Below are 226,702 nucleotides of genomic sequence, written 5' to 3' on the forward strand. Positions count from 1 at the left end.
AACGCCGCCGTCCCGCACCCGGACGTGCAGGTCTCCGGCTCGCAGGGCGCCGCGCGGCCGAACGCCGCCGCCCCGGGCTCGAACGAGCAGCCCTCCGGCCCGCAGTCCTCCGGCCCGTGGGCCGCCGCGCCGCCGAACACCGCCGCCCCACGCCCGGACGCGCGGGCTTCTGGTCCGTGGGGCGCCGCGCGGCCGAACGCCGCCGTCCCGCACCCGGACGTGCAGGTCTCCGGCTCGCAGGGCGCCGCGCGGCCGAACGCCGCCGCCCCGGGCTCGAACGAGCAGCCCTCCGGCTCGCAGTCCTCCGGCCCGTGGGCCGCCGCGCCGCCGAACACCGCCGCCCCACGCCCGGACGCGCGGGCTTCTGGTCCGTGGGGCGCCGCGCGGCCGAACGCCGCCGTCCCGCACCCGGACGTGCAGGTCTCCGGCTCGCAGGGCGCCGCGCGGCCGAACGCCGCCGCCCCGGGCTCGAACGAGCAGCCCTCCGGCTCGCAGTCCTCCGGCCCGTGGGCCGCCGTGCGGCCGAACGCCGCCGTCCCGCACCCGGACGCGCGGGCCTCCGGTCCGCAGGGCGCCGTGCGGCCGAACGCCGCCGTCCCGCACCCGGCCCTGCAGTCCTCCGGCCCGCCGCGCGCCGCGCCACCGAACGCCGCCCCGCGCCCGGACGCGCAGTCCTCCGGCCCGCAGTCCTCCGGCCCGTGGGACGACGTGCCGCCGAACACCGACGACGACCCACGCTCGGACCAGCAAGCCTCCGGCTCGCAGTTCTCCGGCCTGCCGGGTGTTGCGTCGCCGGGCAGCGGTGCGCCGCACCCGGGCGCGCCCGGAGCAGGTTTCGCCGGGGGCGATCCGGGCTCGACGCTTCCCGATCGCGCCGACGGTGAGGCGGCGCTCCCGGGGGCAACGGCCGAGCCGGGCGACCGGTCGGTCGCGGGAGGCGCCGGTGCGGCGACGTCGCCCCTCGGCGCGTACGGCCCAGCGGGCGGGGGCGAACAGCAGTGGTCGTTGTCGGGCTTTGACCGAGAGGAGGCGCGGATGAGCGTTGCAGGACACGATGGACGGAACCTCGACCCAGGCGTCCCGGACACCCCGGGCACCGCAGGCACCCCGGGCGTCGCGGGCGCAGCAAGTACTGCGGGTGCGCCCGGCACTGCGGGCGCCCCAAGCGCGCCGGACGCCGCGGGCTTGCCGGGCGCGTCCGGATCGTCCGGGCCGGGGGCGCACGCCCGGCCGTGGGCTAGCGCGGGACCGGGCGAGGACCTCGGACCGCACCAGGACCCGCTGCCGGGGCAGGACGGCGGGGCAGGCCTGCCCCCGGGACCGGGCCAGGAGTCAGGACGGCCCATGGGCGACGCCGAACTCCTGTCGAGTTCCCCGTTCGACGGCGACCTCGACGCCGAGCTCACGGCGCGGCCGAAGAAGCGGTCGCTGCCGGGGCCGACCCTCTACCTGGGCGCCGGGATCGTACTCGTCGCGGGATTTCTCGGCGGCGTGCAGGCGGAGAAATGGAAGTCCGACGACTCCGGTTCGCCGGGGGGCGGCCCCGCCGCGGCAGGTGGCTACGGCCGGACGGGCGGGCGCGTCTCCGGCGGCTACGGCGGCGGCTTCCCCGGACAGGCGGGAGCCGGCGGGTCGGGCACCGAGCAGGGCGGGCGCGGCGGGACGGGCGGCGGCGAGGGGCCCGGCGCAGGGCCCGGCGGGGGTTTCGGCGGCGGGTTCGGCGGAGGCGGCATGACCGCCGGCACCGTCACCAAGATCGTCGGCAACACCCTCTACCTCCGTACCTCGGACGGCAAGACCGTGAAGGTCAAGACGAGCGGCAGCACCAAGATCAGCATCACCAAGGACGGCAAGCTCGGCGACCTCGGTTCCGGCGTCACGGTCGTCGTGCGCGGCACCACCGGAAAGGACGGCTCGGTCACCGCGACCACCGTCAACCAGGGCTCCGGCCGCTGACCACGATGAGGAGACGATGACGATGAACAAGTCGAGCGCGGGCCGGTTGCTCGGCGGTCTCGCCGTCACCGGGACGCTGCTGCTCAGCGCGGCCTGCGGGGGCGGCGGCAGCGGCGACGGCAAGGCGAACGCGAGTTCCACCAAGAGCGCCGGCACGGACCAGATGTCGGCCTACCGTGCCTGCCTGGAGAAACAGGGCGTCACGTTGCCGAACCGCGGCAACCGCCCGAGCGGCGCGCCCACGGGCCGTCCCAGCGGTGCCCCTTCCGGCCGTCCCAGCGGTGCGCCCACCGGTCGCCCGTCGGGCGCTCCGTCCAACCGTCCCACGCGCTCGGCCGCGCAGCAGAAGGCCATGCAGGCCTGCGCCTCGCTGGCTCCGCAGGGCGGCCGGGGCGGCAACGGCGGCCCGCCCGGCGGCAACGGGAACGGCGGTCAGAACGGCGGCGCCCCCGCCTCCTGACCATCCGCCGGGCCACGGGCCCGGCCGGAGGTCGGAACGCTGGTCCGGACCTGGAGGTAGCGCGAACCGGCCATATGAAACGCGCGCTCGCAAACCCCTGCGGCGATGCGCGCCGGTGGGGCCCGTCCACCTCCGCGGGCCCCACCGCCCTTCTTCGCGCTTCGCCTCCCGGTGCACGGGACGTGCGTGCGCACCCCGGTCGGCGCCGCGGCCATCTCGTCGGCGCCCGTCACGATCAGGCAAGTCCACGGCGCGGTGCACGGCGTCCTGGACTGTCCGCGCGGCTGGATGGAGAACCTCATGACTCGGCCGCCTGCGTCTTGCGCGGGACGGCCAGGATGGGCAGCAGAGCGGCCAGCAGGATCGCGGCCGTCCACCAGAAGGTCTCAGTGAAGGCGCTGGTCAGCAGCGCGGGCGTTTGGGCGGTGTGCTGGGCCGCGGCCTCACCGAGGTTGCCGCTCGCGCCGGGGATTTCGTCCCTGATGGCGATCTGCAGCACGACGGCCATCAACGCGGTGCCGAACGAACTGCCCACGCGGATCAGGATGTTCGCGCCCGTGGTCGCCGCCCCCACCGCCTGGCGGGGGAGCCCCTGGTAGCTCGCCGCCATCAGGGACGGCGCGATCATGCCGTGCCCGAGGCCGACGACGAGCATCGCGCCCATGATGACGGCCCGTCCGGTGGCGGGGTCGAGCGTGGTCAGGACGAGGGCGCCGAGCAGGACGAGCAGCACGCCGGCCGCGGCGATCCAGCGCCCGCCGAACCGGTCGACCAGCCGCCCGGCCACCGACATGGTGATCATCGCGCCGACGCCCATCGGGGCCAGCAGCCAGCCCGAGTCCAGCGCGGACTCGCCGCGGACGATCCGGGCGAACAGCGGGATGAGGATCATCAGTCCGAAGACGGACGCGCTGTACAGGAAGAATCCGCCCGTGGCGGTGGTGAACGCGCGGGTGCGCAGGTGACGCAGCTCGATGAGGGCTCCATCGCCCTTGCGGAGCGCGTGCACCCCGAACGCGACCACGAGTGCGGCTCCGCCGGCGACGCCGGCGAGGAACCGGCCCCCGGTGAGGCTCGCGCCGTTCCCGGCCTCCGACAGCCCGTACACCAGGGCGGCCAGTCCGGGCGACAGCAGGAGGATGCCGGTGACGTCGAGTCGCGCGTCCGGGTCGCGCTCGGTGTCGCGCGGGAGCGTCCGGACGGCCGCCAGCAGCGCCGCGGCGCACAGCGGGATGTTGACGTAGAACATCCAGCGCCAGCTCAGGTGGTCGACGATCGCGCCGCCCAGCAGCGGGCCGAGCACCGGGGCGAGCATCGCGGGAACCGAGACGATGCTCATCACCCGGCCCATGCGGCCGGGGCCGGCCTCCTTGGCGAGCATCGTCTGGCCGACGGGCATCAGCATCCCGCCGCCCAGCCCCTGCAGGATCCGGAACACGATGAGGGACGGCACCGACCAGGCGAGCCCGCACAGCAGCGAACCGCCGATGAACAGGCCGAGCGACACCAGCCACATCGTCCGGGCGCCGAACCGCCGCACCGACCAGCCGGTCATCGGGATCGCCATGGACAGCGCCAGCGTGTAGCCCGTCACCACCCACTGGATCGTCGACAGCGAGGTGTCGAAGTCCTGGCCGAGGGCGGTGACCGCGACGTTGACGATGGTGCTGTCGAGGACCGTCATGATCACGCCGAGCACGACGACGATCGCGAGTTTTCGCAGGTGGGGGTCGATCCCCGCCGGCGCGTCCGGTGGCGCCTTCCGAGTCGTGAGCATGTCTTCCTCCAGTTTCCGTACGCCGTATCGGCAACACCGTACACCGTCTCGCTCAATCTGTACACCGTATCGATACGCCGTCTCGGTTAGGATCGTCGACGTGGCAGAAAGCAGTGATCAGCCGGGTCACGAGGCGGCCGGGCGCCGCGAGCCGGACGAGCGCGAACGGTCCGAGCGCCGCGAGCGGGCCAGGCCCAACGACGTCTGGGCACGTCCGCGCGGCGGCCGCCGTCCGAAGCTGACGCGCGAGGCGATCGTCGACAAGGCGATCGAGATCGCCGACGCCGAGGGGCTGGACGCGGTCTCCATCCGGCGCGTCGCGTCCGAGCTGGGCGTGCGGGCGATGAGCCTCTACACGCACATCGACGCCAAGGAGGACCTCTTCGACCTGATGTACGACGTGGTCGCGGAGGAGGTCCTGGTCGAGGGCGGGCTGCCGGACGACTGGCGCGAGGCGATGGTCGAGATCACCCGGAAGGAGCGCGCCACCGGCCTCCGGCATCCGTGGATGTTCGAGCTGGCCGGCCGGTCGCCGCGCATCGGGCCGAACGGGCTGCGGCATTCCGAGCAGTCGATGGCCGCCGCGGCCAGGCTCACCGACGATCCCCGGGAGATGCTGGCCATCGTCACGACCGTCGACCACTACATGCTCGGTTTCGTCCTCCGCGAACAGCGGATCCGCGAGATGGGGACGACGGCGCCGGGCGAGCCGCAGCAGAGCGTGCTCGAGCAGGCCTACATCCGCAAGCTCCTGGAAAGCGGCGAATTCCCCTATCTCAGCGCCGTCTTCGACTCCGGGCTCTACAACCAGGAGGATTTCGACCTAGGCCTCAAATGGCTGCTCGACGGCATCGAACACGGTCATCGGGGGAAGTGGCCTTCGGCCACCGCTCCGACGTAGCGTAGGCGCCGGGGTACGTGCCGCTACGACGAGACGGGGTCCAGGTGCGGGCAGCGAGATACATCGGCGTGGCCATGGCGGCGACGCTGGCGGCGGCGACCGGATGCAGCGGCGGGGGCGGCGGCGGGGGCAAGGAGGCGACGGCCGCCACATCGCCGGGCACCGCCCCGTCCGGGCTCGGCGCCTTCTACGGGCAGAAACCGGCCTGGAAGAGCTGCGGCGGCGGCTTCCAGTGCGCGACCGCCCAGGTCCCGCTCGACTACGCCAAGCCGTCCGGTGAGAAGGTCGGGATCTCCATGATCCGGCTCCCCGCCCAGGACAAGTCCGCCCGGATCGGCTCACTGTTCACCAACCCCGGCGGCCCGGGCGGTTCCGGTGTCGACTTCGTCCGCCAGGCGGCCTCCAGCTTCGGTGCCGACCTGCGCAAGCGCTTCGACATCGTGGGCTTCGACCCGCGCGGCGTCGGCGCCAGCGACCCCGTCCGCTGCAACACCGGACCCCAGCTCGACAAGTTCTTCGCCGCCGACTCCTCGCCGGACGACAAGCAGGAGGTCGACGCCTTCGCCGGGCTGAGCGAGCAGTTCGCGGGCAACTGCAAGGCCAAGGCGTCCGCGGAACTGCCCTACGTGGGCACCAAGGACGCGGCCCACGACATGGACATCCTCCGCGCCGCCGTAGGCGACACCAAGTTCACCTACTACGGCGCGTCCTACGGCACCTACCTCGGCGCCATCTACGCGGAGGAGTTCCCGAAGAACGTCCGCGCCCTCGTGCTGGACGGCGCCGTGGACCCGAAGGAATCCTCCACCGGCACCCTGGTCGAGCAGTCCAAGGGCTTCGAGACGGCCTTCCGCGCGTTCGCGGACGACTGCGTGAAGTCCGCCGGGTGCCCGCTGGGCACGTCGGCGAGTGAGGCCGAGAAGAACCTCACCGCGTTCATGGCCAAAACGGACAAGACCCCGCTGACGAACACCCGGGACTCCCGGAAGGTCACCGAAGCCCTCGCCGTCATGGGCATCGCCACGGCCCTGTACCTCAAGGACTACTGGCCGGTGCTGCGCCAGGCCCTCACCCAGGCCATCCAGAAGGGCGACGGGACCCTCCTCCTGACGCTCGCCGACCAGATGGTCGAGCGCAAACCGGACGGCTCCTACAGCAACCAGACGGACGCCAACATGGCCGTCAACTGCGTCGACAAGCCCAACCCGCCGTCCCTCGCCGCCTACAGCAAGGCCGTCGACCAGGCGAAGAAGTCCGCGCCCCACTTCGGCTCCTTCGTCGTCTGGGGCGGCCTGCCCTGCGTCTACTGGCCCGTCCAGCCCAAGCAGCAGCCGCAGCCCGTGCACGCCAAGGGGTCCGGCCCCATCGTCGTGATCGGCACCCTCCGCGACCCCGCCACCCCCTACAAGTGGGCGCAGAGCCTCGCCAAGCAGCTCGACTCCGGCGTCCTCCTCTCCCTGGACGGCGACGGCCACACCGCCTACCTGCAGGGCAACGCCTGCATCACCGAGGCCACCGACAGCTACCTGCTCACGACGAAGCCGCCGAAGGACGGGACGCTCTGCCACTGATAACCAGTGCGCATCCACCCCTGCGGACCCGGTAGACTTCTCGCAGCCGTGTCCGCACGGCGCGCCGCCTTAGCTCAGTCGGCAGAGCGATTCACTCGTAATGAATAGGTCATCGGTTCGATTCCGATAGGCGGCTCGCGCATCAAGGCCCCTTCCGTTCTCGGAAGGGGCCTTTTGCTAACAGGCTCGCTAACAGCAGCGTCTACGCCGCTCTGTTCATGGCCCGCGCGAACACGTCCGCAGCACCCACCCCCCGACCGGACCACGTGCGCGCAGACCCGAAGCGTGGTCGCCGCGTCAGCGTGTCCAAGTCGAGCGGCCGCCACGTGGCCGCCCTACTACCTGCGTCCGAACCAGGTCCTCACACCGCGATGGGACGTACCGCATGAGTCTGCGTGACGAGATCGAGAACGTACTCCGCGCGTGGAACGCCTACGAGATCGCCCGCGGCGCATCGCCCGTCATCGATTTCGACTGCCACCCCGGCGGCCCGGAACCTGAGCCCGCGCCCGACCGGCTCACCGTCTACCGCAGGCTCGCAGAACTCCGCACCGCCGCCACCGGCCCCCTGGCGATCCGCCTTGACGCCGATCTGGCCTACCTGGGTGCCCTGCTCGGTGAGCACCCGCCGTTCGCCGACTACGTCCGCAAGACCCAAGGATGCGGCACGGCCGGATGGCCCGAGGGGTACATAGCCAGCCGCGCCGACCAGGCCCGCACCGCACTGGCCGATCTCGGCATCTCCTGGGGCGCCCGCACCAACACCGAACTCAGCCACGTCGAAGGGCTCTTGGACGTCAGCGAAGCCCCCGACGCCATCCGCCAGGCCGCCGAGGAGCTGGAGCCCGCCGTCCGCGAAGCCACCGGCAGCACCGCCCCCTACACGCTCACCATCGAGACCACCGAAGTGGACGCCTACTGGGCGTACTGGCTGGACGGCGCCGGCGACCAGGTTCACCTCCGTCTCAACCTGCACGACGTGCACTTCACCCAGACCGGCGCCCGCCAGTTCGCCCTGCACGAGGTACTCGGCCACGGCCTCCAGAGCGCCAGCCTCACCGCCCAGGCCGCCGCTGAAGACGTGCCCTGGGTCCGTCTGCTCAGCATCCACGCCCCGCAACAGGTGATGCTCGAAGGACTCGCCCAGGCATGGCCCCTGTTCCTCCTCCCCGAGGACAAGGTCCTGATCACCCGCGTCCGCCTGGCTCACTACACCCAACTCGTCCTCGCCCAGATCCACCGCGCCATCAACCACGGCACAGCCGCCGTCGACTGCGCCGACCACCTCCGCGCCGCCGTTCCGTGGATGACCGAGGAGACCATCGCGGGCTACCTCACCGACCGGGGCACCAGCCCCGAACACCGCTCCTACATGTGGGCCTACCCGGCCGGATTCGACTGGTTCACCGCCCTCGCCGACGCCGACGCCAAGGTGATCCGGGAGGTACTCCACGCCGCATACCAAGCCCCGCTCACCCCGACCGACCTCACCGACCTCTGGCCGACCGGACCGGCCGTCGGCGGACCCGGAAGCCCAGCCCGTCTACCGAAGCCTCCATCCTGAAATTCTGTCCGCCCTCATCGACCGCATCCCTAACCACGAACCGGCAGCGGCCGAGGGATGGCGCGTGGCCACCCTCCCCGAACGCGTCTACCCCGGACTCGCCCCCAACGACACGAGGCCGTGTTCAGTTGGCTGAACGGGCGCGAAGCGGTTTGTCGCACCGTCTCGCCGCTCGCGGGGGCGCACCCTCCGGGACGGATGTGGACGAGCGGGAGTTGCCGCGCTGGTCAGGGGACCTGTGGGGACATCTCTGGATGGTCCTGATCTTGCAACGGATCAGATGATGGACGTTGCCGAATCTGGCCGTTCGGATCACAAGGCCGGCGCCGCTGCGCGGGCCCAGCGTGCGGACCTGGGAGTGGCGCCGGTTGAACAGCTTCTTGCGTTTGCCGAGCCGGCGGCCCCTCATGGGTCGAGCCGCCAGCATCACCAGCACGGCATGAACATCGAGTTCTTCACCGGCCCGCACGGGCTGCCGTACAGCCGGTCGATCGGTGCCAGGGCGCCGTCCGGGATGACGTAGGCCATGCACGGGGCGATCGGCATCGCCTCGCGCAGAACGGGTTGAAATCACCTCAGTGAGAGAGGGATCAACGAGCGTTTGACCGGGGCACCGACCAGCCCGTTGTGCCAGATCACGGCGTTGAGGCCGGCAGCCGCCGCACGATGCGGGCATACGGACCGTGGGGGCTCTCGGTCGCCGTGGTGTTCCAGGCCGAGCCGGCGCTTGAACGTCCCGATGATCGCCTCGACGCGCTGCCGCGGCCGGCTGGGGAGACCCTCCCCGGACGTCTTTCGTCGCGGCGGGCGGGCCAAACCATTGGAATGAACCTTCAACGGGTATTGACAATCGATCATGGCGGGCACATGATCAGCTCAACCAAGATCCCCCGAAGGGAGCTCGAAATGCGAATGACGGGCAATCGAGTCCTGTCCATTGCGGCGGCAGCGTTTACCGTGGTCGTGGCTCCTGCCGTGCTTGTCATTCCGAGCGCAGCGGCGAGCGAGGGGGGTGCCGGAATCATGGCCGGATGCACGAACTGGACGCCGCATATGAGGGGAGTCATCTCCGGCACGGCTCCGGTGCACAGCAGCTATTCGGGGTCGTCCAGGGTCATAGCCACGTGGAAGTACGGTCAGCTCTTCCGCGTCGACAAGCGATGTGTGAACAGTGCTGGAAACCTGTGGTGGCACTCGGACTGCTGCACTGGCATTCAAGGATACATCTGGAACGACTACACAAAGGTCACCGGAACCTGATGAGCTAACAGAGCTCGCCTAGCGATCTGCGGCTGTAGGTCGTAGCTGCGTTTCGCCTGATGAGCCGTGTACAGTGCTGGCTCACCGAGGCCCGCGCCAACGGCGGTAGACGCGTTCGGCCGCCGCTTGGACTGGGACCTCGTCCATCGGCGGTCCAGCGGCGAGCTTGCAATGAAATCGTGCGCCCGCGCAGGAGGCCAACGTCGCGCTCCTCTCGATCGTTCGACAGGAGACTGAGCACCACGCTCGTATGTTGAGAAGTATGTTTTCTCTATCCGGATAATTCGAGCCGAGTGAGCGAGCTGATCACGGTCTACGGGACACGGGCTCGGCATGGTTCGAGATGTTGCTGCTCGAGGTGAAAAGGAGCAGAACTTTGCCCGGGTCCGCCTGGCGCGGATGGCGGCGGACAGAACCCACCAAAGGCGCTATGCGATTATTCGGAATCGGGTAAACCAGCCCCCTGGTGCACCTGTCCGTCGCACAGTCCCGGCTTTGTTCGGGCCGGGAGAGAAAAGTGCTTCGCATGAAGCGCTGGGCGTTGTCGTTCCGGCCTTGAAATCATGCCGATCGTCATGTCACCACCGCTGGCACCGGATAGGCGCCGCCTCGCGGAACCCGCCCCGGGCGCGGGCCGACGGTGACCTCGCCGCGCAGCAGGGCGACCCGCTCCCACATCCCGACGATGCCGTACCCGGTCCCGACGTGGTCGTAATGGACATCCGGGTGTCCGACATGGACAGCATCGAGGTGACCCACTCGATCACGACCGCGCACGTGCTGATGCTGGCCACGTTCGACGGCGACGAGTACGTCTATGGTTCGCTCAGGGCGGCCGCCAGAGTTCGCAGCCCGTCCAGAAGCGGCTAGCAGGCCGCGTCCCGTCATCAACCCGGCCACGGTCAAGGCGCTCGTCGCACGGCTGCTCGCCGAGCTCGACGCGCGCGACCGCGTCCAGTTGGTCGTCATCGCCTACGAGTCGCGCCAGGTCCGGCCTTCGGCGGGAGGCGGCGCGGCCTGCGGTTGATCAGGTCCGCGTCAGGAGACGGGGGCGGGGAGGTGCTTGGCGAGGACCTCGATGTGGGTCTTGTGCGCCTCGGCGTGCCGTTCGCGGCCGGCCTCGGTGACCTCGACGAAGACGCCGCGCCGGTCGGACTCGCACAGCCCGCGCTCGACCAGGCCGTTCTTCTCCAGCCGGGCGACCGTCCGGGACAGCGCGCTCTGGCTGAGGTACATCGCCGCGGCGATCTCCTGCATGCGGCGCTTTTCACAGTCGGCCTCGACGAGCCTGTCGAGCGTCTCGAACTCGCTCATGCTCAGGCCGTGGGCCTCCTGCAGCGTGCGGTCGAGATCGCAGGCGACCGTGTTGTAGCAGGTCGCGAGCGTCCGCCACCGGCCCACCAGGGCCGCTTCCGACTCCATGCCGCGCATCTTAGCATGCAGGCGCATCAGATGCACTCACATTAAGTTCCGACGAAATTTATGCTTGGACATTGGATGCATGTGCATGTACTGTCCTGCGACGTGACTATCACCGACACCTCACCTGCCTCCGCCGTCCGCGGGCCGGCCGCCGCGAGCGCGCCGGCCGAACAGGCCTGGACTCCCCGGCTGTGGGGAGTCCTCGCGGTCCTGTGCGCCGTGCTGTTCCTCGACGGACTAGACGTCTCCATGGTCGGCGTCGCGCTTCCGTCGATCGGGACCGAGCTCGGCCTGTCCACCACTTCGCTGCAGTGGATCGTCAACGGGTACGTGCTCGGCTACGGCAGCCTGCTGCTCTTGGGCGGACGCACCGCCGACCTCCTCGGCCGCCGCCGGGTCTTCCTCACCGCGCTGGCCGTGTTCGCCATCGCGTCGCTGGTGGGCGGCCTGGTCAGCGACGGGACGCTGCTCATCGTCACCCGTTTCGTCAAGGGCCTGGCCGCCGCGTTCACCGCGCCGACCGCCCTGTCCATCCTGACCACCACCTTCCACGAGGGGCGCGCGCGCAACCGGGCGCTGTCGGTCTTCTCGGTCTTCGGCGCGAGCGGCTACTCCTCCGGGCTGATCCTGGGCGGGCTGCTCACCAGCTTCGGATGGCGCTGGACGTTCCTGACCCCCGTTCCGCTCGCCCTTGTCGCGCTGGCCGCGGGCATCGCCCTGATCCCGCGCGACAAGCCCGCGGCCGACGGCGGCCACGACCTCGTCGGCGCCGTCACGCTGACCGGCGGCATGCTGCTCGCGGTCTACACCGTCGTCTCGGCACCGGACCGCGGGTGGCTCGACCCGGTCACGCTCGGCTCCATCGCGCTCGCCGCCGCCCTGCTGATCGGCTTCGTCGTCACCGAGAACAAGGTGCGGCACCCGCTGATCCGGCTCGGCATCCTGAAGATCGGCTCGATCGTCCGCGCCAACCTCAGCATCGTCGCGCTCTTCGGCTCCTACCTGAGCTTCCAGTTCATGATGACCCTCTACCTGCAGGACGTCCTGCACTGGTCACCGCTCAAGATGGCCATGGCGCTGCTGCCCGCCGGGCTGATCGTCGCCTTCGGCTCCCCGTTCGTCGGCCGGCTCATCGACCGCTACGGGACGCCGCGGCTGATCATCAGCTCCATGACCTCGCTGAGCCTCGGCTACGTGTGGTTCCTGGCCACCGCCGGGAACACCCCGCACTACGCCTTCACCGTCCTGCCGACGATGCTCCTGCTGGGCGGCGGCTTCGCCTTCGGCTTCAGCTCGATCATGGCCCAGGCCACCGACGGCATCGAGGACTCCGAGCAGGGCCTGGCCTCCGGGCTGGTGCAGACGTCCGGCCAGGTCGGTGCCGCCCTGGTGCTCGCGGTGGTGACCGCCCTGGTCGCCGGCGGCACGGGCGGCAGTGACTTCGCCGAGTTCCACCCGGGCGTCAACCTGGTGAGCGGCGTCGCCGTGGTCGGCCTGGCGCTGAACCTGATCCCGCTGCTCCGCGTGACCCGCGGGAAGCACGCCTGACCTCGCCCCGCCGGCCGCGGCCGGACCATAAGGGCGGCCTCCCGACCGGGAGGCCGCCCTTCCGCTGCCCCGTCCCTCCTGCCCGTACGCGCCGACGAGAGGGACGGCTGTGGTTAGCTCTCCGAACGTGAGTGACTCGCAGGTGCCTGCTCAACCATCGGATCTCAGTACCTACGCGCGCATCCGGAACGCCGCGTTGCAGGGGTTCGCCGACAGGGGCGTCGCCGCGACGTCGATCCGTGACGTCGCCGCCGCGGCCGGGTTGTCCCCGGGCCTGGTGCAGCACCATTTCGGCACCAAGGCGCGGCTGCGCGAAGCCGTCAACGAGTACGTGATCGCGGTTGCCGTGGAGACCTTCCGCGACCTCGTCCGGGACGGTGACGGCGAGGCGGCGTGGGGTGCGATGGGCGACACCGTGACGGCGTGGGTCCGCGACAACGCGGTAGCGCTGCGGTACCTGGCGCGGGCGCTCGCCGAGGGGGACGAGGAGGCGGCGAAGATCTTCGACGCGCTGATCGAGATCGCGCGCACCGGCTGGCTCGCGCCGCTCGACCGCGACGGACGGCTGCGGACCGACACGGACCGGGACTGGGCCGCTCTCCACGTGGTGGTGTTCAACCTGGCCTGCGTGTTCTTCGAGCCGGCGATCAGCCGGCATCTTCCCGGGCCCTTCTTCGACCCTGACCAGCTGCACCGGTGGAACACCGCGACCACCGAGCTGTACCGCCGGGCCCTGTCCACCTGACCGATACAGTTGTATCGGACAAAATACGGTCGTATCGTGGCGCCATGACACGGTTCGTGCGGGTCTGGAAGAACGGGGACGCTGCGGAGGTCGACGGCCGGGTGCATGTCAGCATGAACGACTACCTGGTGCACCGGTTCCGCGACGTTCCCCGCGTGGCGAGGGCCGGGATGCGGTTCCGCCGCGCCTGGCCGGAGACGGAGGGCGCGCTCGGACTGTGGTTCGCCGCGACCGGCGACGGACGGCGACAGATCTCCGTCTCGGTCTGGCGGGAGCCGGACGACCTGCTGAGTTTCGTCCACTCGCCGGGGCATCGGCGGATCATGCGCGACTTCCGCGACGCCGGAATGCTCATCAACACCACCTGGGCGGCCGAGCGTCTCGACCGCCGGCTGATCTGGCGCCAGGCCGAGAAACGGCTTACAGGCCTGCTGTTCGACGTCCCCCACCACTAGACGGCTTCCGTGCGGCCGGGCGGCGGCACCATGCGCGCCCGTCGTTCAAGGGATTGGCGGACACCACGAGCACCCACGGCCCACTCGACGCAAGGCCGGACGCGACGGCGGGACGCACGGCACGTCCGTCGTGGTCGAGCGGACCATCGCCGCTTCCCCCGAGGCGTTGTACGCGTTGGTCAACGAGGTGGCCCAAACGGGGCGATGGAGTCCGAAGACGACCCGCTGCCGATGGATCGCTCCGGCGCCCGGCCCGGCCGTCGGCGTCCGCTTCAGAGGGACGAACCGGCGCGGTCCGCGCCGCTGGCCAACGACCTGCACGGGTCACCCAGCAACCCTCACCCACGACCTGGGCGTCCGGGTGCTCACCTACTTCGGCCTCGACTCCTGCCCGGCGACCGCGGCCCTGGCCGCCCTGACCTGGCTGCCCGGCGGTTCGCACGTGCCGCGCGGCCTGCACGTTCCGGGCGGCGACCAGTGGCTCGTCCCGGCCCGCGGCCACGACGGCACTACGCGATGGACCTGCGGACGCGACCAATCCCACGGCACGGCGGCCACTGCGGCCGCCGCCGTCGGCCTGGTGACCGGGCGGCCACTCCACTCTGTTGGGAGCCACGGTGCGAACCACCCCGTCCTCCACAGGCGCGCGAAGTTCTCGAGAGGTCAGCGGCGTTCTCGGGGGTCAGCGGCGCAGGCCGTCCAGGAGGGCGAGGACGGCGGGCTCGGCCTCGGCGCGGGCGGCTTCGGGGTCGTCGGCGGCGGCGATGAGCAGCCCGGCCTCGCCCAGACCGGCGAGGACCACGTGGGCGAGCGTCCGGAGCGGGACGTCGTCGCGCAGCAGCCCGGCCGCCCGTCCCAGTTCCAGTCCTGCGGTCACCACGCCGAGGGCGTACCGCTGGTCGATCTCCCGCCACTCGGCCCAGCCGAGCACCGACGGCGCCTCGACCAGGCCGATGCGGGCCGTGTCCGATTCGACGCAGGAGCGCAGGTAGGTCCGCACCCCGCCTTCGAGGGCGGCCATCGGGTCGGTGCCGCCCAGGCCGTCGATCTCCGCGGAGATCTCCTCGATCAGCTCCTGCTGGAGTTGCTCGTACACGGCCCGGAACAGGTCCTTCTTGTCCTTGAAGTGGTGATACATGGCGCCCCGCGAGCTGCCGGCCCGGCCGACGATCTCCGGGGTGCCGACCGCCGCGTAGCCGCGCTCGGCGAACAGCGCGCGCGCCGCCGCGATCAGGTGGGCGCGGGTCGCTTCGGACTTCTCGGCCTGCCGGCTCATCGCTCGCCTCTCCAGGGGTGCACCGGCCGCCCTTTAAAACAGGCAGCCTGTTTGTTATCTTCGCTTCCATACGCATTCTCTCGACAAGGGACGTGGACATGAACGACGTACAGGCCGCCACCCGAGCGTGGTGGCGCGACGCGGACCTGGGCACGCGGCGCGAGATCGAGGTGCCGGGCGGGCGGATCGCGGTGTTCGAGGCGGGCGAGGGTGAGCCCGTGGTGTTCGTCCACGGCGTGCTGGCCAACGCCAACCTCTGGCGCCGGGTCGTGGCGCGGCTTTCGGACCGCTACCACTGCGTGACGCTGGACCTGCCGTTCGGCGCCCACACCGTGCCGACGCCCGGCGCCGACCTCACCCCGCCGGGCCTGGCCGCCATGGTCGCCGGCGCGATCGAGTCCCTGGACCTCGGGCCGGTCACGCTGGTCGGCAACGACAGCGGCGGCGCCGTCTGCCAGATCGTCGCGACGACCCGGCCCGAACTGACCGGCCGGCTCGTGCTCACCTCCTGCGACGCCTACGACAACTTCCCACCCGGATTCTTCGGCTATCTCAAGCTCGCGGCGCGCACCCCCGGAGCAACCGGGGCGCTGCTCACCAGCCTGCGGTTCCTTCCGGCGCTACGCCGGCTGCCGATCGCCTACGGATGGCTGGCCCGCCGCCCGCTGCCGCGCATGGTGACCGACTCCTACGTCCTGCCCGCCTGCCTGCACCGCGGCGTCCGCGACGACCTGCTCCGGGTGCTGCGCGGCCTGGACCCGCGGCACACCCTCGCCGCCGCGAAGCGGTTCGGGGCCTTCACCTCGCCGGTACTCGTCGCCTGGTCCGAACGGGACCGCTTCTTCCCCGCCGCCCACGCCGAGCGGCTCGCCGCCGACTTCCCCGACGCCCGGCTCGAATGGATCCCCGGGGCGCGCACCTTCTCGCCCGAGGACCAGCCCGACCGCCTGGCGTCCGCGATCGCCGGGTTCGTCCCGCAACGGGCCGCCCGGTGAACGACCGGCCCCTTCCCGAGCTGGACGGCGTCGAGCACCGGTTCGTCGACGTGGACGGCCTGCGCATGCACGTGGCCCTGGCCGGACGGGGCGAACCGATCGTTCTGCTGCACGGCTGGCCCCAGCACTGGTGGCAGTGGCGGCACCTCATCGGCCCGCTCGCCGAGCACCACCGGGTCATCTGCCCGGACCTGCGCGGCCTGGGCTGGACCGCCGCACCACCCAAGGGCTACAGCCCTGCCGCGATGGCCGACGACGTGATCGGCCTGCTCGACCGGCTCGGCGTGCGGGCCTTCGACCTGGTCGGACATGACTGGGGCGGAGCCGCCGGATACGTCCTCGCGCTCCGGTTCCCCGACCGCGTCAGGCACTTCGTCGCGATCAACACCGCGAACCCCTTCCTGCGGCCGACGCCGCGGGTCCTGCTGAACGGGCGCCGGTTGTGGCACATCGCCGCCAACGCCGCGGGCCACCGTCTGGCGGGCTCGGTGATACCGCGCTGGGCGCTGCGCCACTGGCCACACCGCCCCGCCGCGCTGACGCCCGAGGACCAGGGGGTCTTCCTGGCCCAGTTCCAGGAGCCCGCGCGGGTGCGCGCCACCGTCCGCTACTACCGGAACCTGCTGCTGCGGGAGATCCCGTCGCTGCTGGCGGGCCGGTACCGCTGGGCGCGGCTGACCCTCCCCACGCTCGTCCTGTCGGGCGATAAGGACCCGATCCTGCCCACCGGGCAGATGGCCGGCTTCGGCAGTCGCGCCGCCGACCTGCGCGTTGAACTCCTCGAAGACGTCGGACACTTCCCGGCCGCAGAGAACCCCAGCGAGGTCGCACAACGAGTCCTGAGATTCCTGGCGATCAATTCCCTACGACCATCCCCAGCCGAACCCCGCCCAGCGGCGCACCAGCACCACCCGACAGCCAACGCGGCGTCGAGCTAACGGGAGGCCGGGGACTGTCCGAAAGATCGGTCTGTCTCGTAGCCGGTGGTGACAGACAGTCCCGCAGGCCGGTGACCTGCTCTCCGCTGGCTGCGGGGTCAGGGCCGGGCAGGCACGGCCTCGGGCCCATGGAACAGGCCGGTCGCATGCTTGTTGGGTTCGTGGGGCAGGCCGGGGACCTGCCCCACGAGATCACCTGCTGCGTTTCCAGAAGGGGCGGCGGGTCGGGGGCTCGGTGGGCTCGGTGGGCTCGCCGATGAACTCGCCGAGGGATTGCACTGTGCGGGTCCAAAGGGCGTCGACCTCCTGCTTCGGGCTCTGGGGCGTGATGCGGAGCAGGGCGTGGCGAAGCGAGTCCAGCGTGCGGAGGTCCTCGGTGTCGGGGGCGAGATGCGTTCTCATGCGTTCGACGACGGACGTCAGCGCCGGGAGCACCTCTTGCCGCAGTCGGCCGATGCGGTGGTCGGTGTCATCCGGACTCGTGCGCAGCGACTCCAGCAGGCGTGCCAGTTCCTGCTTGTAGGGGTCGAGGTCGGGCGTTGGGGGGTGGCCTGGCGAGCCGTATGCGGGAGTGGCGCCGGCCGTGGGCGGTGCAGAGTCGCGGAGGAAGTCGGGCACGTCGCAGTCGTCGTGATCGTCGAAGGCGGCAGGGCGTCCGCTTGCCGGCGGAGAGACATGCGGGGCGGGTGGGCTGCCGGGAGTCGGGGCGCCGGCGACGGAACGCCTGCTTCGAGGAACGCTGCCCGGGGCGGCCGGCATGGGCGCGGCGCTCGAAGCAGGGGGCGCGAAGGTGGACGGGGGAGGGCCAGCGGGCGGGGGAGGCGGCGCGGCCATGAGCGGGCTCGCGGCCCCGTACGCCGCCGCGGGTGTGGACGCGGCCCAACCGTCCGGTGTCTCCACGGGCTGGACGACCTGGTGCGGTGCGCCGGACTCGGAAACGACCCGGCTGTCCACGGCGACGAAGGCGGTGAAGCGGCACAGGACACCGAACCGCAGCGAGGTGCTGACGATGCGGTGTTCGAGGTCCGGGGGTCCGCCGATGGTGTAGCGGTCTTCGAGGTCGCGCAGGTGTGCGCGCGCCCAGATCGATGTGGCGGCGGGGTTCCGGGTGATCGTCCCGGCCGCCTGCTGCCGCCAGGCGGTCCCGTCGGAGGCCGCGCCCTGGACGGTGACCGACCCCTGGGGCGCGCCCCGGAAGCGGCCCGTGATCACGAGCGGGACCCCCGGGAAGAGGGCGCCGAGGCGGGTGGGCGCCACCGAACCGGGGACGATCTCCAGGCCGTCGGCGTGCAGGGTGAGGCCCGTGGCGACGGGCGCGCCGATGCGGTGGTGGATGTGCTCCATGGCCTCGTCGAGGCGGTCCTCGGACTCGACCAGTTCGCAGCGGCCCTCACCGATCGCGGCCAGCCGGTTGAGGAAGCCCGCGTTCACCGCGCGGTCGATGCCGACGGTGTGGACGCGCACGCCGCGCAGCCGCGGGGCCAGATGGGCGAGGATCTGGTCCTCGTTGCCGACCTGCCCGTCGGTGATGAGGACGAGCACCCGGTCGCGGCCCGGGTCCGCGAGCAGGGTGCAGGCCTCGTCGAGCGGGGTGAGCATCTCGGTGCCGCCGCGGGCCTCCAGCGCGGCGAGGTGCTCGACCGCGCGGAACCGGTTGCGGTCCGTGCCCGGCACGAGGCCGGTGCCGAGATCGCGGGGGCGCTCGATGACGCTGTCGAAGGACAGGACGGTGAAGCGGTCCTCGCCGCGGAGCGTGTCGGCGATCCGCGCGGCGGCGCGCCGGGCGGCGACCATCTTCCAGCCTTGCATGCTGCCCGAGCGGTCGAGGACGAGGACCACGTCGCGGGGGCGCGGCCGGACGTCCCCGGAGGGAAGGACGGTCAGGCTGAAGGTCCCTTCGTCACCGGTCTCGTCGGGAGCCAGTGACAGGGCCGCGCTCTCCTGCGGGGCGAACCCCAACCGGAGGACGAAGTCTCGGTCGAGGCGCTCGCCGGGCCGGAGCCGGACCGTGGTGCGCTCGCCTTCGCCGTCCTCCGCCACCACGTGCAGGGCCGAGCGGATCTCGGTGAGCGGCAGCCCGGACGGGTCGATGTCGACGGTGACCGACAGCCGCACCGGGTTGGGGAACCCGGGCAGCAGCACGGGCGGGCTGATCCGGGACGCGTCCGGTACCGCGTCGGTGTCCTCGGCCACGCCGGCCCCCGCGGCCTCCTCGCCCAGCGGGATCCCCGGGATGTAGCGGGGCGCGACCACGAGCGGGAAGCGGAACGTGGCCGTCGAGGAGGATTCGTGCGGCAGCGGCTGGGTGAGCGCGAGCCGGATCGTGACGCGTTCGCCCGGCAGGATGTTGCCCACCTGCATGGTGAACACGTCCGGGCGGTCCTCTTCGGCGATGGCGGCGCGCTTGCCGGCCGCGATGGCGGCGCTGTAGTCCTGACGGGCCTGGCCGCGTTCCTTGAGCGTTCCCTCGATGACCCGGTCGTCCGCCTCCATGCGCAGTGCGGTCACCGCGGCGCGGTCGGGGAGCGGGAAGACGTAGGTCGCCTCCAGGGGGACGTCGAACGGGTTGCGGAAGCCCTGGACGACCTCGACGGCGGCGGCGAGCCCCGCGATCGAGGCGTGCACGCCGACGGAGTCGAGCGGCAGGTTGCCGCGGTCGGTGGTCAGTGCGCCGAGCCCGCCGCCGGGGGCCGGCGGCGTCTCTGGCTCGGGCAGCGGCAGGATGCGGACGGTCATTGCGGCCTCCGGGGAGGGTCGGCGGGCGGGCGGACGGAGTCTGCGGGGGAGGCGATGAGCCCTCGTGCGGCCAGGACGTCGAGCAGCGGCCGTGCGGCGGACTCGATGGCGCGGAGGTCCTCCGCGCTGAGCGCGCCGGCCTCCAGCAGCAGGGTGAGGTCGGGGGCGAGGCGGACGCCTTGCACCACCGGCGGGAGGGGCAGGGAGTAGTCGCCGGCCACGGCGGCGCGGCCGAACGACACATCGGGACGCGCGCTCCAGAAGCGTTCCTTGGGCGGTGTGTCCCCGTCGGCCCCGTCGGAGGCCCTGGTGGACGATCCGGCGTGCGCGGTCTCTGTAGCGGTATCGGACTCGGCGCCGGCCGCTGCCGGAGCGGGTGCGGGCACGGCGGTTTCCGGATCGGTCGCCTCGGGCGGGAGGGCGGCGATCCGTTCCAGTGTGGCGTCGGTCGCGGCGGCGAGTTCAAGCTGGATCTCGGCTATCGAGCGGCCCGCCGCCTGCCGCCGCTTGACCGCGACGAGCTGGAGGAGGTGGCGCGGGCCGTACAGCGCGGTGCGGCCCCGCCGGCCCGCGGGCGGGTCGACCAGTCCGATGGTGGTGTACCAGCGGATCAGCCGCTCGTTGGGCAGATCGCGGACCCGGCCGTTGACCTGCGCGGATGCGCCGGCGGCGAGAGCCGCGGCGGCGCGCTCCGCGAGTTCGCCGATCGTCCAGGTACCGTCCATGGATCCGATGATGACACTGTCACGATGACACTGTCAAATCGGCGAGGCCCGCGCTTGCCGTGCCGCCGACCGTGACCGGACGCGCCACCAGAAGATCGGACGAACCCCCTCCAAAACCGCTAATGACAACACTCGGGAAAAGCGTTCAAATAAGCGGAAGAATTGAGTTCGGTCGCCGGGTTCGATCTCTTGAAATTGCCAGTAAACACCTTCGGGAGGCTTTACCTTTTCCGGTATGAACGACCATCTCCTGGTCGAGGCGCTGCGCGAGCGCGATGCCGGTGCCCCGGCCGACATGTACGCCGCCTATGCCGATCGGCTCTACGCCTACTGCTGGTTCCAGTTGCGGGACCGTGACGCCGCACAGGTCGCACTGCGGGACACCTTCGTCGTCGCGGAGGCGCACATCGACAAGCTGCGGGACCCGGACCGGTTCGGCCCGTGGCTGTACGCCATCGCCCGGCAGGAGTGCATCCGGCGGTCGCCGGCCGAGGAACGTCCGCCCGATCTGCCGGTCGCCAGCCACGACCAGGAGGACGTCGACCAGAGGATCACGGCATGGGAGGCGGTGGCGGCGCTGCCGGCCGCCTCCAGGGAGATCCTCGAGTTGCGGGTGCGGCACCAGATGTCGATTCCCGACCTCGCCGCGATCCTGGACGTCCCGGCCAAGGAGGCCGAGGCGACCCTTGAACGCGCGCACACCGGGCTGGAAGCGGCGCTGACGGCCGACATCCTGGCCAAACAGGGGCCGTACGGCTGTGCCGAACGCGCCCGGCTGCTGCGTGAGCGGCATGGCGATCTCACCCCGGAACTGAGCGAACGGCTCATGGAGCATGCTCACGAGTGCTCCACATGCGGCGCGTTCCGGCCGCGTAGCGTGTCGGCGGCCAAGGTGTACGGGCTCCTCCCCGACGCGGACCCGCCCGACGAGCTGCAACTGCGGGTGATGAACTGCTTCATGGACCCCGAGCTCGTCGGCTACCGGCTGTTCGTCGCCACTCGCGTCACCGAGTTCACGCCGGCGGGCTTCCCTGTACAGCCGGGGCAGCCCACAGGGACCCTGCGTGCGCCTCGTCCTAAGAGGCGGCTCTCACCGCGACGGCGGCCGCGGGGCGAACGCGGCGTATTACCGCCGGACGGACTGGCCGCGCAAGCCGCGCGTGCCTTTGCCGTACTCGTCATCGTGGCGATTCTCTTCGGAGGTGGGATCGCCATTGTGCGGGGGCTCTTCAGCACGTCCGAGGACGCGGGTCCGGCCGGAACTCTCGCGCAGCCCCGTCCGAGCGCCATCCCCGGTCTCTCGCAGAAGCCGGTGCCGGACGGCCATTCGGGGGCAGCGGGCCGAAATGGCGTCGTGGACGTCGCACCCGTGTCCGCCACATTTCCGCTAGGGGCGCTGGGTTCTTCCGCGCCGCCCACGGCCCTGTACGCATCGCCTCCCGCGCCGGTGCCGAGCGGCCCTCTCCCGTCGTCGGAGAACCCGTCGGGGGCGCTCGCGGTCTCGCCGATGTACCTGGACATGGCCGGAGGGGCGGACGGCTCCGTGGAACTGCAGGCGGTGGGCGGCCCCGTGTCGTGGAAGGCCGAGACCTGGGGCGCGCTGCGGCTGGATCGGACCTCGGGACGACTCGAGACCGGGCAGGCCGTGACCGTCGCCGTGCACGTCTCCCGCCAATCGCGCTCGCGCGGAGAGGGCGGCATCAGGTTCCGGCCCGGTGGCATCGAGGTGTGCGTCACCTGGCGCGCCGCCGCGCCGGGCACTCCGGGCGAGGGCACTCCGGGTGAGGGCACTGACCCCACTCCGCCGCCGACAGGGCCCGGCACGGGCGCACCGTCGACTCCGCCGGAAACGGACGGACCCAGTGGCCCGTCCACGTCGCCAAGCTCGGATCCGCCTTCGTCGTCCGAACCGACGCAGCCGGCCCCGCCCACGACGTCCGATCCACCGCCGACCGGTGGCGAACCCGATCCACCGCCGTCTTCGGCCCCGCCCGCCTCTTCGGCGGCCCCCGGCTCGCCGACCTCTTCCGGTGGGAACGCGACGCCCGCGTGACGGACGTTCCGATTGTTGCCCGTCTCAACTACGCTTCGTAGGTGATCATTTGCGCTAAGTAAAACACGCCACGGGGAGGACGTGTTCATGGGACCGAGCGCAACACGGCCGCACCGTCGCGGAACCACTTCCTCCGCCAGGAACGCGACCCTCCGGTTGATGGCGTTCTCCGCCGGAATGGCGGTCGCCGTCAACTGGCTGGTGCCGCCGGCGTCCGCCCGCCCCGCGCAGCGCGCGGCGGGCAAGCCGGTCCCGAGCGCGCACGACGTCGAGAAGAGCAGGCAGCAGGCGAAGGACCGCGCCGCCGACATCGGACGGACGAAGGCCGAACTCGCCCAGGCCGACGGCGAACTGGACCGGCTGAACGCGACGGCCGAGTCGGCGGTGGAACGCTACAACGGGGAGCGGCTCAAGCTGGAACGGTCCCAGCAGACCTACCAGGGCACCCTGCGACGGCTGGCCGACGCGACCCGCAAAGTCGGAGAGGCGCAGGACCAGCTGGCGGCGTTCGCCGCGCGCGTCTACCAGGACGACACCGGCTATGACCAGGTGTCCTCCGCGATCTCCGGCCGGGGCGGGCCGCAGGGCTTCATGGACCGGGCCGGGATGGTCGAGGTGCTGGCCGGTCAGCGGACCGCGATGGTCCGCCATGTCGAGGCGTCCAAGACGGTCGCGGACGTCTTCCGGCGGCAGGCCGGGAGCGCGCTCCAGCAGCAGACGGCGGCGACCAGGGACGCCGAGCAGGCCAAGCGCCTCGCTCAGACGGCGGTCGCCGGGCAGCGGGCGTCCATCCAGCGGATCACCGACCGGAAGCGCGCGCTGGAGAAGCGGCTGGGCGAGGCCCGAGCGCGCGCGGCCCGGCTCGCGCGTGCGCGGGAACGCGCTCTAGAGGCGAAAGCGGCCGGCAAGGCCCGCGCGGGCCTGAAGACCGCGAACATCACCAGGCGCGGCGTGGCGGTCGCGGAGGCGGCGCTGCAATGGCTCGGCACCCCGTACTCGTGGGGCGGGGGCACTGCCGCAGGCCCAAGCCTGGGCGTCGACCAAGGAGCGGGCATCTTCGGCTTCGACTGTTCGGGCCTGTCCATGTACGCGTGGGGCAAGGCGGGCGTCCGGCTCGACCACTGGACGGGCACCCAGTGGACGTCGGGACCGCACGTCCCCACCGACAGGCTCCGCCCCGGCGATCTGGTGTTCTTCGCCACCGACACCTCGAACCCGAGCACCATCCACCACGTGGGCGTCTACATCGGCAACGGCCGGATGGTGGAAGCGCCCTACACGGGCGCGCGCGTGCGCATCTCCAGCATTCACCGGAGCGACCTGATCGGGGCGACCCGCCCTGCGGGCTGACCGCGAAGTCATGGGAGGCGACCGGACGGTCTTCTCGAGCAAGCGAGAACCCTCCCGCACGGTCTCCCGTACGGAAGGGTTCTGCGCGAGCGCTGGCGCGGGTACGGCGGGGAGCGGATCGGCGCCGTTCCGCGGCATCCGGGGCCGGCTCACCGGCCGGGCGCACCGGACGTGTGTCAGTGACCGCCCCGGTCGGCCTCGCGCTTGCGGGACCGCTCGATCTCGGCCTCGGCCTCGACCCGGCCCACCCAGCTGGCGCCCTCGACCGACTTGCCGGGCTCCAGGTCCTTGTAGACCTCGAAGAAGTGCTGGATCTCCAGCCGGTCGAACTCGGGGACGTGGTGGATGTCGCGCAGGTGCTCCATGCGCGGGTCGGTCGCCGGGACGCACAGGACCTTGTCGTCACCACCGGCCTCGTCGGTCATCCGGAACATCCCCACCGCGCGGCAGCGGATGAGGCACCCGGGGAACGTCGGCTCCTGGAGCAGCACCAGCGCGTCCAGAGGGTCGCCGTCCTCGCCCAGCGTGTCCTCGATGAACCCGTAGTCGGCCGGGTACTGCGTCGAGGTGAACAGCATGCGGTCGAGCCGGATGCGGCCGGTCTCGTGGTCCACCTCGTACTTGTTCCGCTGGCCCTTCGGGATCTCAATGGTGACGTCGAAATCCAAGATGTCCTCCGCTCCCTGCGCGGTCGCAGTGCATAGTCTTTCGGGGGTCTGTGCGGGCGAGGCGGGCCCCCACAGGGGTGAGTTCCCTTATATAAGGATGTCGCACGTTGGTGAGTGCTGAGTGGGAGAGGGGCGATGCCGTGCCCGTGCGCGGCCGTTCCCTCGCCGTACTGTCGCTGTCCCTCCTTAACGTTTTCGCCCTCGCCGCCGGGCTGGCAGTGGCGAAACTCACACCTGAGCGGCACCTGTCGCCGCAGCCGCCCAGCGTCGCGGAACGCGACCTGGTGCGGGCCTCGGCCGAGATCCCGGCCGCCGATCCCGCCGGCGGGCGGACGCCGGCCGCCCAGGCGCTGGCGGGCCGGCTGTCCGCGGTCATCGGCGGGCCCCAGGCGAAGATCAACGCCGTGGTCGTCGACGTGAAGACCGGCCGTCCGCTGTTCGAGCAACGCGCCGACCGGCCCGCCACACCGGCCTCCACGACGAAGCTGGCCACCACCGTCGCGGCGCTCGCCACAGTGGGCCCCTCGCACCGGATCACCACCCAGGTGGTGCGCGGCACCGGCGGCGGGATCGTACTGGTCGGAGGCGGGGATCCTACCCTGACGGCCCTTCCCGCGCGCGCGGACGCGGGCCACCCGCCCTATGCGTCGCTCCTTGACCTCGCCAAGCAGACCGCCACGGCCCTTAAGGCGTCCGGTGTGACGCGTGTACGCGTGGACTACGACGCGTCCGCGTACCAGGGCCCGCGTACAGCAGTCGGGTGGAAGCCCAACTATCTGCCGGAGGGGGAGTTGGCGCCGGTCACGGCCTTGACGGTCGACGAGGGGCGCATGTCTCCGGCCGATTCGTCCAAGCGCTCCCGTGTCGCGGACCCGCCATCCGCAGCCGCGGCCATCTTCGCGCGCCTCCTGACCAGGAACGGTGTGGCGGCCAAGGCCGGACGCAAGGCCACCGCACAGCAGAGTGCCGCGCGCTTGGGCGCGGTGCAGTCTCCGCCGCTGTCCGCCCTGGTCGAGCATCTGCTGACCGAGAGCGACAACGACGTGGCGGAGGCGGTGGCCAGGCAGGTGGCGCTCAAGCTGGGGCGTCCGGCGACGTTCGCGGATGCGGCGCAGGCGGTGCGGCAGACCCTGGCCAAGCTGGGCGTCACGCAAGGGGTGTCCGTCAATGACGGCAGCGGCCTGTCGCCGCGGAACCGCATCACGCCGCTCGCGCTCGCCCGCATCATCGCGCTCGCGGCCGATCCGGCGCACCCGCAGCTGCGTTCGGTCATCACCGGCCTGCCCATCGCCGGGTTCTCCGGAACCCTGAGGCCGCCGCGCTACACCGTCGCGGCCAGCCAGGGCGGCGCCGGCGTCGTGCGCGCGAAGACGGGCACGCTGGCCGGGGTCAGCACGCTGGCCGGGCTGACCTACGACGCCGACGGCCGGCTGCTGACGTTCGCCTTCATGGCGGGGGACGGGAAGGGCCCGGTGGATCCGGGCAAGCTCGACCAGCTCGCGGCGGCCGTCGCCACGTGCGGCTGCTGATCGGAGTGTGGGCGGGGCCGTACGGGAGATAACCAGAACGGTTGTTCGTTGAACGATCGTGCAGGGGCGCTCCGGCGCCGTGTCCGAAAAGTACGGTGGAGCACATGAGCGCCTCAATGATCGACTGGAATGTGGCGGTCCAGGCGGGAACGCGTCTGGTGCGGCCCGGACCGCAGGTCAGCCACGAAGAGGCCCGCGAGGTGGTGGCGCAGCTGCGGGAGCTGTCCAAGGACGCGCACGGGCACGTGCGGGACTTCACCGGCATGGCCTCCGAGCTCGATCCGGACCCGGCGACGGTCGTGGACAGGCCCGGATGGATCCGCGCCAACGTGGACGGCTTCCGGGTGGTGCTGGAACCGCTCATGGAGCAGATGTCCGAGCGCAAGGGCCCCGGCCCATGGGGCGGCGCGGGCAACGTGGTGGTGCAGGCGGTCGGCTCGCGTGTCACCGGTATGCAGGTGGGCGCGATCCTGGCCTACATGGCCAGCCGTGTCCTCGGGCAGTACGAGCTGTTCCTGCCGCCGGACCCGTCCGGGCGCGCCCCCACGGGACGGCTCACGCTGGTGGCGCCCAACATCGTCCATGTGGAGCAGGAGCTCGGCGTCCACACCCGCGACTTCCGGCTGTGGGTGTGCCTGCACGAGGAGACGCATCGCGCGCAGTTCACCGGGGTTCCGTGGCTGCGCGAGTACGTGCAGGACCAGATGACCCAGTTCCTGTTGGCGTCCGACCTGGACCCCGGCGTGATGCTGGACCGCATCCGGGACGCGGCGGAGGCCGTGGCCGACGCCGTGCGCGGCGGGGACGCCAACCTCATCGACGCGATCCAGACCCCCGAGCAGCGCAAGATCCTGGACCGGCTGACCGCCGTGATGACCCTGGTCGAGGGGCACGGCGACTACGTGATGGACGCGGTCGGGCCGGAGGTCGTGCCCTCGGTGGAGCAGATCCGCGCCCGCTTCCAGGGGCGCCGTGACGGCGGCTCCAAGCTGGACAAGACGATCCGGCGCCTGCTCGGCATCGACCTGAAGATGAAGCAGTACGCGGAGGGCTCCCGGTTCGTCCGGCGGGTCGTCGCGGAGGCCGGCATGAGCGGGTTCAACCAGGTGTGGCAGTCCCCGGAGACCCTGCCCACGCACGACGAAATCAAGGAGCCCGCCCGCTGGATGGACCGGGTCATCGGCCCGCGCGCCATCGACGTGGTCCCGCCGGAGGCCAGCGAGGCGTGAGGTCCCCGATGGCGCCCTCGCAGAGGCGTGCCACCGGGGCATGAATGCGGATGCCGCTTCCGCCGCATGGGGACCTCCGGTGGTAGACGTTTCCCATGGGGCCTGATCCGGCGGTGGCGGCGGTACGGCTGGAGGTGCGGCGCGTTCTGGCCGACCTGCCTGCCGGAAGCATGGTGCTCGCCGCCTGTAGCGGCGGCGCGGATTCGCTGGCGCTGGCTGGAGCCCTCGCCTTCGAGGCGCCCAGGGCGGGCCTTCACGCGGGTGGAATCACCATCGACCACGGCCTGCAGGACGGTTCGGGCGCGCGCGCGGACGCGGTCGTGCGCACGCTCGCCGACCTCGGTCTGGACCCGGCCGGCTCTATCGCCGTCACCGTGGACGGCGAGGGAGGGATGGAGGCCGCGGCCCGCAACGCCCGCTACGCGGCTCTGGACGGGGCCGCTGATCGCCTCGGAGCGGCAGCGGTGCTCCTCGGTCACACCCGGGACGATCAGGCCGAGACGGTCCTGCTGGGGCTGGCGCGCGGTTCGGGGACCCGTTCCCTCTCGGGAATGCCCACGTCCTTGAGGCGCCCCTCGGCTCGTGGTGAGGTTCTGTATCTCCGTCCCTTGCTGGAGTTGGACCGGGCCACCATGCGCAGGGCCTGCCTGGCGATGGGCCTGGAACCCTGGGACGACCCCCACAACGACGATCCCGCCTACACGCGCGTGCGCGTGCGCCACGAGGCTTTGCCCGTCCTGGAGGCGACGATCGGGCCGGGTGTGGCCAAAGCCCTAGCGCGAACCGCCCGGATGCTGCGCGAGGACGCCGACGCCTTGGACGATCTGGCCGCGCGCGCGTACGAGGAACTCCGATCCGTCGAGGACGGCCACGGCCTCGCCCTCCGCGTCGACGGTCTCGAAAGACTGCACAGAGCCGTCCGTACGCGGGTGTTGCGGATGGCCGCGGTCAAAGCCGGCAGCCCACCGGGTACGCTCGCGGCCGTCCATGTCGATGCAATGGATCGGCTGGTCACGGCCTGGCACGGCCAGCGGCACGTCGATCTGCCCGGGGGTCTTCGAGCGTTCCGGCGGTATGGGAGGCTGCTGTTCGGCCCGGTTTGACGCCGTGCCGTGTGCGACCCGTCACATGGCGTGTCCGCCGCGGCAAGGCGTCCGTCCCGCGCGGGCGGGCGAAGTCACAGCGATGAGGGTGGGGTTGTGGACGAGAAGGACCTGGGCAACGACCTGGCGAAGGTGCTGATCCCCGAGGCCGACCTGCAGGCGAAGGTGCGCGAGCTCGCCGCCCAGGTCGACGCGGACTACGCCGGCAAGGACCTGCTCCTCGTCGGCGTCCTGAAGGGCGCCGTCATGATCATGGCGGACCTGGCGCGGGCGCTGCACTCGCCGGCCTCGATGGACTGGATGGCCGTGTCGTCCTACGGTTCGGGCACCAAGTCGTCCGGCGTGGTCCGCATCCTCAAGGACCTGGACACCGACATCCTCGACCGCCATGTGCTCATCGTGGAGGACATCGTCGACTCGGGTCTGACGCTGTCGTGGCTGGTCAGCAACCTGCTCTCGCGCGGGCCCGCGTCCCTGGAGATCTGCGCGCTGCTGCGCAAGCCGGAGGCGGTGACGGCCGACCTCGACGTGAAGTACATCGGCTTCGACATCCCTAACGAGTTCGTCATCGGGTACGGGCTCGACTATGCGGAGAAGTATCGGAACCTTCCGTTCGTGGGGACGCTGGCACCGCACGTGTACGGCGGCGACGGTGCCTGAGGCCGTGGCCTCCGCGTCCTCCGCGCGCGCCGCCTGGAACCCCCAGGGAACAAGCGGCCGTGACGGATCGTTGCAAAGGTCGTTGACGGGTATATGGAGAGGATCAGGAGATCGGCGCTGGCTGCGTCTCCTGTGCCCTGCGGTGTACCGTCGTTATCCCGGGCCCTCGGGCCGGGGAACCAGGTGAGGGAGACCGCCATCGACGGGTCCGGAGCGATGGGCCTTTTGTTGGTCGCAGTGGCGTCCGCCCCCCGGGACGGGCGAGGATCGCACACAGATCGTTGGTCAGGAGGGACGGGCCCCGTAGGGGTAACCGGATAAATGGACGTGAAGCGCTATTTTCGCGGGCCGCTGCTGTGGATCCTGCTGTTCGGCCTCTTGGTCGCCCTGGTGATGTGGGGCGTCAACCCCGGCCGCTCGTTCGAGAAGACCGACACCTCGAAGGTGGTCCAGGAGATCCAGGCGGGACAGGTGAAGTCCGCCAAGATCGTCGACAAGGACCAGCGGATCGAGGTCACGCTCAAGAACGGCAAGCAGCAGCAGGCCTCCTGGGTCGACGGCCAGGGCCTCCAGCTGCAGAACCAGTTGCAGAAGCAGGCCGACGCCAAGCAGTTGCCCGGCGGTTACAACGTTGATGTCCCCAAACAGAGCTTCTTCCTGAATCTGCTGTTCAGCCTGCTGCCCATCGTGGTCATCGTGCTGATCTTCCTGTTCATCATGAACCAGATGCAGGGCGGCGGCTCGCGGGTGATGAACTTCGGGAAGTCGAAGGCGAAGCTCATCACCAAGGACACCCCCAAGACCACCTTCGCCGACGTGGCCGGGGCCGACGAGGCCCTGGAAGAGCTGGAAGAGATCAAGGACTTCCTGCAGAACCCGGCGAAGTTCCAGTCGATCGGCGCGAAGATCCCCAAGGGCGTGCTGCTGTACGGCCCGCCCGGCACCGGCAAGACGCTGCTCGCGCGCGCCGTGGCCGGCGAGGCGGGCGTGCCGTTCTACTCGATCTCCGGCTCGGACTTCGTCGAGATGTTCGTCGGTGTGGGCGCCTCCCGCGTCCGCGACCTGTTCGAGCAGGCCAAGACCAACGCGCCGTCGATCATCTTCATCGACGAGATCGACGCCGTCGGCCGGCACCGCGGCGCGGGCCTCGGCGGCGGCCACGACGAGCGCGAGCAGACGCTGAACCAGCTGCTGGTCGAGATGGACGGGTTCGACGTCAAGGGCGGCGTGATCCTGATCGCGGCGACCAACCGTCCCGACATCCTCGACCCGGCGCTGCTGCGTCCCGGCCGGTTCGACCGGCAGGTCACCGTGGACCGTCCCGACCTGGAGGGCCGCAAGGGCATCCTGCGCGTGCACGGCCGCGGCAAGCCGTTCGCCCCGGACGTCGAGCTGGACATCATCGCGCGCCGCACCCCCGGCTTCACCGGTGCGGACCTGGCGAACGTCATCAACGAGGCCGCGCTGCTCACGGCGCGCTTCGACCGCAAGCTCATCGACATGGAGACCCTCGAGGAGGCCATCGACCGCGTCATGGCCGGGCCCGAGCGCAAGACCCGGGTGATGTCGGAGAAGGAAAAGAAGATCATCGCCTACCACGAGGGCGGGCACGCTCTGGTGGCGCACGCGCTGCCGAACTCCGACCCCGTGCACAAGGTGACGATCCTGCCGCGCGGGCGCGCGCTGGGGTACACCATGACCCTGCCGATGGAGGACAAGTTCCTCACTACGCGCTCGGAGATGACCGACCAGCTGGCCATGCTGCTGGGCGGGCGCACCGCGGAGGAACTGGTCTTCCACGAGCCGACCACCGGCGCGGCCAACGACATCGAGAAGGCCAGCTCCATCGCCCGCAACATGGTGACCGAGTACGGCATGAGCGAGCGCCTCGGCGCCCGCAAGTTCGGCACAGGGCAGGGCGAGGTCTTCCTGGGCCGCGACATGGGCCACGAGCGGGACTACTCCGAGGACATCGCCTCCGCGATCGACGACGAGGTGCGCCGCTACATCGAGGCCGCGCACGACACCGCGTGGGAGATCCTCGTGGAGTACCGGGACGTCCTGGACGACCTGGTGGTCAACCTGATGGAAAAGGAGACCCTCTCCAAGGAGATGGTGCTGCGGATCTTCGCGCCGATCCAGAAGCGGCCGCACCAGAACTCCTACACCGGTTACGGCAAGCGCCTCCCGTCGGACCGTCCGCCGGTGCTGACGCCGAAGGAGCTGGCGCTGCTCGGTCCGCAGGACATGACCGACCTGACCAAGAACAACGGCCAGGGCAGCGGCGTCTCCTCCGAGTCCGCCGACCCGGCCCCGGGCGAAAGCTGACCGCCTTGGCCATCCCCTACGACGAAGAGCCGGTGCGGGAGGACCCCCCGGGGTTCGACCACGCGCGGATCGAGAAGGCGGTGCGCGAGATCCTGTTCGCGATCGGCGAGAATCCCGACCGCGACGGGCTCCGCGACACCCCGGCGCGGGTCGCGCGCGCCTACGCCGAGCAGTTCGCCGGCCTGCGGCAGACGCCGGAGGACGCGCTCACGACGGTGTTCGACGCCGACCATGAGGAAATGGTCCTGGTGAAGGACATCGAGGTGTACAGCGTGTGCGAGCACCATCTGGTGCCGTTCCACGGAGTGGCCCACGTCGGGTACACGCCCAACAAGAAGGGGCAGATCACCGGCCTGTCGAAGCTGGCCCGGCTGGTCGACGTGTACGCGCGTCGCCCGCAGGTGCAGGAGCGGCTGACGAGCCAGGTGGCGGACGCCCTGATGAGCGTGCTGGAGCCGCGCGGCGCGATCGTGGTGATCGAGGCGGAGCACCTCTGCATGACCATGCGGGGGGTGCGCAAGCCGGGGGCCAAAACGGTCACCTCGGCCGTGCGCGGAGATTTCCGTGATCACCCGGAGACGCGGGGCGAGGCGATGAGCCTGATTCTGGGCCGCGCCTGACCCGACCCCCTCTCCTTGTTCGTCCGAACCGCCGAACGGGCCTCAGCGTCGAGCTGAGGCCCGTTCGGCGTGTGACGGGTGAGCCGTGACGGACGACCGGGCGGTGGGCGCGGACGGCGAACCCGGGCCCAAGGCATAGGGTTGGCGGTATGGCCAGTGCCGCAGTTCCGGGTCTGCCCCAGCCGGGGCGATGCCTCGTCATGGGCGTGGTCAACGTCACACCGGACTCGTTCTCCGACGGCGGATCCTGGTTCGACCCGGAGAAGGCCGTCCGGCACGGGCTGGACCTCGTCGCCGAGGGCGCCGACATCGTCGACGTCGGCGGGGAGTCCACGCGTCCGGGGGCCCAGCGGGTGTCGCTGGACGAGGAACTGCGCCGCGTGGTGCCCGTCATCGAGGCGCTCACCGAGGAGAACGTCCCGGTCAGCGTCGACACCATGCGCGCGGAGGTGGCGGAGGCCGCCGTCGCCGTCGGCGCCCGGCTGGTGAACGACGTGAGCGGCGGGCTGGCCGATCCGGACATGCCGCGCGTCGTGGCCGCGGCCGGCGTCCCCTACGTGGTGATGCATTGGCGCGGCCACAGCCACGACATGCAGACCAGGTCCGTCTATGCCGACGTGGTCCGCGAGGTGCGCGAGGAGCTGCTGCACCGCGTCGACGCCGTCCTGCGCGAGGGCGTCGACCCGTCCATGGTCGTGCTCGACCCCGGGCTGGGATTCGCCAAGAGCCCCACCGCCGGGCACAACTGGGCCTTGCTCGCCCATCTGGACGAGTTCATCGGCACGGGCTACCCGATCCTCGTCGGAGCCTCCCGCAAGAGCTTCTTCACGACCCTGCTGGCCGAGCCGGACGGGACGCGCCGCCCGTTCGCCGAATGCGATGACGCCACCGTCGCCGTCACATCCCTTGCCGCGACGGCCGGTGCGTGGTGCGTGCGCGTGCACCGGGTACGTCCGAACGTGGACGCCGTACGGGTGGCGGCCGCGATCGAGGCCGCCCGACCCATGCACCCCGGGAGCGACCACGTATGAGCCGTGCAGTGAACCGCGCCGACCTGGAAGAGGTCCACGCCGAGTTCTACGCCGCCTTCGAAGCGGCGGACTTCGACCGCATGTCCGCCGTGTGGGCGGACGGCCCCTACGCGGCGGGCGTCTCATGCGTCCATCCCGGCTGGACCATGCTGCGCGGACGTGACGAGGTCCTGCGCTCGTGGGCCCTCATCATGGCCAACACCACCTACATCCAGTTCGTGCTGACCGACGTCGAGACGGACGTCTACGGCGACCACGCCGTGGTCACGTGCAAGGAGAACGTCCTCACCGCGGACGAGGACACCGAGGCGGGTTTCCTCGCGGGAGGAAGCATCGTGGCCACGAAACTGTTCGTACGGGTCGACGGGCAGTGGCGGCTGCTGCTGCACCACGGTTCGCCCGTCCTCAACTCCGCGGATGCAGAGGAAGAATGAGCCTGGACCGCACAGACCTGGACCGCATAGAAGTGCGCGGCCTGCGCGCCCGGGGACGGCACGGCGCGCTGCCGGCCGAGCGGGAGCTCGGGCAGGAGTTCGTGGTGGACGTCTCGCTCGGCCTCGACACCCGTCCGGCCGCGGAGACCGACGACCTGTCGCGTACCGTCGACTACGGCACACTGGCCGGGCGGCTTGTGGCCGCGGTCGAGGCGGACCCCGTCGACCTGATCGAAACGCTGGCCGACCGGCTCGCGAAGATATGTCTGGAGGACCCGGCGGTGGCGGAGGCCGAGGTCACCGTCCACAAGCCGAGCGCCCCGGTGCCGCACCCCTTCACGGACGTCGCCGTGAAGATCAGGAGGAGTCGCCCATGACAGCGTCCGACCGCATGCCCGACCGCACCGCGACCGGCGGCCACATGCTGGTCCAGCACCGCGTGGTGTTCTCGCTCGGCAGCAACCTCGGCGACCGGCTGGACAACCTGCAGGAGGCGGTCGACGCGCTGTTCGACGCCCCCGGCCTGGAGTACGTGGCGTGCTCCCCGGTCTACGAGACGCCGCCGTTCGCGCCGCCCGGGGAGACGATCCCCGAACAGGGCGACTACCTGAACATCGTGGTCGTGGCCGACACCCGGCTGCCACCCGAGAACCTGCTCGAGCGGGTCCTCAACATCGAGAACTCCCTGCGCCGCGTCCGCGAGGTCCGCTGGGGGCCGCGCACGCTCGACATCGACATCGTGGTGTTCGGGGACATCTCCTCCGACGACCCCGACCTGACCCTGCCGCACCCGCGCGCGCACGAGCGGGCGTTCGTGCTCGTGCCGTGGGCCGACATCGAGCCGGACGTGCTGCTGCCGGGCCACGGCCGCGTGGGCGACCTGGCGGAGGCCAAGCAGGCGGAAGGGGGCCCGTCGGCCGTTCGCCGCCGGAGCGATCTGACTCTGCAGCAGCCTGCATGAAGCCGTCCCGCCCGCTGTTCCTCGTCGCCCTCGTGATCGTCGTGGCAGTGATCACCTGGGCGGTGCTGCGCTCCGCGTACGTCTCGCTGCCGCCCCTGCCGTGGACGGCGGTGCCGACGCTGCTGCTGCTGGCGCTCGGTGAAGGGTTCACCGGGTACAACCTGCTGCGCCGCATCCGCCGCAAGCCGAACACGAAGCCGGTGGAGCCGCTGGCGGTCGCGCGCACGGCCGCGCTGGGGAAGGCCAGCGCGCACACCGCGGCGCTGATCGCCGGCGTCTTCGCCGGTTTCGCCGCGGGCCTGGCGGACTCGCTGGACAAGTCGACTCCGCGGCACGACTTCTTCGTCAGCCTCGGCACGTTCCTGGCGGCCGTGGTGCTGGTGGGCGCCGCGTTCTTCCTGGAGTACGCGTGCCGCGTACCGAAGGACCCCGACGAGGAGCAGCGCGACCGGAACGCCTCCCGGGCGTGACCCGGGGTCTCCGGTGGGCGCCGCTACTTGTCGATGTCGCCGACGACGAAGAACATCGAGCCCAGGATCGCGATCATGTCGGCGACCAGGTTGCCGGGCAGCAGTTCCGCCAGCACCTGGATGTTGTTGAACGAGGCGGACCGCAGCTTCATCCGCCACGGCGTCTTCTCGCCCCGGGACACCAGGTAGTAGCCGTTGATGCCGAGGGGGTTCTCCGTCCAGGCGTAGGTGTGCCCCTCGGGCACCTTCAGGACCTTCGGCAGCCGCTGGTTGATGGGTCCGGGCGGCAGTTCGCCGAGCCTGTCCAGGCACGCGTCGGCGAGGTCCAGCGACGCGTACACCTGGTCCAGCAGGCACTCGAAGCGGGCGAGGCAGTCCCCTTCCCGCCGGGTGACCACCCGCACGTCCAGTTCGCCGTAGGCGAGGTACGGCTCATCGCGCCGCAGGTCGAAATCGACTCCGGACGCCCGCGCGAGCGGCCCCGACACGCCGTACTGGAGGATCTGCTCCCGCGTGAGCACTCCGACGCCGCGTGTGCGCGCGCGGAAGATCTCGTTGCCCATGATGAGATCGGCGATGTCGCCCATGCGGGAACGGACCTCGGAGACCGCCGTCCGCGCGCGCGCCGTCCACCCGGCGGGCAGCTCGTCCTTCAAGCCGCCGACACGGTTGAACATGTAGTGCATGCGGCCGCCGGAGATCTCCTCCATCACCCGCTGCAACGTCTCCCGCTCGCGGAACGCGTAGAAGATCGGCGTGATCGCGCCCACCTCCAGCGGGTACGAGCCCAGGAACATCAGGTGGTTCAGGACCCGGTTGAGCTCGGCGAGCAGCGTCCTGGTCCACACCGCGCGGGTCGGCACCTCCATGCCGAGCATCCGCTCGACGGCGAGCACCACGCCGAGCTCGTTGGAGAACGCGGACAGCCAGTCATGCCGGTTGGCCAGCACGATGATCTGCCGGAAGTCCCGCACCTCGAAGAGCTTCTCGGCGCCCCGGTGCATGTAGCCGACGATGGGCTCGGCCGCCGAGATCCGTTCGCCGTCCAAGGTCAGCCTCAACCGGAGCACCCCGTGCGTGGAGGGGTGCTGGGGGCCGATGTTCAACGTCATGTCCTCGGTCGCGAGCTCCTTGGCGCCCGCACCGATGCCGACTATCCGCTCGGTGGTCATGGTCGCGTCTCCGCCGCTCCGGTCACCGCTTCATGGTCCCATGGCGAGCGGTGGGCGTTATCCGATTGACTAGGGGGTGATGAACCCCAGCCAGAGCGGTCACCCGCAGGATCCCGCGGAAGCGTCACCGGCCCGGCCCGGCTTCGTACCGGGCGCGGGCGGGCAGGCACCCCCCGTGGACGGACGGCAGATGGGCGCCCACCCGCAGCAGCCGGGAGCGCCGGTCGCGGCGCCGCCGACCTACCGGGCCGACCAGGCGTTCGCCCCCGGAGGCGGGCTCCAGTGGTCGACGATCTCCGGACGCCACGCGCCGCACCGGCTGTTCACGGCCGTGCTGTGGGCGGTTCCGGTCGGTGCTCTGGGCGCGTACGCGGTGTGGCTGAACGGGGGCGCGGTCGCGGCCGTCATGTGGATCGCGGCCGTGCTGCTGGCTACCGCCGTCACGTGGGTCGTCGCCGAGCTCGACCGCAGGTCGTTCGGATATGTCGAGCGCGCGGAAGACCTCGTCGTGACCCATGGTGTGCTCGTCAAGCGGCTCATCGTCGTCCCTTATGGCCGCATGCAGTTCGTGGACGTGACCGCGGGGCTTCTGGAGCGGTGGATGGGCATCGCCACGGTCCGCCTGCACACGGCCGCCGCGGCGACCGACGCGGCCATTCCCGGGCTGCCCGCGCTGGAGGCCGCTCACCTGCGCGACCGCCTCGCCCAGAAGGGCGAGGCCAGGAGCATGGGCCTATGAGCCGCCCTTACGGCCCGCCGTACGGGGCACCTGGTCCTTACGGGCCGCAGCGAGGCCCGTACGGTCCGCCCGGACAGCCGTCCTACGGGCAGCCTCGTCCGCCTTACGCTCCGCCTCGTCCGCCCTATGGGCCTCCATACGCCTACGGACCGCCGCCCGGTTACCGGCCGCCTCCGCCTCCGATCCGGTTCTCGGAGGGGACGCACCGGCTGCACTGGTCGACGGCGCCGTTGCGCGCCTTCGTCTTCCTCATCATCTACTTCGTGCTGCTCGGGTTCCCGCTGCTGCTGACCCAGACGCACAACGGCGTCGCGCTGGAGCTCACGCCCGAAGTGGTGACGCGCTTCCTCGTGGTGTCGGTGGTCATGACGGCGGTGGCGATCGGGTCCGGCCTGTGGACCTGGCTGGCCCTGCGCTTCCGCGTCGACGGCGACGACCTGGTGGTCGAGACGGGGCTTCTCCAGAAGCGCGCGCGCCGCATCCCGCTCTCTCGGATCCAGGCCATCGACGTCGTCCGTCCCCTCGTGACGCGGGTGTTCTCGCTGGCGGAGGTTCGGGTCGAGCTCGCGGGCGGCGAACAGAGCGAGATCGCGCTGCGCTACCTCGGGCGCCACTCCGCCCAGCAGTTGCGCGCCGAACTCCTCGCGCGCGCGGCCGGTCTCCCCGGGCACACGCCCGAGGCGCCGGAACGGCACATGTGGCGCGTCCCGTTCGGGAACCTGCTCGCCTCGCTGCTCCTCCGGCTGCCGGTGCTCGGTACGGGAGTGCTCTTCTTCGCGACGCTGGTGTTCCTCGTGGTGTACGCCGAGGGCGGCATCCTGGCGGTCACGGTCCCCATCGTGCTCGGGCTCATCCGGGCCGTCATCGCGCCGCTGGTGATGTACGCCAACTTCACGGTCGCGATGTCACCGGACGGGATACGGCTGCGGTACGGGCTGCTCGAGACGCGGATGCAGACGCTTCCGCCCGGCCGCATCCAGGCCGTCAGCATCATCGAGCCGGCGATCTGGCGCCGGGTCGGATGGGCCCGCGTCGAGGTCACCGTCGCCGGCTACGCGGGGGAGCGCCAAGCGCTGTCCTCGACGCTGCTGCCGATCGCGCCCAGGCACGTCGCCATGCACCTCGTCTCGCAGGTCTTCCCCGGCACCCAGGTCGATGCCGTGCCGCTCGTCCCCGCATCGTCGAAGTCGATCGCGATCGACCGGGCGGACGGCGCCGGTTCCGACGACGTGGTCTTCGTGGCGCGGCACGGATGGCCCTGCCAGCGCACCGATGTGATCGCTCATGCGCGCGCGCAGAGTGTCCGGCTCACCGTGAACCCGTTCCAGCGCCTGTTCGGCCTGGCCACCGTCCACGTCGACGCGCCGCCGGGACCCGTCCAGGTGGCCGCGGCCGACCGGGAGCTCGGCGAGGCCCGCGCGATCGTCGAGTCGACCGCCCGCCGGGCCCAGGCGGCCCGCAGCGCCGGCGGCGACCCCGCCCACTGGGCCGCCCGCTGACGGACCCGGTTATCCACAGAACGACATTCCACTTCCCCGCCCGTCCGGGCCCGTCGACCATGAGTGGTGTCGGTCGGGATCTCGAAGGGGTCAGGAGGACGTCGTGAACAGTTCGCGGACGCGTGCGGCGAAGCCGGTCGGGAACGAGGTGTTGCCGTTGTGGCCGCCGGGGAACTCCTCGATGGGACGTCCGAGCAGCGCCGACAACTCGACGGCGCACTGGTGGTTCCAGGCCTTCTTGGAGTCCTTACCGGCGGCGGGGATGATCCGGGTGTGCGCCGCCGCGGCGGCGACCTCGGCCGGGCCGAGCGTGTCCATGCGGCACTGGGGGATGTCGTTGGCCAGGTAGTAGCCGAAGTTCGCCGCCCGCTCCTCGGTCATCGGGGCGGCGACGACGCCGGCCTCGGTCTCGATCCGGGCGGGGTCCAGGCCGGTGAGCGCCGCGGCCGCGGGCACGGCGGCACGCCAGCCGCCCGTCCGGTACAGGTCCTCGATCTCGCCGAGCCGGCGTTCGATGTCGGCGCGGTCGGCGGCCGACAGCAGACCGGGGGTCGCGGGGTCGTGGGCGATGAGGGCGGAGAGCTGTCCGGGGTGCGCCGCCGCCAGGTGGAGTCCATAGAGGGCGCCGAGGCTGCACCCCAGCATCAGGGCGGGCTCGTCGGTCAGCTCGGCGAGCAGGTGGTGGACGTCCTCGGCGTGCATGGCGGGCGTCACCGGGAGGGAGGGATCGTCCACCGCCGTCCGGGAAAGGCCCCGGCGGTCGTAGGTGACGACCGTGTAGTGCCCGGCGAGCCGGTCGACGAGATCGGCGGTCCGGTGGGCGTCGCCCTCGCCGCTCTGGCCGATGATCAGCAGCGGGCCGTCACCGCGGACCTCGTAGTACACCTTCGCGCCGGGCACCTGCAGCATCGCGGCCGTGGTCGCGTTCATCGGGTCCTCCTGAGGAGTGGGTCGAGCCCTCGGTAAATACATCTCTATAGATACATCTAAAGAGATGTATCTGTCCAGATGTAAGTTGGGAGGTGTGAACGGAGTCGAGTTGTTCCTGCTGGGGCGGACGCTGATGAAGATCGGGGAGGAGGCGATGCCGGCGCCGCGCGGCGGTCCGGCGGGCGGCACCCGCGCGGTCCTGATCGTGCTGAGCGACATCGTCGACCATCCGGACAGCGCGATCGGGGAGATCGCCGAGCGGACCGGGCTGCCGCAGAGCCAGGTCTCCACCGCCGTCGCGCGGCTCAGGAAGACCGGGTCGGTGGTGACCGCCCCCGACCCGGACGACCGCCGCCGCTCGCTGGTCCGCAAGGCCGACGAGGTCTCCGAACGCGTGGCCGAGGTGCGGGCCGCCACCATCGACGCCGCCCTGACGGCGGCACTGGGCGGAAGGGAGCACCTCACGGAGGTGGCGGACGCCCTCGACACCCTGTCCCGCCACCTCGCACCGGGAAACCGCGCGTCCCGGCGCCATCCCTGACCCGCCCCGGCCGTGGTGTCGCGTTTGGGGGGTGTGCGGGGGAGGCGCCCTATTGTCTGGGGGTGAGCGATTTTGGGTACGAGCCGTGGTCGGCGGAGTTCGTGGCGAACCCCTATCCGGTGTTCGCGACGCTGCGGGCCGAACGGCCGGCGTTCTTCCACGAGCCGACCGGGCAGTGGGTGGTCAGCCGGTACGAGGACGTCGACGCGCTGCTGCGGGACAGGCGGCTCGGCCGTTCCTACCTGCACGTGGCCGGGCACGAGGAGTTCGGGCAGCAGCCGGAGGCGGAGTTCCTCAAGCCGTTCTGGGACCTCGTCCGGGCGGGGATGCTCGACGTCGAGCCGCCCACGCACACGCGGTTGCGGCGGCTGGTGTCCAAGGCGTTCACGGCGCGGATGGTCGAGGGGCTGCGGCCGACGGTCCGGAGGCTGGCGGAGGAGGCGGCCCGGTCGCTCGCCGCCGAGGGCGGTGGCGACCTGATCGCCGAGGTCGCCGAGCCGCTGCCGGTCACGGTGATCGCGGAGATGCTCGGCGTGCCCGCGGCGGATCGCCCCCTGTTGCGTCCCTGGTCAGCGGACATCTGCGGCATGTATGAGCTGAACCCGCCCGAGGCGGCGCAGCGGACGGCGGTTCGCGCGGCGGTGGAGTTCTCCGACTACCTGCGGGAACTGGCCCGGTCGCGCCGCACGGAGCCGCGGGACGACCTGATCAGCGCCCTCGCCCAGGTCGTGGACGAGGGGGACCGGCTGACCGAGGACGAACTGATCGGCACCTGCGTCCTGCTGCTCAACGCGGGGCACGAGGCGACGGTCAACGCGACGGGCAACGGGTGGTGGACGCTGTTCCGCAACCCCGGCGAGCTGGAGCGGCTCCGGCGGGACGTCTCGCTCGTGCCCACGGCCGTCGAGGAACTGCTGCGGTACGACACGCCGGCGCCGATGTTCGAGCGGTGGGTGCTGGAGGACGTCACCGTTGCGGGCGTGGACATTCCGCGCGGTGCCGAGGTGGCGCTGCAGTTCGCGTCCGCCAACCGGGACCCGGAGGTGTTCACCGATCCCGACCGGCTCGACCTCGCCCGCGACCCGAACCCGCACATCACGTTCGGCCTCGGCATCCATTACTGCCTCGGCGCCCCGCTCGCCCGGATCGAACTGGCCGAGTCCCTGGCTGCGCTGCTCCGGCTGGCCCCGGGCCTGCGGCTGGTCTCCGAGCCGGAATGGAAACCCGGCTTCGTCCTCCGCGGCCTGCACGCCCTCCACGTGGAGTGCTGAAACAGCCGCAACGTGGTCGCGACGAGCAGCCGGTGCTGCCCGTCCACCGCCCGAGCCCGCGCCGGCAGCACGCCGGGTGTCGGTGGGGGCGCGTCAGGGCGTGGCGAACGCGGGCGGGAGGGGAATGCCCACCGCCTGCGCGAGCCATCCGAAACCGCCCAGGCCGGACGGGTCGGTGAGTTCGGCCTCCTCACCGGCGCGGCACAGGGCGGCGAGGTAGCCGCGGGGGTCGCTGTGGGCTAGAGCCAGCGGCGGGCGCGCTCCGGAGAGGCCCAGTGCGAGGAGGGCGGCGCGCTGGGTCGTGAGGAGCGTGGCCGTGGCGCCGGCCCGCTCGCCCGCGGCGGTGCAGGCGTCGAGGGCGACATGCGCCGTCACGTCGCAGGAGCCGTCCGGGACGGCGGGGACGGTCGCGCCGTCGCGGTAACCCGTCAGCGTGCCGTATGGCGGGCGGGTGTCGCGGGCGTGCGAGTAGTCCACGGCGATCGCCAGGCCCCGGTCGAGGCGTCCGACGACCGAGGCCCAGGCGGCGCAGCGCGGATGCCCGATCTCGGCGCGGTCGCCCGGCTCGTGGAGCGGCCACCAGTTGTCCAGCCAGTCGCGGTCTTCGGCGGACGGCTCCGCCCCCGGTCGTTCGCTGCCGCTGGACGGGTCGACCAGCACGGTGCGGACGCCGTCCGCGGTGTGCTCGACGACGTCGAGGGGGATGTTGTCCAGCCACTCGTTGGCGACGGCGAGGCCGGTGATGCGGTCGGGAAGGTCGGCGCGCCAGGTGATGGCCGCCGGAATGTCGGAGGGCCGTGGTGCTATCTCCACGGCGGTGGGGACCAGCCGGGAGGTGATGCCGGGGGGAAGGCAGGCGAGGATGTTGCTCAGCAGGCGGCCCGAGCCGGCGCCGATGTCGACGAGGTCGAGGCGCGCGGGCCGGCCGAGCGCGGTGTCGACGTCGAGCAGGAGCCGGGCGATCGCGGTGGCGAAGCGCGGTGAGGCGTGCACCGAGGTGCGGAAATGCTCGGCGGGACGCTCGCCCCGCCGGTAGAAACCGCTCTCCCCGTACAGCGCCCGCTCCATCGCGGTGCGCCATGTCAGCCACTCGGTAACCAACGCCGCCACGTCCGTGACGTTACCGTGGGACGGCCCCCGGACCATCCCTGTGGAGGACACCGGTCCGACTTGCGGCCGATCCGGGCCTGACCAGCGGGTACATACGCTGGCGGCATGGTCGGGAGCTTCTGGGAGTGGCTGCGCGGCAAGAAAGCGCTGGTCGACGCCTTTTTCGCGGCCCCCGTGCTGCTCGCGTCCCTCCCCGCGCTGCTCGACGGGCACCAGGCGATGTCGGGTCCGGTCTATCTCGCGCTGACGGTCGGGCTCGTCGCGCCGCTGGTGCTGCGGCGGACGTTCCCGCGGACGGTCTTCGCGGTGGTGGCGCTGATCTCCGGCGTCCAGTGCGCCGCCGGTGCCGTGCCGGTGGTGGCGAACGTGGCCGTCCTGATGGGCCTGTACACGGTCGCGGCCGGGTGCGCGTTCCGCTGGGCCCTCGCGGCGGCGGCGGTGGGCGAGCTCGGCGCGGTGATGGCGACGCTGCGGTACCCGTCCGGCGGTGACGATCGGCAGTCGACGCTGCTGATGCTGTCGGTGGTGGTGGCGGGCGTGTGGATCCTCGGCCTGCACATGCGGACGCGCCGCGCCTACCTCAGCTCCGTCGAGGAGCGGGCGGCGCGGCTCGAGCGGGAACGCGACGCCGAGGTGAAGATGGCGACGGCGGCGGAGCGGGCGCGCATCGCCCGCGAGCTGCACGACGTGGTGGCGCACAACGTCAGCGTGATCGTGGTGCAGGCGGACGGCGCGTCCTTCGCGATCGACACGGACGTGGAGCGGGCCCGGCAGGCGCTGGAGACGATCTCGCTGACCGGGCGCACGGCGCTGGCGGAGATGCGGCGGCTGCTCGGGGTGCTGAGGGAGGACGACGACGCGAAGGCCTACGCGCCGCAGCCGGGTGTGGCGCAGTTGGACGACTTGGTCGAGCAGGTGCGCTCGTCGGGGCTGCCGGTGACGTTCGAGGTCGCCGGTTCACCGCCGGACATGTCGGAGGGACGCCAGCTGACGGTGTTCCGCATCGTGCAGGAGGCGCTGACGAACACGCTCAAACATGGCGGGCCGCGGGTGGCCGCGACGGTCCGGCTCCGGTACGCCTGCGACGCGGTGGAGGTTCTGGTGCACGACGACGGGCGCGGCGCGGCGGCGGCCGACGACGGGCGCGGCCATGGTCTCGTGGGGATGCGGGAGCGCGCCGCGGTGTACGGCGGCGACGTCCGCGCCGCGCCGTGTCCCGGCGGCGGCTTCGAGGTGGTCGCGCGCATCCCGACCCGCGAGGCCGTGTGACCCCGCGCGGTGCGTGCGGTCCGGGGGCGGTGCTGCGGGTGGGAGCGTAGGACGTGAACGCGGGGACGAGGTGGGGCCCGTCCCACCGCGTGCCCGTTATGAGGAGGCGTGATGGAGATGGACGAGCCGGAGCCCGGGCCCATCCGGGTCGTGCTGGTGGACGATCAGGAGCTGGTGCGGGCCGGCTTCACCATGGTGCTGGACGCCCAGCCCGACATCGAGGTGGTGGGCGAGGCCGGGGACGGCCAGCAGGCCCTCGACCTGCTGCGGACGACGGAGGCGGACGTCGTGCTGATGGACGTCCGGATGCCCCGGATGGACGGCATCGAGGCGACGAGGCGGATGGCGTCCGGCGCATGGGGCGGTGCCGGGCACGGTGCCGGGCACGGTGCCGGGCGCGGCGGCGGCGAGAGCGCGCCCAAGGTGATCATCCTGACCACCTTCGACCTGGACGAGTACGCGTTCGCGGCGATCAAGGCGGGCGCGGGCGGGTTCCTGCTGAAGGACGCGGGCCCGGCGCAGCTGATCGAGGCGATCAAGGCGGTGCACTCGGGGGACGCGGTGGTGGCGCCGAGCACCACCAAGCGGCTGCTCGACCGGTTCGCGCTGCACCTGCCGGACTCCGAGCAGAAGGCGAGCGGCGCGCTGGAGAGCCTGACCGACCGCGAGGGCGAGGTGCTGCGGCTCGTCGCGCGGGGGATGTCGAACGCCGAGATCGCCGGCCGGCTCTTCGTCTCGGAGGCGACGGTGAAGACGCATATGGGCCGGATCCTGATGAAGCTGGGACTCCGCGACCGGGTGCAGGCGGTCGTCTTCGCCTACGAGACGGGTCTGGTCAAAAGCGGTCAATCCGGTGACCCTAGGTGAGTTCATGATCACCTTATGGCGACTTGTTGCCGCCCTGCTGAGCCGCACTAGCCGCTGATCTGAGAGTGACCGGGTAGTTACCGTACGCGACGCCCTCTCGAGGGCGGCTTCGGAAATATTCGCTTCGGGCCGGTCGGCCCGGTACGGAGGACTCTCGTGTTCAAGAAGCTCGTCGCCACCGGCATCCTCGGTTTCGCGGTGGTCGGTTCGGCCCTGGGAGCGGCGCCCGCCTACGCCGGCGGCTGGGGTCACGGCCATGGCAAGGACCACGGCAAGGAGCATGGCCACGGTGGCCAGTTCAACGGCAACCACACCAGCGGCAACGGCTCCATCATCGGCGGAAACCAGATCAACCTTCCGATCTCGGCTCCGATCGACGTGTGCGGCAACGCCGTCGCGGTGATCCTCGCCCACGCGAGCGCGAGCTGCAAGGGCGGCGCGTCCGTCGACAACGGCTGATCGGCCGCGCCCGGTCCGGCAATGGACCGGCACGAAGCGCCGGAGGACCCGTGGGGGCCTCCGGCGCGTTCGGTGCCCGGCCGTGCGACAGGTCCGGCGAACGCGACAAAGCGGTTACACTTTGTAACGTCATGATTACTCGTTGGTGACTATTTGCCCTCATGCTGGGCCGCTCTGTTGGCTTACCCGAGAGTAGCTGGGTAACTACCGTACGCGACGCCCTCTAGAGGGCGGCTTCGGAAATATTCGCTTCGGGCCCTCGGCCCGGTACGGGAGGACTCTCGTGTTCAAGAAGCTCGCCGCCACCGGCATCCTCGGTTTCGCGGTCGCCGGTTCGGTTCTGGCCGCGGCCCCCGCGTACGCCGGGGGTCACGGCCACGGCCACGGCCACGGTGGTCAGTTCAACGGCAACCACACCAGCGGCAACGGCTCCATCCTGGGCGGCAACCAGATCAACCTTCCGATCTCGATCCCGATCGACGTCTGCGGCAACGCCGTCGCCGTCGTCGGCATCGCGGGCGCGGGCTGCAAGGGCGGCGCGTCCGTCCACAACGGCTGATCGGCCGCGCCGGCCGCACGGCGGCCCGGCACTGAGGCGCCGGAGGTCCCACTGGGGCTTCCGGCGCCTTCACGTCTGCGGTCGCCCCCCGTCCCCGGTGGCCGGACGCGCAGGTCAGAGTGGACGCGCCGGCGGGTCGGCGGTGGCGGGGACCGGGCGAGCGTCCGCACCGAATCCGCGACAGCGGACCGGATGCGTACGCCTCAGGTCGTAGGGCGCGGGCCGGGGCAGCCGGAAAGCTGACACGGAGCGGAGCCGCTCGGCCGATGGCAGCGGCGCCGCGTGTTCCTAGCGTTGATCACGGTCGTATCCGTCCACGAAGGAGTCGCCGTGACCAGCACGTTCACCCGTCCGCTCGGGGGCCCGGCCCGATGTTGAGGACGACGCTGGCGGGCCTGCGGGCCCACAAGCTGCGCCTGCTGCTGACGGCGGTGGCCATCACCCTCGGCGTGGGCTTCATCTCCGGCACGTTCGTGCTGACCGACACGATGAACCAGGGTGTCGCGCGGACGTTCGCCAGGTCGGCCGGCAAGGTCGACGTCGCCGTCCAGCCCGCCCCGGACAAGGACGCCGGCCTCACGGGCGCCGGCCCCAAGGACGATTCCGGCATCCCGCTCGACGTGCTGGACCGCGTCAAGGCGGTTCCCGGCGTGACGGACGCGCAGGGCGCGGTGCGCGGGGACGCGGCGCTCGTCGGCAAGGACGGCAAGACCGTGGGCGATCTGCCGAACGTCGGCATCTCGGTGCCGTCCGGGAAGCTGCTGCGTGTCGACGTCACCAAGGGCCGGGTCCCGTCCGGCGGGTCCGAGGCCGTGCTCGGCAAGGACCTCGCGGACCGCTCCGGGTACGGGGTCGGCGACGCGGTGACGGTCCTGGACCACGCGAACCGCCCGCACCGCTTCACCGTCGTCGGCCTGGTCGACTTCGGCATCGACGAGGAGGCGAGCTCCCGGGGCGGCGTCGGCTTCGACACCGCCACCGCGCTGGCGATGACGGGAGCGAAGGAGTACCAGGAGATCGACGTCCTGGGCGCGGGCAAGGGCGCCGTCGCGGCGGCGGTCGGCGACCGGTACGAGGTCCTCACGGGCGAGCGGCTGGCGAAGCGGCTGGCCGACGCGGCCGGTGCGGACACCGAGATCATCCAGGCCGGCCTGCTGATCTTCGGACTGGTCGCGATGCTGGTCTCGGCGCTGGTCATCTACAACACGTTCTCGATCCTGATCGCGCAGCGGATGCGCGAGATGGCGCTGCTGCGCTGCGTCGGCGCGAGCCGCCGGCAGGTGTTCGGCGGGGTGGTCACCGAGGCGTTCGCGGTCGGGCTAGCCGGGTCGGCGCTCGGCGTCCTCGCCGGCGCGGGGCTCGGCGCCGGCGCGGTCGCGGTGATGGCCCGGCTCACCGACAAGGTGCGGATGGACGGGCTGGCGCTGTCCGCGCCGACGGTCGCGATCGGCCTCGCGGTCGGCGTGGTGGTGACGGTCGTGTCCGCGCTGCTGCCGGCGCGGGCGGCGACGCGGGTCGCGCCGGTCGCGGCGCTGCGCGCGGAGCCGGAGCCGGGCGGGGGGCGGTTCCGGCTCGGCCGGGTCCGCTCGGCGCTGGCCGTGCTGCTCGGCGCGGGCGGGCTCGCGCTCGGCGTGCTGGGCTCGGTGGGCATGGCGAAGGGGCAGGCCGCGATGTACACGGTCGCGCTCGCGGGCGCCGTGTTCTTCCTCGCGGTGGTGACGGCGATGCCGGTCCTGGTGCGCCCGCTCGGACGCGTCGCCGGGATCGTCCCGGCGCGGCTCGGCGGGGTGCCGGGACGGCTCGCCGTGGAGAACGCGCGCCGGTCCCCGCGCCGCACCGCGACCACGACGATCGCGCTGACCGTCGGCATCGGGCTGATGAGCCTGTTCGCGGTGGTCGCGGCCAGCGGCAAGGCGACGTCCGCGCAGAAGCTGGCGGAGCAGTATCCGGCCGAGTTCCAGGTGCAGGCGCGGACCGGCGACGGCGGCGGCCGGGCCCCGCACGCGCTCACCGAGGCGCTGAAGGGGAGGCCCGAGTTCTCCACCGTGTTCGAGGTGCTGGCCAAGGACGGCTACGTCGACGGCAAGAAGACCGGCGTCGCGAGCCTGACCGGGACGGCGCTCGGGACCGTCCTGAAGCCGAAGCTCGTCGATGGGTCCGCCTCCGCCCTGACGCCGGCCGGGCTGAAGCCGGGGACCGCGATCGTGGAGGAGCGCCTCGCGGAGAAGCACGGCCTGCCCGCAGGACGGACCGTCCAGGTGCGGACGGCGCACGGCACCGTCCCGGTGAAGATCACCGCGGTGTACCGCACGTCGGCGACCGCGCTCGGCGGCCTGCTGGTGCCGGAGGCGGACTTCACCCGCTACTTCGGCGCTCCCGACGACTCCGCGATCTACATCAAGGACCGGGACGGCGTGCCGGCCGACACCGCGCGCCGGGCCGTCGAGGCGGCCGCGCGGCCCTACCCGGCCGCGAAGGTCTACTCGTCCGCCGAGTTCGAGAAGAGCGTGCGCAACGCCATCGACATGATGCTGATGATCTTCGGCGGGCTGCTCGGCCTGGCGATCGTCATCGCGCTGTTCGGCATCGCGAACACGCTCACGCTGTCGGTGGTGGAGCGGACCCGCGAGTCGGCGCTGCTGCGCGCCCTCGGCCTCACCCGCCGCCAGCTGCGCCGGATGCTGTCGGTGGAGGCGCTGGTCATGGCGGTGATCGGCGCGTTCACCGGGGTCGTGCTCGGGGTGGCGTTCGGCTGGGCGGCGACCAACGCGATGGAGGACGGGGCGGTCTTCTCGCTGCCCTATCTCCAGGTGGTCGGGTTCGTGCTGCTGGCGGGCGCCGCCGGCACCCTCGCCGCGGTGCTGCCGGCGCGCCGGGCGGCCGGGGCCTCCATCGTGGAGTCGCTCGCGCACGACTGACCGGACGGCCGAGGAGATACACGGAATGTGACGAGCGCCCGGATTCGGAGAGTCACCGAATCCGGGCGCGTCGTCTGCGATGCCGTGCCTCGCCCACCGCGGGGACGGCGTTGCGGTGCGGCGGGGCGCCGCGGGGAACGCCCTAGGGGCGGCCGGGCAGGGTCCGGTCCCGGGCCGCCGGGCGGCCCCGCGGGGGCGTCACGCGGTCACCAGCGCCGGTGCCCGACCCAGCCGCCGGTGCCGCTGTGGTTGTGCCCGTTGTACACGTGGTTGCCGTTGCAGCCCGTTCCGGTCTGGCTGCCGACGGAGACGGACCCGCAGGTCACGCCGTAGCCTCCGACGATCATGACGTTGGTGCTGTTCCCGACGGCGGTGTTGTGGTTGTAGGTGTCGGCGTTGGCCGGAGTGGCGGCGAAGGCCGTCCCCGCGAGGGTCGCGACGACCGCACCGGTCTTGAGGGCTGTCCTGATCAAAGTCTGCTCCATCTCGTCGGGGGCGGAGCGCCCTGGTCATTGCTGCCATTCACCTTGTGTGACGACGTCGTCACAGACATGGTTACGCCCCGCTTCCGCGTCCTCGCAAGGGTTCACGGTCCGTCACCCGGGAAGTGTGGCCGTCCCGCCGACACGATCGTTACGACAGGTAGCCGGAGCGTCACCGATGTGTGATGGTGTTCGCGGTGCCCGTGCCGCCGCGGGCGCCCCCGACCCACCGGAGGACGCGCACGTGGCCCGCGGGTACGCTGGGGCGCGCACGTCCGGTACCTACCTGAGGACTGGAACGAACAGATGGACCCATTCACGGCTGACTCCGCCGCGCCCGGAGACGGACCGGAGGCCGGGGAGCCGCGGCCCGAGGACCGGCCCGCACGGCTGTCGGTCGGCGTCGTCGGCGCCGGCCGCGTCGGCACCGCGCTCGGCGCGGCGCTCGCCCGCGCCGGCCACCGCGTGGTCGCCGCCGCCGCGGTCTCCGACGGCTCGCGCGAGCGGGTGGCGGAACGGCTGCCCGGCGCCGACGTCGCCACCCCGCAGGAGGTCGTCGCCGCCGCCGACCTGGTGCTGCTGACCGTCCCCGACGACGCGCTGCCCGAACTGGCCGCGGGCCTGGTCTCCGCCGGCGTCCCCGTCACCGGCAAGCTGGTCATGCACACCAGCGGGCGCTTCGGATACGCCGTCCTCGACCCGCTGACCCGCGCCGGGGCGCTGCCGCTGGCGCTGCACCCGGTGATGACGTTCACCGGGCGCCCCGACGACGTGAGCCGGCTCACCGGCATCTCGTTCGGCGTCACCGCGCCCGAACCGCTGCGCCCGGTCGCCGAGGCGCTCGCCGTGGAGATGGGCGGCGAACCGGTGTGGATCACCGAGGAGCGCCGCCCGCTCTACCACGCGGCCCTCGCCGGCGGCGCGAACCACCTGGTCACGCTGGTCGTCGAGGCGATGGACCTGCTGCGCACCGCGGGCGTCGGCGAGCCCGGCCGGATGCTCGGGCCGCTGCTCGGCGCCTCCCTCGACAACGCGCTGCGGCTCGGCATCGGCGGCCTGACCGGCCCGGTCGCGCGCGGCGACGCCGGGACGGTCGCCGACCACGTCGCCGAGCTCGGCAGGGTCTCGGCGGAGAGCCGCCGCGCCTACGTCGCGCTGGCCCGCCTCACCGCCGACCGCGCGCTCGGCGCCGGGCTGCTCAAGCCGGAGGACGCCGAGCGCCTCCTCGAAGCGCTGGCCGACTGACGGCCGGCCGCCACCGCATGCCGAACACCGGACTCACCAGCGCCGGCGACCGCCGGACGAGCGACCAGGAGGATCAGTGAGCGAGCCGGAGGACGCGTCGTGACGCCGCCCGTCGTCGCCGCCACCCGCGAGGAGCTGGCCGCCGCCCGGGCCGGGACGGAGGGCGCGCTGGCGCTCGTCCCGACCATGGGGGCGCTGCACGAGGGGCACCGGTCCCTGATCCGCGAGGCGCGGCGGCGCGCGGACGCGGTCGCGGTCAGCATCTTCGTCAACCCGCTGCAGTTCGGGCCGGACGAGGACTTCGACCGCTACCCCCGTACGTTCGGCGCCGACCTGGAGGCCTGCGCGGCGGAGGGCGCGGACATCGTGTTCGCGCCGTCCCGCGAGGTCATGTATCCCGGCGAGCCCGAGGTCACGCTGAGGTCCGGGCCGATGGGCGAGCGGGTGGAGGGCGCCTCGCGGCCCGGCCACTTCGACGGAATGCTCACGGTCGTCCTGAAGTTGTTGAACCTGGTGCGGCCGGACGTGGCCGTCTTCGGGCAGAAGGACGCGCAGCAGCTCGCGATGATCCGCCGGATGGTCGCCGACCTGAACGTGCCGGTCGAGATCGTCGGCGCGCCGACCGTCCGAGAGCAGGACGGGCTGGCCCTGTCGAGCCGGAACCGGTACCTGTCCGAGGACGAGCGGCGCACGGCGCTCGCCCTGTCCCGGGCGCTGTACGCGGGCGTGGACGCGGCGGACGAGGGCCCGGACGCGGTGATCGGCGCCGCGGCGGCCGTGCTGGACAAGGCGGCCACCGCCGAGCCGCCGCTCGACCTCGACTACCTCGTGCTCGTCGACCCGTCCACGTTCACGAAGGTCGCGGCCGGATACACCGGTCCCGCCGTGCTCGCCGTCGCCGGCCGCGTCGGCGCCACCCATCTGATCGACAACCTGCCCCTCCAGCTCGTCACCCCGAAGGAGCGCTGATGTTCCGGACGATGTTCAAGTCGAAGATCCACCGCGCCACCGTCACCCAGGCGGACCTGCACTACGTGGGCTCGCTGACCCTGGACCAGGACCTGATGGACGCGGCGGACCTGCTGCCCGGCGAGCAGGTGCACATCGTCGACATCGACAACGGCGCCCGCCTGGAGACCTACCTGATCGCGGGCGAGCGCGGCTCCGGCGTGATCGGCATCAACGGCGCGGCGGCCCGCCTGGTGCAGCCCGGCGACCTGGTGATCATCATCGCGTACGCGCAGATGACCGACGCCGAGGCGCGCGAGTTCGAGCCGCGCGTGGTGCACGTCGACCGGTCCAACGCGATCGTCTCGCTGGGCTCCGACCCGGCCGAGCCGGTGCCCGGCGGCGACGGCGTCCGCGGCGACCTGGTGGCGCGCTGACCCGTGCGCTGACGGCGGGCCAGGACGGCCGCGCATCCCCCGGGCGGGGTGCGCGGTCGTCCTGCTATGTGGGGTTTTACCCCGAAAACGGGGGTCGAGCATTCGGAGTCCGCGGGGATAATGTCACAATGACGAGAACCGAACCCCGAGGAGGGCTCATGATCCCTTCCGTTCTCGACGCCCCCGCCCCCGGCTGGACCGCCGACGCCGACGTGGTCGTCATCGGCTCCGGCATCGCCGGCCTGGTCGCCGCGCTGCGCTGCCGCCCGCACGGGCGCGTCCTGCTCGTCACCAAGGCCCTGCTCGACGCCGGCTCCACCCGCTGGGCGCAGGGCGGCATCGCCTCCGCCCTGGCCCCCGACGACAGCCCCGACGACCACCTCGCCGACACCCTCACCGCCGGGGTCGGCCTCTGCGACGAGGCCGCCGTCCGCGCGCTCGTCACCGAGGGCCCGGACGCCGTCCGCGGGCTCATCGAGCTCGGCGCCGCGTTCGACCGCTCCGGCGACGGGCGGCTCGCGCTGACCCGCGAGGGCGGCCACCACCGCCGCCGCATCGCGCACGCGGGCGGCGACGCGACCGGCGCGGAGATCAGCCGCGCCCTGCTCGCCGAGCTGAAGGACTCCGGCGTCGAGGTCATCGAGCACGCCCTCGTCCTCGACCTGCTGAAGGACGCCACCGGACGCGCCGCCGGGATCACCCTGCACGTGATGGGCGAGGGGCAGCCGAACGGCGTCGGCGCCGTCCGCGCCCGCGCCGTCGTGCTCGCCACCGGCGGCCTCGGCCAGGTGTTCTCGGCCACCACCAACCCCGAGGTGTCGACCGGCGACGGCGTCGCGCTCGCGCTGCGCGCCGGCGCCGCCGTCGCCGACCTGGAGTTCGTCCAGTTCCACCCGACCCCGCTGTGGCTCGGTGAGGGCGCGCGCGGGCAGCAGCCGCTGATCTCCGAGGCCGTCCGCGGGGAGGGCGCCCACCTGGTCGACCACTCCGGCGAGCGGTTCATGGTCGGCCGCCACGAGCTCGCCGAACTCGCCCCGCGCGACGTCGTCGCCAAGGGGATCATGAACCGGATGCGGGAGACCGGCGAGCCCTGCATGCTGCTGGACGGCAGGCACTTCGGCGCGGCGATGTGGGAGAAGCGGTTCCCGACCATCCTGGCCGCCTGCCGGCACCACGGCATCGACCCGGTGACCGAGCCCATCCCGGTCGTCCCCGCCGCCCACTACTCCAGCGGCGGTGTCCGTACCGACCTGTACGGGCGCACGTCCGTCCCCGGCCTGTACGCATGCGGAGAGGTCGCCTGCACCGGCGTGCACGGGGCGAACCGGCTGGCGTCCAACTCCCTGCTGGAGGGCCTGGTCTTCGCCGCCCGCATCGCCACCGCCCTCACCGGCGACCTCGCGGCGGCGCCCGGCCGCCCGTCCGAGCACACCGCCGCGACGCCGGGGCCGATCGCGGACCGCACCGTGCCGGGCGGCGGGCTGCTCGCTCCGGCCGCCCGGGGGGAGATCCAGCGGATCATGACGTCCTACGCCGGGGTGCTGCGGGGCGCCGAGGGGCTCGACACGGCGGCACGGGAGCTGGCCGCCCTTCCCCGCCGCGGCGGCGCGGAGCCCGGAGTGGAGGCGTGGGAGGCCACGAACCTGCACACCGTCGCGTCCGCGATCGTCGCCGCCGCACGGCTGCGCAAGGAGACGCGCGGCAGCCACTGGCGGCAGGACTTCCCGGAACGGTCCGACGGGCGGTGGCGCGGCCATCTGGTCACGCGGCTGGCGGGGAACGACCTGACGACGGCATACGAACCTCTCGAAGGGAACGACCAGTGACACCCGAACTGTCGCAGAAGCTCAAGGACGCGGGGCTCGATCCACAGGCTGTGGAAAACCTCGTCCGCACGGCGCTGGACGAGGACGGCCCGGTCGACGTGACCAGCGAGCCGATCTTCGCACCGGACGACGTCTCCACCGGGGACTTCCGGGCCCGCGAGGAGGGCGTCGTCGCCGGGATCCCGGTGGCCGCGGTCGTGTTCGAGCTGCTGGACGTGGGCTACGAGGCGAAGGCCGCGGACGGCGACCGGGTCGTGCCCGGCCAGGTCCTGATCTCGGTCGAGGGGCCGACGAGGGCCGTGCTCCGCGCCGAGCGGACGGCGCTGAACCTGCTCACCCACCTGTCCGGAATCGCGACCGCCGCACGCCGCTGGACGGACGCGATGGAGGGGACGAAGGCCAGGGTCCGCGACAGCCGCAAGACGCTGCCGGGCCTGCGCGCGCTGCAGAAGTACGCCGTGCACCGCGGCGGCGGCGTCAACCACCGGATGGGCCTGCACGACTCCGCGCTCATCAAGGACAACCACGTCGCGGCGGCCGGAAGCGTCACCAAGGCGTACGAGGCGATCCGGGCGGTGTACCCGTCGCTGCACGTCCAGGTCGAATGCGACACCCTTGACCAGGTGGAAGAGGCGCTCGCGGTGGGCGCGACGAGCATCCTGCTGGACAACATGACCGACGCGGAGATGGCCGAGGCGGTCCGCGTGGTGGCGGGCCGGGCGGAGTTGGAGGCCAGTGGTGGGCTTACCCTGGAGCGGGCCCGAGACGTCGCCGTGACCGGGGTGGACTACCTTTCCGTCGGTGCGCTGACGCACTCGGCGCGCGTGTTCGACATCGGCCTTGACTTCTCCTGACCAGCGGGGACCGGATGCTGCTCACCATCGACGTCGGTAACACCCACACCGTCCTCGGCCTGTTCGAGGGCGAAGAGGTGATCGAGCACTGGAGGATCAACACCGATCCGCGGCGTACCGCCGACGAGATCGCGGTGGTCCTGCAGGGGCTGGTCCAGCAGAGCCCGCTGCTGGCCGAGACCGACATCAGCGGCATCGCGCTGTGCTCCACGGTCCCGTCCGTCCTGCACGAGATGCGGGAGATGTGCCGCCGCTACTACGGCGACGTGTCGGCGGTGATCGTGGAGCCGGGCGTCAAGACCGGGGTGCCCATCCGGATGGACAACCCCAAGGAGGTCGGGGCCGACCGCATCGTGAACGCGCTGGCCGCCGTGCACACGCACGGCGGCCCGGCGATCGTGGTCGACTTCGGCACCGCGACGACCTTCGACGCCGTCTCCGCCAAGGGCGAGTACGTGGGCGGCGCCATCGCCCCCGGCATCGAGATCTCGATCGACGCGCTGTCGTCGCGCGGCGCGCAGCTGCACAAGATCGAGCTGGTCCGGCCGCGCAGCGTGATCGCCAAGAACACGGTCGAGGCGCTGCAGTCCGGGATCATCTTCGGCTTCGCCGGGCAGGTGGACGGCATCGTCGAGCGGATGACGGAGGAACTGGTCGACGACCTCGACGAGGTGACCGTCATCGCGACCGGCGGCCTCGCGCCGCTGGTGCTGGAGGAGTCCCGCAGCATCGACGTGTTCGAGCCGTGGCTCACCCTGATCGGGCTCCGGCTCATCTACGAGCGGAACACTCCCTGACGTCCGGGACCGTCCGGCCCGCGGCGGGCTCGCGGTGCTCCCGGTGCTCCCGGTCGGAGGCGCGCGTCTGGCGGGAGACGTAGACCAGGCACGAGGCCGCCAGTGCGGCCATGGCGGTGAGGACCGCGCCGAGCGGCACCGCCTTGGCCAGGACGGTCAGCACCAGCGGCGCGAACATCCCCACATAGACCAGGGCATAGGCGACGGCGGTGAGGCCCGCCAGCTCGTCCGGCGCGGCGATCCGCGCGACCTCGCCGAGGCCGTAGGTCAGCACGAACCCGTACCCGGCGCCGAGCACGACCGCCGCCACCGCGTTGAGGACGGGCAGGCCGGTGGCGATGGTCAGCGCGGCGAGCAGCAGCCCGCAGGCGATCGAGCCGAGCCCGGCGCGGGCGACGAGCCGCGGGTGCCGCGCCTCCAGCCGCCGGGCGACGGGCTGCGCCGCCATCCCGGACGCGAGCGTGAGCCCGGTGATCCCGCCCGCGTAGGCGATCGGCAGGTGGTGGACCGGGACGAACGCCGGCAGCAGCGCGAACGCGCTGACGGGCGCGGCGAACGTCCAGACGGCGACCGGCGCGATCGTCCGGCGGAACGCGGGGTTGCGCACGCCCGACAGCCCGGACCGCCCGCGTCCGGCCTCATGCGCGACGGCTCCGCCGCCGTGCGCGCGCGGGACGCGGGTCTCCGGGACGCGGAACGCGGGCGGGACGGTCAGCAGCATGATCAGCAGGTGCGGCAGGTAGGCGGTGACCAGCGGGTGCGGCGCCCACTGCGCGACGAGCGCCGACACCAGCGGGCCCGCCCCGAAGCCCGCCGAGACGGCGAGCGCGGTCATCCGCGTCCCCGAGACGGGCGTCAGCTCCTTCACCCACGCGGTGCCCGCGGCGAGGACGGCCCCGGTGACGACCCCGGCCAGCAACCGGCCCGCGTACAGCAGCCACGGCGCCGTGACGCCCGCCATCAGCACCACCGTGACCAGCGCGGACAGGCACGCGAACGGCAGCGCGATGCGGCGCCGGCCGTACCGGTCGGACGCGGGCCCGCCGAGGACGAGCCCGGGCACGAGGCCAAGCGCGTACACGCCGAACATGGCCTGCGCGGCGCCGTCGCCGAGGTGCAGCCGGTCGGTGTAGAGGCCGAGCAGCGAGGCGAACTGGTTGGCGCCCCAGCCGACCCCGAACATGATCGAGGCGATCGGGAACCAGCCGGCGTTGGGGGAGGGGGCGGGCGACGCGGTTGCCATGATCCCTGTCTAGAACGCCACAGGTCGCCGGGTTCCGCCGCTTCGCGATTCGTGAACCGCCCGGCGATGTGACGCCGGTCGCCCGCGTTTCGCCGGGGTCGCCTGCGTGAAGCCGGTGGCCCGTGTGACGCCGGTCGCGAAACGCGGTCCGGGCCGCATCGCCGGGGAGAAGCGGGCAGGCCGCCGGTTACCGTGACGAGCATGGAACTGCGTGAGCTGGCCTCCTTCCTCGCGGTCGTCGAGGAGGGGCAGTTCGCGCGGGCGGCGGCCCGGCTGTTCCTGTCGCCGCCCGCGGTCACCGCGCACGTCCAGCGGCTCGAACGCGAGCTGGGCGTCCGTCTCCTGGAACGGTCCCCGCTGCGGCTCACCGAGGCGGGGGAGCGGTTCGTCCCGCACGCCCGCGCGGCGCTCGCGGCCGTGGACGCCGCCGCCGGCGCGGTCGCGGGCCTGCGCGGCGAGGACGACCCTCCGCTCCGCGTCGGCGTGATGGGGCACGGCTCCGCCGAGTTGACCCCGGCGATCGTCCGCGCGTACCGGCGGTCCCGGCCCGGCACCCGGCTGACGATCATGCCGCTGGACTTCACCGAGCACGTGTCCGCGCTGGTCGAGCGGAAGGTGGACGTCGCGTTCGTGCGCCCGGCGCCCGACGACGACCGCGTCGAGGCCGACGTGCTGACCACCGAGCCGCGGATCGTCGGGGTCCCGGCGGACGGCCCGTTCGCGCAGGCCGGCGCGCTCCGCCTCGCCGACGTCCTCGACCTGCCGATCGTCGCCGTGCCCGACGTCACGCCGAGCGTGTTCACCGACTACCTCTACTTCACCCCGGCGGTGAACGGCGAGCGCGGGCGGCGCGGCCCGGACGTGGCGCGCAACCCGCAGGACGTGATGCTCAGCATCGCCGCGGGCCGCGGCGCCGGGTCGGCGCTGCGGTCGTTCGCCCGCTTCTACCCCTGGCCGGGCGTCCGGTACGTCCCGATCCTGGACGCGCCGTGGGACAGCAGCGTCCTGGCGACGCGCCGCGGCGACGACGACCCCCGCGTCCGCGCGTTCCGGGCCGTCGCCTCCGCCCTGGCCCGCGACCTCGGCCCCCTCGTCGCGGCCGGCCCGAGCGATCACCCCGAACTCGTTCGCGGGGCCCTCGGCGGGCTGGATAGCCTTGAGGCGTGAGTGACGAGACCCTCGATGACCTTCCGGAGCAGATGCGCGTCCGCCGGGAGAAGCTCGACCGCCTGCGCGAGGCCGGCGTCGACCCCTACCCGGTGACCTTCCCGCGCACGGCGACGACCGCCGAGATCCGGGCGAAACACCCGGACCTGGAGCCGGGCACCGAGACCGGCGAGAGGGTCGGCGTCACCGGTCGCGTCATGCTGGTCCGCAACGGCGGCAAGCTGTGCTTCGCCACCATCCGGGACGGCTCCGGCGACCTCCAGATCATGCTGTCGCTCGCCAGGGTCGGCCAGGAGCAGCTCGACTTCTGGAAGCGCGAGGTCGACCTCGGCGACCACGTCGGCGTCGAGGGCGAGGTGATCACCTCCAAGCGCGGCGAGCTGTCGATCATGGCGGACCGGTTCGCGATCACCTCCAAGTGCCTGCGGCCGCTGCCGGAGAAGCACGCCGGCCTCACCGACCCCGAGGCCCGGGTGCGGCAGCGCTACGTCGACCTGATCGTCAACGACGAGGCCCGGAAGATGGCGCGGATCCGCAGCGCCACCGTGCGCGCCGTCCGCGACTTCTGGCACGAGGAGGGGTACCTCGAGGTCGAGACCCCGATGCTGCAGCCGATCCACGGCGGGGCCGCGGCGCGCCCGTTCCGGACGCACATCAACGCCTACGACATGGAGCTGTACCTGCGGATCGCGATCGAGCTGTACCTCAAGCGGCTCGTCGTCGGCGGCATCGAGAAGGTCTTCGAGATCAACCGGAACTTCCGGAACGAGGGCGCCGACTCGACCCACAACCCCGAGTTCACGATGCTCGAGGCGTACGGGACGTACCTCGACTACAACGACATGGCCGACCTGACCCAGCGGATGTACCAGAAGGCGGTCGTCGCCGCCCTCGGCACGTCCGTGGTCGTCCACGACGGCGTCGAGATCGACCTCGGCCTGCCCGAATGGCCGCGGATCACCCTGTACGGGTCGGTGTCGGAGGCGCTCGGCGAGGAGATCACCCCGCACACGCCGATCGAGACCGTCCGCAAGCTCGCCGACGCCCGCGGCATCACCTGGGATCCCAAGTGGGGGCAGGGCAAGCTCGTCCAGGAGATCTTCGAGGAGCTGATCGAGCACACCCTCGTCCAGCCGACGTTCGTCATGGACTACCCGCTGGAGACCTCGCCGCTGACCCGCCAGCACCGCGCGGAGCCGTTGCTCACCGAGAAGTGGGACCTGATCGGCTTCGGCACCGAGCTCGGCACCGCCTACTCCGAGCTGGTCGACCCGGTCGAGCAGCGCCGCCGGCTCACCGAGCAGTCGCTGCTCGCGGCGGGCGGCGACCCCGAGGCGATGCAGCTGGACGAGGACTTCCTGCGCGCGCTGGAGTACGCGATGCCGCCGACCGGCGGGATGGGCGCCGGCATCGACCGGATGATCATGGCGTTCACCGGCAAGGGCATCCGCGACACGATCCTGTTCCCGCTGGTCAAGCCCGAATAGTCACCGGCAGGTCGCGCAGCCCGCGCAGGACGAGGTTGTCGCGGTACACCAGGTCGGCGTCCCCGGCCGCGAGGGCCACATCGCGCTCGAAGAGCTTCTTCAGCGCGATCCGGCCCTCCAGCCGGGCCAGCGGCGCGCCGAGGCAGAAGTGGACGCCGTGCCCGAACGACAGGTGGCGCGGCGCGTCCCGGCCCTCGGCGTACCGCAGCAGGGCGAGCCGGTCGGGGTCGGTGAACGCTGACGGGTCCCTGTTGGCGGCGCCGGTCAGCAGCAGGACGAGCCGTCCCCGCTCGATCACGGTGCCGCCCAGCTCGGCGTCCTCCAGCGCGGCCCGCAGCGTCAGCTGGACGGGCGGGTCGTAGCGGAGCAGCTCCTCCACGGCCGCCGCGGCGTTCTCCGGGTGCTCCCGGAACACCGCGAGCTGCTCCGGATGCCGCAGCAGCGCCAGCGCGCCGTTCCCGATCAGGTTGACGGTCGTCTCGTGGCCCGCGACGAGCAGCAGCACGCACGTCGCGAGCAGCTCCTCCTCCGACAGGACGTCGCCGCCGTCCGAGACGCCCACCAGCGCGCTCAGCAGGTCGTCGCGCGGCTCCGCGCGGCGCTCGGCGGCCAGCTCGCGGAAGTAGGCGGCGAACTCCGCGCGCGCCTCGTCGCGCAGCGCGATCTCCGCCTCCGGCAGCAGGAAGTCCGGGTCGAGACCGCGGGCGAGGGCGTCCGACCAGCCCTTGAACAGGTCCCGGTCGCGCGGCGGGACGCCCAGCATCTCGCTGATCACGATGACGGGCAGCGGGTACGCCAGCGCCGAGATCAGGTCGACCTCGCCGGACACGCCGTCGAGCAGCTCGTCCACCAGCGCCTCGACGCGCGGCCGCAGCCGCTCGACCAGCCGGGGTGTGAACGCCTTGCTGACCAGCCGGCGCAGCCGCGTGTGGTCCGGAGGGTCCATCGTCAGGAACGAGCGGTTCCGCTGCGGCGCCTCCCGCCACAGGCCGCCGCCCTCGGGCCGGTGCCCGAACCGCGGGTCGCGCAGCGCCTGCTCGCACAGTTCGTAGGACGTGCTCACCCACAGGCCCACGGCCGTCTGCCGCAGCCTGCCGCCCGCCGCGAGGCTCCGGTAGTGCGCGTAGGGGTCGGCGCGGAATGCCGGATCTGACGGGTCGAACCCGAGGATCGCCGCCGCGTCCGCGTCCTGCCCCGATGTCCGCGCCACCTGATCCTGGGTGTCCGTCATAGGGCAAGTCATCCGAAATTGAGACGTGATGTCAATAGTGACGAGGCTCAGGCCGATTCGCGGACGACCAGCTCCGGAGCGAGGACCACCTGGCGGTGCTGGTGCGACGTGCCCTCCCGGATCTCGGCCATGGCCAGCTCCGCGGCCTCCCAGCCGAGCGCCCGGCGCGGCTGCTTGACCGTGGTCAGCGGCACCGCGGCGCTGGCGGCCAGCTCGATGTCGTCGTAGCCGACCACCGCGATGTCGGCCGGGACCCGCGCGCCGAGCCGGGTCAGCTCGTTGATCAGCCCGATGGCCAGCAGGTCGTTCGCGCAGAACACCCCGTCCGGCGGCGGCGACATGTCCAGGACGCGCCGCGCCGCGCGCCGGCCCTCGGTCGGGCTCAGCGCCTCCTGGACCAGCACGGGCGGCTTCCCCAGACCGGCCTCCACGAGCGTGCGGGCCGCGCCGTCGCGGCGCTCGACGCAGGGCTGCGGCTCCGGCGCGCCGGTGACGAACGCGATCCGCTCGCGCCCGATGCCGAGCAGATGCGCGGCGGCCAGTTCTCCTCCCGCGACGTGGTCGACATGCACGGCGCACGCGTCGGAGACGTCCCGATCCATCAGAACGACGCTCAACCCGGCGGCGCGCAGCCGCCGCATCCCGGCCGGACCCAGCCCGACCGGGACGATCAGGGCGCCCGCGGCGTGCTGCTCGTCCAGCAGTTCCAGCGACCGGGCCTCCTTGGCGGCGGAATGGTCACTGGACAGCCAGAGGGCGTCGTGGCCCGCCGCGTTCAACGCCTCCTCGGCGCCGCGCGCCACGTCGGCCGCGTAGGGATTGGTGAGGTCCTCGACGACGACGCCGAACAGCCGGCGCGGCTCGTCGCCGAACTCGCCCGCGGTGCGGTCGGGGCCCGTCCGGAGCCGGCGCGCCGACTCGTTCCGGACGAAACCGAGCTCCTCGATCGCCGCGCGGACACGGTCACGGGTAGCTTCGGCCACGAGATCTGGCCGGTTTAGGACATTCGAAACGGTCCCAACTGAGACCCCGGCACGCCTCGCGACCTCGCGGATACTGGTCTGTGGCAAGTCGCTCCTCGTCCGCCCCGGTGGTGTTTCCCCAGGTAGTTGGGCTTTCCTGTGTCAATCCCCGAAAACCCGGTCACGCAATGCGACCATCCGGGCACAGATAGCACGTAACCAGCGCTTGACGGGCCGGATCCGGCCGCCTAGCGTTCCGAGCCGAAGCGTAGCTTGAAACGATTCACGATCTTCGTCCGCGGCGAGATCCGGTGAGTCCAGGGAGGAAGGACGGGTTCGGAACGGCGAGCCAGACCCGCCCCTGCCAACGTGGCCAACGAGTGAATCGTCACCCGGAGTTCCCCCGCAAGCCCCCGCAATCGGCCTAACGGCCACCTCCGGCCAAGCTTCGCGAGACAGCAAAGGAACCGAACCGATGATCTAGTCCGGAAGGCTCCGGACCCGGCAACCCAACGCATGCAGATCGAGGCCCAACCCGTGCCTGTGCAGCGGACGGCTGCATCCCCGCGGTCATCAACCACGGACGAGGGAGGACGGAGTGGAAACAGCCACACTCGATTTCGGGCTGAGCGACGAGGAGATCAGGTTGCTCTCCCAGATCGCCAGCGGTGTCACCGCTGATGTGGCGGCGCGCAAGCTGGAACTGAGTGCACGAACACTGCGCCGCCGGTTGCGCAACATCTGCGACCGGCTGGAGGTCAACACCCCTATCGAGGCCGTGGTGTGGGCGGCCCGCAGGCAGCTCATCTAGTAGCGCGACTCGACGACGCCCGTCAGGGGACGGCGGGCGTCACCCGGAAACCAGCCCGACCGGAAGCAAGTCCAGCGATGCGAACTCGTCCGACCCCGCAGCGGCGGCGCCGAACCCCTGACAGGTAGGTCCCTGGCAGAAGCGCCGCCGCGGGACGAGTTCATTGCTTTGCCCTTGGCGGTCGGCCCTGGGGGGCCTCCCTTCGGCGGGCAAAGCGGCGATCGCAGCATCGCTCCGACTCGCCCTGGGGGCTCGCTGCGCGATCAGATTCTCGCAAGCTCGAATCTGGCTTCGCATGCGATCGCAACGCTCAGGTCCGCCCGGGCTCGGGTTAGGACGCGTTTCCGTTGCGGTCCTGCGGGGTCGCGGTTGTTGGCGGGGGGTTACGCGACTCGGACTACGCCGGCTATGGGGCGGCCGGACAGGGACGCTATGCGGACCACGTCGCCGGTATGGGGAGCGTGGATCATCTTGCCGCCGCCGACGTACATCCCCATGTGGTGCAGGTCGGAGTAGAAGAAGATCAGGTCGCCCGGCCTCATCTGGCTCTCCGAGACGTGGGTCCCGGCGTTCCACTGGCTGCCGGTGTAGTGCGGCAGGTTGATGCCGACCTGCTTGTAGGCCCACATCGTCAGGCCCGAGCAGTCGAACGTGGTCGGGCCCGCCGCGCCCCAGACGTACGGGCTGCCGAGCTTGGCCATCGCGTACCGCAGCGCCTGCGCGGCCTTGCCGTCGCCGATGACGGGCAGCTTCGCCAGCAGGGCCGGGTCCTTCTTGACGGCCTTGCCGCGGACCTTCTCGTAGGCGGAGGTGACCTTCTTCTTCTGCTCGGTGAGCTGCGTCTTCAGCTGCGTCACCTGCTGGGTGCGCTCCTCCGCGGACTTGCGCGCGCGCTGGGCGGACTGCATCGCCTGCATGAGGCCGAGGACCTGGGTGCTGTCCTGGGTGGCGAAGTAGTTGAGCGTCGCGGCCTGGTCCAGAACGGCCTGCGGGTCCTGGGCGGAGATGAACGAGACCGTGGGGTCGGTGCCGCCCTGCATGTAGCTGGTGGCGGCCAGGGCGCCGACCTTCTCGCGCAGGCCCTCCAGGGACTTCTGCTGGCGCGTGGCGTTGGTGGCGGCGACCTTCGCCGCCCGCTGCGACTGCTGCAGCTTCACCTTCAGGCCGTTGTACTGCTCGGTGAGCTGCTCCAGCTGGTCCGCGAGCTTGACCGCCTGGTCCTTCAGCTCCTTGGCCGACGGGTCGGGGTCCGCGTGCGCGATGGGGAACGAATGGGGGGCCACCACGTGGGGTGTGATGGAAAGGGCGGTGAGCGCGCCGGCGATCGTGAGCGCCCGGACGCGGAAACGAGCCGTCCGCACCAAATCTCCTCTCCTTGTCCGCCTACCGAGTTAGCTGACGGGTTCGGGCCGGAGCAGCCCGTCCGCTACCGCGCGCGGATATGGGTCCACGCGGCTGCGGATTCACCCCAGACGGCATCGGCGGGGGCGGTCCCCCGAACGCTCCGAAAGTGGGTCCCCGGCTCCTCGGGGCGCCGGCTGCGGCCCGTGGACTCGGCGGTGCGGCCTCCGTTTCACGGAAGGCCGACGTCAGAGCGGGACACTAACGGAACCGCCAGGGGATGCCAACCAGAACATGCGAATTCGCAGGTCGTGGCGGACGGTGCGCGGGGTTAACGCCGGGTTTGACGGCCCTTGGCGGGCCGGCGGGAAATCTGGGGCCAGTGCGGTGCGGTGGGTCCGGCACGGCCGCCGGTGGCAGGGAACGGGCGGGGTGTTCGGTAACCTCGCCTGTTTGTGGAAGTCGTGATCAGGCGTGCCCGTACCGCCGACGTTCAGGGGATCCGCAGGCTGGTCGATCTGTACGCCGGGTCGGGGCGACGCCTGCTCAAGAAGTCCACGGTGAAGCTGTACGAGGACGTCCAGGAGTACTGGGTCGCCGAGGACGTCGAGGGCGCGGGCCCCGGGGAGGCCGGCCCCATCGTGGCGTGCGGGGCCCTCCACGTGATGTGGGAGGACCTGGCGGAGGTCCGCTCGGTCGCCGTCGACAAGGGGTACGGCGGCCGCGGGATCGGGCACCGCATCGTCGCGCGGCTCCTGGAGACCGCGCGGGAACTCGGCGTCCGGCGGGTGTTCTGTCTTACCTTCGAAGTGGAGTTCTTCGCGCGCCATGGTTTCCAGCAGATCCTCGGTACTCCGGTGGCGCCAGAGGTGTACGAGGAACTCCTCCGCTCCTACGACGAAGGCGTTGCAGAGTTCTTGGACCTCGACAGGGTCAAGCCCAATACGTTGGGAAACACCCGGATGTTGCTTCGCCTGGAGGACTGACCCAGATGAGTGATTCCCCCAACCGCGGGCGGCCCTACCAGCCGCCGCAGGGGCAGGGTTCGTACGGACCGCCGCCCCCGTACCAGGGTTCCCCGCAATGGCAGCAGCCCGAGCGGCAGGGGCAGGCCCAACCGCCCGCGCAGCAGTGGCAGCAACAGCAGCAGCCTCCGTCCCACCAGCAGCAGTGGCAGAACCCGCAGCAGGACCAGTGGCAGCAGCCGTCGTACGAGTCCTATGAGCAGCCGGCCTACGACCAGTACGGCGGCGCCTCCGGCGGGGACATGCCGCTGGCGCCCATCATGCGGCGCGCGGGGGCCCGGCTCATCGACAACGCGCTCGTCGCGGTCTTCGGGTTCGCGCTCGTCCTTCCCATCACGATCGGCGCGTTCGGGCTGGGCAAGCCCGGCAGCAAGACGGAGGACGAGGGCGGCATCTGGAACTGGCCCATCATCTTCACGCTGTTCGCGGTCCTGTCGGTATTGCCGTTCATTTACGAGGCCGTACAGCTGTCCATGTGGGGCCGGACACTCGGCAAGCGCTTCTTGGGCATCGGTGTCGTCCAGGCCCGTCCCGCCGGGAACCCGCTGACGACGACGCAGGCCGTGTGGCGGGCCGCCATCACCCACGTCGCCTACCAGATCGGCGTCTTCTTCTTCCTCGTGCTGGCCGTGATGGTGTGGCAGTACTTCGCCTACGGGATGGTGCTGGTCTGGGCGGGTGCCCTGATGGCCTACCTCTGGGCCATCTGGGACCAGCCGCTGCACCAGGCGCTGCACGACCGCTTCGCCGACACCCTCGTCATCGACGAGCGCGTCGGGTACGGCGAGTACGCCGAGTACACGGAGTAGGTCCGCGATGGCGACATCGCAAACGCCGGCACAGGGGTCGGAGGAGCCGTCCGGGCCGGAGAGCGGCCTCCAGAACGACGGGTCCCCACCGCAGGAGGACGGGGACGGCCCGGCGCTCGCCGAGCCGGGGCAGCGCCTCCTGGCGCGCATCGTCGACACCCTGATCGTCGGCCTGCCCGTCATCATCGTGGTGAAGGAGTTCGTCTCCGGCCACCAACTCGACGTCGTCGCCCCGCCCGCCGTGGCCGGGTGCATGCTGCTGTACGAGGCCGTCCAGCTCGCCATCTGGGGGCGGACGCTCGGCAAGCGCTTCGCGGGGATCGAGGTCGTCTCCGCCGTCCCCGCCTTGCCCGGCCGTGAGGGCGCGGCCACGGGTGCGGAGGAGGCGGGGACCGCCCCGTCCGCCGCGGGCCCGCCGCAGGCGCCCTACGGCCGTCCGAGCGCCCTGCGGGCCGTCCTGAGGGCCGCGGTGTACGCGGTGCCGATCGCGCTCCGGCCCGTTCACATTCTCGGCCTTCTGGCGGGCGTGTTCTGGGTGGCGAACGCCGGGTTCATATACGAGGGGACGCGCCGCCAGGCCCTCCATGACAGGCTCGCCGGCACCCTGGTCGTAAAACGCCGCACGCCTTGATTCACGGGCGTTCCGCGGCTCTCTCCGACATACCGGTGCTGTGCCCCGCATACGCGCGGTGACGGTCCCGTCCTGATCGCGTCGGCCGCTTGTACGCCGGGCCGGCGGGAGTTTGGCGGGGATCCCCGTGTCGTTTCGGACACCGGGCTTGCACGGGCCAATGCCAGCTCGTTCCGGACACGTTCGGGTTACGGGCGAGATTCCCGGACGATGTGTCTCGTGCCGGAAGGCGCCTCCGGTTTGGGATCTGCTTCCGGCGGGCCGGGGACTCGGCCTTCATTGCGCCGGGCCACTTACTCCGGAGGGGACGCCAGTCTCACGCGGACCGGGGCAGGTGGCCGCTTTGTACCGCTTATCCACAGATTTCGGGATCGACTAGTGCCGATGGCGTTACGCTCCGGCGTCCGGCCGGGACTTCCGGGGTGCCGGACGGCAACAGATTTCGTCTCGGCCCCGCTGTTCGTCATCTGTCCACATCCCCCGGTGGCAGCCCCTGCGCCCCTGGTGGCGCGGCGTGCCGGTCCGCCGTGCATTCCTGGCGCCTGCACCGGTTAGTGCCGTTACGGCAGGGCTAATCGGCGGCAAGGGGTGCCGGTGTGCCGACCCTGTTATGGTCCGGGTGGGCACTTTTCCGGCCGCGGTCCTCCCGGCGGAAAGCCCGGCCGCCCCCATACCTGGTCCAATGCGCGTTCGACGCCCCAGGTCAGCGCCGTGCGCCGTGACGCCGGTCACGCCGAAATCCACAGGCCGGCGGTCCGCCGGAATTGAACGCGGCCCATCCGGGCGCGCCCGCCGTCCACCCGCCGCGCACCGGTGGTCTCGCCGATAGCCGCCGCCAACGGATGTTCATCCTGGACTTGAATTGTCATCGGCAGACTTCCCGGTATATCTTTGTCAACCGAATGCAGTTTGCTCCAGCCGAAAGGTCTGTCCCCATGGCACAGAAGGTTCAGGTGCTTCTCGTCGACGACCTCGACGGTGGCGAGGCGGACGAGACCGTAGCGTTCTCGATCGACGGCGCCTCCTACGAGATCGACCTCAGTGGCGCCAACGCTAAGAAGCTGCGGGATTCTCTCCTGCCGTTCGTGGAGAAGTCGCGCAAGGCGGGCACGGTCAACAAGCGGCGCCGCCAGCGTGGCGCGTCCAGCCGCGAGCGCAGCGCCGAGATCCGTGCCTGGGCCAAGAACAATGGCATCAAGGTCAATGAGCGCGGCCGGATCCCCGCGACGGTGATCGAGCAGTACGAGGCGGCGAACTGACCGCCCCACCCCGCCCCGGCGGCCCGTCTCCCTCCATGAGACGGGCCGTTCGCTTGTGGCGTAGCGTCCAGGTGGTTTCGCCTCCGCCGCCGCGCGGTAGACCAGGACATCACCCCCATCCGACGATCCTCGGACGCGACCCCGGACGACCTGCGGAAAGCCCCCGTTCGCTTGGGGCGTAGCGGGAACATGACGCACCGATGCGGTAGTTGGATGAGACTGAACAGCGCTTAGCTGGGGAACGTCTTCTGGTGGGAGTGCACCGGGCGGCCTCCTCGGGGCGGGCTAGCATGCGGAAGGACAGTTCCGGACGTTCCGGACTCTGCCCAACCGCTCTGTGAGGAGCGACGAGATGTTCGAGAGGTTCACCGACCGCGCGCGGCGGGTTGTCGTCCTGGCTCAGGAAGAGGCCAGGATGCTCAACCACAACTACATCGGCACCGAGCACATCCTCCTGGGTCTGATCCACGAGGGTGAGGGCGTCGCTGCCAAGGCCCTGGAGAGTCTGGGGATCAGCCTTGAGGCGGTCCGCCAGCAGGTCGAGGAGATCATCGGCCAGGGCCAGCAGGCGCCGTCGGGCCACATCCCGTTCACTCCGCGCGCCAAGAAGGTGCTCGAGCTGTCACTGCGCGAGGCGCTGCAGCTCGGCCACAACTACATCGGCACGGAGCACATCCTGCTCGGGCTGATCCGCGAGGGCGAGGGCGTGGCCGCCCAGGTGCTGGTCAAGCTCGGCGCCGACCTCAACCGGGTCCGCCAGCAGGTCATCCAGCTGCTGCACGGCTACCAGGGCAAGGAGCCGGCCGCCTCCGGCGGCCCCTCGGAGTCCGCGCCGTCCACCTCCCTCGTGCTCGACCAGTTCGGCCGCAACCTGACGCAGGCCGCGCGGGAGGGCAAGCTGGACCCGGTCATCGGCCGGGACAAGGAGATCGAGCGGGTCATGCAGGTGCTGTCCCGCCGCACCAAGAACAACCCCGTCCTCGTGGGCGAGCCCGGCGTCGGTAAGACGGCCGTCGTCGAGGGGCTGGCGCAGAAGATCGTCAAGGGCGAGGTCCCGGAGACGCTGAAGGACAAGCAGCTCTACACCCTCGACCTGGGCGCGCTGGTCGCCGGCTCCCGGTACCGCGGCGACTTCGAAGAGCGCCTGAAGAAGGTGCTCAAGGAGATCCGCACCCGCGGCGACATCATCCTGTTCATCGACGAGCTGCACACGCTCGTCGGGGCGGGCGCCGCCGAGGGCGCGATCGACGCCGCCAGCATCCTCAAGCCGATGCTGGCCCGCGGCGAGCTGCAGACCATCGGCGCCACCACGCTGGACGAGTACCGCAAGCACCTGGAGAAGGACGCCGCGCTCGAGCGCCGCTTCCAGCCGATCCAGGTCGCCGAGCCGTCCCTGTCGCACACGATCGAGATCCTCAAGGGCCTGCGGGACCGCTACGAGGCGCACCACCGCGTGTCGATCACCGACAGCGCGCTGGTCGCGGCCGCGCAGCTCGCCGACCGCTACATCAGCGACCGGTTCCTGCCCGACAAGGCGATCGACCTCATCGACGAGGCCGGCTCGCGGATGCGCATCCGCCGGATGACCGCTCCGCCGGACCTGCGCGAGTACGACGAGAAGATCGCCGACGTCCGGCGCGACAAGGAGTCCGCGATCGACGCGCAGGACTTCGAGAAGGCCGCGGCGCTGCGCGACTCCGAGAAGCAGCTGCTCGGCCAGAAGGCGCAGCGGGAGAAGGAGTGGAAGGCCGGCGACATGGACGTCGTCGCCGAGGTCACCGACGAGCTGATCGCCGAGGTCCTCGCCACCGCCACCGGCATCCCGGTCTTCAAGCTGACCGAGGAGGAGTCCACCCGGCTGCTGCGCATGGAGGACGAGCTCCACAAGCGCGTCATCGGCCAGGAGGACGCCATCAAGGCGCTCTCGCAGTCGATCCGCCGCACCCGCGCCGGCCTGAAGGACCCGAAGCGTCCCGGCGGCTCGTTCATCTTCGCCGGCCCGTCCGGCGTCGGTAAGACCGAGCTGTCCAAGACCCTCGCGGAGTTCCTGTTCGGCGACGAGGACGCGCTGATCCAGCTCGACATGTCCGAGTTCATGGAGAAGCACACCGTCTCGCGGCTGTTCGGCTCCCCGCCCGGCTACGTCGGGTACGAGGAGGGCGGCCAGCTGACCGAGAAGGTGCGCCGCAAGCCGTTCTCCGTCGTGCTGTTCGACGAGATCGAGAAGGCCCACCAGGACATCTTCAACTCGCTGCTGCAGATCCTGGAGGACGGCCGGCTCACCGACGCGCAGGGCCGCGTCGTGGACTTCAAGAACACCGTCATCATCATGACGACGAACCTGGGGTCCAAGGACATCTCCAAGGGCGTCTCGATGGGCTTCGCCCGCGCGAACGACGAGCAGGGCTCGTACGACCGGATGAAGGCCAAGGTGTCGGAGGAGCTCAAGCAGCACTTCCGTCCCGAGTTCCTCAACCGCGTCGACGACACGGTGGTCTTCCACCAGCTCACCCCGAAGGAGATCATCCAGATCGTCGACCTGATGATCGCCCGGGTGGACGAGCGGCTCAAGGACCGCGACATGGGCATCGAGCTGCGCCAGGACGCCAAGGACCTGCTGGCGATCCGGGGCTACGACCCGGTGCTCGGCGCCCGGCCGCTGCGCCGCACGATCCAGCGCGAGATCGAGGACCAGCTCTCCGAGAAGATCCTCTACAACGAGCTCAAGGCCGGCCAGATCGTCATCGTGGGCACCGAGAACTTCGACCCCGAGGGCGGCCAGCGGGACGCCGACGAGGTCCTGGAGGCCAAGTTCACCTTCCGGGGTGTGCCGAAGCCGTCCGCCACGGTCCCCGACGCCCCGCCCATCGAGGGCGCGGTCAACTTCAACAAGGACTGATCACCTCAGCCCTCGGCAGGGCCCGCACCGACCCGTTCGGTGCGGGCCCTTCCGCATGCGGGGGGCGTGTCCCGGGGCGCATGCGCGGCGGCTGTGCGGGGATCATCCCGCCGTACGCGAACCCCCTACCGGCTGGGAGCAGATGTGACCCGTCCGCCGCGCATGGCCCTGTCCGCGCCCGTCCTGGACGCACCGGACCCGCAGAAGCTGGCTGCCTTCTACCGGCGCCTCCTGGGCTGGACGGTGGTGCAGAACGCGCCCGGCTGGGTGAAACTGCGCCCGCCCGGCGGCGGGACGGGGCTCTCCTTCCAGACGGAGCCGCTTCACGTCACGCCCACATGGCCCGCGTCGGAGGGCGCGCAGCAGATCCAGGCCCATCTGGACATCGAGGTGGACGATCTGGACGCGGCGTCCCGGCATGCCGAGGACTGCGGCGCCGTCCTCGCCGCCTTCCAGCCGGCCGACGACGTGCGCGTGTTCCTCGACCCGGTCGGCCATCCGTTCTGCTTGTTCATCCGCGAGCCCGAGGCCCCGACCGAGCTCTGAGCGGGGTTATCCACAGAACGCCATTCCACTTCCGGACGCGGAGACGCCCCTCGACGATGGACTGCAACGAGGACCATCGGCGAAAGGGGCGCACATGAGGGTCGTTCTCCGGTGTGCCTTCGGCCTTCTCTCGGCGTTCTTCGGCGCCCGGGGATGTCGGAGGCGACTTCTAGGATTCGAACATGCGATCGAATGGAGTGGGTTCGGCGGCGCAGTACGGGCGGCCGCGCGGCCGCCCGCTGGACGCGGCGTTCCACCGCGACGTGCGCGCCCCGGCGCCGCCGCGGCTGCCGATCTTCAGATCCCGGCTGCAGGGGGAGCTGCTCGCGCGCCTGCTGCTGGGCCCGCGGCGCGAGGCGTCGATGCTCGACCTCGCGGTGATGCTCCGTACCGACCTCGGCTCGGTGATGCGCGAGGTGGAGCGGCTGTCGCGGGCGGGCGTCCTCGCGCTGCGCCGCACGCTCGCCGGCCGCCTCGTCTCCCGCGACGAGGCGAGCCCGCTGTACGAGCCGCTCGCCCGCCTGGTCATGCTGACGTTCGGCCCGGCCGCCGTGGTCGCCGAGGAGTTCGGGCGGCTCCCGCTCGTCCGCGAGACGCACCTGTTCGGCCCCTGGGCCGCCCGCTACGCCGGCGTGCCGGGCGACCCGCCGTGCGATGTCGAGGTGCTGGTGATCGGCGAGATCGGCCGCGACGTCGCCTTCGACGCCGCCCAGGAGGCCGCCGCCCGGCTCGGCCTCCCCGTCCACCCGGTCGTCCGGAGCCCCGCGGAATGGGCGGACGACACCGACCCCTTCCTCCGCGAGATCCGCGCCGGCCACCTGTTCACCGCCGCAGGCTGACCCGCTGCCCGGGGCCACCGGCTCACTGCACGATGTCGTGGCCTGCGTTGCGGGCGCGGCGCAGGGCGACGCGCATGGCCAGCCCTATCCCGAGCCGGTAGAGGAGCTTGGACGGCGGCGTCCGGTAGGCGAGTTCGGTGTGCGGGGCGTAGTGGACCTGCGGGCCGCTGTCCAGCCAGCCCGTGTGGACGCGCTGATGCTGCCCCTGCACGTACTTGCTGAAGGAGTGGGCCGTCAGGCCGGCACGGCGGCCGCCGTCGGGAAGGATCCCGAGCGGGACGTGGAGCAGTATCCCGTCGGCGTCATGACCGCTGAAGCCGACGGGGATCACCATGGGGAAGCCGTCGGCACCGGTCCACCCGAGCAGTGCCTCGGGAAGGCCCTCGAGCCGCTGGGCCGCCTTGACGTGGTCGATGCGCGGAGCGGTGCCACGGCCGGGTGCCTCATGCGGTGGCGGCGGGCCGGGCAGCCGGGGGCCGAAGACCTCCGGGCTCCCCTTGCAGGAAAGGTCCGGCCACACGACCAGTCGCTCGACCGCGATGTCGATGACCACGCGGGTGTAGTACGGGCGCAGCCAAGGGCCCCAGAAGGGACCGGTGGCGCGCGGTCCGTCGAAACGCTCCCAGTCCGCGCCCAGGGACGCGGGATAGTCGTCGCGCGGGGCCGAGAGCGACGCGGTGCCCTGGACCAGCACGTACTCGGGGCGGTCGCCGTAGCCATGCAGCCTGGTGTGGAAGGCCAGGGCGACGCGGGGATTCCGCCTGATGCGCTCCAGCTTCTTCCAGCCCCCGACCGAGCTGTTCACGGTCACGGTGCCGGCGTCGCGATTCCGTGCCCCGAAGTTCGTCACCGGGGTGAGCACCACGCCGCGGGCCGGCGTGACCGTGGCGAGCATGACGGCCTGGTCGCCGCCGATGATCTCATCGACGCCATCGGGCCAGTGTGCGGAGCTCATCGGTGGCCTCCTCGGCTCGGCGACCGCCACACTAACAGACGCTTTTGTTTATTAGAGGGAGGTCAGAAGGCGGTCGATGAGCAGCCAGGCGCCGAGGCCCGCCATGGCGACGCCGGACAGCCGGCCGATCGCGCGGGCGGCGGCGGGACGTCCCTGCAGCACGCCACGGGCCAGGGTGCCGAGGGTGAGGTAGAAGACCGCGCAGGTCGCGATGTAGGTCGTGCCGAGGACGCCGATCTGGCCGGCGATCGGCCAGCGGCCGTCCGGGTCCGTGAACTGGGGCAGCAGCGCGACGAATATCAGCAGCCCCTTGGGATTGAGCCCGCTGACGCCGATGCCGCGCAGGAAGATCCGCCATTCGGTGCCCTCGGGCCGGGCGCCCTGCGGGTCGGGTGCGGACGGGTGCATGAGGGTCGTGACCCCATGCCACATGAGGTAGGCGCCGCCGACGAGCGTGAGGCCGGTGAGAAGGTCGGGGGACCCGGCGACCAGCGCCCCGACTCCGGCCGCGACGACGATCGTGACGGCGGTGTACCCGGTGACCAGCCCGCTCACCGCGGGGAGGACGGAGCGCCCCCGCAGCCCGGCGCTGACCGTGAAGGCCCAGTCCGCTCCGGGGACGGCGATGAGCAGGAACGCGACCGACCAGAAGGCGAGGACGGAGCCGGTGGCCATGGCGGGATTCCCCTCGGGTGGCGGATGATGCGAGGAGAATATGGTTGATCTGCCGAAATGTGCTGCCAAGTTTCGCTAGTACTCGCAGCAGTCGTGGAAGGATCTTCTACGTGGACGCGATCGACCGGAAGATCATTGCTGTGCTGCAGGAGGACGGCCGGATGACGGTCACCGATCTGGCGGCGCGGGTGGGGCTGAGCGTCTCGCCGTGCCACCGGCGGCTACGGGAGCTGGAGCGCAGCGGGACCATCCGCGGGTACCGCGCGGTCGTCGACGCCGCCGCCCTGGGGCTGACGTTCCAGGCGCTCGTGTTCGTCACCATGCGGCAAGAGGACCGGGAGACGCTGCTGGGCTTCGAGGCGGCGGTGGAGCGGGTCCCGGAGGTGGTCCAGGCGCAGCGCCTGTTCGGCGACCCCGACTACCTGCTGCGCATCGTCACCGCCGACCTGACGGCGTACCAGGAGCTGGAGGACGACGTGCTGTCGGCGCTGCCCGGCGTCCAGCGCCTCAACTCCACGCTCGTAATGAAGCACATCGTCAACGACCGCCCCCTCCCCACCTGAACCCCGGCACCCGCAATGCACACGGCGCCAAGGCGGACCAGCCAAAACCCAAGAACGCGCATCCGCTCAACTGCGCCACCCGACAGTGGCGCGCCGTGGCGTAGCCGGTGGCGAGGCCGGTGGGTCGGAGATTGAGGACACGCATCCGATCGGCTGCGTCGCCGGCGGTGGCGCCCCGCGAGGTGACCGGTGGCGGGGCCGGTGGGGTGAGGGCTGAGCAGGCGCGTCGGGTCGGCCGCGTCGCTGGCGGTGGCGCGGCGTGAGGTGATCAGTGGCGGGATTGGTGGGTTGGGGGCTGAGCAGGCGCAGCCGGTCGGCTGCGTCGCCTGGCACTGGCGTGTTGTGGGGTGGCTGGTGGCGGGTGGCGGGATTGGTGGGCTGGGGGCTGAGCAGGCGCGTCCGGTCATTTGCGCTGCCCGGCCGTGGCGCGCCGTTGGCCGTGGTGTGGTCGGTGGGGTGGGGCAGAGAGGTGCATAGGTGGGCTGGGGTGGCCTGGTTTTGCGTGCGTTCGGCTGTGGGGCGGTGGGCGGGGAGGTTGGCGTGTGGGATGGGGGAGGCGCGTTTGATCGCCTCGGTCACGTGGCTGTGGGAGCCCGGTGTCGATTTCCCGGTTGTCGTCTCGGTTACGGGGTTGTGGCGAGCCAGGTGTCGATCTCCTGGTTGAGGCGCGCCTTGGTGGTGGCGGGGGCGAAGGAGGCGTCGACGCCGGCGCTGGCCAGAGAGGCGAGAGTGGTGTCGTCGTAGCCGAACGCGTCGCGGACGCGGGCGTACTCGGCGGCGAGCGGCGTGCCGATCAGGGCGGGGATGTCGGTGTTGACCGTGACGATCAGTCCCGCCTCGCGGAGCCGAGGAAGGGGGTGATCGTCGAGGGACCGCGCGAATCCCAGCGCCACGTTGGACGACGGGCAGACCTCGAGCGGGATCTTCCGTTCGCGGACCTCGGCGACCAGGTCCGGGTCGTCCAGGACGCGGATGCCGTGGCCGAGGCGCTCGGTACGGCCCGCACCGAGCGCTTGCCGGATGCTGGCCGGGCCCTCGCCCTCACCGGCGTGGTGGACGACGTGGAGCCCGGCGTCGCGGGCCGCCGCGAAGACCTCGGTGAACGGGTCGCCCGGGTAGGACTCGTCCCCGGCGAGGCCCATGGCGGCGACGCCGTCGTGGCGGCGGGCGAGGTCCAGCGTGCGCCAGGCCCGGTCGACGGAGCGGCGGCGGGAATGGTCGAGGAGCAGACCGACTTCGATGCCGAACGCCTCGCCTCCCGCGGCGAGGCCCTCGCGGACGGCCGCCAGCGGCATGTCGAGGTCGCCGAGCCGTTCGCCGTGGGCGGCGGCGGTGAACGAGACCTCGGCGTAGCGGGTGCCCTGCGCCGCCTCGTCCTCGCAGAACTCGTAGGCGATCCGTCGGAAGTCGCCGGGCCGCCGCAGGCACGTGCGCACGAGGTCGTTCTGGGCGAAGAAGGCGGCGAACCCGCCGAACGTGCCGCTGTCCTCGGGCACCGGCACGCCGTTGGCCGTCCCGATCTCCCGCAGCGTCCCCCACCGCACGGTGCTCTCCAGGTGAACGTGCAGGTGGGCCTTGGGCAGGGTCAGCAGATCACGCACCGCCGTACCGTACGGTCCCGCCGAGACCTCTGACCAACGATTTATCGCTGGAAGGTCAGAGGACGACACCGTCACCGAAACGCGGCACTTCACCGACGGCGACCGTGTGCGCCGGGCCTCCGGGAGGCCGTCCTAACGGACCAGGGCCTTGACGTCGATGTCGATCGGGAAGGGCACGTCGACCTTCAGGCGGTCGCGGAAGATCCCGGTCGCCACGTAGGCGCCGGTCGCCTTGTCGAGTTCCAGGACGTGGATCGCCGGACGCCCGCTCTCGTTCTCGACCAGCCAGAAGAACTCGATCCCGGCTCTGGCGTACTTGATGCGCTTGGTATCGCGGTCGCGTTCCTCGGACTCCGGCGAGACGATCTCGACGACCAGCAGGACCTCCTCGGGGAGGTAGTACGTGCGCCGGAGTTCCGGGTCCTCCTGCTGGGGACGGTAGACGAGCACATCGGGTTCAGGGCGTTGGCGGCGCCCGAGCTTGACGGTCATGTCCGTGTGCACGCCGGTGCCCTCGGGAATCTGATCTTCCAAGGCGTTCGCGAGTCGCCGCATCACCCTGTCGTGGAAGGCTGATTGCGGCGACATCATGATGAGCGCTCCGTCGATCATTTCGAACCGGGGGCCGTCAGAGGGAAGCGAGTCGAGATATTCGGCGGTCCAGCCTTCCGGCGGGGGACGGAGCCAATCGGGGACCGGTTCGGCGGTCACGGCATCCTCCTACGTCGTCATCCCACCCCTATGTTGACACAGAGGCTCAGGTGGGGAGGGTGTAGCGGCCGTCGTCCAGGGGGTCTACCAGGCCGTCGGCTATGAGGGCGTCCAGGGCGCGTTCGCGTTGGAGGGGGTCGGACCAGACGACGTCGAGGACGGGCTTCTCGACGGGGCCGGAGGCGTCGCGGAGGACGGCGAGGAGGCGGCCGCGGCACTGGCGGTCGGTGCCCGCGTAGGTCTGGCCCTTGCGGGGCGGGCCGTCGTAGGCGGGCCGGCCGTTCAGGTGCCAGGTGCACTGGGACAGGACGGGGCAGTCGACGCAGCGGGGCGTGCGGGCGGTGCAGACCAGGGCGCCGAGCTCCATGACGGCGACGGCCCAGCGGGCGGCGGTCGGCGGGTCGGCGGGCAGCAGGCCCTCGGCGAGCGTCACCTCGGCCCTGGTCTGGGCCTTCGGCGGGTACTCCACGCCGGAGACGAGGCGCGCCAGGACGCGGCGGACGTTGGTGTCGAGGACGGCGTGGCGCTGCCGGAAGGCGAAGCTGGCGACGGCGGCGGCGGTGTAGGCGCCGATGCCGGGCAGGGCCAGCAGGTCAGCGTGGGACGCGGGGACCTCGCCGCCGTGCCGGTCGGTGATCGCGCGGGCGCTCTCGTGGAGGCGCAGCGCGCGGCGCGGGTAGCCGAGCCGGCCCCAGGCGCGGACGGCCTCACCGGACGGTTCGGCGGCGAGCGCGGCGGGCGTGGGCCAGCGGTCCATCCAGGCCTGCCAGACCGGCAGGACGCGGACGACGGGGGTCTGCTGCAGCATGATCTCGCTGACGAGGACGCCCCAGGGGGTGGCGCCGGGGGCGCGCCAGGGGAGGTCCCGGGCGTTCGCCTCGTACCAGTCGAGGATCGGGTCGGTATAGGTGGAGTTCATGGCGGATCGCCATTGTGGCACGCGGCGGGCGCGGCGGTCAGACGTAGCGTTCGAGGATCGACGACTCGGCGAGCCGGGACAGCCCCTCGCGGACGCTGCGGGCCCGCGACTCGCCGACGCCGCCGACGGCCTGGAGGTCGTCGATGCTGGCGGCGAGGAGCTTCTGCAGCCCGCCGAAGTGCTCGACGAGCCGTTCGACGACCATGCTGGGCAGCCGCGGCACCTTGGCGAGCAGCCGGAACCCCTTCGGGCTGACCGGCAGGTCGAGGGCGTCGGGCCCGGCGAAACCCATCACCTCGGCGACCGTGGACAGGTCGAGCAGCTCGTTGGCCGACAGCGTGTCCAGCGCGGACAGGATCGCGGTGACGCCGCGGGCGCGGGTGTCGTCGGACGGGTAGTCGCGGACGATCAGCTCCCGGTCGACGTCGACGCCGGAGACCAGCTCGTCGAGCTGGAGGGAGAGCAGCCGGCCGTCGGTGCCGAGCTCGACGACGTAGCCCTCGATCTCGTCGGCGATGCGGCGCACCATCTCCAGCCGCTGCACGACGGCGCTGACGTCCCGGACGGTGACGAGGTCCTCGATCTCCAGCGCGGACAGCGTGCCGGACACCTCGTCCAGCCGCAGCTTGTAGCGCTCGAGGGTGGCGAGGGCCTGGTTGGCCTTGGACAGGATCGCCGCCGAGTCCTCCAGGACGTAGCGGATGCCGTCGAGGTAGAGCGCGATGATCCGCATCGACTGGCTGACCGAGATGACCGGGTGGGGCGTCTGGCGGGCGACGCGCTCGGCGGTGCGGTGCCGGGTGCCCGACTCCTCGGTGGGGATGGTGGAGTCCGGCACGAGGTGGACGGCGGCCCGCACGATGTGGGAGTGGTCGTTGTCCAGCACGATCGCGCCGTCCATCTTGGCCAGCTCGCGCAGCCGCGTGGCGGAGAACTCGACGTCGAGTTCGAAGCCGCCCGAGCACAGGTCCTCGACGGCCTGGTCGTAGCCGAGCACGATCAGCCCGCCGGTGTGCCCCCGCAGGATGCGTTCCAGGCCGTCGCGTATCTGCGTGCCCGGGGCCACCGCGGCGAGCGTGGCGCGGCGTCGTTCGTCATGAGCCTTGTCGTGTTCTGGCACCTGGCCCCCGGAGGTCGCTGGACGGCGTCAGTTTACCGAGGAGGGCGGCGGCCCGGTTCCTCCCCTGGTCGCAAACGCCTGACGCGTGCCGTAATACTCTGGCGTTACCCGCGTCAGGGCGCGGTAAAGGCGACCTGGAGGGCCTGTTGCAGGCTGTCGACCTCCATCACCTTCATGCCCTCGTAGCTGCTGAGCTGCGGGTCGGCGCGCTTGAGCGGCGATCCGTCGGCGAGTTCGAGGGAGCCGCGCGGGACGACGGCGTGCTTGAAGCCGAGCCGCGCCGCCTCGGCGAGCCGCCGCTGCACGCCCGGGACGACGCGGACCTCCCCGGCGAGGCCGACCTCGCCGAGCGCGATGAGGCTGCTGGACAGCGCCTGCTCGACGGTGGACCCGGCGACGGCGAGGCCGAGCGCGAGGTCGACGGAGGTCTCGGCGAGCCGGACGCCGCCGACGGTGGAGACGTACACGTCCTGCTCGTGCATGGAGATCTTGCAGCGCTGGGCGAGGACGGCCAGCACCATCGCGACGCGGGAGGTGTCGAGGCCGGACGTGGCGCGCCGCGGCGCGGGCAGGTGCGACTTGGCGACGAGCGCCTGCACCTCGGCGACGAGCGGCCGGCGGCCCTCCAGCGTGACGGTGACGCAGGTGCCGGGCACGGGCTCGTCGCGGCGGGTGAGGAACAGCCCGCTCGGGTCGGGCAGCCCGACGATCCCGACCTCCGACAGGTCGAAGCAGCCCAGCTCGTCGGTCGGGCCGTAGCGGTTCTTGACGGCGCGGATCATCCGGAGCCGGGAGTGCCGGTCGCCCTCGAAGTACAGGACGACGTCGACGAGGTGCTCCAGCAGCCGCGGCCCCGCGATCGCCCCCTCCTTGGTGACGTGGCCGACCAGCACGACGGTGATGCCGCGCTCCTTGGCGATCCGGATCAGGTTCGCGGCGACCTCGCGGATCTGGGTGACGCCGCCGGGCGCGCCGTCGACCTCCGACGTCCCGATGGTCTGGATGGAGTCGACGACGAGGAGGGTCGGTTCGACGGTGTCGACGTGCCCGAGGACGGCGGACAGCTCCGTCTCGGCGGCCAGGTACAGGTCGTCGGTGATGGCGCCGACGCGGTCGGCGCGCAGCCGGACCTGCTCCGCCGACTCCTCGCCGGTGATGTACAGGACGCGCCTGGCGCTGGCGGGCGCCTGCCGCGGGATGTCGGTCTTCGGCGGCGTGGACGCCAGGGCCGCGACCTCCAGCAGCAGCGTCGACTTGCCGATGCCGGGCTCGCCCGCCAGCAGCAGCACGGCCCCGGGCACGATGCCGCCGCCGAGGACGCGGTCCAGCTCGTCGAGCCCGGTGGGCCTGGTCTGCGCGTTGTGGACGTCGACCTGCCCGATCGGCTTGGCCGGCGTGCTGACGGGCCCGGCGGTCACGACCCGCGCGGGGGTGGCCGAGGCCGCCTCGGTGACCGTGCCCCACGTCTGGCACTCGCCGCAGCGCCCCACCCACTTGGAGGTCTGCCAGCCGCATTCGGAGCAGCGGTAGGCAGCCTTCGCCGTCTTCGCCTTCGCCATGGGGCGAAACTCTAGAGGCCCGGTCGGACAGAACTAGGCGGTCGCGCTCTTGCGGGCGCGTTCGATGAGGTCGCCGAGGTGGTCGGAGACGACGCTGGGACGTTCGAGCATGGCCATGTGGCCGGCGGTGGGGACGACCTCCAGCCGGGCGGACGGGACGCAGCCGGCGATCTTCAGGCTGTGCTCGACCGGGGTGAGCATGTCGTTCTCCGCGCCGATGACCAGGGTGTCGGCGGCGCCGAGGGACGCGCAGTCGCTGATCACCTCGGTGGTGACCATCGAGTGGAAGAAGTCGATGAGCGCGTCCATCCGGGTCTCGGTCATCATCTGCTCGGCGAACGCGACGGCGGCGGGGCTGGCGTCGGGGCCGTAGGCGATCAGGTCGAGGATCAGCGTGGAGCCGTCCCGGCCGAGGTGGCGGACCTTCTCGATGCCGGCGGAGCCGGCGCCGAGGGCGCGCAGCGCGCGGGGCAGGACGCGCTGGGTGGCGCGGGCGAGCAGCGCGGGCATCCCGAGGGTGACCTCGCCGAGGCCGCCGGACGAGGTGCACAGCAGCCCGATCGCGGCGATCTTGTCGCCGACCAGGCCGGCGTTGGCGTCGGCGTAGCGCATCGTGGTCATGCCGCCCATCGAGTGGCCGACCAGGACGACGGGGGTGCCGGCGGGGACGGTGGCCTCGATGACGGCGCCGAGGTCGCCCGCGAGGCGGTCGAGGCTGTAGCCGTCGCGGTCGCCGCCGTCGGAGCGGCCGTGGCCGCGCTGGTCCCAGAAGACGAGCCGGCCGAGGCCGCGCAGCGCCTTGCGCTGGAAGTGCCAGGAGTCCTGGGTGAGGGTCCAGCCGTGCGAGAACACGATGGCGAGGTCGGTGCGGTCCTCGCCGTCGATCTCGGCGTACAGCCGGGTGCCGTCGTCGGCGCGGACGGGGACGGGGCGGCCGCGCAGCGAGCCGAACGGCTCGCCCGCGTAGGGGTCGGGCCGCAGCTGGAGGCGGCGGACGGCGCGGCGCTGCAGGGCCAGCCCCGCGCCGGCGCCGGCTCCGGCGAGCGCGGCGGCGGCGACGACGCCGCCCAGCGCCTTCGCCCGGTGGGCCCGGTGGGCCTGGGGGGTGGTCCCCGCAGGGGCGGCACTGCTGGTCCTGGCGGCACGGCCCATGGCCGGTTCCTCCGTTCCTTCGGGCGGACGCCGGCCGGGGGTCGGGGGCGGCGTCGCGGGCGCCTGCGGCGCCGGTGGTGGTCCGGCGCCAATTGTTGTACGCGGGGTCCAAGAGTGGCCACAGCGGGACGGCGACTGTGACGGACTCGTCAGTAACCTCAGGCGCAACGCCACCACAGATTGACCGCGTAGTCCACTTCGAGACCGGGATGCTCGCGCAGGAACTCCGCCGCGAGCCCGGCGGGGAACTCGATCCGCAGCACCGCCGCGAGGTCGTCCCGGCTGCCGAACGACCACTTGATCATCAGTGGCTCGCGGGTGAAGCCGCGCCGCGTCCAGAACCGCTCGACCGCCTCCGGGTCGTAGGACGGCAGCCCGCGCCGGAACCAGCGGCCGAACGTGGAGCGCGTCGCGTCGTTGTCGATGATGAAGACCGCGCCGCCGCGGCGGACGACCCGGTCCAGCTCCACGAGCCCCGGCTCGCAGCCCGGCCCGAAGAAGTACGCCCACCGCACGTGCACGACGTCCACCGACGCGTCCGGCAGCGGCAGCGCCTGCGCCGCGCCGACACGGACGGTCACGTTGGGCAGATCGCGGACGCGGCGCGCCGCGGCACCGGCGAGGCCCGCGTGCGGCTCGACGCCGATCACCCGGCCGGCCTCCGCGGCGAAACGCGGCAGGTGGTAGCCGGTGCCGCAGCCGAGGTCCAGGACGGTCGCCCCGGCCCACGGGCGGATCGCGCGCATCGCCGCGTCCAGCACGCCGTCCGGATCCACCGCGCGGTTCTCCAGCTCGTAGACCTGCGGGGAGTTCCAGATGTTCGGGCTCGGCACGGCGCCCGGCGCGATCTCGGCCACGGGGACAGAGCGTAGCCGCGCCCGCGCCGGGGCCCGCGCGGCGCCCGCGGCGCGGGCGCGCAAAGCAGCGCGGATCACTCGGGGCGAGGGTTTCATCACCGGCGCGGGCGCATAGGCTTTCCTTTACGAACACTGCTCTCATGGACCCAGCCGAGCGATCATTCCTGGCGAGGAAGCCTTGACCCCGCAGCACAACGGCGCCTACTCACCGGCTCTGCGCGTGCCGGACGCACCGATCACGCTGTCCACCGCGTCGGTCTACCCGGAGAAGGTGCCGAGCGCCTTCGAGATCGCCGCGCTGCTGGGCTACGACGGCATCGAGGTCATGGTGTCCACGGACGCCTCCTCGCAGGACCTGAACGTGCTGCGCCGGCTGTCGGACTACCACCAGGTCCCGATCAAGTCGATCCACGCGCCCTGCCTGCTGCTGACCCAGCGGGTCTGGGGCCGCGAGCCGTGGGGCAAGCTGGTCCGCTCCAAGGAGGTCGCCGAGGAGCTCGGCGCCGACGTGGTGGTCGTCCACCCGCCGTTCCGCTGGCAGCGCGACTACGCCAAGGAGTTCGTCGAGGGCCTGGCCCGCATGCAGGACGAGACCGACGTGCTGTTCGCGGTCGAGAACATGTTCCCGCTCAAGGCGCGCGGGGCCGAGGCGGGCATGTACCTGCCCGACTGGAACCCCGTCGACCAGGACTACCCGCACGTGACGCTGGACCTGTCGCACACCGCCGTCTCCGGCTCGGACGCCCTCGGCATGGCGGCGAGCCTGGGCGACCGGCTCCGCCACATCCACCTCGCCGACGGCGTCGGCATCACCAACAAGGACGAGCACCTCGTCCCCGGCCGGGGCAGCCAGCCGTGCGGGCCGATGCTGGAGACGCTCGCCGAGTCCGGGTTCCGCGGGCACGTCGTCCTGGAGGTCAACACGCGCCGCGCGTCCAGCCGCGCCGAGCGCATGGAGGACCTGGCCGAGGCGCTGGCGTTCGCCCGGCTGCACCTGGCCGCCGCCGACCACACCTGGCAGGTCACCTCGGGCGGGGAGGTCACCCGCCGGGGAGTCCGGTGACGGACGCGACGCGTTCGGGCCGGGCCGCGTCCGCGCGGGGGCGCCGCCCCGGGCCGACCGAGACGCGGGAGGCGATCCTCGCCGCGGCCCGCGAGATGTTCGCCGAGAAGGGCTACGACGGGGCGTCGCTGCGGGCGATCGCCCGCGCCGCGGGCGTCGATCCGGCGCTCGTGCACCACTTCTTCGGGACGAAGGAGGGTGTTTTCGTCGAGGCCATGCGCTTCCCGGTGGACCCGTCGGTGCTGCTCCCGCAGCTGCTGGCGCTGCCCGCCGAGCGGCTCGGCGAGACGATCGTCCGGACGTTCCTGCAGATCTGGGGCGACGCCGACCGCCGCGCGCCGCTCCTGGCGATGCTGCGCTCGGCGATGACCAACGAGCGGGCGGCGGCGCTGATGCGCGAGTTCGTGACGTCCGCGCTGATCGGACGGGCCGGAGCGGCCACCGGCGTGCCGCACCTGAACATCCAGGCGGCCGTCGGGCAGATGATCGGCGTGATGATCCTGCGGTACGTGCTGCGCGTCGAGCCGATGGCGTCCGCGAGCGAGGACGAGCTGGTCGAACTGGTCGCCCCGACGCTCCAGCGCTACCTGGGCTGAGTCCTCCCGCACCCGCGTCCCGCGCCCGCGTCCCGCACCCGCGCCCCCGCGTCCGGCACCCGCGTCCCGTACCGGGTGCTCCGGCACCCCTTGACCCGGCCCCCGCACGGACTTAAATTCAACACATGATGAGTTCAAGTCCCGCCGTCAGCGTGCGGGACCTGCGGGTGGTGCGCGGCGGCCGCGAGGTCCTGCACGGGCTGAGCTTCGACGTCCCGCGCGGCTGCGTCCTCGGGCTGCTCGGCCCGAGCGGCTGCGGCAAGACCACCGTGATGCGGGCGCTCGTCGGCGTCCAGATCGTGCGCGGCGGCCGGGTCACCGTCCTCGGCCAGGACGCCGGGTCGGCCGGGCTGCGCGACCGCGTCGGCTACGCGACGCAGACCCCGGCCGTGTACGCGGACCTGACCGTCGCCGAGAACCTGCGCTACTTCGCGTCCGTCCTGCGCGCGCCGCGCGGCGACGTGGACCGCGTCATCGAGGAGGTCGGCCTGGCCGGCGCCCGCGACCAGCCGGTGGCGACGCTGTCCGGCGGGCAGCACAGCCGCGCCAACCTCGCCGTCGCCCTGCTCGGCTCGCCCGAGCTGCTCGTCCTGGACGAGCCGACCGTCGGCCTCGACCCCGTGCTGCGCCAGGAGCTGTGGACGCTGTTCCGCACGCTGGCCGGCCGGGGCGTCACCCTGGTCGTGTCCAGCCACGTCATGGACGAGGCGGGCCGCACCGACCGGCTGCTGCTGATGCGGGAGGGCCGCATCCTCGCCGACGGCGCCCCGGACGCGCTGCGCGAGCGCACCGGCGCCGCCGACCTCGAGGGCGCGTTCCTGCACCTGATCAACGAGACGGCCGGGAGCCCCGCATGAACCCCGCGATCACCCTCGCCACCACGCGGCGCATCCTCGCCCAGCTCCGGCACGACCGCCGCACCGTCGCGCTGCTGATCGCCGTGCCGAGCCTGCTGATGGTCCTGCTGCGGTACGTGTTCCAGGCCCCGCAGGCGTTCGACCGGCTCGGCCCGATGCTGCTCGGCCTGTTCCCGTTCATCGTCATGTTCGTGGTGACCAGCGTCGCCACGCTGCGCGAACGCACCGGCGGCACCCTCGAGCGGCTGATGAGCATGCCGCTCGGCCGGCTCGACCTGCTGCTCGGCTACGCGCTGGCGTTCGGGCTGGCCGCGCTGGCGCAGGTCGGCGTCGTCCTGCTGATCTCGCTGACCTGGCTCGGCCTGGACCTGACCGGCTCGCTCGGCTCCCTGGTGCTCGTCGCGGTGCTGGACGCGCTGCTCGGCATGGCGCTCGGCCTGTTCGCCAGCGCGTTCGCGCGGACCGAGTTCCAGGCCGTCCAGTTCATGCCCGCGCTCGTCCTGCCGCAGGCGCTGCTGTGCGGGCTGATCGTCCCGCGCGACCAGATGGCGGGCTGGCTGGAGGCGGTCTCCCGGGTGCTGCCGCTGACGTACGCGGTGCAGGGCATGCAGGAGATCAGCACGCATTCCGGCTTCACCGGCACCCTGGCGATCGACGTCGCCGTCATCGCCGCCTTCACCCTGGTGGCCCTCCTGCTCGGCGCCGCGACCCTGCGGAGACGAACGGCGTAGCCGGAAGGTTCACCCGGGGGCCGGGACAGGCCTCGACCGGGCGGACGGGTGAAACGCGCCTTAACCGCACTGATCGGGCTGGTAGCTTCTGCGTCCATGACCCCCCGAGACCTCCCCGGCCCCTCCGCGCCGCAGCGGCCCGACGGGGCGCCGCCGCCGCACGCGGGACGCCACGCGTCCGGCGCCCCCGAAGCCCCGGGCATGCCGGCGGGCCCGGGCACCCCGCCCGGCCCCCGCGCGCCCGACGGCCCCGGCGGCCCCGGCGCTCCGGGCGGACCGCAGGGCCCCGGGAACGGTGGGACGGGCGGGACCGGCGACGAGGGTTTCGAGAGCGCGGCGTTCTGGGGCGAGGGCGACGGCGGCGGCGACGGGGAGGGCGGCGAGCGCCGCCGCAAGAAGCGCTGGCCCCGCGTGCTGATCGCGATCGGCGTGTTCTTCGTGCTGGTCGTGGCCGGGATCGGCGGGCTGATCTGGCAGCGCCAGGCGTCCTACAACGGCAACATCCACCGGATCCAGGGCGTCATGCCGGACGGCGGCAAGCGGCCCGGCCCGAACGTCGCCGGCACGGAGAACTGGCTGCTGGTCGGCTCGGACTCGCGCGCCGACGTCGGCACCACCGGGGACGGCACCGGCAACCTCTGGAAGCCGGGCCAGCAGCGCACCGACACGATCATGCTGCTGCACCTGCCGGCGGACCGGAAGAAGGCCTACATCATCTCGATCCCGCGGGACTCCTACGTCGACATCCCCGGGTACGGCAAGCAGAAGGTCAACGCGGCGTTCTCCTTCGGCGGGCCGAAGCTGCTGATCGAGACGCTGGAGCAGCTCGCCGGGGTGCGGATCGACCACTACGGCGCGATCGACTTCGAGGGGTTCAAGTCGATGACGGACGCGCTCGGCGGCGTCACCGTCACCATCAAGCAGAGCGTGTACGACCCGGCCCGCAAGAAGCAGTGGAGCGCCGGCGAGCAGAAGCTGAACGGCGAGGAGGCGCTGCTATTCGTCCGGCAGCGCTACAACCTGCCGAACGGCGACTTCGACCGGATCAAGCGGCAGCAGGCGTTCCTCGGCGCGCTCGCCAAGCAGGCCGCGGACGGCGGCACGCTCAGCAACCCGCTGAAGCTCGACCGGTTCCTGTCGGCGTTCACCAAGTCGATCAGCGTCGACTCGAGCGAGTCGGCGGGCGACCTGCGCTCGCTGGCGCTGAGCCTGCGGCACCTGCGCGTCGGGGACGTGACGTTCCTGACGGCGCCCTACAAGGGGACGGGGATGCGCAACAAGCAGAGCGTGGTGTTCCTGGACCCGACCAAGGCGAAGGCGCTGTTCAACGCGGTGAAGACGGCCGGGATGCCCGAGTACGTGCAGAAGTACGGCGGCGGGCACGGGGTCGGTACGGTGTCGTGACCCCGGCCGTCGTGACCCGGTTGCCCTGACCCGGTCGTCGCGAAAGGGGCGTCGTGATCGGCGCGCCGGTCCGGGCATACCCTGGAAACCAGGGGCGGCGCCTGTGAAGGAGCGGGCCGTCCCGCCGGACAAGGGGTTGCCACCAGTGCTTCGTCAGGCGTTGCTGTTCGCGTCGCGCAGAAACGGCGCACGCCGGATCATGGAGACCGCGCCGTTCACCGGCGACGTCGTCCGGCGCTTCGTCGCCGGGGAGACGATCGAGGACGCGGCGCGCGTCACCGGGGACCTGACCGCCGAGGGCCTGCTCGTCACGCTGGACGTCCTCGGCGAGGGCACCGAGGACGGCGGCCGGGCCGGCGCGAACGCCGACCACTACGTGGGGCTGCTCGAACGCCTCGGGACGGCCGGGCTGGGCGCGCGCGCCGAGGTGTCGGTGAAGCCGTCGGCGATCGGCCTGTCCATCAGCGAGGACCTCGCCCTGGAGAACGCGCGCCGCATCTGCGGGGCGGCCCGTCCCGCCAGTACCACCGTCACGCTCGACATGGAGGAGCACACCGCGGTCGACGCGACGCTGCGGATCCTCCACGAACTGCGCCGCGACTACCCCGACGTGGGGGCGGTCATCCAGGCGTACCTGCGGCGGGCCGAGGAGCACTGCGCCGAGCTGGCGTACGAGGGGTCCCGCGTACGGCTGTGCAAGGGCGCCTATGCCGCGCCCGAGGCGGTGGCCTTCACCGACAAGGAAGAGATCGACAAGTCGTACGTGCGCTGTATGAAGGTCCTGATGGCGGGCAAGGGCTACCCGATGCTCGCCACCCACGACCCGCGCCTCATCGACATCGGCGGTGCGCTGGCGGTGCTGAACGAGCGCGACGCCGACACGTTCGAGTACCAGATGCTCTACGGCATCCGCTCGCAGGAACAGCGCCGCCTGGCCGGGAAGGGCGCGCAGGTCCGCGTGTACGTCGCCTACGGCCGGGAGTGGTACGAGTACTTCATGCGGCGGCTCGCCGAGAGGCCGGCCAACCTCAAGCTGTTCGCCCGTTCCCTCGTCGGGAAGGCCTGAACCGGCCCCGATAGGGTGGTGCGGTCACTGGACCCCCACGTCAAGGTATGCCGATGATCGCGATTCTGGGTGCCGGGAAGATGGGCGAGGCGCTGCTGTCCGGAGTGCTCCGGGCCGGCCGCCCCCCGTCCGAGCTGGTGGCGACCGCGCGCCGCGAGGAGCGCGCGGCGCTGCTGCGCGAGCGCTACGGCATCGAGACGGTGTCCAACGCCGACGCCGCCGCCAAGGCCGGCACCCTGGTCCTCGCGGTGAAGCCGCAGGACATGGGCGCGCTGCTGGACGAGGTCCGCCCGCACGTCGGCGTCGACCGGCTGGTCATCTCGATGGCGGCGGGCATCCCGACGGCGTTCATCGAGGAGCGGCTGCCCGCCGGCGTCCCGGTGGTCCGGGTCATGTCGAACACGCCCGTCCACGTGGACGAGGCGATGAGCGTGATCTCGGCGGGGTCGCACGCGGCCGAGGAGCACCTGCGGCTCGCCGAGGAGCTGCTGTCGCCGGTCGGGAAGGTGCTGCGCATCCCCGAGTCGCTGCAGGACGGCGCCACGGCGCTGTCGGGCAGCGGGCCCGCGTACTTCTACTACCTGGTCGAGGCGATGGTGGACGCCGGGATCCTGCTCGGCATGCCGCGCGCCGCCGCGCTGGAGATGGTGATCCAGTCCGCGGTCGGCGCCGCGGTGATGCTGCGGGACTCCGGGGAGCACCCGGTGCTGCTGCGCGAGGCCGTCACGTCGCCGGGCGGGACGACGATCTCCGCGATCCGCGAGCTGGAGCGGCACGGGGTCCGGGCGGCCGTCCTGGAGGCGATCGAGGCGGCCCGCAACCGGGGCCGCGAGCTCGCCGGCGGCTGACCCGCCGCCCGCCCCGGGGCGGAAAAGTTCAATTCCGAATGATCCGGTTGATCCGGGCAGGGGTGCGGGGACGTGTTAGGGAGTATGGGACTCATACTCCGACTGCTGGTCGCCGCGGGACTCGCCGCGGACGCCGTCGTGCACTGGAGGTTCGCCCCGGAGATGGCGTTCGTGAAGGGCGGATCCATCGACGGCGACCTGCTCTTCCGCATCCAGGCCGGGGCCGCCGCCGTGGTGGCGGTGATCGTCCTCACCTATGCGGCCCGCTGGTCGTACGCGCTGGCGTTCCTGGTGGCCGCGAGCGCGGTCGGCGCGCTGCTGCTCTACTACTACGTCGACGTGGGCGCGCTCGGTCCGCTGCCGAACATGCACGAGCCCGTCTGGTACACCGAGAAGACGGTGAGCCTCGTCGGCGAGGGCGTGGCGGCGGTGGCGGCGGCGATCGGCTTCCTCACCGTCGGGCGCAGGCCCCGCGGTGGCGAGGCGGCCCACGAGCACGAGCACGAGCACGCGTTCTGACCGGCGGCCCGGTCCGGGATCGGCGCACGCGGGGTGACCGGCGGTTTCCCTAGCGTGGCTAATGATCTTGATTTCCGGGTGGAACGAGGCTTTCCGCGGCTACCATCCCGATTGATCTTGAAATCGTCGGGGGAGACGCGGATGGACGAGTGGCGGAAACGGGACGCGGCCACGCCGCGCGCGGAGGTCCCGGTGGAGCGGACGCTGCTGCACCGGGCCCTGATCAGGCTGCGCGTGCCCCGCTTCATGGCCGACCACGCGGCGGCGCTGCTGGCCGCCCACCTGCGCTCGCGCCGCAAGCGGGACGACCGCTGACCTACGCCGCGACCTCCGGCTCCGCGGCCGTCCGGGCCGCCGGCGCGGTGACGGACCGGACGAAGCGCGCGACGTCCCGCATGGCCGCACGGGCCTCCGGCAGCACCCGGTTCAGCATCTGGAAGACGTGCATCTGGCCCTTCCAGACCTGGAGCTCGCAGTCGGCGCCCGCGGCGGTCAGCGCGTCCGCGAGCGCCTCGGCCTCGGGACGCAGCACCTCGTCGCCGCCGACCTGGATCAGCACCGGCGGTGTATCGGTCCAGGCGCAGGTGAGCAGGGCCAGCCGCGGGTCGTCGAATCCGGCCGGCCCCACCACGAGGCGGGCGACCCGCCGCGCCGCGTAGGCGCTGATGTACGGGTCGCGTGCGCGGCGCTGCGCACGGGTGGAGAGTTCGCAGGTCAGATCGACCCAGGGGGAGAACAGGACGATCCCGGCCGGGGACGGCAGCCCGGCCCGGCAGATCTCGCCCGCCAGCGTCGCGGCCAGGTGCCCGCCCGCCGAGTCGCCCGCCACGACGATGCCGGACGCGGGGACGCCCCGGTCGAGCAGCCAGCGGTAGGCGGCGACGGCGTCCTCCAGCGGCGCGGGGAACGGATGCTCGGGCGCGAGCCGGTAGCGGGGGACCAGCACCGGCAGCCCGGTGTCGAGGGCCAGCCGGGAGGTGATCGGGCGGTGGGTGCGCGGCGAGCAGACGACGTAACCGCCGCCGTGCAGGTACAGGATCGCGCCGGGAGCGGAGGCTTCGGCGGACGCGTCGCCGCTGCCGCGGGGGACGACCCATTCGCCCTTCACCGGGTGGACGCCGCCGCTCTCGATCCGCGGATCGTGCAGCGGGACGACCCGGACCCGCGAGCCGGTGCGCATCAGCAGCGCCGCGGCGTCCACGGCGGAGCGAGCGGTGCGGATGCTCCCGGCATGCCCGGGCACGCGGTGCATGAAGGGGTGGACGCCCAGGCGGAGCGCGCCGGAGATCGCGCGGCTGCGGACGCTCTGGTCCATCGGCACCTCACTCGCTGTTTCCGTTGTGTTATGTACATGCCCATTTATGTCGTGTAATCAACATCACCGATTGGTTGCGACGTATGCCGCATGCGGCGGGGTCTGTGATCCAGGCCACCGGCCCGTCGCGATACCGTGAGGTCATGAGCGTCGCGCCGCCGTCCCAGCCGCCCTCCTCCGGCGGCTGCGGGCTGGAGGTCTTCTGGGACGACCGGCTCGTCTCCTACGACTTCGGGCCCGGTCACCCCATGAACCCGGTCCGCGTCGAGCTGACGATGGCGCTGGCGCGCGACCTCGGCGTGCTGGACCGCGCCGGCGTGCGGGTCTCGCCGTTCGAGCCGGCCGGCGACAAGCTCCTCCGGCTCGTCCACGACGAGGCCTACATCGCGGCCGTCAAGCACGCGGGCGCGACCGGGCTGCCCGAGCCCCGGTACGGTCTCGGCACCGACGACAACCCGGTCTTCCTCGGCATGCACGAGGCGTCCGCGCTGGTCGCCGGCGCCTCGGTCGCGGCGGCGGAGGCGGTCTGGACGGGCCGCGCCGAGCACGCCGCGAACATCTCCGGCGGCCTGCACCACGCGATGAGCGGCGCCGCGAGCGGCTTCTGCGTCTACAACGACCCCGCCATCGCGATCGCGTGGCTGCTGGAGAACGGCGCCGAGCGCGTCGCCTACGTCGACATCGACGTGCACCACGGCGACGGCGTCCAGGCCGCCTTCTACGACGACCCGCGCGTCCTGACCATCAGCCTGCACGAGTCGCCGCGCACGCTGTTCCCCGGCACCGGCCTGCCGACCGAGACCGGCGCCGACGGCACGGCGGTCAACGTCGCGCTGCCGCCGGGCACGAACGACGCCGCCTGGCTGCGCGCGTTCGACGCGATCGTCCCGCAGCTGCTGCGCCGGTTCCGCCCGCAGGTGCTCGTCACCCAGCAGGGCGCCGACGGCCACGCGCTCGACCCGCTGGCGCACCTGATCCTCACCGTCGACGGGCAGCGGACCGCCTACGCGGCGCTGCACCGGCTCGCGCACGAGACGGCCGGCGGCCGCTGGGTGCTGACCGGGGGCGGCGGCTACGAGCTGGTCCAGGTCGTCCCGCGCGCGTGGACGCACCTGCTGGCGGAGGCGTCCGGCGACCCGGTCCCGCCGGGCACCGAGACGCCGCGGGACTGGCGCGAGTTCGTCCGGCGACGGACCGAGGAGATCGCCCCGCTCCGGATGACGGACGGGACGGACGTGGTGGAGGTGCACCGGTGGGGGAACGGCTACGACCCGGCGAGCCCGGTCGACCAGGCGATCCTGGCGACCCGGCGGGAGGTCTTCCCCGAACACGGCCTCGACCCGATGACGGACGAGTGATGGCGGGCACCGGCGGGCCCCCCGCGCGGGACGAACTGCGCGCGCACCTCGTCCGCACGATGATCGCGGGCGACGTGGCGACGCCGCGGCAGAACAACCTGCTGCACTACCGGCGGATGGCGGCCGGCAACCCGTACTACCAGTTCGGGCTGGAGCTCAAGGCGTCGTGGACCGAGCGTTCCGTGCTGGAGATGATGGTCGAGCGCTGCGGCGTGAACGCCGACCCGGGGCACGTGTACGGGGACGACACGATCGACCCCGAGATCACCCTCGACACGCTGGAGGCGATGGGCGACCGCATCGGCCTCGCGGCGCGCCGCAAGGAGACCGTGGTGATCGCGACGGGGCACCCGGCGACGCTGACGCCGCTCTACCAGGCCGTCGCGCGCGCCCTGAAGGGCGCCGGCTGCCGGATCCTGACGCCGGCGGCGGGCTGGACGTACGAGATCGACATCGACTACGGCGGTTCGGACCTGCGCCGGATCGTCTACGCCGAGCCCGGCGTGGCGATGCTGGAGGGCGAGGACTTCCGCACCCACCACACGCACGACCCGCACCCGATGGAGGCGATGCTCCGCGAGCTGGCCTCCGGTGGCACCGCCGCCGCGTCCGCCAGTAGCGGAAACGGCGGGACCGCAGACGCTGAACGGGACTCTTGGCCGGATCTGGCCATCGCCGATCACGGCTGGGCGGGCGCCGCCGGACAGGCCGGCATCGACACCGTCGGATTCGCCGACTGTAACGATCCGGCGCTGTTCGCCGGCGCCGCCGAAGGCAAGGTCGACGTGGTCGTGCCGCTCGACGACGGCGTATCGCCGCACCATTACGCCCCTTTGACGGCCTACCTCCTCGCCCGTGCGGGCCTGTACTCCGGGGATTGACCTTGCTTACCTTCCGGTGCGGCCGCCGCGCCGGCCACCGGGTGTGACACGGCTGCCGTAACGGTGTTCGTGGGCTTGCGAGATCCCACCGCGAACCTCTGAGTCGCAGGTCATCGCCTGTTTTCGGTTGACAACCACTTGGCCTGCCACCGTCCGTGCCGTCAGCTTCGCGCTCCGTGCGGGAGCAGTGCCCGGACCGCCGCGCCAGGGTCGGATACGGAAATGTGCGGAACTCCCCTCTTGCGACTGCCGATACGCGATTTACGCTGGAGGAAGTACACGTGCGTGATCAAAGTCACCCGAAGGGCCGGTGCGCGGCACGTGTGGAAGAGGGCGTCCGATGAGCTCAGGCGAGCGACCTCTCAGCGAGGTCAGGTTCCTGACCGTGGCCGAAGTGGCCTCGGTGATGCGGGTGTCCAAGATGACCGTCTACCGCCTCGTCCACTCGGGCGAGCTACCCGCCATCCGGGTGGGCCGCTCGTTCCGGGTCCCCGAACAGGCCGTCCACGACTACCTGCGCGACGCGTACATCGAAGCCGGATAACGGGTGAGGGCGGGGCCGGACGGCACCGCCGAACCTTGCCACCCGGCAGTGCAGGGGGCGCCGGAACAGCCCGCCAGGACCGTTCCGGAGCTGGGGAAACAGGACGAGGACCGGCCGGTGGCCGACAGGCCGCCGGGTCCGGCGACCGGGCGGGCGGGGCACCCCCGATGCCCCGCGCGACCCCGGTCCGGGAACGGTCCGGACACCGCGGGACGGGCAGGTGACACCTGCTCCGCCCGCCCCGCGAGGCAAGGTGCCCGGCATCACGCGGCGCGCCGGAAAGCGGGCGCGCGGCGGGGTGCCGGACTCCGCGCGCCATGCCGCGGCGAGATCTCCACCTGGGCAGCGGTACCCTTGGGCAGCGGACCGTGCGCGCGTTTCGAGTCATGCTCGCCTGCGGCACGTTCGTCTCCTGCACAACACCCGATATGCCGAGCGAGGTCTCGTGGGCTCTGTCATCAAGAAGCGCCGCAAGCGGATGGCTAAGAAGAAGCACCGCAAGCTGCTGAAGAAGACGCGCATCCAGCGCCGCAACAAGAAGTGAGCACGCCGGCCGCACAGCCGTAAGGGGTGGGGCGCACAGTGCCTGCCAAGCCCGCCGCCGCGGCCCGTGTCGTCCTCGTCACGGGCGTCTCCCGGTTCCTCGGAGCGCGGTTCGCGCACGCCCTGCAGGCCGACCCGGGCATCGAGCGGGTCATCGGGGTGGACACGGTTCCGCCCACGATGCCGCTCGGCCGCACGGAGTTCGTGCGGGTCGACATCCGCACCCCCGGCATCGCCAAGATCATCTCATCCGCGCGGGTCGACACGGTGGTGCACCTCAACCTGGTCACCTCGGCGTCGGTACCGCGGGCGAAGGTGAAAGAGCTCAACGTCATCGGGACGATGCAGCTGCTCGGCGCGTGCCAGCGCTCGCCCGACGCGCGCAAGCTCGTCGTGCGGTCCTCGGCCGCCGTCTACGGCTCCTCGCCGATGGACCCGGCCGTGTTCACCGAGCGGGACGAACCCGTCGAGCCGCCGACGTCCGGGTACGCCAAGGACGCCGTCGAGGTCGAGGGGTACGTCCGCGGGCTGACGCGGCGCCGCTCCGACCTGACGGTGTCGGTGCTGCGGTTCGCGAACTTCCTCGGGCCCGGCGTCGACTCGCCGCTGACGCGGTACCTGCGCATGCCCGTCGTCCCGACGGTGCTGGGCTTCGACCCGCGGCTGCAGTTCGTCCACGAGGACGACGGCGTCGAGGTGCTGCGGCGGATGACCGTCGAGGACCACCCCGGCTGCTTCAACGTGGCCGGCGACGGCGTGCTGCTGCTGTCGCAGGCGCTGCGCCGCGCGGGCCGCCCGTACGTGCCCGTCCCGGCGCCGTCCATCTCGCTGTTCGGCGACATGGGGCGGCGCTTCGCCGGCATGTCCGGGTTCTCGCCCGAACTGCTGCGCTGGCTCACCTACGGCCGGGTCATCGACACGACGGCCCTGGAGGACGAGCTGGCGTGGCGCCCGAAATACGGGTCGGAGGCGGCGTTCGCCGACTTCGCCGCCGCCCGGGGCCTCGGGCGCCACGGGCCGGCCGCCCGGCTGGCGGCCGCGCTGCTGCGCGGCTGACACGACGCCGGCGCGGCCCGCGGCCGCGCGGCGGAAAGGAGGCAGGATGATGCACGCCCGCCACGAGGACGACGGGGGCGCGCAGGTCATCCGGCTCGACTCGGCCCGCCAGGACGGCGCCGAGGCGGACGGGCCCGGCGGCGCCGGCTCCGCTGCGGGCCCCGGCCCGCTCGAACGCCGCATCGCCTCCGGCCTGGCCTTCCTGCGCCGCCGCATCGCCGGCGAGTACGAGGTCGACGAGTTCGGGTACGACCCCGACTTCAACGAGAGCGTGCTGCTGCCGACGGCCCGCGCCCTCTACGAGCGCTGGTTCCGCGTCGAGCTCGCGGGCGTGGAGAACGTCCCGGCGGACGGCGGCGCGCTGATCGTCGCCAACCACTCCGGCACGCTCCCGCTCGACGCGCTGATGCTGTCGGTCGCGCTGCACGACCACGCCCGCCGGTGCGTCCGGCTCCTCGGCGCCGACCTCGTCTACCAGGTGCCCGTCCTCGCGCACATGGCCCGCAAGGCCGGCCACACCCTCGCCTGCCAGGCCGACGCCGCCCGGCTGCTCGGCAAGGGCGAGCTCGTCGGGGTGTTCCCCGAAGGCTTCAAGGGCGTCGGCAAGCCGTTCGCCGAGCGCTACAAGCTGCAGCGCTTCGGCCGCGGCGGCTTCGTCGGCACCGCGCTGCGCGCCGGCGTCCCGATCGTCCCGGCCGCCATCGTCGGCGCCGAGGAGATCTACCCCAAGATCGCCGACCTGCGGCCGCTGGCCCGGCTGCTCGGCCTGCCCTACTTCCCGGTCACCCCGACGTTCCCGCTGCTCGGCCCCGCCGGGCTCATCCCGCTGCCGTCCAAGTGGATGATCCAGTTCGGCGAGCCGATGACGCTGGAGGAGTACGCCGCCGAGGACGCCGACGACCCGATGACCGTCTTCAACATCACCGACCACGTCCGCGAGAACGTCCAGCAGATGCTCTACGACACGCTGCTGCGCCGCGGGCCCGCGTTCTTCTGACGGCCCGTGCCGGGGCGCGCCCTAGAGTGATCGCATGCCATCGCTGCGCACCCGGATGGTCGCCCGTGACCTGGCCGAACCCCACCGCGCCTCCAGCCCGCTGGAGCTGCTGTTCGACCTGACCTTCGTCGCCGCCGTGTCGCAGGCCGCCGGACGCCTCGCCCACGCGACGGAGGAGGCGCACGCCGCCGGCGCGGCCGGGGCGTTCCTCGCGGTGTTCTTCGCCATCTGGTGGGCGTGGATGAACTTCACCTGGTTCGCCTCCGCCTACGACACCGACGACGTCCCGTACCGCGTCATGACGTTCGTGCAGATGGCCGGCGTGCTGGTGCTCGCCGCCGGGGTGCCGTCCGCGTTCGACGGCGACTTCACCGCCGTCACCATCGGCTACCTCGTCATGCGCGTCGGCCTGGTGAGCCTGTGGACGCGCGCCGCGATCGCCCACCCCGAGGGGCGCGCCACGGCCACCCGCTACGCCGTCGGCGTCTCGCTCGTCCAGGTGCTCTGGGTGTCCCGGCTCGCCCTGCCCGGCGACGGCCCGGCCTGGACGTTCCTCGTCTGCGCCCTGGCGGACCTGTCGGTCCCGCTGTTCGCCGAACGGCCCCGGATGACCACCTGGCACCCGCACCACATCGCCGAACGGTACGGGCTGTTCACGATCATCCTGCTGGGCGAGAGCGTCCTCGCCGCGACGAACGCCGTCCAGGGCGCGGTCGCGCACGGCCTCAGCGCCGGCCTCGTCGTCATCGCCCTCGCCGGCCTGGCCATCCTGTTCACGATCTGGTGGATCTACTTCTCCGAGGAGCCCGGCGAGGGCCTCGCGGAACGCCGCGACCGCTCGTTCGTCTGGGGCTACGGCCACTACCTGATGTTCGCGGCCCTCGCCGCCCTCGGCGCCGGCCTGGAGGTCGCCGTCGCGTCCGCCGGCGAGGGCGAGCACGGCATCGAGGCGGACGCGACGACCGTGGTCGCGGCCACGGCCGTCCCCGTCGCGATCGCGCTGGCCATGCTGTGGGCCCTGCACGCCCCGCTCGGCAACGTCACCGTCCCGCCCCACTTCATCGCCGTCGCGGCCGTCCTCGTCCTGCTGACCGTGCTCGGCGCGTCGACCCTCGGCGTCGCCGCCTCGCTCACGGCGATCGCCGTCGTCCTGGTACTGCTCATCGCGGCCGTCCTCGCCCGCCAGACCCGCACCGCCTGACGCGGTTCACGCCATTTCACCCGGATCGCCGACCCCTGGCCTACGATCATTCAGTTCGCGCCGCCGGGGCGCGAGCGGAGGACGGGGGTCCCATGGCAGTCGAGATCGTCGCGCACGAGGTGCGGATCGACGTCGGCGGCTCCACGCCGATGAACGCGTTCCTGGCCCGCCCTGCGGACGGCGCCCACCCGACCGTCCTCGTCTGCGCGGAACTGTGGGGCCTGACCGACCAGGTCCGCGACATCGCCCGGCAGGTCGCCGCCCTCGGCTACGTCGCCGTCGCGCCCAACCTCTACCACCGCTCCGGCCCCGAGACCGCGGCCGGCTTCGCCGAGAGCGACGCCAACCGCACCCGCGCCTTCGACCTCCTCGGCCACCTCACCCGCGACGACGTCGAGACCGACTTGCGCGCCTGCGTCGCCCACGCCCGCGTGCACGCGAACGCCACCGGAAAGACCGGCGTCCTCGGCTTCAGCCTCGGCGGCCACATCGCCTTCTTCGCCGCGACCCGCCTCGACCTGGCCGCCGCCGCGATCTACTACCCCGGCTGGCTCCCCGTCGCGGGCACCGCCCTCAGCCGCCCGACCCCGCTCCTCGACGACGCCCCCGCCATCGCCGCCCGGAACGTCCGGACGCTGCTGCTCTTCGCCGAACTCGACCACGTCATCGACGCCGACCAGCGCGACCGGATCACCGAGGCCCTCGACGCGGCGGGCGTCCGCCACGAGGAGATCGTCTACCCGGGCGCCCAGCACGCCTTCTTCTTCCCCGGCCGTCCCTCCTACGACAAGGCCGCCGCCGCCGACTCCTGGACCCGCGTCCAGAACCTCTTCAACAGAGAACTCACGGAGTAGTGCTTGGGCAGGGGCCGTGTTCTTAGGGATGGTGTTCTTAAGGATGGTGCTCTTCGGCGCGGTGCTTTAGGGGTGGTACCTGTGCGGGGTCTTCGTGCCCTGGGCGGTAAGGGTGTTCGGGCGGTGGGGGCGGCGCTGTGTACGGGGCCGCCCCCACCGCCCCCGAACCAGCGGACGAGAGACGGGCGGGTGGGATGGAGGGGCTGACAGGGGTCCGTTTCTCCGGGCATGCGTGACTGAAGCCGAAGGTGCCGACGAGGCAGGGTGAGCAAGTAGCGTGCCCTGGGCCATCGCTGGGCCTGGTGGATTTCGGGACGGTGCCGCATGCGTGGGACATGGTTGGCTCCCCCTCCACCGGGGTGGGAACCGTCACAGCGGAGGGGGAGCCATGCGGGCGGGCATGCCGGTTCGCCCGAGATCCGGGGTGGATTCGGGCGAACCGGTGGCGTGAGGGTGGGATGGGTTACGCGGCCCAGGTGGCGGTGGTGTCGGGTGGGCCGATCGTCCCCGGTGGCCCGCTACCACTACGGGATCTTGATCGGGCGCCCGGCGGTGGCAGCAGCCGGTAGATGTATCGCCCGTCGGTGACTTTGCTGATCCCGATCTGGTTCGGGCTGGTGTGTTTGAAGCGGTTGTGCCATCCGCAGGTGAGGGCGAGCTGGTCGATGTCGGTGGGTGAGTGTCCCAGGGCCCAGCCGTTGACGTGGTCGACCTCGCACAACGTCCCCGGGATCTCGCACTCCCGCACCGCGCAGGTGGAGTAGAGGGTCTCCAGCACCTGTCGCTGAGCGGCGCTGGCGAACCGCTCCCGGTAACCGAGATACAGCGGCGTGTGCCCTCGCCCGAGAATCAGCGGTGACACTCCGGCCGTGAGGGCGATGCGGCGGGCTTGGGCGGCAGGGATTGGTGTCCCGTCGGTGAGGCGGGCTGGAGCGTTGCCGCCGGTCAGTGTCTCCAGGTCGCAGATGACGGTGACCTTGGTGGCCTTGTGTCCGCCCGACAGCACACTCGACAGGGCGGCTGCGGTGCGCTCGGCCACGTCGCGGGTGTCCTCAGGCCCGGCCGGCTTGGCCAGCGGGGCCAGAGTCCCGTCCCAGATGGCGGCGTCCTCGGCGTTCAACCAGCCCTTGATGTAGCGGCCACCATCCAGCGACCCGGTGCTAGTGATCCAGGACTTGGCGTACCCGCGCTTGGCGTCCTCGCCAGGTGCGGCCTCGGTGCCGTCGCGTTCGGCGATCACGTCGCAGATCCGGCGGCCGAACACCCCCACCTTCGCCGCCGAGAAACCTTGGTCGACCAAGCCCAGCAGAGTGGTCTCGGCCTCAGCGCAGTCGGTGTCCTCCAAGCGGGCCACACTCTGCGCGACCGTGGCCGCATACCCGTAGGACAGGTCCCCGGCCGCCAGGCGTTCGGCGACTTTCGGGAGGCGGTGCCGCTGCCGGGCCAGGATGAGGCGTTCGGTGGTGCGGTTCTCCCGCATCCCCAGCCGGGACCGCAACCACGCCCGGGTGGAGGGGTATCCCCAGCGTTTCTGTTCACCGGTGGCATCGACCCGGCGGATGAAACCGGCGAGTGCGCTTTCCTGAATATCGCAGGCAGCGGCAAGGCTCTCGGTGAGTTCCAGACACGCCGCCGCCGACTCCGGGGCTTCTCGCTGGGCGAGTTCAGCAGCGATCGCCGAGAGCGCGTTCACCAATTGCATGGTGGACGCGGTCTCCAGGTCGACCGTCACTGATTGCATAGGTAAAGCATACCCTGTGTGGCCGACAATCGCGACTTGGGAGGGGTCGTATTCTGTGGCTTCGGGGATAGGTATGGCTGGATATACCTGTGGCGCCTCGGACCCGCGTGCGGCTGGTTTGTTAATTGTTTTGCTGACCCTTCTGTTGAACACGCGGGCGTGGGCGGGCGGTGGGGGCGGCGCGTCCGGGCGGGGCAGGCGGAGCCTGCCCGTTTGCGCTGCCTTAGGGGCCGCAGAGGCTCGAAAGTCAAGGGTGGACGAAGTCCATCGCGAAGCGACGCCGAAGGCGCCCTTGACTTTTGAGAGGCGGCCCCGTACGCAGCGCCGCCCCCACCGCCCCTGTGGCCCATGCCGCCCAGTACCCACTCTCGAATTCTCAATACTCAATCGCAGAATCTCGGCCTTAACATCGGACGGCTACGCGCACGGACTGCTGGCCAGATCTCCCCGGTCAGACAAAAGGACCCAGCGGTGCAAGCGGTTGATGAACTTACGGACGAAACCGTGTCCGAAACCGTGCTTGAACCATGCTTGAAACCACGTCTGAAACCATGGTGAAAGTGGCTTGAAGGCGACGCCGCGCAGAGTGTCCGGCATGACGACGAAAGCGGTGCAGACGGCCATCGAGGTGGTCGGGCTGCGGAAGGCGTTCGGGGACAAGGTCGTGCTCGACGGGATCGACTTCGAGGTGCCCCGGGGGACGGTGTTCTCGCTGCTGGGGCCGAACGGGGCGGGCAAGACCACGATGGTGCAGATCCTGTCGACGCTGATCGGCGCGGACGGCGGCGAGGCGCGGGTCGCGGGACGGGACGTGGCGCGGGATCCGGACGGGGTGCGGCGCGCGATCGGGGTGACGGGGCAGTACTCCGCGGTGGACGGGCTGCTGACCGGCCGGGAGAACCTGATCCTGATGGCCGACCTGTACCGGCTCGGCCGCGCGGAGGGGCGGCGGCGCGCGGACGCGCTGCTGGACCGGTTCGACCTGGTGGAGGCGGGCGGGAAGCTCGCGTCCACCTACTCCGGCGGGATGCGGCGCAAGCTCGACATCGCGATGACGCTGGTCGGCGACCCGCAGATCATCTTCCTGGACGAGCCGACGACGGGACTGGATCCGCGCAGCCGCCGGGCGACGTGGGACCTGGTGCGGGGGCTGGTCGCCGGCGGCGTGACGGTCTTCCTGACGACGCAGTACCTGGACGAGGCGGACCGGCTCGCCGACCGGATCGGCGTGCTGAACGGCGGCCGGCTGGTCGCGGAGGGCACGTCGGAGCAGCTCAAGCGGATGGTGCCGGGCGGGCACGTGGTGCTGCGGCTGGCCGGTCCAGGCGGCCTGGACGCGGCGGCGCGGGTGCTGCCGGTGTCGGCGCGCGACGACGAGGCGCTGACGCTGCAGGTGCCGAGCGACGGCGGCGTCCGGTCGCTGCGGGCGCTGCTCGGCCGCCTGGAGGACGAGGCGATCGAGGTGGAGGAGTTCTCCGTCCACACCCCTGATCTGGACGACGTGTTCCTGGCCCTCACCGGCGACACCGACGAGCGGAAGGTGGCTTCCCGATGACCGCGATCTCCCAGGTGACGGCGGATTCGGCGACGATGCTGCGCCGCAACCTGCGGCACGCGCTGCGCTATCCGGCGCTGTCGGTGAGTTCGATCATCACGCCGATCCTGTTCCTGCTGCTGTTCGTCGGCGTGTTCGGCAAGGCGCTCGGCAAGGGCGTCGGCGGGGTCGACTACATCGACTACGTGACGCCGGGGATCATCCTGATGGCGGTGGCGTCGGGCTGCATGTCGCCGTCGGTGGCGGTGGCGGTGGACATGACGGAGGGCGTCATCACCCGGTTCCGCACGATGCCGATCGCGCGGTCGTCGCTGCTCACCGGGCACGTCGCCGGCAGCATGATCCAGACGTTGATCAGCCTGGTGCTGGCGGTGCTGGCGGCGGTCGCGATGGGGTACCGGCCGGACGCCGGGCTCGGCGGCTGGTTCGGCGCGGCGGGGCTGATGGTGCTGCTGACGTTCGCGCTGACCTGGTTCGCGGTGGCGCTGGGGCTGCTGGCGAAGGGTCCGGAGGGGGCGAGCAACTCGCCGCTGCTCATCCAGTTCCTGCCGTTCCTCGGCAGCGCGATCGTCCCGCCGGACTCGATGCCGGCCGGGGTGCGGTGGTTCGCCGAGTACCAGCCGTTCACGCCGATGATCGAGGCGCTGCGGAGGATGCTGATGGGCCAGCCCGCGGGGCATGACGCGGCGGTGTCGGTCGCGTGGTGCGTGGGCATCGCGGTGGTCGGCTACGTGTGGGCGAAGTGGCTGTTCAACCGCGATCCGTCGCAGTGACCCAGGCGCGCAGCGCCGCGCGGGCGGCGGCCCGCAGCCCGTCCCGGTCGAGGCCGGCGTACTCCGACACCGCGTCGGCGTACGCCGGCCCGTCGGCGTCCTGGGCGGTGCGGCGGGCGGCGCCCGGCGCCATCGTCGGCTGGAACGTCCGGACGAAGTTGAGCCGCTCGGCCAGCGCGATCATGCGGGCGGCGCGCGCCGGGTCGCCGCCGCGGGCGAGGTCGATCATGGCGAGGGCGAGCAGGATGCCGCCCTGGACGGGCAGGTCCATGAAGAACGCCGGGACGGGCAGCGGCGGGTCGGCCAGCAGCGCCGACAGCTTGGCGGGAAGTGCGGCGGCGACGTCCTCGACGAGGTCGAGCCGGCCGTGCCGGGCGTGCGCGACGACCGCGGCGATGTGCGACTCCAGCGTCCAGGGGTCGAAGGCCGGTTCGATGGACGGGTCCCCGTCGCGTTTCAGCCGGTCGACGGCCTCCCGCCACAGCCGCAGCCCGGTGGCGGTGTCGCCGCGGCCGAGCGCCATCTCCGCGCGGCCGCCGAGGTCGAAGGTGGCGGTGCCGTAGGACTCCTCGGGCCCGGAGACGAGGGACCGGTCGGCCCAGCGTTCCGCCTCGTCGTACTTGCCGAGGTGGAGGTTGACGCCTGCGATCGCCCAGTGCAGGCCGAACATGTCCCGCCACCGGTACCGCTCCATCAGCCGCAAGGCGGTCATCAGGTGCGTCAGCGCGCGTTCGTTCTCGTCGACCTGCATGAGCAGTTCGCTGAGCCGGGAGTGGGCGGCCAGCCCGACCCAGGGCGTGACCGTCGCCTCGGCCGCCTTCAGGACGACCTCGGTGGCGGCGATCGCCCCGTGCAGGTCGCCGGCCCTTTCCAGGACGTATCCGGCGACGACGTCGGCGATGCCGGCGAGGAGCGGTTCGTCACTCGCGCGCAGCTCGTCCAGGGCGGAGGAGCCTTCGGCGAGGATCTCCGGCGCGGCCCGGATGACGGTCGCCATGGCGCCGGCCAGGGTGGACGGCGAGGGCGGCGGGAGGCGGCGCAGGACGACCAGTGCCCGCGTCACCTGCGGGCCCTTCAGCATCAACTCGATCATGGCGCACAGCGCGAGGGCCGCCCGGGCGGTGCCGACCTCCTCCGGCGCCGGCCGGAACATGGTGAGCGCGCCGGAGGCCTCCCCGGCGAGCGCGGCCAGCCGGGTGAAGCTGGACTCGATCGTCCAGAGGGCTCCGAGGACGGCGGTCACCGCCGCGGTCGAGGGTCCGTCGCGGCGGTCGAGCGCGTGCCGCAGCGCCTGCTGGAGGTTGTCCTGCTCGGCGCGGACGATCTCGATCGTCTCGAGCGGTTCGGCATCGAACAGCCGCTCGTGGTGGGCCGTGCCGAACTCGCGCGCCCAGGCGAGCAGGCCGGTGACGGCCCGCTCGGTGTCGCCGGCCTCGTCGCGGTGCGCGGCGCTGAACTCGCGGACGCTCTCCAGCATCCGGAAGCGGGTTCCGACTCCGGTGTCGGTCACGACGAGCAGCGACTGGTCGGCGAGGTCCTCTAGGATCTCGAGCACGTCGTCGCCGACGAGGTGGCGGGCGGCGTCGGCGGTGAACCCGCCGGGGAAGACCGACAGCGCCCGCATGGCTGCCCGGGACCGCTCGGCCAGGAGGGTCCAGCTCCAGTCGACGACCGCGTGCATCGTGCGGTGCCGGGCGGGGGCGTCGCGGGCGCCGCCGCGCAGCAGCGCGAACCGGTCGTCCAGGCGGCGGGAGATCTCCGCCACCGACATGATCCGCACGCGCGCCGCGGCCAGCTCCACGGCGAGCGGCAGGCCGTCCAGGTGGCGGCACAGCTCCCGGACCCGCTCGGCGGGCAGGTCGGCGTTCGGGCGGGCGGCGCGGGCGCGCTGCTCGAACAGCTCGGCGGCGGTCGCCTCGTCCAGCTCGGGCAGCGGGTAGACCGACTCCGACGACAGCCCGAGCGGCGCCCGGCCGGTGGTCAGGACGCGCAGGTCGCGGCTCATCGAGACCAGCGCGCCGACCAGCGCGGCGGCGCGGGACACGACGTGCTCGCAGTTGTCCAGGACGAGCAGCGCCGGGCCGGGGCCGAGGGCGTCGGCGATCCCGGCGACGAGGTCGCCGGAGCCGACCGGCCGGGCGTGCGCGCCCCGCGTCCCGGCGGCCCCGAGGACGGACGCGACCTCGCCCGCGACGTCGCCGTCCGGTGCGACGCCGGCGAGCGGGACGACGTGCACGATCCGCTGCTCGGCCGCCCGCGCGACGGCGTGCGCGAGCCGGGTCTTGCCGAGGCCGCCCGTCCCGACGATCGAGGTGACGCGGGAGGCGCGCAGCAGGCCGAGGACGTTGGCGAGGTCGGCGGCGCGGCCGAGCAGCGGGTTGGGCTCGTGCGCGACGCCGCGCCGGACGGCGGGCGCGCCGTCCAGGGCGGTCTCGAGCAGCAGATCCTGGTGGACGGCGCGCAGCGCGGGGCCGGGGTCGGTGCCGAGTTCGTCGCGCAGTGCGCGGCGGTAGGACTCGAAGCGGGCGAGCGCGGCCGACGGCCCGGCGGTGGCGGTCTCGCAGCGCAGCAGCTCGGCGAGGATCTCCTCGTCGTGCGGGTGGTCGGCGGCGAGTCCGGTGAGCGGGCCGATCGCCTCCGCGCGGCGGCCGAGCCGGGACAGCGCCAGCGCGCGGCTCCGGGCGAGCTCCCGGTAGGTCCGGGCGCGGTCGGCGCGCAGCAGCGCGAGCGGGGACGGGGGATCGCCGCCGGACGCGTCCGGGGGGCCGTCGAACAGCGCGAGGCCGTCCTCGGCGTGCGCGAGCGCGGCGGCGTGGTCGCCTTCGCGGGCGCGGCGGGCGCTTTCGGACGCGCTCGCCAGCACGGCGGACGCGTCGACCGCCGCCTCGTCCAGTCCCAGCCGGTATCCGGACGGGGTGCTGGCGATGACGTCCGGGCCGAGCTGCGAGCGGGCCCGCGAGACCAGGACCTGCAGCGCCTTGCCCGGGTTCGCCGGCCGCTCGTCCGGCCAGAGGCCCTCGACCAGCCGGTTCACGCCGAGGCCCGTGCGCGGTTCGGCCGCCAGTAGCGCGAGCAGGGCGCGCAGCCGGGGGCTGGTGACGTCCCGTCCGCGGCAGGCGACCCGCGACAGCAGCGCCAGTTCGACCTTCACCCGGGCGGTCCTCACACGGACAGGGTAGAGCGTGCCGCGACAACTCGCGATAGGTCGCGAGTTGTGGGCATCCGCCTCAGTTCGTCCGGTAGTGGCGGCGGAGCGCGATGCCGGCGGCGACGCCGCCGGCCAGGGCGCCCGCGCCCGCGGCGGCCGGCAGCGCGACCATGGTCACCTTCCGGCCGGTCCGGAAGTCGTGGATCGGCCAGCCGTGCTCCCGGGCGTGCTCGCGCAGCGCGGCGTCGGGGTTGACGGCGTGCGGATGGCCGACCGCCGTCAGCATCGGCAGGTCGTTGACGGAGTCGCTGTAGGCCGAGCAGCGCGACAGGTCCAGCCCCTCGCGCGCCGCCAGCGCCCGGACGGCCTCCGCCTTCGCCGGCCCGTGCAGCAGGTTCCCGACGAGCCGTCCGGTGTAGACGCCGTCCCGGGTCTCGGCGACGGTGCCGAGCGCGCCGGTCAGCCCCAGCCGGTGCGCGATCGTCCGGGCGACCTCGACGGGCGTGGCCGTGACCAGCCACACCTGCTGGCCCGCGTCCAGGTGCTGGAGGGCGAGGGTGCGGGTGCCGTGCCAGATGCGGTCGGCCATCACCTCGTCGTAGATCTCCTCCGACAGCCGGACGATCCCGGCGACCTTCTGCCCGGCGACGAAGGCCAGCGCGGCCTCCTTCGCGCTGCCGATGTGCTCGGAGTTCTCCGTGCCGCGCAGCCGGAACGCGGCCTGCCCCCAGGCGAACATGGCCAGGTCGCGCATGGTGAACAGCTTGCGGGCGGCCAGGCCGCGCGCGAAGTAGTAGATGGACGCGCCGCGCATCATCGTGTTGTCCACGTCGAAGAACGCCGCCGCGGCGGGGTCCGGATCGGGGAGCGGGTTCGGCTGCGTCGCCGCCGCCGCGGCCGCCTCCCCGGCGCTCACGTGGTCCTCGGGCTTGCCGCGCTGCCAGAATCGCCGCATACGCCCGAGCCTAATCACTCCGCGCGTTCCGGCCGTCGTCGCGCGCCTCATTGCGATCGGTGTCACTGAGCCGGTCGCGCGCACGGTCGGCCGCATGGACGCCGGTCCCCGCGCCGGTCCCGGTGCTGATCCCGGGCCCGGGGCGGCCGGCGGCGGTCACCAGGCGCTCGCGCAGCAGGGCGCGGAAGCGCGGGTCGGGGCCCGGCTCGGCGGCCCCCGGCGCCGGCGGGCGCAGCCCCGCCAGGCGCAGTCCGTCCAGCCGCTGCCCCGCCTCGACGATCTTGTCGTGCCTGTTCCTCACGTCCGCAAGAACGACCGGGCGGCCCGGCGGGTTACGGTCTGGAGGTGACAAGGCGTCCAATAAAGCGCCGGGACGGGCTAGTGGCGCAGGTCGTCCGGGAGCATCCGGGCGAGCGAGCGGACGGCGCGGTACTGCAGCGCCTTGATCGCGCCCGACTTCTTGTCCATGATCAGCGCGGTCTCGGCGACCGACAGCCCGTGCATGAACCGCAGCACCACGCACTCCTGCTGCTCGGAGCCGAGCCGGCGGACGGCGGCCAGCAGCGTCCGGTGCGTCATCGCCTCCAGGACGGTCCGCTCGGGCCCCTCCTGCGGGCGCTCCGGCTCGACCGGCTCGGCCGTGCACACCTCCAGCCGGTAGCGGCCGGACTTGAAGTGGTCCGCGACGAGGTTGCGGGCGATCGTCACCAGCCAGGCGCCGAAGTCCTTGCCCTGCCAGCGGAAGTCGCGGATGCGCCGGAGCGCGCGCAGGAACGTCTCGCTGGTGATGTCCTCGGTGAGGGAGTGGGCGCCGACGCGGTAGTAGACGTAGCGGTAGACCAGCTCCACGTAGTGGTCGTAGAGGGAGCCGAACGCCTCGGCGTCGCCCTCGCGGGCCCGCATGACCAGCGCCTTGAGCACCTCGGCGCGGTCGGTGCCGGGAGCGGACTCCCGGGAACGCCGAGGAAACGGGACGACCCGTGCTTCGAGGGCCAAGCTGCTCATGCAGTTCTCCTCGGGGCGTACGCGACCTCCGACGCGATCTGCCACTCTAGATACCGATGCGTACGCCAGGCAATGGGTCCGGCGCGCCCGGACCGGTGATGCGGAACCGGCCCGCGGGACCGCCGGACGGGCGGCCCGCGCGGCGGGCGGTTACCTCTCATCGCCCGCCATCGGGCACCATGGGGACGCCATGGTCGATGCCCTCATCGCGTTCGTTGCGACCCTTGGTGCCCTCGCGGCCACCGGGTTGCTCGTTCAGCGCGCCTACAAGGACCGGCTGCTCTACCTGATCGCCTGGTCGTTCACCCAGGTCGGCCTGACCCTCGCGCTGCTGTGCATGGCCATCGGCTTCATGGCCGGCTACAACGGCCTGTTCTTCCGCGTGATGGAGCTCGGCGCCGCGCTCGTCGGGCCGGTCTGGCTGGCCCTCGGCATGATCGAGCTGATCGCGCGGTACGTGCAGGTCCGGTTCGCCGCCTGGCTGTTCACGGTCTCCTACACGGTCGTCGCGATCGTCATCCTGCTGGTCGACCCGCTCAAGGGCTCGCTGTCCAAGAGCCTGCCCAAGCCGAGCGCGACCTACGACGCGCTGCCGCTGCTGCTGATCGACGGCGCGCACCTGGTCGCGGTGATCGCGCTGGTCGGCTGCACCGGCGTCACCGCCTACCTGGCGAGCAAGCGCGACCGCGAGGCCGGCGAGCTGCTCATCCCGGTCGCCCTCGTCGCGCTGGCCGGGGTGCTGGTGGTCAGCGGCACCCGCGGCTTCCTGCCGGCCCCGCTCGCGGTGATCGCGCTCGGCGCCGCCGCCGGCCTGGTCTGGTACGGCGCGATGCGCACCATCCCGGTGTACGAGGAGGACGAGGGCTACGACGAGTACGGCGAGGAGTACGCCGACGAGCCCGCCACCGGGTACGAGGAGCAGGCGTACCCCGAGCAGGTGCACGCCGCGCGGTCCGAGCCCGTCCCGGCGCCGACGCCGCCCGCCGACCCCCGGCGCGGCGAGCTGCGGTTCCCCGAGCCGGCACCGGCCGAGGAGCTGCGCTTCCCCGACCCGCCGGCGGAGCCCGCGGCCCCCGGGGCCTTCGACCCGGCGTCCTTCGACGCGTCCGGGTTCGGCTCCGACCCGGCCGGCCCGACCAGCGTGGACGGCCCGCCCGCCGTCCCCGAGCCCGCGCTTCCCGGCGGTGCCCTCGCCGGGCCGCCGGGGCCGCCGGGGCCGCCCGGGCCGCTCGGCGCGCTCGGCCCGTCCGGCGGCCTCCCCGTTGGCCTCCCTGGCGGCCTTCCCGGCGGAGTCTCCGGCGGGCTGCCCGACGCGTGCGGCCAGATCACCGTCTACACGCTGCTGGACGGCCGCGAGGACGCCTTCGATCGGCTCGCGGCCGACCTGGTCCGGGCCGCCCGGTCCGCCGAGCCGGACACGCTGATCTTCGCCTGCCACGAGGTCGTGAACGGCCCCACCCAGCGGATCTTCTACCAGCTGTTCCGCGACGAGGCGGCGTTCGCCGCGCACCGCAGGCAGCCGCATCTGCAGCGGTTCATGGCCGAGTCCCGCACGCACGTGCTGGCCACCAACGTGATCGAGTTGCGGCTCGGCGCGGCCAAGGTCCCGCTGCCCGCACCGGACCGTCAGGGGAGGTGAGCGTGCCGTCCGACGCGGAGGTCCGCATCACGCTGCTCGGCAAGCCCGGCTGCCACCTGTGCGACGACGCCCGCGCCGTCATCGAGCGCGTCGCGGCGGAGCTGGACGTGCCGTGGGACGAGCGGGACATCACCCGGTCCGAGGAGGACACCCGGGAGTACTGGGAGCAGATCCCGGTCACGCTGGTCAACGGCGTCCAGCACGACTTCTGGCGGGTCGACGAGAACCGGCTCCGGGACGCGATCGCCAAGGCCCGCCGGGCGTCCTGACCGCGGGTCCGACCGGGGTCCAGAATCCGGTTCGGAAACAGGCGCGGCCGGAACCGAGGATGGGACCCGGCTGAAACGCGGGCTCGGAAATGTCTCATCGGTCACACCGTGCGGCGGCGCGCCGGGCGGGCGGCCCGCAGGTACGGTCACGAAACGCGCTGCTGGGCGGGCTTTGTGCGGCGGCCCGCGGACCAGGCGTCCGGCCCGTCGGCCGGGGGGCACTTTGTGCGCGTATTCACAAAGGCTTAACCTGATGGATAGCCCTGGGGCGGTCCGGCCGCGGCCGTGCGGCCGGCAACCAGCCGGGGTGAGGGGTTCTCGGGCCCCGCCCCCAGCGTCGAGCCCCGAAGAGCAGGCCGTGACATCCCGACAGAACCGCAACCACCGCGACCGCGCGGACCGCGGCATCCCCGAAGCCACCGTCGCGCGCCTCCCGGTGTACCTGCGAGCCCTCACCGGCCTGCAGGAACGGGGTGTGGCGACCGTCTCGTCCGAGGAGCTGGCCGCGGCGGCCGGGGTGAACTCCGCCAAGCTCCGCAAAGACCTGTCCCACTTGGGCTCCTACGGCACCCGGGGCGTCGGCTACGAGGTCGAGTACCTCGTCTACCAGATCTCGCGTGAGCTCGGTCTCACCCAGGATTGGGTGGTCGCCATCATCGGTGTCGGTAACCTGGGCCGTGCATTGGCCGGTTATGGCGGATTCGCGTCCCGCGGATTCCGGGTGGCCGGCCTGCTCGACGCCGACGAGGCGATCGTCGGCCAGGAGATCTCCGGCATGACCGTGGAGCACACCGACCGGCTCGAGGACGTGATCGCCGATCACGGCGTGTCCATCGCCGTGATCGCGACCCCGGCGGCCGCCGCCCAGGGGGTGTGCGACCGCGTCGTGGCCGCGGGCGTGACGAGCGTGCTGAACTTCGCGCCCGTCGTGCTGTCGGTGCCCGAAGGGGTGGACGTGCGGAAGGTCGACCTGTCCATCGAGCTGCAGATCCTCGCGTTCCACGAACAGCGCAAGGCCGGGGGGCCCGGCGACTACGCCCCCCTGGCGAGTGGCGACGCCCCTCCCGGCGCCACGCAGTACGTAGAGGCGGTTGAAGCATGAGTGTGTTGGTGGTGGGGCTCAGTCACCGGAGCGCGCCCGTGCCCGTGCTGGAGCGGGCGGCGGTCGGCGGGGACGACCTGGCCAAGCTGCTGCACGCGGTGCACGAGTCCGCGAACGTCGCCGAGACGGCGATCGTGTCGACGTGCAACCGGGTCGAGATCTACGCGGTCGTCGACAAGTTCCACGGCGGCGTCTCGGCGATCTCCGAGCTGCTGGCGCTGCACTCCGGCGTCCCGCTGGACGAGCTGTCCCGGCACCTGTACGTGCACTACGAGGAGCGGGCCGTCCAGCACGTGTTCGCGGTGGCGTGCGGGCTGGAGTCGATGGTGGTCGGCGAGGGCCAGATCCTCGGCCAGCTCCGCCAGGCGTTCCGGCTCGGCCAGGACGAGGGGACGCTCGGCCGCGACCTGCACGACGTGCTGCAGCAGGCGCTGCGGGTCGGCAAGCGCGCGCACGCCGAGACCGGCATCGACCAGGCGGGCGCGTCGCTGGTCAGCGTGGGCCTGGAGGTCGCCGCGCGGCACCTCGGCCCGCTGGCCGGGGTCCGGGCGCTGGTCGTCGGCGCCGGGTCGATGAGCTCGCTGGCGGCGGCGACGCTGAGCCGGGCCGGGGCCCGCGAGGTCGTGGTCGCCAACCGCACGCACGCCAACGCCGTCCGGCTGGCCGAGTCGCTGGACGTGCCCGCCCGCGCGGTCGAGCTGACCGCGCTGGACGCGGCGCTCGCCGAGGCCGACCTGGTGGTGTCGTGCACGGGCGCGACGGGCCTGGTGCTGACGGCGGCGCAGGTGACCGCGCAGGGCGTCGGATCGGACGGCCGCGACCGGTTCTTCCTCGACCTCGCGCTCCCGCACGACGTGGACCCGGCCGTCGGCGCGCTGCCCGGCGTCCGGCTCGCCGGGCTGGACGAGCTGCGCACCGCGCAGGAGGCGGCGCGGGCGATCGGCCCGGAGGCCGTCGAGGCGGTCCGGCGGATCGTCCGCGACGAGGTCGAGGCGTTCCTCAGCGCCGCCCGCGCCGCGGCGGTCGCGCCGACCGTGGTCGCGCTGCGCACCAAGGCCGCCGCGGTGGTCGAGTCGGAGCTGACCAGGCTCGCGGGCCGGCTGCCCGAGCTGGACGAGCGGGCCGTCCGGGAGATCCAGCAGACCGTCCGGCGGGTCGCCGACAAGCTGCTGCACGCGCCGACCGTCCGGGTGAAGGAGCTGGCGGCGGCGCCGGGCGGCGACTCCTACGCCGACGCGCTGCGCCGCCTTTTCGACCTGGACCCGAAGGCGCCGGTGGCGGTGGCGCGCGCCGACATGAGCGCGGACGCCGACGACGCGGAGCCGCCGGCCGGGAGCGCCTCGGCCCCCTGGAGCGGTTCCGCCCGTACGGTGGTGGAAGGGGCGCGGGTCGCGGACGCGGCGAAAGCCGAAGAGGTCGCCCGGGTGACGCAGGTGGACTGCGCCGAGGCCGACTGCGTGAGCAGCGGCCCCGCGGACGCCGCGCCGGGCGTGCGGGCGGGCACCGTGAAGACCGGCACCGTGAAGACCGGGACCGTGAAGACCGGCACAGTGAAGACGGGCACCGCGGACGCCGTGAGCGCGGGCACCGTGAACGCGCAGGCGGCGGGCGTCCGGGCGGTCAGCGCCCGGGACGGCGCGCCGCGCGGCGAGGGAGAGCAGACGTGAACGCGGGTGACCGGGTGGCCGCCCGCCCCGCCGAGGGTGGGAGCAGGCCAGTGAGCGGAGCAGCGCATTGAGTACCGCAGGCAGGGGCCCGCTGCGGCTCGGCACCCGCAGGAGCCTGATGGCGACGACGCAGTCGCAGCAGGTCGCGGACGCATTGACGGAGCGCACGGGGCATGCCGTCGAGCTGGTCGGGGTAACGACCGAAGGTGATGTCTCCAAGGCGCTGCTCGCCCAGATCGGCGGGACGGGTGTCTTCGTCAACGCGCTGCGCGACAGGCTGCTGGCCGGTGAGGTGGACTTCGCCGTGCACTCGCTGAAGGACCTGCCGACCGGGTCCGCCGACGGGATCGCGCTCGCCGCGACCCCGCCGCGCGACGACCCGCGCGACGCGCTGTGCGGCCCCTGCAAGCTGGCCGACCTGCCGCGCGGCGCCCGCGTCGGCACCGGGTCGCCGCGCCGCGTCGCGCAGCTGCGCGCGATGCGCCCGGACCTGGACGTCGTGGCGATCCGCGGCAACGCCGACACCCGGCTGCGCAAGGTCGCCGACGGCGAGCTGGACGCGGTGGTGCTCGCGCACGCGGGCCTGCGCCGGATCGGCCGGCTGGACGCGGTCGCCGAGGTCTTCGACCCCGACCAGATGCTGCCGGCGCCCGGGCAGGGGTCGCTCGCGCTCGAATGCCGCGCCGACCGGGCCGACCTGCGCGCCCTGCTTGGAACGGTCGACGACCCGGTGACCAGGGCCTGCGTCACCGCGGAGCGGACGGTGCTGGCCGTCCTGGAGGGCGGTTGCTCCGCGCCCGTGGGAACATACGCTGCCGAAGTAGAAGAAGAACTGCATCTGACCGCCGCCGTCGCCGCGATCGACGGCGGCCGGCAGATCAGGCTGTCCGCAAGCGGCCACCCGGACGACGCGGAACGGCTGGGGCGCGATCTCGCGCACCGGCTGCTCGCGCAGGGGGCCGACCAGTTGATGGGGGAGCGCGATTGAGCCCCGCTAGCCAGAGCCCCGCCCGCCCGGGGGGCGCCGCCGGATCGACCACGGCCGGCCGGCCGAGCCGGACCGCCGACCCGGGCACGGTCGCGATCGTCGGCATGGGCCCGGGCGACCCGGGCCTGCTGACGCTGCGCGCCGCGGCCGAGCTGGAGCGCGCCGACACCGTCGTGGTCAGCCGCGCGCACTGCCCCGCCGACGTCCTCGCGCACTGCCGCGCGGACGTGGAGATCCTCGACACCGCCGAGGGCGATCCGGTGAAGCTCGCGTCGCGCGCCGCCAAGGCGGGCCGCCGCGTCGTCCGGCTGTTCCCCGGCGACCCCGGCGTCGTCTGCGGGCTGGCCAAGGAGGGCGCCGCGCTGCACAAGGCCGGGGTGCCGTTCGAGGTCGTCCCCGGCGTGTCCGCGGTGACCGGTGTGCCCGGCTATGCGGGCATCCCGCTGACCGACCCGGAGCACCGCGAGTTCCGGTTCGTCGACGCCTCCGACGGCGGCGTGGACTGGGAGCGGTTCGCCGGCTCCGACGCCACGCTCGTCGTCTTCGGCGCCGAGGGAGCGGTCGCGGAGGTCGCCAAGGGGCTGGTCGCGGCCGGCCGCGCCGACTCCACGCCCGCCGCCATGACCAGCCTCGGCACCACCACCGAGCAGGAGACCGTCGTCTCCACCCTGCAGAGGCTGGCCGCCGACACCAAGGGCATGGAGGCCCCCGCGATGATCATCGTGGGGGACGTGGTGTCCTGGCGCGACCAGCTGTCCTGGTTCGAGACCAAGCCGCTGTTCGGCTGGCGGGTGCTGGTGCCGCGCACCAAGGAGCAGGCCGCGTCGCTGTCGGACCAGCTCCGCGGGTACGGGGCCGTCCCCGACGAGGTCCCGACGATCTCCGTCGAGCCGCCGCGCACCCCGCAGCAGATGGACCGTGCCGTCAAGGGCCTCGTCACCGGCCGCTACGAGTGGGTGGTGTTCACCTCCACCAACGCGGTCAAGGCCGTCCGGGAGAAGTTCGTCGCCTACGGGCTGGACGCCCGCGCGTTCGCCGGGCTGAAGGTCGCCGCCGTCGGCGAGCAGACCGCCGCCGCGCTCGTGGAGTTCGGCATCCACCCCGACCTGACCCCGACCGGGCAGCAGTCCAGCGAGGGCCTCGCCGAGGTGTGGCCGCCCTACGACGAGGACCTGGACCCGATCAACCGGGTGCTGCTGCCGCGCGCCGACATCGCCACCGACACCCTCATCGCCAAGCTCACCGAGCTCGGCTGGGAGTGCGAGGACGTCACCGCCTACCGGACCGTCCGGGCCGCGCCGCCGCCCGCCCCGATCCGCGAGGCGATCAAGGGCGGCGGGTTCGACGCGGTGCTGTTCACCTCGTCGTCCACGGTGAAGAACCTGATCGGCATCGCCGGCAAGCCGCACAACGTCACGGTGATCGCGGTGATCGGCCCGCAGACCGCCAAGACCGCCGAGGAGTACGGGCTGCGCGTCGACGTGATGGCGGACAAACCGTCGGTATCGGCGCTCGCCGAGGCGCTCGCGGAGTACGGTGCCAAGCGGCGGGCGGCCCAGGTCGAGGCCGGCGATCCGCTGCGCAAGCCCAGCCAGATGCGCCGGGGAGCCCGGCGCCGCAAGTAACGCCTGCCCACCGGTGCCCGGCGCGCCGGGCACCGGGAAAGAAGGATCATGTCTGCTCAGTTCCCCGTCGCGCGGCCGCGGCGGCTGCGGCGCACGCCCGCGCTGCGCCGGATGGTCGCCGAGACCCGGCTCGCCCCCGCCGACCTGGTGCTGCCGATGTTCGTCAAGGAGGGCATCACCGAGCCGCAGCCGGTCGCCTCCATGCCGGGCGTCGTGCAGCACACCCGCGACAGCCTGCGCAAGGCCGCGCACGAGGCCGCCGAGGCCGGCGTCGGCGGCATCATCCTGTTCGGGATCCCCGCGGTGAAGGACGGCACCGGCACGGCCGCCGACGACCCCGCCGGCATCGTCCAGCTGGCCCTGCGCGACCTGGCGTCCGACCTCGGCGACGCCACCGTGGTCATGACGGACCTGTGCCTGGACGAGTACACCGACCACGGGCACTGCGGCATCCTCACCGCCGGCGGCGAGATCGACAACGACGCGACGCTGGAGCGGTACGCGTCCATCGCGGTCGCGCAGGCCGCCGCCGGGTCCCAGGTGGTCGGCCCGTCCGGGATGATGGACGGCCAGGTCGGCGTGATCCGCGAGGCCCTCGACCAGGCCGGCTACACCGACATCGCGATCATGGGGTACTCGGTGAAGTACTCCTCGGCCTACTACGGCCCGTTCCGCGACGCCGCCGAGTGCGCCCCCCAGTTCGGCGACCGCTCCACCCATCAGCAGGACCCGGCCAACGCCGACGAGTCGCTCCGCGAGGTCTTCCTCGACCTCGACGAGGGCGCCGACATGGTGATGGTGAAGCCCGCGGGGGCCTACCTCGACATCGTCCGCCGCGTCCGCGACGCCGTGGACGTCCCGGTGGTCGCCTACCAGGTCAGCGGCGAGTACGCGATGATCGAGGCCGCCGCCGAGAAGGGCTGGATCGACCGCGACCGCACCATCATGGAGTCGCTGGTGTCGATCCGCCGCGCCGGCGCCGACATCACCCTCACCTACTGGGCCACCGAGGTGGCGAAGAAGCTCCGCTGACCCGGGGGACGCCGCCGCCCGGCGGCGCGGCGCGGTGGAAAAGCTCCAGTGATCATGGAGACGTAGTCACTTGGGGCCGTTTTGGCGGGGGCGCCGTGTCTGACGTGCGGGGGCGCGGGCATCATCGTCTATCAAGAACCCACGTTCGACCTTGGGTATTGGGGGGCGGAGATGCTGGCGGTCTCGGGGAACAGGCGGCAACGGGCGGCGCGCGACCGGATGGCCTCGGCCGCCCAGGAGTACGCCGCGATGGGCTGGCCCTGCTTTCCGGGGGCGCATCCGCCCGCCGCCGGCGACCGGTCCTGCTCGTGCGACCGGATCGGCTGTCCCGACCCGGCGGCGCATCCGGTGTCGGCGGCGTGGGCGCACCAGGCCTCGGTCGACCCGGACCGGATCCGGCGCTGGTGGGCGGAGCGCCCGGAGGCCAACATCATCCTGCCGACCGGCCGGGTGTTCGACGTGTTCGACGTCCCGGCCGCCGCGGGCGCCGCGGCGCTCGACCGGATCGGCCGCGAGGGCCTGCCGGTCGGTCCCGTCGCGAACCTGGGGGACGAGCGGCACCTGTTCTTCGTCGCGACGCGCGGCGCCCCCGCCGACGAGGACGAGTGGTGGTCGTGCAACCTCGACACCTCGCCGGAGACCGTGGCCGAGACGCCCGGGATGCGGTGGCACTGCCGCGACAGCTACGTGGTCGCCCCGCCGTCGGTGCCGGCGTCCGGCAAGGAGACCGGATGGCTGCGGCCGCCGCAGGGCCAGCCGCTGCCCGACCCGCTGCGGCTCCTGGAAGTCCTCGCCGACAGCTGCGACTGACGGCCGCGCCGCCGGCCACGGCCGCGCCGCCGGCCGCGTGCGGCCGGCGGCGGCGGATCAGCGCGGGGCCTTGATCGCCTTGCGGCCCCAGCCGGAGTAGGACGTCGTGATGATCTGGTTGCGGCCCTTCGCCGGCCCGGCCCGCAGCCAGAGCTTGACCGGGCGGTCGGAGCCGTCCAGCTTGAGCGCGAAGCTGATCTGCTGGACGCCGGTGGCGCGCGCCATCTCCGCGTACAGCGCGCCCGACCCGGGCCGCTGCGCGAGCTTGGCGACCGGCGCCTCGCCCTTGTAGACCCCGCCCGACCTGCTCAGCGGCCCGGCCGCCGCCAGCAGCGACGTCACCGCCGACACCGAGCTGCCGCGCCGCACCTGCTCGGCCAGCGCCGGGTAGCCGCGGGTTCCGGCCGGCGCGGGCCGCCACTTCTTGCCCGCCGCCACGTACACCCGGTCGCCGACGACCACGGCCTGCACCCGCTTGCGCGTCTTGCCGGTGCCCCACATCTTCATGGCGTACGCGGGCTCGGCGCCCTTGACCAGCCCGAAGTCGCCCTGCGCCGCGGAGGGCGCGCCGCAGCAGCCCGTCCGGCGGTAGCTGAACCGGGCGCCGGGCGCCTCGTTCGTCGCCTGGGTGATGCGCGCGGCGAGCGGCGCCGGGTCGACGCCGCCGGGCGGCAGGGACGGCTGGGGCGTGCTGCTCTGCGCGGGCGACGGGGTCGGCGGCGGGCCGTCGTCGCCGCCGGAGTTCACGAAGAAGACGCCGCCCGCGACCGCGCCCGCGACGACCACCGCGGCGACGCCGCCGGCGATCCACCGCGAAGAACCGGAGTCGCGCGCCGGCTGCTGGCCCGTGGCGATGACCTGGTAGCGGCCGCTGCTGCGGGCCGCCTTGGGCTTCGGCGGCTCGGGCTGCAGCGCGGCCTGCGCCGCCAGCTCGGTGAGCCGGCCCCGGCCCTGCGCCTCCCAGGACGGCCCGTACGCCGAGACGGCCGCGTCCTCGACTGCGCCGAGGTAGTCCGCGGCGGACTTCGGGCGCTGGTCCGGGTCCTTGGCGAGGCCCTGGTCGATCAGCTGCCGCAGCGGCCCGGGGACCTCCTCGGCGGGGATCGGGGCCTCGCGGTGCAGCCGCGCCATGTTGCGCCCCGCGAACGGCGGGTGCCCGGTGAGGCACTCGAAGAAGATCGCGGTGGCCGCGTACAGGTCGGTCGCGACGGTCGCGGGCGCCCCGTCCCACAGCTCCGGCGCGGCGTAGGCGGGCGCGAGCTGCGCCTCGGTGCCCGCCGGGGCCGTCGCGAAGTCCGTGAGCCGGGCGTTGCCCTCCGCGTCCACCAGGACGGCGGACGGGCGGACGGCGCCGTGCACGACCTCGAGGGCGTGCGCGGCGGCCAGCCCGAGCAGAGTCCCGCCGAGCAGCGACAGGGCCGCCAGGGGCCCTGTGGGGCCCTGTGCGGCCAGCACCCGGCGCAGCCCGACGCCGTCGACGTACTGCATGACGACCGCGGCGCCCTCGGGGGCCTCCACGAAGTCGTAGAAGTCCGCGACGTTCGGGTCCTCCAGCTGGGACAGCGTGCGCGCGGACGCGCGGAAGCGCGCCATGAAGGCCTCGTCGGCGCGCAGCCCGCCGGCGAGGTACTTGATCGCGACCTTCGTGCTGGTCATGTCGTCGACCGCCAGCACCACCCGGCCCGCGGCGCCGTCGCCCAGTTCCCGCTCATGGGTGAAGCCCGGGACCGTCCAGCCGTCAACCACGTTGAAAGCCATCCCTCCGATACGGCGGACGCCGGTGAAGATAACGGGCGCCTCCCGACCGGGCGCCGATGTCGTACTTGGTGGAATATCGGCCCGTACCCGGCGAGGTCAAGCGCAGTCGCCGAACTGCAACTGAGAGACTGGAAACGTGACTGTAACCGATCGCTCCCAGCAGTTGTTCGAGCGTGCCGAGGGGCTCGTCCCCGGCGGCGTGAACTCGCCGGTCCGCGCCTTCGGTGCGGTCGGCGGGACGCCCCGCTTCATCGCGTCGGCGCGCGGCCCCTATCTGACCGACGTGGACGGCAACGAGTACGTCGACCTGGTGTGCTCGTGGGGCCCGCTGATCCTCGGGCACGCCCACCCGGACGTGGTGGCGGCGGTGCGCGAGGCGGCGGGGCGCGGCACGTCCTACGGGGCGCCGACACCCGGCGAGGTCGAGCTGGCCGAGGAGATCGTGGCGCGGGCGCCGGTGGAGAAGGTCCGGCTGGTCAACTCGGGGACCGAGGCGACGATGTCGGCGATCCGGCTGGCGCGCGGCTTCACCTCCCGCCCGAAGATCGTGAAGTTCGCGGGCTGCTACCACGGGCACGTCGACTCGCTGCTGGCGGCGGCCGGGTCGGGCGTGGCGACGTTCGCGCTGCCCGACACCCCCGGCGTGACCGGCGCGACGACCGCGGACACGATCGTGCTGCCCTACAACGACGTCGCGGCCGTGGAACTGGCCTTCGACGAGCACGGCCACGAGATCGCCTGTGTGATCGCCGAGGCGGTGCCGTGCAACATGGGCGTCGTGCCGCCGCTGAACGGCTTCAACGCGCTGCTGAAGCGGCTGTGCGAGCGCTACGGGGCGCTCCTCGTGCTGGACGAGGTGCTCACCGGGTTCCGGGCGTCGCGGTCCGGCTGGTTCGGGATCGAGGGCGTCGCCGCCGACCTGGTGACGTTCGGCAAGGTGATGGGCGGCGGGCTGCCCGCCGCCGCGTTCGGCGGCCGCGCCGAGATCATGGACCGGCTCGCGCCCGCCGGGCCCGTCTACCAGGCGGGCACCCTGTCGGGGAACCCGCTCGCGACGGCCGCCGGGCTGGCGACGCTGCGCGGCGCGACCGGCGAGGTGTACGCGGCGATCGACCGGGCCGCCGGGATCGTGTCGCGGGCCGCGTCGGAGGCGCTGGCGAAGGAGGGCGTCCCGCACTCGCTGCAGAACGCCGGCAACCTGTTCTCGATCTTCTTCACTGACGGGGCGGTCGGCGACTTCGCCGCCGCGCAGCGGCAGAACGTCAAGGCGTACGGGGCGTTCTTCCACGCCGCGCTCGACCGCGGCGTCTACCTTCCGGCGTCGGCGTACGAGGTCTGGTTCCTGTCGGCCGCCCACGACGACGAGGCGATCGGCCGGATCCTGGACGTCCTCCCGCACGCCGCACGCGCCGCCGCCCAGGCGTCCTGACCCTTCGGTGAACTGCGGCGAGCCGTCGTTACGGTGGGCCCCATAACGACGACTCGCCGCAAGCGACCCTGTTCAGAGAGTCAGGGCGCGGAAGGCGCGCATGGCTTCGGCGACCGACTCGGGTCGGGGCGCGTGCAGGGGTGCGCGGACCGCGGGGTCGTCGATCAAGCCGATGTCGGCCAGGCACGCCTTCAGCACGGACGGGGACGGCTCGCCGAACAGCGCCCGCGCCAGCGGGAAGAGCGCGTTGTGCAGCGCCAGCCCGCGCGCGGCGTTCCCGTGACGGACCGCTTCCGCCATCGCCGCGTAGGGCTTCGGCGCCAGGCACGCGGACGCGGCGACGCCACCGGACGCGCCGAGCTGCAGCATCGGGTAGATGTAGGCGTCGTCGCCGCACAGGACCGCCTTGCCCGGCTCCGCCGCCAGCATCTCCAGGGTGTCCTGGTCGATGGCGCCAGCGCAGTGCTTGATCCCCGCGACGCAGTCGAGCCCGAGGAGCCGGACGAGCGTCTCCCCGGACAGCGCCTTCCCCGTCCGGTACGGGACGTTGTAGGCGATCAGCGGGACGTCCACGGCGGCGCCGACCGCCGCGAAGTGGTCGATGACGCCGTCGTCGGACGGCCGCAGGTAGTACGGGACGACGACGAGCAGCGCGTCGGCGAGCGGCGCCCGCTCGCGGGCCTCCCGGATCGTGTCCGCGGTGCCCATCGTCCCGGCGCCGACGATCAGCGGCGTCCCGTGCTCGATCGAGACGGCGCGGCACACCTCCAGGACCGTCCGCCGCTCCTCGGCGGTCAGCAGCGCGGCCTCGCCGGTGGTGCCGAGCGCGACGAGACCGGCGGCGCCGTGGCCGAGGCAGTGGGCGGCGAGCCGTTCGAGGGACTTGGCGTCCACGTCGCCGGAGCGGGTGAACGGGGTCACCAGGGCCGCGCTGATTCCGTGCATGGGTGTCACCTCGTCTGGACGGGCTCCGCCGGAGGAGCCACCTGGACGGGCATGCGGGACGCGCGGGACCGCAGCCGCACGCTGCCCGCCGCGACCCCGCAGATGATGAGCGCGGCCCCGGCGAGGCGCGTCCCGTCGACGTGCTCGCCGAGCACCAGCGCGGCCGACAGCAGGCCGAACGGCGGGACGAGCAGCGAGTACATGGCGACCGTGCCGGCCTCGTAGCGGCGCATCAGCCAGCCCCACACGCCGAATCCGACGAGCGTCGACACGTAGGCGATGTACGCCAGCGAGCCCACCCCGGCGACGGACAGGTGGTGCGCCGCGTCCGGCACCGCCCCCGGCCCCTCGAAGATCAGCGAGAGGGCGAACAGCGGGACGGGCGGGACGAGCGACATCCACACCATGAACCCGAACGCGTCGACGGGCTCGGCCGCGGTCTGGTTCATCCGCCGCATCGCGACGTTCGCCAGCCCCCAGCTCGCCGCCCCGCCGACGCACAGCAGGAACGCGCCGACCGGGCTCCCGCCCTCTCCACGGGCGACGCCGAGCAGCGCGACCCCCGCGAACGCGACGGCCATCCCGGCGATCTGCCGGGCGCCGAGCCGCTCGCGCAGCAGCACCCCGGCGAACAGCGCGGTGAAGATCGCCTGGACCTGGAGCACCACCGACGACAGCCCCGCGGGCATCCCCAGCCGCATGCCGATGAACAGCAGCGCGAACTGCCCGACGCCCAGCGGAATGCCGACCAGCCACAGCCAGCGGACCGCGACCGGCGGGCGGCGGACGAGGAAGACCGCGGGCAGCGCGGCGGCGGTGAACCGCAGCGCGGCGAGCAGCAGCGGCGGGAAGTCCTCCAGCGCCACCTTGATCGGCACGAAGTTGAATCCCCAGAGCGCGGCGATCAGGGTGGCCAGCAGGATGTGGCGCGGTCTCATGCCCCGATCGTCGCCCGCCGCTTATTTTAGGACAAGCTAGAATCTGTCGACTTCTCGCTTTAGAATTGCTACATGCTCGATCTCGAACGGCTGCGGGCCCTGCACTCCGTCGCCACCTACGGCTCGGTCAGCGCCGCCGCCGACGTCCTGCACGTCACCACGTCCGCCGTCTCCCAGCAGCTCGCCAAGCTGGAGCGGGAGACCGGCCAGAAGCTGCTCGAGCGCAACGGCCGCGGCGTCCGGCTCACCGACGCCGCCGAGCTGCTCGTCGGGCACGCGGAGAGGATCCTCTCCCTGGTCGAGCAGGCCCAGGCCGACCTGGAGGCGCACCGCGGCTCGGTCGTCGGGCAGCTGACGCTCGCCGCGTTCCCCACCGCCGTCCGCGGGCTGATGCCGCAGGCGCTGCGGCTGCTGCGCGCCGAGCACCCCGACCTGCGCGTCCTGGTCCGCGAGGAGGACCCGCTGCACAGCATGCCGCTGGTGCTGCGCGGCGACCTCGACATGGCCGTCGTGCAGGACTGGAGCAACGAGCCGCTGCCGCTGCCCGAGGGCCTGCACAAGGGCGCCATCTGCGAGGACGTCGCCGACGTCGCGCTGCCCGCCGAGCACCCGCTGGCCGGCCGCGGCAGCGTCGACCTGAAGGAGCTGGCCGGCGACCCGTGGATCAGCTCCGTGCCCGACAGCATCTGCTGCGACTGGCTCCTGCGCACCCTGCGCGCCGTCGACAGCGAGCCCCGCATCGAGCACATGGCCTACGAGTTCGCGACGCAGCTCGCGCTCGTCGCCGGCGGGCTCGGCAACGCGATCCTGCCCCGCCTCGGCCGCTGCGACGTGCCGCCGGACGTCGCGGTCGTCCCGCTCGCCGAGCCGCTGACCCGCCGCGTGTACGCGGTCTGGCGGGAGGAGGCCGCGCGCCGCCCGGCGATCCGCGCCGCCGTGACCGCGCTGCGCGCCGGCGTCCCCGAGTCCGCGCAGCGGGCCGCCTGACGCTCTCACCTTCATCCGGGACGGTTCGCCGCGCCGCGCCCGATTCGGTACCTTCTTCGCGATCTTGGTAGGAGGTCGCGATGAGCGGGTGGCGGGTCGAGGGATACGCCGAGGTGCGGGAGCTGGGCGCGGGCGCGCAGGGACGCGTCGTGCTCGCCCGCCACGAGCCGTCCGGCACCCCCGTCGCGATCAAGTACCTCAACGCGTCCGCGCGCGAGGACGAGCGGGAGCGGCTCCGCCACGAGGCCCGGATGCTGGGGCGGGCCGAAAGCCCGCACGTCGCCCGCCTCTTCCACCTCGTCGAGGGCCCCGACGGCGCCGCGATCATCATGGAGGCCGTCGACGGCGTCTCCCTCAAGGAGCTCCTCGCCCGGCACGGCGCGCTCGGCCCCGAGGCGGCGCTGTCGGTGCTGAAGGGCTCGCTGCTGGGCCTCGCCGCCGCCCACGCCCTCGGCGTCGTGCACCGCGACTACAAGCCCGCGAACGTCGTCGTCCCGGCGGACGGGCGCAGCCGGCTGGTCGACTTCGGCATCGCGGCCCCGGCCGGTCAGGAGGCCGGCGGCGCCGGAACCCCGTACTACATGGCGCCCGAGCAGTGGGACCGGCACACCGCCACGCCCGCGTCCGACGTGTACTCCGCGACCTGCGTGTTCGTCGAGTGCGTCACCGGGCGGCGGCCGTTCACCGGGAACCGCGCCGAGCTGATGCGGGCCCACCTCACCGGCGCCGTGCCGGTCGACGCCGTCCCGGAGCCGCTGCGCGCCCTCGCCGCGCGGGGCATGGCGAAGGACCCCGCCGACCGCCCGCCGAGCGCCGCCGCGTTCGTCGACGACCTGGAGCGGACCGCCCGCGAGGCGTACGGGCCGGACTGGGAGTCGCACGGGATCCGGGCGCTCGCCGCGTCCGCCGCCGCGCTCGCCGCCCTGTTCCCGCTCGCCGCCTTGCTGATGCCGGGCGCCGCCGGCACCGCGGCCGGATCCGCGGCCGGATCCGCCGCGGCGCACGGGGCCGGCCAAGCCGCGGGCCACGCCGCAGGAAAGGTCGCCGGGACGAGCGCGATCAAGGCGTTCTTCGGGAGCGCGGGCGGCATCGCCACGGCCGCCGCCGGAACGGCCGTGGTCGTCGGCGCCGGCGCCATCGCCGTCCAGCAGTTCACCGGCGACGACCCGGCGCCGCGCCCCACGATCACCCGGCCCGTCGCCACCGTCGCGTCCGTCCGGGACTGCCCCACCACCGACGCGCTCGGCAACAAGACCACGCCGTCGCCCGGCCCCGCGCAGGTCCGCCTCCCCGAGCAGGTCAAGCTGCCGAAGGACGCGGCCGTCTACAGCCTCGGCCAGGGCCGCCGCCTGATCGGCCCGGCCGCGACGGGATGCTCCGGATCGATGGGCGCGAACGCCGGCTACACCACGATCGGCGACTCGAAGACGCTCCGGATAACGCAGAACTGGCAGGGATCCGTCGGCAACATCGCCGACCAGGTCTGCATGTACTTCCCGGACTCCCCGGAGGCCGCGAAGGCGAAGCGGAACTTCGGCCCCTGCACGTCCGCCGTCCACGACCGGCAGGACGTCCCGACGGGGGCGCCGGCGCTCCGCCTGGCGCTGGCGACCGAGCAGCCGACCGAGCCGCCGCCACCGTCGCCGTACGTGATGGTGACCCTCGTCACGATGGGGTCCAACGGGCTGCCCTCGCCCGTCACCTGCCTGGCGCCCGCCGCGCGGGCCGACATGTGCGACGCCGCGCTCACCTACTGGTTCGTCCAGGCGACGAACGGCACGAAGATCACGAAAGCCGACCTCGACCGGGTCGCCGCGCGCATCACCGCCTACGTCCGGTCCGTGGCCGGGCGCTGAAGCAGCGTGGGCGGATCGGGGCGATGGGCCGCGGCCGATGTAGGCGGCCCGTCTAGGTAGCCTAACGAGCGATGAGTGACACGACGATCGTTCACCTGCTGCGGCACGGTGAGGTGCACAATCCCGAAGGCGTCCTGTACGGCCGGCTGCCCGGCTACAGGCTCAGCGAGGACGGCGTCCTCATGGCCAAGGCCGCCGCGAAGTGGTTCGCCGACCGGGACGTCACCGCGCTGTTCTCCTCGCCGATGCAGCGGGCCCTGGAGACCGCCGCGCCGCTGGCCGACTCGTTCGACCTGCCCGTGACGGTGGACGATCGGCTGATCGAGGCCGAGAACCACTTCGAGGGGCTGACCTTCGGGGTGGGGCCCGGTTCGCTGCGCCGGCCCGAGCACTGGCGCTACCTGGTGAACCCGTTCCGGCCGTCGTGGGGCGAGCCGTACCGGCAGATGGCGGCGCGGATGCGCGCGGCGGTGGTCCGGGCGCGGGAGGCGGCGCGCGGCCACGAGGCGGTGTGCGTCAGCCACCAGCTGCCGATCTGGATCCTGCGGCTGCACGCCGAGCACCGCCGGCTCTGGCACCACCCGAACCGGCGGGAGTGCGGGCTGGCCAGCGTGACCAGCCTCACGTTCGAGGGCAGCCGGCTCGTGGAGGTCGGCTACCAGGAGCCCGCCGGCGGGATCGCGAAGGGCCCCAGTGTCGCGGGTGCCTGACGGCACCGCTAAGTTGAGTACTACGTCCTGTAGTAGTAGGAGGGTCCCGTTGAGCCCCCGAATCCCCCACGCGCGCGCCGCCGCCGCTGCCGTCGCGCTCTGCGGGCTGCTGGCCGGCTGCGCGGGAACCGGTTCGGCCAAGAGCGGCCCGGACGGCAACGACAACCGCTTCATCTCGGGCGACGGCAACGTCACCGAGTACCAGCCGGGGCAGCGCAAGAGCCTGCAAGAGGTCACCGGGCAGACGCTCGACGGGCGGTCGTTCAAGCTCGACTCGCTCAAGGGCAAGGTCGCGGTCGTCAACTTCTGGGCGTCGTGGTGCGCGCCCTGCCGCGGCGAGGCGCCGTCGCTGGAGCAGATCTACACCGCGAACAAGGCCAAGGGCGTGGAGTTCCTCGGCGTCAACTTCAAGGACTCCAAGGACAACGCCAAGGCGTTCGAGCGCAAGTTCAAGGTCACCTACCCGAGCGTGTTCGACGGGGACGGCCAGGTCACGCTCGCTTTCCGCGAGGTGCCGCCGAGCGCGATCCCCAGCACCCTCGTCCTGGACCGGCAGGGCAGGATCGCCGCGCGGGTCATCGGCGCGACCACCTACTCCAAGCTGAACTCGCTGGTCGCGAAGGTGCTCGCGGAAAAATGAGCGCGGCGCGGTGAACGTTGACGAGACGGTGACGAGCGGGTCGCTGGCGGCGGCGGCGCCGCTGGCGGCGCTGGCCGGGCTCGTCTCGTTCCTGTCGCCGTGCGTGCTGCCGCTCGTCCCCGGCTACCTGTCGTACGTGACGGGCATGACGGGCGCGGACCTCGCCGAGCAGCGCCGCGGCCGGCTGCTGTCCGGCGTGCTGCTGTTCGTCGCCGGCTTCACCCTGGTGTTCGTCAGCTACGGCGTGGCCTTCGGCGGGCTCGGCCGGTGGCTGCTGGAGTACCAGGACCAGATCACCCGGGTGCTCGGCGCCGTCACGATCGTCTTCGGGCTGGCGTTCATGGGCCTGGTCCCGGGGTTGCAGCGGACGATGAAGTCGGGCCGGCTGCCGTCGGCGGGCCTCGCCGGGGCGCCGCTGCTCGGCGCCCTGTTCGCGCTCGGCTGGACACCGTGCATCGGGCCGACGCTCGGCGCCGTCCAGTCGCTGGCGATCAGCGAGGCCAGCGCCACCCGCGGCGCGCTGCTGTCGCTGGCGTACTGCGCCGGCCTCGGCGTGCCGTTCGTGGTGACGGCGGTCGCCTACCGCCGCGCGCTCGGCGCGTTCGGGGCGGTGAAGCGCCACTACCCCCTCGTCATGCGGATCGGCGGGGGGATGCTCGTCCTCATCGGGGTGCTGCTGGTGAGCGGCCTGTGGGGCGACCTGAACATCGAGCTGAAGTCGTGGATCAGCGGCTTCGAGCCGGTTCTCTGATGCCGACGGATCGGCAGAGGCATTGATATGAGCGACATCAAGGACATCGAAACGGGCACGCAGGCGCCCGCCGCGCGGCAGGCCCCCGAGGAGGTGCCGCGGCCGAGGGGCATCGGCCCGCTGGGCTGGCTGCGGTGGGGCTGGCGGCAGCTCACCACCATGCGCACGGCGCTGATCCTGCTGTTCCTGGTGGCGCTGGGGAGCGTGCCCGGGTCCGCGCTGCCGCAGCGGGGGCAGGCGCCGGAGAAGGTCGCCGCGTACCTGTCCGACCACAAGACGCTCGGCCCGTTCTTCGACAAGCTGTCGCTGTTCGACGTGTTCTCCGCGCCGTGGTTCGCGGCGATCTACATCCTGCTGTTCGTGTCGCTGGCGGGCTGCGTGATCCCGCGCGCGGTCAAGCACTTCCAGTCGATGCGGGCCCGCCCGCCGGCGGCGCCGCGCAACCTGGGGCGGCTGCCGCAGTCGGTGACGTACGAGACCGACGGCGCGCCGGACGACGTCCTCGCCGAGGCGCGGAAGGTGCTGCGCGGCCGGCGGTTCCGGGTGGACGTGTCGGACGGCGCCGCGTCCGCCGAGAAGGGCTACCTGGGGGAGACCGGCAACCTGGTCTTCCACCTGGCGCTGCTCGGGCTGCTCTTCGCGCTCGGCGCGGGCAACCTGTTCGGCTACCGGGGCAGCGTGCTGATCACCGAGGGCAAGACGTTCGCCAACTCGCTCGGCCAGTACGACGAGTTCACCCCGGGGCGGCTGTTCGACGACGGCGACCTCGCCCCGTTCACCGTCAGCCTCGACGACTTCAAGGCCGAGTACGAGGTGAAGGGCGACAAGCGCGGGCAGGCCACCGCGTTCGACGCCTGGATCCACTACCGGGACCGGCCGTCCGGCAAGGACGAGAAGTACGACCTGCGGCTCAACCATCCGCTGAAGGTCGGCGGCGCGAAGGTGTACCTGCTCGGCCACGGGTACGCGCCGAAGTTCACCGTGAAGGACGCCAAGGGCGACGTCGCCTTCCAGGACACCGTCCCGTTCCTGGCGATGGAGCCGCGCAACCTGACGTCCGAGGGCGTCATCAAGGTCCCGGACGCCGAGCCCGACCAGCTCGCCTTCTACGCGATCCTGTGGCCGACGGCGGTCGCCAGCGAGGACGGCAAGCAGATCGTCTCGGCGTTCCCCGGCGCGCTGCGCCCGGTCATCACCCTGTCCTCGTTCAAGGGCGACCTCGGCCTGGACTCCGGCACCCCGCAGTCGGTGTACAAGCTGGAGGGCATCGGCAAGACCCTCCAGCCGATCAAGGGCGGGGAGAAGCTGCTGGAGCCGGGGGAGACGTTCAAGCTCCCGGGCAACGCGGGCTCGATCACCTTCGACGGGATGGCCGAGTACGCGACCCTGTCGGTCAACCACGACCCCGGGCGCATCCCCGCGCTGATCGCGGCGGTGCTCGCGGTGCTGGGCGTGGCGACCTCGTTCCTCGTCCGGCGGCGCAGGGTGTGGGTCCGTGCGAGCGCCGGGACGGGCGGGCGTACGGTGGTGGAGGTCGGCGGGCTCACGCTCGGGAACCCGACCTCGGAGTTCGACGAGATCGTGACCGCCCTGCGCGGCCCGGACGGCGCGGACGCCACCGGGCGGGACGGCACCGAGCCAGAACAGAACGGGTCCGAAGCGGAACCCGGCGCCGATCGGGGTTCCGGGTCGGCAACCGAACCGAAGGAGTGACCGAGGTGAGCAACGCCGACCTCGCGAACCTGAGCGACAAGCTCATGCTGACCACCGTGGTGCTGTACATCGTCGCGCTGGTCGCCTACGCGGCCGACCTCGGCTTCGGCCGCCGCTCCGTGGCGGTCATCGCCGAGGAGAAGGCCGAGGCCAAGGTCCTCGTCGGCGCGGCCGGCGCCGAGGCCGTGGCGGACGCCCCGGCCGGCGGAGCCGCCGCCGGGGAGACCGGCGAGGCGGCCGTGCCGGAGGGCCGCCGGACCGACTGGGCGCGGCTCGCGATCGTGCTGAACGTGCTCGGCTGGGCGGCGCACCTCGGCATCCTGGTGACCCGCGGCCTGGCGGTGCACCGCTGGCCGTGGGGCAACATGTACGAGTTCATGACGGCGCTGTCGTTCGCCGCCGTGACCGCGTTCATGATCGTGGCGCTGCGGTACAAGGCGCGCTTCCTCGGCGCGTTCGTGATGGCCGCCGTGGTGATCGCGCTCGGCGTCGACAACATCTGGCTGTACGACTCGGCGGGCCCGGTCAGCCCGGCGCTCAACTCCTACTGGATCGCGATCCACGTCACCGCCGCGATCATCGCCACCGGCTCGTTCACGGTGGCGGGCGCCGCGACGATCCTGTACCTGCTGAAGTCCCGCGCGGAGGCGAGCGAGGCCGGGGTCGGCGGCGGCGTGCTGTCGCGCATCCCGTCCGCCGAGGACCTCGACCGGCTGTCGATGCGGGTGACGATGTTCGCCTTCCCGATCTGGACGGCCGCCATCATCATGGGCGCCATCTGGGCCGACCAGGCGTGGGGCCGCTACTGGGGCTGGGACCCCAAGGAGGTCTGGTCCTTCGTCACCTGGATCGTCTACGCCGCCTACCTGCACGCGCGCGCGACGGCCGGCTGGAAGGGCCGCAAGGCGGCGATCCTGTCGCTGGTCGGCTTCGGCTGCCTGCTGTTCAACTTCTTCGGCGTCAACTACATGTTCTCGGGCATGCACTCCTACGCCTGAGCCGAACCGAGCACCTCAGGGGGGCCGCGGCCACCGCTTCCGGCGGGCGCCGCGGTCCTCGCACATCCGCGCCCGTCCGATTCGCGGTGACTCGCGGGGATGACGCCGTGTCGGGTTCCGGCTTACCCTGCCTCGGGGGCCCACTCGCTCGGCGACACCGCGGGCCCCGCTGACAGAGGAGCCCGATGCGCTTCAAAGGCGTCCACCGAAAGCCCCGGGAGCTGAGGAATCGGGAGGCCTCCCGGGGCGCGGCGGTCCGCAGGGACGACGCCGCGTACGCGCCGTCGCCGCCGGACGCGGGGCAGCGCCCCGAGCCCGCGCACCTGCGGCCGCGCGGCAACCAGCCCCGCGACCGGTTCGGCCGGTTCCGCAAGGCGGGCCGCGACGACGACTTCGCGCTCGCCCCCGGCGCCGACGGCCCGGACACCGCCGACACCCGCCCCGGACGGTACGGGCGGCGCGGCGCGGGGCGTCCGCGCGCCGGCGACTACGCGTGGAGCGACTTCGAGCTCGACGACGCCCTGCGCGCCGAGCCGTACCCGCCGGGCATGCCGCACGTGTCGGACGGGCGGCGGCACTGCGGCGTGCTGGAGAGCGTGCTGTACCGGCAGTGGGACGCGCGGCAGGGCCCGCCGACCCCCGAGGTGATCCGGGCCGTCGACAGCCTCGCGTCGCTGCCCGAGACGCTCAAGGAGAAGCTCGCGGGCGGCCTGGACGGCATCTACGTCGGGCCCGGCGGCGTCCCGCAGCTGGACGACATGGGCCACCTGCGCGACCGGCCGCTGCCGTCCGGCCGCGCCACCTGGGACATCTGCGCCGGCGCCTACGGCGACCGCAAGATCATCGTGGGGGACCGGCCGTCGCCGACCCCGGACGTGATGCTGCACGAGGTCGGGCACGCGCTGGACGACATCGACGGCGAGGCCGGCGGGTGGACCTCCGACAGCCCCGCCTTCCGGGAGCTGTACGAGCTGTGCCGCCCGCACCTGGCCAGCGACTTCCACCGGCAGCCCGACGCGCTCGGCCGGCGGGAGTTCTTCGCCGACGCGTTCGCGGCGATCTCGTCCCGGCAGCGTCCGGCGCTGGTGGATATGCTCGCCGGCAACATCAGGACGGCGCTGGAAGTCATGCTCTTCTTCAACCGCAGATACGGCATCTAGGACACCGCGATGCCGGCGAAGGCGATGGACTCCGAGGGTGATCGACGATGTACGTGATCCGGCTCCCCGACGGCACGCTCCGGGTGCCGCACAGCGTCCTCGCCGAACCCGGGGACGACGGACCGGACGCCGGGGACGACCGTGCGGATCGGGAGCGGGGCGGGCGGATCATCGCCGACGCCTACGTGGAGATCGGGCCGGGCGATCCCGACTACGACCGGCTCCTCGGCCAGTCGCTCACCGAGCAGGAGCTGGCGGACAGGCGGCGCCGCTGGCGGGACGAGGACGCCGAGCTGGCGCGCCGGTTCGAGGAATGGCGGGCCGGCGAGGCGGAGGAGTAGCCGTGCCGGATCGCGCGACCCCGGCCGCCCGGGCTGATGGACCGGCCGCGTGCGCGCGGCGGTCCGGGCGGTGCTCCGGGGTCAGTGCCTTCCGAGGGGGGACGGCCCTGTGCCTTTTCCGACCAGCCGGTCGGGGTAAGTTCTTCTCGAGGGGGACGACCCCCCGCACCCCCCGGCCGACTTCGTCGGGGTCAGTTCTTCTCGAGGGGGGACGACCCCCCACGCCCCCCGGCCGACTTCGTCGGGGTCAGTGGACCGAGTGCTCGGCGACCGGTTCCTCGCCGCGCAGCAGCGCGTGGACCTCGGACTCACGGAAGCGGCGGTGGCCGCCGGGAGTCCGGATGCTGCTGATCCGGCCGGCCGCGGCCCACCGGGTGACCGTCTTCGGATCGACCCGGAAGAGGGCGGCGACTTCCCCTGGGGTCAGCAGGCGCTCGCTCGTGCTCTCCACGTTTTCTCTCCCCCTTTGTCCCGCTCTCGGCGCGGGTGGACTGTTTAACAGTGTGGCGGGTCAAGACCGATTTCTCCCTTGTTTTCGGAAAAGATCACGCTGCGTAGTGACCCGAGCAGCGCGAATGACGGTCGGTGCTCGCCACCTGGGCCTCCGGGGGCTCGCACACCACACTTGACCTGCCGTGTCACGCTCGCAACGGCGTCCTGACAGTCGCGTGAACGGCCGCCGCGGCCGACCCCATACCCTCGTGACCATGTCCGATCTTGTTTCGCTGCCGGAGATCGAGCGCGCCGCCGAACGGCTCGTCGGCGTCACCCTGCGCACGCCGCTCGTCCCGTTCCCCGCGGACCGGTCCGCCGCCGGCGGGCCGTCCCTGCTCGTGAAGGCCGAGTCCCTGCAGCCGGTCGGCGCGTTCAAGCTGCGCGGCGCGTACGCGACCATCTCCTCGCTGCCCGAGGAGCAGCGCGAGCGCGGCGTCGTCACGCACTCCAGCGGCAACCACGCCCAGGCCGTCGCCTACACGGCCCGCGCGCTGGGCATCCCGGCCGTCCTGGTCATGCCGCACACCACCCCCGGCGTGAAGGTGGACGCCTGCATGGCGCTCGGCGCCGAGATCGTCTACGTCGAGCCGACCTCGCAGGCGCGCGAGGAGACCGCCGAGAAGCTCGCCGCCGCGCACGGCTTCACCCTCGTCCCGCCCTACGACGACGCCCGGATCATCGCCGGCCAGGGCACCGCCGGGCTGGAGATCGTCCAGGACCGCCCGGACGTGGACGTCGTGCTCGTCCCGGTCAGCGGCGGCGGCCTGCTCTCCGGCGTCGCCGCCGCCGTGAAGGCGCTCCGCCCCGAGGCCAAGGTGATCGGCGTCGAACCGGAGCTCGCCGCGGACGCCCGCGACTCGATGCGCGAGGGGCGCCCCGTCACCTGGGACGCCGAGAAGACCGGCCGCACCATCGCCGACGCCCTGCGCGTCCAGCGGGTCGGCGACCTGCCGTTCGCGCACATGCAGGCGCACGTCGACGGGATCGTCACCGTCACCGAGGACGAGATCCGCGGCACCATGCGCCGCCTCGCCCGCGAGGCCCGCCTCATCGCCGAACCCGCCGGCGCCGTCGCCACCGCCGCCTACCTCTACCACCGCGCCGAATTGCCGGCCGCCGGTACCTACGTCTCCATACTGTCCGGCGGCAACGTGGACCCGGCCCTCTTCCTCGACGTCCTCAAGTAGCCCCCCGGAAAGATCGCCCAGGGGCGGGGGTACAGTCGAAGGGTCATGCGTTCCGTACTGTTCTATACCTCCGGCCGGCTGGCGATCTTCGCGGCCACGGCCGGTGTGCTCGCGCTGTTCGGGGCCCGCGGGTTCCTCCTGCTGCTGCTGTCGCTGCTGATCAGCGGCATCGTCAGCTTCGTGCTGCTGTCGGGCCAGCGCGACCGGATGTCGGCCGCGGTGATGTCCGGCCTGAGCTCCCAGCGGGCCAAGTTCCAGCGCGCCCAGACGAAGGAAGACGCCTAGCCCGGACCGCGCGGGCGCCTCGCCGGCGCGGACGGGGCGACCAATAGGCTGGCCCCATGACCCGCGCCTCCTTGGATAAGAAGCCCGCCGACGTGGCGGCGATGTTCGACGGCACCGCCGAGCGGTACGACCTGCTGAACACGCTGATGACGGGCGGGCAGGACCGGCGCTGGCGGCGGGCGGCCGTCCGGGCGCTGGACGCGCGGCCGGGCGAGCGGATCCTCGACCTCGCCGCCGGGACCGGGACGTCCTCGGTGCCGTTCGCGGAGGCGGGCGCGCAGACCGTGGCGTGCGACTTCTCCCTCGGCATGCTCCGGGTGGGGGTGCGCCGGCAGGCGGGCGTGCCGCGGCTGAGCTTCGCGGCGGGCGACGCGCTGCGGCTGCCGTTCGCCGATGGCTCCTTCGACGCCGTGACGATCTCCTTCGGGCTGCGCAACGTCGCCGACACCGGGCGGGCGCTGCGCGAACTGCGGCGCGTCGCCAAGCCGGGCGGGCGGCTGCTGATCTGCGAGGTCAGCCACCCGCCGAACGCGCTGCTGGCGCTCGGTCACAAGACGCACCTCAGGTACGGGCTGCCGCTGCTGGCGCGGGTCAGCTCCAATCCCGACTCCTACCGCTACCTCGCCGAGTCGACGCTCGCCTGGCCCGACCAGGCGGGGCTGGCGCGGCTCGTCCAGGACGCGGGCTGGACGCGGGTGCGCTGGCGCGACCTCACCTTCGGGGTGGCGGCGATGCACCATGCGATCAACCCCGGCTGATCGTCCGCCCGGCGGGTTTGGGACCGGTCCAAAACAGAACCGGCCCAGAAGTACCCACCGGTCGTGATAAAGGAATAGACTCCCCACCGGATCCTTGTGAAGTACTTCACAAGCGAACGAGCTAAAGAGGAACGCTGTGACCGACTCCACCCGACACGCGGACGTCATCGTCGTCGGGGCAGGCCCCGCCGGATCGTCGACCGCCTACTGGCTCGCGCAGGCCGGGCTGGACGTGCTGCTGCTGGAGAAGGCCACCTTCCCGCGCGACAAGATCTGCGGCGACGGACTCACCCCGCGCGCGGTCCGCGCGCTCATCGGGATGGGCGTCGACATCAACGACCCCGGCTGGGGGCGCAACAAGGGGCTGCGCATCTACGGCGGCGGCGTCAAGGTCGAGCTGCCCTGGCCGGAGCTGGCGAGCTTCCCCGACTTCGGCCTCGTCCGCAAGCGCACCGACCTCGACCAGCTGCTCGCCGAGCACGCCGCCAAGGCCGGCGCCGAGCTGCTGCAGGGCTGCAACGTGACCGGCCCGATCGTCGACGACCGCACCGACCGCATCAAGGGCGTGACCGCGACCTACGAGGGCCAGGAGGTCGAGTTCCACGCGCCGCTGGTCGTCGCGGCCGACGGCAACTCGACCCGGCTGTCGCTGGCGATGGGGCTGCGCCGCCGCGAGGACCGCCCGATGGGCGTCGCCGTCCGGCGCTACTTCCAGACGCCGCGCCACGACGACGAGTACATGGAGGCGTGGCTCGAACTGTGGGACGGCGAGCGCCTGCTCCCCGGCTACGGCTGGGTGTTCGGCGTCGGCGACGGCACGTCCAACGTCGGGCTCGGCCTGCTCAACACCAGCAAGGCGTTCCAGAACGTCGACTACCGCGGCATGATGAAGCGCTGGTGCGCGCAGATGCCGGAGGACTGGCAGTTCGACGAGGAGCACGCGACCTCGAAGATCCGCGGCGCGGCGCTGCCGATGGGCTTCAACCGGCAGCCGCACTACACCCGCGGGATGCTGCTGGTCGGCGACGCCGGCGGCATGATCAACCCGTTCAACGGCGAGGGCATCGACTACGCGCTGGAGTCCGGCCGGCTGGCCGCCGACATCATGGTGCAGGCGCTCGCCCGCCGCACCCCGGCGCAGCGCGAGCGGACCCTGTACGAGTACCCGCGCATCCTGAAGGACGAGCACGGCGGCTACTTCACGCTGGCCCGGGTGTTCGTGCAGGCCATCGGCGACCCGCGGATCATGAAGTTCCTGACCGCGCACGGCCTGCCGCACCCGACCCTGATGCGGTTCACCCTCAAGCTGCTCGCCAACCTCACCGACCCGAAGGGCGGCGACGCGATGGACCGGGTCATCAACGCGATGCAGAAGGCGGCGCCGGCGGCATGAGCGGTCCCCGAGAGCTCCCGAAGATATCGCTGTTGCCCGCGAAGCCGCAGGTGAGCGGACTAAAGTGCATTACCCGACCCCCTGAGGGGAGTGCTATTGATCACCTTGGCTAGGGTGGCGACCCGTGCTCGTGAGAATTTTCACGAGCGTGTGGAGGGTCACGCCGCCGAGGCGCGCCGGTCCGGCCCCGGACCCCGCGCCCCGTACAGCGTCGTACGTACCGAGGAGGGGCGGTAGAGACGCATGGATCTCTATGTTCCGATCATCGTGCTGGGAGTGCTCGCCGCGCTGTTCGCCGTCGGCTCGGTGGCGATGGCCTCGCTCACCGGCCCCAAGCGCTGGAACCGCGCGCGGCTGGACGCCTACGAGTGCGGCATCGAGCCGACCCCGCAGCCGGTCGGCGGCGGGCGGTTCCCCGTCAAGTACTACCTGACGGCGATGCTGTTCATCGTCTTCGACATCGAGATCATCTTCCTGTACCCGTGGGCCGTCGCCTTCGACCACATGGGCATGTTCGGGCTCGTGGAGATGGTCCTTTTCATCGTCACCGTTCTCGTCGCCTACGCCTACATCTGGCGCCGCGGCGGTCTGGAGTGGGACTGAGATGGGTCTAGAGGAGAAACTCCCGAGCGGGTTCCTGCTGACGACGGTCGAGCAGGTCGCCGGGTGGGCGCGCAAGAGCTCGGTGTGGCCGGCGACGTTCGGCCTGGCGTGCTGCGCGATCGAGATGATGGCCACCGGCGACCCGCGGCACGACTTCTCCCGCTGGGGGATGGAGCGCGCCTCCGCGACGCCGCGGCAGGCCGACCTGATGATCGTCGCGGGCCGGGTGAGCCAGAAGATGGCCCCGGTGCTGCGGCAGATCTACGACCAGATGACCGAGCCCAAGTGGGTCATCGCGATGGGCGTGTGCGCCTCGTCCGGCGGCATGTTCAACAACTACGCGATCGTGCAGGGCGTCGACCACATCGTCCCGGTGGACATCTACCTGCCCGGCTGCCCGCCGCGGCCGGAGATGCTGCTGGACGCGATCCTCAAGCTGCACGACAAGATCCAGAACACCAAGCTCGGCCCGCAGCGCCAGAAGCAGATCGTCGAGCTGGAAGAGGCCAAGCGCCGCCAGCTGCCGCTGCTGGGACAAGGAACGGTTTAGATGTCTTCGGAGAACCCTGAGCAGAGGGCCGAGCAGGGCGCCGACCAGCTCCCCGCGCAGGCCGAGGAGGAGCGCCGCGAGCAGCCGATCGCCCGCCAGGGCATGTTCGGCGCCAAGACGACCGGCGACACCTCCGGATACGGGGGGCTGGTCATCCGGCAGAGCCCCAAGGTCACCGCGCCGCGCCCCTACGGCGGGCCCGGCGGCGCCGCCGAGGCCGGCGAGTTCGACGAGGTCGCCGACGAGCTGGAGCGGGCGCTCCCCGACTTCGGCGACGCGATCGAGCGCGTCGTCGTGCACCGCGGCGAGCTGACGTTCTTCGTCAAGCGCGAGCGGCTCCTCGACGTTGCGCGCACCATGCGGGACGAGCCGTCGCTGCGCTTCGAGCTGTGCTCCGGCGTGTCCGGCGTGCACTACCCGAAGGACGCGGGCGCCGAGCTGCACTCGGTCGTGCACCTGCTGTCGATCACCCACAACCGGCGCGTCCGGCTCGAGGTGACCTGCCCGGACGCCGACCCGCACGTCCCGTCGCTGGTGCCGGTGTACCCCACCTGCGACTGGCACGAGCGCGAGACCTACGACTTCTTCGGGATCGTCTACGACGGCCACCCCGCGCTCACCCGCATCGAGATGCCCGACGACTGGGTCGGCCATCCGCAGCGCAAGGACTACCCGCTCGGCGGCATCCCCGTCGAGTACCGAGGCGCGGAGATCCCCCCGCCGGACGAGAGGCGGTCGTACGTATGAGCTCAACGAAGTACACCGAGTACGACGCCTACGCCGCCGAGGAGGCGGCCGAGGGCCGCGTGTTCGACGTCAACGGCCAGGACTGGGACCAGGTCGTCGCCGGCGCGGAGGACCTCGGGGACGAGCGGCTCGTGGTCAACATGGGCCCGCAGCACCCGTCCACGCACGGCGTCCTGCGGCTGATCCTCACGCTCGACGGCGAGACCGTCGACGACTGCCGGGTGGGCATCGGCTACCTGCACACCGGCATCGAGAAGAACATGGAGTTCCGCACCTGGACGCAGGGCACCACGTTCTGCACGCGGATGGACTACCTCGCGCCGATCTTCAACGAGACGGCGTACTGCCTGGGCGTGGAGAAGCTGCTGGGCGTCACCGACCAGGTGCCGGAACGGGCCCAGATCATCCGCGTGATGATGATGGAGCTGAACCGGATCTCCTCCCATCTGGTCGCCATCGCCACGTTCGGCCTCGAGCTGGGCGCGACGACCGTCATGCTGAACGGCTTCGTCGAGCGCGAGTACACCCTTGACCTCTTCGAGGAGATCACGGGTCTGCGGATGAACATGGCGTATGTCCGTCCGGGCGGCGTTGCCCAGGACCTGCCGAGCGGTGCGCTCAGCAAGATCCGCGACTATCTCGACCGGATGCCCAAGCGGATCCAGGCGCTGCGGAAGCTGATGGACGCCAACCCCGTCTATCTGGCCCGGACCAGGGACATCGCGTATCTCGACCTTACCGGGTGCATGTCGCTGGGCATCACCGGCCCCATGCTCCGCGCGACCGGCCTGCCGTGGGATCTGCGCAAGTCACAGCCCTACTGCGGCTACGAGACCTACGACTTCGAGGTCGCGACGCAGGACACCTGCGACGTGTACGGGCGCTATCTCGTCCGGATGCAGGAGATGGAGGAGTCGCTGAAGATCGTCGAGCAGTGCGTGGAGCGGCTGCAGTCGGTCAAGGGCCCGGTCATGATCGAGGACAAGAAGATCGGCTGGCCGGCGCAGCTGGCGATCGGCGCGGACGGGATGGGCAACTCGCCCCGGCACATCGCGCACATCATGGGCACCTCGATGGAGGCCCTGATCCACCACTTCAAGCTGGTGACGGAGGGCTTCCGGGTGCCGGCGGGGCAGGCGTACTCGCACATCGAGTCGCCGCGCGGCGAGCTCGGCGCGCACGTGGTCAGCGACGGCGGCACCCGCCCGTACCGCGTGCACTTCCGCGAGCCGTCCTTCGTCAACCTGCAGGCCACGCCGGCCATGGCGGAGGGCGGCATGATCGCCGACGTCATCGCCGCCGTCGCCAGCATCGACCCGGTCATGGGGGGAGTGGACCGATGACGTTCGAACCGGAGGTGCGCGAGCGCCTCGAACGCGACGCCAAGCAGATCATCGGCCGGTATCCGAAGCCGCGGTCGGCGCTGCTCCCGCTGCTGCACCTGGTGCAGTCGGAGGAGGGGCACGTCTCGCAGGACGGCATCGAGTTCTGCGCCGAGCAGCTCGGCATCACGCCGGCGCAGGTGACGGGCGTGTCGACGTTCTACACGCAGTACAAGCACGAGCCGGTCGGCGAGTTCCACGTGGGCGTGTGCATCAACACGCTGTGCGCGGTGATGGGCGGCGACCAGATCTGGAACGAGCTGACCGAGCACACCGGGGTCGGGCACGACGAGGCCACCCCGGACGGCAAGGTCAGCCTGGAGCGGATCGAGTGCAACGCGGCCTGCGACTTCGCGCCGGTGATGATGGTCAACTGGGAGTTCTTCGACAACATGACTCCCGAGAAGGCCAAGCGGCTGGTCGACGACCTGCGCTCAGGTAAGGAAGTGCTTCCTTCGCGCGGGCCGGACAGGCTGTGCAGCTGGAAGGACGCGTCCCGGGTGCTCGCCGGGTTCCCCGACGGCCGCGCCCACGAGGGCGTGCAGGCCGGGCCCGAGTCGCTGCGCGGGCTGGAGCTCGCGAAGCAGCGCGGCTGGGAGGCCCCGCCGGCGGACGCCGACCGTGAGCAGCCCGCGGAGCCGGTCAAGCCGCAGGAGGTCACCGATCCGCCGCCCAACGAGCCGGGCAAGCCGATCGGCGGCGATGTGAAGCCGGGCAGCCAGGAGGGTCGCAACCAGTGACAACGCTCACCCCGATCCTCACGAAGAACTGGGACCAGGCCGACTCGTTCACCCTCGCGGGCTACGAGCGCGAGGGCGGCTACCGCTCCCTGCGCAAGGCGCTCGGGATGGCGCCGGACGACATCGTCCAGCTGGTCAAGGACTCCGGCCTGCGCGGCCGCGGCGGCGCCGGGTTCCCCACCGGCATGAAGTGGGGGTTCCTGCCCGCCGAGAGCCCGAACCCGCGCTACCTCGTCGTCAACGCCGACGAGTCGGAGCCGGGGACCTGCAAGGACATCCCGCTGATGATGGCGAACCCGCACGTCCTCGTGGAGGGCGTCATCATCAGCTCCTACGCCATCAAGTCGAACCAGGCGTTCATCTACGTGCGCGGCGAGGTACTGCACGTGATCCGCCGGTTGCAGCAGGCGGTCGCCGAGGCGCGCGAGGCCGGGTACATCGGCACGGACATCCTCGGCTCCGGCTACGACCTGGACGTGGTCGTGCACACCGGCGCCGGCGCCTACATCTGCGGCGAGGAGACGGCGCTGCTGGACTCCCTCGAAGGGTTCCGCGGTCAGCCCAGGCTCAAGCCCCCCTTCCCGGCGGTGTCGGGCCTTTATGGCGGCCCCACCGTCATCAACAACGTCGAGTCGATCTCGTCCGTTCCCTCGATCGTGGAGAACGGCGCCGACTGGTTCACCTCGATGGGGACCGAGAAGTCGGCGGGCTACGGGATCTTCTCGCTGTCCGGGCACGTCACCCGGCCCGGCCAGTACGAGGCGCCGCTCGGCATCACGCTGCGGGAGCTGCTCGACATGGCGGGCGGGATCCGCGAGGGGCACCGGCTGAAGTTCTGGACGCCCGGCGGGTCGTCCACGCCGATCTTCACCGACGAGCACCTGGACGTCCCGCTGGACTTCGAGTCCGTCGGCGCCGCCGGGTCGATGCTCGGCACCCGCGCCCTGCAGATCTTCGACGAGACGACCTGCGTCGTCCGCGCGGTGCTGCGCTGGTCGGAGTTCTACGCGCACGAGTCGTGCGGCAAGTGCACGCCGTGCCGCGAGGGCACCTACTGGTACAAGCAGATGCTCAAGCGGCTGGAGGCCGGCCAGGGCAAGGAAGAGGACCTGGAGACGCTCCTCGACCTGTCCGACAACATCCTCGGCCGCTCCTTCTGCGCCCTCGGCGACGGCGCGACGAGCCCGGTGGTCTCGTCGATCAAGCTGTTCCGGGACGAGTACCTCCAGCACTTCGAGCAGGGCGGCTGCCCGTTCGACCCGGCCAAGTCCACCCTCTGGGGAGGTGCCAAGTGACCGTCACCGACGACAAGTCGGCGGTCGAGAAGTCCGTCGAGATGGTCTCGTGCACCATCGACGGGTTCGAGATCGAGGTGCCGAAGGGCACGCTGATCATCCGGGCCGCCGAGTTGCTCGGCATCCAGATCCCGCGGTTCTGCGACCACCCGCTGCTGGACCCGGTCGGGGCCTGCCGGCAGTGCCTGGTGGAGATCCCCGACGCGGGCAACGGGCGCGGGATGCCGAAGCCGCAGGCGTCGTGCACCACCACGGTGATGCCCGGGATGGTCGTCAAGACCCAGCTGACCTCGCCGGTCGCCGACAAGGCGCAGCACGGCGTGATGGAGCTGCTGCTGATCAACCACCCGCTGGACTGCCCGATCTGCGACAAGGGCGGCGAGTGCCCGCTGCAGAACCAGGCGATGTCCAACGGGCGCGGCGAGACCCGGTTCACCGAGACCAAGCGGACGTTCCCCAAGCCGATCCCGCTGTCCAGCCAGGTGCTGCTGGACCGGGAGCGCTGCATCCAGTGCGCCCGCTGCACCCGGTTCTCCGACCAGATCGCCGGCGACGCGTTCATCGACCTGTTCGAGCGCGGCGCGAAGGAGCAGGTCGGCGCGGCCGACGGCAAGCCGTTCCAGTCCTACTTCTCCGGCAACACGGTGCAGATCTGCCCGGTCGGGGCGCTGACCGGCGCCGCGTACCGGTTCCGGTCCCGGCCGTTCGACCTGGTGTCGCAGCCGAGCGTCTGCGAGCACTGCGCGTCCGGCTGCGCGCTGCGCACCGACCACCGGCGCGGGAAGATCACCCGCCGGCTGGCCGGGGACGACCCGCAGGTCAACGAGGAGTGGAACTGCGACAAGGGCCGCTGGGCGTTCACCTACGGGACGCGCCCCGAGCGGCTCACGCACCCGCTGATCCGCAACGAGAACGGCGAGCTGGAGACGGCGTCGTGGCCGGAGGCGCTGACCGTCGCGGCCCGCGGCCTCGCGGCGGCGCGCGGCTCGGCGGGCGTGCTGACCGGCGGCCGGGTCACCCTCGAGGACGCCTACGCCTACGCCAAGTTCGCGCGGATCGCGCTCGGCACCAACGACGTCGACTTCCGCGCCCGGGCGCTGTCGGACGAGGAGTCGCGGTTCCTGGCCTCCTCGGTCGCGGGCCGCCCGATCGAGGTGTCCTACGCCGACCTGGAGAAGGCGCCCGTGGTCGTCCTCGCCGGCTTCGAGCCGGAGGAGGAGTCCCCGATCGTGTTCCTGCGGCTCCGCAAGGCGCACCGCAAGAACAGGCTGAAGGTGTACGGGATCGCGCCGTTCGCGACGCGCGGCCTGCAGAAGGTCGGCGGGACGCTGCTGCCGACGGCGCCCGGCTCGGAGTCGGAGACGCTCGGCTCGCTGATCGGCGACCCGTCGCTCGCCGGCGTCCGCACGCTGCTGGAGGCGCCCGGCGCCGTCATCATGCTGGGCGAGCGGCTCGCCGCCAGTCCCGGCGCGCTGACCTCCGCGGTCCGGCTGGCGCAGGTCACCGGCGCCCGGCTCGCGTGGGTGCCGCGCCGGGCCGGGGAGCGCGGCGCGATCGAGGCCGGGGCGCTGCCCGGGCTGCTGCCGATCGGCCGCCCCGTCACCGACCCGGAGGCGCGCGCCGAGGTCGCCCGCGCCTGGGGCGTCGCGGAGCTGCCCGCCGGCCCCGGCGAGGACACCGCCGGCATCATCGCGGCCGCGGCGGAGGGCCGGCGCGGCGCGCTGCTCGTCGGCGGCGTCGACCCCTACGACCTGCCCGACCCGGACGCGGCGCTGCGGGCGCTGGAGGCCACCCCGTTCGTGGTGAGCCTGGAGCAGCGGCCGAGCGCGGTCACCGACCGCGCCGACGTGGTGCTGCCGGTCGCGGCCGTCGCGGAGAAGTCCGGCACGTTCGTCGACTGGGAGGGCCGCGGCCGCCAGTTCGACGTCGTGCTGAAGTCCGCCGGGCGGATGTCGGACCTGCGGGTCCTGCAGGCGCTCGCCGACGAGATGGACGTCCACCTCGGGCTCCCCGGGCCGGAGGCGGCGCGGCGCGAGCTGGCGCAGCTCGGCGCCCACCGCGGCGAGCGGCCGGACGCGCCCGACGTGGCGCACGCGCTGCCCCCGCACCCCGAGCAGGGCGAGGCGCTGGTGGCGACCTGGCGGCTGCTGCTGGACCGGGGCCGGCTGCAGGACGGCGAGCCGTTCCTGGCCGGCACCGCCAAGGCCGCGGTGGCCCGGCTGTCGCCCGCGACCGCGGCGGAGATCGGCGCGACCGGCGCCGTCACGGTGTCGGGGCCGCGCGGCGAGGCGACGCTCCCGCTGGAGGTCACCGCCGACCTGCCCGACCGGGTGGTGTGGCTGCCGACGAACTCGGCCGGCTGCGCCCTGTACCGGGACCTGGGCGCGGCGGCGGGCGGCGTCGTCAAGATCTCGAGCGGCGTGCCCGCCCGCCCGACCGAGAACGCGGGAGGTACCCGATGAGTCCGCTTGCGGCGCCCGCCGCCGATCCCACGCTCGCCACGTTCGGCAAGGACCCGTGGTGGCTGATCGGCGGCAAGGTGCTGGTCATCTTCGTCTTCCTGGTGCTGACCGTGCTGCTGTCGATGTGGGTCGAGCGGCGGGTCATCGGGCGGATGCAGCTGCGCGTCGGCCCGAACCGCGCCGGCCCGCAGGGCCTGCTGCAGGGCCTCGCCGACGGCGTGAAGCTCGCGCTGAAGGAGGACATCGTCCCCCGCCAGGTGGACAAGGTCGTGTTCGTCCTCGCGCCGGTGATGTCGGCGGTGCCGGCGTTCATCTCGTTCATCATCATCCCGTTCGGCCCGACGGTGTCGATCTTCGGGCACCACACCGCGCTGCAGGGCACCGACCTGCCGGTCGCGGTGCTGCTGGTGCTGGCGATGTCGTCGATGGGCATCTACGGGATCGTGCTGGCGGGCTGGTCGTCGATGTCGCCGTACTCGCTGCTCGGCGGGCTCCGCTCGTCCGCGCAGATGATCTCCTACGAGATCGCGATGGGGCTGTCGTTCGTCGCGGTGTTCATGTTCGCCGGGTCGATGTCCACCTCGGAGATCGTCGCCAAGCAGGACCACATCTGGTTCGCGGTGCTGCTCGCGCCGTCCTTCGTGGTGTACGTGATCACGATGATGGGCGAGTCGAACCGCATCCCGTTCGACCTGCCCGAGGGCGAGGGCGAGCTGGTCGGCGGCTTCCACACCGAGTACTCGTCGCTGAAGTTCGCGATGTTCTTCCTCGCCGAGTACATCAACCTCGCGACGCTGTCGGCCCTCGCCACCACGCTGTTCCTCGGCGGCTGGCGGGCGCCCGCGCCGATCTCCACCGTGTGGTCGGGCGCCAACTCCGGCTGGTGGCCGGTGCTGTGGTTCCTGGTCAAGCTCTGGCTGTTCATCTTCTTCTTCGTCTGGCTGCGCGGCTCGCTGCCGCGGGTGCGCTACGACCAGCTGATGAAGCTCGGCTGGAAGGTCCTGATGCCGGTCTCGCTGGCCTGGATCCTGCTGGTGTCCACCATCAAGGCGTTCAAGAACGACGGCTACGACATCCAGCAGATCCTGTGGATCACCGCCGGGGCCATCGCCGTGGTGCTGGTGGTCACGGTGGTGTGGGAGATGGTCCGCGGCGGCGACGGCGGCGAGATCGTCCCGGGCGCCGACGCGCCCGCCCCCCGGGACCCGTCGGCGGGCGGGTTCCCGGTGCCGCCGATGGACGCCCCCCACTACCACGGCCGGGCCCGCGAGCAGCCGGCCCGCCCGGCCACGATCGAATCCGCCTCTGAGGAGGTCACCAGTGGGACTCACTGATTTCCTGAATCCGGTCAAGGGGTTCGGGGTCTCGTTCCACCAGATGTTCATGAAGAGCGAGACCGTTCAGTACCCCGAGGTGAAGAAGCCGACCGCCCCGCGCTTCCACGGGCGGCACCAGCTCAACCGGTGGCCGGACGGCCTGGAGAAGTGCATCGGCTGCGAGCTGTGCGCCTGGGCCTGTCCCGCCGACGCCATCTTCGTCGAGGGCGCCGACAACACCGAGGACGAGCGGTACTCGCCCGGCGAGCGGTACGGCCGCACCTACCAGATCAACTATCTGCGGTGCATCCTCTGCGGCCTGTGCATCGAGGCGTGCCCGACGCGGGCGCTGACGATGACCAACGAGTACGAGCTCGCCGACGACAGCCGCGAGAGCCTGATCTACACCAAGGACATGCTGCTCGCCCCGCTGCGCGAGGGCATGGAGCCGCCGCCGCACGAGATGCGGCTCGGCGACACCGAGGAGGACTACTACCGCCTCGGCCTCCAGCCGGAGGACGCCGCGCCGACCGTCCCCGCGCAGGGCGGCGGACGGGCGAGCGTCGACAACGCGGTGAAGCGGGAGAAGCCGGCCAAGGGCGGTGAGGGCAAGTGACCGCCCATCTCCAGGCCGCCCACCTCGAGGCCGCCGGCGTCCTGGCGGGGCACGTCGCCGACAAGCAGTCGGGGGAGCCGTTCTTCTTCTGGCTGCTCGCGGTCGTGTCGGTCTGCGCCGCGCTCGGCATGATCCTGGTCCGCAAGGCGGTGCACTCGGCGCTGCTGCTGGCGACCGTGATGCTCTGCCTCGCCGCGATGTACGCGATCCAGAACGCGCCGTTCCTGGCGTTCGTCCAGGTGATCGTCTACACCGGCGCCGTGCTGATGCTGTTCCTGTTCGTGCTGATGCTCGTCGGCGTCACCTCCACCGACTCGCTGGTGGAGACGATCAAGGGCCAGCGGTTCTGGGCGGTCATCGTCGCGATCGGGTTCGTCGTGCTGCTCGGCACCGGGCTCGGCAACGCCGCGCTCGGCGACTCCGCCGGGCTGAAGGCCGCCAACGCCGACGGCAACGTCCTCGGCCTGGCGCGGCTGCTGTTCACCAAGTACGTGTTCGCGTTCGAGGCGACCAGCGCGCTGCTGATCACCGCGGCGCTCGGCGCGATGGTGCTGGCGCACCGCGAGCGCACCGAGCCGAAGCCGACCCAGAAGGACCTGTCGAAGCGGCGCTTCGCGTCCGGCGAGCACCCCGGGCCGCTGCCCGGCCCCGGCACCTACGCCCGGCACAACGCCGTCGACATGCCGGCGCTGCTGCCGGACGGGACGCCGTCGGAGCTGTCGGTCAACCCCGTCGTCGCGGCCCGCACCGACACCGCCGAGCGGCACGCCGACCTGTACGGCGGCACCGAGCAGGCCGCGGTGGACGCGGACGTCGCCGCGGTCAGGGCGGCGACGGAAGAGGCGAAGGACGCCGACGCCGAGTCGCGCGTCGTCAGGGCCGGCACGCCGGCCGCCGGCGGTTCCGGCGGCGGCGCGGGCGGCAACGAGCGTGAAGGCGAGGCTGGTCAATGAGTCCGGGGCACTACCTGGCGCTCTCGGCGATCCTGTTCACCATCGGAGGTCTCGGCGTCCTCGTGCGCCGCAACGCGATCGTGGTGTTCATGTGCGTCGAGCTGATGCTGAACGCCACGAACCTGGCGTTCGTGACGTTCTCCCGCATGCACGGCACCCTCGACGGCCAGATCATCGCGTTCTTCGTGATGGTGGTGGCGGCGGCGGAGGTCGTGGTCGGCCTGGCGATCATCATGACCATCTTCCGGACCCGCAGGTCCTCGTCGGTCGACGACGTGAACCTGCTGAAGTACTGAGAGGTCGGGGATGAAAGCGGAAGGCATCCAGGCCGCGTCCTGGCTTCTCGTCGCGCTGCCCCTGCTGGGCGCCGCGGTCCTCCTGCTCGGAGGCCGGCGCACCGACAAGTGGGGGCACCTGCTCGGCGTGCTGACGCCGGTGGCGTCGTTCGCCATCGGCGTCGCGATGCTCGTCCAGATGCTCGGCTACGACGACGCCTCGCGGCGCCGCACCGTGCACCTGTGGGACTTCATCGGCGTCGGCCAGTTCAAGATCGGCATGGACCTGCTGGTGGACCCGCTGTCCATCAGCTTCGTGCTGCTGATCACCGGGGTGGGCTCGCTCATCCACATCTACTCCGTCGGCTACATGGCCGAGGACCCCGACCGGCGCCGGTTCTTCGGCTACCTGAACCTGTTCGTCGCGGCGATGCTGCTGCTCGTCCTCGGCGGCAACTTCCTCGTGCTGTTCCTCGGCTGGGAGGGCGTGGGCCTCGCCTCGTACCTGCTGATCGGGTTCTGGCAGCACAAGCCGACCGCGGCGACCGCGGCGAAGAAGGCGTTCGTCGTCAACCGCGTCGGCGACATGGGGCTGATCATCGCGATCGCGCTGATGTTCGCCACGTTCGGCACCGTCGACTTCGGGCCGATCCTCGGCACGGGCGCCGAGCACGCCGGGCTCGCCACCAGGCTGAGCACCGGCACCGCGACCGCGATCGGGCTGCTGCTCCTGCTCGGCGCGTGCGGCAAGTCGGCGCAGCTGCCGCTGCAGTCCTGGCTGCTGGACGCGATGGAGGGCCCGACCCCGGTGTCGGCGCTCATCCACGCGGCGACGATGGTGACCGCGGGCGTCTACCTGATCGTCCGGTCCGGGCCGATCTTCGAGATGTCCGACACCGCGCAGCTGGTGGTGACGATCGTCGGCGCGGCCACGCTGCTCGCCGGTGCGATCATCGGTTGCGGCAAGGACGACATCAAGAAGGCCCTCGCCGGGTCGACGATGTCGCAGATCGGCTACATGACGCTCGCCGCCGGCCTCGGCCGGCCCGGGTACGTGTTCGCCATCGCGCACCTCATCGCGCACGGCTTCTTCAAGGCGGGCCTGTTCCTCGGCGCCGGGTCGGTCATGCACGGCACCCACGACGACGTGAACATGCGCCACTACGGCGCGCTGCGCGGCGTCATGATGACGACCTACGTCACCTTCGGGCTCGGGTTCCTGGCCATCATCGGGTGCCCGCCATTCTCCGGCTTCTTCACCAAGGACGGCATCATCGAGGCGGCGTTCGACAAGGGCGGCGCGTCCGGGGCGATCCTCGGCGCCTGCGCGCTGGTCGGCGCGGCCATCACCGCCTACTACATGGCGCGCGTGATGATCATGACCTTCTTCGGCGCGAAGCGCTGGGAGGAGGGCGTGCACCCGCACGAGTCGCCCAAGGTGATGACCATCCCGCTGATGGTCCTCGCGATCGGCTCGGTCGCCGCGGGCGGGCTGCTGGTCCTCGGCGGGTTCGCCGACTTCCTGGAGCCCGTCACCGGCAAGCCGGAGCACGCCGAGGACTTCAAGTGGATCACCGCGCCGGGCGCGGCCACGTTCGTCCTGATGATCGTCGGCGTGGGGATCGCCTGGATGCAGTACGGCCGCCGAGCCGTGCCGCGCGAGGCCCCCAAGGGCTCGTTCGTCACCGTCGCGGCCCGCAAGGACCTGTACGGCGACGCCCTCAACGAGTCGCTGCTGATGCGGCCCGGCCAGTGGCTGACCCGGCTCGCGGTCTGGTTCGACGGGCGCGGCGTCGACGGCGCCGTCAACGGGCTCGCCGCCCTCATCGGCGGCACGTCCGGCCGGTTCCGCCGCATCCAGACCGGCTTCGCGCGCTCCTACGCACTGTCCATGTTCTTCGGCGCCGCGCTGGTCGTGGCCGCCCTCCTGGTGGTGAACGTGTCATGAGCGACTTTCCCTGGCTGAGCGTCCTCATCGCGCTGCCACTGCTGGGCGCCGTCGCGGTCAGCGTGCTGCCGCGCGACAACGAGCCGCTGGTCAAGTGGTTCTCGTTCGGCGTCTCCGCCCTCGTGGGCGTCCTCGCCCTGGTCATGGCGGCCGGCTTCGACGCCGGCGGCGACCGGTTCCAGTTCACCGAGAAGTACTGGTGGATCAAGGAGTTCGGGATCCACTGGGCGCTCGGCGTCGACGGCGTCGCGCTGGTGCTGATCCTGCTGTCGGTCATCCTCGTCCCGCTGGTCATGCTCGCGTCCTGGAACGAGGACGAGCGGTCCGGCGGCGTGGACGTCCCGGCGAAGCGGTCGGTGAAGGCCTACTTCGCGCTGCTGCTGACCCTCGAGGCGGCGATGATCGGCGTCTTCGCGGCGACCGACGTGTTCCTGTTCTACGTCTTCTTCGAGGCGATGCTCATCCCGGTGTACTTCATCATCGGGCACTACGGCGGCGGCGCCGCCCGCGAGCGCTCCTACGCCGCGGTGAAGTTCCTGCTGTACTCGCTGTTCGGCGGGCTGCTGATGCTCGTCTCGGTCATCTGGCTGTACCCGCTGTCGAACAAGCCGGTCGGCGAGGGCGGCCTCGGCCACGGCACCTTCATGTTCGAGGAGCTGCGCGGGCTGCACGTCGACCCGACCACCGCCAAGTGGCTGTTCCTCGGCTTCTTCGTCGCGTTCGCGATCAAGGCGCCGATGGTGCCGGTGCACACCTGGCTGCCGACCGCGGCGCAGCAGTCGCCGCCCGGCGCGCTCGTGCTGATCGTCGGCGTGCTCGACAAGGTCGGCACCTACGGGATGCTGCGGTTCTGCCTGGAGCTGTTCCCCGGCGCGTCCAAGTGGGCGACGCCCGCGGTGCTCGTCTTCGCGGTGATCAGCATCATCTACGGCGCGGTCCTCGCGATCGGGCAGGTCGACCTGAAGCGGCTCATCGCCTACACCTCGGTGTCGCACTTCGGGTTCATCGTGCTCGGCATCTTCGCGATGACCTCGCAGGGCCAGTCCGGCGCCGCGCTCTACATGGTGAACCACGGCTTCTCCACCGGCGCGCTGTTCCTGCTCGTCGGCTTCATGATCGTCCGGCGCCGGTCGGCGAAGATCACCGACTTCGGCGGGGTGCAGAAGGCCGCGCCGGTGCTCGCCGGGACGTTCCTCGTCGCCGGCCTGTCCGGGCTGTCGCTGCCCGGCCTGTCGACGTTCGTGTCGGAGTTCCTGGTGCTGGTCGGCACGTTCAGCCGCTACAAGGTGGCCGCGTGCTTCGCCGTCACCGGCGTCGTCCTCGCCGCCGTCTACGTCCTGTGGATGTACCAGCGGACGATGGGCGGCCCGAAGGTCCCGGCCGTCGAGGGCATGAAGGACCTCACGGCCCGCGAGAAGTGGGCCGTCGCCCCGATCATCGCGATCATCGTGGCGATGGGCTTCTTCCCGCAGCCGGTGCTGCATGTGATCAACCCGTCGGTGAAGGAGACGCTCGCCCGTGTCGACCGGCACGACCCGGCGCCGACGCTCACCGGTAACGTCGCCGAGAACGGAGCACGTCCATGAGCCCTGCCAGTCACGTGAGCCCGGTGGCTCATGGGGTGCTCGCCCAGGGGGGTGACATCCCGGCGCCGCACATCGAGTACGGCCAGATCGGCCCGCTGCTGCTCGTCCTCGGCATCGCCGTCGCGGGCGTCCTCGTGGAGGCGTTCGTCGGCCGCACCTGGCGGTACGCGGTGCAGGTGCCGGTCGCGTTCCTCGGCCTCGCGGGCGCGTTCGTGTGGACGATCCTGCTCGGCTGGCGCGACGACCCGCACCACGTCGCCGCGCAGGGCGCCCTCGGCGTGGACGGCCCGACCCTGTTCCTGCAGGGCACCATCCTCGTCCTCGCGCTGGTCAGCCTGCTGCTGATCGCCGAGCGCGGCAACGGGCGCAGCGGCGGCATCGTCGGCGGCCACTTCGCGCCGCAGGCGTCCGCGCTGCCCGGCAGCGAGGCCGAGCAGCGCAGCGCCGCCGCCGGGATCACCCAGACCGAGGTGTTCCCGCTGATGATGTTCGCGGTCGGCGGCATGCTGATGTTCCCCGCCGCCAACGACCTGCTCACCATGTTCGTGGCGCTGGAGGTCATGTCGCTGCCGCTGTACCTGCTGTGCGGCCTCGCCCGCCGGCGGCGGCTGCTCTCCCAGGAGGCGGCCGTCAAGTACTTCCTGCTCGGCGCGTTCTCCTCGGCGTTCTTCCTGTACGGGACGGCGCTGCTGTACGGCTACGCCGGCTCGGTCCGGCTGTCGGACATCTCCGCGCAGGTCAGCAAGGACGCCGGCAGCGAGACCCTGCTGCTGGCGGGCGTCGCGCTGCTGTCGGTCGGGCTGCTGTTCAAGCTCGGCGGCGTCCCCTTCCACATGTGGAAGCCGGACGTGTACCAGGGCGCCCCGACCCCGATCACCGCGCTGATGGCGTCGTGCACGGTCGTCGCCGCGTTCGGCGGGATCCTGCGGGTGTACTACGTCGGGTTCGAGACGCTGAAGTGGGACTGGCGGCCCTACATGTGGGGCGTGGCGATTCTCACGATGGTGGTCGGCGCGATCATCGCGATCACGCAGTCCGACATCAAGCGGATGCTGGCGTACTCGTCCATCGCGCACGCGGGCTTCCTGCTCATGGGCGTCGTCGCCACCTCCCAGGACGGCCTGTCCAGCACGATGTTCTACCTCGTCGCCTACGGCTTCACCTCCATCGGCGCCTTCGCGGTCGTCACGATGGTGCGCGACGCCGGCGGCGAGGCCGGGCACCTGTCGCGCTGGGCGGGGCTCGGCAAGCGCTCCCCGGTCGTCGCCGGAGTGTTCTCCTTCTTCCTGCTCGCCTTCGCCGGCATCCCGCTGACCAGCGGCTTCACCGGCAAGTTCGCGGTGTTCAAGGCCGCCGTCGAAAGCGGCGCGACCCCGCTGGTCGTGGTCGGCGTCGTCTCCTCCGCGGTGGCCGCCTTCTTCTACGTGAAGGTGATCGTCGTGATGTTCTTCAGCGAGCCGGAGGCGGACGGCCCCGTCGTCGTCGCGGGGCCGGCCACCGCGGCTGCGGTGGCGCTCGGAGCGACGGCTACTGTGGTACTCGGCGTGATCCCGCAGCCCATTCTGGACCTTGCGGGCCACGCCACGACCCACATGTTCGTCCGGTAGGGAGTCTTGGGTGAGCGACCCAATCGCTGAGAAGTCCGGCGGGCCGGCTCGGCAGGAGCCCGGCCCGTTCGGGCTTCCCGTCGACTCGGCCCTCGCGGCCGACGCCAGGGAGCGCCTGGCCGCAGTCGAGGAACTGCTGCTGGAATCCGTGCGGGGCGAGGACCCGCTGCTCACCCAGGCCTCCAAGCACCTCGTCGAGGCCGGCGGGAAGCGGTTCCGGCCGATGCTGGTGCTGCTCGCCTCCCACTTCGGCGACCCCGCCGCCCCCGGCGTCGTGCCCGCCGCCGTCGTCGTCGAGCTGACCCACCTCGGCACCCTCTACCACGACGACGTCATGGACGAGGCGACCGTCCGGCGCGGCCAGGCGTCCGCGAACTCCCGGTGGACGAACACCGTCGCGATCCTCACCGGCGACTACCTGTTCGCCCGCGCGTCCGACCTGCTCGCCGACCTCGGCCCCGAGGCCGTCCGGATCCAGGCCCGCGCGTTCGCCCGGCTGGTGCGCGGCCAGATCCAGGAGACCGTCGGCCCCGCCGAGGACGCCGACCCCCTCAAGCACTACCTGCAGGTCGTCGCGGACAAGACCGCCTCCCTCATCACGGTGTCCGGCCAGTTCGGCGCGCTGCTGTCGGGCGCCGACCCGCACGTCGTCGACACCATCACCTCCGCGTGCGAGAAGATCGGCGTCGCCTTCCAGCTGCAGGACGACATCCTCGACATCACCTCCGAGACCGACGAGTCGGGCAAGACCCCCGGCACGGACCTCCGCGAAGGCATCCGCACCCTCCCGATGCACCTCGTCCTCGGCGGCGTCGGCTCCGGCCCGGACGACGCGCGGCTGCGCGAGCTGCTCGTCCAGGACCTGTCCGACGACGCGCTGCACGCCGAGGCCCTCGCCCTGCTGCGCGCCCACCCCGCCATGGACCAGGCCCGCGCCGACCTCCGCCAGTGCGCGGCGGACGCCCGCGCCGAGCTCCTCACCCTCCCCGCCATCCCCGCCCGCGACGCCTTCACCGGCCTCTGCGACTACGTGGTCTCGCGTACCGGCTGACGACTAGGGCCGCCGGTCCGGCACGCCCGCGGGGCGGGCCGGGACCGGCGCCGCGTCCGGTCGGCCTTCCGTTTCCTTCGCACGGCCGAGTGTCGCGGCGGCGGCCAGGGCGAGGCAGCCCAGCGCGCCGCCCAGCCACAGGGCGCCCGCGGCCCCGGCGGTGTCGGCCACCCGTCCGCCCGCCAGCGCCCCGAGCGAGATGGCGAGGTTGAACGCGGCGACGAACAGCGCCGACGCCGGCTCGGCGGAGCACGGCGGCACGGCCCGCAGCAGCCACGTCTGCAAGGTGACCGAGACACCGCCGTATGCGGCGCCCCACAGCACCAGCAGCGCGACGGTCGGGAGCGGGGCCCGGCCCGCGACCGGGAACAGCAGCACGGCCGGCGCGAGCAGCGCGGCGAGCAGCAGGAGGGTGCGGCGCGGGCCGCGCGCGGCGGCCGTCCCCGCGGCGAAGTTCCCGGCGACGCCCGCGACGCCGTACAACAGCAGCAGGGTGCTGATCAGGTCCGGGTCCACGCCGGACACCCGCTCCAGCACGGGACGCACGTAGGTGTACGCCGCGAAGTGCCCGGTGACCAGCAGGAACGTCACCATGAGGCCGGCCCGGACGGCCGGTGCGCGCAGCACCCGAGGCACGCCCCGCAGACCCGCCGGGCTCGTGGCGGGCAGCGCCGGCAGCAGCGCGGCGAGGGCCACGCACGCGGCCAGGGACAGCGCCCCGGCCACGGCGAACGCGGCCCGCCAGCCCGCGAGGTCGCCGATCAGCGTCCCCGCCGGGACGCCCGCCACCGACGCCACCGAGATCCCGCCGAAGATCACCGAGGTGGCGGCGCCGGCGGAGCGCTCCGGTACCAGCCGCGCCGGGAGCCCGCCGGCGATCGCCCACACCCCGCCGATCGCCACGCCGACCAGGATCCGCGAGGCCAGCAACGCGGGCAGCCCGGGCGCGGCGGCCGAACCGAGGTCGGCCAGCGCCAGCAGGCCCGCCAGCGCGGCCAGCACCGCGCGGCGGTCCAGCCGGGCGGTGGCCGCGGGCAGCACGGGCGCGCAGAGCGCCGCGACCACGCCGGGCACGGTCATCGCCAGCCCGGCCGTGCCCGCCGACGCCCCGAGGTCCGGGCCGATCGACGTCAGCAGTCCCACCGGCAGCATCTCGCTGGTGACGACGAGGAACGTGGCCGCGGCGACCGCGAACACCGCGGGCCAACCGCGCCGCGGCGAGGAGTCGGAAGGAACCGTCATGCCTTCGACCCTGGTCCGGCGCCGCACCGGGAACAACGGCGAAGATTGCATCCTTCTATGAGCGAGGCTCATCGATCAGCGACCAGAGGAGCGGCGGCGTGCCGGAACTGGAGGCCCGGGAAATCGAATGCTTCCTCGTCCTCAGCGAGGAGCTGCACTTCGGCCGGACGGCGGAACGCCTCTACCTCTCGCAGAGCCGCGTCAGCCAGCTGCTGCGCTCCCTGGAAACGCGGATCGGCGCCCGGCTCGTGGAACGCACCAGCCGCCGCGTCCGGCTGACCCCGCTCGGCGCCAGTCTGCGCGACGAGCTGGCCCCCGCCTACACGGCCCTCGTCGACGCCGTCGAAGCCGCCAGGGCCAAGGCCCGCGGCGTCGGCGGCGTCCTGCGGATCGGCTTCCTCGGTTCGCTGGACGAGGACCTGACCGGCCTCGTCCGCGCGTTCCAGCGCGACCATCCCGGCTGCGAAATGCGGACCGTCGAGGTGCCGCTGGCCGACCCGTTCGGGCAGGTCCGGGACGGGGACGTCGACGCGGCGATCGTGCTGGCGCCGGTGCGGGAGCCCGGTCTCGCCTCCGGGCCCGTCTTCTCCGAGGCGCCGCTGAGCCTCGCCGTCCCGGCCCGCCACCCGCTCGCGGACCGCCCGTCGGTCCCCGCCGAGGACCTGGCCGGGCATCCGCTGATCCGGATCGCCGGGCCGGCCCCGCGGTACTGGCGCGAGGCGCAGTCGCCGGGCCTGACGCCCGGCGGCCGCGCCGTCCCGTCCGGGCCGGCCGTCGGCACGATCCAGGAGGCCCTGGCGATGGTCGCGGCGGGACGCGGCGCGATGCCGCTGTGCGTCCCGACCGCCCGCCGGCACGTGCGGGGCGACGTCGTCTTCGTCCCGCTCACCGGCCTGCCCGACTCGGCGCTCACGCTCGTCTGGCACCGCGACCGCGCCACCGCGGGCGTCCGCGCCTTCGCCGCCGCCGTTGCCGCCGCCGCCGAAGGCGCGGCACGGGGCCGCGCACCCGCCGCGCCCGCCCTGCCCGCCGCCGGACGGGAAGCCCCGGCTCTCACCGGACCCGGCGGCGGTTAGGCGGCCCGCGTATCAGGCGCCCTGGGTCTCCAGGGCGGGGAGGCCGCGGTACTTCATCGCGTGCAGGACGAGGTCGATGAGCACCTGCTTGCACGAGTCGAGGCGGCGGGCGTCGCAGAGCATGACCGGGACCTTCGGCCCCAGGTTCAGCGCCAGCTGGATCTCCGCGAGGTCGTACTGCTTGGCGCCCTCGAAGCAGTTGACGGCGACGACGAACGGGGTGCCGCGGCGCTCGAAGTAGTCGACGGACGGGAAGCAGTCCGACAGGCGGCGGGTGTCGGCGAGCACCACGGCGCCGAGCGCGCCGAGCGCCACCTCGTCCCACATGAACCAGAAGCGCTCCTGGCCGGGGGTGCCGAACAGGTAGAGGACGTACTCGTCGCGGAAGGTGAGGCGGCCGAAGTCCATCGCGACGGTGGTGGTCTTCTTGCGCTCCACCCCGGAGACGTCGTCGACGCCGACGCCCTCGTCGGTGAGGACCTCCTCGGTGCGCAGCGGCCGGGTCTCGGAGACCGTGCCGACCATCGTCGTCTTGCCGACCCCGAAACCGCCCGCGATCACGATCTTGACCGCGGTGGGCATCCGGCGGGCGCGCGCGTCGTGCCGCCCGCCGCCGGCGTCAGAGGGCCCGGAGACCATCGATCACCGCCTTGTAGAGCCTGATGTCGTGCATGTCCGCCTCCGGTTCGGGTTCCTGCATCGAGACGAACCCCTTGCCGACCAGGTCGCCGAGCAGCACCCGCACGGTCGCGACGGGGAGGTCGAGGTGGCCGGTGAGCTCGGCGACCGACATCACCTGCTGGCAGAGCCGGATGATCGCCAGGTGCTCGGGGCCGAGGCCGATCGCGCCCTCCGGCTCGGGGCCGGCCGCCACCACCAGCGTGATGAGGTCGAACCTGCCGTGCACGGGCTCGATCCGGCCGCTGGTCATCACGTAGGGCCGCACCATCGGGCCGGCGCTCTCGTCGTAGACCCGCTCGTGGCCGGGGGTGTGCAGCGCGGGATCCTCGGGCCAGGGCTCCTGGCCCGGCTCCTCCGGGGGCATCATGTCGGCCGTCCCTCCGCGGCGGACTCCGAGCGCGACGGCGAGGTGAGGTGGTGGCCCATGCTCGTGACGAGCATCGCCATCTCGTAGGCGATCAGGCCCACATCGGCCTCCGCGGCGGCCAGCACCGCCAGGCAGGCGCCCTTGCCGGCCACCGTCACCAGCAGGAACGCCGACTGCATCTCGACGATCGTCTGCCGGACGGGGCCGCCGCCGAACCGGGTGCCGGCGCCCTTGGCGAGGCTCTGGATGCCCGCGGCCACCGCGGACAGGTGCTCGCCGTCGTCCTGGCCCATGCCCGCCGAGGAGGCCATCAGCAGGCCGTCGGCCGACAGCACCACCGCGTTGCGCGCATGCGGCAACCGGTGGACCAGATCGTCGAGCAAAAAGCCCAGATCGGACGATGAACCGGTCTTCTGCGTCACTGACCTTCCTCGCCTTCCGCTGCTCGATTGCCGAGGGCCTCGGCCGCGTCCGAACGTCCCTGCCGGGTGCCGCGCTGGTACGAGCCCATGATCCGCTGGATCTCCTCGGGCGAGCGGCCCGGATCGTCGGGTTCGTCGGGCTCGGCGGCCGCGACGGGCTCGTCGGTGCGCAGCGGTTCGGCGAGGTTCGCCTGCGGCACCCGGACGGGCAGGCCGGAAGGCGTGGTGGACATGTCGGGCACGGGCGGCTGGTCCTCCGGCTGGGTGGGGTCGGGATGCCCCCCGCCCGCACCGGACGGAGTGGACGGGTCGCCGGCGTGGGAGCGCGGCTCGTCCGCGGGGGGCGCGTCCTGCCCGTCGGGCAGGCCGGGTTCTGGGGCGCCGCCGCCGCTCGCGGGCGGGCCCGACGAGCCCGCGACGGCACGCGGGGCCTGCGGCGCCGGGTCGGGCGCGGGCGGCGGCACCGCCACCAGCGCCGGCGCGGACGGCGCCTGCTGCGGCCCGGTGCCGCCGCCGGCGGTGAGCGTCGCGGTGCCGCCGGAGCGGGCGGCGCCGACGGCGGTCGGCTGCCGCACCTCCAGGCCGTTCCGCGTGGTCGTCGCCGCCGCCACCCGCACGCGGTCGCTCTCCTCGACGACGAGCTCCGTCGGGATGACGACGACCGCGGTGGTGCCGCCGTAGGCGGACCGCTTCAGCGAGACCCGCAGCCCGTACCGCTCGGCGAGCTTGCTGACCACGAACAGGCCGAGCTGCACCGAGCTCTGCAGGTTGAAGTCGGGCGGGTCCTCGATCCGCGCGTTGATCTCGGCGAGCTTCTCGTCGGTCATGCCGAGCCCGCGGTCCTCGATGTCGATCGCGAAGCCGTTGGCGACCAGGTGCCCGCCGACCTGCACGACGGTGTCGGGCGGGGAGAACGTCACGGCGTTCTCGATCAGCTCGGCGAGCAGGTGGGTGACGTCGCCGACGGCGCGTCCGGCCAGCTCGATCGGGCCGAACGGCAGCACGGTGACGCGGGTGTAGTCCTCGACCTCGCCGACCGCGGCGCGCACGACGTCGATCATCGGCACCGAGCTGCGCCAGCCGCGGGCGGGCAGCGCGCCCGACAGCACGATGAGGTTCTCGGCGTTGCGCCGCATCCGGGTCGCCAGGTGGTCGAGCCGGAACAGCTCCTCCAGCTCCTTGACCTCGATGTCGCGGCGGCGCTCCATGGTGTCCAGCATGGTCAGCTGCCGGTGCACGAGGGTCTGGGTGCGGCGGGCCAGGCTCAGCAGGACGTCCCGGATGCCGCGGCGCAGTTCGGCCTGCTCGACGGCGGTGCGGATCGCGGTCTCCTGGACGGCGTTGAACGCGCGTCCCACCTGCCCGATCTCGTCCGTGCCGAACTGCAGCGGGGGCGCCTCCACCGAGACGTCCACCTTCTCGCCGTGCCCGAGCCGTTCGACGACGCCGGGCAGCCGCTGCTCGGCCAGCTCCCAGGCGGCGGCGCGCAGCCGTTCCAGCTGGCGCACCAGCGCGCGGGCCGTGGTGATGGACACGACGATCGACGCGATGACCGCGAGCAGGCCCAGACCGCCGGCCAGCAGCAGCCGGACGATGATGCCGATCCCGACCGGCTTGGCGCGCGCCACCAGCTCGTCACCGCCGGTCAGGACGAGCTTCTCCAGGCCGTCCTGCGCGGGCTGGGCGGCGGCCTGCCAGTCGGCCGCCTGGATGGGCGGCCGGACGGTGTTCCGCTGGATCGTGTAGTCCTCGAGTGCGCGCAGGCGGGTGAAGGTGGGGCCCGACATGAGCTGCTCGTAGCGCGCGTGGTCCTTGGCCGGAAGCTCGGCGGCGGCCTCGTTGTCCAGGAAGCGGGAGGTGCCGACCAGGCCGACGAAGCGGGCGTGCTCGCCCGGTTCGAACCGCCGCGCGGCGATCGCGCCGGCGAGCAGCGCGTCCTCGCGGGCGAGGACCTCCTTCGCGCGGGTCATCGCGTTGAGCGTCCGGCTGTCCTTGGAGATGGACTCGTCGTTCAGCACGGCGCCGGTCGAGTTGAAGACCAGGAACGCGGTGTCGATGACGCCGTCGTAGCCGGTGGACGCCTGGCCGCGGGAGACGCGGCGGGCGTCCACCGCGGACCGGTCGCCGGAGAGGCCGTCCATCGCGCCGAGCATCTGCTTGAGGCGTGCCTTGAGAGAGTCGCCCGCCGCCCAGGAGACGTCATTCCCCGACGCGCTGGAGCGGATCTTGGTGATCGCGGCGTCGGTCCTCGTGCGCGCGGAGAGCAGCGCCTGGCGCTGCGGCGGCCGGGGAGAGGCCATGTAGATGAGGGAGGCCCGGCGCTCCTCCTGCAGGGCCGTCACCATCGACACGGTCGGGCGGCTGATCTTCTCGTCCAGGGTGTTGGCCCACAGGAGTCCGAGGCCGTCCCGCAGCGTCACCCATGCGGCGAATGCCCAGAGCGCGGCCAGTGACAACAGCAGGGCTGTGATTTTGGTCCGCAGACGTGAATTGCGGAGGCGCATTGACGACCTGTCCCAACGGCATATGAGCGTGACCCGCAATCCCGAGACGGTGGAAGGGCCGGCGAGTCGTGTCCGAGTGTGCGGCGCGCCGAGGGTTGGACGCCGTCGCACACCGCAGCACCTTAGCAACGTGGCATTGCGGCAAGGCGTCAATATCCACTATTCGACGAGGACATCTGCGCGGATCGCTGTGGTGAAATTCACCGGGTCCGTGCGCGTTCGGACTTGCGTTCTCGCCGGCGGCTCTATCGTGCCAGGTGAAGGGCGCTCAGGACGCTCGCTTCGACGATCGCGCCGGGCAGGTAGAGGTCCTTGTCATGCCACAGGGCCGGCCCGTCCGTCCAGGCGGGGGCGCCGAGCAGCCAGGCCCTGCCGCGGTCGGCCGCCGCGCGGACACGAGGCGGTAGCGGGCCGCGCCCGGCCGTCGAGAGAAGGACGAGCATCGCGTGCGCCGTCTCCTCCGCGGTGCCGGTCCACCACCCCCAGGAACCGTCCGCGCGCTGGCCGTCGAGGACCCACTGTTCGGCGCGGCGGACATGGCCGCCGGCGGCGACGCCCCCGAAGTGCCGCAGTGCGAGTGCGGCGCAGGCGGTCGCATAGTAGGGGGAGACATGCCATCTGTCGGTCCAGCTTCCGTCCGGGTGCTGCCGGCTCTGCAGCCAGCGCGCGGCCTTCACCATGGACGGCGCGTAGCGGGCCCGGGCATCCGGGCGATGTTTCAGGAATTCCCCGAAAGCATCCAACACGTGGGCATTGGTGGTGACGGACGCCCCCTGTTCGCCTTCCCACGTGCAGAAATGGTCGGGCAATTCGTACTGGAGGAGACTGTCGGGCTCGTGCGGCGAGCCGAGCAGCGCCAGCGCGTGCAGCGCCACGGAGGTCGTGTCGGCGTCCGCGGGCAGGCCTTCGCCGGCGGGGGTTCCGGACGCCCCGATCGCGGTGGCCAGGGACGCGGTCAGGGCCGGGGGCACGGAGACGGGGACCGCGCTCCGCAGGAGGCTGCTCAGCACCCAGGCCCGCTCGAACACGGTGACCGGAATGCCGCAGGGGACCGGCCCACCGTGCTGCGCGGCGGCCCTCTCGAGGAATCGGCGCGCCGGGTCCGCCGGGGGCGGCGGGGCGTCGGCGCCGAGCCAGGCCGCGGTCGCGGCCGGAGACGCGCCGATGCCGCCCGTGCGCGGACCGGGCCGGGCACAGGCCGCCCGGCGCGCGGCCGGCCCGGCGATCTCGAGGGCGTGCAGGAGCTTCTCCGGCACCGGGTGCCCCGCGCCCACCAGCGACCGGATCCGCCCGAGTTCGGCGTTCCAGCCATCGGGGGCCCGCAACCGGATGCGCGCCTGCCGCAGGCCGAGCCCCGCGGACGGGGAGTCCGCGAACCCCGCCAGGCGGTCATTGATCCGCTCGGTCAGGTACGCCGAGATCAGCTCCACGGCGGGCATGTCGGGAACGGTCTGCGCGGTGAGGCGGTCCAGCAGTCCGGTCAGCGTGTCCAGCCCGCGCGCGGCGCTCCGTGCCAGGACGCCGCGATCCGTCCCGGAGGCGCCGCCGCCCAGTTCGGTCAGGATCGCGTCCGTGGCGCTCAGCGTGGGGACGAGCGCGTAGGCGCCGGGCGCCCCCCACCCGCCGTCCGGGCGCTGGGTGCCGGCGAGGTGGCCGAGCCGTTCGCGGTGCCCGGTCAGCCAGGGTGCGAGCGCGACCAGCCGCCCGGTCTCGTACACCGACGGCGACATCCGGCCCCACGGATCGGCCAGGAGGCCGGTGACCAGGGTGTTCGCGCGCTCGGCCAAATCGGGTGCGGAGACGGCCGCCGCGGCGCGGGGTTCGGAGGGCTTCTCGTCCTGAACGCTCACAGCTCGCCCCAGTAGTCGGTACGTCCGTAGAAGCCGGTGCTGAAGCCGATCTGGCGCTCCAGGTACGTGGTCTCGTGCGGGCAGTCCGCCCGGAGGGGGGCGAGTTCGGCGAGGCTCTGCTCCGCCAGCGCGTCGATCCGCTTGACGACGTCCTCGCGGGTGGCCCCGAGCATGAGGGGGTTGAGGTCCCCCCATTCCAGATCCCGCTGGAGCGTGGCGAGGTCGTTGAGCAGCCGGAGGATCCGCTGCACGGTTCCGCTCGCCGCCCAGAGGGCGTCGAAGCGTTCCAACGCGGCCGGCCCGCAGGTGGTGATCCAGTGCGAGACGTTGACGAACGTGGAGCCGAAGTTGTCGGCGTTGCCGACGTACTCGTCGAAGGTCGGCCTGTCTCCCCCGTTTTTCGCGGCGGCGTGCCACTCCCACTCGCGCGTCATCGCCGTCAGATAGCGTTCGAGTTGGGCCCGCCAGCGCGCGCGCAGCACGGGGAAGGCGGGACGGCCGGCGAGGTCGTCGCGGATCTCCGCGAGGAACCGGGTGAGCGGCACGCCGGGGTCGCCGCCGTCGGCCACGGCGAGGCAGGCGCCGGTGAGGGCGTCGATCTCGGCCCTGTCCTTCGCGGCGTAGTCGACGAGCCAGTCCGCCGCGAACACCCACAGCGACGTGCGGCAGGCGATGGAGAGGTCGTCCGCGGCCGCCCACGGGGAGCCGAAGGCGTTCGCCAGCGTCACCCCGCTGATCAGCCGGGGATCGAACGGCCCCGCGGGGAACAGTTCGGCGTGCCGCTCGGCGCAGGCCTGCAGGCCGCGCTGGCAGTCCACGGCGAGCGCACTGATCTTGCCGTGCTCGACCGCCGACCGCAGCGCGCCCGTCTCGGTTCCGGGAATTCCCATGGGGCGCCTACCTAGCGTCGACGGGGTCCAGTGAGATCGCGATGGGGTGCCGTGGCTTGAGGGTCAGGCCCGCCTGCGGCCGGACGCCCGCGGGACCGTGCAGCACCGGCCGCAGCCGGCTGATCATCGAGGCGACGATCAGCTGGGCCTCGACCGTGAAGAAGACGCTGCCGACGCACTGGTGGGGCCCCGCGCCGAACGCCAGGTAGGCGAAGCGGTGCCGGGACCGGCCCGGCGCGAAGCGCTCCGGGTCGAACCTCATCGGCTCGGGCCACACGTCCGGGACCCGGTGGGTCAGGTACGGGCTCACCGCGACCGTGGCGCCGCGGTGCATCCGGACGCCGTCGATCACGTCGTCCCGGTCCACGATCCGCGGGATGATCCAGCCGACCGAGTAGATGCGCAGCAGCTCCTGGAGGACCATCTTCGTGTAGCGCAGCCTCGGCAGGTGCGCGCGCGTCGGCCGGGCGGTGCCGACCACGTCCTCGATCTCGGCGCGGAGCCGCCGCATGACGTCGGGGTTGGCGTCCAGGACGACCCAGAGCCAGCTCAGCGCCGTCACCGTGGTCTCGGTGCCGGCGACGAACAGCGAGACGACGCCGTCGCGGACGCCCTGGTCGTCGAGCGCGTTCCCTTCGCCGTCGCGGGCCCGCAGCAGCAGCGAGACGATGTCGTGGCCGCCGTCCTCCCGCTCGCCGACGCCTTGCCGCCGCGCCTCCTCGATGACCGGGAAGATGATGTCGTCGACCTTCTGCACCGCCCGGTGGAAGGCGTGATCACCGGGGAGGGGGACGGCGTGCGGCACGAAGGGCAGCAGCATCCGGGAGCGGAAGGACGAGGTCGTGGCGATCGTGATCGCCTCGCCGAGCCGGTCGGCGTCGGCGAGCGAGAGCCGGTCGCCGATGAAGATGCGCAGGATCGCGCGGTAGACGATGCGGGTCAGCTCGTCACCGCAGTCGACGGGGACCCCGCCGCCGTGGCGCCGGCCGAGCTCGTCGACGTTCGCGGCGATCGTGGCGGCCATCTCGTCGGTGTAGGTCTCGATGTTCTTGCCGGTCAGCAGCGTCTGGAAGACGCGTCGCTTGAGAGGCCACGCGGGGTCGGCGCCGGACGGTTCGCCCACGAGCCGGCTGAGCGGCTTCCACATCAGCCCCTCGCGCCGGTAGTTCGCGGCGTTGTCGCGCAGGATGTGCTGGACGTGCTCGGGGCGGGTCACCAGGTAGGGGCGCAGGACACCGAGGTTGACGCGGGTGATCTCACCATTGGACTCGCGGCCCATCTCCTCGATGGCGTCCAGCGGGTCGTGGAGCAATCTCGGCAGGCTCTGGTGAAAGGGAACGCTTCTCGCTTCTCTGACGGAACCGACACCGACGGGCATGCTCGACAGTCCCCCTCGTAAGGCATGGACGCGTATCGATCAGCTGGAGGGTCCGGGGCCCGGTCGAGCGGGCCGAGAGTCTGTTTTGTGCCGCCTTGTGAGACATGTACTAAGTGTGTAGTTCTGCTGAAGTATCACATGATCATTTGACGCAGACAAGCCACCGGAAGGTAGGAAATCCAACCATCACGCGGTGATCTGGGTCACTTTGCAACGAAAGTGGAAGCCCAGTAAGGGACGCCTTGACGGAACAATGGCGGATACTCTTCGTATCCGCGTGCACGCGTACCGTGCGCAGGTGAAATTGGGCCGTCCGGAATCAGAGGCCGTCGCGAGTGCCGGGCAGCAGGGCCGGCCACGTCGGCCGTCCGCCGACGCGCACCTTTCCCTTCACCGTCCGATGGCGGCAGTGCGCCACCACCTCGTAGGCACCCGGGCGCACGCCGTCCCTGATCGTCGCGGTGCCGTCCGTGCCGTCCGTGCCGTCCAGCCGGACGCGGCCGCCGAACGCCTCCGATGACGCCCAGTGCCGTCCCGGGCCGCATCCGGGAACCGACAGCGCGACCTTCTCCCCGGTCCGCGCCACGCCCGGCCGCACGGTCAACCCGTCCTGCCCGGAGGTCGACGCCTGGCCCGTGGCCGGTGCCAGCAGACCCGCCGCGACAAGTGCCGTCCCCCACACGGTGACGCTCAGCGGACGCAACAGAACTCCTCGAAGTCGGCGTGTGGCGAACGGCACTCTAGTAGCTCACTCCAGAGCCTTCAATGCACCGCTGTTCGCTGCTACGTCGGGAGGCGGGTTGCGACGCCTTCGCGCGCCAGTTGAAGTAGCCGTTCGGTCTGTGCCGGATCGGCTCCGGCCAGGGCGATCCCGTTGGCCAGCGCGAGAAGGTCCGTGTCGCTGGTTCCAGGGCGGATGGCACCGGATTGCTGGGCCCTTAGGAGGAGCGACGACAGGGTGGATCGCATGGCCTCGTGCCATTCGGCGAAGAGGGGGCTGCGTCCCTCCTCCGGGATGGCGTGGGCCAGGTCGCTCTTGTCCGCGATGTGGGCGATGAACGCGCCGAGCCAGGTGAACACGGCGTCCGCCGGAGAGGGGTGGGAGAGGAGTTTCCCGGCCTTGGCGGTGAGGTCGGCGACTTCGTCGGCGTAAACGGCGATGAGCAGGTCGCGGCGGGTGGGGAAATGCCGGTACAGGGTGGCGTTGCCGACGCCTGCGTGGCGGGCGATGTCGTCCAGGGGCGCGCTCGCTCCGCGCTCGGCGAAGACCTTCTTGGCCGTCGCGAGGATGAGGTCGCGGTTGCGTTGCGCGTCCGCCCTGGGCATGGCTCTCCTGACCGTCAATTCCCTGGTCAGTGTACGGCGCCGGGGGCCCGTGGACGGGGTGGTGAGTGCCTCGGGGAGGATGGGCCCGGAGCGCATCCATGGCGGGAGGACTGAGCGGTGCGGGACATCCGACGGGCGCGGCTGGACGACCACGAGGCGGTCGTGCGGGTGATGCCGGAGTGGTGGGCCGATTCCCGTACAGCGGAGCAGGCACGCCAACTGACGCTGCTGCTGCCCCGCCTGTTCTTCGAGCACTTCTCGGGGACGAGCCTGGTGATGGAAGGCGAAGACGGCATGCACGGCTTCCTCGTGGGGTTCCATTCGGCGGATCACCCGGACGAGGCGTACATCCATTTCGTGGGGGTCGACCCCAGACGTCGTAAGGACGGCGTGGCGCGGGCCCTGTACGAGAGGTTCTTCCAGGAGGCCGCGGCGGCCGGCCGTACGAAGGTCAAGGCCATCACGTCGCCCGCCAATACCGGGTCCATCGCCTTCCACCGGGCCATGGGTTTTGACGTCCACGAACCGAAGGCCGGATACGACGGTCCGGGGCAGGACCGTGTGCGCTTCGAAAAGCGGCTCTAGCCGGTGGCGCGGCTGCGGAGGTAGGCGAGGACGGCGAGCACCCGGCGGTTCTTGTCGTCCGTCAACGCCAGGTCCAGCTTGGTGAGGATGTTGCTGACGTGCTTGCCCACCGTCACTTCGGCGACGGTGAGGGTCTGGGCGATGGCGGTGTTCGAGTGCCCCTCCGCCATGAGGGCGAGCACCTCGTGCTCGCGCGCGGAAAGCCGCGACAACGGGTCCCGGCTGCGGCGTAGGAGTTGGCGGACGACCGTGGGATCGATGACCGTCCCGCCGTCCACGACGCGGCGCAGCGCGGCGACGAACTCCTCGACGTCGACGACCCGGTCTTTCAGCAGGTAACCGACCTTCGTCCCGTCGTCGGAGTCCAGTAGATCGGCGGAGTAGCTGAGCTCCACGTACTGGCTGAGGGCGACGACGGCAAGACCGGGGCGGGTCTTGCGCAGTTCCACCGCGGCGCGCAAACCTTCGTCGCTGAAGCCGGGCGGCATGCGGATGTCCGTCACCACGAGGTCGGGGGAGTGCTCCTCGACCGCGGCCATGAGTGCGTCGGCATCCTGCACCGCCGCCACGACGTCGAAGCCGAACTTGCCGAGCAGCCCGACGAGTCCTTCCCGCAAGAGCACGCCGTCCTCGGCGAGGACTACTCGGACGGTCGGCTGCAAGGGAACTCCACGCGTAGGACGGTCGGCCCTCCGGCCGGACTGGACAGGAGCATTCTTCCGTCGATCACCGCTACGCGGTCCGCGAGGCCGGTGAGTCCGGTCCCCAGGGCCGGGTCCGCGCCGCCCTTTCCGTTGTCCTCGACCTCCATGGCCAGCGTCCCGTCGTGGAGACGCACCGTTATACGGGCGTTCTCCGCGTCGCTGTGCTTGGCGATGTTCGACAGCGCCTCGGCGGCGACGAAGTAGGCGGTGCCTTCCTCGTGCGGGGGCAACCGTTCCGGCAGGTCCACCTCGACCGTCACCGGTAGGGGAGAGCGGTCGGCGAGTTCGCGGAGAGCCGCGGGCAGGCCCCGGTCGGTGAGCACGCGCGGATGGATGCCCCGGATGAGTTCGCGCAGCTCGTCCATCAGGAGCTTGGCCTGCTCGTGGGCCTCCGCCACGCTGCGGCCGGCCTCGGAGTCCCCGGGCAGGTCGATGCGGGCCATGCCGAGCTTGAGCGTGAGGCCGATCAGGCGCTGCTGCGCGCCGTCGTGCAGGTCCCGTTCGATGCGCCGCCGTTCGGCCTCGAAGGCGTCCACCAACCTGGCTCGGGAGCGGGACACCTCTACGAGTTCCGCCCGCAGTTGCTGACCGGAACCTCTGCCCAGGAGCGCTCTGGCGACGGCTCCCTGCGCGCCCGCGAGGAGCGCCCCGAAGTACGGGATGGTGGGCAATAGGGCGAGGCCGACCATCGCGTACGGCACGGCGTCCACGGGAGTCGCCACTTTGGCCAGGCCCAGAGTCACCGGTTCGCCGGCGCCTTGTGCCAGCAGCGGACTGAAGAGGAGCCCCCCGACGGCGAACACGTAGACCAGCAACGCGCCGTACAGGACGGGTACTACGGTCACCAGCAGGCACGCGTAGCCCATCTCCCGCCAGATGGCCGCCTCTCCATAACGCACCATCGACCACGTGCGCGGCTCCGAGCCGGACACGCGGGAGTGGCCGGAAACGATGGGACGGGCGTCCACCAGCCGGAGGCGCCGCCGTTCCACCTCCGCGATCGGAAGCGCCACGAGCGGACCGATCCCCGCGACGAGCAGGACGCCGATCGCCGCGAGCAGCAGGCGCGCGCCGGAAGCCTGCCGGGACGAGAGGGCGGCGGCCCAGGGCAGGATCAGCAGGCCGAACGGGACGGCGGCGGCGAGCATCGGAACCGGGGTCGTCAGCAGATAGCCCGCGCACCGCCAGGGCCATGCGGTGATCAGGAACCGCCGCCCCGACGCGGCCTCCAGGGCGGTCCGGGGTTCGGCGGCGGTCATGAAACCCAAGCTAGCCAAGCCGGCGCAGTCCGATGGTATGGCTAGCCATACTTCAAAGATCCTGGCTGGCCGTCATGCCGGGGCCCCGCGCCGGATGGTTCCGTGAACGCATGACCAGCACACCGACCTCCGGCATCCCGATCGCGGCGCTCCCGGCGCCCCCGGCGACCGGCGGAGCCACGGCCGGGGCTCCCGTCCCGGGCGGGACTACGGCCGGCGGTCCCGCCCGCCTCCCACCAGGGGTCCCCGCGGCCGAACTGCGCGGCGCGACCCGCGAGTACGGCAGCGGGAACGCGCTGGTCCGCGCCCTCGACGGGGTCGGCATCGCCTTCCCGGCCGGGTCGTGGACGGCCGTCATGGGACCGTCCGGCTCCGGGAAGTCCACCCTGCTGCACTGCGCCGCCGGGCTCGACCGGGTGACGCGGGGGCAGGTCTTCCTCGCCGGCCAGGAGATCACCGGGGCGCCCGACCGGGTGCTGACCGGGCTGCGGCGCCGCACGATGGGCTTCGTCTTCCAGAGCTTCAACCTCATCGGCTCGCTCACCGCGGAGCAGAACGTCGCGCTGCCGCTCAAGCTCGCCGGCGCCCGCGCCCGCCGCGCCGACGTGCGCGCGGTCCTGGCCGCGGTCGGGCTGGGCGACCGGCTCCGGCACCGGCCGCGCGAGCTGTCCGGCGGCCAGCAGCAGCGCGTGGCGATCGCCCGTGCCATGGTCACCCGCCCGGCGGTCCTGTTCGCCGACGAGCCGACCGGCGCGCTCGACTCCGCGTCCGCCCGCACGGTGCTCGGCCTGCTGCGCACCATGGTCGACCGGGAAGGGCAGAGCATCGCCATGGTCACCCACGACCCGGCCGCGGCGGCGCACGCCGACGCCGTCGTCTTCATGTCCGACGGGCGGCTGGTCGACCGGCTCGTCCGTCCCACGGCCCGCGAGGTGGCCGACCGCCTCGCCCGGCTGGAGGCGGCCCCATGCTGACCCTCGCCCTGAACACCTTCCGCGAACGGTGGCGGTTGTTCGCCGGTGCCATGACGGCGGTGGCACTCGGTGTGGCGATCGTCCAGTCGTCGCTGCTGGTCATGGTGGCCGCCGACCGGGCGCCGATACCGTCCGGCATCACCGGCCGGGCCAGGGAGCAGCTGCGCGAAGGGTATGCCGGCGCGGCGACGCTGCTCGGCATGACGGTGATGGTGTCGGCCTTCCTCACCGTGTTCATCGTCAGCTCGACGTTCGCCTTCACCGTCGCCCAGCGCCGCCGCGACCTGGCCCTGCTGCGCCTCGTCGGCGGAGGGCGCGGCCAGCTGGTCGTCCTGCTGCTCGGTGAGGCGCTGCTGCTCGGCCTCACCGGCACGGCGGCCGGCGTCCTCGCGGGCCTGCCCGCCACCTGGCTGCAGGCCCGGCTGCTGATCGCGCTCGGCTTCCTGCCGGGCGGCTTCCCGCTCGTCTGGGACGGCGGCGTCCTCGTCGCCTCCGGCTGCGTCGGGGTCACGGTCGCCCTCGTGGGCGTGCTCGCCGCGTCCCGCCGCGCCGCCAAGGTCCGTCCGCTGGACGCGCTGCGCGACACCGGAGGCGCCGCCCGCGTCATGACCCCGGCCCGGTGGCTGTCGGGCCTGTCCTCGCTCGCGCTCACCATCTGGATGGTGACGCTCGCCCAGTCGGCCGACCTGCTGGGCGCGATGCTCATGGGGCTCGGCATCTCCCTCATGGGCGCCGTCTCGCTCAGCGCGCTCAGCCCGCTCGTCGTCCCGCTCGCCGGGCGCACCCTCGGCGCCGTCCTCCGGACGAGCACCCTCGGCGAACTGGCCCAGGCCAACCTCCGCGACGGCGTGCGCCGCAGCGCGTCCACCGCCGCCCCGCTCATCGTCCTGGTCGCCCTGCTCCTCGGCCTCAGCGGCACCCTCGGATCACTGGCCCTGATGTCGGGCGAGGAGCAGCGCCGCCTCGTCAGGGGAGACCTGGTGGTGACCTCGTCCGGCGCCGAACTGGACCGCATCGCCGCCGTCCCCGGCGTCGCGGCCGCGTCCCCGGAGGTGTCCCTGCCGATCAGCGTGACCGCCCGCCACCACGAGGTGAATCGCACCTGGCGCCAGACGCACTATTCGGGCATCGTCGCGGTCGACGCCCCGTCCTACCAGCGCACGCACCACCTGCACCTTCGCGCCGGCTCGCTCACCCGGCTCCACGGCCGGACGATCGCCCTGGGCCCCGGCATGGCGGAGTCCGGCATCCGGGTCGGCTCCACGGTGAACGCCGTCGTCGACGAGCGCAGGACGCGGCTGAAGGTCGTCGCCGCGCTCTCCGCGACCCTGGAGAACTACTCCGAGACCTTCCTGGTGCCCCGCGATCTCGTTCCCGCCGCGACCCTCGCGAAGGCCAAGGCCGAAACCCTGGTCCAGGTCGCCCCCGGCGCGCGTCCCTCCGAGGTCCGGACGGCGATCCGCGCCGCGGGCGTGGGCAAGGTCCAGACGGTCCCGCAGTGGGCCGACGCCCGGACCGCCGCCCAGCAACGCGGCAACATGGGGATCCTCGCCGTCCTCATGAGCATGGCCGGCGGCTACGCGGTGGTCGCGGTCGTCAACGCCGTCATGATCGCCGGATCCGAACGCCGCCCCGAGTTCGCCGCCGCTCGCGTGACGGGCCTGACCCGCCCCCAGGTGGTCCGCGCCGCGCTGATCGAATCCTGGGCGGTCACCGCCATCGGCCTCGTCCTGGGCTGCGTCGTGGCGGCCGGAGCCCTCGCCGGGATGCTCGCCGCCTCGCTCCGTGGTGCGGGCCGCCCACTGGTGGACGTGCCCTGGCCGCTCCTCGGCATCACCACGGTCGCCGCCTTCGCCATCACCGGAGCCGCGAGCGTCTGGACGACCCTCTCCGCGACCAGACCCCGCCCCGTCGCCCTGCTGGCGGCACGCGAGTGACCGAGGTTCCGCCGGACCGCACCGAACATGCCATTCCACCCAGCGATGCCCGGTCCATGCGGTCACCACCTCCGCGCCAGACCGACCATCCCCAGCGCTCTGACGAGGGAGGAGAACCAGCGCAACACGGGAGCGCAGAGCGAGCGGAGCGGGACCGGTGCCGCGCGGCTACCGCGTCAATGCAGGGCGGGTGCCGGAGCCGGTGCCGGGGCCGGGCGAGTGCCGGATGGGCGCCGCGCGCGGGCGGCGCGTGGGTGACGTGGTCCCGGCGGCGAGGTCTGGGCGGCGTGGTCCCAGTGGCCGGGTAGGCGTCGGACGGGGCGCGCGTGAGTCGCGCGAGGGAACGGGTGCGATCCGCGCGAGGGAACGGGCGCGAGGTCGTGGTGGAGGAGTCTCGATGGCCCGTCTTGAGGGCCCGCGGCCTGGTGGCCCCGTCACGGCGGGTGGGCGTCGGGGGAGCCTGCGTGGGCGGCGTGAGGAAGCAGGGCGGCCGTCGTCTTCGTGGCGTGGTGACGGTGCCTGGCGGAGGTGGGACGGCAGTTGTGGGTGGACAGCGGGAATGCGGATTACGGAGACGCGATCTGCGGTGCGGTCCGGATGGTGGGTGACGGGGTGGATGACGGGGCGCGGGGTGCGTGGGGAGAGCGGGTCAGTACGGCAGGAGGCGGCCTGAGGGGGTCCTCAGGTCCGGCGGGCTCGGTTGACGTGGGGGCTTGGGGCGCTTGATGAGCTGCTGCCGTGCCATGTTGATCATCTCCCCCGTCGGGCCGGATTTAACCCGTCGATCGAGCCGATGTCACCTGCACTTCGTACGACGCGGGCGCCGCCGGCAAGGTTCAGCGAGCTTATGCGACATCCTCTGCCGGTTCGACCGTTTTTCGGGAAGCGTGGTCGACCGGACGTGGTCAGGTGGTCACGGTCGGTGCCGTCCGGGAGTGGCCGTGGGAGATCGTTCCGTGGTGCGGCCGTCTTGCGGTAGGGCGGCCGTCCGGACGGGTCAGGAGACGATGTCGCGGGTGTGGAAGCGGCGGAACGCCAGGGCGAAGAGGACGGCGGCGTAGGTGACGGAGATGGCCGCGCCCTTGGCCATGCCGGTCCATTGGATCTGCGGCTGGAGGGCGTCCATCCACGAGTACATCCAGTGCGTCGGCAGGAAGTCGCGCCAGGAGCCGAGCGCGGTGACGGCGTCCAGGATGTTGCTGACGATGACCAGGCCGACGGCGCCGCCGACCGCGCCGAGCGGGGAGTCCGTGACGACCGAGAGGAGGAACGCCAGGGCGGCGACGACGAGCTGGGCGATCAGGGAGTAGGCGATGACGATGGCCATGCGGCCGAGGGCGGTGGACGCGGGGACGGTGCCGCCGGTCGGCAGTTGGACGTCCGCCCAGCCGAAGCCGACCGTGCCCGCGATCAGCGACATGACGGGGAGGCCGACGACCGCGACGACGGCGTAGGAAAGGGCGACGATCAGCTTCTGGCGGAGCAGCCGGGCCCGCGGGACCGGTGCGGCGAGCAGGTAGCGCAGGGACGACCAGCCGGCCTCGCTGGCCACGGTGTCGCCGCAGAACAGGGCGACGGCGACGACGAGGAGGAAGCCGGTCGACACGAACAGGGCGAAAAGCGCGAAGTTCAGGGCGCCGGCGGTGGCGACGTCCACCAGGCTCGGGGCCCCGTTCCCGCTCGGGGAGCCGCCGATCTTGAACGCGCCGACCAGCACCCAGGGCAGGACGAGCAGGATGCCGAAGGCGATGAGGGTGCGCCGGCGGCGGAACTGCCGGATCGCCTCGACGCGGAGCGGGAGCGTGCGCCGCACGCTGTATCCGGAGCGGTCGGATTCCGGTGCGGTGTCCGCCGTTCGCTCTTCGGCGGTGCGCGCGGGGTCTGTGGTTCGTTCCGTGGCGGTGGGCATGCCGTCCGTCTGCGGGCCCTCGGCCGGGGCCGTGTCGTTCGCCCCGTCAGCCTTCGGTTCTTTCGACGTGGTCATGTCGTCCGCCCGGTGTCGTGTCGCCGGACGGCGGTCCGGTGGACGCGGTCGTGGCGGCCGGCTCCGCGGACGGTCATGGGGCCTCTCCGATGATTTCCAGGAAGGCGTCCTCGAGGCGGCGGCCCGTGCCGACGATCTCGGTGACGGGGCCGGCGGCGACGCGCCGGCCGCGGGCCATGACGACGGCGTGCGTGCAGGTCTGCTCGACCTCGGCGAGCAGGTGGCTGGAGACGATCACGGTGCGGCCGGCGGCGGCGTACCGGACCAGGACCTCCCGCATCTCGCGGATCTGCGGCGGGTCGAGCCCGTTGGTGGGTTCGTCCAGGACGAGCAGGTCGGGCAGGCCGAGCATCGCCTGCGCGATGGCGAGCCGCTGCCGCATGCCCTGCGAGTACGTGCGGACGGGCCGGTCGAGCGCGGAGCCGAGGTCGGCGATCGCGAGCGCCTCGTCCAGGTGCGCCTCGGCGGCGGGCCGGCCGGTGGCGCGCCAGTACAGGTCGAGGTTGTCGCGGCCGGACAGGTGGGGGAGGAAGCCGGGGCCTTCGACGAACGAGCCGAGGCGGGACAGGACGGGCGCGCCCGGGGTGACGCGGTGGCCGAAGATGCGGATCTCCCCGGCGTCGGGGCGGATGAGGCCCATCAGCATGCGCAGGGTCGTGGTCTTGCCGGCGCCGTTCGGTCCGAGCAGGCCGAGGACCTGGCCCTTCTCGACGCGGAACGACAGGTCGGCGACGGCGAGGTGGCCGTTCCCGTACGCCTTGGTCAGCCCGGTGATCTCCAGCGGGACGCCGGTGCCGCGGTCGCGGGGACGGCCGCGCCGGACGCCGAGCAGCAGTGCCCCGGCGATCGCGAGTCCCACCAGGGGCAGGACCCACACCCAGCCGGGGATCGGGGCGGGCGCGGTGACCAGGGACGGGTCGGTCGGGACGGTCAGCCCGGACACGGCGCGCACCTTGTACGCGGCGGGTTGCGGCGGCGTCGCGAAGCCCATGTCGGTGGTGGCGACGACGAGCCGGAGGCGGTGGCCGCGGTCGAACCGGTAGTCCATCGCGGGCAGCGTGACGGTGACCTCGCCGCCGGTCGCGCGGAACGGGGCGGCGATGCGCCGGGCGGGCGCGGCGCTGCCGTCCGGGGAGACGTCGTAGAGCTTGGCGAAGAGCGGGCCGCCCGCGGCCGAGGCGTCGTTGGCCGGGCTTGCGCTCGTGCGACCCGCTGGGTCTTCGGTCGCCTTGAGGCGGACGGTGGCGGCGCCGGTGAGGCGTACGGGCTGGTCCAGCGGTCGGCTGTCGAAGGTGGCCGTCTGTCCGGGCATGTCGGTGGGAAGTCCGGCGGGGGCGGCGGAGCCGAGGGAGCCGAGCGCGCCGAGGCCCGGGAGCGCGGAGACGGACGCGGGGTTGCCGCCGGCCGGGTTGTAGACCGTCTGCTCGAGTCCGGTCAGCGGAAGGCTCCGCGGCGTGCCGGACAGCCCGGGATACGTGCGGGCCTTCGCCTCCCGCACGACGACCTGCTGGGTGGAGGAGTCGAGGCCTCCCGCGCGGGTCACCGTGAACCGGGTGCCGGACGTGCCGGACGTGCCGGCGTGCTTGAGCCGCGCGTCGAAGAAGCCGCGGACGAGGCCGCGGACGCGCCCGGTCTCGGAGTCGCCGCCGTCGTGGCCGCCCTGGTACCAGACGACCGAGACGGGCGCGCCGTTGCGGGCGATGGCCCGCGCGTTCGCGTCGGCCTGGTCGAGCGGGAACAGCGAGTCGGACTGCCCCTGGACGAGCAGGGCGGGGACCTTGATCCGGTCGGCGACGGAGGCGGGGCTCGACCGGCGCAGCGTGGCGACGGCGTCCGGCGTGGGGCCGCCCTGCTCGGCGACCTTCTGGTACATCGCGCACAGCGACGGCAGGAACCGCCCGCAGCCGGCGCCGAAGGAGCCGCTGGTGAAGAAGATGCCGGCCCACAGCTTCTTGAAGACGCCCTTCTCGGGGCCGGCGCCGGCGGCGTTGGGGAACAGCACGTCCGGCAGGCTGTTCCAGGTGATCTGCGGTGCGATGGCGTCGACGCGGCGGTCGTAGGCGGCGGTCATCAGGGCGATCGCGCCGCCGTAGGACTCGCCGGCCATCCCGACGCGCGGGTCGCCCGGGCCGTCGAGCTGCACCTCGGGCCGTTTCGCCAGCCAGTCGACGAGCTGCCGGGTGTCCTTGACCTCGTAGTCGGGGGAGTCGAGCGCGATCTGCCCGGTGGACGCGCCGAACCCGCGGGCGGTCCAGGTCAGCACGGCGTATCCGGCGCGGGCCAGTTCGCGCGCCTCGTTCGCGACGCCGTGCTTGTCGCCGCCGAAGCCGTGCCCGAGCATGATCGCGGGTGCCTTGCCGCGCCCGACCGGCTTGTAGAACGTGGTGTCGAGGGTGACGCGCTGGTCGTCGTGCGGGCCGTCGACGACCTGCACGCGCTGCTCGACGGCGTCGACGCGGGGAGGGTCGCCGCCGCCGACGCCCCAGGCGGTGCCTCCGGCGGCCAGTGCGACCGCGATCCCGGCGGCGGTCCAGCGCGACCTTCGGCCCGTCCTGTTCCACCGCGTCCGGAACGCGCCGCCCACCGTCATGACAGCACCTTATGCGCGGCCTCACCGGGCGCCGCTCCGCCTATGCGTCGATCTTCCCTGCGCCCGCCGCCGTACGGCCCGCCCCGCGGTTACGCCCCCCGGCGTACCCGGCCGCCACCCGGATGTCGGGGGGCGGCCGGGTCACTCGGGCGGAGTGGGGGAGCAGGGGGAGAGCGCGGCGGCGAACATGGCGGTCAGGCGGTCGGTGAGCTCGGCCGGGTCGGCGCCGCGCAGGTCGTTGAGGCCGAGCAGGCGGCGGACGGGGCCGCCGCCCATGATGATCGTGGACGCGAGCAGCGCGCGGGCGCGCGGGTTCGGGCCGTCCAGCTGCGCGACGAGCGGTTCGACGATCACGTCCTCGAGGTAGCCGAGCAGGGCCTGCTTGACCTCGGGGCTGCCGGCGGAGCGGTCGATCATCCGGGTCATCGGGGTCGGCGGGTGCCGGTGCACCTGCCGGACGAAGTGCTCGGCGAGCCGGCGGGGCAGCCCCGCGGGGTCGCCGGCGATGACGCCGCGCAGCGCGGACTCGCCGGCCAGGACCTCGCCGAACAGGGCCGCCTTGGAGCCGAAGTAGCGGTTGACCAGGGCGGTGTTGGCGTCGGCGGCGGCGGCGATCATGCGGACGGTGACGCCGTCGTAGCCGTGCTCGCCGAACAGGTCGCGGGCGGCGTCCAGGATGCGGCGCCGGGTGGCCTCCCGGTCGCGTTTGCGGTGTTCCCGCTGGTCGGCCTGCTCGGCCTGCTCGACGCCCGTCATCGAATCCCGACCCGTCCCCGTCTGGATCACCGAATCGCCCCAGTATCCCCCGAGTTGCAAGTAAACAAGCGTGTACATAGCATATATGCAAAACACAGGTAATTACGTTCCATGGGGGCATGGTGGCTCAAGCGAGCGTGGCGTCGCACGGTCCGGTGACGTCAGAGCAAGCGAGACCGCAGTACACGCACCGCCAGATCCTGGAGATCCTCTCCGGTCTGATGATGGCGCTGCTGACGTCGATGATCTCGTCCACGGTGGTCAGCACGGCCCTGCCGACCATCGTCGGCGACCTCGGCGGTCAGGACCAGCTGTCCTGGGTGGCGAGCGCGACGCTGCTGACGATGACGGCCTCGACCCCGCTGTGGGGCAAGGTCTCCGACATCATCGGCCGCAAGCTCTCCTTCCAGACCGCGCTCCTGATCTTCGTAGTCGCGTCCGTGGGGGGCGGGCTGTCCCAGAACATCGGCATGCTGATCGCGGCCCGTGCCGTCCAGGGCCTCGGCGCCGGCGGGCTGTCCGCGCTCGCGCAGGTCATCCTCGGCGACATCGTCGAGCCCCGGCAGCGCGGCCGCTACTCCGGGTACATCGGCGCCGTGTTCGGCGTCGCCACCGTCGCCGGCCCCTTGCTCGGCGGGTTCATCGTGGACGCCGACAGCCTCGGCTGGCGCTGGTGCTTCTACGTCTGCGTCCCGCTCGCCATCGTGGCCTTCGCGGTGATCCAGAAGGTGCTCAAGCTCCCGAAGGTGAAGCGCGACACCCGGATCGACGTGTTCGGCGCGTTCACCATCACCGGCGCGGCCACCGCGGTGATGCTGCTGCTGTCGATGGGCGGCAACGAGTTCGAGTGGGCCTCCACCTGGACCTACGCCCTGGGCGGCATCACGGTCGTGCTGGTGGTCGCGGCGGTGTTCGCCGAGCGGATCGCCCGGCAGCCGATCCTGCCGCCCCGGCTGTTCCGCAACCCGACGTTCGTGCTGTCCTCGCTCGGCTCGCTCTGCGTCGGCATGACGATGTTCGGCGTCATGATCTACATGCCGCAGTACCTGCAGATCGTCAAGGGACTGAGCCCCACCGCGTCCGGCCTGATGACGCTGCCCCTGGTGGTCGGCATGCTGATCGCCTCCATCGGGTCCGGCCAGCTGGTCACCCGGCTCGGCAGGTACAAGATCTACCCGGTGATCGGCATGCTGTTCGTGGGCGGCGGCCTGTTCCTGCTGTCGCGGCTGCACGTCGACTCGTCCAAGGTGGAGATCGGCGGAGACGTCGCGCTGCTCGGCGTCGGCCTCGGCCTCACCATGCAGATCCTGATCCTCGCCGCGCAGAACGCCGCGAAGATGGAGGACCTGGCGTCCACCACGTCCGGGGTGTCGTTCTTCCGCAACCTCGGCGGCGCGGTCGGCGTCGCCGCGTTCGGCGCGATCCTCAACAACAAGCTGCCCGGCGAGATCGCCAAGGGGCTCCGCGAGGCGCACCTGCCGATGCCGAAGGGCGGCGGCTCCCTCGGGACCCCCGACCAGGTGCAGGCGCTGCCCGAGCCGTTCAAGTCGATCGTGCTCACCGCGTTCACGCACTCGCTGGAGCATGTCTTCGTCTTCGGCGTGCCGATCGCGATCGTCGGCCTCATCACGTGTCTCGCGATGAAGGAGCTGCCGCTGCGCGGCAAGGCCGGCACGGGCAGGAACACCCCGCAGGTGGCCGCGACGGCGCCGATGGACGAGGGCATGCCGCGCCCGCCCGCGCCGGTGGCCGCCAACGGCGCCACCGCGATGGCCGGCCGGCACGCCCGCGGATACGAACAGCCCGCCGCGGCGCAGCAACTCGCGTCGGTCGGGGCGGGCACGGCTCCCAAGGAGATGGTCGGTGCGATGAACGAAATGCCCGCGAACGGTCTGTCGCCCAACGGCATGGCCGCTGCTCCCGGCGGGTCCCCGGCGGCCGATCCGGCCGCGCAGGCCCGGCTGCTCGCGCAGCAGAACGCCTTCGCGCAGGAGGCGCCGGGCGGCGGCGTCCCCGTGCGGGGCGTGGTGCGCGCCGCCGACGGCGCGCCCGTCCCGTCCGCCGCGCTGACCCTGATCGGGGTGGACGGGCACCAGCTCGGCCGCGCCCTCACCCAGGGCGACGGCCGGTACGCGCTGCCGACCCCCGGCCCCGGCACCTACGTGCTGATCGCCGCGACCGGCGAGCACGAGCCGCAGGCCGCGACGCTCGTCGTCGGCGACCGCCCGGTCGACTTCGACCTGGTGCTGGCCGGCAACGGCGGCCTCGGCGGGACGGTCCGCAGCGCCGACGGCAGCCCGATCGCGAACGCGATGGTCGTCGTCACCGACGTGCGCGGCGAGGTCGTCGGCACCGGGCGGACCGACATCTCCGGCCAGTACGCCTTCAAGGACGTCGTGACCGGCACGTACACGCTCGCCGTGAGCGCGGCGGCGCACCGCCCGGTCGCGCTGCCGGTCGAGGTGTCCGGCGGCGGGCAGACCCGGCTGGACGTCGAGATGCCGGCGGGCGCGCGGGTGCGCGGCACCGTCCGCAACGAGGCGGGCGAGCCGGTCGGCGACGCCCGCGTCACGCTGGTGGACGCGGCCGGCAACGTCGTCGCGATGGCGATCACCGGACCGGACGGGGAGTACGCGTTCACCGACCTGACCGGCGGGCAGTACACGGTGATCGCCTCCGGCTACCCGCCGGTGGCCACCGGGCTGTCGCTGGCGGGCGGCGGCCTGGACGACCACGACCTGAAGCTCGGCTACCCCGACGAGTAGGGCCGATCGCGGGGCCGCCCGACCCGGGCGGCCCCGGCCGACGCAATCACACGAGCCACGGAACGGAAGTGCGGGTCGTTGATGGATGACAGGCGCGGTCTGCGCGGATCGGTGCGGACCAAGGACGGCTGGGCGGTGCGGCACGCCATCGTCACGGTCACGGACCTGGCGGGCCGGCAGGTCGCGCGGGAGCAGACCGGGGAGGACGGCGTGCTCGCCGCCGGTCCGCTGCCCGCCGGCACCTACACGGTGATCGTCACGGCGATGGGGTTCCAGCCGGCGGCCTCGACGCTGATCGTGCACGGGTCCGGCTCGGCGGACCTCGGCACGCTGGTGCTGGCCCGCGCGGGCGGCACCGAGCTGCCGCCGCCCGGCCCGTGGACGATCGACCCGGCGCACTCCAACGTCGGGGCGGTCGCGCAGCACCTCGGGCTGTCCAGCGTGCGGGGCCGGTTCGCCGCGTTCGAGGGCGGCATCGAGATCACCGAGCCGGTGGAGGCGTCCCGGGTGACGGCCCGGATCGAGGCGGCGTCCATCGACACCGGCAACAAGCTGCGCGACGACCACCTGCGCTCGGCGGACTTCCTGAACGTCGACGCGCACCCGGTGATCGCCTACGAGGGGACGGGGCTGACCGCGACCGGCCCGGACCGCTGGACGGTGCACGGCCACCTCACCCTCAACGGGATCACCCAGCCCGTCGACCTGGACCTGCTGTTCCTCGGCAGCGGCGCCGACCCGTGGGGCGGGACGCGGGCCGCGTTCCGCGCGACCGCGGAGCTGCGCCGCACCGACTTCGCGATCCGCTACAACCAGCTGCTGGAGGCGGGCATCGCGATGGTCGGCGAGAGCCTCCGGGTGGAGCTGGAGATCCAGGCCGTCCAGGGAAGCGAACTCCCCCAGGCCTGACCGCCCAGGTCAGGGCCGCCGTGCCGGGGAGCGTCCGGCCGTGGGGACGGCGCCCGGGCGGGTGTCCAGTTCGGTGGGCGGGAGCCAGTGCACGGCCGGGTCGTAGTCGAGCCAGCCGTGCTCCCGCGCCGCCGCCGCGAACTCCGCGAGCAGCGACCGCAGCACCGGGTGCTGCTCGCGGGCCCGCCAGATCAGCGACCACGAGTACAGCGGGACGGGATCGGCCAGCGGCACCGACCGGACGCCCGCGGGGACCGGGACGTCCGCCGGCAGCAGCGACACGTGCCCGGTCTCGGCGCGCAGGTGGCCGAGGAAGAAGTCCAGCCCGAGGTTGACCCCGCCGAACTCCCCGGACAGCCCGAAGTCGGCGAGGAACCGGTCGAGGAAGTCCAGCCTGCCGATCTCGGCGGGGAACCACACCGTCGTGCCGCGCAGGTCGGCGGGGCGCAGCGTCGCCGCGTCCGCGAGCGGATGGTCCCCGCTCATCACCGCCGCCATCGGCGCGAGCCGCACCAGCCGGTGCGCCAGCCCGCCGGGCAGCGGCTCGTGCAGTGCGTGGACGCGGCCGAACCCGGCGTCGCCGTCGCCGCGTCCCAGCACGGTGACGACCTCGGGCAGGCCGCGCTTCAGGTTCGGTTCGATCGGCAGGTCGGGACGGCGCGCGACGACCTGCGCGATCGTCCGCATCGGGTCGAACAGGTGGCCCCACACGTCCAGCCGCAGCGGCCGGTCGTCGCGCCGGGCCGCCACGATCGCGTCGTCCGCCGCGGCGAGGGCGCGCCGCGCCGGCTCCAGGAACCGCTCGCCCGCGGCCGTCAGCGCCACCGAATGCCCGGTGCGGTCGAACAACCGCAGGCCGAGGACGTCCTCCAGTCGCGCGATGCGCTTCGACAGCGCCTGCTGGGTGAGGAACAGCTCGCCGGCGGCGCGCCCGAAGTGCAGGTGTTCGGCGGTCGCGACGAACGCCCGCACCTGCGCGAGATCGAGATCCACGGCGTCCACCCTGCCCGACAACCGGCGGTTGTCGAAAGGGGTCAGCGTCCCTTGAGCTCGTGGACGAGGGTGTTCGCGGCGGTGCGGGTCGGCGAGCCGGTGACGACGACCTTCCCGTCCAGGATCGGCATGTCGACGCGGGGCAGCGTGACCAGCCGGTCGCGGACCACGAACGCCAGGTCGCGGCCGACGGTCGCGCGGGTCAGCCGGGCGAACGCGTGCCGGTCCACCGGCCGCAGCGTGAGCGCCACGTCGTATCCGCCGGACGACCCGCGCGACTTCTGCACCCGCAGATCGGCGACCTTGTGGATCGCGATGCCCTGGGCGAGCCGGTAGCAGGTCACCCCGGCGGCGGACTGCCCGGTGATCCCCGGCGTCCCGGCCGGGCACTGCCCCGGCACCGCCTGCGTCACCGGGTACACGTGCAGCGGCGCGGCCAGCGTCACCGGCTTCGTCCGCATCGACGCCGCGATCATCCCGCCGGTCACCGCGACCGCGGCGATCAGCAGCCCGAGCGTCAGGATCATGATCACCAGCGCGGACCGGTGCTGGTCGGCGGCCCTGGCCGGCGGCGGCGGGACGGGCCGCTCCCGGTAGGCCACGCCCTGGCGGCGCGCGGCGCGGCTGCGCTTGGTCTCGGCCGCGGTCCGCCGCCGCTGCTCGGCGCGGGCGCGGCGCCGCCGGTCGGCGTCCGGGATTTCGGCTGCCGGCAGCACCGCCGTCGCGCGTTCCGGGCCGTCGGACAGCGCGAACCCCACCGCCCGCGCCGGCCCCGGAGCGGGCGGCGCGGCCGGACCCTCGGGCTCCGGGATCAGCGTCGGCCCGGGCACCGGGGCGATCGGCTCGGTCGGCGCCCGTCCGCTCAGATCGTCCTGCCCGAGCGCCGCGGCCGCCGACTCCCCGCCCTGCCCGGCCCCCGAGCCCTGACCGAAGCGCGCCCCCCGTCCCGGCGACGCGTTCTCCCCGGCCGGCGCGGGTGGCCCGAAGGGCGCGGCCTGTCCGAACGGCGCGGCCTCACCGAAGGGGGTGGCCCGCTCCGGCGGTGTCGCCTGCCCGGACGACGCGTCAGGCTGGTCCGGCTCGGGCTCTGGGATGAGCGGGGCCGGGGGCGGTGGCCAGGTGATCGGCCGGTCCGGCCGGGCCGCCGGGGGCGGCTGCGGGGCAGAGGCGGCCGGTGCGGGGTCCTCTGGCTGCCGACGATCCTTCCTGCGGCGCGGAACGACCCGCATCGTCACCTCCCCGGACTGACAAGATCTGGAACAGTCTTTCAGGACGGGACGGTGTCCCGCATCGTGTCGCGGCCGAACCCGGCCGACGATCGCGGATTGCTCGTCCCGTGATGAACACTGCCCCGTCCGGACGCGTCCGAAGCGCGGAAGGCCCGTCCCCGCGAGCGGGCGGGGACGGGCCTTCCGGAACGCGGGCGGTATCTCAGTCGATGCGCCAGGTGTCGCCGCTGCCGAGCAGGGCGGCGAGGTCGCCCTTGCCCTGCGTCTCGACGGCCTCGTCGAGCTGGGCGCGCATCAGTTCGTCGTAGGACGGGCGGTCGACGTTGCGGAAGATGCCGATCGGGGTGTGCTCGAACGCCGGCTGGTCCAGCCGCGACAGCGCGAACGCCATCGACGGGTCCGGGTTCGTGGCGTCGTGCACCGCGATGTCCGACGCGGGGACGTCCGCGACGTTCACCACCTCGAACGACCCCGACGGCGACCGGCGCAGCGCCTTCTGCCGGTCGGCGCCGAAGACGATCGGCTCGCCGTCCTCGAGGCGGATCGTGATGTCGTCGCGGACGGCCGCGTCCTTCAGCGGCTCGAACGCGTTGTCGTTGAAGATGTTGCAGTTCTGGTAGATCTCGACCAGCGCGGTGCCGCGGTGCTGGGCGGCGGCGCGCAGCACCGACTGCAGGTGCTTGCGGTCGGAGTCGATGGTGCGGGCGACGAAGGTGCCCTCCGCGCCGATCGCCAGCGACAGCGGGTTGAAGGGGGAGTCCAGCGAGCCCATCGGCGTCGACTTGGTGATCTTGCCGACCTCGGAGGTGGGCGAGTACTGGCCCTTGGTCAGCCCGTAGATCCGGTTGTTGAACAGCAGGATCTTCAGGTTGACGTTGCGGCGCAGCGCGTGGATCAGGTGGTTGCCGCCGATGGACAGCGAGTCGCCGTCGCCGGTGACGACCCACACCGACAGGTCGGGGCGGGAGGTGGCGAGGCCCGTCGCGATCGCGGGCGCGCGGCCGTGGATCGAGTGGAACCCGTAGGTGTTCATGTAGTACGGGAACCGGGACGAGCAGCCGATGCCGGAGATGAACGTGATGTTCTCGCGGCGCAGCCCCAGCTCGGGCAGGAAGGACTGGACGGCCGCGAGGATCGCGTAGTCACCGCACCCGGGGCACCAGCGCACCTCCTGGTCGGTCTTGAAGTCCTTCATCGTCTGCTTGCCGTCGGCCTTGGGGACCAGCGACAGCAGGCTCCTCCCGTTGCCGTTCGCGGCGCCGTTTCCGTTGGTGTCACTCACTGTCGATCACTTCCTGGATCACGTCCTGCAGCTCCTCCGACTTGAACGGCAGGCCACGGACCTGGTTGTAGCCGATCACGTCGATCAGCAGCCGTCCGCGCAGCAGCATCGCCAGCTGGCCGAGGTTGATCTCCGGGACGATGACCTTGTCGTAGGAGCGCAGCACCTCCGGCAGGTTCGCGGGGAACGGGTTGAGGTGCCGCACGTGCGCCTGGGCGACGTCGCCGCCCGCCGCCCGGACGCGCCGGACCGCGGCCGAGATCGCGCCGTAGGTGCCGCCCCAGCCCATCACCAGGACGCGGGCCGCGCCGGACGGGTCGTCCACGGCGAGCGGGGCGATGTCGTTCGCGATCCCGTCGACCTTGGCCTGCCGCAGCCGGACCATCGTGTCGTGGTTCGCCGGGTCGTAGGAGATGTTGCCGGTGACGTCGGCCTTCTCCAGGCCGCCGATCCGGTGCTCCAGCCCCGCCGTGCCCGGGATCGCCCAGGGGCGCGCCAGGGTCTGCGGGTCGCGCCGGAACGGTTCGAAGTCCTCCTGCGACGGCGCGGCGAAGTTCGGCTCGATCGTCGGCAGCGACGCCACGTCCGGCAGCTTCCACGGCTCGGAGCCGTTGGCGAGGTAGCCGTCCGACAGCAGGATGACCGGCGTGCGGTACTTCACCGCGATGCGGGCCGCCTCGATCGCCGCGTCGAAGCAGTCCGAGGGGGACTGCGGCGCGATCACCGGGACGGGCGCCTCGCCGTTGCGGCCGAACATGGCTTGCAGCAGGTCGGCCTGCTCGGTCTTGGTCGGCAGGCCGGTGGACGGCCCGGCCCGCTGCACGTCGATGACCAGCAGCGGCAGCTCCGTCGCGACCGCGAGGCCGATCGTCTCGCTCTTCAGCGCGATGCCCGGCCCGGACGTGGTGGTGACGCCGAGCGAGCCGCCGAACGAGGCGCCGAGCGCCGCGCCGACCGCGGCGATCTCGTCCTCGGCCTGGAACGTCCGGACGCCGAACCGCTTGTGCTTGGACAGCTCGTGCAGGATGTCGGACGCCGGGGTGATCGGGTAGGAGCCGAGGTAGACCGGCAGCCCGCTCTGCACGCCCGCGGCGACGATGCCGAGGGACAGCGCGGCGTTGCCGGTGATGTTGCGGTACAGGCCGGCCTCGTGCTCGGCGGGCTTGACCTCGTACTGCACCGAGAAGGCCTCGGTGGTCTCGCCGTAGCTCCAGCCCGCCTGGAACGCGGCGATGTTGGCCTTCATGATCTCGGGCTTCTTGGCGAACTTCTTCTCCAGGAAGCCGACCGTCCCCTCGGTGGGACGGTGGTACAGCCACGACAGCAGCCCGAGCGCGAACATGTTCTTCGCGCGCTCGGCGTCCTTCTTGGAGATGTCGTAGCCCTCGAGGGCGGTCACCGTCATCGAGGTGAGCGGCAGCGCGTGCACCCGGTACTCGTCGAGCGAGCCGTCCGTCACCGGGTCGGCGGCGTAGCCGACCTTGGCGAGGTTGCGCTTGCTGAACTCGTCGGTGTTGATGATCAGGTCGGACCCGCGGGGCAGGTCCGCGACGTTGGCCTTGAGTGCGGCCGGGTTCATCGCGACCAGCACGTCGGGCGCGTCGCCCGGGGTCAGGATGTCGTGGTCGGCGAAGTGCAGCTGGAAGCTCGACACGCCGGGGAGGGTCCCGGCGGGGGCGCGGATCTCGGCCGGGAAGTTCGGCAGCGTCGACAAGTCGTTGCCGAACGCCGCCGTCTCCTGGGTGAAGCGATCGCCGGTCAGCTGCATCCCGTCACCGGAGTCCCCGGCGAAGCGGATGATGACGCGGTCGAGCTGCTGGACCTGTTTGGTCACAGAGGAAGACCTCCTCGACGCGCAGCACCCGTCCTGGGGGAGGCACCCAGGATCGTGATGCTACTAAGGCTTACCTTCATGGTATGTCCGGGATGGAATGCTGGTCTCGGGGATCGGGCCGCTCAGCGGTGCGGGGGCGCCGGGCGTGCGGCCCGGTGCCGTCCGCCGCTCGGCGTCCGCTGGTGGTGGCCGTGGTCCGAGAGGCGCGGACCGCGGCCGTCGCTCCGCCCGTCATGTGCGACATCCCGCCCTCAGGGAGGTCATGACCCCGTATCACAAGGGTTATCACCTCAGGTGGAAGATCACGCGTCCCGGCTGGATTCGGGCGGGTCCTAACCGGTGCTACGAGCCGGACTGGTCCCCGGGTTCAGCGCTGAACACAGGGAGCTGGCCAGCCGGCACAGGTCGACGTGCAGCCGCCTCACCAGCCGGGCGGGATGGGCCGGGGAGCCGTCGCTCCCCGAGGGCACGGAGTTCACAGCCCGAAGTGTAGACATGCTGAATTTCGTTCTGTCCCACCGCCCCCGGCGCCCGGCGGGGGCCTCAGTGCCCGCCCGCGCCGCCCGTGCGCGCCGCGTTCGGCCCGGCCGGGGCGCCGGTCCCGCGCGGCGCGCCGCCCGTCCCCGGGGACGGGGAGCCGGTCGCGCCGGACGGCGTGCTCTTCACCACCTTGCTCCGCTCCCGGTCGAGCTTGGCCAGCAGCGCCTTGACGTCCGCCCGGGTCAGCGCCTCGCCGACCACCCGCGCCTGCGCCGAGTACGGGTACGAGCCGGGGTGGTCGAGCGCCGACTTCACCCACGTCCGCCAGGCCCGTCCCGAGACGGTGCAGGTCAGCACGAGCGACCGGTCGGACGGCACCGGGGCGGACGTCGCGCAGGCCCCGAGCGGCGTGCCGCGGGTCGCGATCGACGCGCGCAGCGCCGCGCGCGCCCCGTCCGGCACGGTGTCCGGCGACGACAGCGTCGCCGGGACCCGCACCGTGCAGCCCGCCGTGTTCTGGTCGCAGTCGACGAAGGACAGCTGCCCCGGATTGAAGTGCAGGTTCGGGTCGGCGGCGCCGGCGAGCGCCTTCACGCGCGGCCGCATCCGGACGAACAGCGCGGCGGGGTCGTCCAGGCCGGCGACGGTGAACCGGGCGCCGTCCGAGCCGGCGGCCTGCACGTTCAGCAGCCGGTACGGCGCCGCCGCCGACACCAGGTAGGTCGCGTCCTTGGTGGCGATCTTGTAGGCGCGGACGCCGCCGACGGTCTGCGTGGGCGGGTCCGCCGGGGCCTTGGTGAGCGATTCGGCGATCGCCTGCGCGCCCAGCACGTCCGGGACGTCGAAGCCCGGGACGGACGCGGGCGCCTTGGACCAGCGGCCCGCGAAGTTGTCGGGATGCGAGCGCTCGCCCGCGTACTCGCGCCAGAACGCCACGCCCGCCCTGATGTAGGTCTCGCCGTCCACCGCCACGACGTCGGCCTTCAGCGTTCCCGCCGTCAGCGTGCCGGTCGCCGACCCGGCCGCCGTGACCTGCAGGTCGACCTGGACGGGGGCGTTGTTGGCGCCGGTGAGCGTCCCGCGGTAGCGGAATCCGGGGCCGGAGGTGAGTTCCCGCCCGGCCTTCAGTGCCCACGCCGCGGGCGCCGTCGAGGACGGCTTCGGGCGCGGTCTGCCGGGTCCGTCGTCGTCGGAGACGAACACCATGGCGACCGTCGCGGCCGCCGCCAGGACCACGGCGACGCCGGCGCCGGTCAGCAGCCGCTTCTTGAGCTTCCCGCCCCGCGGTCGCGGCCCGCCGATCCCGGGCGGCGGCATGCCGGGAATCCCGGGACCCTGCGGCGGCCCGCCCGCGTCCCTGGGTCCGTAGCTCTGGAACTCGAACGCGTCCTGCGGGGCGTAACCGCCTTGCGGTGCGAAGCCTTGGTTCGCGGACGCCTCGTGTGCTGCGAAGTCGATCTGCGGGGCGTAACCGCCCGGGGACGCCGGCCCGTTCTGCGGGGCGTGATCGCCTTCGGGCGCGTAGGCGTCGTACGGGGCGGGGGCGGGCGAAGGCGGGCCGCCGGCGACGAGGACGTCGTCCGGTGCGGGCCGGGCAGGTCTGGACTCCGGAGAAGGGTCGTCCTGATCAGCGCTCACAAGCCATAAGAATGCCCGACGACGCGAGCGGTCGGACCGGAAAACACGCATCGCCGGGCATACCGCCACCATGGGCGAGGGCGGCCGGCCTCCGCGCCGACCGCCCTCACCTGCGGCGTCACTCGCTGTCGAGGCCGCTCTGCAGCGAGGCGACCTCGGACGCCGTGGCGCCGATCACCTTGTACTGCGCGTGCTTGTAGAAGGTGCCGCCGGTGGCCTTGGCCCAGCTCTGCCAGGCGGCGGTGGCGACGCGGCAGCTCGCCCACACCGAGGTGCTGCTGTTGATCGTGATCGTGTCGGTGCAGTTGCCGAGGTCACGGCCGGTCAGCGTGCCCGCGGTGATGTTGAACCGCACGTCGATCGTGATCGGCGTGGACGCCCCGTACGGCGGCCGGATCTTGGCCTCGACGGTGCAGCCGGAGTTGCTGTTGCAGCCGCCCTTCTTCCACTCGTCGACCGAGGGGCGCGCCGACGCGTCGAAGGAGTCCTTCAGCTCGCCCATGCTGGTGCGCATGTTGGAGATGACCGAGGACGCGTCGGACGAGGACTTCGGCGTCACGTCCAGCGAGACCCGCGGCGTGGTCGCCTCGTAGCGCAGCAGCTCGGCGTCGTCGGAGTCGGTGATGTAGAGGGTCGAGGTGAAGGTGCTGAACTTCAGCGCCTTCTTCCCGGACCACGTCGTCTTCAGCGGCTTGACCTTGGCGACGGCGGCCGCGCGGAGCTTGGCCGCCAGCGCGGTCGGCGACAGCTCGTTCTTGAAGTCGATGTCCAGCTTGTCGGCGCTCATCCGGCCCCACTGCGGGCCGCTCTTGAGGTAGTACGGCGTGCCCTCGACGTTGTCGATCTGGTCGCGCCAGTACGACTGGTCGGCCTTCACGAACAGCTTGCCGTCCGCCGACAGCAGGGTGACGTTGTCGGTGTTCCAGGTGACCGGGCCGGTCGCGCGGCCGCCCTTGGTGACGTCCAGCTGGCCCTGGATGCTGTCGGCGCCGCCGCCGAAGTTGCCCTTCAGGCCGACCGCGCGCTCGGCGGCCATCGTGTCGGCCGCGGCCCGCAGCTTCTCCTCGGGCGACTTGCCGCCGCCCTTGGACGCCAGCACGAACACCACGGCACCGATGATCAGGATCACCACGACGGCGCCGCCGGCCAATGCCGCGATCAGCGGTCCGCTGCTGCGCTTGGGCGGGGGCATGCCCGGGCCCATCGGGGCGCCGGGAGGCGGCGGGAAGAACGGCGGCGGCGTGCCCGGTCCGCCGTACCCGCCGGGGGGCGGTGGCGCGCCGGGACCGCCCTGACCATAGCCGGGACCGCCCGGAACGCCCTGGCCGCCCGGGTAGCCGGGGCCGCCCGGACCAGGGGAGCCGCCGGGCCCCGCGGGCGGCGGTGGAGGCGGCCAGGAGGCACCGCCCGGGTTCTCCCAGCCCGGGTTCGGCGGAGGGTTGCTCATCCGGTCACGTCCTTCCAGGTCAACTGACCCCAATGCATCCTCTAGTGTGCAGCAAAACGATGACATTGTGATCCTCCGCGGTGGAGGTACGACGCCACACTCTGCACGTCCCCTTCGGGGATACTTGCTTGGACGCGGACGGGAGGGTGGCGGTGCATAACTATTTCGACTCATATGTCGGCCTTGCCGCGCTGTTGATCGCTGGCGGCGGGATCGTCGGCGGCGGCCTCGCGGCGAACCGGATGCTCCGTCCGCACCGCCCGACTGTGGAGAAGCTCACCACGTACGAGTGCGGCGTCGACCCCGTCGGCGACGGCTGGGCGCACTCCTACATCCGCTACTACGTGTTCGCCTACCTCTACGTGGTCTTCGCGGTGGACGCGGTGTTCCTCTTCCCCTGGGCGACGGTCTTCGCCGCCCCCGGCTACGGCGCCACCACGCTCGGCGAGATGTTCGTCTTCCTGGCGTTCCTGGCCGTCGGGCTGCTCTACGCGGCCAAGAAGGGCGTCCTGTCCTGGACCTGAGGCCCCGGCGGGCCTTCCCCGGGCTGTAACAATGCTTGCGTGGGCACCATCGATCTACCGCCGCCGAGCATCGGACCCCTGTCGCGGCTCGCGCCCAAGCCGGTCAAGTTCGTGCTCAACTGGGGCCGCCGCTACTCGCTGTGGGTGTTCAACTTCGGCCTGGCCTGCTGCGCGATCGAGTTCATCGCCACCTCGATGAGCAGGCACGACTTCATCCGGCTCGGCGTCATCCCGTTCGCGCCCGGCCCCCGGCAGGCCGACCTGATGGTCGTGTCCGGCACCGTCAGCGACAAGATGGCGCCCGCCGTCCGCCGGCTCTACGAGCAGATGCCCGAGCCCAAGTACGTGATCTCGTTCGGCGCCTGCTCGAACTGCGGCGGCCCGTACTGGGACTCCTACTGCGTGACCAAGGGCGTCGACCAGATCATCCCGGTGGACGTCTACGTGCCGGGCTGCCCGCCCCGGCCCGAGGCGCTGCTGCAGGGCATCGTCCACCTGCAGGAGAAGATCGCGGCCGAGTCGCTCGGCGACCGCTACGACGGCGGCGACGCGGTGAGCCCGCCGCCCGAGCCGCGCCCGTTCTCGGCCACCGTCCTGCGCCGCCCCCTCCAGCCGCCGCCCGCGGACCCGCCCGCCGACCCGCCCACGGACCCGCCCGCGCCGGATCCCGGCGAGGTTCCCGAGGCCGCCGCGGACGCCACGCAGCCCGTCCCGCCGCCGGTCGACCATGTGCCCGGCACGGAAGAGCAGGCCGCCGACCCGACCCGCCCGCTTCCTCCCGCCGAGCCGGCGGCCGAGGCCGAGGCCGAGGCAGGCGCCGGCGCCGCCCGTCCGGACGATGAGACCCAGCCCGTGCCGGCCGTGGAGCCGGAGGGCGAGCGCGACGACGCGCCGCCCGCGGAGGGGGCGACCCGTCCGCTGCCGCCCGTGGAGCCGGACGACGAGACGCGGCCGGTTCCGGCCATCGAGGACGAGCCGCCGGGTGAACCGGCCGAGCGGCCCCCGCACGAGCACGACCCGTCGATCATCCCCGGGCTGACCGACGACGGGAACGACGACGAGATCGGCCGGAACCGGTGAGCGCCCCGGCGGAGCTGACCGCCGCCTGGACGGACCGGTTCGGCGCGGAGGTGACCACCGAGGAGACGGCCGGCGGGCTGTCGGTCGGCGTGCCGGCGGAGCGGTGGGTGGAGGCGCTCACCTTCGCCCGCGACGACCTGGCCTGCGGCTTCTTCGACTGGCTGACCGGCGTCGACGAGCTGGACGAGGGGTTCGCCGTCGTCGTCCACGCGTACTCGCTGGAGCGGCGCCACCATCTGCTCGTCCGGACGCGGGTGCCGAAGGACGCGCCGTCCCTGCCGACCGCGACGGGCGTCTACCGGGGCGCGGGCTGGCACGAGCGGGAGACGGCCGAGATGTTCGGCATCGTGTTCGAGGGCCACCCGAACCCCGTCCCGCTGCTGCTGCCGGACGGCTTCGAGGGGCATCCGCTGCGCAAGGACTTCGTGCTGGCCGCGCGGGTGGCCAAGCCGTGGCCGGGGGCGAAGGAGCCCGGCGAGTCGGGGCACGGCGCGCCCAGCCGGCGCCGCGTCCGCCCGCCCGGCGTGCCCGACGAGGGCCCGTGGGCGGAGGTGGCGGAGCGCCGCCGTCCCGCCGCCCGCCCGCCCGAAGAGCGGGGGCCGGATGCTTGAGATCATCGGCAAGCTCGTGCTGGTCGCGGCGGCGTTCGCGCTGCTGCCGCTGCTGGTCGGGCAGGCCGAGCACAAGGTGATGGCGCACATGCAGGGCCGGCTCGGCCCGATGTACGCGGGCGGTTTCCACGGCTGGGCGCAGCTCGTCGCGGACGGCGTGAAGTTCGCGCAGAAGGAGGACGTGGTCCCGCGCGACGCCGACCGGTGGGTGTTCAAGCTGGCGCCGGGCGTCGCGCTCGTCCCGTACCTGCTGGTCCTGATCGTGGTGCCGGTCGGGCCGGGCGGGCAGGTCGCGCTGGACCTCGGCGTCGGGGTGTTCTTCGCGCTCGCGGTGATGGGCGTCGGCGTGATCGGCGCGATCATGGCGGGCTGGGCGAGCGCGAACAAGTACGCGCTGCTCGGCGGCATCCGGGTCGCGGCGCAGCTGATGTCCTACGAGCTGCCGATGGTGTTCGCGGCGTCGTCGGTGGCGATGGCGGCGGGCACGCTGTCGATGCAGGGCATCGTCGGGGAGTGGCGCTGGTGGTGGCTGCCGTGGCAGGCGATCGGCGCCGTGGTGTTCTTCGTCGCGGGCCTCGCCGAGCTGCGCCGCCCGCCGTTCGACATGCCGGTCGCCGACTCGGAGATCATCTTCGGCCCGTACACCGAGTACGGCGGGCTGCGGTTCGCGCTGTTCATCCTGGCGGAGTACGCCGGGATCGTGGTGCTGTGCGCGCTCACGACCGTGCTGTTCCTGGGCGGCTGGAAGGGCCCGTTCCTGAACACCGAGCTGGGCTGGCTCTGGACGCTGATCAAGACCGCCGTGCTGGCGTTCTGCGTGATCTGGCTGCGGGTCAGCTACCCGCGGATGCGCGAGGACCAGCTCCAGAAGCTCGCGTGGGCGTGGCTCGTCCCGCTGTCGCTGGCGCAGCTCGCGCTGACGGGCGTCCTCAAGGTCGCCTTCGCCTGAGCGTCCGCGCGGTCAGGGCAGGAAGATCGTGTACTCGGCGAGCTGCGGCGTGATCGCGGGCGGCAGGTCGCAGTCCACGGCCATCTCCTCCACGGAGACGAACGTGCCGTGCTCGTCCCGGTGCCGGACGACCCGCTCGGCCAGCTCGTCCGTCATCCCCGGCAGCGCGGCGACGATCTCCACGGGGACGTGGTTGACGTCGACGAGGCCGCCGTCGTCGTAGGCGCGGGGGACGTCCGGGCGGCCGATCCGCAGCTCGTGCGCGAGCGCCGGGTCGTCGGCGGCGATGGCGCGGGCGTCGGCGCGCAGGCTCCGCCGGTACTTGGCGTACTCGACGGCGTTCTCGTTGTGGTGGCTGCGCGGGGCCTCCCGGGGATACACGTTCCGGCGGACGGCGAAGGCGTGCGCGGTGCCCGCGGGCCACAGCGTCAGCAGCAGGATCGTGCCGAGCGCGACCAGCAGCACGTTCCCGGTGTCGAGGGCGGCCAGGACCACCGCCAGGCCGAGCCCGTAGCCGGCCGCGGCGGCCCCGTAGTTCCACGATCCGCGCTTGGCGGCGGCGTAGAGGAACGTCACGGGCGTCGCGAAACCGAGCGTGAGGAACGGCATGAGCGCCCACAGGACGCCGGCCGGCTGCGGAGGCGGCGGCGGGACCGGCGGCACCGGACGCAGCGGCGGCACCGGATATCCCCCCGACCCCCAGCTCGGAGACCGGTCCGGCCGGTCGGCCGGTGGCCCCGGGCGCGGAGGACGCGGCGGGGCGGCGGGGCGCGGCGGCGCCGGCGGACGCGGCGCAGCGGGCGGACGGGGCACAACGGTCGGGCGCGGCGCAGCAGGTGGACGGGGCGGAGCGGGTGCGCGCGGCGGGAGAGACGTGCCGCGCGGCGGCGTGAAACCGTCCGGCACCGTGGTCTCGTGCAGGGGCGTGCCCCCCGGAGGCGTCCCGCGCGAGGGCGTCCCCTCCGGCGGCGTGCCGTTCGGAGGCGTGCCGTTCGGAGGCGTGTCGGCGGGCGGTGGGCCTGCGGCAGGCGTGGCGCGCTGCGGGCGGGCATGGTCGGGGAGGGGGTCGTACTGTCCGTCCGCATGGTGGCTCACAGGGCCTCCTTGCCCGCAGGCGTACAGGAGCGTGGGCCGCGGGTGCCCACGTATCGTCCGACGAACGCGGAACCCGCCGCGTTCCACCGCGGCGTTTCGTACGCAATCATGTGACGCGTGGGACGGCTACCAGGAGGCGGGCTGGCCAAGGGGCTGGCCGTCACGTTGCGGACTATGACGCGGCGCTCCATAACGCGTCAATACCCAGAGGTGCAGCCGGATCTGCCCCCGCGCAGCCGGGGGGTGATCGCGCTGTTCGAGGAGAACTGCACCGTCTGCATGCTCTGCGCGCGCGAATGCCCCGACTGGTGCATCTACATCGACTCGCACAAGGAGACCGTCCCCGCAGAGGGCGGCGGCCGCCCCCGGGTCCGCAACGTCCTGGACCGGTTCGCGATCGACTTCGCGCTGTGCATGTACTGCGGCATCTGCATCGAGGTCTGCCCGTTCGACGCGCTGTTCTGGTCGCCGGAGTTCGAGTACGCCGAGTACGACATCGGCGAGCTGACCCACGAGAAGGAGCGGCTGCGGGAGTGGATGTGGACGGTCCCGCCGCCGCAGGCCCACGACCCGGCCGCCGAGCCGCCGAAGGAGATCGGGGCGGCGGAGAAGGCGGCCGCGCGGGCGGCGCGGCGCCCGCCGCCCGATCCGCCGGGGAGCGGCCGATGAGCGGGCAGGAGATCGTCTTCACGCTGCTCGGGGTGGTGACCGTCGGCTCCGGGATCATGGTCGTGACGACCCGGCGGCTCGTCCACGCGGCGCTGTGGCTGGTGCTGTCATTCGGCGCGCTCGCGGGCGGCTACCTCGTGCTGACCGCCGAGTTCGTCGCGTGGGTGCAGGTGCTGATCTACGTGGGCGCGGTCGTCGTGCTGCTGCTGTTCGGGATCATGCTGACGCGGGCGCCGATCGGGGACTCCGCCGACCTGGACTCCGGCAACCGGTGGGCCGCCGCGGCCGTCGCCGCCGCCACCGCCGCGGTGCTGGTCACCGTCATGGTCATGGGCTTCCGGGACGAGCGGATGCCGCTGCGCGCGGGCGGCGGATCGGCGAGCGAACTCGGCGCCAGCGTGTTCCGGACGTGGGTGCTGCCGTTCGAGGTGCTGTCGGTGCTGCTGCTGGCCTCGCTGGTCGGCGCGATCGTCCTGTCCCGCACCGACATCGGGCCGTCCCGTCCTGGGCCGGGGCCGGGGAGAGGGGACGGCTGATGCACCTGGCCTACCCGACCGTCGTCGCGGCGCTGCTGTTCTCCGTCGGCGTCTACGGGGTGCTGGCGCGGCGGAACGCGATCCTCGTCCTGATGTCGGTCGAGCTGATGCTGAACGCGGTGAACCTGAACCTCGTCGCGTTCGACATGTGGTTCCGCGACCGGCTGCACGGCGGGCAGGTGCTGACCCTGTTCACGATCGTGATCGCGGCGGCGGAGGTCGGGCTCGGCCTCGCGATCGTCCTGCTGGTGTACCGGAACCGGCAGATGGTCGACGTGGACCGGCTCCGCTCGCTGGCCGAATCCGACGACGCGGCGGATGAATCGGACGAATCGGTCGAACCGGATTCGCGGCCGGAACCGGCCGAGGAGGCGGCGCCGTGATCTGGCTCGCGTCCCTGGTGATCCTGCTGCCGTTCCTCGCCGCGTTCGCGGGCCTGCTGGGCGGCCCCTCGCTCGGCCGCCTGCTCGGCACCGGCGGCCCGCTGCGCAACGGCCCGGCGCTGATCGCCTGCGCGCCCGCCGCGGTGTCGCTCGTGCTGTCGGCGATCGTCGCGTTCGTCGTCTGGCAGGACCCCGGCGAGCGGACGGGCACGCTGGCGGTGATCGACACCGGCTCGGTGCCGATCCGCGTCGGGCTCCAGGTCGACGGCCTGTCCGCCGTGGTCGCGCTGATGGTCTGCTGCGTCGCGCTGGCCGTCCAGGTGTACTCGGTCGCCTACATGGACGGCGACCGGCGCTACTCGTCCTACACCGCGTTCATCTCGCTGTTCAGCGCCGCGATGCTGCTCGTGGTGTTCGCCGGCGACCTCCTCGTCCTGTACGCGGGCTGGGAGGTCATGGGCATCTGCTCGTACTTCCTGATCGGCCACCACTGGGAGGAGCGCGCCAACTCCCGTGCGGCCGTCAAGGCGTTCCTGGTGACGCGGCTGGGCGACGTCGGCTTCCTCATCGGGATCATCGTGCTCGGGGTCGGCACGCGCACGTTCGAGATCCACGACGTCCTCCTGCGGGTCTGGACGATGCCGGGCTCGACGCTCACCGTCGCCGCGCTGCTGCTCCTCGCCGGCGTCGCGGGCAAGAGCGCCCAGTTCCCGCTGCACACCTGGCTCCCCGACGCGATGGCGGGCCCCACGCCGATCAGCGCGCTGATCCACGCCGCCACGATGGTCGCGGCCGGCGTCTACGTCGTCGCCCGGCTGTACTGGGTGTTCGCGGCCGCGCCGGGAGCGCTGGCCGTCCTCGGCGTCATCGCGGTGATCTCGATGGTCGGCGCGGCGCTCGCGGCCCTCGCCCAGGACGACCTGAAACGCGTCCTCGCCTACTCGACGATCAGCCAGCTCGCCGTGATGGCGGCCGCGCTCGCGGTCGGCGCGAAGTCCGCGGCGATCTTCCACCTGCTGGCGCACGGCGCGTTCAAGGCGCTGCTGTTCCTCGCCGCCGGATGCGTCATCGTCACGGCGGGATCGAACCTGCTCGCGCACTACGGCGGGCTGCGGCGCGGCATGCCGATCACCTTCTGGTCGATGACGGCGGGGTTCGCGGCGCTGGCGGGCGTCCCGCCGTTCAGCGGCTGGTTCAGCAAGGACTCCGTCATCGAAGCCGCCCAGCACGCCGCCCTCCACGGCAACGACACCACCGAAGCCGGCTGGGTCGCCTACACGCCGTTGGTACCGGACCGACCCGGGCCGTCTCCGACCTGGACCTTCTCCGTGCGGCCAGAGTTCCGCACGGATATCGCCATCGGGGTCCCTGGCCGACCCTCGGGCGCGAACTTCTCCGTCGACCTGCCGTCCGGGGTGGCGTGGCTGATCTACCTGGGGTTGCTGCTGACGGTCGCGCTGACGGCGGCGTACGCGATGCGGGCGTGGTTGATGACGTTCTTCGGGGAGCAGCGCGGGACGTACGAGGTCCGCGAGCCGTCGAGGTTCATGTCGTGGACGGTGGCGGCGCTGGCCGTCCCGGCGGCGATCCTCGGGTTCTTCGGGCTCGGCGCGGACGAGCTGCGCCCGCACCTCGGCCCCGCGCTGCTCGGCATCGGGCTCCTGATCATCGGCGCGGGCGCGGTGTTCCTGCTCTGGAACCGCGATCCGGCGGCCGATCCGGCGGCGGCCCTCGGGCCGGTGCGCACGGTGTTCGCACGCGCGTTCTATGTGGACGAGCTCTACGCGATGGCGGTCGTCCGGCCCGTCCGGGCCCTCGCCCGCCATGTCGTGACGTTCGACCGGCGCGGCGTCGACGCGGCCGTCGTCGGGACGGGACGGGGCGCGCGGCGGCTCGGCGGGCTGCTGCGGATCCCGCAGAACGGCAACCCGCAGACGTACCTGACGGGCCTGCTCGCGGGCGTCGTCGTCATCACGGCCCTGGTGGTGATCTTCCGGTGATCTTCCTGTGGATGATGGCGATCCCGCTGTTCGGGGCGCTGGCGATGCTCGTCCCGGCGGACCGGTTCCTGCGCACCGGGTTCGCCGTCCGGGCGTTCGGGACGGGCGTGTCCGCCGCGACGCTGCTCGTCGCGGTGTCCGCGATGACCGCGTTCGACTTCGGCGACACCTCGCGCATGCAGCTCCAGGCGAACTGGGCGTGGGCGCCCGCGATCGGGCTGCGGTTCCACCTCGGCGCCGACGGGATCTCGCTGCCGCTGGTCGCGCTGACCGCGCTGCTGACGTTCCTGTGCTTCCTGTACACGCTGCGGCATCCGCCCGCGGGCGGGCGGATCCGGCTGCTGACCGCGCTGCTGCTCGTCCTCGAGGTCGGGCTGATCGGCACGTTCACCGCGCTCGACCTCGTGCTGTTCTTCGTGTTCTTCGAGACCGTGCTGATCCCGATGTACGCGGTGATCATGCTGTGGGGCGGGGCCGGGCGCCGCGCCGCCGCGGGCAAGTTCATCCTGTACACGCTGCTCGGGTCGGGGCTGCTGCTCGCCGGGATGCTGCTGATCGCCGTGAACGCGGGCACCCTCGACATGATCCAGCTGGCCGCGCGGCACGGCTCCGGCGTCTCCCACGGCGTCCAGGTCACCGCGTTCGCGCTGATGGCCCTCGGTTTCGCGGTGAAGGCGCCGATGTGGCCGCTGCATACCTGGCTGCCGGACGCGCATACCGAGGCGCCGACCGTCGGGTCCGTGCTGCTGGCCGGGGTGCTGCTGAAGATGGGCACCTACGGGCTCGTCCGCATCGCGCTGCCGCTGGCACCGGACGGCGCGCACGTGTGGGCGCCGTGGCTCGGGCTCCTCGCCGTGATCGGGATCGTCTACGGCGCGCTCGCCTGCCTCGCCCAGCGCGACCTCAAACGGATGATCGCGTACTCGTCCGTCGGGCACATGGGGTTCGTCCTGCTCGGCATCGCCACCCTCACCCCCGTCGGGATCAACGCCGCCCTGTTCGGCAACATCGCCCACGGACTGATCACCGGCCTGCTGTTCTTCCTGGCCGGAGCCGTCAAGGACCGCTGGGGCACCACCGACATGGACGCGGTCGGCGGCGGCATGCTCGGCACCGCGCCGCGGCTGGCGTCCGTGCTGACCTTCGCGTCCGTCGCCTCGCTCGGGCTGCCCGGCCTCGCCGGGTTCTGGGGCGAGATGCTGGCGATGCTCGGCGCGTACCGTCCGCACGCCGACCTGCCGCGCGGGGCGTTCGTCACGTTCATGGCGGTCGCCGGGATCGGCGCGCTGCTCACCGCCGGCTACTTCCTGCGCATGCTCGCCAAGATCACCCACGGGCCCGCGCCCGCCGCCGCGCCCGCCACCGCCGCACCGGGTCCGGCCGCGGTCTCCGCCCAGGAGTACGCCGCCTGGGTCCCGCTGATCGCGCTCACGCTGCTGGTCGGGCTGTGGCCGAAGACCCTGCTGGACGTGACCGCCGCGCCGGTCCGCGCGCTGTTCGGAGGCGGCTGATGATCCAGGGCATCGACTACGCGGCGATCGCGCCGCCGCTGATCCTCGCCGTCGCCGCGCTCGGGCTGCTGCTCGCCGACGCCTTCGACGTGCCGCGCCGCGTCCTCGGCCTGGTCAGCGGCGGGTCCCTGGCCGCCGCGCTGATCGCGGTGATCGTGCTGTCGGCCGGCGACCGGCGCGCCACGTTCTGCCTGCCGTCCTCCCTGCGCGGCGGCGGGCCGCGTTCCTGCTCCTACGTCGCCGACGACTTCACGCTGCTTTTCCAGGGCATCGTCCTCGCCGCCGCCGTGGTCGTCGTGCTGCTGTCCCTCCAGGAGATCACCGACTCGAGGATCCCGGCGGGGGAGTACCACTTTCTCCTGCTCTGCGCCGTGATCGGCGCTCTGTCGCTGGTCGCGGCCCGCGACCTGATCCTGCTGCTGGTCGCGCTGGAGACGCTGTCGCTGCCGGTGTTCGCCCTGGTCGGCCTGCGCCGCTACGACGGCCGGGCGTCCGAGGCCGCGCTCAAGCTCTTCCTCGTCTCCGTCGTCTCCACCGCCGTGATGCTGTTCGGCATCTCGCTGGTCTACGGGGCGACCGGGGCCATGCACCTCGACCGCATCGCGCCCGCGCTCGCCCGCGTCCCCTCCGACCTGGACCCGGTCGCCGCCGTCGGCGTCGTCCTCGTCCTCGCCGGGTTCGCGTTCAAGGTCGCCGCCGTCCCGTTCCACTTCTGGGCACCGGACGTCTACCAGGGCGCGCCGCTGCCCGTCGCCGCGTTCCTGTCCGTCGTGTCGAAGGCCGCCGGATTCGCCGGCCTCGCGATCGTCCTCGCCCTCGGACTCCCCGCGTACGGGCACGTCTGGGGACCGGTGATCGCGGTCCTCGCCGCGATCACCATGACGCTCGGCAACCTCGTCGCGCTCCGCCAGCGGACCGCGATCCGGCTGCTGGCCTGGTCGTCCGTCGCCCAGTCCGGCTACATGCTCGCGCCCCTGTCGGTCGGCTCCCACCGCCTGCCCGAGGCCGTCGCCGCCACGACCGCGTACGTCGCCCTCTACGCCGTCATGAACCTCGGCGCGTTCACCGTCGTCACCGGCTTCGCCCGCCGCGTCCTCGACGGGCCCCGCCCCACCTGGGACACCCTCGACGACTACCGCGGCCTCGCGCACCGCAGCCCCGCCACCGCGACCGCCCTCGCGTTCTTCCTCATCTGCCTCGCCGGCCTCCCGCCGGGCGTGATGGGGCTGTTCGCGAAGGTCGTCGTGTTCCGCGCCGCCGTCGCGGGCGACGTCACCTGGCTCGCCGTGATCATGGCGGTCAACACCGTCATCGGCCTGTACTACTACCTCGCCTGGGCCGTCCGGCTGTTCACCCCGCCGGCCCGCCCGTTCGCCGACCCCGCGCCCGGCTGGCCCGTCCGCGCCGCCCTCGCCGCCACCGCCGCCGGCGCGGTCGTGCTGTCCATCGCGCCCCAGATCGTCCTCCAGACCGTCACCGCCGCGACCTAACCTGGAATGGTCGCGCCGGTCCCGGGAACGTCGGGGCTGGTCACACCGTTGTCGTTCATGGGCGGACCGGACGGGAGGCGGCGCAGAGTGCGGTTCAACGGCGTCAAGACGGCGGCACTGATCGCCGCGCTGTCGGCGTTGATGCTCGCGATCGGCTGGGCGTTCGGCGGCACCGCCGGGCTCACCATCGCGCTGGTCATCGCCCTCGGCACCAACGGCGTCGCCTACGCCTTCTCCGACCGGATCGCGCTGCGCTCCATGCGCGCCCACCCCGTCGGCGAGATCGACACGCCGGTGCTCCACCGGCTCGTCCGCGAGCTGTCCACCACCGCCCGCCAGCCCATGCCGCGGCTGTACGTCTCCGAGACCCGCCAGCCCAACGCGTTCGCCACCGGCCGCAACCCGCGCAACGCCGCCGTCTGCTGCACCCGCGGCATCCTGCGCATGCTGGACGAACGGGAACTGCGCGCCGTCCTCGGCCACGAGCTGTCGCACGTCTACAACCGCGACATCCTGATCTCCTCCGTCGCCGCCGCCATCGCCACCGTGATCACCTACCTGTCGCACCTGGCGATCTTCCTGCCGATCGGCCGCGAGGACGACGACGACGGACCCGGCCTCGTCGGCGCCCTGCTGATGCTGGTGCTCGGCCCCGTCGCCGCGGCCGTCGTGCAGATGGCGATCAGCCGCACCCGCGAGTTCGCCGCCGACTCCGCCGGCGCCCGCCTCACCGGCGACCCGCTCGCCCTCGCGTCCGCGCTCCGCAAGATCGAGGCGGGCACCCAGGCGATGCCGCTGCCCCAGGACCCCGAGCTCGCCACCACCAGCGCCCTGATGATCGCCAACCCGTTCCGCGGCGCCGGCATCGGCAAGCTGTTCTCCACCCACCCGCCGACCGCCGAGCGCATAGCCCGCCTCGAACGCATGGCGGACCCCCACCAGGACCACCGCCCCCGGTGACCGCGACCGCGAGCCGTCCGATCGCGGAACCGCCGCAGCCCCGCGTGATCCCGTAACCCGCCGTCCGCTCCACCGCGTCCGCGACGCCGCCCATCCAGTTCCCCGGCACGGCCGCCGCAATAGCCCGCGCGGTCACCTCCAACAACCGCCGACCGACCTCATAGCCCAACCCGCCGCATCCGCGCCCTATGACCCGCGCCCCGCAGCCGACCGACACCAAATCGCCATCGATCAGCACCCGGCCGTCCGAAATGCCGCGAACGACCACGTCATTGACCGACACGCAAACGTTCGCTCAGGATCCGCCCGCCCACCGCGTCCAGCTCCGCCAGCGGCATGCCCGGCTCCGCCGCATCCCGCCCTGGTCCCGATCGAACCAACGAGCCCGCCGCCGCGTCATAGACCACGAGAGCGCGTCGGCCGCCTCTGCGGGGGAAGCGGCCGGCGCGCTCTCTCTGCTCTACCGGTAGTTGACGAACTGCAGGGCGACGTCGAGGTCCTTGCCCTTGAGGAGCGAGATGACCTGCTGGAGATCGTCCTTCTTCTTCGAGCTCACCCGCAGCTCGTCCCCCTGGATCTGGGCCTTGATCCCCTTCGGCCCCTCGTCCCGGACGATCTTGCCGATCTTCTTGGCGTCCTCCTGGGAGATGCCCTCCTTCAGCCCGACGCCCAGCTTGTAGAGCTTCCCCGACAACCGCGGCTCGCCCGGATCGATCGCCTTCAGCGAGATCCCCCGCTTGACCAGCTTGTCCTTCAGCACGTCGAGCACGGCGTTCGCCCGCTCCTCGGTGTTCGCCTGGATCTCGATGCTCTCCCCGGACCACTTGATCCCCGCGTCCACGTTCCGGAAGTCGAACCGGTTGGCCACCTCCTTGGCGGCCTGGTTCAGAGCGTTGTCGACCTCCTGCCGGTCGAGCTTCGAGACGATGTCAAACGAGCTGTCGGCCATCAGGCACACTTCCCCTCAGCAGCACCTTCGCGGTCCAGAGAGCGTATCGACTCGCGCCGCGCCCCCGCCGCTCCACGCCGCCCGCCTCCGATGTCACGACCACGCCCCGCGTCCGCTATTCTTTCCAGTGCCGTCGCGAGAGCGACGCCACGGCGGGTTGCCCGAGTGGCCAATGGGAGCGGACTGTAAATCCGTCGGCTTAGCCTACGCAGGTTCGAACCCTGCACCCGCCACACCACGCAGAACGGCCTCTGACCAGGCACAACGGTCAGAGGCCGTTCGCTTTTCCAAGATCCCTACCATGCAGCCAGATGCCACCGAACGCCCCCGGATGTCACCGGTCCCGGAATATACGCGGAATGAGTTCGGACGCGTTCTCGCAGGTCGCGCCAGGAAAGCCGAAGGGGCTCCGGCGCGAACCAGAGCCCCCACAGCGTAGGCGTGATCGTCGATCCGCTGGTTGGCCCGATGGTGCTGACCGAGGATGCACTTGGCGTAGCCCTGCAAGAAGGCCTGGACGCTGTGCCCCGCCCGTTCCGCGACCTCGGTAGCAGTGACCCTCACCGGGGCCAGGGCCAGCCCCGCGCATGCACGATCGCCTCCCGCAACTCGCGAGGGTTGAGCGCCTCCACGAGCCGGGCATCAGCGCCGAGCCGGACCATCGCCCACCATGATCCGGTGGCCTTGCCGTACCAGGCCCAGATGCCGGGGAACTCGCGTTCGATCTGCGCCGCGACCGGACGGCCACTGATCCCGTCCGGCAGCACCACCGGAACCGCGCCCATCACGAACCACCGCCGTCCGGCGAACCGGCGAACGGCACTGCCAGCACCCGCGTGATCCGGTCCGCCGTCGTGTCGGTGTCCAGCAGCGGGCACAGCGGCTCCAGCTCCGGCGGGGACTGGCGGGTCGGCCCCGACCACACCCACAGCCACCACAAGTTGCCATCGTGACGGCGGCACAGCACCTCTTGCCGCATGCCCGGATGCATCAACGCCCCGCACGGGTCGTCGGGGTCGGGTTCGCCGGCCGGGTTGCTCACCCGCACCGCCCCATGTCCCCACACCACCGCCTCCAGCCCGCGCTGCTTCAACGCATCCACCAGCCCCAACGCCGCCGGACGCCACGCCGTGTCCTTCAGGGGCTGCCTGCTCACCACGTCCATGACCCAACTCCCGGAGATCCAAGCGGGACCGGCGGACGAGCGGACGACGTGGGTCCCCACTCGTTCGGCACGGCCACCTCGGGGGCGAAGCGACCGCGCTATCTGGTCGCCCGGCACGCCCGCCGGGTCCCGCGGCTTCATCTACGCCGCGCGCGTCTTGCGCACCGGCGAGCACCAGCGGCACGGCGTCCGTCGCACCTGCGGACCGGGGTCACCCGGTGTCTCTACGAACGGCTTGCCGGTTCTCTGCTGCTGCGTCATGCCGACCAAGATCTGCCGAATCCCGGTCGGCGCCCATTCCCGGGCGATATCCCGTGGCGGGATATACGCTCGGCGATGACCGGTCACGCGGAGGGAGACCTGATGTCGGGACGGGCGTCAGACCCGATCGTCATCCCGGACTCACTGTGGCGGCGCCCGCAGATGGTCGAGGCCCTGACCGCCCGCGACATCCGAACCGTCTTCCACCTGTTGCGCCAGTACGCAGGCGCCAGCCAGACCCAGATCGCGATCGCCTGCGGCATGTCGCAGGGCAAGGTCAGCGAGACCATGAAGAAGGGCGGCCGCCAGGTCACCACCCTGGAGGTCTTCGAGCGCATCGCCGATGGCCTTCAGATGCCCGACCCCGCCCGCATGACCTGGGCCTGGCCCCGCGCACCCTCCCCGCGCCCAGCCCGCCGACCACCACCAACGCGACGGTCATCACACCACGGGATGCCCCCGCGGACTTGGTTCCGCCGCATTCCTGGGTTCCCTGGACGTAGATCCCGACGTCGAGGAAGGGGACCCCGTGCACCGCAGAACCTTCGGCAAGCTCGCCGGAGCCAGCGTGTTCAGCGCCATCCTCGCCGACCTACCCGCCGATGACGCACCTCTGGAAGGCGTCGAGGCATTCGCCGCCGCCCTGGCCGGATACCCCGCCATCAACGACGACCCGTCCCCGGCCGCCCTCAGCATCGCCCGCCTGGACGCCGCCGTAGCCGCAGCCAAACGCAACTACCAGGACTGCAAGTACTCCACCGTCATCAACTCCCTGCCCGCCCTGCTGGCAGACCTGCGCAACGCCTGCACCACCTACGACGCAGACGCCCGTCTCCAGGCCGAAGCGCTCTCGGCCGAGGCCCACCACGTCGCCGCGAGCATCCTGCTCAAACTCGACCACGAAGGACTTGCCTGGCTCGCAGCCGACCGCAGCATGCAGGCCGCCCGCCGCAGCCAGGACCTCACGATCATCGGATCAAGCGCCCGAATCATCACCCACGCCCTGATGAACGACGGCCACCACGGCGCCGCCACTAAGACCGCCAGCACCTACGCCGAACGCATCGACCACGACATCGACCAGCGCACCCCCGACTTCCTGTCCGTCTACGGCGCGCTCCTCCTCCGCGGCGCGGTCGCCGCCGGTCAACGCTCCGACCGGCACACCGCTGCCACCCTCCTGGACGAGGCCGAAGACGCGGGCCGCGAACTCGGAGGCGACTACAACCACCGTTGGACCGCGTTCGGCCCCACCAACGTCCAACTCCACCGCGTCAACATCGCCCTCCAGCTCGGCGACGCCGGAGCCGCCATCCAGCACGCCCGCGCCGTCGACCTGAACCGCATCCCCCTCACCGAGCGCAAAGCAACACTGCTCATCGACACCTCACGCGCCCTCACCCAGTGGGGGAAGCACGACAAGACATACGACGTCTTGCGCTTCGCTCACCAGCTCGCGCCCGAGGAGATCTCCGCGCGCCCCGCCGTCCACCGCATGCTCGGCGACCTCATGGCCACCGCCCCGCCCAGCATCAAGCGACAGCTCAAGGAGTTCACGACAGAAATCGGGGTGCGCCTGTGACCGACGCCGGAGCCGACGACGAGCGCCGCCGCGTCCTCTACATCATCGTCTGCGCAGCAGGCCCCGCCAGCGACGTCGGAAAACTCGTCACGCTCGCCCATCAACGAGGCTGGGACGTCCAGATCATCGCCACACCCTCAGCCCTGGACTTCATCGACGCTGAAGCCCTCGAAAAGCAAACCGGCCGCCCCGTCCGCAGCCACTACCGCAAGCCAGGCGAACCGCGCTCACCCAAGGCAGACGCCATCATCGTGGCCCCCGCCACCTACAACACCATCAACAAATGGGCTGCCGGCATCAGCGACACCTACGCCCTAGGCATCCTCGCCGAAGCCCCCACCCTAGGCATCCCCGTAACAGTCCTTCCCTTCGTGAACACGGCACTAGCCGCACGCCACCCATTCCAACAGAGCCTCAAAACCCTGAGAAGCGAGGGCGCAAGGGTCCTACTCGGCTCCGGAGGGTTCGAGCCCCATGCCCCCGGAACAGGCGGCAGCCAAAACGACACCTACCCATGGCAGACAGCCCTCGATGAGGCCGAGCACGCACTTCCTCCTCACTAGGAGAGCAGCCCGCATTAGTGACGCACCCGCATCGCTGCTCCCCGTCGCCCTCAAAGCCGCGGAGATAACCAGTGATCTCGTGCGGACCCGCGTCCCCGGCCTGCTCACCGCCAAGGGCGACCGCGACATGGCCACCGAGGTGGACTACGCCGTAGAATGCGCCGTCCGCGACTACCTCAAAGAGCGAACCCCCAACATCGCCATCCTCGGCGAAGAAGAAGGCATCACCGGTGACACCACCAGCGATCTCCTCTGGGCCGTCGATCCGGTAGACGGCACCGCCAACTTCGTCCGCGGCATCCCCCTGTGCGGCTTCTCCCTCGGCCTCATCGAACGAGGCCGCCCCGTCGTCGGCGTCATCGACCTTCCGTTCCTGAGCACCCGCTACCACGCCGCCCAGCACACCGGCGCCTACGTCGGAGACCGCCGCATCCAAGCCAGCATGACCACCGACCTCAAAGACGCCATCGTCGCCATCGGCGACTACGCCGTAGGCGACGGATCCGAAGCCAAGAACCCCATCCGCATCGCCCTCACCGAGCGCCTGGCCGCCAACGTCCAACGCGTCCGCATGCTCGGCTCAGCCCCCATCGACCTCGCCTGGGTCGCCGAAGGCAAGCTAGACGCAAGCATCACACTCTCTAACAAGCCCTGGGACACCGCCGCTGGCATCATCATCGCCCGCGAAGCCGGCACCAAAGTCACCGACCAAGACGGCACCGACCACACCTCCAACTCAGTAGCAACCATTGCAACTACCGCTCCGCTTGCTGAGCCGATTGAGAAGCTGATCTGCAGCGCAAAGCGAAGAGGTGATCTTAATCAATCAACGTAGGGATGTAGACTGGCCGATTTCGGGCTCAAGAAGTGCAAGAAGTGTGTTGCAGTAAGGCCCGACCGCTAAGCCTATTGGTCCATGGGGCGGAGCAGCTTAACCTCAGGGGGGAACGACACTAGTTTGTGCGGTAGGCCCGATGTCATTCGCCCAAGTGACTCCTGAGGCCAACTGGTCGCGAAAATCACTTGCGCTCCAGAGGCGGCTACTCGTGCCGCTCGCTCCAATAGTCCACGAAAGCTGATCTCTTGAGTCTCCTGTTGCCTTGGCTCATCAAACATCAACATACGAGGATGATTGGTGCCGTAGGTTATAGAGGTCTCCAGAACACCCAGAAGGTACGCCCAAATAACGCGAATCATGTCACTGGCGGACAAGTCGAATCCGAGGTCAAACCCTTCGTGAGAAGGACGGTAGGTGTCCTCCGATATTTCGACGCTTTTCGGATCAAGAGAGCTGAAATGATACTGTTGAAGTTGTGATACAACATTGCCTTGGAGGTGTTCGACCTTGCGGCGGTCCAGTGGAGACCGAACTCGGTCTGATAATTGCTTGAGGGACTGTCGGTTTTGCTGCCACGAGAGGGAAAGCTGTTGTAGTGACTGAGTCGATGCGTAAACACTAGACTGTGCTTTTCTCAATGAACTAATTTCGTCCTCAGTCTTAAGGCGCTCGGTGAGCTCTGCTACAGAAGGTGTGGCGGATGGTGCAGTCAATGCATCCTTAACTGCACGGATCTGACGACGTAGCTCGCCACTCCTCACTTGGAGGCTCTTTAGCTTGATGTTCTCGACATCAACGAGACTGGCGTAGTCATTTCGCATTGCCCTGAAGGTTGCCAACTCTGTTTCTATATAGTTAATGCTCTCTTCCACGGTCATGGGATCGTCTGTTATATCAAAACCGTCCGCGATCTCTTGCTGACAGGTAGGGCAAACAGAGTGATTGCTGAATACCGGGGTGTGATCAGAACCGAGATTGACGAGCAGTGCGGCGTCTTTATGCCTTTGCAGATCTTCTTCGAGTGCTTCGACACGGAGTTCTACACTACTGAGCCTGGCCGCTGCCTGGCGTCGTTCTGTTGCAGCCATTACGCTTGCCGAGTTCAGCTCCGTCAGATTGTCCTGTAGTTCACGAAGTTGCTCCTCCAGGACTTGCGTATTCTCGCCGACCGCTCGGACTTCTCTACTAGCGAGTTCTTGCATCCTAGACGCTAGTTGAGACAGGTGCTCATCAAGCGAAAGCCAGCTGCTACCCAAGTATACGGAATAACTTGGTGCGATTTCTTCAGTGCCAGCACCTCGTGGGCTACCCGGAATTCCTTTCACTGCGATCGAAGCGGCGTCGGCGACACTGCTAACCGCGGCCACAGTTTGACGCCACTCGGCTTCGATAGCGGCACCCGCTGATTCGAGTCTCTGACGCTGAAGCACGTAGCTGTATTCGTCCAGGGAAAGAATGAATTCTGCTGCGCGACGAGTAACATCACGAATCCCAAAGTAGGTGGGTATTCGTGCTTGCACGCCTGACCATCCATGCTTCTGTTCGACGTAGAAGAAAGGAAAAAGGCACTCTAGATAAAGCAGTCCTTCGCTTCCATCCATTCTTGATACTTGGGGCAGTTGCCACCCCAGGTATTCCGCGAACATCTTATGGAAGCCGGCCTCTCGTTGCGCTGCCCCTCTTCTTCGCACGAAGTAGTCCTGCGACGGGCCGGGGGCGACGTCTTGTGAAGTCAGAACTGGGCTACGCCAGGTCTGAATCAGGGCCCTGTCACGACTTGAACTCTTAACCGCGCGACGAACGGTTAATACCTCACCGTTCGAGTTCTCCATCTCCAGCATTACCCAAGATTCCGTGACCCGTAGTTCTTGGGCTTCTATCTTGACGGAATCTGTCATCGCATGCGCCAAAGGAATATCTCGGCGAGCGCTGAGCATTCCTTCTAGTCCCAGCGCATATATGATGGCTTGGAGGCATGTCGATTTACCGCTGGAGTTGTCGGCACGCAACAAATTTAAACCAGGAGAAAAAGGTATATCTACGCCGCACAACGGCCCTGTTGTTTGGACTCGTAGGCTAAGAGAGCGAAAGGTAAGCATGATGTCAACCTATTAGTTCCCGAACATACTTCTGAGTCATGCGTCGTGGAAACAGCTCTAGGAACTCTTTTTCGGCGACCATAATGTCTTCACGTGCCCAAATTTTGTTCGCCAGTAGTAAACCTGGCAAGGTCAGTACCAATACCTGCCTGGTATTGCGAACTATCAGCGACTCTTTTTCGGCGATCGCTATCGTGCGAGTGAAGACTGGGTCATAGCGAACAAGTAGGTCCTCCGGCTGCTTATCGCCACGAAGGACGTGCCGGACCACGTCCCGCGCCTCGCGAGAACGCAGGGCCCATCCAATAAAGTGAGTCTGTTGCAAAGTGGCGGAATTGCCACGGCACCGCGATAGAATCAAGACGAGTGCGGAAAATCGCCAGCCCAGCCGTAGATCTCCGGGGACAGGGTCTGGACGGCGCACAAAAGTGATTCGCGAATCGATCTCAGCGAACGCCTGCTCTAGCTCCTCGACGTTCATCAATTCCCATCAACTTCCTCGTAGAAATCGAGGGGGCACCTCATCAACCATTCGGCGACGGATGCCCAGGCCAGCACCTTTCGAAGGTTCGTGTCAAGAGAAGGAACTTCGCTTTTCAGCCCCTCCTCGACTTCCTTTGCGATGGAACTTATAACTCCGGCCGTTGGTTCAGGTTGAGTGTGCTCCAAGACGAGCATTCGCTCTTTGCGGTTTCGATATCTTTCGGCCATCTCCCATTGGTCAGGATATTTCATGCGCATCATGTCCAAGGCATTGTTGCCGTCGATATATTGCGAAACCAATCCCTCTATATAATTATGCCTAAGCCGCCCATTGATGACTCGGGCGAGCTTAGTGTCGACCTTGTCGACGAGGTCGCTATTGGAAGAGATCCAAGCACTGATATGTTCTTCAGAGGAGTTTCCGATTTCAATTAAACGCTTCGGATTTTTGAGTACCTGCTCTCGTGTATCGGCAAATGAATCATCAGTCAGAACTACAATTCTAAAGTCGGGTGCTATGTGAGACAGTTGTTGGGCGCGAATTTCGGCGGCTTTGGTTGTAGCGTGCTGAACAATATAACGCGAATCATGTCTGGGCACCATGAAAAGATATTTGCTTATACTCACAGGGCCGAGAAGAATCAGCAGATCCTTTTGGTATTTCCTCAACTTTCCCAAGTCTTCAGTAAGCTTGTCTCTTTGTGCCTGATAAAGATCCTTGGTGTTATAAGAGCTGTCTGCAGCGTAGCACTGCAGTGCATGCCCATCGTGCGTAAAGGCTTCAATGCCCAGATCGCCATCGTGGCGGGCTGGAACACGTTGAACGTTATCAGCACCATATTTGCGCTCTAGGAGTAGGAGACAATAAGCTTCCCATTCCTCTCCTAGCCAATCGTGAGCGATATCCATATGTGTCTCCATAGTGGAGCCGTGACGCAGCCAGTCACCAGGCATCGTAGTCACGCATAAGCCTCTTGTCACGACATTGGTTCCACGAAACTGTTGCAGATCGGCTTTCTCTCGCATGCGTGACCGGTTGAGGCCACTTGGGAGGAGCAAGGAAGCGCCGCACTGCCGAATTGGGCTGATTGGGATCAAGGGGCGGCGCCGCTCGCGCCGCTGCTCCGGCTGCCCGGCTCCGCCGGTCGGCGCGTGCGGCGTGGGCACCGGTCACCGACCGCCGGCCCGGACGTCCCCGCGCCGTTCCGCTCCGCCCAGCTCCCCGGCAAACGGCGGTCACGGGGTACGCGCCGCCGCTGGGGATCGGACGTGTGGTGACGGAGCGTGCGATCAGATGACCGCGGGATGGCTACGGGTCACGCAACTGGTCCCGCGCGTGGATCGGAGGTTGGCGCGCCCTGTGTCCCGCCTCTTTTCCCGCCGGCTTGGGGTAGGTGCACCCTTGGGCCGGGACCACGGAGAAGCGATCACGCTAAGCCCGCTACCAGCTCAGAACGCACATTGCGCTCTGAAGTTGAAGGTCGACAGGTCGGCAGGTGGGCAAGTGTCGTCGGTGGGTTTGTGTCGGAACGGCCATTGGTGTCAGCTGTATGTCCCTAGCATCGGGTCCGTGGGGCACAACGAGGAAACACCGGGCAATCGGCCCGTCAAGGATGCACACAAGACACTGGGGTTGTGGTCGATCCGCCGCGCGCTGACGCTCGCCTTTACCGGCGCGGCGGTGTTGCTGGTCGCCGCGTGGTTCCTGGTTACCTGGCTGCTGGGCTCGCCGCCCGTGGCCAAGCCCAAGCCGCTGGAGACCAAAGACCAACTGGAACTGCTTAAGTTCGTGTTCGCCCTGGTCGCCGGGGTTGGTGCCCTGGTCGCCCTGGTCACCGCCTACCGCCGCCAACGCGTTGATGAGGCCGCCGGTGAACGCGCCGAACGCGCCCAGGCCCACGCCGAACGTGTCCAGGCCCACGCCGAGCATGATGCGGCTGAGCGGCGGGTTACCGACCTGTACGGCCAAGCCGTCGAGCAACTCGGACATGACAAGGCCGCCGTCCGTTTGGGTGGCTTGTACAGCCTGGAACGGTTGGCCCAGGACCATCCCGAACATCGCCAGACTGTCACCGACGTAGTGTGTTCGTACTTGCGGATGCCTTTTCAGCCACCACCGGCGACCGACGCCCAGCCCGAACAGCCCGAGGACAACACCCCCTCTGCCCCGGCGGCCGCCGATGCGGCCCGGCAAGAAGTCCAGGTGAGGCTCGCCGCACAACGGCTCATCAAACGCCACCTGACTACCACCCCACTCGACCAACCCCAACGACGCCCATCCACCTATTGGGACGGAATAGATATCGATCTCACCGGCGCCCACCTGGTCGACTTCGACTTCACCCAATGCCGCTCAACAAACGCTGTCTTCGACAACGCCCGCTTTAGCGGGGACGCCGGGTTCGACGGCGCTCAGTTCAACGGGGACGCCGGGTTTGACGAGGCTCAATTCAACGGGGACGCCGGGTTCAACGGGGCCCGGTTTAACGGGTACGCCAGGTTCCGCGAGGCTCGGTTCAGCGGGTACGCCTGGTTCGACGAGGCTCAGTTCAACGGGGGCGCCCGGTTCCGCAAGGCTCAGTTCAGGAGCGGCGCTCGGTTCCGCAAGGCTCAGTTCAGCGGGGACGTTTGGTTCGGTGGGGCTCAGTTCAAAGGGGATGCCCGGTTCGGTGGGCACGCCAGGTCCGACAAGGCTCAGTTTGAGCGCGAACCCGACTTTGATAGAGCCACCGCGAGCCACCCGAACGTCAACCATGTGTGGCCGAGCTCCTGGCATGCGCAGGTGGTCGACGATGACACGCCAGATGGCATGGCTCGGCTCACTCGCGAGGACTGACAGCAGCGGTGACAGCAACACTAATAGACGCCGCAGCACGCCATCACCGCTAAGCCAAAGGTCAGTACGACCGCAGGAAGCGGTGACCTTGGTCGTGATCGAACTGATGAGGATGCAGTATGCCCGTAACGGCTAGCGAAGCAAGATGCGGAATATGCGCGGAATCGCCGAGGAGTGCGGGCGTGCAGGATGCCGCGTCCATGCAGGTCAGCGCCGGAAAGGCTTCAAGATCCACGGCGGGCTGTAAATCCGTCGACTTGGCCTGCGCAGGTTTGAATCCCGCACCCGCTTCACCTCCGCGAAACGGATATGACCAGGTGCAACGGTCAGGGCCGTTCGTGCTCTGGCCGGCCACCGCTGATCGTCTATGGCTCTCCACGGGCGTCCGCGCTGGGTGTGCGGCCTGTTCCCGGTCTTGCTGCGCCGGCTCGGCCGTCCGCTACTAAGGCGCACACCACACACCTCCGAGCCCGTGACGTCAGGACCTGGTCAGAGGAGGGTGGCGAGTGCTCGCTTCCAGGTGTCCTGGTCGCGGGCCTCGGCCGGTGAGTTGACCTCGCTGAAGCGGACGGTGCCGGACTTGTCCACGAGGAATGTGCCTCGTACGGCCATTCCGCGATCCGAGTTGAAAACGCCATAGAGCTTGGCAACCTCGCCATGCGGCCAGAAGTCGGACAGCAGTGGGAACCGGTAGCCCTCTTCGTTAGCCCAGGTTTTCAGGGCGAAGACGTGGTCGACGGAGACGCCCAGGATCTGGACGTTCTCGTTCTGGAAGGCGCTGATGTCGTCGCGGACGGCGCACAGTTCGCCAGTGCATATTCCGGAGAAGGCGAACGGATAGAAGACCACGAGGACGTTACGTTCGCCACGAAAGGAGGAGAGCGTCACGTCCTGGTTGTTCTGATCCTTCAGGGTGAAGTCAGGGGCTTCAGCGCCGACCTCGGCCGTCATGCGGGGACTCCTCGATGTGGGGTGCCACGAAGCCTAGCCAGCACTCCGTCTGTGGTGGACGGTGTGGGTCCGGGGCGATGAGTCTCTCTCGTGTGGTTCTAAGGGCGAGGGCCACCGCGGCCCGCGGCGGACTTGGTCGAAGCGGTCGGACGGTGCGGCGCGTGTGGTGGAGGGCCGTCCTGGCGTGGCGATCAGCCGAGCTGGGGTGCCGCTTGTCGTGGTCAGGCCTGGCGCATGGCCAGTGGCGCCAGCGGCAGAGTTGTCCCGCTTGGCCGCCGGCCTGTTTTGGGCGCCGGGGGTGAGGCGGCAGATGTGCGGCGTTGCGCGGGACACTTGGGCTCAGTGCTGTCCCCATCTCGCCAGGGCTCGTATGACGGCTGGGATGTCTTCCGGGCGTGCGCGGAGCAGTGCTACTAGGCCGAGAGCGAGCCAGGGCACGATGATCAGCGCAGCAAGAGCGAACGGCACGACAGAACGCCTCTCGTTGGACGACCTCTGCCGCTGGGATCTGTACTACGCCATCCCCCCGGATGGCGCACTACACATGCCAGCGTTGGCCTGAGAGTCACACGCCTGAGGGGCGGATGTCAACGGATCGTTGGCTTCATTGGCGAGCTCGTCTCGCTCTGTGGGCGTGTTCGGTCGGGAGTTGTCTGTGCCGAATTGCGTCGATCATCAACCTCTGTGGCTCGGCGGGTAGAGGTGTGGGAAACAGATGCTCGACTATGAGAAGGAAGCGGTCTGCTACGACAGCACTCGTGGGGGGAGCCGCGGGCGGTGGGTCTCCATGTGGTTGCTCCGTCCGAGAAGCCGATTGGCGTTCTTTGAGACCGGTAGTGATGTGGTAGAAGTGATCGCTCGGCACATTTCGGTGAGGGGTATGATGTGACCTGACGGGGCGGAGCGGATCGCCGGCTTACTTGTGGAGTTGGACGTTATGCCGGTGGAAGTTGGGGTCGTATAGGGGGTACGTCAGGGAGGCAGTCCCGAGGTTTGGCGCGATACAATCGTGCGTTTGCTCTGGTGTGCTGGCGTGGGTGCGGTTCGGGCGGAGTTGGCGGTCTTGCCTGATCAGAGCGCTCTTCGCTCTGATATGGTTTATTGGTTCAGGGGCTTCGCCAGGCGGTGCTGAGGGGTCTCTTTTCGGCGTCTTCAGTGCCGTGTATCGCGGGCGTATTGAAAAACGGATATGCCACCGCAACAGGAGTCCGCCTTTAGTGAAGGCATGGACTGCATTGCATCGCCGTCGGCCCGTCGTACGTGCGGGATCGCGCCCGCCAGTTTACGTCGGAGATCGGACGGTCGTTCTTCGCGCCGGGTGGTTATCGCTGAACGAGGCCCTTCGTACGGGCTGACCCTCCGGTGGTGAGTCGTGGCGATCAAAGTGTGCGTTCTTGCGTTCGTCACTCGGGTTGTCGCGGTGCTGCTGGTGCCTGTCGCGTTCTGCCGCGCGCCGGGGCGGGCCCGCTTTCTGGCCTGCCAATGGGCGTTGAGCCTGCGCTTTCCCGCCGAGGACCTTCGCGGGCTGGCGTCGGAGACGCTGACGGCTTTCACGCATGCGCGGGCCGAGGCGTTCTGGCGGGACGGGCAGCTGATCGGCCTCACCTCGGGATACCGCGACGCGAGGGAGCAGTACCTGATCTTCGCTGAGGAGGTGTGGCGCACCGGCTCGGTTCGGGCGGCGCGGCGCCGGGTGCTGCCGCCGGAGGAGTCCAGCCATGTGCGGGGATTGGCGCTCGACGTCCGGCCGACCGAGGGCGCGCGGTGGCTCGAACGGCACGGTTGGCGGTACGGCCTCTACCGCGTCTACGACAACGAGTGGTGGCACTTCGAGTACCGCACGGCCGCGCCGATCCGGCTGCCGCACCCGGACGCCGCGTCCGGACGGATGCACACGGAGCCTGGCGAGGACCCGTGGGGGCGGTCGTGAACGGGCCGACTTTGCGGACGCTGCCCGAGGCGGTGGCTGAGATCGGTGCGCGGACGCGGAGCAGGATCATGGTCGTGGTCTAGGCCGACGGTTATGGTCGCCGAGGTCGCCGGTGCCGGCGCGACTACGAGCGTTGTGGGGGCGCTTGCGTTGCGGGTCGTGGGGTTGGCGGTGCCGATCCTCACCTGGCCCGGTTCGTTTTGGCCGGGTCGAGCTTCGGTTTCGCGCTGGCCTGCGGCGCGTCCCAGCAACACGCTGCGTTCCAAGAAGAGTGATTTGCGTCACCTATGCTGCGGCGATGGGCGTGTCAGTTTGTATACGTCGGCGATATGTGAGGTCGCATAGCCTTTGGGTGTGCGCGTGTTGATCGTGGAAGACGAGCCCTGCCTGGCCGAGGCCGTCCAGGACGGTCTCCGGCTCGAGGCCATCGCCGGCGATGGCGACTCCGTCCTGCGCGGACCATGGCTCATCGCCACGGTGCCCGGTGTCGGCTACCGGATCGACACCGCTCAGCCCGGCGGCACTCATGCGTAGGCGCCCGGGGCTCAGCGCGCGGCTGAAACTCACCATCAGCTACGCCGGGGTCATCGTCCTCTCCGGTGCGCTGCTGCTCGCCGTCGTATGGGTGTTCCTGTTGCGCTACGTGCCCGACGATGTGATCACGCCCGGGCCGGGATTCTTCCGGAGCAGGGGGCCGGGGCCGCCCTTCATCCCGAACCGCTCGGACCTCTGGCAAGCCTTCGCCCCCCGCGCCGCCCAAGCGCTGGCCTTCCTCCTGCTGTTGGGGCTCGTCGGCGGATGGCTCCTCGCCGGCCGGATGCTCGCACCGCTCACCCGGATCACGGACGCGGCGCGGATGGCCGCGAACGGATCGCTGTCCCACCGGATCCGCCTGGAAGGCCCGAGAGACGAGTTCCGGGAACTCTCCGACGTGTTCGACACCATGCTCGAACAGCTCGAATCCCACATCTCCGAACAGCAGCGGTTCGCCGCGAACGCCTCCCACGAACTGCGCACCCCGCTGGCGATCTCGCAGACGCTCCTCGACGTCGCCCGCAACGATCCCACGCGGGACCGGGACGAACTCATCGAACGCCTCCAGGCCGTCAACACCCGGGCGATCGACCTCACCGAGGCCCTCCTGCTGCTGAGCCGCAGCGACCGCAGGAGCTTCACCCGCGAGACCGTCGACCTGTCCCTCGTCGCCGAAGAGGCCGCCGAAACGCTGCTTCCCCTCGCCGAAAAGCGCCAGATCACGCTCGAGGTGACCGGAGAGAGGGCGCAGACCGTCGGCTCCGCGGAGCTGATCCTGCGGATGGTGACGAACCTCGTCCAGAACGCCGTCGTCCACAACCTTCAGGCTGGCGGCACCGTGACGGTCCACACCGAATCGGAGGACGGGGCGAGCGTCCTGCGGGTCGAGAACACTGGACAACCGCTCCCATGGGACCTGGTGCCGACCCTCACCGAACCCTTCCAACGCGGAACACGGCGGGTCCGGACCGACGAGCATGCCGGCGTCGGCCTCGGGCTGGCCATCGTGCACAGCATCGTCCGAGCACACGACGGGACCCTTGACCTCGCCCCCCGGCCCGCAGGCGGCCTCCTCGTCACGATTCGCCTTCCCAGCACGCGACAGGACCCGGCCCCGACCGGGGCTCACCAGGCCGTGAGAGAACCGTCGCCGGTGGTGTAGCGGCGGACGTCAGCCGTCCTTGCCTGGCAGGGCGTTCACGCGCTGGTACAGGTGGGCGAGTTCGTACGTAGCCGGGCTGCCCGATCACGTCCTGGGAACAGGTGCAGGCGTTCGTATGAGCACTCGTCGTTGATGACGAGCCGGGCAGCAGCGACGCCACCTCCGTTCGGATGGACGATCGTGAACTGCGCTCGCGGGTGGCTACGGGGACTGGAGGTCTTCGGGGGTGGGGATGGGGCCGCCGCCTTCGGGGATCCAGCGGCCGGAGTCGCGCCACTTCACCGCCTCGTGGAAGCCGTGCGCGGCGGCGAATTCCTGGAACCAGCGGCCTTCGGGGGAGTGCCGGGTGATGCCGTCGAAGAGGGTCGCCAGGATCTGGGTGCCGTGCAGGCCCATGTTGTCGTAGGCCTGGTTGATCATCAGTTTCTGCATGGCGAGCTGGTTGACCGGGACGCCGGCGATGCGGTCGGCGAGTTCCTCGACGCGGGTGTCCAGGCCGTCCGGCGGCACCGATTCCAGGACGAGGCCCCAGCCGGCGGCGGTGCGGCCGTCGATGGTGTCGCCGGTCAGCAGCATCCGTTTGGCGCGTTCTGCGCCGAGCCGGTACACCCACATCGCGGTGGTCGGGCAGCCCCAGACGCGTGCGGGCATGTAGCCGATCTTCGCGTCGTCGGCCATCACGACCAGGTCGCACGACAGTGCGATGTCGCTGCCGCCGGCGACGGCGAAGCCGTGCACCTTGGCGATGGTCGGCTTGAGGGAGCGCCAGAGTGAGAAGTAGTCGTCGGTGAACTCCTTCATGGCGGCGAAGTCCTTGATCGGGTCCCAGGCCTTGTCGGCCTGGGTGCCCTGGCCGTCTTCGGCGGAGATTTTCAGGTCGTAGCCGGAGCAGAACGCCCGGCCTGCGCCCTGCAGCACGATGACGTGCACGCGGGGATCGGTGTTGGCGCGTTTGACCGTCGCCGCGAGCTCGCCGGGCATGTGGAAGTCGATCGCGTTGAGCCGGTCGGGCCGGTTCAGCGTCAGGTACGCCTTGCGGTCGCGGACCTCGTACAGGACGGTCGGCTCGCGGTCATTGCTCACGTGGTTCTCCTTTTGCGGAACGCCTGCATGAACTGCTGCGGTTCACCGGTGGTGAACGCCTCGCCGAAGGCGGCGACGCTTTCGTCGACGGCCTGCGGAAGGGGGAGGTCCTCCCATGAGCGCAGGAGCCTTTTCTGCTGCCGGAGGGCTTGCGGGCCGAGCGCGGCCAGGGTGCGGGCGGTGTCGTCCACGGCGAGATCGAGTGCCTCCGGCGGGGCCAGCTTCTGGATCAGTCCCCATGACAGTGCGGTGGAGGCGTCGATGTCCTCGCCTGTCAGCAGGAGCCAGGTGGCGCGGGAGGCGCCTATGAGCCGGGGTAATAGTGCTGCGTGGATCACTGATGGGATGCCTAGTTTGACCTCGGGCATGCCATAGCGGGAGTTCGTGTCGCCGATTCGCAGGTCGCATGACAGTGCGACTTCCAGGCCGCCGCCCAGGCACCAGCCTGCGAGTCGGGCGATGACTGGCGTGGGGAAGTTTCTGAGGTCGTCGCACAGCGCTCGCAGTCGGGTGATGAAGGTGCGGGCGGACGCGTTGTCGAGGGCGGCCATTTCGTCGATGTCGGCGCCTGCGATGAACGCCTTGTCTCCACTGCCGCGGATGACCAGAACCTTTATGTCGTTGCGGGTGTGTAGGCCGGCTAGTGCTTGGCGGACGTCCTCGATGACGGGGGTGCTGAGGATGTTCATTGAGTGGGCATGCGTGATGGTGAGGGTGGCGATGCCCTTCTCGTCCATCTGCACTTCGCTCATGCTCTGCCTCGATGTCGGTGCGCCCAAGGGAGGTGGCGGCCTGGCGCCCTTCAGGCCGCAGCGGTCAAGCGGGCGAGCGGTCGGGCTGGTCTGGTCGCGTCCACAGGTTATTGGATGAACTGTCTGATATGGGGGCGCATTGAATTCGCGTCAGTCCCGTGACCCGAACAGAACAGCCGCCGTGCTCGTGAGGCTGTGAGCACGGCGGCCGTGTCTGTCGGAAGGTCACACGGTCGCGGTTCTGCGGGTGGCGAGGAGCAGCCACAGGGACGTCAGGGTGAGGACGATGCCGACCCCGACGGCCGCCTGCAGTGCGGCGGGCGCTCCCGCGAAGAAGGCCGGGACCGAGGTGAGCGCCGACACCGCGCGGGTGACGACGACCGTCCAGAACCAGCCGCGGCTCCGGGCCGTCCGCCACGTGCGCACGACGCCCGCGAGGGTGATCAGCCCGAGTGCCGCGCCGACCGCGGCGACGGCGTAGGGCGGGTTCTCGCCGTCGGTGAGGGCGAGCGAGATGACGTCGACCGCGCCCAGCAGGGCGGCGAGGATCAGTCCGGTGCGGTATCGGGTGGTCATGGTGGCGTCCTGCCTGGTCATCGTGGGGTCCGGGGGAGGGCTCGGGCGGCGGCCGCGTAGCCGAGGGCGGTCAGGCCCCAGGCGCAGGCGTCCAGCGCGTGGTTGGGGATGCCGACGGCGAACACCGCGTGCAGGGGCTGCGAGACGGCCAGGACGAGGCCCGCCCAGGCGGGGACGACCCCGGCGCGCCACAGCGCGATGCCGAGCAGCAGCACGCCGAGCACGTGGCCGAGGACGAACACGACGCCCGCGAGCGCGACCGTGGGCTCCTTGTTCACCTGGTCGAGCAGGTGCCCGACGGCCGCGGGGGAGAGCCCGGCCCTCGTGCCGCTGAGGGCCGCCTCGTCGGGGAAGACGATCCCGGGCAGCGCGGAGAAGCCCGCCACCGCCAGGACCGTCGCGACGGTGCCGAGGCGCCGGGCGCCGCGGATTGCCATGACGCCGATCGCGATCGTGCCGGGGACCAGGGTGAAGGCCGCCGCCAGGCTGAGCCAGAGCACCGCCTGCTCGGCCCCCTGGTGGGCGGCGACCGCACCGGCCATCGTGGTCATCGAATCGGTCGTCCGGTACGGAAGGATCCCGCGCAGGACCGCGACGGCGAGCGGTCCGGCCGGGATGAGCAGTGCGAGGCCGATGGTGCCGGCCCGGATGCGGCTCGCGCCCTGCTTGGCGGGCGCCGTGGTCGTGGTCATGCCCACACGGTGCGGTCCCGCCCGTCCCCGGAGGGAGGGGGCGCCGCGCGTCCGGGCCGGGAGGACCTCCCGGTGCGGCTGGGACCTGGCCCCCAGGACAAGCCGGACGCAGCGGGTCATCATGACGGCATGGACCGCGACCCCCACGGCCGGACGCGGCGCCGCCGGATCCTGGCGGCGGCGCTGTTCGCCGCCGCGGCCGGCTCCGCGCTCACGGGCGCGGCCTTCGCGGTGGCCATCGGGATGGGCTTCGGTGAGGCGCTGGATTCCTTCGTCGTCACGAACGCGCTGATCGGCGTCTCCTTCGCCACCTGCGGCGTGCTGGTGGCCTGGCACCGGCCGCGCAACCCGGTCGGCTGGCTGCTGCTGGCGGCCGGCGTGCTGCAGGCCGTCACCGCGGGCGCCGTGCCGCTGGTGGGGTACGGCCTGGAGCAGGGGTGGCCGGACGTCCTCGTCCGGAGCCTGGTCACGGTCGCCATCTGCTCGTGGCCGTGGGCGATCGGCCTGTGCCTGCCGCTGTTGCTGCAGCTCTTCCCGGGCGACGCGGCGCTCGGGCGCGGCTGGCGATGGGTCGCGTGGGTGACCGTCCTCACCAGCCCGCTCTTCGTGGCCGAGCTCGCCACCGAGCACGACCCGATCGCCGCCGGGTATCCGCTGGGTTACACCGCCGTGCAGGGCTTGCCGCCGGCATGGCTGACACCGGTCGCGGAGGCGCGGACCCTGCTCGCCGTGCTGGCCGGGCTCGCCGCGCTGGGCGTGCGCTATCGCCGCGGCGACGAGAGCCGCCGGCGGCAGTTGCTCTGGCTGGTCGCCGTCGTGCTGATCATGGCGGTGGCGTGGGTGCCGTGGGCCTTCGTCGCGGGCACACCGGTCGTGGTGCTGTTCTCGATCCCGCTCGTGCCGGCCGCGATGGCGATCGCGATCCTGCGGCACCGGCTGCTGGACATCCGGCTGGTGGTGTCCCGCACCGTCCTGTACGGCCTGCTCACCACGGGCGTGGCCGGCGTCTACATCGGGCTGGTCGCGCTCCTGGACCTGGTCATGCGCGAACAGGTCGGGCTGGGCAGCCCGCTGGCCGCGACCGTCCTGATCGCCGTCGGCTTCAACCCGGTGCGGGTCCGCCTGCAACGCCTGGTCGACCGGGTGCTGTACGGCGACCGCAGCGACCCGGTACGGGCGGTGTCGCGGGTCGGTGAACGGCTCGCGGCCGGGCTCCCCGGTGTGCTGGAGGCGGTCCGGGAGGCGCTGCGGCTGCCGTTCGCCGCGCTGCGCGCCGACGGAACGGAGATCGCCGCCTCCGGCACCGCGCCGGAACTGCTGCACATGCTTCCCGTCACCTACGGGCCCGACCGCATCGGCGAACTGGTCATCGGGCTCCGCCCGGGTGAGAGGCGGCTCGGCCGCACCGACCGGGCGGTACTGGAACTGCTGGCCGCTCCCCTGTCGGTCGCGGTGCACGCCGTGGGGCTGTCGTCGGAGTTGCAGCGCTCCCGGGAGGCGATCGTGGTGGCCCGCGAAGAGGAGCGGCGGCGCCTGCGCCGTGACCTGCACGACGGGCTGGGCCCCGCGCTGACCGGGGTCACTTTCAAGGCCGACGCGGCGGGCAACCTGCTCGCCGCCGACCCGGACGCCGCACGCGGGCTGATCGCCGAACTGCGCCGCGAGGTCGCCCAGGCGGTCGCCGACATCCGCAGGCTCGTCTACGACCTGCGCCCGCCCGCCCTGGACGATCTCGGCCTCGTCGGCGCCGTCCGGCAGGCCATCGACCGGCTCGCCAGGGACGGGATGGTCGTCCGGCTGACCGCGCCCGGCACCCTGCCCGTCCTGCCCGCGGCGGTCGAGGCGGCCGCGTACCGGATCGCGGTCGAGGCGCTGACCAACGCGGTGCGGCACTCCGGGGCGCAGCGGGTGGACGTGCTGATCCGCGCGGACCGGCGGCTCCACGTCCAGGTCACCGACGACGGGACCGCGCGCGACCGGGCCTGGTGCGGCGGGGTCGGGATGGCGTCGATGCGCGAGCGGGCCGCCGAGCTGGGCGGCGTCTGCGTGGCCGGGCCGGGGCCGGAAGGCGGCCGGGTCACCGCCGCACTGCCGCTGGCGGCCCGCCGATGATCACCATCGTGCTCGCCGACGACCACCCGATCGTCCGCAGCGGCCTGGCCGTCCTGCTCGGCTCCATCGAGGGCCTGTCCGTGCTGGCGGCGGTCGCCGACGGCCGGACCGCGGTGCGCGAGGCCGTCACGCAGCGGCCGGACGTCCTGGTCATGGACATCCGGATGCCCGGCCTGGACGGGATCGAGGCCACCCGCCAGATCGCCCTCGCCGCCCCGGACGTGGCCGTGCTGATGCTGACGATGTACGAGGACGACGACTCGGTGTTCTCCGCCATGCGCGCCGGGGCCCGCGGCTACCTGCTCAAGGGGTCCGAGCAGACGGAGATCGTCCGGGCCATCCAGTCGGTGGCCGCCGGCGAGGCGATCTTCGGACCGGGCATCGCCCGCCGCGTGCTGGGCTTCTTCGCGGCCCCGCCGGCCGCGACGGAGCCGTTCCCGGAGCTGACCGACCGCGAGCGCGACGTCCTGGACCTGATCGCCGCGGGCCGCCCGAACACCGAGATCGCCCGGCGGCTCGGCATCTCCCCGAAGACGGTCGCCAACCACATCTCCAGCATCTTCGCCAAACTCCAGGTGGCCGACCGCGCCGAGGCGATCGTCCGGGCCCGCCAAGCCGGCCTGGGCACCCCCGAGGCCACCCGGCCACCCGACAACCGATGACGGCGCCGACCTGCTCGGCCGCCCCTCAGGGCCGAGGGCGCTGGGCGAGGGCGGCGATCTCCTCGACGGTGGTGAGGGGGATCGTCAGGGCGATGTCCCAGGTCTCGTCGTCCTGGCCGATGAGCAGGACGGCTTGGTCGTCCGACATTGCCCAGAACACCGGTGCGCCTGCGCAGACGCCTACGTGCAGGGATCGTCGTTCGTCCCAGACCGCGTCGCGGATACCGGCCAGGCGGGAGAAGTCCGCGAGGGCCGCGCGGATGTGCAGTTCCCACGTCTCGGCGCGCAACGTCAAGACCGGGAGCGGGGCGGCGTCCACGTCCAGCATCGCTTCGACCATCCGGGGATGTTCGCACAAGGCGGCGGCGATGAGTTCCGGGGCGCGGGGTGGTCTCTTCTCGGTGAGTCGTCGAGAGGAGTGTGGACATGAGCGGTGTTCGGGTCCTGGTCGGGACGCGTAAGGGCGCCTTCGTGCTGACGGCGGACGGGAAGCGCGAGAACTGGGAGGTCAGCGGGCCGCACTTCGGCGGGTGGGAGATCTACCACGTCGCCGGGTCGCCCGCGGAGCCGGACCGGCTCTACGCCTCGCAGTCCACCGGATGGTTCGGGCAGGTGATCCAGCGGTCGGACGACGGCGGGGCGTCGTGGCGGCCGATGGGCAACGAGTTCCAGTACGCGGGGGAGCCGGGGACGCACCTCTGGTACGACGGGACGCCGCGTCCGTGGGAGTTCAACCGGGTCTGGCACTTCGAGCCGTCGCCGGTGGACCCGGACGTCGTGTACGCCGGCGTCGAGGACGCCGCGCTGTTCCGGACCGGGGACGGCGGCCAGACGTGGGAGGAACTGCCGGGGCTCCGGGAGCACAGGACGGGGCCGGACTGGCAGCCGGGCGCGGGCGGGATGTGCCTGCACACGGTCGTGCTGGACCCGGTCGACCCCGGACGGATGTACGCGGCCATCTCGGCGGCGGGCGTGTTCAAGACGGACGACGCCGGCAAGACGTGGCGGCCGGCGAACCGGGGCCTGCGGACGGAGGGCATCCCGGACCCGGAGGCGGAGGTGGGCCACTGCGTGCACCGCATCGCCCTGCATCCGTCGCGTCCGGACGTGCTGTTCATGCAGAAGCACTGGGACGTGATGCGCAGCGACGACGCGGGGGAGAGCTGGCACGAGATCAGCGGCGACCTGCCGAGCGACTTCGGGTTCCCGATCGCCGTCCACGCCCACGAGCCGGACACCGTCTACGTGGTGCCGATCAAGAGCGACTCCGAGCACTACCCGCCGGAGGGGCGGCTGCGGGTCTACCGGAGCCGGAGCGGGGGGAACGAGTGGGAGCCGCTCACCAGGGGGCTGCCGCAGAGCCACTGCTACGTGAACGTGCTGCGGGACGCGATGGCGGTCGACTCGCTGGATCCGTGCGGGATCTACTTCGGGACGACCGGGGGCCAGGTGTACGCGTCGTCCGACGAGGGGGACGGCTGGACGCCGATCGTCCGGGACCTGCCGGCGGTGCTGTCGGTGGAAGTGCAGGCGTTGCCGTGATCCGGGTGGTGCTGCCCGCGCATCTGCGGGTGCTCGCGCAGGTGGACGGGGAGGTGCGGCTGGAGGTCGAGGAGCCCACGATCGGTGCGGTCCTGGACGCGCTGGAGGCGCGCTGCCCGGTGCTGCGCGGCACCATCCGCGATCGGCGGACCGGGCGGCGCCGGGCGTTCGTGCGGTTTTACGCGTGCGCCGAGGACCTGTCGCACGAGCCGGCGGACACCGTGCTGCCGGGGCCGGTCGCCGCTGGCGCCGAGCCGTTCCTCGTGGTCGGCGCCATGGCGGGCGGCTAGCGCGGGATGCCGGCGATCATGACGCGCCACCAGCCGTAGTACTACCTCACGTGGTGACCTGCCCGCGGGTCGGATAATCTGGACGTCGTGAAGGGTCTTGGAGAGCTTGAACGCACGGTCATGGAGGTTCTGTGGGCGCGGGAGGACGCCGGCACCGGGGCGGCCACCGCCCGCGATGTCAGCCGCGCCCTCGCCCATGACCGCGACCTCGCCCACACCACGGTGATGACCGTGCTGGACAGGCTCGCCAAGAAGGACTTCCTCGCACGCGAGCGGGACGGCCGCGCCTGGCGGTACCGGCCGGTCGCCAGCCGGGAGAGCTACGTCACCGAGCTGATGCTGGGCGCCCTGGACGAGACGGGCGACCGGGACGCGGCGCTCGCGCACTTCGTCCGGACGATCTCGAGCGACGAGATCGACGTGATCCGCCAGGCGCTGGCGGGCCTCACCACGGAGCCACCGGCATGACCGGCACCGCCCTGCTCGCATTGATCTCCCTGGGGACCGTCGGCGGGGCGCACCTGCTGTCCCGGGCCAGGTGGACGTGGCGCACCCCGCGCCTCGGCATCGCCCTCTGGCAGTCGCTCGGCCTGTGCTGGGGCGTCGCCACGATCGGGGCGCTGCTCGGCGTCGCGCTCGCGCCGTACCGCAAGGGCGTGCTCGGCGGCGTCCCCGGCCTCTACGACGACCAGGCCGCCCGGCTCGACGCCGTGCACATGGCCGCGCTGCTGTCGGCCGTGAGCCTCGCCGCCGTGCTGCTGGTGATGCTGATGTACGCGGTCGTCCGCGTGGTCCGCGCCAGACACCGGCACCGGGTACTCCTCGCCCTCGTCTCCCGCCGCGATTCGGCCGTGCCCGGCACGCTGGTCCTCGACCATCCGGGCGCGGCCGCTTACTGCGTTCCGGGGGTCCGCTCGTCGAAGGTCGTGGTGAGCGCCGGGACCCTGGAGCTGCTGGACCGCGCCGAGCTGGCCGCGGTCCTCGCGCACGAGCGCGCGCACGCGCGCGAGCGGCACGACCTGGTGCTGCTGCCGTTCGCCTCGCTGCGCCAGGTGTTCCCGCAGTTCCGGCTGGTCGGGCGGTGCCTGGACGCGGTGGAGCTGCTGATCGAGATGGCCGCCGACGACCGGGCCCGGGCGGGGCGCCCGCCGCGCGAGCTGGCGACGGCGCTGCTGCGCTTCGCCGCCGCCCGCCCGGCCGCCGCGCCGTCCGGGACCCTCGGCGTCGCGTCCGCGGACGGCATCCCGGTGATGGCGCGGGTCAACCGGCTGCTGGAGCCGGAGCCGCTGTCGCGCCGGGCCCGCCTCGCGGCGACGGCCGCCGTCCCGCTCATCGCCGGTCTGCCGCTGATCCTCATGGTGCTGCCCACCTGAGGTACGGCCCGTCCGCATCGGCGCTTCTCAGTCGGCGAGGACGGTGCCGTACAGGCGGTCGACGTGCAGGCGGATCACCAGCCGCTGGTCCTTGACCATCTGCTCCAGGAACGCCCGCTCGTCGGCGGGGTCGGCGAAGCCGGGCGTCATCGCGAGGAGCTCCAGCCCGGTGGCGTCACCGGGCCTTTCGCTGATCTCGGACAGTTCCGCGGTTCCCTCGGCGACCGCGAACGACAGGTGGTCGGGGCTGGAGGCGTGGAGCGCGGCGCGCGGGTCGTTTCCGATCTGCTTGACCTTGGCGCGCCCGGCGGTGGTGGAGATCCGCGCGACGCGCTCCGCCGGGTCCCAGGCGTAGACGACGGTGGACAGGTGCGGATGGCCGCTCCTGCGGTTGGTGGCCAGGACGGCGAACTGCTGCTCGCCGAGGATGCGGACCAGGTCGTCCTCGCTGATCGGCTTGGGGCCGGGTCCCTGTCCGGGGCCGTACTCGGTCATGGTGATCTCCCTTGGGTGGTCGCGTTTCAGGCGTTGGCGGGGACGGACTCGACGGGCGCGGGCGCGTCCGCCGCCGGCCGCGGGCGGCGCAGGACGAGCACGCCGACCAGGAAGGCGGCGACCAGCAGGCCCGCCGAGACCGTGAACGCCAGGTGGTAGCCGCCGGTCAGCGCGGCGGCCTCGGACCGGCCGTCCGCCCGCAGGTGCTCGGTGCGGGACGCGGCGAGCGTCGACAGCACGGCGACGCCGAGCGCCATCCCGACCTGCTGGACGGTGTTGAACAGCCCGGACACCAGGCCCGCGTCGTCCGGGCGGGCACCGGACATCCCGAGCCCGGTCAGCGCCGGCAGGACGAGCCCGCCGCCGGCGATCAGCACCATGACGGGCAGCAGGCCGGTGGCGTAGTCGGCGTCCGCCGGGATGCGGGTCAGCCATCCCATGGCGGCCATCAGCAGGACGAGCCCGCCGAGCAGCACGGCGCGCTCGCCGAAGCGGCGGCTCAGCCGCGCCGAGACGAACAGCGAGATCCCGCCGATGGCGACGGCGGCGGGCAGCATGGCGAGGCCGGTCTCCAGCGCGTCGTAGCCGAGGACCTTCTGCATGTAGAGCGCGACGAGGATCTGGAAGGAGAACATCGCCGACAGCGACAGCATCTGCGCCAGGTAGGAGCCGGACGCGTTGCGCGAGCGGAGCAGGCGCAGCGGCATCAGCGGGGTGGCGGCCTTCGCCTGCCGGACGAAGAACCCGGCGAGCAGGAGCAGCGAGACGGCGCCGAGGCCGAGGGTGCGGGCCGACGTCCAGCCGTTGGTCTCGGCCTGGACGACGGTGTAGATGCCGAGCATCAGCCCGGACGTGGCCAGCAGCGCGCCCGCGACGTCCGCGCCGGCGCGCAGCCCGATGCCGCGGTCGCGGGGCAGGGCGGGCAGCGCCAGCGCGATGGTGGCCAGCCCGATCGGCAGGTTGATCAGGAAGATCCAGTGCCAGCTCAGCGCGTCGGTGAGCACGCCGCCGAGCACCTGGCCGATGGACGCGCCGGCCGCGCCGGTGAAGCTGAAGACGCCGATGGCCTTGGCGCGCTCGGCGGGCCCGCTGAACAGCGTCACCAGGATGCCGAGGACGACCGCGGAGGCCATCGCGCTGCCGACGCCCTGGAGGAACCGGGCGGCGATCAGCAGGCCGGGGCCGTTCGCGACGCCCGCCAGCAGGGACGCGCCGGTGAAGACCGCGTTCCCGGCGAGGAACATCGCCTTGCGGCCGACGAGGTCGCCGAGCCGGCCGGCGAGCAGCAGCAGGCCGCCGAAGGCGATCAGGTAGGCGTTGACGATCCAGCTGAGCCCGGCGGCCGAGAAGCCGAGGTCGTGCTGGATGGACGGCATCGCGACGGTGACGATGCTGCCGTCCAGGATCGTCATCAGCGCGGCGGCGGACAGGACGCCGAGCGCGGTCCCGCGGGACCGTACGGACACGTTCATGGTCATCTCCCGTTCGAGGCGAACAAGAGAGACGGTAGCAGATAGTTTTGTTAGAGACGATCTATTCTCGACCTACTTGTTGCGCTCCCGCTTGCGGCGCACCGGCTGCGCCTGCTCCACCGGGGCGCTCAGGTGCCCTTCGGTCAGCCGCCGCAGCGCCCGCACGAGGACGTCGCGCTCGTCCTCCGGCAGCGAGTCCAGCGCCGCCGCGTGCACGCGGTCGACGATCTGCTGGCCCCGGCGCGCCGTCTCGGCGCCCTTCGCGGTGACGGCGATGATCCGCGCGCGGCGGTCCGCCGAGGACGGCCTGCGCTCGGCGAGGGCGGCCTTCTCCAGGGCGTCCACGGTCACCACCATCGTGGTCTTGTCCATGTCGCCGATCTCGGCCAGCTGGATCTGGGTGCGCTCCTCCTCCAGCGCGTGCACGAGGACGCAGTGCATGCGCGGCGTCAGCCCGATCTCGGCGAGCGCCGCCGTCATCTGCGACTTCAGCACGTGCCCGGTGTGGTCGAGCAGGTAGGACAGGTCCGTCACGGCATTGGCTGGAGCGAGCGCGGTCATGCGTCCAGCCTACCCAAGTAGTTCCGTTCCGGATTATCTACTGCCATTCGCTTGCCGGTTGGGTTACCGTGGACGCATGAACCGCATCGCGTGCCTCGGCTGGTGGCCGTCCTAGGACGGCCGACACCCGCGCACGCCAGGGCCGTCCGCCGGACGGCCCTTCTCTCTTCTCCGCACCCGGGCCGGCCCGGCGGGGGCCCGCCACCAGGAGGAGAGAGACATGCACGCCACCCGGATGCAGACCACCCAGGCGCCCGACGCGTACCGCGGCCTCGAAGAACGCGTCGCCGCCGAGCCCGGCGCGTTCCGGATCCTGACCGGCGACCGGCCGACCGGCGCCCTGCACCTCGGGCACTACTTCGGCACCCTCGCCAACCGCGTCCGCCTGCAGCGCGCCGGGGTCGAGCTGTTCGTGCTGGTCGCCGACTACCAGGTGCTCACCGACCGGGACGTCGCCGAGCGGATGGGCGAGCACGTCGAGGGCCTCGTCGCCGACTACCTCGCCATCGGGATCGACCCGTCCGCCGCGACGATCTTCCGGCACAGCGCCGTGCCCGCGCTGAACCAGCTGATGCTGCCGTTCCTGTCCCTGGTCACGGTCGGCGAGCTGAGCCGCAACCCGACGGTGAAGGACGAGATCGCCGCGTCCCGGCAGGCGTCGGTCAGCGGCCTGATGTTCACCTATCCCGTCCACCAGGCCGCCGACATCCTGTTCTGCAAGTCCAACCTCGTCCCCGTCGGCGCCGACCAGCTCCCGCACCTGGAGGTCACCCGGACCATCGCGCGCCGCTTCAACGAGCGCTACGCCCCGGTCTTCCCGGTGCCGGACGCCCTGCTGTCCGCCGCGCCGACCCTGCTCGGCACCGACGGCCGCAAGATGAGCAAGAGCCGCGGCAACGCGATCGCGCTGTCGGCGTCCCCGGACGAGACGGCCCGGCTGATCAAGCGCGCCGTCACCGACGCCGACCGGCACATCGAGTACGCGCCCGACACCCGCCCCGAGGTGTCCAACCTGGTGCTGCTCGCCGCGCTGTGCCAGGGCCGCGACCCGCGCGAGGTCGCCGCGGAGATCGGCGACGGCGGCGCCGCGGCGCTGAAGAGGGCCGTGACCGAGTCGGTGAACGAGTTCCTGCGGCCGATCCGCGCCCGCCGCGCCGAGGTCATGGCCGACCGCGGGCACCTGCGCCGCGTCCTCGCCGAGGGCAACGAACGCGCCGCCGCCATCGCCGACCGCACCCTGGACGAGGTCCGCGAGGCGATGTCGATGGCCACCTGAAGGCCGCGTCAGCGAGGGGAGATGCCGTGCAGGACCGTGGCGACCAGGTCGTCCGCGGCCTCGGGCGGGACCTCGCGAGCGATGCCCTCACCCTGGAAGAGCACCGACAGCACCGACTCATGGGAGACGCCGACGAGCATCGACGCGGCCGCCTCCACCCGGGCGTCCGGGGCGAGGCGGCCGAGGTCGCGCTCCGAGCGCAGGTAGCGGACCAGCCGGTCCTTCCAGTCCTCGTCGCGGTCGCTCAGCGCCGCGAAGCGGGCGAGGACCTGCGGCTGGGCCAGCAGCCCGGTGAGCGCGGGCAGGAGCCGCGCGTGCAGGGCCAGCCCGTGGACGACATAGGCGCGCAGGTTGGCCTCGACCGTCCCGGTGCCCGGCTCCGGCAGTGCGCCCAGCCCGCGCATGATCGCCGTGGCGTGGGCGCGCAGCGCGAGGGCGATCAGCTCTTCCTTGTCGGCGAAGTGGTTGTAGAGGACGCCGCCCGCGACGCCCGCCTCCCCGGCGATGGCCCGGACGGTGAGGCCCGCCGTCCCGCGCTCGGCGATCATCCGCTGCGCGGTGGCGATCAGGTGCTCGCGCAGGGACAGGTCGCCGCCGTCCAGCGCGGCCGCTTTGCGAGGTGACATCACCCCGCATCGTAGTGATCCGCCCGCCGCGGGCCGCGGGCCGTCTCATCGGCGGGCCCGCACCAGCAGCCCGGTGGTGCGCAGCCGGACGGCGCCGTCCCGCTCGAACGGCCGCATCGCCTCGGTGATCGCGGCGCGCAGGCCGGCGCCGTCGCCGAGGTTGTGGCGGACGGGCCCCCAGCCGGCGAGGAAGTCCGCCGCGTCGGCGGCGTCGCGTCCCCAGACCTGGTCGGCGTGCACGATGCCGCAGGACACGTCGC

The 226,702-nt window shown here is 71.8% G+C and carries 207 protein-coding genes, 2 tRNA genes, 6 pseudogenes and 1 riboswitch (1 of these 216 cut by a window edge); of the genes and pseudogenes, 141 read left to right on the forward strand and 74 right to left on the reverse strand.

The features are described 5' to 3' along the window. Positions 1-1,956 (forward strand): annotated as a pseudogene (locus tag ACA514_RS15280) (hypothetical protein); the annotation flags it as partial. Between the two features lie 22 nt (positions 1,957-1,978). After that, on the forward strand, positions 1,979-2,416 hold the full coding sequence (locus tag ACA514_RS15285) for a PT domain-containing protein (RefSeq protein WP_375041781.1): 438 nt from the start codon (positions 1,979-1,981) through the stop codon (positions 2,414-2,416). Between the two features lie 298 nt (positions 2,417-2,714). Here the strand turns inward: ACA514_RS15285 and ACA514_RS15290 are convergent, their stop codons facing one another. Next, on the reverse strand, positions 2,715-4,193 hold the full coding sequence (locus ACA514_RS15290; protein ID WP_375041782.1) for an MDR family MFS transporter: 1,479 nt from the start codon (positions 4,191-4,193) through the stop codon (positions 2,715-2,717). A gap of 100 nt (positions 4,194-4,293) precedes the next feature. Between ACA514_RS15290 and ACA514_RS15295 the strand changes: the two genes are divergently transcribed. The 6 genes from ACA514_RS15295 to ACA514_RS15320 all read left to right on the forward strand — a co-directional run bounded on the left by ACA514_RS15295 (position 4,294) and on the right by ACA514_RS15320 (position 10,359). Beyond that, the gene (locus ACA514_RS15295) at positions 4,294-5,094 is read left to right on the forward strand and encodes a TetR/AcrR family transcriptional regulator C-terminal domain-containing protein (protein ID WP_375041783.1); all 801 of its coding nucleotides are present in this window, start codon (positions 4,294-4,296) and stop codon (positions 5,092-5,094) included. A 44-nt stretch (positions 5,095-5,138) separates the two neighbouring features. After that, positions 5,139-6,665 carry an alpha/beta hydrolase gene (locus tag ACA514_RS15300; RefSeq protein WP_375041784.1) on the forward strand — a complete coding sequence of 509 codons (1,527 nt, stop codon included), beginning with the start codon at positions 5,139-5,141 and terminating at the stop codon, positions 6,663-6,665. Between the two features lie 63 nt (positions 6,666-6,728). Further along, positions 6,729-6,801, forward strand: a tRNA-Thr gene (locus tag ACA514_RS15305). A 249-nt stretch (positions 6,802-7,050) separates the two neighbouring features. Beyond that, positions 7,051-8,229 (forward strand): hypothetical protein, encoded by a 1,179-nt coding sequence (locus tag ACA514_RS15310; RefSeq protein ID WP_375041785.1) that lies wholly within the window; start codon positions 7,051-7,053, stop codon positions 8,227-8,229. Between the two features lie 666 nt (positions 8,230-8,895). After that, positions 8,896-9,489, forward strand: coding sequence for a hypothetical protein (locus tag ACA514_RS15315; RefSeq protein WP_375041786.1), 594 nt, complete (start codon positions 8,896-8,898; stop codon positions 9,487-9,489). A 726-nt stretch (positions 9,490-10,215) separates the two neighbouring features. Then, positions 10,216-10,359: a hypothetical protein gene (locus ACA514_RS15320; RefSeq protein WP_375041787.1), complete on the forward strand. Its 144-nt coding sequence runs from the start codon at positions 10,216-10,218 to the stop codon at positions 10,357-10,359. Between the two features lie 168 nt (positions 10,360-10,527). Here the strand turns inward: ACA514_RS15320 and ACA514_RS15325 are convergent, their stop codons facing one another. Further along, complete coding sequence (locus ACA514_RS15325) at positions 10,528-10,911, reverse strand: MarR family winged helix-turn-helix transcriptional regulator (RefSeq protein WP_375041788.1); 384 nt, start codon at positions 10,909-10,911, stop codon at positions 10,528-10,530. Positions 10,912-11,013: 102 nt separating this feature from the next. On the opposite strand from ACA514_RS15325, the gene ACA514_RS15330 reads away from it, so the two are divergent. From ACA514_RS15330 to ACA514_RS15345, 4 genes and pseudogenes are all read left to right on the forward strand, one after another. Further along, complete coding sequence (locus tag ACA514_RS15330; RefSeq protein ID WP_375041789.1) at positions 11,014-12,459, forward strand: MFS transporter; 1,446 nt, start codon at positions 11,014-11,016, stop codon at positions 12,457-12,459. Positions 12,460-12,601: 142 nt separating this feature from the next. Beyond that, complete coding sequence (locus ACA514_RS15335) at positions 12,602-13,204, forward strand: TetR/AcrR family transcriptional regulator (RefSeq protein ID WP_375041790.1); 603 nt, start codon at positions 12,602-12,604, stop codon at positions 13,202-13,204. A 44-nt stretch (positions 13,205-13,248) separates the two neighbouring features. Continuing rightward, the gene (locus tag ACA514_RS15340) at positions 13,249-13,659 is read left to right on the forward strand and encodes a hypothetical protein (protein WP_375041791.1); all 411 of its coding nucleotides are present in this window, start codon (positions 13,249-13,251) and stop codon (positions 13,657-13,659) included. A gap of 130 nt (positions 13,660-13,789) precedes the next feature. Next, positions 13,790-13,969 (forward strand): annotated as a pseudogene (locus ACA514_RS15345) (SRPBCC family protein); the annotation flags it as partial. A 372-nt stretch (positions 13,970-14,341) separates the two neighbouring features. Here the strand turns inward: ACA514_RS15345 and ACA514_RS15350 are convergent. Next, positions 14,342-14,935: a TetR/AcrR family transcriptional regulator gene (locus tag ACA514_RS15350; protein WP_375041792.1), complete on the reverse strand. Its 594-nt coding sequence runs from the start codon at positions 14,933-14,935 to the stop codon at positions 14,342-14,344. Positions 14,936-15,033: 98 nt separating this feature from the next. Here ACA514_RS15350 and ACA514_RS15355 point away from each other — a divergent pair, with 98 nt between their 5' ends. Both ACA514_RS15355 and ACA514_RS15360 read left to right on the forward strand, forming a co-directional pair. Beyond that, positions 15,034-15,930 carry an alpha/beta fold hydrolase gene (locus tag ACA514_RS15355; protein ID WP_375041793.1) on the forward strand — a complete coding sequence of 299 codons (897 nt, stop codon included), beginning with the start codon at positions 15,034-15,036 and terminating at the stop codon, positions 15,928-15,930. After that, the gene (locus ACA514_RS15360) at positions 15,927-16,868 is read left to right on the forward strand and encodes an alpha/beta fold hydrolase (protein WP_375041794.1); all 942 of its coding nucleotides are present in this window, start codon (positions 15,927-15,929) and stop codon (positions 16,866-16,868) included. The genes ACA514_RS15355 and ACA514_RS15360 overlap by 4 nt, the downstream gene beginning before the upstream one ends. Before the next feature lie 192 nt (positions 16,869-17,060). On the opposite strand, the gene ACA514_RS15365 is transcribed toward ACA514_RS15360, so the two are convergent. Both ACA514_RS15365 and ACA514_RS15370 read right to left on the reverse strand, forming a co-directional pair. Then, complete coding sequence (locus tag ACA514_RS15365; RefSeq protein WP_375041795.1) at positions 17,061-19,604, reverse strand: VIT domain-containing protein; 2,544 nt, start codon at positions 19,602-19,604, stop codon at positions 17,061-17,063. Next, entirely contained in the window at positions 19,601-20,329 is a 729-nt protein-coding gene (locus ACA514_RS15370) for a MerR family transcriptional regulator (protein WP_375041796.1), read from the reverse strand. The genes ACA514_RS15365 and ACA514_RS15370 overlap by 4 nt, the downstream gene beginning before the upstream one ends. A 235-nt stretch (positions 20,330-20,564) precedes the next feature. On the opposite strand from ACA514_RS15370, the gene ACA514_RS15375 reads away from it, so the two are divergent. Both ACA514_RS15375 and ACA514_RS15380 read left to right on the forward strand, forming a co-directional pair. Next, positions 20,565-22,382, forward strand: a complete 1,818-nt coding sequence (locus ACA514_RS15375) for an RNA polymerase sigma factor (protein WP_375041797.1) — start codon at positions 20,565-20,567, stop codon at positions 22,380-22,382. Between the two features lie 159 nt (positions 22,383-22,541). Further along, a complete protein-coding gene (locus ACA514_RS15380; protein WP_375041798.1) occupies positions 22,542-23,732 on the forward strand; it encodes an NlpC/P60 family protein in 1,191 nt (396 codons plus the stop codon). 176 nt (positions 23,733-23,908) lie between these two features. On the opposite strand, the gene ACA514_RS15385 is transcribed toward ACA514_RS15380, so the two are convergent. Further along, positions 23,909-24,400: an inorganic diphosphatase gene (locus ACA514_RS15385; protein WP_344266194.1), complete on the reverse strand. Its 492-nt coding sequence runs from the start codon at positions 24,398-24,400 to the stop codon at positions 23,909-23,911. A 110-nt stretch (positions 24,401-24,510) separates the two neighbouring features. Between ACA514_RS15385 and dacB the strand changes: the two genes are divergently transcribed. The 11 genes from dacB to ACA514_RS15440 all read left to right on the forward strand — a co-directional run bounded on the left by dacB (position 24,511) and on the right by ACA514_RS15440 (position 34,765). Beyond that, positions 24,511-25,929, forward strand: a complete 1,419-nt coding sequence (dacB, locus tag ACA514_RS15390; RefSeq protein ID WP_375041799.1) for a D-alanyl-D-alanine carboxypeptidase/D-alanyl-D-alanine-endopeptidase — start codon at positions 24,511-24,513, stop codon at positions 25,927-25,929. A gap of 116 nt (positions 25,930-26,045) precedes the next feature. After that, positions 26,046-27,158 carry a zinc-dependent metalloprotease gene (locus tag ACA514_RS15395; protein ID WP_375042077.1) on the forward strand — a complete coding sequence of 371 codons (1,113 nt, stop codon included), beginning with the start codon at positions 26,046-26,048 and terminating at the stop codon, positions 27,156-27,158. A gap of 95 nt (positions 27,159-27,253) precedes the next feature. Next, on the forward strand, positions 27,254-28,261 hold the full coding sequence (tilS, locus tag ACA514_RS15400) for a tRNA lysidine(34) synthetase TilS (RefSeq protein WP_375041800.1): 1,008 nt from the start codon (positions 27,254-27,256) through the stop codon (positions 28,259-28,261). 96 nt (positions 28,262-28,357) lie between these two features. Continuing rightward, complete coding sequence (gene hpt, locus ACA514_RS15405; RefSeq protein WP_375041801.1) at positions 28,358-28,921, forward strand: hypoxanthine phosphoribosyltransferase; 564 nt, start codon at positions 28,358-28,360, stop codon at positions 28,919-28,921. Between the two features lie 321 nt (positions 28,922-29,242). Then, the gene (gene ftsH / locus ACA514_RS15410) at positions 29,243-31,249 is read left to right on the forward strand and encodes an ATP-dependent zinc metalloprotease FtsH (protein ID WP_375041802.1); all 2,007 of its coding nucleotides are present in this window, start codon (positions 29,243-29,245) and stop codon (positions 31,247-31,249) included. Between the two features lie 5 nt (positions 31,250-31,254). Next, positions 31,255-31,869 carry a GTP cyclohydrolase I FolE gene (gene folE, locus ACA514_RS15415; protein ID WP_375041803.1) on the forward strand — a complete coding sequence of 205 codons (615 nt, stop codon included), beginning with the start codon at positions 31,255-31,257 and terminating at the stop codon, positions 31,867-31,869. 149 nt (positions 31,870-32,018) lie between these two features. After that, on the forward strand, positions 32,019-32,900 hold the full coding sequence (folP, locus tag ACA514_RS15420) for a dihydropteroate synthase (protein WP_375041804.1): 882 nt from the start codon (positions 32,019-32,021) through the stop codon (positions 32,898-32,900). Then, positions 32,897-33,334 (forward strand): nuclear transport factor 2 family protein, encoded by a 438-nt coding sequence (locus ACA514_RS15425; RefSeq protein ID WP_375041805.1) that lies wholly within the window; start codon positions 32,897-32,899, stop codon positions 33,332-33,334. The genes folP and ACA514_RS15425 overlap by 4 nt, the downstream gene beginning before the upstream one ends. Beyond that, on the forward strand, positions 33,331-33,711 hold the full coding sequence (gene folB / locus ACA514_RS15430; RefSeq protein WP_375041806.1) for a dihydroneopterin aldolase: 381 nt from the start codon (positions 33,331-33,333) through the stop codon (positions 33,709-33,711). The genes ACA514_RS15425 and folB overlap by 4 nt, the downstream gene beginning before the upstream one ends. After that, a complete protein-coding gene (folK, locus tag ACA514_RS15435) occupies positions 33,708-34,295 on the forward strand; it encodes a 2-amino-4-hydroxy-6-hydroxymethyldihydropteridine diphosphokinase (protein WP_375041807.1) in 588 nt (195 codons plus the stop codon). The genes folB and folK overlap by 4 nt, the downstream gene beginning before the upstream one ends. After that, positions 34,292-34,765, forward strand: a complete 474-nt coding sequence (locus tag ACA514_RS15440) for a DUF3180 domain-containing protein (RefSeq protein ID WP_375041808.1) — start codon at positions 34,292-34,294, stop codon at positions 34,763-34,765. Before folK ends, ACA514_RS15440 begins: the two co-directional genes overlap by 4 nt. Positions 34,766-34,788: 23 nt before the next feature. Here the strand turns inward: ACA514_RS15440 and ACA514_RS15445 are convergent, their stop codons facing one another. Continuing rightward, positions 34,789-35,937 (reverse strand): NADH-quinone oxidoreductase subunit D, encoded by a 1,149-nt coding sequence (locus ACA514_RS15445; protein WP_375041809.1) that lies wholly within the window; start codon positions 35,935-35,937, stop codon positions 34,789-34,791. A gap of 175 nt (positions 35,938-36,112) precedes the next feature. Here ACA514_RS15445 and ACA514_RS15450 point away from each other — a divergent pair, with 175 nt between their 5' ends. Next, the gene (locus tag ACA514_RS15450) at positions 36,113-36,676 is read left to right on the forward strand and encodes a PH domain-containing protein (RefSeq protein ID WP_375041810.1); all 564 of its coding nucleotides are present in this window, start codon (positions 36,113-36,115) and stop codon (positions 36,674-36,676) included. Positions 36,677-36,906: 230 nt separating this feature from the next. Further along, on the forward strand, positions 36,907-38,175 hold the full coding sequence (locus ACA514_RS15455) for a PH domain-containing protein (protein WP_375041811.1): 1,269 nt from the start codon (positions 36,907-36,909) through the stop codon (positions 38,173-38,175). 90 nt (positions 38,176-38,265) lie between these two features. Here ACA514_RS15455 and ACA514_RS15460 read toward each other — a convergent pair whose 3' ends face one another. Then, positions 38,266-39,105 carry an alpha/beta fold hydrolase gene (locus tag ACA514_RS15460; protein WP_375041812.1) on the reverse strand — a complete coding sequence of 280 codons (840 nt, stop codon included), beginning with the start codon at positions 39,103-39,105 and terminating at the stop codon, positions 38,266-38,268. A 94-nt stretch (positions 39,106-39,199) separates the two neighbouring features. Here ACA514_RS15460 and ACA514_RS15465 point away from each other — a divergent pair, with 94 nt between their 5' ends. Continuing rightward, entirely contained in the window at positions 39,200-39,646 is a 447-nt protein-coding gene (locus tag ACA514_RS15465; protein WP_375041813.1) for a MarR family transcriptional regulator, read from the forward strand. Positions 39,647-39,708: 62 nt separating this feature from the next. Continuing rightward, positions 39,709-40,917 (forward strand): cytochrome P450, encoded by a 1,209-nt coding sequence (locus ACA514_RS15470; protein WP_375041815.1) that lies wholly within the window; start codon positions 39,709-39,711, stop codon positions 40,915-40,917. A gap of 93 nt (positions 40,918-41,010) precedes the next feature. Here ACA514_RS15470 and ACA514_RS15475 read toward each other — a convergent pair whose 3' ends face one another. Then, the gene (locus ACA514_RS15475) at positions 41,011-42,027 is read right to left on the reverse strand and encodes an SAM-dependent methyltransferase (protein WP_375041816.1); all 1,017 of its coding nucleotides are present in this window, start codon (positions 42,025-42,027) and stop codon (positions 41,011-41,013) included. A 105-nt stretch (positions 42,028-42,132) separates the two neighbouring features. Here ACA514_RS15475 and ACA514_RS15480 point away from each other — a divergent pair, with 105 nt between their 5' ends. The 5 genes from ACA514_RS15480 to ACA514_RS15500 all read left to right on the forward strand — a co-directional run bounded on the left by ACA514_RS15480 (position 42,133) and on the right by ACA514_RS15500 (position 48,099). Further along, positions 42,133-43,296: a sensor histidine kinase gene (locus ACA514_RS15480; protein ID WP_375041817.1), complete on the forward strand. Its 1,164-nt coding sequence runs from the start codon at positions 42,133-42,135 to the stop codon at positions 43,294-43,296. 117 nt (positions 43,297-43,413) lie between these two features. After that, positions 43,414-44,163, forward strand: coding sequence for a response regulator (locus ACA514_RS15485; protein WP_375042078.1), 750 nt, complete (start codon positions 43,414-43,416; stop codon positions 44,161-44,163). A 156-nt stretch (positions 44,164-44,319) separates the two neighbouring features. Next, on the forward strand, positions 44,320-44,622 hold the full coding sequence (locus ACA514_RS15490) for a chaplin family protein (RefSeq protein ID WP_375041818.1): 303 nt from the start codon (positions 44,320-44,322) through the stop codon (positions 44,620-44,622). 283 nt (positions 44,623-44,905) lie between these two features. Next, positions 44,906-45,181: a chaplin family protein gene (locus tag ACA514_RS15495; protein ID WP_375041819.1), complete on the forward strand. Its 276-nt coding sequence runs from the start codon at positions 44,906-44,908 to the stop codon at positions 45,179-45,181. A gap of 371 nt (positions 45,182-45,552) precedes the next feature. After that, positions 45,553-48,099: an ABC transporter permease gene (locus ACA514_RS15500; RefSeq protein WP_375041820.1), complete on the forward strand. Its 2,547-nt coding sequence runs from the start codon at positions 45,553-45,555 to the stop codon at positions 48,097-48,099. A gap of 206 nt (positions 48,100-48,305) precedes the next feature. On the opposite strand, the gene ACA514_RS15505 is transcribed toward ACA514_RS15500, so the two are convergent. Continuing rightward, positions 48,306-48,572: a hypothetical protein gene (locus ACA514_RS15505; protein ID WP_375041821.1), complete on the reverse strand. Its 267-nt coding sequence runs from the start codon at positions 48,570-48,572 to the stop codon at positions 48,306-48,308. 315 nt (positions 48,573-48,887) lie between these two features. Between ACA514_RS15505 and ACA514_RS15510 the strand changes: the two genes are divergently transcribed. The 5 genes and pseudogenes from ACA514_RS15510 to ACA514_RS15530 all read left to right on the forward strand — a co-directional run bounded on the left by ACA514_RS15510 (position 48,888) and on the right by ACA514_RS15530 (position 54,688). Then, the gene (locus ACA514_RS15510) at positions 48,888-49,826 is read left to right on the forward strand and encodes a Rossmann-like and DUF2520 domain-containing protein (protein WP_375041822.1); all 939 of its coding nucleotides are present in this window, start codon (positions 48,888-48,890) and stop codon (positions 49,824-49,826) included. A 99-nt stretch (positions 49,827-49,925) separates the two neighbouring features. Further along, positions 49,926-50,795 (forward strand): pantoate--beta-alanine ligase, encoded by an 870-nt coding sequence (gene panC / locus ACA514_RS15515; RefSeq protein WP_375041823.1) that lies wholly within the window; start codon positions 49,926-49,928, stop codon positions 50,793-50,795. Continuing rightward, positions 50,795-51,211 carry an aspartate 1-decarboxylase gene (gene panD, locus ACA514_RS15520; protein WP_151547219.1) on the forward strand — a complete coding sequence of 139 codons (417 nt, stop codon included), beginning with the start codon at positions 50,795-50,797 and terminating at the stop codon, positions 51,209-51,211. Before panC ends, panD begins: the two co-directional genes overlap by 1 nt. Positions 51,212-51,369: 158 nt before the next feature. Beyond that, a pseudogene (locus ACA514_RS15525) lies at positions 51,370-53,891 on the forward strand (L-aspartate oxidase). Between the two features lie 14 nt (positions 53,892-53,905). Continuing rightward, entirely contained in the window at positions 53,906-54,688 is a 783-nt protein-coding gene (locus ACA514_RS15530; RefSeq protein ID WP_344266114.1) for a type III pantothenate kinase, read from the forward strand. Here the strand turns inward: ACA514_RS15530 and ACA514_RS15535 are convergent. Beyond that, positions 54,663-55,931, reverse strand: a complete 1,269-nt coding sequence (locus ACA514_RS15535; protein WP_375041824.1) for an MFS transporter — start codon at positions 55,929-55,931, stop codon at positions 54,663-54,665. The two genes, ACA514_RS15530 and ACA514_RS15535, sit on opposite strands and share 26 nt — an antisense overlap. Before the next feature lie 201 nt (positions 55,932-56,132). Here ACA514_RS15535 and ACA514_RS15540 point away from each other — a divergent pair, with 201 nt between their 5' ends. Both ACA514_RS15540 and lysX read left to right on the forward strand, forming a co-directional pair. After that, the gene (locus tag ACA514_RS15540) at positions 56,133-57,098 is read left to right on the forward strand and encodes a LysR family transcriptional regulator (RefSeq protein WP_375041825.1); all 966 of its coding nucleotides are present in this window, start codon (positions 56,133-56,135) and stop codon (positions 57,096-57,098) included. Positions 57,099-57,130: 32 nt separating this feature from the next. After that, positions 57,131-58,585 (forward strand): bifunctional lysylphosphatidylglycerol synthetase/lysine--tRNA ligase LysX, encoded by a 1,455-nt coding sequence (lysX, locus tag ACA514_RS15545; protein ID WP_375042079.1) that lies wholly within the window; start codon positions 57,131-57,133, stop codon positions 58,583-58,585. On the opposite strand, the gene ACA514_RS15550 is transcribed toward lysX, so the two are convergent. Together ACA514_RS15550 and ACA514_RS15555 are read right to left on the reverse strand one after the other, a co-directional pair. Then, the gene (locus ACA514_RS15550; protein WP_375041826.1) at positions 58,572-59,816 is read right to left on the reverse strand and encodes a cytochrome P450; all 1,245 of its coding nucleotides are present in this window, start codon (positions 59,814-59,816) and stop codon (positions 58,572-58,574) included. The two genes, lysX and ACA514_RS15550, sit on opposite strands and share 14 nt — an antisense overlap. Before the next feature lie 47 nt (positions 59,817-59,863). Continuing rightward, positions 59,864-60,886 carry a LacI family DNA-binding transcriptional regulator gene (locus ACA514_RS15555; protein ID WP_375041827.1) on the reverse strand — a complete coding sequence of 341 codons (1,023 nt, stop codon included), beginning with the start codon at positions 60,884-60,886 and terminating at the stop codon, positions 59,864-59,866. Positions 60,887-61,319: 433 nt separating this feature from the next. On the opposite strand from ACA514_RS15555, the gene ACA514_RS15560 reads away from it, so the two are divergent. Then, positions 61,320-61,589, forward strand: a complete 270-nt coding sequence (locus ACA514_RS15560) for a LuxR C-terminal-related transcriptional regulator (protein WP_375042080.1) — start codon at positions 61,320-61,322, stop codon at positions 61,587-61,589. A gap of 383 nt (positions 61,590-61,972) precedes the next feature. On the opposite strand, the gene ACA514_RS15565 is transcribed toward ACA514_RS15560, so the two are convergent. Then, the gene (locus tag ACA514_RS15565) at positions 61,973-62,950 is read right to left on the reverse strand and encodes an NlpC/P60 family protein (RefSeq protein ID WP_375041828.1); all 978 of its coding nucleotides are present in this window, start codon (positions 62,948-62,950) and stop codon (positions 61,973-61,975) included. 3 nt (positions 62,951-62,953) lie between these two features. Next, positions 62,954-63,145, reverse strand: a riboswitch (cyclic di-AMP (ydaO/yuaA leader). A 240-nt stretch (positions 63,146-63,385) separates the two neighbouring features. Between ACA514_RS15565 and ACA514_RS15570 the strand changes: the two genes are divergently transcribed. The 7 genes from ACA514_RS15570 (at position 63,386) to ACA514_RS15600 (ending at position 70,938) form a co-directional block, all read left to right on the forward strand. Further along, entirely contained in the window at positions 63,386-63,916 is a 531-nt protein-coding gene (locus ACA514_RS15570; protein ID WP_375041829.1) for an amino-acid N-acetyltransferase, read from the forward strand. A 5-nt stretch (positions 63,917-63,921) separates the two neighbouring features. Next, positions 63,922-64,764 carry an RDD family protein gene (locus ACA514_RS15575; protein WP_375041830.1) on the forward strand — a complete coding sequence of 281 codons (843 nt, stop codon included), beginning with the start codon at positions 63,922-63,924 and terminating at the stop codon, positions 64,762-64,764. 7 nt (positions 64,765-64,771) lie between these two features. Next, positions 64,772-65,395 (forward strand): RDD family protein, encoded by a 624-nt coding sequence (locus ACA514_RS15580; RefSeq protein ID WP_375041831.1) that lies wholly within the window; start codon positions 64,772-64,774, stop codon positions 65,393-65,395. A gap of 935 nt (positions 65,396-66,330) precedes the next feature. Further along, positions 66,331-66,654 carry an Lsr2 family protein gene (locus tag ACA514_RS15585; protein WP_285910321.1) on the forward strand — a complete coding sequence of 108 codons (324 nt, stop codon included), beginning with the start codon at positions 66,331-66,333 and terminating at the stop codon, positions 66,652-66,654. Positions 66,655-67,006: 352 nt separating this feature from the next. Next, positions 67,007-69,553, forward strand: coding sequence for an ATP-dependent Clp protease ATP-binding subunit (locus tag ACA514_RS15590; RefSeq protein WP_375041832.1), 2,547 nt, complete (start codon positions 67,007-67,009; stop codon positions 69,551-69,553). Between the two features lie 144 nt (positions 69,554-69,697). Continuing rightward, positions 69,698-70,099, forward strand: coding sequence for a VOC family protein (locus tag ACA514_RS15595; RefSeq protein ID WP_375041833.1), 402 nt, complete (start codon positions 69,698-69,700; stop codon positions 70,097-70,099). A 182-nt stretch (positions 70,100-70,281) separates the two neighbouring features. Continuing rightward, positions 70,282-70,938, forward strand: coding sequence for a hypothetical protein (locus ACA514_RS15600; RefSeq protein WP_375041835.1), 657 nt, complete (start codon positions 70,282-70,284; stop codon positions 70,936-70,938). 22 nt (positions 70,939-70,960) lie between these two features. Here ACA514_RS15600 and ACA514_RS15605 read toward each other — a convergent pair whose 3' ends face one another. Together ACA514_RS15605 and ACA514_RS15610 are read right to left on the reverse strand one after the other, a co-directional pair. Further along, positions 70,961-71,893: a pyridoxamine 5'-phosphate oxidase family protein gene (locus ACA514_RS15605; protein WP_375041836.1), complete on the reverse strand. Its 933-nt coding sequence runs from the start codon at positions 71,891-71,893 to the stop codon at positions 70,961-70,963. Positions 71,894-71,944: 51 nt separating this feature from the next. Then, positions 71,945-72,568: a LysE family translocator gene (locus ACA514_RS15610; RefSeq protein WP_375041837.1), complete on the reverse strand. Its 624-nt coding sequence runs from the start codon at positions 72,566-72,568 to the stop codon at positions 71,945-71,947. 110 nt (positions 72,569-72,678) lie between these two features. Between ACA514_RS15610 and ACA514_RS15615 the strand changes: the two genes are divergently transcribed. After that, the gene (locus ACA514_RS15615; protein ID WP_375041838.1) at positions 72,679-73,131 is read left to right on the forward strand and encodes an Lrp/AsnC family transcriptional regulator; all 453 of its coding nucleotides are present in this window, start codon (positions 72,679-72,681) and stop codon (positions 73,129-73,131) included. 623 nt (positions 73,132-73,754) lie between these two features. Here the strand turns inward: ACA514_RS15615 and add are convergent. The 7 genes from add to ACA514_RS15650 form a co-directional block, all read right to left on the reverse strand. Next, positions 73,755-74,732: an adenosine deaminase gene (gene add, locus ACA514_RS15620; RefSeq protein ID WP_375041839.1), complete on the reverse strand. Its 978-nt coding sequence runs from the start codon at positions 74,730-74,732 to the stop codon at positions 73,755-73,757. A gap of 132 nt (positions 74,733-74,864) precedes the next feature. Further along, a complete protein-coding gene (locus ACA514_RS15625) occupies positions 74,865-75,443 on the reverse strand; it encodes a Uma2 family endonuclease (protein WP_375041840.1) in 579 nt (192 codons plus the stop codon). 46 nt (positions 75,444-75,489) lie between these two features. Beyond that, complete coding sequence (locus ACA514_RS15630) at positions 75,490-76,362, reverse strand: A/G-specific adenine glycosylase (protein ID WP_375041841.1); 873 nt, start codon at positions 76,360-76,362, stop codon at positions 75,490-75,492. 37 nt (positions 76,363-76,399) lie between these two features. Beyond that, entirely contained in the window at positions 76,400-77,482 is a 1,083-nt protein-coding gene (gene disA, locus ACA514_RS15635; protein ID WP_375041842.1) for a DNA integrity scanning diadenylate cyclase DisA, read from the reverse strand. 113 nt (positions 77,483-77,595) lie between these two features. Next, entirely contained in the window at positions 77,596-79,041 is a 1,446-nt protein-coding gene (gene radA, locus ACA514_RS15640) for a DNA repair protein RadA (RefSeq protein WP_375041843.1), read from the reverse strand. A 33-nt stretch (positions 79,042-79,074) separates the two neighbouring features. Continuing rightward, positions 79,075-80,193: an alpha/beta fold hydrolase gene (locus ACA514_RS15645; RefSeq protein WP_375041844.1), complete on the reverse strand. Its 1,119-nt coding sequence runs from the start codon at positions 80,191-80,193 to the stop codon at positions 79,075-79,077. 158 nt (positions 80,194-80,351) lie between these two features. Further along, positions 80,352-81,050: a class I SAM-dependent methyltransferase gene (locus tag ACA514_RS15650; protein WP_375041845.1), complete on the reverse strand. Its 699-nt coding sequence runs from the start codon at positions 81,048-81,050 to the stop codon at positions 80,352-80,354. A 178-nt stretch (positions 81,051-81,228) separates the two neighbouring features. Here ACA514_RS15650 and ACA514_RS15655 point away from each other — a divergent pair, with 178 nt between their 5' ends. The 9 genes from ACA514_RS15655 (at position 81,229) to ACA514_RS15695 (ending at position 88,449) form a co-directional block, all read left to right on the forward strand. After that, the gene (locus ACA514_RS15655) at positions 81,229-82,113 is read left to right on the forward strand and encodes a sugar phosphate isomerase/epimerase family protein (RefSeq protein WP_375041846.1); all 885 of its coding nucleotides are present in this window, start codon (positions 81,229-81,231) and stop codon (positions 82,111-82,113) included. After that, entirely contained in the window at positions 82,110-82,709 is a 600-nt protein-coding gene (locus tag ACA514_RS15660) for a TetR family transcriptional regulator (protein ID WP_375041848.1), read from the forward strand. Before ACA514_RS15655 ends, ACA514_RS15660 begins: the two co-directional genes overlap by 4 nt. Positions 82,710-82,834: 125 nt before the next feature. Next, positions 82,835-83,566 carry an ABC transporter ATP-binding protein gene (locus tag ACA514_RS15665; RefSeq protein WP_375041849.1) on the forward strand — a complete coding sequence of 244 codons (732 nt, stop codon included), beginning with the start codon at positions 82,835-82,837 and terminating at the stop codon, positions 83,564-83,566. Continuing rightward, complete coding sequence (locus ACA514_RS15670) at positions 83,563-84,297, forward strand: ABC transporter permease (RefSeq protein ID WP_375041850.1); 735 nt, start codon at positions 83,563-83,565, stop codon at positions 84,295-84,297. The genes ACA514_RS15665 and ACA514_RS15670 overlap by 4 nt, the downstream gene beginning before the upstream one ends. 96 nt (positions 84,298-84,393) lie before the next feature. Then, the gene (locus ACA514_RS15675; RefSeq protein ID WP_375041851.1) at positions 84,394-85,701 is read left to right on the forward strand and encodes an LCP family protein; all 1,308 of its coding nucleotides are present in this window, start codon (positions 84,394-84,396) and stop codon (positions 85,699-85,701) included. A gap of 145 nt (positions 85,702-85,846) precedes the next feature. Then, the gene (locus ACA514_RS15680) at positions 85,847-86,767 is read left to right on the forward strand and encodes a proline dehydrogenase family protein (RefSeq protein ID WP_375041852.1); all 921 of its coding nucleotides are present in this window, start codon (positions 85,847-85,849) and stop codon (positions 86,765-86,767) included. Positions 86,768-86,820: 53 nt separating this feature from the next. Beyond that, positions 86,821-87,615, forward strand: coding sequence for a pyrroline-5-carboxylate reductase (gene proC, locus ACA514_RS15685; RefSeq protein ID WP_375041853.1), 795 nt, complete (start codon positions 86,821-86,823; stop codon positions 87,613-87,615). Positions 87,616-87,699: 84 nt separating this feature from the next. After that, a complete protein-coding gene (locus ACA514_RS15690; RefSeq protein WP_375041854.1) occupies positions 87,700-88,134 on the forward strand; it encodes a hypothetical protein in 435 nt (144 codons plus the stop codon). A gap of 141 nt (positions 88,135-88,275) precedes the next feature. After that, positions 88,276-88,449 carry a hypothetical protein gene (locus ACA514_RS15695; RefSeq protein WP_375041855.1) on the forward strand — a complete coding sequence of 58 codons (174 nt, stop codon included), beginning with the start codon at positions 88,276-88,278 and terminating at the stop codon, positions 88,447-88,449. Between the two features lies 1 nt (position 88,450). Here the strand turns inward: ACA514_RS15695 and ACA514_RS15700 are convergent, their stop codons facing one another. Beyond that, the gene (locus ACA514_RS15700) at positions 88,451-89,449 is read right to left on the reverse strand and encodes an alpha/beta hydrolase (protein ID WP_375041856.1); all 999 of its coding nucleotides are present in this window, start codon (positions 89,447-89,449) and stop codon (positions 88,451-88,453) included. 143 nt (positions 89,450-89,592) lie between these two features. On the opposite strand from ACA514_RS15700, the gene ACA514_RS15705 reads away from it, so the two are divergent. The 8 genes from ACA514_RS15705 to ACA514_RS15740 all read left to right on the forward strand — a co-directional run bounded on the left by ACA514_RS15705 (position 89,593) and on the right by ACA514_RS15740 (position 96,883). After that, positions 89,593-90,807, forward strand: a complete 1,215-nt coding sequence (locus ACA514_RS15705) for an acetoin utilization protein AcuC (RefSeq protein WP_375041857.1) — start codon at positions 89,593-89,595, stop codon at positions 90,805-90,807. Next, positions 90,807-91,688 (forward strand): phosphatase, encoded by an 882-nt coding sequence (locus ACA514_RS15710; RefSeq protein ID WP_375041858.1) that lies wholly within the window; start codon positions 90,807-90,809, stop codon positions 91,686-91,688. Before ACA514_RS15705 ends, ACA514_RS15710 begins: the two co-directional genes overlap by 1 nt. A 340-nt stretch (positions 91,689-92,028) precedes the next feature. Further along, the gene (locus tag ACA514_RS15715) at positions 92,029-92,232 is read left to right on the forward strand and encodes a helix-turn-helix domain-containing protein (protein WP_067466901.1); all 204 of its coding nucleotides are present in this window, start codon (positions 92,029-92,031) and stop codon (positions 92,230-92,232) included. A gap of 445 nt (positions 92,233-92,677) precedes the next feature. Beyond that, positions 92,678-92,776, forward strand: a complete 99-nt coding sequence (locus tag ACA514_RS15720; RefSeq protein WP_018654693.1) for a 30S ribosomal protein bS22 — start codon at positions 92,678-92,680, stop codon at positions 92,774-92,776. A 38-nt stretch (positions 92,777-92,814) separates the two neighbouring features. Then, on the forward strand, positions 92,815-93,831 hold the full coding sequence (locus ACA514_RS15725) for an NAD-dependent epimerase/dehydratase family protein (RefSeq protein WP_375041859.1): 1,017 nt from the start codon (positions 92,815-92,817) through the stop codon (positions 93,829-93,831). Positions 93,832-93,877: 46 nt separating this feature from the next. Then, positions 93,878-94,828, forward strand: a complete 951-nt coding sequence (locus tag ACA514_RS15730; protein WP_375041860.1) for a lysophospholipid acyltransferase family protein — start codon at positions 93,878-93,880, stop codon at positions 94,826-94,828. 34 nt (positions 94,829-94,862) lie between these two features. Further along, complete coding sequence (locus ACA514_RS15735) at positions 94,863-96,029, forward strand: low temperature requirement protein A (protein ID WP_375041861.1); 1,167 nt, start codon at positions 94,863-94,865, stop codon at positions 96,027-96,029. 92 nt (positions 96,030-96,121) lie between these two features. Further along, complete coding sequence (locus tag ACA514_RS15740; RefSeq protein WP_375041862.1) at positions 96,122-96,883, forward strand: dienelactone hydrolase family protein; 762 nt, start codon at positions 96,122-96,124, stop codon at positions 96,881-96,883. A gap of 463 nt (positions 96,884-97,346) precedes the next feature. Here the strand turns inward: ACA514_RS15740 and ACA514_RS15745 are convergent, their stop codons facing one another. After that, positions 97,347-98,624, reverse strand: coding sequence for a DUF222 domain-containing protein (locus ACA514_RS15745; protein ID WP_375041863.1), 1,278 nt, complete (start codon positions 98,622-98,624; stop codon positions 97,347-97,349). A 595-nt stretch (positions 98,625-99,219) separates the two neighbouring features. Here ACA514_RS15745 and ACA514_RS15750 point away from each other — a divergent pair. Together ACA514_RS15750 and ACA514_RS15755 are read left to right on the forward strand one after the other, a co-directional pair. Beyond that, positions 99,220-100,179, forward strand: coding sequence for an ATP-binding cassette domain-containing protein (locus ACA514_RS15750; RefSeq protein ID WP_375041864.1), 960 nt, complete (start codon positions 99,220-99,222; stop codon positions 100,177-100,179). Next, positions 100,176-100,952, forward strand: coding sequence for an ABC transporter permease (locus tag ACA514_RS15755; RefSeq protein ID WP_375041865.1), 777 nt, complete (start codon positions 100,176-100,178; stop codon positions 100,950-100,952). The genes ACA514_RS15750 and ACA514_RS15755 overlap by 4 nt, the downstream gene beginning before the upstream one ends. Here ACA514_RS15755 and ACA514_RS15760 read toward each other — a convergent pair. The 4 genes from ACA514_RS15760 to ACA514_RS15775 form a co-directional block, all read right to left on the reverse strand. Next, on the reverse strand, positions 100,930-104,118 hold the full coding sequence (locus tag ACA514_RS15760; protein WP_375041866.1) for a BTAD domain-containing putative transcriptional regulator: 3,189 nt from the start codon (positions 104,116-104,118) through the stop codon (positions 100,930-100,932). The two genes, ACA514_RS15755 and ACA514_RS15760, sit on opposite strands and share 23 nt — an antisense overlap. Before the next feature lie 61 nt (positions 104,119-104,179). Then, entirely contained in the window at positions 104,180-105,055 is an 876-nt protein-coding gene (locus ACA514_RS15765; RefSeq protein ID WP_375041867.1) for an HAD family hydrolase, read from the reverse strand. A gap of 10 nt (positions 105,056-105,065) precedes the next feature. Then, complete coding sequence (locus ACA514_RS15770; RefSeq protein WP_375041868.1) at positions 105,066-105,356, reverse strand: hypothetical protein; 291 nt, start codon at positions 105,354-105,356, stop codon at positions 105,066-105,068. Positions 105,357-105,433: 77 nt separating this feature from the next. Next, positions 105,434-106,060, reverse strand: a complete 627-nt coding sequence (locus ACA514_RS15775; protein ID WP_375041869.1) for a sigma-70 family RNA polymerase sigma factor — start codon at positions 106,058-106,060, stop codon at positions 105,434-105,436. Between the two features lie 190 nt (positions 106,061-106,250). Between ACA514_RS15775 and ACA514_RS15780 the strand changes: the two genes are divergently transcribed. From ACA514_RS15780 to ACA514_RS15815, 8 genes and pseudogenes are all read left to right on the forward strand, one after another. Beyond that, positions 106,251-107,699, forward strand: coding sequence for a putative quinol monooxygenase (locus ACA514_RS15780; RefSeq protein ID WP_375041870.1), 1,449 nt, complete (start codon positions 106,251-106,253; stop codon positions 107,697-107,699). 2 nt (positions 107,700-107,701) lie between these two features. Continuing rightward, on the forward strand, positions 107,702-107,968 hold the full coding sequence (locus tag ACA514_RS15785; protein ID WP_375041871.1) for a glutaredoxin family protein: 267 nt from the start codon (positions 107,702-107,704) through the stop codon (positions 107,966-107,968). 358 nt (positions 107,969-108,326) lie between these two features. After that, positions 108,327-109,070 carry a redox-sensing transcriptional repressor Rex gene (locus ACA514_RS15790; RefSeq protein WP_344271257.1) on the forward strand — a complete coding sequence of 248 codons (744 nt, stop codon included), beginning with the start codon at positions 108,327-108,329 and terminating at the stop codon, positions 109,068-109,070. Further along, positions 109,067-110,380, forward strand: a pseudogene (locus tag ACA514_RS15795) (glutamyl-tRNA reductase); the annotation flags it as partial. The gene ACA514_RS15790 and the pseudogene ACA514_RS15795, both read left to right, overlap by 4 nt. 475 nt (positions 110,381-110,855) lie before the next feature. Next, positions 110,856-111,725 (forward strand): hydroxymethylbilane synthase, encoded by an 870-nt coding sequence (gene hemC, locus ACA514_RS15800; RefSeq protein ID WP_375041872.1) that lies wholly within the window; start codon positions 110,856-110,858, stop codon positions 111,723-111,725. Further along, on the forward strand, positions 111,722-113,350 hold the full coding sequence (locus tag ACA514_RS15805) for a uroporphyrinogen-III synthase (protein ID WP_375041874.1): 1,629 nt from the start codon (positions 111,722-111,724) through the stop codon (positions 113,348-113,350). The genes hemC and ACA514_RS15805 overlap by 4 nt, the downstream gene beginning before the upstream one ends. 48 nt (positions 113,351-113,398) lie before the next feature. After that, positions 113,399-114,382, forward strand: coding sequence for a porphobilinogen synthase (gene hemB, locus ACA514_RS15810; RefSeq protein ID WP_375041875.1), 984 nt, complete (start codon positions 113,399-113,401; stop codon positions 114,380-114,382). Positions 114,383-114,553: 171 nt separating this feature from the next. Next, the gene (locus tag ACA514_RS15815; protein ID WP_375041876.1) at positions 114,554-115,192 is read left to right on the forward strand and encodes a bifunctional DNA primase/polymerase; all 639 of its coding nucleotides are present in this window, start codon (positions 114,554-114,556) and stop codon (positions 115,190-115,192) included. Between the two features lie 57 nt (positions 115,193-115,249). On the opposite strand, the gene ACA514_RS15820 is transcribed toward ACA514_RS15815, so the two are convergent. Continuing rightward, positions 115,250-116,950: a serine/threonine-protein kinase gene (locus ACA514_RS15820; RefSeq protein WP_375041877.1), complete on the reverse strand. Its 1,701-nt coding sequence runs from the start codon at positions 116,948-116,950 to the stop codon at positions 115,250-115,252. A 136-nt stretch (positions 116,951-117,086) separates the two neighbouring features. Here ACA514_RS15820 and hemL point away from each other — a divergent pair, with 136 nt between their 5' ends. Further along, positions 117,087-118,379: a glutamate-1-semialdehyde 2,1-aminomutase gene (hemL, locus tag ACA514_RS15825; protein WP_375041878.1), complete on the forward strand. Its 1,293-nt coding sequence runs from the start codon at positions 117,087-117,089 to the stop codon at positions 118,377-118,379. 72 nt (positions 118,380-118,451) lie between these two features. Here hemL and ACA514_RS15830 read toward each other — a convergent pair whose 3' ends face one another. After that, on the reverse strand, positions 118,452-119,324 hold the full coding sequence (locus ACA514_RS15830; protein ID WP_375041879.1) for a 4-hydroxy-tetrahydrodipicolinate synthase family protein: 873 nt from the start codon (positions 119,322-119,324) through the stop codon (positions 118,452-118,454). Positions 119,325-119,329: 5 nt separating this feature from the next. Further along, complete coding sequence (locus ACA514_RS15835) at positions 119,330-120,262, reverse strand: EamA family transporter (protein ID WP_375041880.1); 933 nt, start codon at positions 120,260-120,262, stop codon at positions 119,330-119,332. Between the two features lie 72 nt (positions 120,263-120,334). On the opposite strand from ACA514_RS15835, the gene ACA514_RS15840 reads away from it, so the two are divergent. From ACA514_RS15840 to ACA514_RS15880, 9 genes are all read left to right on the forward strand, one after another. Next, entirely contained in the window at positions 120,335-121,249 is a 915-nt protein-coding gene (locus tag ACA514_RS15840) for a LysR substrate-binding domain-containing protein (RefSeq protein WP_375041881.1), read from the forward strand. Positions 121,250-121,329: 80 nt separating this feature from the next. Further along, a complete protein-coding gene (locus tag ACA514_RS15845) occupies positions 121,330-123,105 on the forward strand; it encodes a serine/threonine-protein kinase (protein WP_375041882.1) in 1,776 nt (591 codons plus the stop codon). A gap of 71 nt (positions 123,106-123,176) precedes the next feature. Continuing rightward, on the forward strand, positions 123,177-123,815 hold the full coding sequence (locus tag ACA514_RS15850; protein ID WP_375041883.1) for a histidine phosphatase family protein: 639 nt from the start codon (positions 123,177-123,179) through the stop codon (positions 123,813-123,815). Positions 123,816-123,864: 49 nt separating this feature from the next. After that, a complete protein-coding gene (locus tag ACA514_RS15855; RefSeq protein WP_375041884.1) occupies positions 123,865-124,455 on the forward strand; it encodes a TlpA family protein disulfide reductase in 591 nt (196 codons plus the stop codon). Between the two features lie 10 nt (positions 124,456-124,465). After that, positions 124,466-125,206: a cytochrome c biogenesis CcdA family protein gene (locus tag ACA514_RS15860; protein WP_375041885.1), complete on the forward strand. Its 741-nt coding sequence runs from the start codon at positions 124,466-124,468 to the stop codon at positions 125,204-125,206. 27 nt (positions 125,207-125,233) lie between these two features. Next, complete coding sequence (locus ACA514_RS15865) at positions 125,234-126,919, forward strand: cytochrome c biogenesis protein ResB (RefSeq protein WP_375041886.1); 1,686 nt, start codon at positions 125,234-125,236, stop codon at positions 126,917-126,919. A 5-nt stretch (positions 126,920-126,924) separates the two neighbouring features. After that, positions 126,925-127,917: a c-type cytochrome biogenesis protein CcsB gene (ccsB, locus tag ACA514_RS15870; RefSeq protein WP_375041887.1), complete on the forward strand. Its 993-nt coding sequence runs from the start codon at positions 126,925-126,927 to the stop codon at positions 127,915-127,917. 185 nt (positions 127,918-128,102) lie between these two features. Beyond that, positions 128,103-129,077, forward strand: coding sequence for a hypothetical protein (locus ACA514_RS15875; protein WP_375041888.1), 975 nt, complete (start codon positions 128,103-128,105; stop codon positions 129,075-129,077). A 47-nt stretch (positions 129,078-129,124) separates the two neighbouring features. Next, on the forward strand, positions 129,125-129,418 hold the full coding sequence (locus tag ACA514_RS15880) for a hypothetical protein (protein ID WP_375041889.1): 294 nt from the start codon (positions 129,125-129,127) through the stop codon (positions 129,416-129,418). Positions 129,419-129,665: 247 nt separating this feature from the next. Here the strand turns inward: ACA514_RS15880 and ACA514_RS15885 are convergent, their stop codons facing one another. Beyond that, on the reverse strand, positions 129,666-129,869 hold the full coding sequence (locus ACA514_RS15885; protein WP_151543245.1) for a BldC family transcriptional regulator: 204 nt from the start codon (positions 129,867-129,869) through the stop codon (positions 129,666-129,668). Positions 129,870-130,125: 256 nt separating this feature from the next. Here ACA514_RS15885 and ACA514_RS15890 point away from each other — a divergent pair, with 256 nt between their 5' ends. The 19 genes from ACA514_RS15890 (at position 130,126) to ACA514_RS15980 (ending at position 150,667) form a co-directional block, all read left to right on the forward strand. Further along, on the forward strand, positions 130,126-131,100 hold the full coding sequence (locus ACA514_RS15890) for a threonine/serine dehydratase (protein WP_375041890.1): 975 nt from the start codon (positions 130,126-130,128) through the stop codon (positions 131,098-131,100). A 45-nt stretch (positions 131,101-131,145) separates the two neighbouring features. Then, positions 131,146-131,385: a DUF4229 domain-containing protein gene (locus ACA514_RS15895; protein ID WP_375041891.1), complete on the forward strand. Its 240-nt coding sequence runs from the start codon at positions 131,146-131,148 to the stop codon at positions 131,383-131,385. 56 nt (positions 131,386-131,441) lie between these two features. Further along, the gene (locus ACA514_RS15900; protein WP_375041892.1) at positions 131,442-132,143 is read left to right on the forward strand and encodes a demethylmenaquinone methyltransferase; all 702 of its coding nucleotides are present in this window, start codon (positions 131,442-131,444) and stop codon (positions 132,141-132,143) included. A gap of 136 nt (positions 132,144-132,279) precedes the next feature. Next, entirely contained in the window at positions 132,280-133,536 is a 1,257-nt protein-coding gene (locus ACA514_RS15905; protein ID WP_344271317.1) for a geranylgeranyl reductase family protein, read from the forward strand. Between the two features lie 243 nt (positions 133,537-133,779). Beyond that, the gene (locus ACA514_RS15910) at positions 133,780-134,139 is read left to right on the forward strand and encodes an NADH-quinone oxidoreductase subunit A (RefSeq protein ID WP_285920516.1); all 360 of its coding nucleotides are present in this window, start codon (positions 133,780-133,782) and stop codon (positions 134,137-134,139) included. A gap of 1 nt (position 134,140) precedes the next feature. Next, the gene (locus ACA514_RS15915; protein WP_375041893.1) at positions 134,141-134,689 is read left to right on the forward strand and encodes a NuoB/complex I 20 kDa subunit family protein; all 549 of its coding nucleotides are present in this window, start codon (positions 134,141-134,143) and stop codon (positions 134,687-134,689) included. After that, entirely contained in the window at positions 134,690-135,436 is a 747-nt protein-coding gene (locus ACA514_RS15920) for an NADH-quinone oxidoreductase subunit C (protein ID WP_375041894.1), read from the forward strand. Next, positions 135,433-136,779 (forward strand): NADH-quinone oxidoreductase subunit D, encoded by a 1,347-nt coding sequence (locus ACA514_RS15925; RefSeq protein ID WP_375041895.1) that lies wholly within the window; start codon positions 135,433-135,435, stop codon positions 136,777-136,779. Before ACA514_RS15920 ends, ACA514_RS15925 begins: the two co-directional genes overlap by 4 nt. After that, the gene (nuoE, locus tag ACA514_RS15930) at positions 136,776-137,558 is read left to right on the forward strand and encodes an NADH-quinone oxidoreductase subunit NuoE (protein WP_375041896.1); all 783 of its coding nucleotides are present in this window, start codon (positions 136,776-136,778) and stop codon (positions 137,556-137,558) included. The genes ACA514_RS15925 and nuoE overlap by 4 nt, the downstream gene beginning before the upstream one ends. Further along, positions 137,555-138,853 carry an NADH-quinone oxidoreductase subunit NuoF gene (nuoF, locus tag ACA514_RS15935; protein ID WP_375041897.1) on the forward strand — a complete coding sequence of 433 codons (1,299 nt, stop codon included), beginning with the start codon at positions 137,555-137,557 and terminating at the stop codon, positions 138,851-138,853. Before nuoE ends, nuoF begins: the two co-directional genes overlap by 4 nt. After that, positions 138,850-141,315 (forward strand): NADH-quinone oxidoreductase subunit G, encoded by a 2,466-nt coding sequence (locus tag ACA514_RS15940; protein WP_375041898.1) that lies wholly within the window; start codon positions 138,850-138,852, stop codon positions 141,313-141,315. Before nuoF ends, ACA514_RS15940 begins: the two co-directional genes overlap by 4 nt. Then, positions 141,312-142,649, forward strand: coding sequence for an NADH-quinone oxidoreductase subunit NuoH (gene nuoH / locus ACA514_RS15945; protein ID WP_375041899.1), 1,338 nt, complete (start codon positions 141,312-141,314; stop codon positions 142,647-142,649). Before ACA514_RS15940 ends, nuoH begins: the two co-directional genes overlap by 4 nt. A 43-nt stretch (positions 142,650-142,692) precedes the next feature. Then, positions 142,693-143,247 (forward strand): NADH-quinone oxidoreductase subunit NuoI, encoded by a 555-nt coding sequence (gene nuoI, locus ACA514_RS15950; protein ID WP_375042081.1) that lies wholly within the window; start codon positions 142,693-142,695, stop codon positions 143,245-143,247. 41 nt (positions 143,248-143,288) lie between these two features. Then, positions 143,289-144,200, forward strand: coding sequence for an NADH-quinone oxidoreductase subunit J (locus ACA514_RS15955; protein WP_375042082.1), 912 nt, complete (start codon positions 143,289-143,291; stop codon positions 144,198-144,200). Next, positions 144,197-144,496, forward strand: coding sequence for an NADH-quinone oxidoreductase subunit NuoK (gene nuoK, locus ACA514_RS15960; RefSeq protein ID WP_375041900.1), 300 nt, complete (start codon positions 144,197-144,199; stop codon positions 144,494-144,496). Before ACA514_RS15955 ends, nuoK (ACA514_RS15960) begins: the two co-directional genes overlap by 4 nt. Positions 144,497-144,506: 10 nt before the next feature. Then, positions 144,507-146,423 (forward strand): NADH-quinone oxidoreductase subunit L, encoded by a 1,917-nt coding sequence (nuoL, locus tag ACA514_RS15965; RefSeq protein WP_375041902.1) that lies wholly within the window; start codon positions 144,507-144,509, stop codon positions 146,421-146,423. Then, positions 146,420-148,009, forward strand: coding sequence for an NADH-quinone oxidoreductase subunit M (locus ACA514_RS15970; protein ID WP_375041904.1), 1,590 nt, complete (start codon positions 146,420-146,422; stop codon positions 148,007-148,009). Before nuoL ends, ACA514_RS15970 begins: the two co-directional genes overlap by 4 nt. Beyond that, positions 148,006-149,616, forward strand: a complete 1,611-nt coding sequence (gene nuoN, locus ACA514_RS15975; RefSeq protein WP_344271342.1) for an NADH-quinone oxidoreductase subunit NuoN — start codon at positions 148,006-148,008, stop codon at positions 149,614-149,616. Before ACA514_RS15970 ends, nuoN begins: the two co-directional genes overlap by 4 nt. 22 nt (positions 149,617-149,638) lie before the next feature. Further along, positions 149,639-150,667 (forward strand): polyprenyl synthetase family protein, encoded by a 1,029-nt coding sequence (locus ACA514_RS15980; RefSeq protein ID WP_375042083.1) that lies wholly within the window; start codon positions 149,639-149,641, stop codon positions 150,665-150,667. 3 nt (positions 150,668-150,670) lie between these two features. On the opposite strand, the gene ACA514_RS15985 is transcribed toward ACA514_RS15980, so the two are convergent. Then, entirely contained in the window at positions 150,671-151,909 is a 1,239-nt protein-coding gene (locus ACA514_RS15985; protein WP_375041905.1) for an MFS transporter, read from the reverse strand. Positions 151,910-152,007: 98 nt separating this feature from the next. Between ACA514_RS15985 and ACA514_RS15990 the strand changes: the two genes are divergently transcribed. Further along, positions 152,008-152,985 (forward strand): LysR family transcriptional regulator, encoded by a 978-nt coding sequence (locus ACA514_RS15990; RefSeq protein WP_375041907.1) that lies wholly within the window; start codon positions 152,008-152,010, stop codon positions 152,983-152,985. A 12-nt stretch (positions 152,986-152,997) separates the two neighbouring features. Here the strand turns inward: ACA514_RS15990 and ACA514_RS15995 are convergent, their stop codons facing one another. From ACA514_RS15995 to ACA514_RS16035, 9 genes are all read right to left on the reverse strand, one after another. Then, positions 152,998-153,624, reverse strand: a complete 627-nt coding sequence (locus tag ACA514_RS15995; RefSeq protein WP_375041908.1) for an ATP/GTP-binding protein — start codon at positions 153,622-153,624, stop codon at positions 152,998-153,000. Then, positions 153,605-154,033: a DUF742 domain-containing protein gene (locus ACA514_RS16000; RefSeq protein WP_375041910.1), complete on the reverse strand. Its 429-nt coding sequence runs from the start codon at positions 154,031-154,033 to the stop codon at positions 153,605-153,607. The genes ACA514_RS15995 and ACA514_RS16000 overlap by 20 nt, the downstream gene beginning before the upstream one ends. Beyond that, the gene (locus tag ACA514_RS16005; RefSeq protein ID WP_375041911.1) at positions 154,030-154,455 is read right to left on the reverse strand and encodes a roadblock/LC7 domain-containing protein; all 426 of its coding nucleotides are present in this window, start codon (positions 154,453-154,455) and stop codon (positions 154,030-154,032) included. The genes ACA514_RS16000 and ACA514_RS16005 overlap by 4 nt, the downstream gene beginning before the upstream one ends. Beyond that, positions 154,452-156,911 carry a nitrate- and nitrite sensing domain-containing protein gene (locus tag ACA514_RS16010; protein WP_375041913.1) on the reverse strand — a complete coding sequence of 820 codons (2,460 nt, stop codon included), beginning with the start codon at positions 156,909-156,911 and terminating at the stop codon, positions 154,452-154,454. Before ACA514_RS16010 ends, ACA514_RS16005 begins: the two co-directional genes overlap by 4 nt. A 293-nt stretch (positions 156,912-157,204) precedes the next feature. After that, positions 157,205-158,809 carry a prenyltransferase/squalene oxidase repeat-containing protein gene (locus tag ACA514_RS16015; protein ID WP_375041914.1) on the reverse strand — a complete coding sequence of 535 codons (1,605 nt, stop codon included), beginning with the start codon at positions 158,807-158,809 and terminating at the stop codon, positions 157,205-157,207. Further along, the gene (locus ACA514_RS16020; RefSeq protein ID WP_375041916.1) at positions 158,806-159,699 is read right to left on the reverse strand and encodes a terpene synthase family protein; all 894 of its coding nucleotides are present in this window, start codon (positions 159,697-159,699) and stop codon (positions 158,806-158,808) included. The genes ACA514_RS16015 and ACA514_RS16020 overlap by 4 nt, the downstream gene beginning before the upstream one ends. 7 nt (positions 159,700-159,706) lie before the next feature. After that, the gene (locus tag ACA514_RS16025; protein WP_375041917.1) at positions 159,707-161,011 is read right to left on the reverse strand and encodes a cytochrome P450; all 1,305 of its coding nucleotides are present in this window, start codon (positions 161,009-161,011) and stop codon (positions 159,707-159,709) included. Positions 161,012-161,396: 385 nt separating this feature from the next. Continuing rightward, positions 161,397-161,780: a hypothetical protein gene (locus ACA514_RS16030; RefSeq protein WP_375041918.1), complete on the reverse strand. Its 384-nt coding sequence runs from the start codon at positions 161,778-161,780 to the stop codon at positions 161,397-161,399. Positions 161,781-161,860: 80 nt separating this feature from the next. Beyond that, entirely contained in the window at positions 161,861-162,403 is a 543-nt protein-coding gene (locus ACA514_RS16035; RefSeq protein ID WP_375041919.1) for a TetR/AcrR family transcriptional regulator, read from the reverse strand. Between the two features lie 117 nt (positions 162,404-162,520). Here ACA514_RS16035 and ACA514_RS16040 point away from each other — a divergent pair, with 117 nt between their 5' ends. Continuing rightward, positions 162,521-162,988: a GNAT family N-acetyltransferase gene (locus tag ACA514_RS16040; protein WP_375041920.1), complete on the forward strand. Its 468-nt coding sequence runs from the start codon at positions 162,521-162,523 to the stop codon at positions 162,986-162,988. Here the strand turns inward: ACA514_RS16040 and ACA514_RS16045 are convergent. Together ACA514_RS16045 and ACA514_RS16050 are read right to left on the reverse strand one after the other, a co-directional pair. Continuing rightward, complete coding sequence (locus ACA514_RS16045; protein WP_375041921.1) at positions 162,985-163,650, reverse strand: response regulator; 666 nt, start codon at positions 163,648-163,650, stop codon at positions 162,985-162,987. The two genes, ACA514_RS16040 and ACA514_RS16045, sit on opposite strands and share 4 nt — an antisense overlap. After that, positions 163,629-164,951, reverse strand: coding sequence for a sensor histidine kinase (locus ACA514_RS16050; protein WP_375041922.1), 1,323 nt, complete (start codon positions 164,949-164,951; stop codon positions 163,629-163,631). Before ACA514_RS16050 ends, ACA514_RS16045 begins: the two co-directional genes overlap by 22 nt. 110 nt (positions 164,952-165,061) lie before the next feature. On the opposite strand from ACA514_RS16050, the gene ACA514_RS16055 reads away from it, so the two are divergent. Together ACA514_RS16055 and ACA514_RS16060 are read left to right on the forward strand one after the other, a co-directional pair. Beyond that, positions 165,062-165,925 carry an ABC transporter ATP-binding protein gene (locus tag ACA514_RS16055; RefSeq protein WP_375041923.1) on the forward strand — a complete coding sequence of 288 codons (864 nt, stop codon included), beginning with the start codon at positions 165,062-165,064 and terminating at the stop codon, positions 165,923-165,925. Further along, the gene (locus tag ACA514_RS16060) at positions 165,919-167,862 is read left to right on the forward strand and encodes an FtsX-like permease family protein (RefSeq protein ID WP_375041924.1); all 1,944 of its coding nucleotides are present in this window, start codon (positions 165,919-165,921) and stop codon (positions 167,860-167,862) included. The genes ACA514_RS16055 and ACA514_RS16060 overlap by 7 nt, the downstream gene beginning before the upstream one ends. A gap of 997 nt (positions 167,863-168,859) precedes the next feature. Here the strand turns inward: ACA514_RS16060 and ACA514_RS16065 are convergent. The 3 genes from ACA514_RS16065 to ACA514_RS16075 form a co-directional block, all read right to left on the reverse strand. Next, positions 168,860-169,675 carry an ABC transporter permease gene (locus ACA514_RS16065; RefSeq protein WP_375041925.1) on the reverse strand — a complete coding sequence of 272 codons (816 nt, stop codon included), beginning with the start codon at positions 169,673-169,675 and terminating at the stop codon, positions 168,860-168,862. A 244-nt stretch (positions 169,676-169,919) separates the two neighbouring features. Further along, complete coding sequence (locus ACA514_RS16070; protein ID WP_375041926.1) at positions 169,920-172,436, reverse strand: alpha/beta fold hydrolase; 2,517 nt, start codon at positions 172,434-172,436, stop codon at positions 169,920-169,922. Positions 172,437-172,577: 141 nt separating this feature from the next. Continuing rightward, complete coding sequence (locus ACA514_RS16075; RefSeq protein WP_375041927.1) at positions 172,578-173,192, reverse strand: TetR/AcrR family transcriptional regulator; 615 nt, start codon at positions 173,190-173,192, stop codon at positions 172,578-172,580. 155 nt (positions 173,193-173,347) lie between these two features. Here ACA514_RS16075 and ACA514_RS16080 point away from each other — a divergent pair, with 155 nt between their 5' ends. Beyond that, positions 173,348-175,957: an MFS transporter gene (locus tag ACA514_RS16080; protein ID WP_375041928.1), complete on the forward strand. Its 2,610-nt coding sequence runs from the start codon at positions 173,348-173,350 to the stop codon at positions 175,955-175,957. A gap of 81 nt (positions 175,958-176,038) precedes the next feature. Further along, entirely contained in the window at positions 176,039-176,866 is an 828-nt protein-coding gene (locus tag ACA514_RS16085) for a YceI family protein (RefSeq protein WP_375041929.1), read from the forward strand. Between the two features lie 9 nt (positions 176,867-176,875). On the opposite strand, the gene ACA514_RS16090 is transcribed toward ACA514_RS16085, so the two are convergent. The 7 genes from ACA514_RS16090 to ACA514_RS16120 all read right to left on the reverse strand — a co-directional run bounded on the left by ACA514_RS16090 (position 176,876) and on the right by ACA514_RS16120 (position 185,769). Further along, entirely contained in the window at positions 176,876-177,859 is a 984-nt protein-coding gene (locus ACA514_RS16090; RefSeq protein WP_375041930.1) for a LysR family transcriptional regulator, read from the reverse strand. Between the two features lie 41 nt (positions 177,860-177,900). Then, positions 177,901-179,088 carry a hypothetical protein gene (locus ACA514_RS16095; protein WP_375041931.1) on the reverse strand — a complete coding sequence of 396 codons (1,188 nt, stop codon included), beginning with the start codon at positions 179,086-179,088 and terminating at the stop codon, positions 177,901-177,903. Between the two features lie 202 nt (positions 179,089-179,290). Then, positions 179,291-180,370 carry a 2-oxoacid:ferredoxin oxidoreductase subunit beta gene (locus ACA514_RS16100; protein WP_375041932.1) on the reverse strand — a complete coding sequence of 360 codons (1,080 nt, stop codon included), beginning with the start codon at positions 180,368-180,370 and terminating at the stop codon, positions 179,291-179,293. Continuing rightward, positions 180,363-182,204 (reverse strand): 2-oxoacid:acceptor oxidoreductase subunit alpha, encoded by a 1,842-nt coding sequence (locus ACA514_RS16105; RefSeq protein WP_375041933.1) that lies wholly within the window; start codon positions 182,202-182,204, stop codon positions 180,363-180,365. Before ACA514_RS16105 ends, ACA514_RS16100 begins: the two co-directional genes overlap by 8 nt. A gap of 332 nt (positions 182,205-182,536) precedes the next feature. After that, positions 182,537-182,701, reverse strand: coding sequence for a putative leader peptide (locus tag ACA514_RS16110; RefSeq protein WP_375041934.1), 165 nt, complete (start codon positions 182,699-182,701; stop codon positions 182,537-182,539). Positions 182,702-182,747: 46 nt separating this feature from the next. Further along, entirely contained in the window at positions 182,748-184,322 is a 1,575-nt protein-coding gene (locus ACA514_RS16115; RefSeq protein WP_375041935.1) for a hypothetical protein, read from the reverse strand. Positions 184,323-184,440: 118 nt separating this feature from the next. Continuing rightward, positions 184,441-185,769 carry a hypothetical protein gene (locus tag ACA514_RS16120; protein ID WP_375041936.1) on the reverse strand — a complete coding sequence of 443 codons (1,329 nt, stop codon included), beginning with the start codon at positions 185,767-185,769 and terminating at the stop codon, positions 184,441-184,443. A gap of 152 nt (positions 185,770-185,921) precedes the next feature. Between ACA514_RS16120 and ACA514_RS16125 the strand changes: the two genes are divergently transcribed. The 4 genes and pseudogenes from ACA514_RS16125 (at position 185,922) to ACA514_RS16140 (ending at position 188,933) form a co-directional block, all read left to right on the forward strand. Continuing rightward, positions 185,922-186,293 carry an NADH-quinone oxidoreductase subunit A gene (locus ACA514_RS16125; protein ID WP_375041937.1) on the forward strand — a complete coding sequence of 124 codons (372 nt, stop codon included), beginning with the start codon at positions 185,922-185,924 and terminating at the stop codon, positions 186,291-186,293. A 69-nt stretch (positions 186,294-186,362) separates the two neighbouring features. Beyond that, positions 186,363-186,815, forward strand: a pseudogene (locus ACA514_RS16130) (NADH-quinone oxidoreductase subunit B); the annotation flags it as partial. A 554-nt stretch (positions 186,816-187,369) separates the two neighbouring features. Further along, the gene (locus ACA514_RS16135) at positions 187,370-187,984 is read left to right on the forward strand and encodes an NADH-quinone oxidoreductase subunit C (RefSeq protein WP_375041938.1); all 615 of its coding nucleotides are present in this window, start codon (positions 187,370-187,372) and stop codon (positions 187,982-187,984) included. Beyond that, positions 187,977-188,933 carry an NADH-quinone oxidoreductase subunit H gene (locus ACA514_RS16140; RefSeq protein WP_375041939.1) on the forward strand — a complete coding sequence of 319 codons (957 nt, stop codon included), beginning with the start codon at positions 187,977-187,979 and terminating at the stop codon, positions 188,931-188,933. The genes ACA514_RS16135 and ACA514_RS16140 overlap by 8 nt, the downstream gene beginning before the upstream one ends. 12 nt (positions 188,934-188,945) lie before the next feature. Here ACA514_RS16140 and ACA514_RS16145 read toward each other — a convergent pair whose 3' ends face one another. Continuing rightward, the gene (locus tag ACA514_RS16145) at positions 188,946-189,614 is read right to left on the reverse strand and encodes a ComEA family DNA-binding protein (protein ID WP_375041940.1); all 669 of its coding nucleotides are present in this window, start codon (positions 189,612-189,614) and stop codon (positions 188,946-188,948) included. 624 nt (positions 189,615-190,238) lie between these two features. Between ACA514_RS16145 and ACA514_RS16150 the strand changes: the two genes are divergently transcribed. The 7 genes from ACA514_RS16150 to htpX all read left to right on the forward strand — a co-directional run bounded on the left by ACA514_RS16150 (position 190,239) and on the right by htpX (position 197,577). Further along, positions 190,239-190,697: a 4Fe-4S binding protein gene (locus ACA514_RS16150; protein ID WP_375041941.1), complete on the forward strand. Its 459-nt coding sequence runs from the start codon at positions 190,239-190,241 to the stop codon at positions 190,695-190,697. Continuing rightward, positions 190,694-191,233, forward strand: coding sequence for an NADH-quinone oxidoreductase subunit J (locus ACA514_RS16155; RefSeq protein ID WP_375041942.1), 540 nt, complete (start codon positions 190,694-190,696; stop codon positions 191,231-191,233). Before ACA514_RS16150 ends, ACA514_RS16155 begins: the two co-directional genes overlap by 4 nt. Then, the gene (gene nuoK, locus ACA514_RS16160) at positions 191,233-191,616 is read left to right on the forward strand and encodes an NADH-quinone oxidoreductase subunit NuoK (protein WP_375041943.1); all 384 of its coding nucleotides are present in this window, start codon (positions 191,233-191,235) and stop codon (positions 191,614-191,616) included. Before ACA514_RS16155 ends, nuoK (ACA514_RS16160) begins: the two co-directional genes overlap by 1 nt. Continuing rightward, on the forward strand, positions 191,613-193,616 hold the full coding sequence (locus ACA514_RS16165) for an NADH-quinone oxidoreductase subunit L (RefSeq protein ID WP_375041944.1): 2,004 nt from the start codon (positions 191,613-191,615) through the stop codon (positions 193,614-193,616). The genes nuoK (ACA514_RS16160) and ACA514_RS16165 overlap by 4 nt, the downstream gene beginning before the upstream one ends. Next, positions 193,613-195,127, forward strand: coding sequence for a NuoM family protein (locus ACA514_RS16170; protein ID WP_375041945.1), 1,515 nt, complete (start codon positions 193,613-193,615; stop codon positions 195,125-195,127). The genes ACA514_RS16165 and ACA514_RS16170 overlap by 4 nt, the downstream gene beginning before the upstream one ends. Next, a complete protein-coding gene (locus tag ACA514_RS16175) occupies positions 195,127-196,617 on the forward strand; it encodes an NADH-quinone oxidoreductase subunit N (RefSeq protein WP_375041946.1) in 1,491 nt (496 codons plus the stop codon). The genes ACA514_RS16170 and ACA514_RS16175 overlap by 1 nt, the downstream gene beginning before the upstream one ends. Positions 196,618-196,704: 87 nt before the next feature. Beyond that, a complete protein-coding gene (gene htpX / locus ACA514_RS16180) occupies positions 196,705-197,577 on the forward strand; it encodes a zinc metalloprotease HtpX (protein WP_375042084.1) in 873 nt (290 codons plus the stop codon). A 460-nt stretch (positions 197,578-198,037) separates the two neighbouring features. Here htpX and ACA514_RS16185 read toward each other — a convergent pair whose 3' ends face one another. Further along, positions 198,038-198,526 (reverse strand): YajQ family cyclic di-GMP-binding protein, encoded by a 489-nt coding sequence (locus ACA514_RS16185; protein WP_375041947.1) that lies wholly within the window; start codon positions 198,524-198,526, stop codon positions 198,038-198,040. A 151-nt stretch (positions 198,527-198,677) separates the two neighbouring features. Here ACA514_RS16185 and ACA514_RS16190 point away from each other — a divergent pair. Further along, positions 198,678-198,759 (forward strand) — tRNA-Tyr (locus ACA514_RS16190). A gap of 327 nt (positions 198,760-199,086) precedes the next feature. Here ACA514_RS16190 and ACA514_RS16195 read toward each other — a convergent pair. Together ACA514_RS16195 and ACA514_RS16200 are read right to left on the reverse strand one after the other, a co-directional pair. Next, positions 199,087-199,311 carry a hypothetical protein gene (locus ACA514_RS16195; protein ID WP_375041948.1) on the reverse strand — a complete coding sequence of 75 codons (225 nt, stop codon included), beginning with the start codon at positions 199,309-199,311 and terminating at the stop codon, positions 199,087-199,089. Beyond that, positions 199,311-199,682: a hypothetical protein gene (locus ACA514_RS16200; protein WP_375041949.1), complete on the reverse strand. Its 372-nt coding sequence runs from the start codon at positions 199,680-199,682 to the stop codon at positions 199,311-199,313. Before ACA514_RS16200 ends, ACA514_RS16195 begins: the two co-directional genes overlap by 1 nt. 531 nt (positions 199,683-200,213) lie before the next feature. On the opposite strand from ACA514_RS16200, the gene ACA514_RS16205 reads away from it, so the two are divergent. Genes ACA514_RS16205 through ACA514_RS16220 form a run of 4 tightly spaced genes read left to right on the forward strand, consistent with a single transcriptional unit; the run spans position 200,214 to position 202,932 of the window. Next, complete coding sequence (locus tag ACA514_RS16205; protein ID WP_375042085.1) at positions 200,214-200,558, forward strand: hypothetical protein; 345 nt, start codon at positions 200,214-200,216, stop codon at positions 200,556-200,558. Further along, positions 200,482-201,534 (forward strand): XRE family transcriptional regulator, encoded by a 1,053-nt coding sequence (locus tag ACA514_RS16210; RefSeq protein WP_375041950.1) that lies wholly within the window; start codon positions 200,482-200,484, stop codon positions 201,532-201,534. The genes ACA514_RS16205 and ACA514_RS16210 overlap by 77 nt, the downstream gene beginning before the upstream one ends. Continuing rightward, the gene (locus ACA514_RS16215; protein ID WP_375041951.1) at positions 201,531-202,097 is read left to right on the forward strand and encodes a flavoprotein; all 567 of its coding nucleotides are present in this window, start codon (positions 201,531-201,533) and stop codon (positions 202,095-202,097) included. Before ACA514_RS16210 ends, ACA514_RS16215 begins: the two co-directional genes overlap by 4 nt. Continuing rightward, positions 202,066-202,932 carry an inositol monophosphatase family protein gene (locus ACA514_RS16220; protein WP_375041952.1) on the forward strand — a complete coding sequence of 289 codons (867 nt, stop codon included), beginning with the start codon at positions 202,066-202,068 and terminating at the stop codon, positions 202,930-202,932. Before ACA514_RS16215 ends, ACA514_RS16220 begins: the two co-directional genes overlap by 32 nt. 71 nt (positions 202,933-203,003) lie before the next feature. On the opposite strand, the gene ACA514_RS16225 is transcribed toward ACA514_RS16220, so the two are convergent. From ACA514_RS16225 to ACA514_RS16235, 3 genes are read right to left on the reverse strand one after another with little or no spacing between them, the layout of a single operon-like run. Then, the gene (locus ACA514_RS16225) at positions 203,004-205,034 is read right to left on the reverse strand and encodes an AAA family ATPase (RefSeq protein WP_375041953.1); all 2,031 of its coding nucleotides are present in this window, start codon (positions 205,032-205,034) and stop codon (positions 203,004-203,006) included. A 4-nt stretch (positions 205,035-205,038) separates the two neighbouring features. Further along, positions 205,039-205,515: a hypothetical protein gene (locus ACA514_RS16230; RefSeq protein ID WP_375041954.1), complete on the reverse strand. Its 477-nt coding sequence runs from the start codon at positions 205,513-205,515 to the stop codon at positions 205,039-205,041. Then, on the reverse strand, positions 205,515-206,543 hold the full coding sequence (locus ACA514_RS16235; protein WP_375041955.1) for a hypothetical protein: 1,029 nt from the start codon (positions 206,541-206,543) through the stop codon (positions 205,515-205,517). Before ACA514_RS16235 ends, ACA514_RS16230 begins: the two co-directional genes overlap by 1 nt. Positions 206,544-207,087: 544 nt before the next feature. Between ACA514_RS16235 and ACA514_RS16240 the strand changes: the two genes are divergently transcribed. Beyond that, a complete protein-coding gene (locus ACA514_RS16240; RefSeq protein WP_375041956.1) occupies positions 207,088-208,353 on the forward strand; it encodes a pentapeptide repeat-containing protein in 1,266 nt (421 codons plus the stop codon). Between the two features lie 61 nt (positions 208,354-208,414). Here ACA514_RS16240 and ACA514_RS16245 read toward each other — a convergent pair whose 3' ends face one another. Continuing rightward, positions 208,415-208,708, reverse strand: a complete 294-nt coding sequence (locus ACA514_RS16245) for a hypothetical protein (RefSeq protein WP_375041957.1) — start codon at positions 208,706-208,708, stop codon at positions 208,415-208,417. 134 nt (positions 208,709-208,842) lie between these two features. Further along, a complete protein-coding gene (locus ACA514_RS16250; RefSeq protein WP_375041958.1) occupies positions 208,843-209,304 on the reverse strand; it encodes a peroxiredoxin in 462 nt (153 codons plus the stop codon). Between the two features lie 1,420 nt (positions 209,305-210,724). On the opposite strand from ACA514_RS16250, the gene ACA514_RS16255 reads away from it, so the two are divergent. From ACA514_RS16255 to ACA514_RS16265, 3 genes and pseudogenes are all read left to right on the forward strand, one after another. Further along, positions 210,725-211,234, forward strand: coding sequence for a D-alanyl-D-alanine carboxypeptidase family protein (locus tag ACA514_RS16255; protein WP_375041959.1), 510 nt, complete (start codon positions 210,725-210,727; stop codon positions 211,232-211,234). A 354-nt stretch (positions 211,235-211,588) separates the two neighbouring features. After that, a pseudogene (locus tag ACA514_RS16260) lies at positions 211,589-211,687 on the forward strand (response regulator transcription factor); the annotation flags it as partial. Positions 211,688-211,760: 73 nt separating this feature from the next. Beyond that, positions 211,761-212,930, forward strand: coding sequence for a sensor histidine kinase (locus ACA514_RS16265; protein WP_375041960.1), 1,170 nt, complete (start codon positions 211,761-211,763; stop codon positions 212,928-212,930). A 201-nt stretch (positions 212,931-213,131) separates the two neighbouring features. Here the strand turns inward: ACA514_RS16265 and ACA514_RS16270 are convergent, their stop codons facing one another. The 4 genes from ACA514_RS16270 to ACA514_RS16285 all read right to left on the reverse strand — a co-directional run bounded on the left by ACA514_RS16270 (position 213,132) and on the right by ACA514_RS16285 (position 216,033). Next, positions 213,132-214,013 carry a crotonase/enoyl-CoA hydratase family protein gene (locus ACA514_RS16270; RefSeq protein WP_375041961.1) on the reverse strand — a complete coding sequence of 294 codons (882 nt, stop codon included), beginning with the start codon at positions 214,011-214,013 and terminating at the stop codon, positions 213,132-213,134. Then, entirely contained in the window at positions 214,010-214,765 is a 756-nt protein-coding gene (locus tag ACA514_RS16275) for an enoyl-CoA hydratase (protein ID WP_375041962.1), read from the reverse strand. The genes ACA514_RS16270 and ACA514_RS16275 overlap by 4 nt, the downstream gene beginning before the upstream one ends. A gap of 225 nt (positions 214,766-214,990) precedes the next feature. Next, positions 214,991-215,341, reverse strand: coding sequence for a hypothetical protein (locus ACA514_RS16280; protein ID WP_375041963.1), 351 nt, complete (start codon positions 215,339-215,341; stop codon positions 214,991-214,993). Between the two features lie 17 nt (positions 215,342-215,358). After that, positions 215,359-216,033: a hypothetical protein gene (locus ACA514_RS16285; RefSeq protein ID WP_375041964.1), complete on the reverse strand. Its 675-nt coding sequence runs from the start codon at positions 216,031-216,033 to the stop codon at positions 215,359-215,361. 129 nt (positions 216,034-216,162) lie between these two features. Between ACA514_RS16285 and ACA514_RS16290 the strand changes: the two genes are divergently transcribed. Next, positions 216,163-218,145 (forward strand): sensor histidine kinase, encoded by a 1,983-nt coding sequence (locus tag ACA514_RS16290; RefSeq protein ID WP_375041965.1) that lies wholly within the window; start codon positions 216,163-216,165, stop codon positions 218,143-218,145. Continuing rightward, complete coding sequence (locus ACA514_RS16295; RefSeq protein ID WP_375041966.1) at positions 218,142-218,807, forward strand: response regulator; 666 nt, start codon at positions 218,142-218,144, stop codon at positions 218,805-218,807. Before ACA514_RS16290 ends, ACA514_RS16295 begins: the two co-directional genes overlap by 4 nt. A gap of 25 nt (positions 218,808-218,832) precedes the next feature. Here the strand turns inward: ACA514_RS16295 and ACA514_RS16300 are convergent, their stop codons facing one another. Further along, positions 218,833-219,147, reverse strand: coding sequence for a hypothetical protein (locus ACA514_RS16300; RefSeq protein ID WP_375041967.1), 315 nt, complete (start codon positions 219,145-219,147; stop codon positions 218,833-218,835). Between the two features lie 86 nt (positions 219,148-219,233). On the opposite strand from ACA514_RS16300, the gene ACA514_RS16305 reads away from it, so the two are divergent. The 4 genes from ACA514_RS16305 (at position 219,234) to ACA514_RS16320 (ending at position 222,012) form a co-directional block, all read left to right on the forward strand. Then, the gene (locus ACA514_RS16305; RefSeq protein ID WP_375041968.1) at positions 219,234-220,349 is read left to right on the forward strand and encodes a WD40/YVTN/BNR-like repeat-containing protein; all 1,116 of its coding nucleotides are present in this window, start codon (positions 219,234-219,236) and stop codon (positions 220,347-220,349) included. Beyond that, on the forward strand, positions 220,346-220,639 hold the full coding sequence (locus ACA514_RS16310; protein ID WP_375041969.1) for a hypothetical protein: 294 nt from the start codon (positions 220,346-220,348) through the stop codon (positions 220,637-220,639). The genes ACA514_RS16305 and ACA514_RS16310 overlap by 4 nt, the downstream gene beginning before the upstream one ends. Positions 220,640-220,726: 87 nt before the next feature. Further along, positions 220,727-221,107 carry a BlaI/MecI/CopY family transcriptional regulator gene (locus ACA514_RS16315; RefSeq protein WP_344270493.1) on the forward strand — a complete coding sequence of 127 codons (381 nt, stop codon included), beginning with the start codon at positions 220,727-220,729 and terminating at the stop codon, positions 221,105-221,107. Then, positions 221,104-222,012 carry a M56 family metallopeptidase gene (locus ACA514_RS16320; RefSeq protein WP_375041970.1) on the forward strand — a complete coding sequence of 303 codons (909 nt, stop codon included), beginning with the start codon at positions 221,104-221,106 and terminating at the stop codon, positions 222,010-222,012. The genes ACA514_RS16315 and ACA514_RS16320 overlap by 4 nt, the downstream gene beginning before the upstream one ends. A gap of 27 nt (positions 222,013-222,039) precedes the next feature. Here ACA514_RS16320 and ACA514_RS16325 read toward each other — a convergent pair whose 3' ends face one another. The 3 genes from ACA514_RS16325 to ACA514_RS16335 all read right to left on the reverse strand — a co-directional run bounded on the left by ACA514_RS16325 (position 222,040) and on the right by ACA514_RS16335 (position 224,540). Beyond that, positions 222,040-222,507, reverse strand: coding sequence for a pyridoxamine 5'-phosphate oxidase family protein (locus tag ACA514_RS16325; RefSeq protein WP_375041971.1), 468 nt, complete (start codon positions 222,505-222,507; stop codon positions 222,040-222,042). 26 nt (positions 222,508-222,533) lie between these two features. Continuing rightward, positions 222,534-223,979, reverse strand: a complete 1,446-nt coding sequence (locus tag ACA514_RS16330; protein WP_375041972.1) for an MFS transporter — start codon at positions 223,977-223,979, stop codon at positions 222,534-222,536. 72 nt (positions 223,980-224,051) lie between these two features. Next, positions 224,052-224,540: a MarR family winged helix-turn-helix transcriptional regulator gene (locus ACA514_RS16335; RefSeq protein ID WP_375041973.1), complete on the reverse strand. Its 489-nt coding sequence runs from the start codon at positions 224,538-224,540 to the stop codon at positions 224,052-224,054. 235 nt (positions 224,541-224,775) lie between these two features. On the opposite strand from ACA514_RS16335, the gene trpS reads away from it, so the two are divergent. Beyond that, positions 224,776-225,816, forward strand: a complete 1,041-nt coding sequence (trpS, locus tag ACA514_RS16340; protein ID WP_375042086.1) for a tryptophan--tRNA ligase — start codon at positions 224,776-224,778, stop codon at positions 225,814-225,816. 8 nt (positions 225,817-225,824) lie between these two features. On the opposite strand, the gene ACA514_RS16345 is transcribed toward trpS, so the two are convergent. Together ACA514_RS16345 and ACA514_RS16350 are read right to left on the reverse strand one after the other, a co-directional pair. Further along, on the reverse strand, positions 225,825-226,442 hold the full coding sequence (locus tag ACA514_RS16345; RefSeq protein WP_375041974.1) for a TetR/AcrR family transcriptional regulator: 618 nt from the start codon (positions 226,440-226,442) through the stop codon (positions 225,825-225,827). A 45-nt stretch (positions 226,443-226,487) separates the two neighbouring features. Then, positions 226,488-226,702: the final stretch of a class I SAM-dependent methyltransferase gene (locus tag ACA514_RS16350; RefSeq protein ID WP_375041975.1), read on the reverse strand. Its footprint extends 595 nt past the window's final position; the window shows 215 of its 810 coding nt (coding positions 596-810); its start codon lies beyond the right edge, outside the window — the gene reads right to left on this strand; the stop codon is at positions 226,488-226,490.

Source organism: Actinomadura sp. NTSP31 (genome assembly GCF_041951385.1).
GTDB lineage: Bacteria > Actinomycetota > Actinomycetes > Streptosporangiales > Streptosporangiaceae > Spirillospora > Spirillospora napierensis.

What these genes read in the sequence shown, in the direction of transcription:
- ACA514_RS16110 (WP_375041934.1), bottom strand. Translation starts at nt 182,701, where the DNA reads ATGTCTACACTTCGGGCTGTGAACTCCGTGCCCTCGGGGAGCGACGGC.
- nuoK (WP_375041900.1), top strand. Translation starts at nt 144,197, where the DNA reads ATGAGTCCGGGGCACTACCTGGCGCTCTCGGCGATCCTGTTCACCATC.
- ACA514_RS16295 (WP_375041966.1), top strand. Translation starts at nt 218,142, where the DNA reads ATGATCACCATCGTGCTCGCCGACGACCACCCGATCGTCCGCAGCGGC.
- nuoK (WP_375041943.1), top strand. Translation starts at nt 191,233, where the DNA reads ATGCACCTGGCCTACCCGACCGTCGTCGCGGCGCTGCTGTTCTCCGTC.
- ACA514_RS15690 (WP_375041854.1), top strand. Translation starts at nt 87,700, where the DNA reads ATGGGACTCATACTCCGACTGCTGGTCGCCGCGGGACTCGCCGCGGAC.
- nuoN (WP_344271342.1), top strand. Translation starts at nt 148,006, where the DNA reads ATGAGCCCTGCCAGTCACGTGAGCCCGGTGGCTCATGGGGTGCTCGCC.
- ACA514_RS16300 (WP_375041967.1), bottom strand. Translation starts at nt 219,147, where the DNA reads ATGGTCGAAGCGATGCTGGACGTGGACGCCGCCCCGCTCCCGGTCTTG.
- ACA514_RS16175 (WP_375041946.1), top strand. Translation starts at nt 195,127, where the DNA reads ATGATCCAGGGCATCGACTACGCGGCGATCGCGCCGCCGCTGATCCTC.
- ACA514_RS16265 (WP_375041960.1), top strand. Translation starts at nt 211,761, where the DNA reads ATGCGTAGGCGCCCGGGGCTCAGCGCGCGGCTGAAACTCACCATCAGC.
- ACA514_RS16185 (WP_375041947.1), bottom strand. Translation starts at nt 198,526, where the DNA reads ATGGCCGACAGCTCGTTTGACATCGTCTCGAAGCTCGACCGGCAGGAG.
- folP (WP_375041804.1), top strand. Translation starts at nt 32,019, where the DNA reads ATGGCCAGTGCCGCAGTTCCGGGTCTGCCCCAGCCGGGGCGATGCCTC.
- ACA514_RS16095 (WP_375041931.1), bottom strand. Translation starts at nt 179,088, where the DNA reads ATGCGGGTCGTTCCGCGCCGCAGGAAGGATCGTCGGCAGCCAGAGGAC.
- ACA514_RS15890 (WP_375041890.1), top strand. Translation starts at nt 130,126, where the DNA reads ATGTCCGATCTTGTTTCGCTGCCGGAGATCGAGCGCGCCGCCGAACGG.
- ACA514_RS16290 (WP_375041965.1), top strand. Translation starts at nt 216,163, where the DNA reads ATGGACCGCGACCCCCACGGCCGGACGCGGCGCCGCCGGATCCTGGCG.
- ACA514_RS15575 (WP_375041830.1), top strand. Translation starts at nt 63,922, where the DNA reads ATGAGTGATTCCCCCAACCGCGGGCGGCCCTACCAGCCGCCGCAGGGG.
- ACA514_RS16325 (WP_375041971.1), bottom strand. Translation starts at nt 222,507, where the DNA reads ATGACCGAGTACGGCCCCGGACAGGGACCCGGCCCCAAGCCGATCAGC.
- ACA514_RS15580 (WP_375041831.1), top strand. Translation starts at nt 64,772, where the DNA reads ATGGCGACATCGCAAACGCCGGCACAGGGGTCGGAGGAGCCGTCCGGG.
- ACA514_RS16235 (WP_375041955.1), bottom strand. Translation starts at nt 206,543, where the DNA reads ATGCGAGAGAAAGCCGATCTGCAACAGTTTCGTGGAACCAATGTCGTG.
- ACA514_RS15540 (WP_375041825.1), top strand. Translation starts at nt 56,133, where the DNA reads ATGGAACTGCGTGAGCTGGCCTCCTTCCTCGCGGTCGTCGAGGAGGGG.
- ACA514_RS16140 (WP_375041939.1), top strand. Translation starts at nt 187,977, where the DNA reads ATGCTTGAGATCATCGGCAAGCTCGTGCTGGTCGCGGCGGCGTTCGCG.
- folB (WP_375041806.1), top strand. Translation starts at nt 33,331, where the DNA reads ATGAGCCTGGACCGCACAGACCTGGACCGCATAGAAGTGCGCGGCCTG.
- ACA514_RS16220 (WP_375041952.1), top strand. Translation starts at nt 202,066, where the DNA reads ATGAGGCCGAGCACGCACTTCCTCCTCACTAGGAGAGCAGCCCGCATT.
- ACA514_RS15830 (WP_375041879.1), bottom strand. Translation starts at nt 119,324, where the DNA reads ATGCACGGAATCAGCGCGGCCCTGGTGACCCCGTTCACCCGCTCCGGC.
- ACA514_RS15425 (WP_375041805.1), top strand. Translation starts at nt 32,897, where the DNA reads ATGAGCCGTGCAGTGAACCGCGCCGACCTGGAAGAGGTCCACGCCGAG.
- ACA514_RS15755 (WP_375041865.1), top strand. Translation starts at nt 100,176, where the DNA reads ATGACCGCGATCTCCCAGGTGACGGCGGATTCGGCGACGATGCTGCGC.
- ACA514_RS16070 (WP_375041926.1), bottom strand. Translation starts at nt 172,436, where the DNA reads ATGACGGTGGGCGGCGCGTTCCGGACGCGGTGGAACAGGACGGGCCGA.
- ACA514_RS15370 (WP_375041796.1), bottom strand. Translation starts at nt 20,329, where the DNA reads ATGGACGGTACCTGGACGATCGGCGAACTCGCGGAGCGCGCCGCCGCG.
- ACA514_RS15895 (WP_375041891.1), top strand. Translation starts at nt 131,146, where the DNA reads ATGCGTTCCGTACTGTTCTATACCTCCGGCCGGCTGGCGATCTTCGCG.
- ACA514_RS15485 (WP_375042078.1), top strand. Translation starts at nt 43,414, where the DNA reads ATGGACGAGCCGGAGCCCGGGCCCATCCGGGTCGTGCTGGTGGACGAT.
- ACA514_RS15780 (WP_375041870.1), top strand. Translation starts at nt 106,251, where the DNA reads ATGGTCGATGCCCTCATCGCGTTCGTTGCGACCCTTGGTGCCCTCGCG.
- ACA514_RS15915 (WP_375041893.1), top strand. Translation starts at nt 134,141, where the DNA reads ATGGGTCTAGAGGAGAAACTCCCGAGCGGGTTCCTGCTGACGACGGTC.
- ACA514_RS15440 (WP_375041808.1), top strand. Translation starts at nt 34,292, where the DNA reads ATGAAGCCGTCCCGCCCGCTGTTCCTCGTCGCCCTCGTGATCGTCGTG.
- ACA514_RS16320 (WP_375041970.1), top strand. Translation starts at nt 221,104, where the DNA reads ATGACCGGCACCGCCCTGCTCGCATTGATCTCCCTGGGGACCGTCGGC.
- lysX (WP_375042079.1), top strand. Translation starts at nt 57,131, where the DNA reads ATGCGCGTCCGCCGGGAGAAGCTCGACCGCCTGCGCGAGGCCGGCGTC.
- ACA514_RS15920 (WP_375041894.1), top strand. Translation starts at nt 134,690, where the DNA reads ATGTCTTCGGAGAACCCTGAGCAGAGGGCCGAGCAGGGCGCCGACCAG.
- ACA514_RS16075 (WP_375041927.1), bottom strand. Translation starts at nt 173,192, where the DNA reads ATGACGGGCGTCGAGCAGGCCGAGCAGGCCGACCAGCGGGAACACCGC.
- ACA514_RS16000 (WP_375041910.1), bottom strand. Translation starts at nt 154,033, where the DNA reads ATGATGCCCCCGGAGGAGCCGGGCCAGGAGCCCTGGCCCGAGGATCCC.
- ACA514_RS15865 (WP_375041886.1), top strand. Translation starts at nt 125,234, where the DNA reads ATGAGCGACATCAAGGACATCGAAACGGGCACGCAGGCGCCCGCCGCG.
- ACA514_RS15325 (WP_375041788.1), bottom strand. Translation starts at nt 10,911, where the DNA reads ATGGAGTCGGAAGCGGCCCTGGTGGGCCGGTGGCGGACGCTCGCGACC.
- ACA514_RS15375 (WP_375041797.1), top strand. Translation starts at nt 20,565, where the DNA reads ATGAACGACCATCTCCTGGTCGAGGCGCTGCGCGAGCGCGATGCCGGT.
- ACA514_RS15880 (WP_375041889.1), top strand. Translation starts at nt 129,125, where the DNA reads ATGTACGTGATCCGGCTCCCCGACGGCACGCTCCGGGTGCCGCACAGC.
- ACA514_RS15365 (WP_375041795.1), bottom strand. Translation starts at nt 19,604, where the DNA reads ATGACCGTCCGCATCCTGCCGCTGCCCGAGCCAGAGACGCCGCCGGCC.
- ACA514_RS15840 (WP_375041881.1), top strand. Translation starts at nt 120,335, where the DNA reads ATGCTCGATCTCGAACGGCTGCGGGCCCTGCACTCCGTCGCCACCTAC.
- ACA514_RS15460 (WP_375041812.1), bottom strand. Translation starts at nt 39,105, where the DNA reads ATGAACGCGACCACGGCCGCGATGCTGCAGGTGCCCGGCGCGAAGGTG.
- ACA514_RS16330 (WP_375041972.1), bottom strand. Translation starts at nt 223,979, where the DNA reads ATGAACGTGTCCGTACGGTCCCGCGGGACCGCGCTCGGCGTCCTGTCC.
- ACA514_RS16060 (WP_375041924.1), top strand. Translation starts at nt 165,919, where the DNA reads ATGCTGACCCTCGCCCTGAACACCTTCCGCGAACGGTGGCGGTTGTTC.
- ACA514_RS15290 (WP_375041782.1), bottom strand. Translation starts at nt 4,193, where the DNA reads ATGCTCACGACTCGGAAGGCGCCACCGGACGCGCCGGCGGGGATCGAC.
- ACA514_RS16155 (WP_375041942.1), top strand. Translation starts at nt 190,694, where the DNA reads ATGAGCGGGCAGGAGATCGTCTTCACGCTGCTCGGGGTGGTGACCGTC.
- ACA514_RS15355 (WP_375041793.1), top strand. Translation starts at nt 15,034, where the DNA reads ATGAACGACGTACAGGCCGCCACCCGAGCGTGGTGGCGCGACGCGGAC.
- ACA514_RS15310 (WP_375041785.1), top strand. Translation starts at nt 7,051, where the DNA reads ATGAGTCTGCGTGACGAGATCGAGAACGTACTCCGCGCGTGGAACGCC.
- ACA514_RS15610 (WP_375041837.1), bottom strand. Translation starts at nt 72,568, where the DNA reads ATGGCCACCGGCTCCGTCCTCGCCTTCTGGTCGGTCGCGTTCCTGCTC.
- ACA514_RS15765 (WP_375041867.1), bottom strand. Translation starts at nt 105,055, where the DNA reads ATGCGGCGATTCTGGCAGCGCGGCAAGCCCGAGGACCACGTGAGCGCC.
- ACA514_RS15670 (WP_375041850.1), top strand. Translation starts at nt 83,563, where the DNA reads ATGAACCCCGCGATCACCCTCGCCACCACGCGGCGCATCCTCGCCCAG.
- ACA514_RS15665 (WP_375041849.1), top strand. Translation starts at nt 82,835, where the DNA reads ATGATGAGTTCAAGTCCCGCCGTCAGCGTGCGGGACCTGCGGGTGGTG.
- ACA514_RS16205 (WP_375042085.1), top strand. Translation starts at nt 200,214, where the DNA reads ATGTCGCAGGGCAAGGTCAGCGAGACCATGAAGAAGGGCGGCCGCCAG.
- hemC (WP_375041872.1), top strand. Translation starts at nt 110,856, where the DNA reads ATGGCGACGACGCAGTCGCAGCAGGTCGCGGACGCATTGACGGAGCGC.
- ACA514_RS15750 (WP_375041864.1), top strand. Translation starts at nt 99,220, where the DNA reads ATGACGACGAAAGCGGTGCAGACGGCCATCGAGGTGGTCGGGCTGCGG.
- ACA514_RS16345 (WP_375041974.1), bottom strand. Translation starts at nt 226,442, where the DNA reads ATGTCACCTCGCAAAGCGGCCGCGCTGGACGGCGGCGACCTGTCCCTG.
- ACA514_RS16305 (WP_375041968.1), top strand. Translation starts at nt 219,234, where the DNA reads ATGAGCGGTGTTCGGGTCCTGGTCGGGACGCGTAAGGGCGCCTTCGTG.
- ACA514_RS15675 (WP_375041851.1), top strand. Translation starts at nt 84,394, where the DNA reads ATGACCCCCCGAGACCTCCCCGGCCCCTCCGCGCCGCAGCGGCCCGAC.
- ACA514_RS15315 (WP_375041786.1), top strand. Translation starts at nt 8,896, where the DNA reads ATGCGGGCATACGGACCGTGGGGGCTCTCGGTCGCCGTGGTGTTCCAG.
- ACA514_RS15480 (WP_375041817.1), top strand. Translation starts at nt 42,133, where the DNA reads ATGGTCGGGAGCTTCTGGGAGTGGCTGCGCGGCAAGAAAGCGCTGGTC.
- ACA514_RS15835 (WP_375041880.1), bottom strand. Translation starts at nt 120,262, where the DNA reads ATGAGACCGCGCCACATCCTGCTGGCCACCCTGATCGCCGCGCTCTGG.
- ACA514_RS16120 (WP_375041936.1), bottom strand. Translation starts at nt 185,769, where the DNA reads ATGAGCAACCCTCCGCCGAACCCGGGCTGGGAGAACCCGGGCGGTGCC.
- ACA514_RS15380 (WP_375041798.1), top strand. Translation starts at nt 22,542, where the DNA reads ATGGCGTTCTCCGCCGGAATGGCGGTCGCCGTCAACTGGCTGGTGCCG.
- ACA514_RS16250 (WP_375041958.1), bottom strand. Translation starts at nt 209,304, where the DNA reads ATGACGGCCGAGGTCGGCGCTGAAGCCCCTGACTTCACCCTGAAGGAT.
- ACA514_RS15530 (WP_344266114.1), top strand. Translation starts at nt 53,906, where the DNA reads ATGCTGCTCACCATCGACGTCGGTAACACCCACACCGTCCTCGGCCTG.
- ACA514_RS15925 (WP_375041895.1), top strand. Translation starts at nt 135,433, where the DNA reads ATGAGCTCAACGAAGTACACCGAGTACGACGCCTACGCCGCCGAGGAG.
- ACA514_RS16035 (WP_375041919.1), bottom strand. Translation starts at nt 162,403, where the DNA reads ATGCCCAGGGCGGACGCGCAACGCAACCGCGACCTCATCCTCGCGACG.
- ACA514_RS15510 (WP_375041822.1), top strand. Translation starts at nt 48,888, where the DNA reads ATGGACCCATTCACGGCTGACTCCGCCGCGCCCGGAGACGGACCGGAG.
- hemB (WP_375041875.1), top strand. Translation starts at nt 113,399, where the DNA reads ATGTCTGCTCAGTTCCCCGTCGCGCGGCCGCGGCGGCTGCGGCGCACG.
- ACA514_RS15745 (WP_375041863.1), bottom strand. Translation starts at nt 98,624, where the DNA reads ATGCAATCAGTGACGGTCGACCTGGAGACCGCGTCCACCATGCAATTG.
- ACA514_RS16195 (WP_375041948.1), bottom strand. Translation starts at nt 199,311, where the DNA reads ATGGGCGCGGTTCCGGTGGTGCTGCCGGACGGGATCAGTGGCCGTCCG.
- nuoE (WP_375041896.1), top strand. Translation starts at nt 136,776, where the DNA reads ATGACGTTCGAACCGGAGGTGCGCGAGCGCCTCGAACGCGACGCCAAG.
- ACA514_RS15700 (WP_375041856.1), bottom strand. Translation starts at nt 89,449, where the DNA reads ATGGACCAGAGCGTCCGCAGCCGCGCGATCTCCGGCGCGCTCCGCCTG.
- ACA514_RS16335 (WP_375041973.1), bottom strand. Translation starts at nt 224,540, where the DNA reads ATGACCGCGCTCGCTCCAGCCAATGCCGTGACGGACCTGTCCTACCTG.
- ACA514_RS15845 (WP_375041882.1), top strand. Translation starts at nt 121,330, where the DNA reads ATGAGCGGGTGGCGGGTCGAGGGATACGCCGAGGTGCGGGAGCTGGGC.
- proC (WP_375041853.1), top strand. Translation starts at nt 86,821, where the DNA reads ATGATCGCGATTCTGGGTGCCGGGAAGATGGGCGAGGCGCTGCTGTCC.
- ACA514_RS15630 (WP_375041841.1), bottom strand. Translation starts at nt 76,362, where the DNA reads ATGAACTCCACCTATACCGACCCGATCCTCGACTGGTACGAGGCGAAC.
- ACA514_RS15910 (WP_285920516.1), top strand. Translation starts at nt 133,780, where the DNA reads ATGGATCTCTATGTTCCGATCATCGTGCTGGGAGTGCTCGCCGCGCTG.
- ACA514_RS15395 (WP_375042077.1), top strand. Translation starts at nt 26,046, where the DNA reads ATGATCGACTGGAATGTGGCGGTCCAGGCGGGAACGCGTCTGGTGCGG.
- ACA514_RS15590 (WP_375041832.1), top strand. Translation starts at nt 67,007, where the DNA reads ATGTTCGAGAGGTTCACCGACCGCGCGCGGCGGGTTGTCGTCCTGGCT.
- ACA514_RS15550 (WP_375041826.1), bottom strand. Translation starts at nt 59,816, where the DNA reads ATGACGGACACCCAGGATCAGGTGGCGCGGACATCGGGGCAGGACGCG.
- nuoL (WP_375041902.1), top strand. Translation starts at nt 144,507, where the DNA reads ATGAAAGCGGAAGGCATCCAGGCCGCGTCCTGGCTTCTCGTCGCGCTG.
- radA (WP_375041843.1), bottom strand. Translation starts at nt 79,041, where the DNA reads ATGGCGAAGGCGAAGACGGCGAAGGCTGCCTACCGCTGCTCCGAATGC.
- ACA514_RS16055 (WP_375041923.1), top strand. Translation starts at nt 165,062, where the DNA reads ATGACCAGCACACCGACCTCCGGCATCCCGATCGCGGCGCTCCCGGCG.
- ACA514_RS15645 (WP_375041844.1), bottom strand. Translation starts at nt 80,193, where the DNA reads ATGGGCCGTGCCGCCAGGACCAGCAGTGCCGCCCCTGCGGGGACCACC.
- ACA514_RS15970 (WP_375041904.1), top strand. Translation starts at nt 146,420, where the DNA reads ATGAGCGACTTTCCCTGGCTGAGCGTCCTCATCGCGCTGCCACTGCTG.
- ACA514_RS15585 (WP_285910321.1), top strand. Translation starts at nt 66,331, where the DNA reads ATGGCACAGAAGGTTCAGGTGCTTCTCGTCGACGACCTCGACGGTGGC.
- ACA514_RS15995 (WP_375041908.1), bottom strand. Translation starts at nt 153,624, where the DNA reads ATGGTCTCCGGGCCCTCTGACGCCGGCGGCGGGCGGCACGACGCGCGC.
- ftsH (WP_375041802.1), top strand. Translation starts at nt 29,243, where the DNA reads ATGGACGTGAAGCGCTATTTTCGCGGGCCGCTGCTGTGGATCCTGCTG.
- ACA514_RS15850 (WP_375041883.1), top strand. Translation starts at nt 123,177, where the DNA reads ATGAGTGACACGACGATCGTTCACCTGCTGCGGCACGGTGAGGTGCAC.
- ACA514_RS15820 (WP_375041877.1), bottom strand. Translation starts at nt 116,950, where the DNA reads ATGGCTTTCAACGTGGTTGACGGCTGGACGGTCCCGGGCTTCACCCAT.
- ACA514_RS16230 (WP_375041954.1), bottom strand. Translation starts at nt 205,515, where the DNA reads ATGAACGTCGAGGAGCTAGAGCAGGCGTTCGCTGAGATCGATTCGCGA.
- ACA514_RS15340 (WP_375041791.1), top strand. Translation starts at nt 13,249, where the DNA reads ATGACACGGTTCGTGCGGGTCTGGAAGAACGGGGACGCTGCGGAGGTC.
- ACA514_RS15775 (WP_375041869.1), bottom strand. Translation starts at nt 106,060, where the DNA reads ATGAGCAGCTTGGCCCTCGAAGCACGGGTCGTCCCGTTTCCTCGGCGT.
- ACA514_RS15715 (WP_067466901.1), top strand. Translation starts at nt 92,029, where the DNA reads ATGAGCTCAGGCGAGCGACCTCTCAGCGAGGTCAGGTTCCTGACCGTG.
- ACA514_RS15350 (WP_375041792.1), bottom strand. Translation starts at nt 14,935, where the DNA reads ATGAGCCGGCAGGCCGAGAAGTCCGAAGCGACCCGCGCCCACCTGATC.
- ACA514_RS15705 (WP_375041857.1), top strand. Translation starts at nt 89,593, where the DNA reads ATGAGCGTCGCGCCGCCGTCCCAGCCGCCCTCCTCCGGCGGCTGCGGG.
- nuoI (WP_375042081.1), top strand. Translation starts at nt 142,693, where the DNA reads ATGTTCATGAAGAGCGAGACCGTTCAGTACCCCGAGGTGAAGAAGCCG.
- ACA514_RS15875 (WP_375041888.1), top strand. Translation starts at nt 128,103, where the DNA reads ATGCGCTTCAAAGGCGTCCACCGAAAGCCCCGGGAGCTGAGGAATCGG.
- ACA514_RS16285 (WP_375041964.1), bottom strand. Translation starts at nt 216,033, where the DNA reads ATGACCACGACCACGGCGCCCGCCAAGCAGGGCGCGAGCCGCATCCGG.
- tilS (WP_375041800.1), top strand. Translation starts at nt 27,254, where the DNA reads ATGGGGCCTGATCCGGCGGTGGCGGCGGTACGGCTGGAGGTGCGGCGC.
- trpS (WP_375042086.1), top strand. Translation starts at nt 224,776, where the DNA reads ATGCAGACCACCCAGGCGCCCGACGCGTACCGCGGCCTCGAAGAACGC.
- panD (WP_151547219.1), top strand. Translation starts at nt 50,795, where the DNA reads ATGTTCCGGACGATGTTCAAGTCGAAGATCCACCGCGCCACCGTCACC.
- ACA514_RS16020 (WP_375041916.1), bottom strand. Translation starts at nt 159,699, where the DNA reads ATGGGAATTCCCGGAACCGAGACGGGCGCGCTGCGGTCGGCGGTCGAG.
- ACA514_RS15535 (WP_375041824.1), bottom strand. Translation starts at nt 55,931, where the DNA reads ATGGCAACCGCGTCGCCCGCCCCCTCCCCCAACGCCGGCTGGTTCCCG.
- nuoH (WP_375041899.1), top strand. Translation starts at nt 141,312, where the DNA reads ATGAGTCCGCTTGCGGCGCCCGCCGCCGATCCCACGCTCGCCACGTTC.
- ACA514_RS16050 (WP_375041922.1), bottom strand. Translation starts at nt 164,951, where the DNA reads ATGACCGCCGCCGAACCCCGGACCGCCCTGGAGGCCGCGTCGGGGCGG.
- ACA514_RS15735 (WP_375041861.1), top strand. Translation starts at nt 94,863, where the DNA reads ATGCCATCGCTGCGCACCCGGATGGTCGCCCGTGACCTGGCCGAACCC.
- ACA514_RS15500 (WP_375041820.1), top strand. Translation starts at nt 45,553, where the DNA reads ATGTTGAGGACGACGCTGGCGGGCCTGCGGGCCCACAAGCTGCGCCTG.
- ACA514_RS15985 (WP_375041905.1), bottom strand. Translation starts at nt 151,909, where the DNA reads ATGACGGTTCCTTCCGACTCCTCGCCGCGGCGCGGTTGGCCCGCGGTG.
- ACA514_RS15740 (WP_375041862.1), top strand. Translation starts at nt 96,122, where the DNA reads ATGGCAGTCGAGATCGTCGCGCACGAGGTGCGGATCGACGTCGGCGGC.
- ACA514_RS16280 (WP_375041963.1), bottom strand. Translation starts at nt 215,341, where the DNA reads ATGACCACCCGATACCGCACCGGACTGATCCTCGCCGCCCTGCTGGGC.
- ACA514_RS15730 (WP_375041860.1), top strand. Translation starts at nt 93,878, where the DNA reads ATGATGCACGCCCGCCACGAGGACGACGGGGGCGCGCAGGTCATCCGG.
- folK (WP_375041807.1), top strand. Translation starts at nt 33,708, where the DNA reads ATGACAGCGTCCGACCGCATGCCCGACCGCACCGCGACCGGCGGCCAC.
- ACA514_RS16085 (WP_375041929.1), top strand. Translation starts at nt 176,039, where the DNA reads ATGGATGACAGGCGCGGTCTGCGCGGATCGGTGCGGACCAAGGACGGC.
- ACA514_RS15900 (WP_375041892.1), top strand. Translation starts at nt 131,442, where the DNA reads ATGACCCGCGCCTCCTTGGATAAGAAGCCCGCCGACGTGGCGGCGATG.
- ACA514_RS15695 (WP_375041855.1), top strand. Translation starts at nt 88,276, where the DNA reads ATGGACGAGTGGCGGAAACGGGACGCGGCCACGCCGCGCGCGGAGGTC.
- ACA514_RS15815 (WP_375041876.1), top strand. Translation starts at nt 114,554, where the DNA reads ATGCTGGCGGTCTCGGGGAACAGGCGGCAACGGGCGGCGCGCGACCGG.
- ACA514_RS15710 (WP_375041858.1), top strand. Translation starts at nt 90,807, where the DNA reads ATGGCGGGCACCGGCGGGCCCCCCGCGCGGGACGAACTGCGCGCGCAC.
- ACA514_RS16225 (WP_375041953.1), bottom strand. Translation starts at nt 205,034, where the DNA reads ATGCTTACCTTTCGCTCTCTTAGCCTACGAGTCCAAACAACAGGGCCG.
- ACA514_RS15605 (WP_375041836.1), bottom strand. Translation starts at nt 71,893, where the DNA reads ATGAGCTCCGCACACTGGCCCGATGGCGTCGATGAGATCATCGGCGGC.
- ACA514_RS16275 (WP_375041962.1), bottom strand. Translation starts at nt 214,765, where the DNA reads ATGAGCGAAGTGCAGATGGACGAGAAGGGCATCGCCACCCTCACCATC.
- ACA514_RS15445 (WP_375041809.1), bottom strand. Translation starts at nt 35,937, where the DNA reads ATGACCACCGAGCGGATAGTCGGCATCGGTGCGGGCGCCAAGGAGCTC.
- ACA514_RS15600 (WP_375041835.1), top strand. Translation starts at nt 70,282, where the DNA reads ATGCGATCGAATGGAGTGGGTTCGGCGGCGCAGTACGGGCGGCCGCGC.
- ACA514_RS15285 (WP_375041781.1), top strand. Translation starts at nt 1,979, where the DNA reads ATGAACAAGTCGAGCGCGGGCCGGTTGCTCGGCGGTCTCGCCGTCACC.